Annotated in this window: 221 protein-coding genes, 5 pseudogenes and 1 riboswitch; of the genes and pseudogenes, 70 read left to right on the top strand and 156 right to left on the bottom strand. The window is 47.7% G+C overall.

The annotated features are described in order from the left end of the window. Positions 1-20 precede the first annotated feature (20 nt). A complete protein-coding gene (locus tag LACZS1_RS01130) occupies positions 21-1,001 on the top strand; it encodes a phosphatase PAP2 family protein (protein ID WP_070652373.1) in 981 nt (326 codons plus the stop codon). A gap of 599 nt (positions 1,002-1,600) precedes the next feature. Here LACZS1_RS01130 and LACZS1_RS01125 read toward each other — a convergent pair. After that, positions 1,601-3,403 (bottom strand): ABC transporter ATP-binding protein, encoded by a 1,803-nt coding sequence (locus tag LACZS1_RS01125; protein ID WP_070652372.1) that lies wholly within the window; start codon positions 3,401-3,403, stop codon positions 1,601-1,603. A 118-nt stretch (positions 3,404-3,521) separates the two neighbouring features. Here LACZS1_RS01125 and LACZS1_RS01120 point away from each other — a divergent pair, with 118 nt between their 5' ends. The 4 genes from LACZS1_RS01120 (at position 3,522) to LACZS1_RS01105 (ending at position 6,185) form a co-directional block, all read left to right on the top strand. After that, positions 3,522-4,214: a hypothetical protein gene (locus LACZS1_RS01120; protein ID WP_070652371.1), complete on the top strand. Its 693-nt coding sequence runs from the start codon at positions 3,522-3,524 to the stop codon at positions 4,212-4,214. 386 nt (positions 4,215-4,600) lie between these two features. Then, positions 4,601-4,912, top strand: a complete 312-nt coding sequence (locus tag LACZS1_RS01115) for a HigA family addiction module antitoxin (protein ID WP_070652376.1) — start codon at positions 4,601-4,603, stop codon at positions 4,910-4,912. Positions 4,913-5,096: 184 nt separating this feature from the next. After that, positions 5,097-5,381 carry a hypothetical protein gene (locus LACZS1_RS01110; RefSeq protein WP_070652370.1) on the top strand — a complete coding sequence of 95 codons (285 nt, stop codon included), beginning with the start codon at positions 5,097-5,099 and terminating at the stop codon, positions 5,379-5,381. Between the two features lie 195 nt (positions 5,382-5,576). Next, the gene (locus LACZS1_RS01105; protein WP_070652369.1) at positions 5,577-6,185 is read left to right on the top strand and encodes a helix-turn-helix transcriptional regulator; all 609 of its coding nucleotides are present in this window, start codon (positions 5,577-5,579) and stop codon (positions 6,183-6,185) included. Position 6,186: 1 nt separating this feature from the next. Here LACZS1_RS01105 and LACZS1_RS01100 read toward each other — a convergent pair whose 3' ends face one another. The 8 genes from LACZS1_RS01100 to LACZS1_RS01065 form a co-directional block, all read right to left on the bottom strand. Continuing rightward, positions 6,187-6,891, bottom strand: a complete 705-nt coding sequence (locus tag LACZS1_RS01100) for a hypothetical protein (RefSeq protein WP_070652368.1) — start codon at positions 6,889-6,891, stop codon at positions 6,187-6,189. Between the two features lie 183 nt (positions 6,892-7,074). Continuing rightward, positions 7,075-9,258: an anaerobic ribonucleoside-triphosphate reductase gene (nrdD, locus tag LACZS1_RS01095; RefSeq protein ID WP_010490009.1), complete on the bottom strand. Its 2,184-nt coding sequence runs from the start codon at positions 9,256-9,258 to the stop codon at positions 7,075-7,077. Positions 9,259-9,731: 473 nt separating this feature from the next. Next, complete coding sequence (locus tag LACZS1_RS01090) at positions 9,732-10,217, bottom strand: hypothetical protein (RefSeq protein WP_070652367.1); 486 nt, start codon at positions 10,215-10,217, stop codon at positions 9,732-9,734. Positions 10,218-11,223: 1,006 nt separating this feature from the next. Then, the gene (locus LACZS1_RS01085; RefSeq protein WP_274804389.1) at positions 11,224-12,435 is read right to left on the bottom strand and encodes an MFS transporter; all 1,212 of its coding nucleotides are present in this window, start codon (positions 12,433-12,435) and stop codon (positions 11,224-11,226) included. Positions 12,436-12,524: 89 nt separating this feature from the next. Further along, positions 12,525-13,034: an AAA family ATPase gene (locus LACZS1_RS01080; protein ID WP_070652365.1), complete on the bottom strand. Its 510-nt coding sequence runs from the start codon at positions 13,032-13,034 to the stop codon at positions 12,525-12,527. Between the two features lie 341 nt (positions 13,035-13,375). Then, the gene (locus tag LACZS1_RS01075) at positions 13,376-13,720 is read right to left on the bottom strand and encodes an ArsR/SmtB family transcription factor (protein ID WP_010490017.1); all 345 of its coding nucleotides are present in this window, start codon (positions 13,718-13,720) and stop codon (positions 13,376-13,378) included. A gap of 66 nt (positions 13,721-13,786) precedes the next feature. Further along, positions 13,787-15,640 (bottom strand): heavy metal translocating P-type ATPase, encoded by a 1,854-nt coding sequence (locus tag LACZS1_RS01070; RefSeq protein WP_070652364.1) that lies wholly within the window; start codon positions 15,638-15,640, stop codon positions 13,787-13,789. A gap of 462 nt (positions 15,641-16,102) precedes the next feature. After that, on the bottom strand, positions 16,103-17,395 hold the full coding sequence (locus LACZS1_RS01065; protein ID WP_047106616.1) for an adenylosuccinate synthase: 1,293 nt from the start codon (positions 17,393-17,395) through the stop codon (positions 16,103-16,105). A 406-nt stretch (positions 17,396-17,801) separates the two neighbouring features. Between LACZS1_RS01065 and LACZS1_RS01060 the strand changes: the two genes are divergently transcribed. From LACZS1_RS01060 to LACZS1_RS01045, 4 genes are all read left to right on the top strand, one after another. Next, complete coding sequence (locus LACZS1_RS01060) at positions 17,802-18,671, top strand: MurR/RpiR family transcriptional regulator (protein ID WP_070652363.1); 870 nt, start codon at positions 17,802-17,804, stop codon at positions 18,669-18,671. Positions 18,672-18,879: 208 nt separating this feature from the next. Further along, positions 18,880-19,923, top strand: a complete 1,044-nt coding sequence (locus LACZS1_RS01055) for a DUF871 domain-containing protein (RefSeq protein WP_070652362.1) — start codon at positions 18,880-18,882, stop codon at positions 19,921-19,923. A gap of 32 nt (positions 19,924-19,955) precedes the next feature. Beyond that, a complete protein-coding gene (gene murQ / locus LACZS1_RS01050) occupies positions 19,956-20,879 on the top strand; it encodes an N-acetylmuramic acid 6-phosphate etherase (protein WP_070652361.1) in 924 nt (307 codons plus the stop codon). A 1-nt stretch (position 20,880) separates the two neighbouring features. After that, positions 20,881-22,890, top strand: coding sequence for a glucose PTS transporter subunit IIA (locus LACZS1_RS01045; protein ID WP_083311655.1), 2,010 nt, complete (start codon positions 20,881-20,883; stop codon positions 22,888-22,890). 114 nt (positions 22,891-23,004) lie between these two features. On the opposite strand, the gene LACZS1_RS01040 is transcribed toward LACZS1_RS01045, so the two are convergent. The 5 genes from LACZS1_RS01040 to LACZS1_RS01020 form a co-directional block, all read right to left on the bottom strand. After that, on the bottom strand, positions 23,005-24,168 hold the full coding sequence (locus LACZS1_RS01040; RefSeq protein WP_070652360.1) for a hypothetical protein: 1,164 nt from the start codon (positions 24,166-24,168) through the stop codon (positions 23,005-23,007). A 309-nt stretch (positions 24,169-24,477) separates the two neighbouring features. After that, a complete protein-coding gene (dnaB, locus tag LACZS1_RS01035) occupies positions 24,478-25,863 on the bottom strand; it encodes a replicative DNA helicase (protein ID WP_010490034.1) in 1,386 nt (461 codons plus the stop codon). A gap of 524 nt (positions 25,864-26,387) precedes the next feature. Next, the gene (gene rplI, locus LACZS1_RS01030; RefSeq protein WP_025013877.1) at positions 26,388-26,843 is read right to left on the bottom strand and encodes a 50S ribosomal protein L9; all 456 of its coding nucleotides are present in this window, start codon (positions 26,841-26,843) and stop codon (positions 26,388-26,390) included. Between the two features lie 33 nt (positions 26,844-26,876). Next, a complete protein-coding gene (locus LACZS1_RS01025; RefSeq protein WP_047106621.1) occupies positions 26,877-28,883 on the bottom strand; it encodes a DHH family phosphoesterase in 2,007 nt (668 codons plus the stop codon). Positions 28,884-29,469: 586 nt separating this feature from the next. After that, positions 29,470-31,098, bottom strand: coding sequence for an ATP-binding cassette domain-containing protein (locus LACZS1_RS01020; RefSeq protein WP_070650862.1), 1,629 nt, complete (start codon positions 31,096-31,098; stop codon positions 29,470-29,472). 347 nt (positions 31,099-31,445) lie between these two features. On the opposite strand from LACZS1_RS01020, the gene LACZS1_RS01015 reads away from it, so the two are divergent. Then, the gene (locus tag LACZS1_RS01015) at positions 31,446-31,712 is read left to right on the top strand and encodes a helix-turn-helix domain-containing protein (RefSeq protein ID WP_047106626.1); all 267 of its coding nucleotides are present in this window, start codon (positions 31,446-31,448) and stop codon (positions 31,710-31,712) included. 242 nt (positions 31,713-31,954) lie between these two features. On the opposite strand, the gene LACZS1_RS01010 is transcribed toward LACZS1_RS01015, so the two are convergent. The 15 genes and pseudogenes from LACZS1_RS01010 to LACZS1_RS00940 all read right to left on the bottom strand — a co-directional run bounded on the left by LACZS1_RS01010 (position 31,955) and on the right by LACZS1_RS00940 (position 42,249). Beyond that, entirely contained in the window at positions 31,955-32,821 is an 867-nt protein-coding gene (locus tag LACZS1_RS01010) for a DMT family transporter (RefSeq protein WP_010490049.1), read from the bottom strand. Next, on the bottom strand, positions 32,814-33,227 hold the full coding sequence (locus LACZS1_RS01005) for an NUDIX domain-containing protein (protein ID WP_070650864.1): 414 nt from the start codon (positions 33,225-33,227) through the stop codon (positions 32,814-32,816). The genes LACZS1_RS01010 and LACZS1_RS01005 overlap by 8 nt, the downstream gene beginning before the upstream one ends. A 288-nt stretch (positions 33,228-33,515) precedes the next feature. Further along, a complete protein-coding gene (locus tag LACZS1_RS01000) occupies positions 33,516-33,842 on the bottom strand; it encodes a helix-turn-helix domain-containing protein (RefSeq protein WP_225358884.1) in 327 nt (108 codons plus the stop codon). Then, positions 33,826-34,038, bottom strand: a complete 213-nt coding sequence (locus LACZS1_RS00995) for a hypothetical protein (protein ID WP_010490053.1) — start codon at positions 34,036-34,038, stop codon at positions 33,826-33,828. Before LACZS1_RS00995 ends, LACZS1_RS01000 begins: the two co-directional genes overlap by 17 nt. A 126-nt stretch (positions 34,039-34,164) precedes the next feature. After that, positions 34,165-34,494 (bottom strand): YxeA family protein, encoded by a 330-nt coding sequence (locus LACZS1_RS00990; protein ID WP_010490055.1) that lies wholly within the window; start codon positions 34,492-34,494, stop codon positions 34,165-34,167. Then, entirely contained in the window at positions 34,491-35,168 is a 678-nt protein-coding gene (locus LACZS1_RS00985; protein WP_070650866.1) for an ATP-binding cassette domain-containing protein, read from the bottom strand. The genes LACZS1_RS00990 and LACZS1_RS00985 overlap by 4 nt, the downstream gene beginning before the upstream one ends. A 44-nt stretch (positions 35,169-35,212) precedes the next feature. Beyond that, on the bottom strand, positions 35,213-35,431 hold the full coding sequence (locus tag LACZS1_RS00980; protein WP_070650868.1) for a hypothetical protein: 219 nt from the start codon (positions 35,429-35,431) through the stop codon (positions 35,213-35,215). A 31-nt stretch (positions 35,432-35,462) separates the two neighbouring features. Beyond that, positions 35,463-36,134, bottom strand: a complete 672-nt coding sequence (locus tag LACZS1_RS00975) for a class I SAM-dependent methyltransferase (protein WP_010490060.1) — start codon at positions 36,132-36,134, stop codon at positions 35,463-35,465. Then, a complete protein-coding gene (locus LACZS1_RS00970; protein ID WP_044112649.1) occupies positions 36,124-37,350 on the bottom strand; it encodes an MFS transporter in 1,227 nt (408 codons plus the stop codon). Before LACZS1_RS00970 ends, LACZS1_RS00975 begins: the two co-directional genes overlap by 11 nt. After that, on the bottom strand, positions 37,328-38,068 hold the full coding sequence (locus LACZS1_RS00965) for a HesA/MoeB/ThiF family protein (RefSeq protein ID WP_010490066.1): 741 nt from the start codon (positions 38,066-38,068) through the stop codon (positions 37,328-37,330). Before LACZS1_RS00965 ends, LACZS1_RS00970 begins: the two co-directional genes overlap by 23 nt. A gap of 83 nt (positions 38,069-38,151) precedes the next feature. Next, the gene (locus tag LACZS1_RS00960) at positions 38,152-38,415 is read right to left on the bottom strand and encodes a MoaD/ThiS family protein (RefSeq protein ID WP_010490067.1); all 264 of its coding nucleotides are present in this window, start codon (positions 38,413-38,415) and stop codon (positions 38,152-38,154) included. A gap of 163 nt (positions 38,416-38,578) precedes the next feature. Further along, positions 38,579-38,728 (bottom strand): annotated as a pseudogene (locus tag LACZS1_RS00955) (transposase zinc-binding domain-containing protein); the annotation flags it as partial. A gap of 70 nt (positions 38,729-38,798) precedes the next feature. Beyond that, complete coding sequence (locus LACZS1_RS00950) at positions 38,799-39,857, bottom strand: aspartate-semialdehyde dehydrogenase (protein ID WP_070650870.1); 1,059 nt, start codon at positions 39,855-39,857, stop codon at positions 38,799-38,801. A gap of 3 nt (positions 39,858-39,860) precedes the next feature. Next, positions 39,861-40,868, bottom strand: coding sequence for a diaminopimelate epimerase (gene dapF, locus LACZS1_RS00945; RefSeq protein WP_070650873.1), 1,008 nt, complete (start codon positions 40,866-40,868; stop codon positions 39,861-39,863). 1 nt (position 40,869) lies between these two features. Next, positions 40,870-42,249, bottom strand: a complete 1,380-nt coding sequence (locus LACZS1_RS00940; RefSeq protein ID WP_010490073.1) for an aspartate kinase — start codon at positions 42,247-42,249, stop codon at positions 40,870-40,872. A gap of 641 nt (positions 42,250-42,890) precedes the next feature. Continuing rightward, positions 42,891-43,070: riboswitch (Lysine riboswitch) on the top strand. A 187-nt stretch (positions 43,071-43,257) separates the two neighbouring features. On the opposite strand from LACZS1_RS00940, the gene lysA reads away from it, so the two are divergent. The 6 genes from lysA to LACZS1_RS00910 all read left to right on the top strand — a co-directional run bounded on the left by lysA (position 43,258) and on the right by LACZS1_RS00910 (position 50,935). Further along, positions 43,258-44,607 carry a diaminopimelate decarboxylase gene (gene lysA, locus LACZS1_RS00935; protein WP_070650875.1) on the top strand — a complete coding sequence of 450 codons (1,350 nt, stop codon included), beginning with the start codon at positions 43,258-43,260 and terminating at the stop codon, positions 44,605-44,607. A gap of 9 nt (positions 44,608-44,616) precedes the next feature. Next, positions 44,617-45,321: a 2,3,4,5-tetrahydropyridine-2,6-dicarboxylate N-acetyltransferase gene (dapD, locus tag LACZS1_RS00930; protein ID WP_306402890.1), complete on the top strand. Its 705-nt coding sequence runs from the start codon at positions 44,617-44,619 to the stop codon at positions 45,319-45,321. Positions 45,322-45,327: 6 nt separating this feature from the next. After that, entirely contained in the window at positions 45,328-46,479 is a 1,152-nt protein-coding gene (locus LACZS1_RS00925; protein WP_070650879.1) for an N-acetyldiaminopimelate deacetylase, read from the top strand. Positions 46,480-46,743: 264 nt separating this feature from the next. Beyond that, positions 46,744-47,649 (top strand): 4-hydroxy-tetrahydrodipicolinate synthase, encoded by a 906-nt coding sequence (gene dapA, locus LACZS1_RS00920; RefSeq protein WP_070650881.1) that lies wholly within the window; start codon positions 46,744-46,746, stop codon positions 47,647-47,649. Next, positions 47,646-48,413 (top strand): 4-hydroxy-tetrahydrodipicolinate reductase, encoded by a 768-nt coding sequence (gene dapB, locus LACZS1_RS00915; RefSeq protein WP_070650883.1) that lies wholly within the window; start codon positions 47,646-47,648, stop codon positions 48,411-48,413. The genes dapA and dapB overlap by 4 nt, the downstream gene beginning before the upstream one ends. Before the next feature lie 353 nt (positions 48,414-48,766). Further along, positions 48,767-50,935 (top strand): glycoside hydrolase domain-containing protein, encoded by a 2,169-nt coding sequence (locus tag LACZS1_RS00910; protein ID WP_070650885.1) that lies wholly within the window; start codon positions 48,767-48,769, stop codon positions 50,933-50,935. 78 nt (positions 50,936-51,013) lie between these two features. Here the strand turns inward: LACZS1_RS00910 and LACZS1_RS00905 are convergent, their stop codons facing one another. Further along, positions 51,014-51,541 carry a hypothetical protein gene (locus LACZS1_RS00905; RefSeq protein WP_141753059.1) on the bottom strand — a complete coding sequence of 176 codons (528 nt, stop codon included), beginning with the start codon at positions 51,539-51,541 and terminating at the stop codon, positions 51,014-51,016. 507 nt (positions 51,542-52,048) lie between these two features. Here LACZS1_RS00905 and LACZS1_RS00900 point away from each other — a divergent pair. After that, positions 52,049-52,483: a hypothetical protein gene (locus tag LACZS1_RS00900; RefSeq protein ID WP_070650890.1), complete on the top strand. Its 435-nt coding sequence runs from the start codon at positions 52,049-52,051 to the stop codon at positions 52,481-52,483. Positions 52,484-52,576: 93 nt separating this feature from the next. On the opposite strand, the gene LACZS1_RS00895 is transcribed toward LACZS1_RS00900, so the two are convergent. Both LACZS1_RS00895 and LACZS1_RS00890 read right to left on the bottom strand, forming a co-directional pair. Then, on the bottom strand, positions 52,577-53,053 hold the full coding sequence (locus LACZS1_RS00895) for a hypothetical protein (RefSeq protein ID WP_070650892.1): 477 nt from the start codon (positions 53,051-53,053) through the stop codon (positions 52,577-52,579). Positions 53,054-53,102: 49 nt separating this feature from the next. Next, positions 53,103-53,630, bottom strand: a complete 528-nt coding sequence (locus LACZS1_RS00890; protein WP_049169404.1) for a hypothetical protein — start codon at positions 53,628-53,630, stop codon at positions 53,103-53,105. Positions 53,631-53,967: 337 nt separating this feature from the next. Here LACZS1_RS00890 and LACZS1_RS00885 point away from each other — a divergent pair, with 337 nt between their 5' ends. The 5 genes from LACZS1_RS00885 to LACZS1_RS00865 all read left to right on the top strand — a co-directional run bounded on the left by LACZS1_RS00885 (position 53,968) and on the right by LACZS1_RS00865 (position 56,574). Next, entirely contained in the window at positions 53,968-54,576 is a 609-nt protein-coding gene (locus LACZS1_RS00885; protein ID WP_070650894.1) for a hypothetical protein, read from the top strand. A gap of 39 nt (positions 54,577-54,615) precedes the next feature. Then, positions 54,616-54,963 carry a hypothetical protein gene (locus tag LACZS1_RS00880; protein WP_070650896.1) on the top strand — a complete coding sequence of 116 codons (348 nt, stop codon included), beginning with the start codon at positions 54,616-54,618 and terminating at the stop codon, positions 54,961-54,963. Then, positions 54,920-55,297, top strand: a complete 378-nt coding sequence (locus LACZS1_RS00875) for a hypothetical protein (RefSeq protein WP_141753060.1) — start codon at positions 54,920-54,922, stop codon at positions 55,295-55,297. The genes LACZS1_RS00880 and LACZS1_RS00875 overlap by 44 nt, the downstream gene beginning before the upstream one ends. After that, on the top strand, positions 55,281-55,628 hold the full coding sequence (locus LACZS1_RS00870; protein WP_010490091.1) for a hypothetical protein: 348 nt from the start codon (positions 55,281-55,283) through the stop codon (positions 55,626-55,628). The genes LACZS1_RS00875 and LACZS1_RS00870 overlap by 17 nt, the downstream gene beginning before the upstream one ends. Positions 55,629-55,851: 223 nt before the next feature. Beyond that, on the top strand, positions 55,852-56,574 hold the full coding sequence (locus LACZS1_RS00865; RefSeq protein ID WP_070650898.1) for a hypothetical protein: 723 nt from the start codon (positions 55,852-55,854) through the stop codon (positions 56,572-56,574). A 47-nt stretch (positions 56,575-56,621) separates the two neighbouring features. Here the strand turns inward: LACZS1_RS00865 and LACZS1_RS00860 are convergent, their stop codons facing one another. Beyond that, a complete protein-coding gene (locus LACZS1_RS00860) occupies positions 56,622-57,203 on the bottom strand; it encodes a TetR/AcrR family transcriptional regulator (RefSeq protein WP_070650900.1) in 582 nt (193 codons plus the stop codon). Positions 57,204-57,360: 157 nt separating this feature from the next. Here LACZS1_RS00860 and LACZS1_RS00855 point away from each other — a divergent pair, with 157 nt between their 5' ends. The 4 genes from LACZS1_RS00855 (at position 57,361) to LACZS1_RS00840 (ending at position 62,325) form a co-directional block, all read left to right on the top strand. Continuing rightward, complete coding sequence (locus LACZS1_RS00855) at positions 57,361-59,190, top strand: MFS transporter (RefSeq protein WP_070650902.1); 1,830 nt, start codon at positions 57,361-57,363, stop codon at positions 59,188-59,190. Positions 59,191-59,346: 156 nt separating this feature from the next. After that, on the top strand, positions 59,347-59,658 hold the full coding sequence (locus tag LACZS1_RS00850; RefSeq protein WP_070650904.1) for a DUF4260 family protein: 312 nt from the start codon (positions 59,347-59,349) through the stop codon (positions 59,656-59,658). Positions 59,659-59,933: 275 nt separating this feature from the next. Continuing rightward, positions 59,934-61,124: an NAD(P)/FAD-dependent oxidoreductase gene (locus LACZS1_RS00845; RefSeq protein ID WP_070650906.1), complete on the top strand. Its 1,191-nt coding sequence runs from the start codon at positions 59,934-59,936 to the stop codon at positions 61,122-61,124. Positions 61,125-61,491: 367 nt separating this feature from the next. Beyond that, entirely contained in the window at positions 61,492-62,325 is an 834-nt protein-coding gene (locus tag LACZS1_RS00840) for a CPBP family intramembrane glutamic endopeptidase (protein ID WP_070650908.1), read from the top strand. A 97-nt stretch (positions 62,326-62,422) separates the two neighbouring features. Here LACZS1_RS00840 and LACZS1_RS00835 read toward each other — a convergent pair whose 3' ends face one another. From LACZS1_RS00835 to LACZS1_RS00810, 6 genes are all read right to left on the bottom strand, one after another. After that, positions 62,423-63,082 (bottom strand): Crp/Fnr family transcriptional regulator, encoded by a 660-nt coding sequence (locus LACZS1_RS00835; protein WP_047106656.1) that lies wholly within the window; start codon positions 63,080-63,082, stop codon positions 62,423-62,425. A gap of 104 nt (positions 63,083-63,186) precedes the next feature. Beyond that, entirely contained in the window at positions 63,187-63,768 is a 582-nt protein-coding gene (locus LACZS1_RS00830; protein WP_070650910.1) for a ferritin family protein, read from the bottom strand. Between the two features lie 11 nt (positions 63,769-63,779). Continuing rightward, on the bottom strand, positions 63,780-64,007 hold the full coding sequence (locus LACZS1_RS00825; RefSeq protein WP_049172431.1) for a heavy-metal-associated domain-containing protein: 228 nt from the start codon (positions 64,005-64,007) through the stop codon (positions 63,780-63,782). Positions 64,008-64,026: 19 nt separating this feature from the next. After that, positions 64,027-65,886 carry a heavy metal translocating P-type ATPase gene (locus LACZS1_RS00820; protein ID WP_070650912.1) on the bottom strand — a complete coding sequence of 620 codons (1,860 nt, stop codon included), beginning with the start codon at positions 65,884-65,886 and terminating at the stop codon, positions 64,027-64,029. Between the two features lie 477 nt (positions 65,887-66,363). Continuing rightward, positions 66,364-67,458, bottom strand: a complete 1,095-nt coding sequence (locus LACZS1_RS00815; protein WP_070650914.1) for an enolase C-terminal domain-like protein — start codon at positions 67,456-67,458, stop codon at positions 66,364-66,366. A 355-nt stretch (positions 67,459-67,813) separates the two neighbouring features. Then, positions 67,814-68,425, bottom strand: coding sequence for a CPBP family intramembrane glutamic endopeptidase (locus LACZS1_RS00810; protein ID WP_168165298.1), 612 nt, complete (start codon positions 68,423-68,425; stop codon positions 67,814-67,816). Between the two features lie 223 nt (positions 68,426-68,648). Here LACZS1_RS00810 and LACZS1_RS00805 point away from each other — a divergent pair, with 223 nt between their 5' ends. Both LACZS1_RS00805 and LACZS1_RS00800 read left to right on the top strand, forming a co-directional pair. Then, entirely contained in the window at positions 68,649-69,956 is a 1,308-nt protein-coding gene (locus LACZS1_RS00805; protein WP_070650918.1) for a GHKL domain-containing protein, read from the top strand. Between the two features lie 4 nt (positions 69,957-69,960). Further along, positions 69,961-70,719 (top strand): LytR/AlgR family response regulator transcription factor, encoded by a 759-nt coding sequence (locus LACZS1_RS00800; RefSeq protein ID WP_231956411.1) that lies wholly within the window; start codon positions 69,961-69,963, stop codon positions 70,717-70,719. Between the two features lie 71 nt (positions 70,720-70,790). On the opposite strand, the gene LACZS1_RS00795 is transcribed toward LACZS1_RS00800, so the two are convergent. Further along, the gene (locus tag LACZS1_RS00795; RefSeq protein WP_070650922.1) at positions 70,791-71,105 is read right to left on the bottom strand and encodes a Gar-IM; all 315 of its coding nucleotides are present in this window, start codon (positions 71,103-71,105) and stop codon (positions 70,791-70,793) included. A gap of 378 nt (positions 71,106-71,483) precedes the next feature. Next, entirely contained in the window at positions 71,484-72,137 is a 654-nt protein-coding gene (locus LACZS1_RS00790; protein WP_047106667.1) for a CPBP family intramembrane glutamic endopeptidase, read from the bottom strand. A gap of 1,168 nt (positions 72,138-73,305) precedes the next feature. Between LACZS1_RS00790 and LACZS1_RS00785 the strand changes: the two genes are divergently transcribed. The 17 genes and pseudogenes from LACZS1_RS00785 to LACZS1_RS00705 all read left to right on the top strand — a co-directional run bounded on the left by LACZS1_RS00785 (position 73,306) and on the right by LACZS1_RS00705 (position 92,241). Beyond that, the gene (locus LACZS1_RS00785) at positions 73,306-74,553 is read left to right on the top strand and encodes a betaine/proline/choline family ABC transporter ATP-binding protein (protein ID WP_070650926.1); all 1,248 of its coding nucleotides are present in this window, start codon (positions 73,306-73,308) and stop codon (positions 74,551-74,553) included. Positions 74,554-74,555: 2 nt separating this feature from the next. Further along, complete coding sequence (locus tag LACZS1_RS00780) at positions 74,556-75,185, top strand: ABC transporter permease (protein ID WP_070650928.1); 630 nt, start codon at positions 74,556-74,558, stop codon at positions 75,183-75,185. Positions 75,186-75,196: 11 nt separating this feature from the next. Beyond that, positions 75,197-76,126 (top strand): osmoprotectant ABC transporter substrate-binding protein, encoded by a 930-nt coding sequence (locus LACZS1_RS00775; RefSeq protein ID WP_049172407.1) that lies wholly within the window; start codon positions 75,197-75,199, stop codon positions 76,124-76,126. Then, the gene (locus LACZS1_RS00770) at positions 76,126-76,788 is read left to right on the top strand and encodes an ABC transporter permease (protein WP_003615771.1); all 663 of its coding nucleotides are present in this window, start codon (positions 76,126-76,128) and stop codon (positions 76,786-76,788) included. Before LACZS1_RS00775 ends, LACZS1_RS00770 begins: the two co-directional genes overlap by 1 nt. 565 nt (positions 76,789-77,353) lie before the next feature. Continuing rightward, positions 77,354-78,106 carry a gamma-glutamyl-gamma-aminobutyrate hydrolase family protein gene (locus LACZS1_RS00765; RefSeq protein ID WP_070650930.1) on the top strand — a complete coding sequence of 251 codons (753 nt, stop codon included), beginning with the start codon at positions 77,354-77,356 and terminating at the stop codon, positions 78,104-78,106. Further along, complete coding sequence (locus LACZS1_RS00760) at positions 78,103-79,485, top strand: APC family permease (RefSeq protein ID WP_070650932.1); 1,383 nt, start codon at positions 78,103-78,105, stop codon at positions 79,483-79,485. Before LACZS1_RS00765 ends, LACZS1_RS00760 begins: the two co-directional genes overlap by 4 nt. Further along, positions 79,478-79,861 carry a RidA family protein gene (locus LACZS1_RS00755; RefSeq protein ID WP_070650934.1) on the top strand — a complete coding sequence of 128 codons (384 nt, stop codon included), beginning with the start codon at positions 79,478-79,480 and terminating at the stop codon, positions 79,859-79,861. Before LACZS1_RS00760 ends, LACZS1_RS00755 begins: the two co-directional genes overlap by 8 nt. A 3-nt stretch (positions 79,862-79,864) precedes the next feature. Continuing rightward, positions 79,865-81,010: a trans-sulfuration enzyme family protein gene (locus LACZS1_RS00750; RefSeq protein WP_070650936.1), complete on the top strand. Its 1,146-nt coding sequence runs from the start codon at positions 79,865-79,867 to the stop codon at positions 81,008-81,010. Further along, entirely contained in the window at positions 80,995-81,759 is a 765-nt protein-coding gene (locus tag LACZS1_RS00745; protein ID WP_306402827.1) for a helix-turn-helix transcriptional regulator, read from the top strand. Before LACZS1_RS00750 ends, LACZS1_RS00745 begins: the two co-directional genes overlap by 16 nt. Positions 81,760-82,282: 523 nt before the next feature. Continuing rightward, positions 82,283-83,124 (top strand): annotated as a pseudogene (locus LACZS1_RS00740) (DUF3100 domain-containing protein). Further along, positions 83,124-83,570: a hypothetical protein gene (locus tag LACZS1_RS00735; protein ID WP_070650938.1), complete on the top strand. Its 447-nt coding sequence runs from the start codon at positions 83,124-83,126 to the stop codon at positions 83,568-83,570. Before LACZS1_RS00740 ends, LACZS1_RS00735 begins: the two are co-directional and overlap by 1 nt. Continuing rightward, a complete protein-coding gene (locus tag LACZS1_RS00730) occupies positions 83,571-84,902 on the top strand; it encodes an amidohydrolase family protein (RefSeq protein WP_070650940.1) in 1,332 nt (443 codons plus the stop codon). Next, the gene (locus LACZS1_RS00725) at positions 84,866-85,606 is read left to right on the top strand and encodes a sulfite exporter TauE/SafE family protein (protein WP_070650942.1); all 741 of its coding nucleotides are present in this window, start codon (positions 84,866-84,868) and stop codon (positions 85,604-85,606) included. The genes LACZS1_RS00730 and LACZS1_RS00725 overlap by 37 nt, the downstream gene beginning before the upstream one ends. Positions 85,607-86,071: 465 nt before the next feature. Then, on the top strand, positions 86,072-86,674 hold the full coding sequence (locus LACZS1_RS00720) for a TetR/AcrR family transcriptional regulator (protein WP_070650944.1): 603 nt from the start codon (positions 86,072-86,074) through the stop codon (positions 86,672-86,674). Next, a complete protein-coding gene (locus LACZS1_RS00715) occupies positions 86,671-89,898 on the top strand; it encodes an MMPL/RND family transporter (protein ID WP_083311585.1) in 3,228 nt (1,075 codons plus the stop codon). The genes LACZS1_RS00720 and LACZS1_RS00715 overlap by 4 nt, the downstream gene beginning before the upstream one ends. 498 nt (positions 89,899-90,396) lie before the next feature. After that, a complete protein-coding gene (locus tag LACZS1_RS00710) occupies positions 90,397-90,729 on the top strand; it encodes a hypothetical protein (protein WP_070650947.1) in 333 nt (110 codons plus the stop codon). A gap of 129 nt (positions 90,730-90,858) precedes the next feature. Then, a complete protein-coding gene (locus tag LACZS1_RS00705; RefSeq protein ID WP_070650949.1) occupies positions 90,859-92,241 on the top strand; it encodes an MFS transporter in 1,383 nt (460 codons plus the stop codon). Positions 92,242-92,458: 217 nt separating this feature from the next. Here the strand turns inward: LACZS1_RS00705 and LACZS1_RS00700 are convergent, their stop codons facing one another. The 6 genes from LACZS1_RS00700 to LACZS1_RS00675 form a co-directional block, all read right to left on the bottom strand. Next, positions 92,459-93,385 (bottom strand): glycoside hydrolase family 43 protein, encoded by a 927-nt coding sequence (locus tag LACZS1_RS00700; RefSeq protein ID WP_083311586.1) that lies wholly within the window; start codon positions 93,383-93,385, stop codon positions 92,459-92,461. 51 nt (positions 93,386-93,436) lie between these two features. Beyond that, on the bottom strand, positions 93,437-95,956 hold the full coding sequence (locus LACZS1_RS00695) for a glycoside hydrolase family 30 protein (RefSeq protein WP_070650953.1): 2,520 nt from the start codon (positions 95,954-95,956) through the stop codon (positions 93,437-93,439). Between the two features lie 29 nt (positions 95,957-95,985). After that, positions 95,986-97,005 carry a sugar kinase gene (locus LACZS1_RS00690; protein WP_010490166.1) on the bottom strand — a complete coding sequence of 340 codons (1,020 nt, stop codon included), beginning with the start codon at positions 97,003-97,005 and terminating at the stop codon, positions 95,986-95,988. 67 nt (positions 97,006-97,072) lie between these two features. Beyond that, positions 97,073-97,765 (bottom strand): GntR family transcriptional regulator, encoded by a 693-nt coding sequence (locus LACZS1_RS00685; RefSeq protein ID WP_010490168.1) that lies wholly within the window; start codon positions 97,763-97,765, stop codon positions 97,073-97,075. 221 nt (positions 97,766-97,986) lie between these two features. Further along, positions 97,987-99,429 carry an MFS transporter gene (locus LACZS1_RS00680; protein WP_093997690.1) on the bottom strand — a complete coding sequence of 481 codons (1,443 nt, stop codon included), beginning with the start codon at positions 99,427-99,429 and terminating at the stop codon, positions 97,987-97,989. A 39-nt stretch (positions 99,430-99,468) separates the two neighbouring features. After that, the gene (locus LACZS1_RS00675; protein ID WP_070650954.1) at positions 99,469-100,494 is read right to left on the bottom strand and encodes a zinc-binding alcohol dehydrogenase family protein; all 1,026 of its coding nucleotides are present in this window, start codon (positions 100,492-100,494) and stop codon (positions 99,469-99,471) included. A gap of 673 nt (positions 100,495-101,167) precedes the next feature. On the opposite strand from LACZS1_RS00675, the gene LACZS1_RS00670 reads away from it, so the two are divergent. After that, on the top strand, positions 101,168-101,938 hold the full coding sequence (locus LACZS1_RS00670; protein WP_093997691.1) for a GntR family transcriptional regulator: 771 nt from the start codon (positions 101,168-101,170) through the stop codon (positions 101,936-101,938). Between the two features lie 509 nt (positions 101,939-102,447). Here the strand turns inward: LACZS1_RS00670 and LACZS1_RS00665 are convergent. After that, positions 102,448-102,633: a hypothetical protein gene (locus LACZS1_RS00665; RefSeq protein WP_070650959.1), complete on the bottom strand. Its 186-nt coding sequence runs from the start codon at positions 102,631-102,633 to the stop codon at positions 102,448-102,450. Positions 102,634-103,611: 978 nt separating this feature from the next. Here LACZS1_RS00665 and LACZS1_RS00660 point away from each other — a divergent pair. Continuing rightward, positions 103,612-104,907: an MFS transporter gene (locus LACZS1_RS00660; protein ID WP_070650961.1), complete on the top strand. Its 1,296-nt coding sequence runs from the start codon at positions 103,612-103,614 to the stop codon at positions 104,905-104,907. A gap of 50 nt (positions 104,908-104,957) precedes the next feature. Continuing rightward, positions 104,958-106,535: a glycoside hydrolase family 30 protein gene (locus tag LACZS1_RS00655; RefSeq protein ID WP_049171836.1), complete on the top strand. Its 1,578-nt coding sequence runs from the start codon at positions 104,958-104,960 to the stop codon at positions 106,533-106,535. Positions 106,536-106,933: 398 nt separating this feature from the next. Here LACZS1_RS00655 and LACZS1_RS00650 read toward each other — a convergent pair whose 3' ends face one another. Both LACZS1_RS00650 and LACZS1_RS00645 read right to left on the bottom strand, forming a co-directional pair. Then, on the bottom strand, positions 106,934-107,302 hold the full coding sequence (locus LACZS1_RS00650) for a hypothetical protein (protein WP_070650962.1): 369 nt from the start codon (positions 107,300-107,302) through the stop codon (positions 106,934-106,936). An 8-nt stretch (positions 107,303-107,310) separates the two neighbouring features. Further along, on the bottom strand, positions 107,311-108,894 hold the full coding sequence (locus LACZS1_RS00645; RefSeq protein ID WP_070650963.1) for an MFS transporter: 1,584 nt from the start codon (positions 108,892-108,894) through the stop codon (positions 107,311-107,313). Positions 108,895-109,165: 271 nt separating this feature from the next. Between LACZS1_RS00645 and LACZS1_RS00640 the strand changes: the two genes are divergently transcribed. The 10 genes and pseudogenes from LACZS1_RS00640 (at position 109,166) to LACZS1_RS00595 (ending at position 119,907) form a co-directional block, all read left to right on the top strand. After that, the gene (locus LACZS1_RS00640; RefSeq protein WP_070650964.1) at positions 109,166-110,800 is read left to right on the top strand and encodes a mannitol dehydrogenase family protein; all 1,635 of its coding nucleotides are present in this window, start codon (positions 109,166-109,168) and stop codon (positions 110,798-110,800) included. Positions 110,801-110,804: 4 nt separating this feature from the next. Beyond that, a complete protein-coding gene (gene uxuA, locus LACZS1_RS00635; protein ID WP_049171839.1) occupies positions 110,805-111,890 on the top strand; it encodes a mannonate dehydratase in 1,086 nt (361 codons plus the stop codon). Continuing rightward, a complete protein-coding gene (uxaC, locus tag LACZS1_RS00630; RefSeq protein ID WP_047106694.1) occupies positions 111,890-113,320 on the top strand; it encodes a glucuronate isomerase in 1,431 nt (476 codons plus the stop codon). Before uxuA ends, uxaC begins: the two co-directional genes overlap by 1 nt. Before the next feature lie 24 nt (positions 113,321-113,344). Further along, on the top strand, positions 113,345-114,316 hold the full coding sequence (locus LACZS1_RS00625; protein WP_070650966.1) for a sugar kinase: 972 nt from the start codon (positions 113,345-113,347) through the stop codon (positions 114,314-114,316). A gap of 78 nt (positions 114,317-114,394) precedes the next feature. Beyond that, the gene (locus LACZS1_RS00620; protein ID WP_070650968.1) at positions 114,395-115,045 is read left to right on the top strand and encodes a bifunctional 4-hydroxy-2-oxoglutarate aldolase/2-dehydro-3-deoxy-phosphogluconate aldolase; all 651 of its coding nucleotides are present in this window, start codon (positions 114,395-114,397) and stop codon (positions 115,043-115,045) included. A gap of 687 nt (positions 115,046-115,732) precedes the next feature. Beyond that, positions 115,733-116,410: a helix-turn-helix domain-containing protein gene (locus tag LACZS1_RS00615; protein ID WP_070650229.1), complete on the top strand. Its 678-nt coding sequence runs from the start codon at positions 115,733-115,735 to the stop codon at positions 116,408-116,410. After that, entirely contained in the window at positions 116,407-117,300 is an 894-nt protein-coding gene (locus LACZS1_RS00610) for an IS3 family transposase (protein ID WP_070650228.1), read from the top strand. The genes LACZS1_RS00615 and LACZS1_RS00610 overlap by 4 nt, the downstream gene beginning before the upstream one ends. Before the next feature lie 11 nt (positions 117,301-117,311). Beyond that, positions 117,312-117,818, top strand: coding sequence for a TetR/AcrR family transcriptional regulator (locus LACZS1_RS00605; protein WP_306402826.1), 507 nt, complete (start codon positions 117,312-117,314; stop codon positions 117,816-117,818). Positions 117,819-117,890: 72 nt separating this feature from the next. After that, a complete protein-coding gene (locus LACZS1_RS00600) occupies positions 117,891-118,874 on the top strand; it encodes an alpha/beta hydrolase (protein ID WP_070650972.1) in 984 nt (327 codons plus the stop codon). Positions 118,875-119,139: 265 nt separating this feature from the next. Continuing rightward, a pseudogene (locus LACZS1_RS00595) lies at positions 119,140-119,907 on the top strand (alpha/beta hydrolase). A 146-nt stretch (positions 119,908-120,053) separates the two neighbouring features. On the opposite strand, the gene LACZS1_RS00590 reads toward LACZS1_RS00595, so the two are convergent. The 12 genes from LACZS1_RS00590 to LACZS1_RS00535 all read right to left on the bottom strand — a co-directional run bounded on the left by LACZS1_RS00590 (position 120,054) and on the right by LACZS1_RS00535 (position 138,264). Beyond that, positions 120,054-120,668 (bottom strand): type IV toxin-antitoxin system AbiEi family antitoxin domain-containing protein, encoded by a 615-nt coding sequence (locus LACZS1_RS00590; protein WP_093997693.1) that lies wholly within the window; start codon positions 120,666-120,668, stop codon positions 120,054-120,056. A gap of 230 nt (positions 120,669-120,898) precedes the next feature. After that, complete coding sequence (locus LACZS1_RS00585; protein WP_070650978.1) at positions 120,899-125,245, bottom strand: FIVAR domain-containing protein; 4,347 nt, start codon at positions 125,243-125,245, stop codon at positions 120,899-120,901. 793 nt (positions 125,246-126,038) lie between these two features. After that, on the bottom strand, positions 126,039-127,850 hold the full coding sequence (gene uidA / locus LACZS1_RS00580; RefSeq protein ID WP_070650979.1) for a beta-glucuronidase: 1,812 nt from the start codon (positions 127,848-127,850) through the stop codon (positions 126,039-126,041). A gap of 511 nt (positions 127,851-128,361) precedes the next feature. Further along, a complete protein-coding gene (locus LACZS1_RS00575; protein WP_010490208.1) occupies positions 128,362-128,691 on the bottom strand; it encodes an AzlD domain-containing protein in 330 nt (109 codons plus the stop codon). Then, positions 128,678-129,388: an AzlC family ABC transporter permease gene (locus LACZS1_RS00570; protein WP_010490210.1), complete on the bottom strand. Its 711-nt coding sequence runs from the start codon at positions 129,386-129,388 to the stop codon at positions 128,678-128,680. Before LACZS1_RS00570 ends, LACZS1_RS00575 begins: the two co-directional genes overlap by 14 nt. Before the next feature lie 237 nt (positions 129,389-129,625). Continuing rightward, positions 129,626-129,889 carry a bacteriocin immunity family protein gene (locus LACZS1_RS00565; protein ID WP_070650981.1) on the bottom strand — a complete coding sequence of 88 codons (264 nt, stop codon included), beginning with the start codon at positions 129,887-129,889 and terminating at the stop codon, positions 129,626-129,628. A gap of 34 nt (positions 129,890-129,923) precedes the next feature. Then, positions 129,924-130,559: a DUF6198 family protein gene (locus tag LACZS1_RS00560; RefSeq protein WP_070650983.1), complete on the bottom strand. Its 636-nt coding sequence runs from the start codon at positions 130,557-130,559 to the stop codon at positions 129,924-129,926. A 207-nt stretch (positions 130,560-130,766) separates the two neighbouring features. Next, entirely contained in the window at positions 130,767-132,209 is a 1,443-nt protein-coding gene (locus tag LACZS1_RS00555; protein ID WP_070650984.1) for a C69 family dipeptidase, read from the bottom strand. A gap of 67 nt (positions 132,210-132,276) precedes the next feature. After that, complete coding sequence (locus tag LACZS1_RS00550; protein WP_070650985.1) at positions 132,277-134,118, bottom strand: ATP-binding cassette domain-containing protein; 1,842 nt, start codon at positions 134,116-134,118, stop codon at positions 132,277-132,279. Further along, on the bottom strand, positions 134,105-135,895 hold the full coding sequence (locus LACZS1_RS00545; protein WP_070650986.1) for an ABC transporter ATP-binding protein: 1,791 nt from the start codon (positions 135,893-135,895) through the stop codon (positions 134,105-134,107). Before LACZS1_RS00545 ends, LACZS1_RS00550 begins: the two co-directional genes overlap by 14 nt. A gap of 243 nt (positions 135,896-136,138) precedes the next feature. Further along, the gene (locus LACZS1_RS00540; RefSeq protein ID WP_070650987.1) at positions 136,139-136,750 is read right to left on the bottom strand and encodes a sugar O-acetyltransferase; all 612 of its coding nucleotides are present in this window, start codon (positions 136,748-136,750) and stop codon (positions 136,139-136,141) included. Positions 136,751-136,887: 137 nt separating this feature from the next. Next, on the bottom strand, positions 136,888-138,264 hold the full coding sequence (locus tag LACZS1_RS00535) for an Nramp family divalent metal transporter (RefSeq protein ID WP_010490225.1): 1,377 nt from the start codon (positions 138,262-138,264) through the stop codon (positions 136,888-136,890). Between the two features lie 230 nt (positions 138,265-138,494). On the opposite strand from LACZS1_RS00535, the gene LACZS1_RS00530 reads away from it, so the two are divergent. Then, positions 138,495-139,133 (top strand): TetR/AcrR family transcriptional regulator, encoded by a 639-nt coding sequence (locus LACZS1_RS00530; protein ID WP_047106717.1) that lies wholly within the window; start codon positions 138,495-138,497, stop codon positions 139,131-139,133. 256 nt (positions 139,134-139,389) lie between these two features. Beyond that, entirely contained in the window at positions 139,390-140,163 is a 774-nt protein-coding gene (locus tag LACZS1_RS00525; RefSeq protein WP_047106718.1) for a sulfite exporter TauE/SafE family protein, read from the top strand. 107 nt (positions 140,164-140,270) lie between these two features. Here the strand turns inward: LACZS1_RS00525 and LACZS1_RS00520 are convergent, their stop codons facing one another. The 3 genes from LACZS1_RS00520 to LACZS1_RS00510 are packed head-to-tail and all read right to left on the bottom strand — an operon-like array spanning position 140,271 to position 141,968. Further along, positions 140,271-140,543: a hypothetical protein gene (locus tag LACZS1_RS00520; protein ID WP_070651082.1), complete on the bottom strand. Its 273-nt coding sequence runs from the start codon at positions 140,541-140,543 to the stop codon at positions 140,271-140,273. Positions 140,544-140,585: 42 nt separating this feature from the next. Further along, entirely contained in the window at positions 140,586-141,392 is an 807-nt protein-coding gene (locus LACZS1_RS00515) for a Cof-type HAD-IIB family hydrolase (RefSeq protein ID WP_070650988.1), read from the bottom strand. Positions 141,393-141,416: 24 nt separating this feature from the next. Then, positions 141,417-141,968: a TetR/AcrR family transcriptional regulator gene (locus LACZS1_RS00510; protein WP_010490234.1), complete on the bottom strand. Its 552-nt coding sequence runs from the start codon at positions 141,966-141,968 to the stop codon at positions 141,417-141,419. A gap of 185 nt (positions 141,969-142,153) precedes the next feature. Between LACZS1_RS00510 and LACZS1_RS00505 the strand changes: the two genes are divergently transcribed. The 3 genes from LACZS1_RS00505 to LACZS1_RS00495 all read left to right on the top strand — a co-directional run bounded on the left by LACZS1_RS00505 (position 142,154) and on the right by LACZS1_RS00495 (position 146,897). After that, positions 142,154-142,855: an ABC transporter ATP-binding protein gene (locus LACZS1_RS00505; protein ID WP_010490236.1), complete on the top strand. Its 702-nt coding sequence runs from the start codon at positions 142,154-142,156 to the stop codon at positions 142,853-142,855. A 9-nt stretch (positions 142,856-142,864) separates the two neighbouring features. Continuing rightward, complete coding sequence (locus LACZS1_RS00500) at positions 142,865-145,438, top strand: ABC transporter permease (RefSeq protein ID WP_070651083.1); 2,574 nt, start codon at positions 142,865-142,867, stop codon at positions 145,436-145,438. Positions 145,439-145,640: 202 nt separating this feature from the next. Further along, entirely contained in the window at positions 145,641-146,897 is a 1,257-nt protein-coding gene (locus tag LACZS1_RS00495) for a cell wall hydrolase P40 (protein ID WP_070650991.1), read from the top strand. A gap of 347 nt (positions 146,898-147,244) precedes the next feature. On the opposite strand, the gene LACZS1_RS00490 is transcribed toward LACZS1_RS00495, so the two are convergent. From LACZS1_RS00490 to LACZS1_RS00215, 56 genes and pseudogenes are all read right to left on the bottom strand, one after another. Then, positions 147,245-147,412 carry a hypothetical protein gene (locus tag LACZS1_RS00490; protein WP_172493399.1) on the bottom strand — a complete coding sequence of 56 codons (168 nt, stop codon included), beginning with the start codon at positions 147,410-147,412 and terminating at the stop codon, positions 147,245-147,247. Continuing rightward, entirely contained in the window at positions 147,396-148,448 is a 1,053-nt protein-coding gene (locus LACZS1_RS00485) for a peptidoglycan recognition protein family protein (RefSeq protein ID WP_093997694.1), read from the bottom strand. Before LACZS1_RS00485 ends, LACZS1_RS00490 begins: the two co-directional genes overlap by 17 nt. 1 nt (position 148,449) lies before the next feature. Continuing rightward, positions 148,450-148,722 carry a holin gene (locus tag LACZS1_RS00480; RefSeq protein ID WP_093997695.1) on the bottom strand — a complete coding sequence of 91 codons (273 nt, stop codon included), beginning with the start codon at positions 148,720-148,722 and terminating at the stop codon, positions 148,450-148,452. Beyond that, positions 148,712-148,945, bottom strand: a complete 234-nt coding sequence (locus LACZS1_RS00475) for a hypothetical protein (RefSeq protein ID WP_093997696.1) — start codon at positions 148,943-148,945, stop codon at positions 148,712-148,714. The genes LACZS1_RS00480 and LACZS1_RS00475 overlap by 11 nt, the downstream gene beginning before the upstream one ends. After that, complete coding sequence (locus LACZS1_RS00470; RefSeq protein WP_093997697.1) at positions 148,938-149,315, bottom strand: hypothetical protein; 378 nt, start codon at positions 149,313-149,315, stop codon at positions 148,938-148,940. The genes LACZS1_RS00475 and LACZS1_RS00470 overlap by 8 nt, the downstream gene beginning before the upstream one ends. Before the next feature lie 30 nt (positions 149,316-149,345). Beyond that, positions 149,346-149,477: an XkdX family protein gene (locus LACZS1_RS00465; protein ID WP_093997698.1), complete on the bottom strand. Its 132-nt coding sequence runs from the start codon at positions 149,475-149,477 to the stop codon at positions 149,346-149,348. After that, entirely contained in the window at positions 149,474-149,758 is a 285-nt protein-coding gene (locus LACZS1_RS00460) for a hypothetical protein (RefSeq protein ID WP_093997699.1), read from the bottom strand. The genes LACZS1_RS00465 and LACZS1_RS00460 overlap by 4 nt, the downstream gene beginning before the upstream one ends. 17 nt (positions 149,759-149,775) lie before the next feature. Further along, entirely contained in the window at positions 149,776-152,229 is a 2,454-nt protein-coding gene (locus tag LACZS1_RS00455; RefSeq protein ID WP_093997700.1) for a phage tail protein, read from the bottom strand. Next, positions 152,230-154,182 (bottom strand): distal tail protein Dit, encoded by a 1,953-nt coding sequence (locus tag LACZS1_RS00450; RefSeq protein ID WP_093997701.1) that lies wholly within the window; start codon positions 154,180-154,182, stop codon positions 152,230-152,232. It lies immediately after the preceding gene. Beyond that, entirely contained in the window at positions 154,183-159,024 is a 4,842-nt protein-coding gene (locus LACZS1_RS00445) for a phage tail tape measure protein (RefSeq protein ID WP_093997702.1), read from the bottom strand. A gap of 122 nt (positions 159,025-159,146) precedes the next feature. Further along, entirely contained in the window at positions 159,147-159,560 is a 414-nt protein-coding gene (gpG, locus tag LACZS1_RS00440) for a phage tail assembly chaperone G (RefSeq protein ID WP_047676100.1), read from the bottom strand. A 99-nt stretch (positions 159,561-159,659) separates the two neighbouring features. Continuing rightward, positions 159,660-160,277: a major tail protein gene (locus tag LACZS1_RS00435; RefSeq protein ID WP_093997703.1), complete on the bottom strand. Its 618-nt coding sequence runs from the start codon at positions 160,275-160,277 to the stop codon at positions 159,660-159,662. 33 nt (positions 160,278-160,310) lie between these two features. Then, entirely contained in the window at positions 160,311-160,697 is a 387-nt protein-coding gene (locus tag LACZS1_RS00430; protein ID WP_093997704.1) for a phage tail protein, read from the bottom strand. After that, entirely contained in the window at positions 160,697-161,083 is a 387-nt protein-coding gene (locus LACZS1_RS00425; protein WP_015764352.1) for an HK97-gp10 family putative phage morphogenesis protein, read from the bottom strand. Before LACZS1_RS00425 ends, LACZS1_RS00430 begins: the two co-directional genes overlap by 1 nt. Then, positions 161,083-161,412 carry a head-tail adaptor protein gene (locus LACZS1_RS00420; protein WP_005686978.1) on the bottom strand — a complete coding sequence of 110 codons (330 nt, stop codon included), beginning with the start codon at positions 161,410-161,412 and terminating at the stop codon, positions 161,083-161,085. The genes LACZS1_RS00425 and LACZS1_RS00420 overlap by 1 nt, the downstream gene beginning before the upstream one ends. After that, entirely contained in the window at positions 161,402-161,761 is a 360-nt protein-coding gene (locus LACZS1_RS00415) for a head-tail connector protein (protein ID WP_093997705.1), read from the bottom strand. The genes LACZS1_RS00420 and LACZS1_RS00415 overlap by 11 nt, the downstream gene beginning before the upstream one ends. A gap of 10 nt (positions 161,762-161,771) precedes the next feature. After that, positions 161,772-162,011, bottom strand: coding sequence for an Ig-like domain-containing protein (locus tag LACZS1_RS00410; protein ID WP_047676111.1), 240 nt, complete (start codon positions 162,009-162,011; stop codon positions 161,772-161,774). Positions 162,012-162,028: 17 nt separating this feature from the next. Further along, positions 162,029-163,231 (bottom strand): phage major capsid protein, encoded by a 1,203-nt coding sequence (locus LACZS1_RS00405; RefSeq protein ID WP_093997706.1) that lies wholly within the window; start codon positions 163,229-163,231, stop codon positions 162,029-162,031. A 41-nt stretch (positions 163,232-163,272) separates the two neighbouring features. Continuing rightward, positions 163,273-163,902 (bottom strand): HK97 family phage prohead protease, encoded by a 630-nt coding sequence (locus LACZS1_RS00400; protein WP_015764348.1) that lies wholly within the window; start codon positions 163,900-163,902, stop codon positions 163,273-163,275. Next, a complete protein-coding gene (locus tag LACZS1_RS00395) occupies positions 163,856-165,109 on the bottom strand; it encodes a phage portal protein (RefSeq protein WP_020752179.1) in 1,254 nt (417 codons plus the stop codon). The genes LACZS1_RS00400 and LACZS1_RS00395 overlap by 47 nt, the downstream gene beginning before the upstream one ends. A gap of 4 nt (positions 165,110-165,113) precedes the next feature. Then, a complete protein-coding gene (locus tag LACZS1_RS00390; RefSeq protein WP_003661399.1) occupies positions 165,114-165,305 on the bottom strand; it encodes a hypothetical protein in 192 nt (63 codons plus the stop codon). An 11-nt stretch (positions 165,306-165,316) separates the two neighbouring features. After that, positions 165,317-167,029, bottom strand: a complete 1,713-nt coding sequence (locus LACZS1_RS00385) for a terminase large subunit (RefSeq protein ID WP_048487182.1) — start codon at positions 167,027-167,029, stop codon at positions 165,317-165,319. A gap of 21 nt (positions 167,030-167,050) precedes the next feature. Continuing rightward, a complete protein-coding gene (locus LACZS1_RS00380; protein ID WP_005712753.1) occupies positions 167,051-167,506 on the bottom strand; it encodes a P27 family phage terminase small subunit in 456 nt (151 codons plus the stop codon). Between the two features lie 200 nt (positions 167,507-167,706). Continuing rightward, on the bottom strand, positions 167,707-168,501 hold the full coding sequence (locus tag LACZS1_RS00375) for an HNH endonuclease (RefSeq protein ID WP_093997707.1): 795 nt from the start codon (positions 168,499-168,501) through the stop codon (positions 167,707-167,709). A 235-nt stretch (positions 168,502-168,736) separates the two neighbouring features. Next, positions 168,737-168,940: pseudogene (locus LACZS1_RS00370) on the bottom strand (GcrA family cell cycle regulator); the annotation flags it as partial. A gap of 521 nt (positions 168,941-169,461) precedes the next feature. Beyond that, entirely contained in the window at positions 169,462-170,169 is a 708-nt protein-coding gene (locus LACZS1_RS00365) for a hypothetical protein (RefSeq protein ID WP_093997709.1), read from the bottom strand. A 309-nt stretch (positions 170,170-170,478) separates the two neighbouring features. Next, positions 170,479-170,913 carry an ArpU family phage packaging/lysis transcriptional regulator gene (locus LACZS1_RS00360; protein WP_032953806.1) on the bottom strand — a complete coding sequence of 145 codons (435 nt, stop codon included), beginning with the start codon at positions 170,911-170,913 and terminating at the stop codon, positions 170,479-170,481. A gap of 73 nt (positions 170,914-170,986) precedes the next feature. Beyond that, positions 170,987-171,205 (bottom strand): helix-turn-helix domain-containing protein, encoded by a 219-nt coding sequence (locus LACZS1_RS00355; protein WP_093997710.1) that lies wholly within the window; start codon positions 171,203-171,205, stop codon positions 170,987-170,989. A 198-nt stretch (positions 171,206-171,403) separates the two neighbouring features. Further along, a complete protein-coding gene (locus LACZS1_RS00350; RefSeq protein ID WP_093997711.1) occupies positions 171,404-171,754 on the bottom strand; it encodes a hypothetical protein in 351 nt (116 codons plus the stop codon). Continuing rightward, on the bottom strand, positions 171,751-171,957 hold the full coding sequence (locus LACZS1_RS00345) for a hypothetical protein (RefSeq protein ID WP_032798766.1): 207 nt from the start codon (positions 171,955-171,957) through the stop codon (positions 171,751-171,753). Before LACZS1_RS00345 ends, LACZS1_RS00350 begins: the two co-directional genes overlap by 4 nt. Then, the gene (locus LACZS1_RS00340; RefSeq protein WP_093997712.1) at positions 171,950-172,159 is read right to left on the bottom strand and encodes a hypothetical protein; all 210 of its coding nucleotides are present in this window, start codon (positions 172,157-172,159) and stop codon (positions 171,950-171,952) included. The genes LACZS1_RS00345 and LACZS1_RS00340 overlap by 8 nt, the downstream gene beginning before the upstream one ends. Beyond that, on the bottom strand, positions 172,146-172,322 hold the full coding sequence (locus LACZS1_RS00335; RefSeq protein WP_172493397.1) for a hypothetical protein: 177 nt from the start codon (positions 172,320-172,322) through the stop codon (positions 172,146-172,148). Before LACZS1_RS00335 ends, LACZS1_RS00340 begins: the two co-directional genes overlap by 14 nt. Beyond that, positions 172,312-172,872 (bottom strand): NUMOD4 domain-containing protein, encoded by a 561-nt coding sequence (locus LACZS1_RS00330; protein WP_093997713.1) that lies wholly within the window; start codon positions 172,870-172,872, stop codon positions 172,312-172,314. Before LACZS1_RS00330 ends, LACZS1_RS00335 begins: the two co-directional genes overlap by 11 nt. Continuing rightward, positions 172,865-173,398 carry a DUF1642 domain-containing protein gene (locus tag LACZS1_RS00325; RefSeq protein WP_093997714.1) on the bottom strand — a complete coding sequence of 178 codons (534 nt, stop codon included), beginning with the start codon at positions 173,396-173,398 and terminating at the stop codon, positions 172,865-172,867. Before LACZS1_RS00325 ends, LACZS1_RS00330 begins: the two co-directional genes overlap by 8 nt. Beyond that, on the bottom strand, positions 173,395-173,520 hold the full coding sequence (locus LACZS1_RS00320) for a hypothetical protein (protein ID WP_269461180.1): 126 nt from the start codon (positions 173,518-173,520) through the stop codon (positions 173,395-173,397). Before LACZS1_RS00320 ends, LACZS1_RS00325 begins: the two co-directional genes overlap by 4 nt. Continuing rightward, on the bottom strand, positions 173,517-174,218 hold the full coding sequence (locus LACZS1_RS00315) for an N-6 DNA methylase (protein ID WP_093997715.1): 702 nt from the start codon (positions 174,216-174,218) through the stop codon (positions 173,517-173,519). The genes LACZS1_RS00320 and LACZS1_RS00315 overlap by 4 nt, the downstream gene beginning before the upstream one ends. A gap of 37 nt (positions 174,219-174,255) precedes the next feature. Then, positions 174,256-175,374, bottom strand: coding sequence for a DNA cytosine methyltransferase (locus LACZS1_RS00310; RefSeq protein WP_093997716.1), 1,119 nt, complete (start codon positions 175,372-175,374; stop codon positions 174,256-174,258). Beyond that, on the bottom strand, positions 175,361-175,510 hold the full coding sequence (locus LACZS1_RS00305; protein ID WP_274804334.1) for a hypothetical protein: 150 nt from the start codon (positions 175,508-175,510) through the stop codon (positions 175,361-175,363). Before LACZS1_RS00305 ends, LACZS1_RS00310 begins: the two co-directional genes overlap by 14 nt. Positions 175,511-175,523: 13 nt before the next feature. Continuing rightward, positions 175,524-175,937 (bottom strand): RusA family crossover junction endodeoxyribonuclease, encoded by a 414-nt coding sequence (locus tag LACZS1_RS00300; protein ID WP_093997717.1) that lies wholly within the window; start codon positions 175,935-175,937, stop codon positions 175,524-175,526. After that, entirely contained in the window at positions 175,934-176,188 is a 255-nt protein-coding gene (locus tag LACZS1_RS00295) for a hypothetical protein (protein WP_093997718.1), read from the bottom strand. The genes LACZS1_RS00300 and LACZS1_RS00295 overlap by 4 nt, the downstream gene beginning before the upstream one ends. 46 nt (positions 176,189-176,234) lie before the next feature. Then, positions 176,235-176,684 (bottom strand): hypothetical protein, encoded by a 450-nt coding sequence (locus tag LACZS1_RS00290; RefSeq protein WP_093997719.1) that lies wholly within the window; start codon positions 176,682-176,684, stop codon positions 176,235-176,237. After that, entirely contained in the window at positions 176,681-176,959 is a 279-nt protein-coding gene (locus LACZS1_RS00285) for a hypothetical protein (RefSeq protein WP_093997720.1), read from the bottom strand. The genes LACZS1_RS00290 and LACZS1_RS00285 overlap by 4 nt, the downstream gene beginning before the upstream one ends. Next, on the bottom strand, positions 176,956-177,288 hold the full coding sequence (locus LACZS1_RS00280; RefSeq protein WP_093997721.1) for a hypothetical protein: 333 nt from the start codon (positions 177,286-177,288) through the stop codon (positions 176,956-176,958). The genes LACZS1_RS00285 and LACZS1_RS00280 overlap by 4 nt, the downstream gene beginning before the upstream one ends. Then, entirely contained in the window at positions 177,285-178,067 is a 783-nt protein-coding gene (locus LACZS1_RS00275; protein WP_093997722.1) for an ATP-binding protein, read from the bottom strand. The genes LACZS1_RS00280 and LACZS1_RS00275 overlap by 4 nt, the downstream gene beginning before the upstream one ends. Next, positions 178,054-178,851: a phage replication protein O gene (locus LACZS1_RS00270; protein WP_093997723.1), complete on the bottom strand. Its 798-nt coding sequence runs from the start codon at positions 178,849-178,851 to the stop codon at positions 178,054-178,056. Before LACZS1_RS00270 ends, LACZS1_RS00275 begins: the two co-directional genes overlap by 14 nt. A gap of 14 nt (positions 178,852-178,865) precedes the next feature. Beyond that, complete coding sequence (locus LACZS1_RS00265) at positions 178,866-179,423, bottom strand: DUF669 domain-containing protein (protein ID WP_093997724.1); 558 nt, start codon at positions 179,421-179,423, stop codon at positions 178,866-178,868. A 3-nt stretch (positions 179,424-179,426) separates the two neighbouring features. Next, positions 179,427-180,134, bottom strand: coding sequence for an AAA family ATPase (locus LACZS1_RS00260; RefSeq protein WP_115656754.1), 708 nt, complete (start codon positions 180,132-180,134; stop codon positions 179,427-179,429). Further along, on the bottom strand, positions 180,135-180,620 hold the full coding sequence (locus LACZS1_RS00255) for a siphovirus Gp157 family protein (protein WP_005712713.1): 486 nt from the start codon (positions 180,618-180,620) through the stop codon (positions 180,135-180,137). Between the two features lie 18 nt (positions 180,621-180,638). Then, complete coding sequence (locus LACZS1_RS00250) at positions 180,639-180,842, bottom strand: hypothetical protein (protein WP_093997757.1); 204 nt, start codon at positions 180,840-180,842, stop codon at positions 180,639-180,641. 4 nt (positions 180,843-180,846) lie between these two features. Continuing rightward, on the bottom strand, positions 180,847-180,999 hold the full coding sequence (locus LACZS1_RS00245) for a hypothetical protein (protein ID WP_172493496.1): 153 nt from the start codon (positions 180,997-180,999) through the stop codon (positions 180,847-180,849). Then, positions 180,992-181,120 carry a hypothetical protein gene (locus LACZS1_RS00240; RefSeq protein WP_016363220.1) on the bottom strand — a complete coding sequence of 43 codons (129 nt, stop codon included), beginning with the start codon at positions 181,118-181,120 and terminating at the stop codon, positions 180,992-180,994. Before LACZS1_RS00240 ends, LACZS1_RS00245 begins: the two co-directional genes overlap by 8 nt. Next, positions 181,120-181,476 (bottom strand): DUF771 domain-containing protein, encoded by a 357-nt coding sequence (locus LACZS1_RS00235; RefSeq protein ID WP_010489711.1) that lies wholly within the window; start codon positions 181,474-181,476, stop codon positions 181,120-181,122. The genes LACZS1_RS00240 and LACZS1_RS00235 overlap by 1 nt, the downstream gene beginning before the upstream one ends. 36 nt (positions 181,477-181,512) lie before the next feature. After that, on the bottom strand, positions 181,513-181,686 hold the full coding sequence (locus LACZS1_RS00230) for an antA/AntB antirepressor family protein (RefSeq protein WP_269461182.1): 174 nt from the start codon (positions 181,684-181,686) through the stop codon (positions 181,513-181,515). Positions 181,687-181,724: 38 nt separating this feature from the next. Further along, positions 181,725-182,486 carry a phage antirepressor gene (locus LACZS1_RS00225; RefSeq protein WP_093997726.1) on the bottom strand — a complete coding sequence of 254 codons (762 nt, stop codon included), beginning with the start codon at positions 182,484-182,486 and terminating at the stop codon, positions 181,725-181,727. Further along, positions 182,467-182,907 (bottom strand): GIY-YIG nuclease family protein, encoded by a 441-nt coding sequence (locus LACZS1_RS00220; RefSeq protein WP_093997727.1) that lies wholly within the window; start codon positions 182,905-182,907, stop codon positions 182,467-182,469. The genes LACZS1_RS00225 and LACZS1_RS00220 overlap by 20 nt, the downstream gene beginning before the upstream one ends. Further along, positions 182,904-183,170 (bottom strand): helix-turn-helix transcriptional regulator, encoded by a 267-nt coding sequence (locus LACZS1_RS00215; protein WP_093997728.1) that lies wholly within the window; start codon positions 183,168-183,170, stop codon positions 182,904-182,906. Before LACZS1_RS00215 ends, LACZS1_RS00220 begins: the two co-directional genes overlap by 4 nt. 148 nt (positions 183,171-183,318) lie before the next feature. Here LACZS1_RS00215 and LACZS1_RS00210 point away from each other — a divergent pair, with 148 nt between their 5' ends. From LACZS1_RS00210 to LACZS1_RS00200, 3 genes are all read left to right on the top strand, one after another. Continuing rightward, positions 183,319-183,966, top strand: a complete 648-nt coding sequence (locus LACZS1_RS00210; RefSeq protein WP_093997729.1) for a LexA family protein — start codon at positions 183,319-183,321, stop codon at positions 183,964-183,966. 57 nt (positions 183,967-184,023) lie between these two features. Continuing rightward, on the top strand, positions 184,024-184,701 hold the full coding sequence (locus LACZS1_RS00205) for a hypothetical protein (protein ID WP_005686889.1): 678 nt from the start codon (positions 184,024-184,026) through the stop codon (positions 184,699-184,701). A gap of 169 nt (positions 184,702-184,870) precedes the next feature. Then, a complete protein-coding gene (locus LACZS1_RS00200; protein WP_093997730.1) occupies positions 184,871-186,040 on the top strand; it encodes a site-specific integrase in 1,170 nt (389 codons plus the stop codon). A gap of 197 nt (positions 186,041-186,237) precedes the next feature. On the opposite strand, the gene LACZS1_RS00195 is transcribed toward LACZS1_RS00200, so the two are convergent. From LACZS1_RS00195 to LACZS1_RS00155, 9 genes are all read right to left on the bottom strand, one after another. Next, positions 186,238-187,347: an NAD(P)/FAD-dependent oxidoreductase gene (locus LACZS1_RS00195; protein ID WP_070650992.1), complete on the bottom strand. Its 1,110-nt coding sequence runs from the start codon at positions 187,345-187,347 to the stop codon at positions 186,238-186,240. A 19-nt stretch (positions 187,348-187,366) separates the two neighbouring features. Beyond that, complete coding sequence (locus tag LACZS1_RS00190) at positions 187,367-188,440, bottom strand: ammonium transporter (RefSeq protein WP_070650994.1); 1,074 nt, start codon at positions 188,438-188,440, stop codon at positions 187,367-187,369. Between the two features lie 588 nt (positions 188,441-189,028). Further along, positions 189,029-190,408, bottom strand: a complete 1,380-nt coding sequence (locus LACZS1_RS00185; protein WP_306402889.1) for a bacteriocin secretion accessory protein — start codon at positions 190,406-190,408, stop codon at positions 189,029-189,031. 11 nt (positions 190,409-190,419) lie between these two features. Beyond that, complete coding sequence (locus tag LACZS1_RS00180) at positions 190,420-192,606, bottom strand: peptide cleavage/export ABC transporter (protein ID WP_070650997.1); 2,187 nt, start codon at positions 192,604-192,606, stop codon at positions 190,420-190,422. A 39-nt stretch (positions 192,607-192,645) separates the two neighbouring features. After that, the gene (locus tag LACZS1_RS00175; protein WP_070650999.1) at positions 192,646-193,332 is read right to left on the bottom strand and encodes a rhomboid family intramembrane serine protease; all 687 of its coding nucleotides are present in this window, start codon (positions 193,330-193,332) and stop codon (positions 192,646-192,648) included. Positions 193,333-193,487: 155 nt separating this feature from the next. Continuing rightward, positions 193,488-193,703 (bottom strand): hypothetical protein, encoded by a 216-nt coding sequence (locus LACZS1_RS00170; protein WP_070651002.1) that lies wholly within the window; start codon positions 193,701-193,703, stop codon positions 193,488-193,490. Between the two features lie 42 nt (positions 193,704-193,745). Next, positions 193,746-193,949, bottom strand: coding sequence for a hypothetical protein (locus LACZS1_RS00165; protein WP_070651004.1), 204 nt, complete (start codon positions 193,947-193,949; stop codon positions 193,746-193,748). A 187-nt stretch (positions 193,950-194,136) separates the two neighbouring features. Continuing rightward, positions 194,137-194,433, bottom strand: a complete 297-nt coding sequence (locus LACZS1_RS00160; RefSeq protein WP_070651007.1) for a bacteriocin immunity protein — start codon at positions 194,431-194,433, stop codon at positions 194,137-194,139. A gap of 99 nt (positions 194,434-194,532) precedes the next feature. Continuing rightward, positions 194,533-194,742 (bottom strand): leucocin A/sakacin P family class II bacteriocin, encoded by a 210-nt coding sequence (locus LACZS1_RS00155; RefSeq protein WP_070651009.1) that lies wholly within the window; start codon positions 194,740-194,742, stop codon positions 194,533-194,535. Between the two features lie 613 nt (positions 194,743-195,355). Here LACZS1_RS00155 and LACZS1_RS00150 point away from each other — a divergent pair. After that, positions 195,356-196,143 (top strand): IS5 family transposase gene (locus LACZS1_RS00150; RefSeq protein ID WP_093997732.1). Its coding sequence is split into 2 segments (ribosomal slippage): positions 195,356-195,635 and positions 195,635-196,143, totalling 789 coding nucleotides; the frame shifts between segments, so codons are not numbered across the junction. Between the two features lie 148 nt (positions 196,144-196,291). After that, positions 196,292-196,645: pseudogene (locus tag LACZS1_RS00145) on the top strand (IS30 family transposase); the annotation flags it as partial. A 312-nt stretch (positions 196,646-196,957) separates the two neighbouring features. On the opposite strand, the gene LACZS1_RS00140 reads toward LACZS1_RS00145, so the two are convergent. The 10 genes from LACZS1_RS00140 to LACZS1_RS00095 all read right to left on the bottom strand — a co-directional run bounded on the left by LACZS1_RS00140 (position 196,958) and on the right by LACZS1_RS00095 (position 210,893). Then, positions 196,958-197,914: a LacI family DNA-binding transcriptional regulator gene (locus tag LACZS1_RS00140; protein WP_070651016.1), complete on the bottom strand. Its 957-nt coding sequence runs from the start codon at positions 197,912-197,914 to the stop codon at positions 196,958-196,960. A gap of 183 nt (positions 197,915-198,097) precedes the next feature. After that, complete coding sequence (locus LACZS1_RS00135) at positions 198,098-198,955, bottom strand: sugar ABC transporter permease (RefSeq protein ID WP_003569650.1); 858 nt, start codon at positions 198,953-198,955, stop codon at positions 198,098-198,100. A gap of 2 nt (positions 198,956-198,957) precedes the next feature. After that, on the bottom strand, positions 198,958-200,316 hold the full coding sequence (locus LACZS1_RS00130; protein WP_070651018.1) for a carbohydrate ABC transporter permease: 1,359 nt from the start codon (positions 200,314-200,316) through the stop codon (positions 198,958-198,960). Between the two features lie 53 nt (positions 200,317-200,369). After that, on the bottom strand, positions 200,370-201,602 hold the full coding sequence (locus LACZS1_RS00125; protein ID WP_070651021.1) for an extracellular solute-binding protein: 1,233 nt from the start codon (positions 201,600-201,602) through the stop codon (positions 200,370-200,372). 91 nt (positions 201,603-201,693) lie between these two features. Beyond that, a complete protein-coding gene (locus LACZS1_RS00120; protein ID WP_070651023.1) occupies positions 201,694-203,301 on the bottom strand; it encodes an alpha-glucosidase in 1,608 nt (535 codons plus the stop codon). Between the two features lie 12 nt (positions 203,302-203,313). Continuing rightward, positions 203,314-204,441, bottom strand: a complete 1,128-nt coding sequence (locus LACZS1_RS00115) for an ABC transporter ATP-binding protein (protein WP_070651025.1) — start codon at positions 204,439-204,441, stop codon at positions 203,314-203,316. After that, positions 204,434-205,114, bottom strand: a complete 681-nt coding sequence (gene pgmB, locus LACZS1_RS00110; RefSeq protein ID WP_003569641.1) for a beta-phosphoglucomutase — start codon at positions 205,112-205,114, stop codon at positions 204,434-204,436. Before pgmB ends, LACZS1_RS00115 begins: the two co-directional genes overlap by 8 nt. Further along, positions 205,107-207,365 carry a glycoside hydrolase family 65 protein gene (locus LACZS1_RS00105; RefSeq protein ID WP_070651026.1) on the bottom strand — a complete coding sequence of 753 codons (2,259 nt, stop codon included), beginning with the start codon at positions 207,363-207,365 and terminating at the stop codon, positions 205,107-205,109. The genes pgmB and LACZS1_RS00105 overlap by 8 nt, the downstream gene beginning before the upstream one ends. Before the next feature lie 118 nt (positions 207,366-207,483). Then, positions 207,484-209,223, bottom strand: a complete 1,740-nt coding sequence (locus tag LACZS1_RS00100) for a glycoside hydrolase family 13 protein (RefSeq protein WP_070651027.1) — start codon at positions 209,221-209,223, stop codon at positions 207,484-207,486. 2 nt (positions 209,224-209,225) lie between these two features. Next, positions 209,226-210,893 (bottom strand): alpha-glucosidase, encoded by a 1,668-nt coding sequence (locus LACZS1_RS00095; RefSeq protein ID WP_306402888.1) that lies wholly within the window; start codon positions 210,891-210,893, stop codon positions 209,226-209,228. Between the two features lie 367 nt (positions 210,894-211,260). Between LACZS1_RS00095 and LACZS1_RS00090 the strand changes: the two genes are divergently transcribed. Further along, a protein-coding gene (locus LACZS1_RS00090) for an IS5 family transposase (protein WP_172493494.1) occupies positions 211,261-212,048 on the top strand; the annotation gives its coding sequence in 2 pieces (ribosomal slippage) (positions 211,261-211,528 and positions 211,528-212,048; 789 coding nt in all). A 963-nt stretch (positions 212,049-213,011) separates the two neighbouring features. Here LACZS1_RS00090 and LACZS1_RS00085 read toward each other — a convergent pair. From LACZS1_RS00085 to LACZS1_RS00065, 5 genes are all read right to left on the bottom strand, one after another. Beyond that, complete coding sequence (locus LACZS1_RS00085) at positions 213,012-213,227, bottom strand: Blp family class II bacteriocin (RefSeq protein ID WP_070651032.1); 216 nt, start codon at positions 213,225-213,227, stop codon at positions 213,012-213,014. 182 nt (positions 213,228-213,409) lie between these two features. Continuing rightward, entirely contained in the window at positions 213,410-213,628 is a 219-nt protein-coding gene (locus LACZS1_RS00080; protein ID WP_070651034.1) for a Blp family class II bacteriocin, read from the bottom strand. A gap of 360 nt (positions 213,629-213,988) precedes the next feature. After that, entirely contained in the window at positions 213,989-214,183 is a 195-nt protein-coding gene (locus tag LACZS1_RS00075) for a hypothetical protein (RefSeq protein ID WP_010490250.1), read from the bottom strand. A 240-nt stretch (positions 214,184-214,423) separates the two neighbouring features. After that, positions 214,424-215,443 carry a cytochrome d ubiquinol oxidase subunit II gene (gene cydB, locus LACZS1_RS00070; RefSeq protein ID WP_070651035.1) on the bottom strand — a complete coding sequence of 340 codons (1,020 nt, stop codon included), beginning with the start codon at positions 215,441-215,443 and terminating at the stop codon, positions 214,424-214,426. Further along, positions 215,436-216,914, bottom strand: coding sequence for a cytochrome ubiquinol oxidase subunit I (locus tag LACZS1_RS00065; RefSeq protein WP_070651037.1), 1,479 nt, complete (start codon positions 216,912-216,914; stop codon positions 215,436-215,438). The genes cydB and LACZS1_RS00065 overlap by 8 nt, the downstream gene beginning before the upstream one ends. Positions 216,915-217,271: 357 nt before the next feature. Between LACZS1_RS00065 and LACZS1_RS00060 the strand changes: the two genes are divergently transcribed. Next, on the top strand, positions 217,272-217,778 hold the full coding sequence (locus LACZS1_RS00060) for a type 1 glutamine amidotransferase domain-containing protein (RefSeq protein WP_010490256.1): 507 nt from the start codon (positions 217,272-217,274) through the stop codon (positions 217,776-217,778). Between the two features lie 82 nt (positions 217,779-217,860). On the opposite strand, the gene rpsR is transcribed toward LACZS1_RS00060, so the two are convergent. From rpsR to dnaA, 11 genes are all read right to left on the bottom strand, one after another. Beyond that, the gene (gene rpsR / locus LACZS1_RS00055) at positions 217,861-218,097 is read right to left on the bottom strand and encodes a 30S ribosomal protein S18 (RefSeq protein ID WP_003568467.1); all 237 of its coding nucleotides are present in this window, start codon (positions 218,095-218,097) and stop codon (positions 217,861-217,863) included. 89 nt (positions 218,098-218,186) lie between these two features. Then, a complete protein-coding gene (gene ssb / locus LACZS1_RS00050) occupies positions 218,187-218,780 on the bottom strand; it encodes a single-stranded DNA-binding protein (RefSeq protein WP_010490295.1) in 594 nt (197 codons plus the stop codon). A gap of 29 nt (positions 218,781-218,809) precedes the next feature. Continuing rightward, positions 218,810-219,106, bottom strand: coding sequence for a 30S ribosomal protein S6 (gene rpsF / locus LACZS1_RS00045; RefSeq protein ID WP_010490297.1), 297 nt, complete (start codon positions 219,104-219,106; stop codon positions 218,810-218,812). 126 nt (positions 219,107-219,232) lie between these two features. Continuing rightward, positions 219,233-219,664, bottom strand: a complete 432-nt coding sequence (gene ssb / locus LACZS1_RS00040) for a single-stranded DNA-binding protein (protein WP_010490299.1) — start codon at positions 219,662-219,664, stop codon at positions 219,233-219,235. Between the two features lie 141 nt (positions 219,665-219,805). Continuing rightward, on the bottom strand, positions 219,806-221,176 hold the full coding sequence (locus LACZS1_RS00035) for an MFS transporter (RefSeq protein ID WP_231956475.1): 1,371 nt from the start codon (positions 221,174-221,176) through the stop codon (positions 219,806-219,808). Positions 221,177-221,284: 108 nt separating this feature from the next. Continuing rightward, complete coding sequence (gyrA, locus tag LACZS1_RS00030) at positions 221,285-223,903, bottom strand: DNA gyrase subunit A (RefSeq protein ID WP_070651039.1); 2,619 nt, start codon at positions 223,901-223,903, stop codon at positions 221,285-221,287. Positions 223,904-223,968: 65 nt separating this feature from the next. Beyond that, the gene (gene gyrB / locus LACZS1_RS00025) at positions 223,969-225,930 is read right to left on the bottom strand and encodes a DNA topoisomerase (ATP-hydrolyzing) subunit B (RefSeq protein WP_070651041.1); all 1,962 of its coding nucleotides are present in this window, start codon (positions 225,928-225,930) and stop codon (positions 223,969-223,971) included. A 41-nt stretch (positions 225,931-225,971) separates the two neighbouring features. Beyond that, on the bottom strand, positions 225,972-227,090 hold the full coding sequence (recF, locus tag LACZS1_RS00020; protein WP_070651043.1) for a DNA replication/repair protein RecF: 1,119 nt from the start codon (positions 227,088-227,090) through the stop codon (positions 225,972-225,974). After that, positions 227,087-227,299, bottom strand: a complete 213-nt coding sequence (gene yaaA, locus LACZS1_RS00015; protein ID WP_070651044.1) for a S4 domain-containing protein YaaA — start codon at positions 227,297-227,299, stop codon at positions 227,087-227,089. The genes recF and yaaA overlap by 4 nt, the downstream gene beginning before the upstream one ends. A gap of 724 nt (positions 227,300-228,023) precedes the next feature. Next, a complete protein-coding gene (dnaN, locus tag LACZS1_RS00010; protein WP_070651047.1) occupies positions 228,024-229,163 on the bottom strand; it encodes a DNA polymerase III subunit beta in 1,140 nt (379 codons plus the stop codon). A 173-nt stretch (positions 229,164-229,336) separates the two neighbouring features. Further along, a complete protein-coding gene (gene dnaA, locus LACZS1_RS00005) occupies positions 229,337-230,686 on the bottom strand; it encodes a chromosomal replication initiator protein DnaA (protein WP_047106740.1) in 1,350 nt (449 codons plus the stop codon).

Below are 230,686 nucleotides of genomic sequence, written 5' to 3'. Positions count from 1 at the left end.
AGTACAAGGGAGGTAGAAAAATGGACCAAACGCAAAAGTTAAACGCTCCGATCCGCCAACATATTTTTCTGATTGTTGCTGGTATTTTACTTTTATTGTTAGCTGCAGCGGCTGGTTTTGACTGGCAGATTTCACAAACTATTGGCGATATGAACGATCCGTTCGCCACGCTCTTTCAAGACGTCGGTCTGTGGACGGCACCGCTGATTATTATGATCAGCTGCAATATCGTTTGTCACTATGCGCTGCGCTCTTCGCAACTTGCGTGGTACATTCGCACGCTGATGGTTATCGGCAGTGTCATCTACGCCGGTTGGGAATTATGGGCCGGATACCTGAAGTATGCGATGACGATGGTGATCACATCGCTCAACGACATCAACGCCGGCAAGCCAATGGGAATGGCCAATTCCGATGGCAGCAAGCTTGCCTTGCCTGGTACCACCAGTCTCATTTTGTTCATTGTGCTTTACGTTGCGGTTTTTGCCGGCAGTCAATATTGGCTCTCGCATAAAAGCGACGAACAGCTGCGTTACTTATTGAAGGTCGCACTTGTAGCCACCTTAGTCTGCATCATGTCCGATCAGATTGTAAACGCGATGAAAACCTTCTGGGGCCGCTTCCGTCCGTATGAATTAAATGGCAACCCAGCGCACTTTACCAGCTGGTTCCATCCAAACGGAGCGAACGGCCACATGAGTTTCCCATCCGGTCATACGCAAACCGCTGCAACGATCCTCACGCTGACTTGGTTCGTTGACCGCGACAAGCCTAAGCGCCAACGCCTGGTGTTCTGGCTCACCTTTGCGTACGGCGCCATCATGGCCTACACCCGTGTCCGGATTCTTGCCCACTTCACCGGTGATGTCACCATGAGTCTGATCCTCACCTGGTCACTGATCTTAATCCTGGGTGCCGTTGCCCAACTGCCGCTGGTTAATTGGGAGGCATTAACGGCACATGCTAAGTCCAAAAAGTTAGACACTGAGCCGGCGTCCTGAAACTTGGGGTATCAGCGACGTCTCGCTCAGTTGAATCGTTTGTTTGGCCGCAGCTGGTAGTTTGGCTGCGGTTTTTGTTTTGGGGTGGTTGATGGAGATGGGTCACATTTATTTAGGGCAATTGTGGGGGGTGTCTTTTGCTATCTATAACGCGCTCACCAGTCCAGAAACCTGCACATAAGGACCTTGAAGCCTAAATGGCCAAAGTGTAGCGATTCAATGGAGATTATCCTATTAGGGGCAATTGAACTGTTAACTTTCGCGTTCTATAACGCGCTCACCGGCGCAAAAGCCTACGTATAAGAACCTTGGGCGCAATGGCAAAGACCGCCATCACGTCCAAGGCCACTTACACTCCGACTTCTGAACGCGCCGGTTCGCGCTCAAAAAAAATGGCGAGTCGCTTCGACCTTCTGAACGCTGACGCGCCGATCGTTACGAACTCACCGTGGTTTGGCACCGTGTTGGAGTATAGCATGGCTTTGGCTACAAAAACAAGGGTCGTCGCCGCTGTAGATTATAAAGATACGGTGAAATACCAAAAATCGGCGTCAAAACAAGTGAAGGCCTCTTGCTCGAACTATTCGCCTCCGTTTCGTTTAGCGGTTTTCAGACTTATCTAGACCTTTTACATATCCTTCCGCTTGCATCCGATACATTTCTGCATACTCAGAATTTGTTCGCATTAGCTCTTGATGTGATGCAAAACCCATAATTTCACCTGATTTGAGGAATAGTACTTTGTCGGCCATTGTCACCGAAGAAAGTCGATGCGTAACGAAGATAACTGTTTTGTTTTTACTGAGTTCTGCAAAGTGCTGATAAATTTCAAACTCGCTACGTGGATCAATGGCTGCCGTCGGTTCATCTAAAATAGCTAAGCTTGCTTGGTCATCATTTAAAAATGCTCGAGCAATGGCAATCTTTTGCCATTGCCCACCTGAAATTTCAATACCATCTTCATATTGCTTTCCCAAATGAGACTGTAAGCTGATTTTCTGTTCCGAAAAGTTATCCCAGGCACTTGCTTTCTGAAGTGCCAGTTTAACATTTTCTGGAGTAAAGCCTTGAAGGTCAGCAATACCCACACTTTCTAGCAAGGATAAATTGAATTTAGAATAGTCTTGGAAGACAACTCTGATCTGATGTCTAAATGCATCAACGTTCAACTGATTAATAGGTGTCCCGTTTATCATAATTTCACCAGAAGAAACTTCATATAAGCGTAGTAACAGTTTAACGAGTGTTGACTTGCCAGACCCGTTCTCGCCGACAACAGCCACAGTGGAACCGGGATCAATCTCGAAAGTAATGTCTTGCAGAACTTTTTTGTCAGTTTCTGGATAGGCAAAAGAAACATGGTTAAATGCAACTGCAAATGGCACCTTCGGCAAACTGATCGTTTTACCAGGTACATCAAGCGTGTCTTTTCTACTCAGAAACTTGTAGTATTTCTGCATAAACAAAAGCGTATCGTACAGCAAGCTAGAACTTTCCACTAAACTTCCTAGACTTTGAGATAATGAAACGACCGTCACAGCAAACGTGAGCAGTGATGCAACTGGATAGCTACCTCTTTGTATGCCAACGATCACTAGGTATAGAGAAACGACTAACGCAACACCGTTTACAATGGCGTAGGCTCCTGAAATACGCATCTGCTTTAATCGCACTCGACTAAGCCGGCCGTGAATTTGCGTAAACGTATGCTGATATTTTTTTATAAAAAAATCAAATGCATTGAAAATTCTCACTTCTTTAGCGTCTGTATTTGCAAGTAACGTTTTCGCATAATACTGCATTTTTCGCGACTGCGGGCTCCTATCCACCATTGTTTCAAATGCATCCTGTTGAATTTTATACGTGAAAATTGCTTGTGGGATGATCGGTAATAAAACTAGCAGGATAACGATAAAGTTGAATTGTGCTAATAAAACAATATAAGACACAACCGATAATGTGTCGCGCAAAAGATCAAGGCCAAACACAATTAAGTTAACTGGCCGCCATCCGGATTGTGAGCGAATAAACTCTAATTCGTCATAATAATTGGCAGTCTCGAACGTTGCGATTCCCTTTAGCTTTTTGGAATGCTCCATCAAGGTTAAATTAATATGCGCTACAAGTCGGTCAGTCAGCAACCCTTGCGTCAAAGTAACAATAGGACCGGCGATCCCAAGTGCAATAACAGAAACGCTCCAAACAGCGGCAGGAGTAATAGGGGAATCGTTATTGTTTAAGGATGTTAACAATAATTGCGATCCCGCGATGGTAGCCGCTGGTAGGACAGATTGTATCGGCACCAAAACAAAAAGAATGGTCGCATATAAGGGCGACGCCTTGAAAAACTCACTTAAGCTTTTCCGATATAGGTTTAGAAAGTTGGTTGCTGATTTAACCATAAAACCACCATCTTATTGTTATTTTTTAGTTTACATTATAAATTATAACATGGTATTATTCGTCTATGCCATACCTTGCATACCAATTGCTGCCAACTTTTGTCAGGAGAAATTTCATATGCCAGAAACTTTATCTCCCTTTAATAGTGCACCAAAACGTCTACAGGACACTTCACGTATGTCAGATCTCGGAAATCAGACTTTTATGGTCACGTTTGTTAGCAAGCCTAAGGGCAATGGCAAACCAGCAACACTCAACGGTAATGGATTATTGGCAGGAACCATCATTAATCGCGAAGAACTGCTTCAGACTAATGAAGGCCGTGTTAAAATTCGTGATAACTTTGGCCAAATCTTCCGTTTACGTGAAGAAAGCACTTTTCAAATTGAATTGACAGAAGAGGGTTTTCAACCAGTTTATGATGGCTTTGTTTTTAAATTCCATCGAGGAAAGATTGCTCCAATGGTAAGTGGTGGGAAATATAGGACATCATGCTACGATCAAGGCACTCCTATAGTAATCATTGAACCAGTTGATGAGACCACCGACAAGTACTTCTCATTCTCCGATGACAGTCGCGTGTACGAATATGATGAAAGTGGGCGCAAGTTCACTATCGTCGCATTAAATGAAGACGAAGAAGTTGAGCTTCACTACGATGTTCGCAACTCTATGCGAACGCGATATGTTGCAAAAAACAGACAGAGGATCAGTGATAAAGATTTAGATCGGTTCTCTCAACAGTACATGAACGATCGCTTATGGATTGGAGTTATGTCCAGGTATGGTATAACAGGTATAACAGTATGAGTTTAAAGCCACCTTGCCATCTGCATAGCAAGATGGCTTTTCTATGTGATCACGACGGCATTAGACATCAACTAGATCTCCCGACATCATACTAGTCGGAATAGCTAACCAGGCGCAGGAGCGTCTCATAACGAGGTGAAATCTGAAGAAATCCAGATGAACGCAATAAACCCTAATAAACAAGAAGCAGCTACAAGGCCGAAAATAACTGAATAAGCTCACCGAAGAAACCAAAGTCAATACTGAGTAAAACCATGATGGTTAAGTTGAATTATAGCCCTTCTTTCTTTTCTGAGCAGAATCTTTCCACTAATATAATGAAAGCGTTTGTTGACAGAGTTCCGGTCTTACATGATAGCCTTATAAAGGAAAGAGAGCGAATTCTTATGAAAAAAATCCCAACACCAAAAATTAGCGAGATTTTAAAACAAGAGTTTATGCTCCCATTCGATCTGTCTACTCACTCGCTAGCCAAGTCCCTTGGCATCTCAACTTCGTGTATTGAAGATATCCTACATGATCGCCGGCAGATTACGGCTGACACCTCAATTCGTTTAGGGCGTTTCTTCGGGGTATCGGACAGGTATTTTCTCAACATTCAAAACGATATTGAGTTCAGGAATGCTGAAGAAAATCACAGAAATGAGTACAATGCCATTCGTAAGTATCAAATCCGCGATCAGAGAGTTGATGACTAGTTTTTCAGTAACTTCTTTACTTAGGGCATTGCGGCTTTTAGGCTATTCTTAGTTGCTATCTAATTTGGCAAAATTGCAAATTATTGACAGTTGGGTAAAAGCGCTTTTACAATAGCGGCGTCTCTAGAAGAAAAAATTTTCGAAAGTAACGTCGTGGTCATTAGAAAAGTAGATGGTGGCAATCATGGTATCAAAGAATGAAGTAGTTCAAGCAATGGAACGTCTCAATAACGCGTTGGCAGTATCTCATCCCAATTCCGAAACGGCCAAATATGTTCTTCAAGCCTTGAAAGACATAAAGAAAAGTGAGGGCGTCTCTTTTTACGCTACCCTCCAAGCATTTTTCAACATGGCGCCAAGTATTAAATTATCTGACGACTTCGTATTTAGCGAAACAGAGAAAGCGCTGTGGGACAAGATCTTTTCTTTCAAACAACTTGGCAATAACCTCTGGGGCGCGCATCTTTAAACAGAACCTTGTCATACTGCTGATCGGCTCACAAGATTGTGGCATCTATAATCTTGTGAGCCGTTTTTGTGTTGTTTAAACCAGCATTTCCCGGGCAATAATTACTTGTCTCGAATGACGAGCTTGTGCGGATGCTTATCTTCCTTGTGATTTCCGATGGCGTCTGCCACAATCAGACCAAGCGAGGTGAACAATTTGAATTTTTCGAAGCAGCTTCAACAAATCCGCACTGCCCATCATATGACTCAAGCCGAACTTGCCCATGATCTTAATGTCTCACGTCACACCGTCTCCAACTGGGAAAACGAGCGCAACTTGCCTGACTTGGAGATGGTCACCCGCATTGCCCGGATATTTGACGTCTCCCTTGATCATCTTATTCTGGATAATCCACAGTTGAAGAAGAAATTGATCAAAGATAGTACGGTCAATCATTGGCAAACTGTGATGGCTGTCTTAACCACAGTTGTTGCCATTCTGATTGGCATGGCAACAACGACGCTTTTTGGATTCTACCCACACTGGCTGACGCAAGCCATCTGGTGGTTACTTACTGGCACCACTTTAGTTTGGGGACATTTTATCGCCCCAAAAACAGTCGACATCTTCGCCGACTGGTCAGTTTTATCCCGCCGGCTCATTGCAATTGGCTTCAGCTTACTTGGTCTCACACTTTTAATCACGGGATTGGCCATTGTCTGGTATCGCGGTATTAGCCTTGACATCATTTTGGTTATTGTCGGGAGCCTGTTCATGCTGATCCTGACAAAGCCAATTTGGCCGCAACATCAGCCTGCCAAGTAAATCAGGATCCCCGATATACCTTCTCAGTCGTCCAATCGCCATCCATACTCTCAAGCGTGACCACAATCTGCTTGACCGGATGATAGATGCGCTTGGCCTGCCCCTTAGGAATCATCAAAGCCGCGGTGAACGTTTTAGATGGATTGACAAAGCCCAGTCGCGTGTAGTTCCGGTCTTTTAACCAAAAACGATAACCGATTAAAGCAGCGTGATCACCCGTGCGCGTTGTCCCTGTGTAGCGATAAATCATACCCTGCCATTTAAAATAAACGCTGTTGGCATTCCGCCCCAAATAAGTCACAGGGGCGGTGACTTGCCGGTGTGCATACATGGGCAATGTTTTAAAAGCCGGATACTCATTTAGTCCTTGGTATGCCTCAATGGCGCTATCAGGAACTGGCACAAGTTGGAAAAAAGAGGCTTTTTTGACTCGTATTTGGGGCGTAATCTGCTTGGCCCACTGATTGAACTGGACATTCGCGGCGCTGGTTGTCCGAACCCAGCTGTACCTGGCCAGCCCAAGACAGATGAAAATAAACGGTACAATAACTGCCCATTTCCATTTCAACCGATTCGGAACATAAACGCCAATGATTACAAGATGATTTACAATGAGTAAAATGACAACGATAGCGAAAAATAGCCAGCCATTGTTCCATTGCTCGGCTGACTGCCACTGACTGGCGGTAAATGCATTGGCAACCATGCTGCACCTCCCGACTCGTTTGTCTTCCTCAAAATAGCGCTTCAATATAACAATTAATTGCTTTGCATTTTACACGCAGTCAAATAAAATAAAAAGTCGCAGGTCTCATTTCAGCCAACATAAAACGGCGATCGCAGGAAACTTCTCGCGATCGCCGTTTTAATTTACTAGTACTATTTCATCTTACTTTTCCCGCCGATTAGCCACCTGATTCAAGCTAAACGAGATATGTTTCTTTCGGTGGATAATTTCTTCCTGACGGCCATGAACCATTGGCCGCTTGTTTGGATTGCCGAGGTAGCCGCAGAGGCGCTTGACCACATCGCAGGTTGCCGGGTCGTGGTTGCCGCATTCCGGGCATTCATAACCTTTCGCGGTCGCCGTGAATTCACCCTTGAAGCCGCACTTGAAGCATTGATCGATCGGCGTGTTGGTGCCGAGATAACCGATCTTGTCGTAGGCATAGTCCCAAACTGCCTCAAGCGCTTTCGGGTTCTGCTTCAGATTTGGGTACTCACAGTAGTGGATGAAGCCACCGGCACTGTACTGCGGATAATCCTTTTCAAAATCGAGTTTCTCAAACGGGGTCGGTGATTTGCGGACATCATAATGGAAGCTGTTGGTGTAATATTCCTTGTCCGTAATGTCTTTGACGATCCCGAATTTCTTGGTATCGTCGCGGCAGAAGGTATCGGTGAGCGACTCACTCGGTGTGCCGTAAACCGAAAAATGATAGCCGTACTGCTTTTCCCATGCTTTGCAATGATCGTCCAACGCCTTAACGATCGAAACGGAAAACGCCTTGGCTTCGGGATTCTTTTCCCATGCTGAACCATAGAAAACCGTGCCGACTTCGTATAAGCCGATGTAACCAAGCGATACCGTGGCGCGGCCGTTTTTGAATAGGTCATCGACGCTGTCTGTGTCAGCCAAACGCTTGCCAAATGCGCCGTACTTGTAAAGAATCGGGGCACTTTCCGGCGTCGCTTGTTTGGTGCGCTCAATCTTATACAACAGACCTTCCTTGCAGATGCGCATCCGTTCTTCAAAAATCTTCCAGAACTTGTCCTTGTCGCCTTTGGACTCCATGGCAATCCTTGGCAGATTAACCGTGATCACCCCAAGGTTCATCCGACCGGCGTTGACTTCCTTGCCGGTCTTAGGATCGGTCCAGCCTTGCAAGAAGCTGCGGCAACCCATGGGCGCTTTGAATGAGCCGGTCAGCCGCTTGATGGTATCGTATGACACGACATCTGGGTACATCCGCTTGGTGGCACATTCAATAGCCAGCTGCTTGATGTCATAGTTAGGATCTTCCGGGTTGAGATTCAATCCGCGCTTCAACGTGAAGACCAGCTTCGGAAAAATCGCAGTACGGCGCTCCTTACCCAGACCAAGAATCCGAATTTTCAGAATATCCTTTTGAATTTCCCGTTCGATCCAGCTGGTGCCCAATCCAAAGCCAACGGTGACAAAAGGCGTCTGTCCTTGCGTCGAATAAAGGGTGTTGACCTGATATTCCAACGTTTGCAAGGCATCATAAATATCCTTCTTGGTCTGCTTCACAGCCAACGCTTTCAATTGGGCCGGATCATCAATCACATCGCCGAATTCCTTTAGATGTTTCTGATAATTTTTCTCGGCAAACGGGGCCAGCACCTGATCCGTGCGATCACTGGAGCAGCCGCCATATTGGCTGGAAGCCACATTCGCGATAATCTGGGTCATCTGAGTCACAGCCACCTGAATCGAGTGGGCCGGCTCCACTTCGGCGTTACCGATGCAAAAGCCATGATTCAACATGTAGTCAAAATCAATTAAGCAGCAGTTGGTTTCTGCCATAAACGGGGTGTAATCAAGGTCATGCCAATGAATATCGCCACGCAGATGGGCATTGGCCACAGCTGGCGGCAACATTTTCAGCCCGACTGCCTTGGCCACAGCACCGGCAGTGAGATCGCGCTGGGTCGAGAACACGCGGCTATCCTTATTGGCATTCTCGTTCACCACGCTCTTGTCGCGGTTGACAAGCTTCGCCACATTGTAATTGACATCTTGCTTCTGCTTACGCGCTAAATCCCGCTTCAGCCGATATTGCGTATACGCCTCGGCCCAGTCATACTTCTCGGCTGCAATCAGCGTCTGCTCAACCACCGTCTGAACCTCGGCGATTTCAACATCATCATGATAGCGATCGCGAATTTTAGCCGTCACCGTATCCGTCAAGTGATCAATCGTCAGCACATCACTGGGTGACAGCTCTGCCACGCTCTCCGCCGCCTTTGTAATCGCGGTGCTAATCTTGCTCGCATCAAAATCAACGATGCGCCCGTCTCGTTTCTTGATTTGTGTATAAAATTCAATCATGGCTAATCCCCCAGTACACTGACTTGTTCCGCTTGCATCAATATATATAGTATACAGGATTTTTCTTCAAAAGAAAGCACTAAACTACTAAATTTGGTGGGTAATGACACAACACTATACATGATATAGTGGTTTTGCATCATTTGATTGCCAGCGATCGATTTTTAAAAAAACGGCTCATCCATCTCAGAACATAACAAACTCGCATAGCTGCGGCTTTATCGTGTCATCAAAAAAGGCGGCCGTTCCGCAAGACGATCATTCATCGTCCTGCAAACCGGTCGCATCTCGTTTTAAAGCCCGCGATGGTCCTGATTTGATGCTGCTTGGCAAAACCGTTCAACGCCATCAACTGAAAGTTAGCCCACACCGGCTGGATTCAGGATCACAAGCTCAAAGGCTTCGGATCAATTTTCTTTCTCAGCTTGCGCATAAATAAAGTCAGAATTCAAACAGTCTATACATTTTTTTAATTATCCCAACTGTCTTTTTTCATCAAGTCTTGTATGCAGTTGTAAAAGTGCAAATCTGGCAATCGGCTGTGCGATACACATTTCAACGAATAATGAAATAGCAAAGTTTCTGGGCCACTTATAGAAAAACATCTGTATCGGTTCTAAGGTGATAGCGCGTGTCCCAATCCATGTTCCGATTACAGTCAGAAAAACAGACATCATCAATACTGTACATAAAATATTCACGACAATATGAGAGCGGAAACTGTCGTCTTTCGCCGCAATCAGAGCTGTCATTTTTTCTGCCGGTATATAAGTAATAAGCACAATAGCAATCACACTCAGCCAGATAAACGGAAGTATCGTCAGTACGTCTCGCCACACATAAAGGTGAAATCCTGACTCAAAACAGGTAATAAGCGGCGCGATAATATTTACAGAGACAATCCCCATAAATAGTGCAAATTCTTTTTTGTTACGTGGTAATTTCATGTAAAAATCCATCTTTATAGTTCCTCCTAAAATCAAAAAGTGCAATAGAAAAACGGCTCAGACAATACAAGATTCCCGATATTCGAGACGCTTTGGTAGAAAATCCGACAAACAAAAAAACAACGTAGAAGCATCAAAATTCTACGCCGTCCGCTGTTTGACTCCTTAATTCTACCAAAGTTTTTCTTCTATTGTCAATTAAAAGATCAATCAGAATGCTTTCCAACTATCGGTGTATTGTATTCCCCATATAATGAATAACTGAGCCGCCATCCCCTCGCTTTAACGAGAGGATTTTATGGTTTATATGATTTTCCTCTAGATACTCCTTATGTTTCTTTACTTCTCCATATAATTGCCTTGATGGCATATTCATGGTCATAACCCTCTTTCAAAAGGAAATGCAAGATCTGTGTTGAATACACGCCGATTTAGTCTTTTTCATCTCATTCCTCCCACACCTTTAATAGCTATATTTTAACGCAGGATTTTATTTCTCGTAAGTTTTAATTTTGTTTTTTTGCGTTTGTAGATCTATACGAGTCGGTCTTTGTGCGGTATCTTGCAGCATCATAATATGTTCTTTTATATGCAAAAAGGTATTTCATGAGTTGTTTCTAATGTCCTTTTGCTCGGGGAACTCCTGGGTCCCATGTTGAAACTAACGCCTTCAAACTACCAATAAAATCTGCCAAAACCTGCTGGGTAATGCCTGTCTGTTTCCGATAAGTGCTGATCACAGCCCCCCGCATTGATTACCATTTGGCCTCCTCTTTTCTGGCTTCTATTCTCACTGTATGGGCGCACATCATCGCTGTATATCGAGGCTCTGTAAACTTAGACGTATTAAAATCAACTATTAAGATACTTTTGGGAAACAAAATAGCCCCAGACAAACGACCTTCGTTTGAAGTCATTTGTCTGGGGCCAGTTACGCAACAACACCCAAGCCTAAAGCATTTAAACAACCATCATGACACAGCTGCTGCACTGAATACACTCATTGGTGTCACTTCTTTTAATCTCGTTTTCCCTTACTTGTCCTAAAAATCAAAATATAAGAAATTGCGATCATGACTACCGTGAAGAACGAAAATACCGTCAACATTAAAACCGTACCCCATTGTTGGATGACAATGCCAATAAGAGGATTGACGATCATGGTGACCAAGCTAACGGCAAATGAAAGCCCTGATATCAAAGTAGCCCGTGCTGAATCCTTAACCCATAAATTCAGCATCTCCATAACAATCGGATCCAAAATGTCGACTGTGACATACAATAAACAGGCACCAATTAAGAAAATGTAGGCATTAGATTGAACTTGAAGGATCATCCCCACGCTAAGTAAACCAATGATGATCAGCGATAGCGTCCGATAGCTTACTTTTGTGAGTCGGAAAGCCTGGGTTGCGACAAATCCGCCGACAAAGCTGAAAATCATAAAAATCGTCCCATTTGCAGAAGAAGTGAACCCGAGGTCTGAAACATAAGACGGCAGCAAAGAAAAAATGGCGTTGACCATCGCAACGACGAGTGTTGTGAAAACAACAAGAAAAAGAACGTTCGCCGACCTTCTCACCTCATCAAAGACCAGAAGGATGTCCTTGACCTTTTCATACTGTGAAGAAACCCGAACTGATTCAACGGTAGACTTTTCTTCTTTCATCGATACAATAACCCCACCGGCTCCCAGCAGCATAAATGCCTGAAAAAAATAGGGCGACATCTCATTTAACGAATATAAATACCCGCCAATAAACGTTGCTATACCGGTCACGATGGCACTAATCAGCTGAATTCTGCCACGAATTTTTGCATATGCTTTCTCCAACCCATCGCGCCGGATTGCTTCAAAAAACAAAGCATCATCTGCACCGCTAAGAAGCGCATTACCTACACCTTCCAAAATAAACGCAAACACAATAACGGCAAATCCCAGAGAATGATTCGTCAGATTCACGCTGGTCATGAGTAATGGCGAGAGAATCAGCAAAAACAGCCCAATCGCAATAACCGATTTCTTCTTGAAAAGGTCACTTAAAACACCGCTCGGGATTTCGAATGCAAATTGAGAGAATAAAAACAGCGATTGCAACGCAGCAAACTGAATTTCAAAAAATGAACCAGAAAGATGACGTTGACAATTCTTGTGAATCTCAGCTGTGTGAACAGGGTGTACAGGTAGTATTTTTGTATGCTCTGCGACGGTCGATGATTCATGCCACACCTCTTTTGTTTTTTAACCCTAGAGCAGAAAATCTCGTTTCAATTCTCAATCTTTCATTTCTAGAAATTAAAAACAAACGGCAATCAAAACTACTTGTTTCGTCCCTTGGTGTGTTTGATTTCATCCGCAACCATCTGAATTGTTTTGCCATTCGTATCAATTTTTGTCGTGTTGATTTTCTGATACAGTGGCATTCTCGAAATGCTTTTCTCAATGACATCCATACTACGAATGCCAGCAGCGACATCCTGCTCAAGTCTTTCACGCAGGCTTTGTTCATTCGCAATTAATGAAACACACTTAACAGTACAGTTTTCCGTATGTAGTGAATTGATAATGGTGTCAATGATGGTCTGTTGGTGCATAACCCAGCAGAAGATGACATTTTTATACGCAGAACAGGCCAGAAAATTGTTAAGTAAATGGCAAATATTGTCCATTACCATTAATTTCGTTTCTTCTATCACTTGAAAAGGATCTGAGTCCCAACACCAATCCCCATCAAGAAAAACGCTTTGCGGTAGATCCTTCTTCAGTTGTTGACAAACCGCAGTCTTGCCAACTCCCATCGTTCCGCCGATTAAGTATAGTGTTTTCATTGCGTCAACCTCATATATCTGTAACTTTTACATGGCATGTGTGAGACGCATTGTTTTCCGAGATGGCCTAGTGGTCAAACTGACAGGATCATTGAGTTGATTTTTCATCAACTTTTCCCTTGTCACGTCAACTATTGCCTCTTTCACGACTTTTTGCCTCGTCGTTCATATAAGCATCTCATGTAACTTTAATGACGATATCATTAAATAAATGATAAGTAAATACTCTTTAACTTTTAAAGCGCTCCAACGCAAAAAATGACCAAGCAACCTCATCAATCGAGTCTGCTTGGTCATTCCTTTTCAGCAATAATATACGCCGATTTTCCGCCATGACAATTCTACTGCCCATGCTGCTTCTCTTCTATATGCGCCTTAGTCAGCTCATAAATCTCCAAAACATGGTCATCGACCAAGTGGTAATAAATCTGCTTGCCCGAGCGATCGCCCACAACGAGGCGCGTCTGTTTCAAAATTCGCAGCTGGTGCGACACGGTGGACTGGCCAAGATCTAACATCGCCGCAAGCTCGTTGACTGTGATGGGTCCTTTGGCAATGGCCAAAATAATCCGCATCCGCGTGGGGTCGCTCATGGTTTTAAAGACTTCGAGGATATCACGTAAGCCCTCATCGTCGGGAATGTCACTGTCGCTGGCGGCAGTTGTATGAACATCATTGGTTGTCATCTGCATGGCTCCTTACGATACTTAAGGCCATTTTAGCAGACTTTTACATCAAAGGCGGTTTTTGCCTCAAGGTTTCTGCGGCAACAATAAGCGCAATCCATTTAAAATCACAACCAAGGTACTGCCTTCATGGAAAACAACGCCCCAAGCAATGTTAGTGAGTTGCAACACGTTCAAAATGACCAACATCACCACGACTGCCATTGAGAATAGCAGATTTTCAATCACAATCCGGTTCATTTTAGCGGATAAGCGGTGGGCAAAAGCTAAGCGGGACAGATCATTCTTGACCAACACCACATCGGCTACGTCAATGGCCACGTCCGTACCGGAGCCCATGGCGATGCCCACTTCGGCATTAGCCAGCGCTGGCGCATCATTCACGCCATCGCCGACCATCGCGACCGGTCGCATTTTTTCCTGCAACTGTTTGACGATGGAAACTTTTTGCTCCGGCATCACATCGGTCACAACTTGTTCGATTCCCAAATCCGCCGCTACTGCTTCCCCGGTTTGCTTGCCATCACCGGTAATCATCACCGGCTGAATATCATGGTGCTTCAAGTAAGCAATCGCGGCTTTGGCGCTGCTTTTAGCTTGATCCATTAAAGCGATTAAGCCAACGACTTGCTGATCAATAGCCACCAATACCACGGTTTTTCCTTGCTGTCCTAGCACCTTGGCACGCTGCCGAAAAATCGGATCGACATGCGTGAACCGCTGCGGCTTGCCGATCGTGTAAGTGTGCCCTTGATACTCGGCGGTCAGCCCTTTGCCGATTTCATTGCGCACGGATTCAAGCACCAAATCACTTGCCGGAAAATGCGCCACAATCGCCGTCGCCAGCGGGTGGTTGCTTTGCTTCTCCATCGCGGTGATGATCGCCGTCAACGCTGCCTGATCCACATGCGGCGCAAACTCACTGTTGGTCATCACCGGCCGGCCTTCCGTCAACGTTCCGGTTTTGTCGAACGCAATCGCTTTAAGCTGGGTTAAGTTCGCCAGATAGCTGCCGCCTTTGAAAAGTACCCCATGACGGGCCAAGTTCGAGATGCCCGATAGTGTTGCCGGGACAGCGCTGGCTGCCAAAGCGCATGGTGACACGGCTACCAAGAAGACGATGGTTCGGTAAATACTGGTCATCCACGACCATTGCAGCAAGAACGGCCCCGCCAAGAAAACAATCGGCAGCGCCACCAAGACTGCTTTGACATAAATCGGCTCGAATCGCTGAATGACACTTGCCATTTTAGTCGGCGACTGTTGCGCCGCCTGAACCATCTGGATAATTTTGGCGAAGACCGTTTCGTCGCTTTTCTTCGTCACACGCATGTCAAACGTTGATTGGCCGTTAATCGTCCCACCAAACACTTCATCGCCGACCTGCTTCTCCCGCGGAATACTTTCGCCGCTGATCGCCGATTCATCGAGACTCGCAGTTCCGGCAACAATCACGCCGTCTGTCGGCACCTGGGCCCCGTTAAGGATCTGCAGGCGATCGCCAATTTCAAGTTCAGCAACTGGCACAACTTCGAACTCGCCATCATGTCCATAGCGTCGGGCCTCAAGTGGTGCCATTGCCAAAAGTGCGGTAATCTCTTTGCGACTTTTATTCTCCACATATTCCTCAAGAAAATGGGCACCGGCAAAAATCAGGATCAGCATTGACGCTTCTTCAAAACTGCCAATCGCAATCGCCCCGATCGCAGCCAAAGCCATGAGAATATGGATATTCGGCGAAAAACGATGCCGCGCTTTTGACGCCTGAATCGTTTCAACCACGCCTTCCGCAATGACGTGATAACCGGCAACCACAGCCGCCAAAATAAGCAGTGTCGCCCGCGGCAGCGGCTGACTGATCCATAAACCGCCGATAAAAGCAATAACACCAAATAAATACAAGCCAATCGCTTTCGTCATATCGAATCATAACCACCTTTATATTTTATGTTCATATGAGCATTTGTTCATATGTTACTTTGAATATACTGGCTTCTGGCATTGATGTCAATTAAAAACTCCGGCGATTGTTAAGCCCACTTTGGAGAATACAAAAGGGCGAATGACTGCCTACCGTATATACGCAGATGGCATTCATTCGTCCTTCGTCTTCTTATAAGTAATTCGTTAGCATTTCAAGATTTAGTGCCAAGGCGGAGCAATCGGAGGCCAGATGGGGCTCAGGGGTGACATTGTTGTTGGTGGGGCGCCTTTTGCCCCGCCTACATCAAGGCCGAGCTTAGAGACTCTGCCGCTTTTGCAGAGGCTCTAAGTCGTGCCCACCCCTCTAGCTTCGCGGTCGCCAGCCCCGACCTGGCCGGAGATTGCGGAGTTTGGCACGGCAAGCAACTCTGAGCCTACCAACATTCCGAAATACTTCGCTTACTCAACCTTATCCCAAACATTCGCAATCACATTGGTCTGATCACGATCCGGACCAACGGAGAAGGTCAACAGATCAACGCCAAGCAATTCGGTAATCCGCTCAACGTAATGCCGCGCATTTTCCGGCAGATCTGCCAACGTTTTGGCGTGGGTAATGTCTTCCTTCCAGCCAGGCAACTCTTCATAAACCGGCTTGCATTCACTCAGGAACTTCAGCGATGCCGGATAATTCTCGATTCGTTCGCCATCACGTTCGTAAGCCACACAGATTTTGACCGTGTCCAAGCCCGTCAGCACATCAATCGAATTCAGGCACAAATCAGTAATGCCCGCAACCCGGCGTGAGTGGCGCACCACAACAGCGTCAAACCAGCCAATCCGCCGCGGCCGCCCGGTAACCGTACCGAACTCATGACCGGCATTGCGAATAAAGTCGCCAGTGTCATCAAGTAATTCAGTCGGGAACGGCCCATCGCCGACCCGTGATGTGTACGCCTTGGCAACGCCGACCACCCGATCGATCTTGGAGGCACCGACACCGGCACCCACCGTCACGCCGCCAGCAGGGTTCGATGACGTCACAAACGGATACGTCCCTTGGTCAATATCCAGCATGATGCCCTGTGCACCTTCAAAAAGAACATGTTCACCCTTGTCAATCGCATCGTTCAAGACAATCGACGTGTCGCAAACATATTGCTTGAGTTGCTGGCCGTAGTTGTAATATTCCTCAAAAATATCATCAAATGCCATTGGTGTGCTGTCATAGACTTTGACGAATTCTTCATTTTTGGCCTTCAGGTTAGCCTTCAATCGTTCTTCAAAAATTTCTTTATCAAGCAGATCCGCCATCCGAATTCCGACACGGGCCGCTTTGTCCATATAGGCCGGTCCGATGCCGCGATTGGTGGTACCAATTTTGTCGGCACCCTTGGCAGCCTCTTGTAACTTATCAAGTTTGATATGGTAAGGCAAAATAACATGGGCGCGATCCGAGATCCGTAAGTTTTCACCCGTCACCCCTTGCTCAGCAAGACGGGCCAGTTCGCCGACCAGACTCTTAGGGTTGACGACAACACCGTTACCGATCACAGATAGTTGATGCGGATAAAGAACCCCAGACGGAATCAAGCGCAGTTTGTAAACCTGGCCGTTAGCATGAATCGTGTGGCCAGCGTTGTCGCCACCTTGGTAACGGCTTACCACCTTGGCGCCTTGGCTCAGGAAATCGGTAATCTTCCCTTTACCTTCGTCGCCCCACTGTGTGCCGACAATAACTACAGTTCCCATTTATCGATCGCTCCTCACGGATTAGTGCGGGATTCGCCCGCCATTTCGTAGTCTAACAGGATCGGTGAGGGAAGACAAGTAAAATACGAACTTTATCCTTTTATTTCCTTTCTTATCTTTAAAAATACGAACAATTATATCAAATGGCAGCATTTATTCAGCTGAATCCGAAAATAAAATTTTGTCAGACTTGACACCCGGCAAAAATCTGGCATCCTGGATTTCTGATCAAAACATTGGCAATCTTGGTCATTCATGGCATGATGACTTGAGGATAGCAAAATCTGTACGAACCTGTACGTTTTTTCGTCGTGCACGGACCGAGTCTAGTACTGTCTATCAATCAGTATGGATCAATATTTTCCTTTTAGACTGTGTCGCGCCGTGCTTAGAAGGAGGAGCAATTATGAGTGTTGAAGGTAATTACCAAAGTACGCGCGGTGAACTTTCAGAAGCCGAAAAGAAAATCGTGGACTACGTGTTAACCCACGCGCAGGATGTCCTGACGATGAGTGTTTATGAGCTTGCTAAAGCTGCGGGTACCAGTCCTGCCACAGTCAGTCGGGCCGCCCAGCGATTGCAGTTTGCCGGCTATAACGAATTAAAAATGCAGCTGGCCGCTGATTTAAATGGTGAGGCTAATGAGCTGGATTATCAGGAAATTCAAAAGGATGAAAGTCTGACTACCATTAAAACCAAATTGCGCACCAATGCCGAGCGCTCTTTAAGCGAAACGGTTGATCAAGTTGACGAAGCTACAGTGCAAACGATCACCGATCTGATTCACCATAGTCGGCAGATGTTGCTATTCGGCGTTGGTGCCTCGTATCTTTCCGCGCAAAATATTGCGCAAAAATGGGGACGCCTCGGTTACGCCTGCCATTTCAGCGATGACTTGAACCTGTTTCTACCGGTCGCTGCCACAGCCGATCCTAAGCGTACCCTTACCTGGTTTATTTCAAACTCCGGTGAATCACCGGAAGCAGTCTTAGGCGCTAAACTGGCTAAAAAAGCCGGACTGCCGGTGATTGCCACGACCAAACTCGGCAACAACTCACTCGCGCATTATGCCGATATCGTGATTCAAACGTCCCAGCCGATGGAAGCGCCTAATCGATTTGCGGCAACGCAGTCCTTGCATGCGCAGTTTATGTTAATTGATATTTTATATTACGCCTACGTCAGCCGTTATTACGACACCTCCAAAAAACAAACCGATGACTCAAAGGCGCTGGTAACAACATACAAAGAATTCATGCGTCACGGTTTCAAATAACAACAAGCGAGTTTCACCCTGAACGCATCGGCCGTCGATGCGTTATTTTTTAGTCATCTTTGAAATTTTGTTTCGAAAAAATACGAAATATGTTGAAATCTTCAGATAAATCGGTTATCTTTAATCTCGAAAGGGCTTTCACCTTTCGTTGTTGGTTGGCACTTCATCACCAGTATCAGGCGATGACACAACTTATGGAGGAATAAGGATGATCGGGTTCTCATGCTATCTCAGTGAACCGGCTGATGAACAACAAACAGCTTATCTGAAACAGATGCAGCAAGCAGGCTTCACCGGGGTATTCACATCTTTGCAGTTACCGGAAGATGATCCAAAAACTTTACGACAACGTTTAAACCACTTGATAACGAGCTGCCACCAATTAGGTTTGGCAGTTGTGGCCGACATTTCCCTAGCTAGTTTGAAGCGACTGGGGATTGCGCCGCGGGACTGCTCCGGCATTGAAGCCTTACAACTAGACGGCGTGCGCATTGACGACGGCATTGACATGACCACGGTCGCAGCGCTGTCGCACACGATGGGGGTTGCGCTCAATGCCAGCACCCTTTCGGCCGAAACCATTGATCAGTTGGCCAATGCCAAAGCCAACCTCAGGCACATCGAGGCGTGGCACAATTTCTATCCGCGACCGGAAACCGGATTGGATCCATGTTGGTTCCAACAAAAGAATCATTGGCTGCACACACTCGGTTTTAAAACCATGGCCTTTATTCCAGGCGACGCACAGCAACGGGGTCCCCTTTTTGCCGGCTTGCCGACGCTTGAGCCTCATCGCGGCTTACTACCGTTGGCCGCTTATCTGGACCTCAAACGATTGGCAACCGACCATGTTTACATCGGCGACCCGCAACTCAGTCCACGCAGCATCGCCGCTTTTCAGGCTTACACGAGCGACCAGGTGCTTTTGATTCAAACCCAAACTGCCGATGACCGCTTATATCATTTAACCTGGCATAATCGCCCGGATGTCGCGCAGCAAGTCGTGCGGCTCGCAGAAGCCCGTCTTGAGCATATTTTCGCCGCCCCGGAGCCGCATCACACCGATGAACGCCCCCGCGGCAGCATTACCCTTGATAACACCCGCTATGGCAGATACGCTGGCGAACTCCAAATAACCCGCTGCGACTTACCGGCCGATCCGAAAGTCAATGTGATCGGTCACGTCGCACCGGTAGCGTTGCCTTTGCTTGATCATGTCGGTCCGCACCAAGCGCTCCGCTTCAAGCAGTAACTGCCAAAACGAAAAATGAAAGAGGAAAAACGATGACTTTATCAATCAATTTAGACCAGATGACCACCGAAACCCGTAATCAACGAACCATGCACCTGGACACCATGAGCGTCCATGAATTCGCAACTGTGATGAACGCCGAAGAGCAAACCGTTGCCCCAAGCGTTCATCAGGCGTTGCCAGCTATTGAGGCGGCGATTCAAACGATCACCACCGCCTTCAAACAAAATGGCCGCTTATTTTACATCGGCGCCGGCACAAGTGGCCGACTAGGCGTTTTGGATGCTGCTGAATGTGTACCAACCTTTGGCGTGTCACCGGAAATGGTGCAAGGACTGATTGCCGGCGGGATGAAAGCCATGACCGTCGCTGTTGAAGGGGCCGAAGACTCAACCTCGCTTGGCAAAACGGATCTGGAAGACCGCAAGTTGACCGCCAACGATGTCGTTGTCGGCATCGCGGCAAGCGGGCGGACGCCGTACGTGATCGGCGGACTCGACTACGCCCAATCTGTCGGCGCCGCAACGATTAGTCTGGCTTGCAATGCCGGCGCCGAAATCAGTCGGCATGCCGAAATCGCTATTGAAGTCCCCGCCGGTCCGGAAGTACTCACCGGTTCGACCCGACTCAAGGCCGGCACGGCGCAAAAACTCGTTTTAAACATGCTCTCAACCGGTGCCATGGTCGGGATTGGCAAAGTTTACAAGAATCTCATGGTCGATGTCCAGCCAACGAACGAAAAGTTGGTTGTCCGCAGCCAGCGCATCATTCAACAAGCGACCGGGTGTGATGCGGCAACTGCAGCAAAGGCCTTTGAGGCAGCCAATCGGCACGTTAAATTAGCAATTGTCATGATCTTGACCGACCAACCTAGCACCATCGCGCAAACGTTACTCAATCGTGCAAACGGCTTCATCAGCAAAGCCGTTGCACTAAGTCAGGAGGAGGAAGTATAAAATGGGGCAAGATAAATATCAAATCATGGGGGACGGCATCTACGCACAAGTCGGCGGCCCACAAAACGTTGCGAAACTGATCCACTGTATGACGCGTGTGCGGATGACCATCAAAGACAACGCCAAAGTCAACGTGGCTGGCCTGAAAAAGGTGCCCGGCGTTCTCGGCGTCGTTGAAGAAGAAACACTGCAAGTCATCGTTGGTCCCGGAACCGTCAACAAAGTCGCCCAAGCGATGGTCAATAAAGTCGGTGTCGGCTTAGGTGATCCGTTCCCGGACAGCACTGCTACCGGAAATGCTCATCTAGACAACAAATCCGCTGTCGAGGCCAAGGCAGCCGAGGTTCACGCTGCCCACAAAGCGTCATTGAAACAAACCTGGTGGCGCACCGCTTTGAAACACATTTCGGCAATTTTCATCCCATTAATCCCGGCGTTTGTCGGCGCTGGGTTGATTTCCGGGATTGCCGGCATTTTAGCGAACATGTTAGCTGCCGGTCAGCTACCAAAAGACTGGACCCAATTCATTACCGTTCTAAAAGTTATCAACGGCGGTCTGTTCACCTTCCTGAACATCTATGTCGGCATCAATGCGGCGACCGAATTTCGCGCAACTCCCGGTCTTGGTGGGATTATCGGCGGACTGATTTACCTGCCAGGCGTGGTGGCGCCAGTGACGATTACCAATATTTTCACCCATCAACCGTTATTGGCCGGACAAGGCGGGATCATCGGCGTCATCTTCGCTGTTTGGCTGCTTGCGCTCGTTGAAAACCAACTGCACCGCGTGATTCCCGACTCTATCGACATTATTTTCACACCAATGTTGAGCTTACTATCCATCGGTGTACTAACGATCTTCTTCATCATGCCACTTGCCGGATGGGTGTCTAATTCACTCGTCGGCTCCATCAACTGGATTCTCCAAGTCGGCGGTGCCTTCTCTGGCTTTGTTTTAGGACTGGCATTCCTGCCAATGGTTATGTTGGGATTGCATCAGATTCTCACACCGATTCATCTGGAAATGATCAAAAATACCGGCTTCACGGCGTTGCTGCCGATCCTTGCGATGGCTGGCGGTGGCCAGGTCGGTGCTGCTTTGGCCTTGTGGATCAAGTGCCGCAAGAACAAGCAACTAACCCGCCTCATCAAAGGCGCGCTCCCGGTCGGCATTCTCGGTGTCGGCGAACCGTTGATTTACGGCGTTAGCTTGCCACTTGGCCGGCCGTTCATCACCGCTTGTATCGGTGGTGGCATTGGCGGCGCTGTTGTCGGTGCTTTTGGCCACGTCGGCGCCATCACCATCGGTCCTTCCGGTGCGGCGCTCATTCCGCTGATTGCTAACCACCAATGGATGGCGTATGTCTTTGGTTTACTCGCTTCTTACGCTGGCGGATTTGTGGCCACCTACTTCTTTGGCGTTCCAAAAAGTGCCATGGTCGCAACGGCAGCTGATGGCACGGTGATTGATGAAGCTGATTCGCAACAAGAGGTTCCTAGCCCAGAACAACCAACTGCTGACCAGGAAACCGAAACAGCAATCGTTCAAACCGGCGCCATCAATTTTGTCGCCCCAGCTACAGGGCAGCTGAAGGATCTATCCGAAGTTGCAGATGACGTTTTCTCCCAAAAAATGGTGGGCGACGGTTTTGCAGTCGAGCCGACCAGTGGGACAATTGTCGCCCCGGTGGATGGCACGATCGTCAGTGTCATGCCAACCAAACATGCCTGGACAATGACCACGGCCACCGGACTGGAAATTCTGGTACACATGGGCTTAGACACCGTTGAACTTAACGGCGCGCCATTCTCAATTGATGTCAACGACCAGGATACCGTCAAGGCCGGCCAGCCAATTGCCACCATGGACTTAGCAGCAATTCAGGCAGCCGGCAAGGGAACAACCGTGATGACCATCATCACCAACATGGATCACGTTGCTTCCCTGACGGCCTTCACGGATCAGGCCGTCGCGGCGGGGGATGAGGTCTTTACAGTTACCAGCAAGTAATCTCGGCTCCCCCAGTGCCAAAATAAAAAGCATGATTTTCACTTTCATCATCGTGAGAATCATGCTTTTTTAGATTTTACCAACCACAAGCGGTAACTTTTCAAAAATCAACCATTAGCGATCAGCGTTTTTCAATTGAACTTCCTGCAAGTACGCGAAAATGTGGCCAAACGCAATTTCACGAATCTGGCCGTAGCGAATGCGCACCGTTTCTCCGCTGTCTTGACCCACCAGTTTCAAATCAAAATCGGTTTCATCAACATGTTCCGGATAGCCAAGGAAATGCTCGTCGCTATCCGCAACCTTGATCCGGACAACCCGTTCAAAGCCAGCCGCTTCGGAAATGATCGCCTTAACCAGATTATCGTTCGGATCAAACTCCCGGTCGGCATTTAGGACCGGTTGCTGACTGAAGTGATGCGTTTGATCCCACTGCTCATAAAAACTGATCGTCTGCAGGTAATCCGAAGCAGTCGCCACATTTTGAATACTTGGTAAGGTCATGAGAATATAGCCGCCAAATTGCCCAGCCATGTCCTTCAGACTCAACACCACGACCCGATCATTGACTGCTTTAACTCGGCCGACAAAGAACTGGTCTTCCGGCCCTTTTGGCACAACCGAAATCAACCGATTCTCCGCCAGTGCATTCTGAAAGACGCCTTCAAGCTGCCCGTCATTTTGAAACAGCTTCGTTGGCACATGTTGCAGCTGATCGCGGTGCCGCACCAGCTCGGTTTCCAACTTGAGGTCCAAGCCATGAAATTCCATGACCAGAATGTCCGAGAAATCAACCTGCAACGCCCGAACATCCGTGTAATTGAACTTATTGAAAATGGCCATACTGAAGCGATCCTCAGCGACCGCCGTGACCCGACCTTCGAGATAGGCATCGTCATCCGCCACCACGACCATGATCATTTGCTCGCTAGCCTGCGCCTGCTTGGCTAATTGCCAAATAAGGCTCTCAGTTGCATCAAATTGAAACGGCTTTTCTTTACCTTGAAGCGTCAAAAAATGCTCCGACTGTGCCAACCCGATCCGAAAATTCATGTTATCCAGATCGTCGCCGGCAAACTCCACTTGGTCAATCGCTGAAAAGGCAATCAACGCGCACCCATCAGCAATCCCCGAATCATTATAGGTTCCCAGAACAACCGCATCATGACCCAAAACCTGCACATACCCAGTGTAAAAATCATCAGTATCACGCTGGTAAACATTGATCAGCAGGTGTTCATTGAGCGCTGTCATCAAACTCATTAAAATGGCATCCATGCGGCATCCCTCACTTTCTTATTTTGAGCGTGAGCCGGCGCGGTTAGGAGTCGGAGTGTAAGTGGCCTTGGGCGTGATGGCCCGGTCTTGGTCATTGCGACCAAGGTCCTTACACGCAGACTCCTGCGCCGGCAAACGCGTTATGGTCGAGCGTGAGCCAGCCCGGGTAGAAACCGGAGTGTAAGTGGCCTTGGACGTGATGGCCCGGTCTTGGTCATTGCGACCAAGGTCCTTACACGCAGATCCCTGCGCCGACAAACGCGTTATTGTGCGTCACTCATTTTCGGTACGTTATCTTTTGCGAAAAACTTACTGATCCGGTCCATTATAGGCAATATTTGTGAATTTATTGTATGATTTGACGAATAACAACTTCACGGTGCCACGGGGACCGGAACGGTTCTTCTCAATGATGACTTCGACTTCGCCGACATTATCATCCCCGTCGTCACTGCCGCCTTGGTCATCATCGTCATCGCCTTCCGCATCGCGATAATAATCGTCTCGATATAAGAAAGCAACAATATCGGCATCCTGTTCAATTGAGCCGGATTCACGAATATCACTCAAAACCGGTCGCTTGTCTTGTCGCTGTTCCACGCCACGGCTCAACTGGGACAAAGCGATGACCGGCACGTGTAATTCTTTTGCCAGCTTCTTGAGTTGCCGCGACACGGCGCTGACTTCCTGTTGCCGGTTTTCCTGACCAGAGCCTTCAATTAGCTGTAGATAATCAATGATGATGAGCCCAAGATCGCCTTGCTCACGCGCCAGTCGCCGGCACTTCGCCCGAATCTCAGCCATCCGGATACCGGGTGTATCATCCATATAAATTTTTGCTTTACTCAAACTACCCATGGCAATAATCAGATTCTGCCATTCTTCTTCATTCAACTGGCCGGTGCGCAGATGATTGGCATCAATACTGCCTTCCGAACACAACATCCGGTTAACCAGCTGCTCCGCGCCCATTTCCAAGCTGAAAATCGCGACACTTTTATCGGTTTTGGTACCGACATTTTGCGCAATGTTCAGCGCAAACGCCGTCTTCCCAACAGCCGGGCGCGCAGCTAAAATAATCATTTCATCTTCGTGCAGCCCGGTCGTGATCTTATCAAGGTCGCGGAATCCGGTCGGCAAACCGGTAATCGTCTGATCATTTTGATACAGCTGATCGATTTGCGCCATCGCTTGATTCAAAACATCTTTAATTTGTTTAAATCCGGCTTGGTTGCGATTCTCGGAAACATCCATGATCTGGCGTTCGGCATCTTCAACCAGGCCTTCAACATCATCTTGTTCAGTATAGCTACGGCTGGCAATATTTTGCGCCGTGTTAATCAGCTTACGTAAGGTGCTCTTTTGCTGCACAATTTTGGCGTAATAAACCACGTTACTGGCGATCGGCGTCGATGCCACCAAATCGGTAATATAACCGGCACCACCGATGTCATCCAACTGGTTGTGATTGTCCAGATAGTCCGTTACCGTGACCGTATCAATGGCAGTCCCGTTGTCCTGTAAGTCCGTCATCGCCTGGAACAAAAGCCGATGCGCCTTTTTATAGAAGTCATCTGCCGTCACGTATTCCTGGGCATCCGGCAATGTGTCGGCATTCAGAAAAATCCCGCCAAGGACGGCACGTTCCGCTTCATCACTATGTGGCGGTTGCTGTTCAATTAACTGATTATCCATGCGCGTCCCCTTCCATTCAGCCACTTCACTTTGCAACACCTCGCTATTAAAATATTGCAAAGTGATAGCACTTATCCTTAACAGTCTACGTTAAACCGCTGACCAAAACAAGCGTTCCCGCTTAACGTAACATTGCTGATTTTATGCTGGAAAAGCCCGCCCTTATGCGCTTTTAGCCGCCATTGTCAGGCATAACCTCCGAAGCATTCAAAAACGCGCGCTACAAGGTTGAGGCAATAAGTTCCAGACCGTGTCAAACTCCGCAATCTCCGGCCAGCTGGGGCTGGCGACGCGAAGCTAGAGCGGAGGGCACAGCTGAGCCCCATCTGGCCTACGATTGCTCCGCCTTGGCACTCATAACTTAAATAACTCAATCGAATTACCCCATAGAAACAAAAGGCGAACATACTCTTGTTGCGAGTAGTTCGCTTCTGTATTGTGGCTATGAATTATGACACACCCTCTTAACGCACGAGTCATATTGCTTGCCACTATTTAGTTGAAATCGATCTGCAGGCTCTGTGCTACTTCTGCTCAAGCACGTGAACCCGAATCCGCGCATCAATGCCGGGGAACAGGTTAACCGGAACGTTGGTAAAGCCTAACGAACGAATCGGCTGCTTCAAATCGATTTTACGCTTATCAACTTTAATCTGATATTGCCGATCCAACGCCGTGGCGATTTGCTTGCTAGGAATCGACCCAAACAACCGGGAATCTTCACCGGCCTTGGCTTGAATCTGCACAACTGTCTTGTCGTCTTCAATCTTGGCTTTAAGCGCTTCAGCCTCAGCCTTCTTCTCAGCTTCTTTTTTCTCTTCAAGCCGCTGTTGCCCACGCAAAGCACTCATGGCTTGCGGAGTGGCCGCCTTAGCCAAACCCTTGCGAATCAAAAAGTTCTCGGCATAGCCATCAGGTACTTCCTTTACCTGACCGCGATTACCCTTACCACGAACGTCTTGTGTAAAGATGACTTTCATAAAAAATCCCTGCTTTCTGCTCTGACAAACGCATCACGCGTCTTCGTCTGCTTTTTTGATCTGAGCAAGTAAGTCGGTGCGAACTTCGGCAATTGTTTTGCCCTTGATCTGGGTGGCCGCATTGCTTAAATGGCCGCCGCCGCCCATGGCCTCCATGATGACCTGCACATTCACATCCCCGGTTGAGCGGGCGGAAATGCCGATATCACCGCTGGGCCGTTTGGTAATGACAAAACTAGCATCGACGCCATTCAACGACAGCATAGTGTCAGCCGCTTGGGCAGCAATTACCGGATCATAGCGCTTATCTTCTTCCCCAGTACATAGTGCCATATTTGGGGCAATCATTTCAATTGTGTCAATCAAATGGTTGCGCTGGATGAAGCTGTCAATATTTTCTTTCAGCAGGTTCTGCGCCAACATTCCGTCAGCGCCCATGGAACGCAGATAACTGGCAGCGTCAAACGTCCGCGTGCCGGTCCGCAGGCTGAACGACTTCGTATCCACGGTAATCCCAGCTAACATCGCCGTTGCTTCAAGCTTATCCAGGCTTGGAACATTCGTCGGCTGATACTCAAACATTTCAGCAATCAGCTCACACGTCGAGCTGGCATATGGTTCGATGTAAACCAGCATCGGATTGTCCGGGAACTCTTCCCCGCGGCGATGGTGATCAATAATTACGGTTCGTGCCGCCAACCGCTTGTACAATTCAGGCGCGGCTGAAATCGATGGCTTACTGTGGTCAACCAAAATCAGGAGACTTTGATCCGTTGCCTGTGACAACGCCGCTTCCGGGGTCACAATGGCATTGGCCACTTCCGGATCCTGACCAACTTGCCCCATCAGCCGTTCCACGTCAGAATGCAAGTGGTCGGGGTCGATGACAATGTAACATTCCTTGCCATTCATCTGAGCAATGCGCCGAATCCCCATCGCTGCCCCGACGGCATCCATATCCGGCCGTTTATGGCCAACGACAAAGACTTTATCGGTTTGCTTAAACAACTCCTGCAAGGCCTGTGCCACCATGCGTGCTCGTACCCGAGTCCGCTTCTCCATGGGATTGGTTTTACCGCCATAGAATCGGGCTTCATGACCTTTAGCCCGAACCACAACCTGATCGCCGCCACGACCCAGCGCCAAGTCCAGGTTGCTTTGCGACGTAACCGCGAGTTGAGCTAAATCTTCGTCACCATAAGCAATCCCGACAGACAGGGTTAATGGATAGTTCTGCTTAGAGGTTTCTTCCCGAATCGCATCCAGAATCTTGAACTTATCCCGTTCAACATCCCTTAGCGACTTAGCGTAAGCCAGTAAGAAAAAGCGATCGTTGTCGATCCGCTTCAAAAACATGCCAAATTGGTTGGCCCAATCTGTCAACTGGTTGGTGACATAACTATTCAAATTCGTGACAACCTGGTCATCCATCGTCTGGGTGATTTCGTCATAGTTATCAATGAAAATCTGCCCGATAGCAATCTTTTCATCTTCGGCGCGCTCTTCAATTTCAGCATAACGTGTGACATCCATCAGATAGACAACGCCAATGCTCTTTTGCACGATAATCTCAAACTGATGCTGGCCCCAGGTCACCATTTTGGTTTCATTAGTGTTCTCGTGACTGCGAATCAGCTCAGCCAGCTCGGCATCCACTTTTTCCAGCGGCTGCCCCAGCACATCCGTATCGCCAAAATACTTCTGGAGAAACGGATTCGTCCACTCAATATTCAGATCCTCATCATAAATCATGATCCCGATCGGCATTTTAATCAGCGCTTCTTGTTCCCCGCGCTTAATCCGATAACTAAGATCTGAAATATACTGATTCGTATTCTTGGCAATGGTCTCAAGGGCATAAAAAATCGTCGCCACAAGACTGATTAAAATCAACAGCATCAACAAAGCCAGCCACGGGCGGATCAAGGCTCCGATCAAAATGCCGATGACCGCAAGAACCACCATCGCAATTGCTGCATACCGCATCCGCATGTCTTCCAAAAACTCCGGCATACGAATCCGTTCAAACAATTTCTTCATATAGAAAAACTCGCTTTCACTTGGCGCAGATACTTAAGGATTTCTTTAGCTATTCTACCATACTGTGCAAGCGGATTCTGGAAAGAGGGTCAGAGCGTGAACTGGCGCGGTTAGGAACCGGAGTGTAAGTGGCCTTGGGCGTGATGGCCCGGTCTTAGGCCATTGCGACCAAGGTCCTTACACGCAGGTTCCTGCGCCAGTGAGCGCGTTTCAGAGCGTGAGCAGGAGCGCTTAGAAATCGGAGTGTAAGTGGCCTCAAGCCTAAATGGCTGGGTTTTGGCCATTTAGGTTTGAGGTCCTTACACGTAGATTTCTGCGACTGCGAACGCGTTTTCGAGTGCGTCGGTCAGCCGGGGTTTGTCACGAGTTTCTATACAAATATGCTTTTTAGATGAACCCATGTTAGAATACCCTTGTCGAAATCGTTCATGAACCATCACCAATCCGCGTAGACCGTAAGCTGCGCGGATTTTTTTGTACTCAAAAAACGACACCCTCGCTAAAAGATACCGCCTTAATGCCAATGCCGGGCTTCGTCGGAATTCATCAGCTGAAATTTTAGCCGCAAATGCAGCTCACATAACCCTCACTGCATCACAATCGGCGTACCAACATGAAGCAAATGATCATCATGGGTAATCGCAATGACTAATTTACTTTTTGCGAGTTCTTTGAGTAACCCAATAACTGTCGCTCGGATCTCCGGATAGATATTGGCAGTCGGTTCATCCAAGATGTACATGGATGCATTTTCTTTGCCAAACGCCGCTAAAAGACGCACTAACTGCAACTCGCCGCTCGACAGCACATCGACCTTCTCATCATAAATATTCCGGAGCTTAAACACGTCCGAATCATAAACCTTCGCAAAAAGCGGTGACCTTTTGACCATTGATAAAGGGTCGTTTTGAGTCATGCCGGCTAAGTATTCGCGAACCGTCATATGCGGAGACGGGACATCTTGAAAGGAAAAGCCGATCTCCTTTTTCCGCAATGTCCGCATATCGATTTGCTTCATCTTAATGCCATTAATTGAAATGTTGCCCTTCAACTCTGGCTGGTAAATCCCTGTCATCGTTCGGACAAATGTACTCTTGCCAACGCCATTGTCCCCAGAAATAACGTATAACCCCGGTGTCTTAAACGAGCAAGATAGATCACGCGAATAAAAAAGTTCCTGTACATCAGATTTTTCCTCAAATCGTTTGATGTTAAAAGCATCAACGTCAATCCGGTGAATCCGCGCAACATCTTGCATTCCGGTTTGATCGTCCGCCATGTCCAGAATTTGCTCCATCCGCGCAAGTGAGGCCCGATATGCTTCAGCGCCGATAGCAATGCTAAAAATCTGATCGACTGAATTGAGTAACTGCCCGAAGTACTGGAGAATAATCGCAAAAAAGCCAATGGTGATACTGCCTCTTAAGACTGCCAGGCCGCCGATGACAAAGAAAAGAGTTTGAAACGCCAACTGCATGACGATTTGCCAGGTTGACATCCAATAATGAATCCAAAAACTTTTGGTGAATGTCTTGAATAGGCTGTGTCCCACCTGATCGAGCCGCGCTACCTCACTAGGCAGATTTTCCGCGCCCTTAATCTCGACATATCTGCCAATAAAATCGTTTCTGGCCGAATAATAGTCATTCTGTTTGCCTTTTATTTCTAGGCTCACACGATAAATTTTCTGATGAAAGACAACGTAAATAAGGAAATAAACCGGTAAAAAAACAACCATAATGGTGAAAATTTCAGCATTCGCTCTAAGAACATAAGCGGTGATGGTGAGCGTCGACACAATGACACTGCACAACCTGACAACTGTGTCAGAGAAAAATGAAACAATTTCCGTCACGTCATCATTGATCCGCGCGCTTAAGGTTGTCGGGCTCCATTTTAAGATGCTGAGCGTTTTTTTTGTGAACAGTCGAAAAATAATTTTTCGATTTAACTCAAGTACCGTTTTTTGTTTGGTCAGTATCTGAATATGACTTGTGAAAAAGGAAATAACGAGCCTTAATATGCTAAAGCCCAGCATTAAGCCAAAGAACAGCGCAAATAGGCGCGGGTCGCGACTATACACCAAACTATCCAGCAACTTGCCTTCGAGATATGTATTGCCGGTGATCAGGCTCGTACTAATCATCGTAAAGATCACCAAGATAATGAAGGCCGCACGATGCTTCTTTAGTGTTTGCCATACGACAGCGTTCATTGAGACACCTCCTGAGCGTGAGCCGACGCGGATGAACTAAGGATAGTTATGGTTTTACGCCTGCTAAGGTTTTTGTCAATTAAAATGCAATTATTATTTAATCTTGTAATTATTTTCTAATTTGACTTCGTTGTCCCTTTTCTGTCTAAATTCACCGCTGGTTTTGAATGTCTGCCACTTCCGCTAAAAGGCAACTTGAATATATGCAAATCGTCAATCTTCAAAACAGAACAATTTGATATAGTTAGGAGATGGCAAAGTTTAATGGCCTATATACACATCCTATGCACAAGTATGATATAAAGAATCCATAGATTTCAGATAGAAAGGAGTGGCATTCTCAATCCATGAAAATTGATGACTTATTAAAAAAAGAAATGCAGAACCCTGAATTTGCCAGTGCTTATACGCTAGACAAGGAACGCTCGGCGGCAGCCTTGGCACTTTATCACGCACGGGAAGCGGCGGGCCTCACACAAGCTGACCTAGCAGAACGTGCCGGTGTACCACAGACAACGATTGCTCGAATCGAACGGGGCGATAATGTCTCATTTAATAAATTGGCAGAAATTGCTCATGCTATGGGTAAAAAGGTCTATGTTAAGATCGCTTGATAACTTTACTGGAATCCGATATACGGATTCCAGCCTACATAAAATGACCTGCAATTGCCGAACTTTCCGGGCATTGCAGGTCATTTGTTTAGGTGCAAAGATCTCCCTTTGCTATATTTAATTCGATGAACCTCACTGCGATCCCGATAAAATAATCAATCCATAAGATGCGCACAAATGTTTTGGCCGTTTAATGATCTTGCATTTAGGACTGAACAGATTGCTCACTATGAATGAACATTTTAATCAATTTGCGACTTCTTAACCGGTAACGACATCCAAACAATCGAAAGCACAATCAGGGCGCCGCCGAGCAGAAAGGCCGGAGTGATTTGAATCGTGAAAAATGGCAACGAGTAGATCAAGACAAAAATTGGGTTAAGCGCTCGGATCAAATTGGCATCGCGAAACGAGATAAACTTTAGCCCACGATAAAACAGTAATAACCCGAGAAAGCCTGAACAAAACGCCGAAATAGCAACGGCACCCATGCCCATGTTGGGTGAAAAAGAGAGCTTGCCGCTTCCGGCGAGTATCAATCCGAGAATAACGACGGCGTTGCCTTGGTTGTATAAGAGTAATATTTTCTCATCAACCTGGGTCAGTGCCTTTTTGGCTAACGTGTTCGTCAACGCGAAGCTGAAGGTGTACCCAAACGCACAGGCAAGCCCGATGATGTTGTTCACATTTCCCGAGAAATCAGAGACCAGTGCGGTACCGGCAATGCAAAGCAGAATCGGCACGAGCTCACGGCGGTCAAATTTTTCATGCAGCATAAGCACCGACAGCAAAATGGCGAAGACAATGTAAAACCGTCCGATCAACCCGACGCTCACCGGATCAAGGAAAAAGAGGCTTAGGTATTGCAAAAAGATGCCCAAGCAATTAGTCAGTCCTAAAATCCAGACAACCGGCTGCTTAATCCACACCATTTTTGTTTTGGTCATCGCGATTGTGCCCAGCGTCAGCACCAGTGAAATAAGTGCATTATAAAAGCTTGCAGCCAGTGGCGATAGCGTGATCATCGACCATTTGTTCATCACCGGCGTCAGCGCCATCACCGCCACCGACAACCCATTCAGCAGTAAGCCATAGCGACGGCTACTCATTTGGCCACCCGATATGGCGGAAAATCTGGCAGTAAACATCGTCATGAAACGATCTGTCAGCATCCGGCAACGGGGCAATTAACAACTTTCGATCGTCGGTTTCAGAAGACGCCGGAATCGCCTCCAGCCGATCAACTTCGGCGCGGACGACCGCTGTGACATGTCCAGTCGGTAACACATAATAACCCAAAGGCACGATTGAACCCGGCTTAATCACGGCGCCAGATTCTTCAAACGACTCACGCACCGCCGCTTGGGCAAGTGTCTCGCCGGCTTCCAACTTGCCACCGGTCAGCTCCCACCGGCGTTTGGAATTATGTACCCAGATAATGCCGCCATTAAAAAATTGAACAACCAGCACCGAATCCGGCCTTTGCGGAACCGTTTCAAAATGAACCTCGACCATATCGAATCACCTCTTCATTTATTTGGTTAAAAGCGCGGAGATTGATTGTATAACGAGCATTGTAGGAGTGTCAATCATATTTTTTACTGCTACGAGGTTTCGTTTCCCGCACAATACAATTTGATCGGCGAACTGTCCGGCTCTGATCACTATTTGGTCATTTATTTTGATGTTTCTCTGACAATCACTTTCCATGAGTTTGAAACATCATTATTAGATAAAGGCCAAAAATAAATCGTAAAAATGCGGCAAAAAAGCCCATGCGCGCTGCATGGACCAATTTGTAGCCTAATCATCTGCCAAAGTCACATCAAGTGTTTTGCCAAGTGCCATTGCAATTTTGCGCAAAGTATCAAGACTTGTACGCTCGCCCAGTTCAACTCGGGCAATCTCTCTTTGGGGTACACCGGCTGCCGCTGCAAGATCTCTTTGCGATAATCCGGCGGCGTCACGTGCTTTCATAAATTGATAAGCGGCCATTAAACGAACCTTCCCCTGATCAAACTGCTCTTTTGCCTCAGGGTGAACCGTATATTTAGCTATCAGATCTTCAATCTTTAATGTTCTCGGTGTCATCCTCAGCTCCCCTTTGCTTTGATCAAATAACAGATCCAAGTGTGACTGCCTTATAAAGAGCGTTGAAAAGCGAAGCCAACATTATACCAGCACGCACGTAATACGGCAGTCGCTTCATTTTAGTGGACGGCCACAAAGATAGTAACGTTTGTATCCCAGCAACGATCAACGCTAAAACAATAACCAACGCCAGAACTGCCAACAACAACATTAAAATCGTCCCAATCACTGCCATGGCTGCCTACCTTCTTTCTTGTAAAGCTGTGCGTCTGCCAATAGTAGCCATATTATTCCATAACAACTCAATCCGCGTCAATCTTTTGTTTTGGCTTTAATTCTTCCCCAGTCTTTAAGTCACTGCCTACTGTCGCACTTTTTCTGAAAACACCTCTTTTGACACATAAGTCACACGCTTCACGTACTGCCCCTTATGCCTCACCGCTACATACTTCCCATCCGGATCATAGCCGGTCATCTCTTTCAGTACCAGCGTCGGCTTTGTCTGCGTTGCGGTATACAACTCGACATTGCGATAACGCTGTGTACCTTGTGGGACTTTTGCGTAGCTTGTTTGTTCGGGTACGAATGGATTGATAAGATCTGTCCATTGATTGTGAATCAGCAATATGCCGGCAACCGCAACCATGACCAGTGCTGCCAATGTACTACCCAAAATTTTGGCCTTTTTCATGCAGGTTTCTCTCCCTTAGCAATATTTTCGGTAATGGTGATGCGGCAATTTTCGACCCGAATCAAGTAATCACAATGGCGCCAGACCTCAGCTGTATGCGTGGCGACGATGATTGTCGCTTGATCGCCAAAGTCATGTAGTAGATGCCGGGTCACCTCATCGGCATTGTCTGCATCCAGTGAGCCGGTGGGTTCATCGGCGAAAATAATCGTCGGTTTCTTCAGCAATAAGCGCGCCAAGGCCAGTCGCTGCTGCTCGCCGCCGCTAAGTGTAAAGATGCGCTGCTTCAGGTCAACGTTTGTCAACCCCAACTGCTGCAAAACTTCTTTCATAGCAATGGTTTGTTCTTGACGTGATAGCCGCTGATTGGCTAAGCCGATTTTCAGATTATAGGCAACAGTCTCTTTATCGACTAATCCAAAATTCTGAAAAATAAAACCGAATTTATCCCGCCGCAGCTGAGGTAGATTTTTGGTTGAAACCGGCTGATCATCTACCATGACAGTGCCTGCCGTGGCGGTTTCCAAACCACCGAGAATGTTGAGAAAAGTCGTCTTCCCTGTACCACTTTTACCAATAATGGCATAGCTTTTACCTTGTACCAGCTGACAATTGACATTTTCAAAGATCATTCGCTGGGCAAACTTTTTCGTAAGTCCTTTCACTTCAATCATGTACCTTTTTCCTCTCTTGTCAGTTACTAAATGCGCGCTAGCTCTTAAAGTCCGCGATTCAGCGTTGCCAAAACTCTGCGCTGTGCCCGCCATGCCACGAGTAGAATAATTCCTGCCTCGATGAAAAGATAAGGCGTCAATGCGAATACGAATTGCCACTTCCCGCGTAAAATCATCACACCACCAATGAGACAGGCATCGATGAAAATATTGGCTAGCAAAAAAGTGCGAATAAATTGATAGTTGAAATTAATGAAGATCATTTCAACAAACTGGCATGTTGTTGAGCAACTGCTATGTTAAAGAAACATTTTGAGCTATGCCTAACCAGTCTCTTATAAGTCCGCCAGGGTACCTCGACCTCTCAGAGTTAACGGGTTTAGGCCCGTATACTATTTTAAAACCGGCATTCTCCAATAAATGGCATATGTCTTGAAAGGACAAATATAGCTTATTAGGTACGTCTGCCCTATATTTTAATTTTAAGCTGCCATTTTTTGACATAGACAAACTTTTCCAATTAGGCCATATATCCGTGCCTATCGCAGGAAGCTCAAAAATCAAGAAACCCTCTTTGGTGAGCCTGTCTTTTAAAAGTCGAAATCTTTCTACGACATTTGGAAAGTTCCCATTGACCAGGACCTCACTACAAATCATATAATCAAATGCTTTTATATGGGGAAAGGCTTCAGTGTAGCTTCCATAGTCAAAATGAGTAGCATATTGTGGATAATTTTCTTTGGCATTCTTTATACTGGTGTGAGCAATATCACAGGCATACACATTCCAGCCTTCTTTCAATAAAGGAAAAACATTTCTGCCCGTACCAAGTCCAACATAAAGCCCTGCATTTTGTTTAGGAACAGCCTTCTTTATGATCTTCTCTATAGGCAATGGCTTACGTTTATCATTCCATTCTCTTTTGTAGTATTCGTCCCATCTCTTATCTTCACCATCAAAGTTCATCTTTTAGCTCCTCTTTATTTAACCCTCGATACATATACGCATGTGCTGATACCGCTGCGGTTAGAGTAAACATAAGAAAGGATATGAGGCCGTTAGATGACACTGCTGCGCTACCAAACATTGTTGGGCCTAAAATGTTCTGCAACTGTCCCCCCAAATTTATAGCACTCAAGTCAGTGGTTAAGGATTCAGAACGACTATAAATCACCATGTACATCGCTAAGGCAGCACTGCTAAATAACTCGGCTAAGACTTGACTGACTATTAACATTAACAAAGCCATAAAGATGAGAGTATCAATATGCATTACGGTTGTTACGGACGTGACAAGGAATGAAGCTGCTATTATTGCGCCTGATATAACCCATAGCCTATCATACCTTCTATTTTCAGCGGCCCAGGTGTTTACCTTCCCTTGAAATAAGGAAATAACCACTGTATTAATAATAAAGGCCATCGGTGATAGCCAACTATAGTTTTTAAAGTACATGACAACTATTAATGGAACATACACACTCAATAAAGTCCTATGAAAAGAAAACAGGAAATTCTCCATGATAAGCAATCTTCTAAACTTATTTGCCAATGCAGACTTTATCACCTTTATAGATATTGGCTTTTTTAAAACCTTACCAGACGTTACAGCTACACCTTTCAATGCCGTTCTGTATAAAAAAATCACCAGCAAAAAAGACAGGGAATTTGTAATCACAGTTGGCATTAATCCCCAATTTATAGCGAGCAATAAAAAACTAAATCCAGCTCCTAGACCATATCCAATGTTTGTTGGCAACATCATTTTACCCATCAAAACTGTCGCGTCTCTTTTGGATAAAGGCGAAATTATTAGACTTCTAGTTAAAGAAGCAGCAGATCTATCTATAATTCCAAATAAGGACATATATATTAAGAATTGAAGATTGCCGCTTATAAACAGCCAGCATAGTGCACCCACGCCTCTTAAAAAATATGAAATTGAAAACAATTTAAGCCTTCCATATTTATCTGCTAAATAACCCACTGGCAGCGATGATATCATCCCTGTTATCGCAGATAAGGTTAGCCCTATCCCAATAATACTCGGAGATACGTGACTGTACGTAGAGAAAAAAACCGTTGAGACACTAACGAATGATCCAGTCCCAAAGGAATCAATTCCTGAAGAAAGCAAAGCAGCAAACTGTATATTGTTTCTAGGCTTTTGTTTTCTTACCACAGGCTGGACACCTCGGATTTTTTGGTATAGGAAGTTTATAATAATCATTTTGAAAGTTTGAGCAGGACATTAAATAGCCTCGCGCTAGCTCTCCTTCCTTCAAAGCAATCTTTAAGACTTCATTAGCACCCATAATCCCGGCAATCCCTGTTCCAATGCCCCAAACAGCTACAGGACCTTTTCTGCTTTCAGGCAAATCTGGGAATGCACATTGTAAGCATGGATCATCGTCAGTTAGTCTTGTAAACGCATAACCATATCCATATTGAGCGGAGACATGAACCATTGGAACTTTATAATCAACAGCATACTGATTCACCATCAATCGTTGCTCAGGACCATCTCCGCCTTCTAGGATCACATCAAATCCACCCAACAGATCATCTATGTTGTCGGGAGTTACCTTTTCGACTGAGTATTCTATTTCAATGTCCGGGTTGAGCAATCTTAACTTCTTGGCAGCGGCTACGGCTTTATATTCACCAATGTCCTCAGTTGTATATAGAATCTGTCTATTCAGGTTGCTTAACTCTACCCTATCAAAATCAATAATTTTAATTTTGCCGATGCCAGCAGCTGCTAGATAATACAGAAGCGGCGACTTCACACCACCAGCGCCAACGCTAACAACGCTAAAGTTGTTTATTAATTGTTGGCCATGCTCCCCAACCTGAGGCATGAGTAATTGTCTATTGTACCGTGAATTGTTAAATTCCATATTATTCTCCTAAAGTTTAAAATATGTGATATTTATAAAATAAAAATGGCCACCTGATTGTAGGTGGCCATTCTTATTTCCGTTTAGCCATCGCAGGTCATAACAGAGGCAAGCATAACCTCGTCATTAGGATTGACTGGTTGATCAACGGTTGCCAATTTTCCGTTAATCAAGACGCGGCAAAGAAGCCGTGGCTTATTGGTTCTCTCATCAAACAAGTTATGTTTCAGGTCGTCATCTTTGAATGCAACATCTTTAACGATCTCGCTCACAGTAGAGCCAGAGGACAAGATGGATCCCTTCCCAAGGCGACCTTCTGCAATACCACGAAGTTTAACATTGACCATAAAATCACTTCCTTTACTTTTGATAAGTCAAAGTTAAGGCAAGCCTAAACAAAATGCAACCCAAATTTTAAAAAATAACGTTTAATTGCTGCCTTATGCTAATTTGATTATCATTTTAAGTTCAGAAGCACAGAGCGCTTTTGGGTCGCTTTTACTTTGCAAAAGCGACCCATTTAGTGTCACGACAGCCTTCACAAACAAATAAACGATAACCTTTTTGAATGTCTCCGCAAGATTCAAATTTGGCAACCTCTTTTTTTACCACTGGCCGAATTCTTCGTCCATGGTTCTTCAAAAGTTTATAATCCTTTATACGTTAAAAAAACCGACACCACCCCGCCGCCAAACAGCGACCATACATGGTATCGGTCCTAACATATTTTTTACTTCGGCTGAATCAAGCCCATCGCATCCATCGTCTCCGCAATTTGCATGGAATTCCATGCGGCACCCTTGAGAAGATTATCGGAAACATCCCACATGTGGAAGAAGCGTGGATTTTCTGCATCGGCGCGAATACGCCCGACAAAGACCTCTTTACTGCCAACGGCGTTTCTGGCTTGCGGGTAAAGTTGCTGGCTCGGATCATCTTGAACGACAACGCCGGGCGCCGCTGCTAACTTCGCGCGAATGGCGTCAGCGGTAGCATTGCTATCTTCCACTTCGAAGTAAACTTCTTCTGAGTGAGCAATGGGAACCGGAATGCGGACGCAGGTGGCAGTGACCTTAATCGCATCGCTGTTCATATCGCCGGCCATGATTTTTTTGGTTTCGTGAATCATTTTCCATTCTTCGTGACTGTAGCCGTCTGGTTCGAAAACATCAATCTGCGGCAAGGCGTTGAAGGCGATCGGATAGTGCTTCTTATCGCCGGCAGTCGGTAAAATTTTCGGCTCCAGCGGCTTATCATCCAGTGCTGCCCGGGTTTCATCGAACAATTCATTCATGGCTGACTGTCCGGCACCGGAAACTGCCTGATAGGTCGAGACGACAACCTGTTTCAAACCAAATGCCTTACGAATAGGCTCCAGCGCCGTGACCATCTGAATCGTTGAACAATTAGGGTTAGCGATGATACCTTGATGATGGCGCAGCGCCTCAGGATTTACTTCTGGCACAACTAACGGAATGTCCGGTTCCATCCGAAAGGCGCTGGTGTTATCAACCACCACGGCGCCGGCTTTAACGGCTGCCGGAGCGAACCGTTTGGAAACCGACCCACCAGCGGAAAACAGTGCAATGTCAATGCCTTTGAACGAATCATCGGTTGTTTCGTGAACAGTTAATGTCCCATCGCGAAACGGTACCTTTTTGCCTTCCGAATGCTTACTTGCAAGTGCCAAAACCGATGCAATCGGTAGTTTGCTTTCTGCGACCATTTTCAACATCCGGGTTCCAACGGCTCCGGTTGCACCCACAACTGCTACGTGATAACCACTCATTTTTTAAGCTCCTTCTGTCAATGTGTCAGCCAATGCGCGATGCGGTAATGCGGCAACAAACCGCTCATAAGCCGCCTGCTCGCCCGTCTGCTTGATAACCGCCTGCTGCAAATCGCCGTCGATCAATGCTGCTTCTGGCAACGTAATCGTGGCGGTGACTGTCGCATTGCCGATTAATTCAATCCAATAATGGTCGTGGTCGCGGTGAACCACCGTTTTGACCATTCCTCCTGGATTATACACGGTATTGACGCGATCCAACGCCGCTTGGTGAGGATGGGTCAAAATAAACGCCAGGGTCGTGGCTGACATGCCGGTGCCGCAAGCATTGGTAAACCCGACGCCGCGCTCATAGGTCCGGGCAAACAGCGTATCCTGCCCTAAGATTTCGGCAAATGTGACGTTAACCCCTTCCGGAAAATAAGGATTCTCCCCGTTCAATTGCTTGCCAATCCGTTCAAGATCCGGACCAGCCAACTCGTCCTTGGACACAAACGCAATCAAGTGCGGATTGGGCACGGCAACCGCGGTGAACTTCAGATGCGGATGAATGGCCGGCAAAACGGTGTCAACAATGCGATCCGTGCCTAAATTGGCAAACGGTAATGCTTCTGGCGCAAAACTAACCGGTGAAATTTCAACCGAATACGCCGGCACACCCGCCGCTAATGGCTCTTGCTTGGCGACGGCCAAATCCGCAAAGTCAGTGTGGACGCGGAATGACGTTTGGCCGGTTTTTTCACTTAAATATCGCGCCACCGTCCGCAACCCGTTGCCACAAAGCTTGGCAAAACTGCCATCCGTATTAACGACGGTCATTTTTCCCGCTGTTCCGGGTGCGTCCGTAATCGCCAAAACACCGTCCGCACCACCTAACAAACCGGTCTCTTTGTTAGTTAAACGCTGTGTCAGTGTGGTTAGCTGATCATCAGACAACGGCTGGGTCAATTGAGTCTCATCCAATAAAAAGAAACTGTTTTCGGAACCGTGTACTTTTTGCAATGTCACCATGTTAATGCACCTCCAGACGCTGATTAATCGGAATGAAAAAAGCGTTGTAAATCGCCTTGACCGCGCGATTGGCTGACTCCCGCGAGGTGCCCAGCATCAGTGAAATCTGCGAGGCGCCTTCGTTGATCATCGAGACGTGAACGCCGGCACTCGCCAACGGCTGCAAAATCGTCTGAATCAAGCCGGTCCGCTGCGCCATCCCTTCGCCGACAACCATGATAATCGCGTAATCATCGATCCACTTCAAAACATCGGGATGGACCGCCGCTTGAATCTCATCGCACACAGCCTTCCGCTTGGCCTCGTTCAGCTGCCGATCATCCAAAATAATCGTCAGATCGTCAATCCCACTTGGCATATGCTCATAGCTGATGCCGTGCCGCTCCAAAACCTGCAGCAACTTCAGCGTAAACCCGACTTCCTTATTCAACAGGTAACGATGCAGGTAAATGGCGCCGAAATGTTGCGAACTCACGATGCCGGTAATGGCGTGCTTCGGGACAAAATGCTGCTCGGGAACAATCATGGTCCCGGGAGCATCGGGATGATTGGTGTTCTTCAAATTAATGGGAATCTGTCCCGCAATAGCTGGCAAAATCGCTTCATCATGGAAAACGCCAAACCCACCATATGATAGCTCTCGCATTTCCCGATAAGTCATTTCCTGAATCATCTGGGGATTTGCCACCACCCGCGGATCAGCTGCAGCGACCCCATCAACATCGGTAAAGTTTTCATATAAGTCTGCATGAAAACCGTTGGCGAGAATGGCTCCGGTGATATCGGAACCGCCTCGTGAAAAAGTGGCAATCGCGCCTTTACTGGTATACCCATAGAAACCAGGAACTACCAGCACACCCAGCGGTCGACTAAAAGCTTCCAGATGCGTGTAAGTTTCACGTGAAACTTCTGCATCATTCGGATCATCGGTCACCATGATCCCCAAGTCTTTTGGTTCGCCATAAGTGGCTTCAATACCTTCATGATTCAAAACGGCGGTCATCAGAAACGCATTCAATTTTTCCCCGCGAGCCTTGAATCCGGCCATGAGATAATCGTGATTGGTAAATGTCTTTTTCGGTAACTGGTATAGTTCTTCGCTGATTTGCTGCATGACTTGGGGATCAAGTCCGAAGTCATCGGCAATTGCTTGATAGCGCGCAACAATTTCCTTAACGACTTCAGTTGCATTTTCATGGCGCAAGGCCGCCTGGGCATACTGAATCAGCAAGTCCGTCACTTTAACGTCGCCGGGATGCCGTTTACCAGGTGCGCTGGTCACCATCACCTGCCGCGCAGGATTTGCTTTCATGATTGCCACAACTTTGGCAAACTGCGACCCATTTGCTAATGATGAACCGCCAAACTTTACGACCCGCACGATAAACTGCCTCCCTAATGGGTTCTCTTTCGCAAGCAACTTGCAGCTATTCGCTCACAGACATCGCGCCAATGAAATCGCGTTTCGCCAGCTCGTTTCTGCAAATGAGAACTCTGTCATTTTATTTTGTACTTTAGCAGACTCTCCCAGAAACACAACCCCCAGCGACGGCGGAAAATCGGCATGTTTTGGCGGCATTGCATAGAAACAAAGTGTTGAAATTTGTTTTTAATTTTTTTACTCAAACGGGTGATGAAGTAGTTGAGGTTGTGACTGGCGGAAAGTGGGCTGGCGCAGGAACGAGCTTGTATGTGAAGAGCTTAAGCGCAATGGCTAAAGCCCGCGCCATCACGCCTGAGGCCACTGGTTTTCTCTGCTGCTCTCTTAAACGCGTTCACTGGGCCAGAAACCTGCGTGTAAGGACCTTGGACGCAATGGCCTAAGCCCGGGCCATCACGGAGGCCACTGGTTTTCTCTGCTGCTCTCTTAAACGCGTTCACCGGCGCAGAAGTCTGCGTATAAGGACCTTGGGCGCGATGGCCTAAGCCCGGGCCATCACGCCCAAGGCCACTTATACTCCAACTTCTAACCGCGCCGGTTCACGCTCTTGACGCTTTCGTTTTTTTATTATAGTCTGGTGATAAACAGATAGAGGTTGCAACCAACATGAGTATCCGAATCGAGCGAGATCCTTCGCGGTGACGTTTGGTGAAAGGGGCGGTTGCCGAAATGGGGGCGCCGGGATCGGCAAGCCTGTTGGGCCAGGGTTGAATAAATCCTGTACTGTCGCTTAGAAACCTAAGCGGGGCGCTATCATTCAAGTAGATTGCAAGTTGGGATCTTTTTGTTTGACGCGTGGCCAAACAAAAGGATCCCTTTTCGTTTGCCGTCGCCCTGCCGTAACGCGTTCACTGGGCCAGAAACCTGCACATAAGAGCCTTGGTCGCAATGACCACCTGTGCTCCGGTTTCTAACCGGCCCAGTCCACGCTCAAGGAGGATGCACGTTATGAATTTTGCTACAAACCAAGAAGGTCAATTAACCATCGGCGGGGTTGCGGCCAGTCAACTGGCGCACACGTTTCAAACGCCGCTTTACGTGTATGATGTCGGAGCGATTCGCCACCAGATTCGCGCGTTTAAACAAGTTTTTGAGGCTGCCAACGTTCGTTATGCTGTCAGTTATGCTTCCAAGGCGTTTGCAACCATTGCGATGTACGATGTCGCCAAGGCTGAAAACATTCATGTCGATGTGGTTTCTGGCGGCGAATTATACACGGCTCAAGCCGCCGATTTTCCCATGGCAAAAGTCAGCTTTCATGGCAATAACAAAAGCAAAGCTGAACTGCAACAAGCACTGGATGCCGGCGTCGGCACGATCATTGTGGACAATTTTCACGAATTGGATTTGCTTGATGAGCTCTTGAAAGCAGCAGTTGGCCAACAAGATGTTTTGATTCGGGTCGCTCCCGGAATTAGCGCCCACACCCATGCTTATGATCAAACCGGCCAAACTGACAGTAAATTCGGCTTTGATCTTGAAAGTGGACAGGCAGATGAAGCCGCCAAGCGGATTTTAGCCGACGAACATCTGAACCTGCTCGGCATCCACGCCCATATCGGCTCGCAGATTTTTGAAGTGGCCGGATTTGAAGCCGTCACCCAAAAGCTGCTGGCTGTCCTTGATAATTGGCACCGGCAATTCGGTTTCACCCCGCAAGTGCTTAATGTCGGCGGCGGTTTCGGCATTGCTTACACCAGCCAGGATGATCCGCTGCCGCCAGAAGCGTTTGTTAAAGCCATTCTGAGTACCCTCAAAACGCAAAGCACCCATCTTGATTGGCCGCTGCCGGCAGTCTGGATTGAACCGGGACGGTCGATTGTCGGCCCCGCCGGCTACAGTCTTTACACGGTCGGCAGCCGCAAAGACGTGCCTGGGTTGCGGCCGTATGCTGCAGTTGACGGTGGCATGGGTGACAACATTCGGCCCGCCCTTTATCAGGCGCAATACACTGCGGTGGTTGCCGATCACCCGACCGCCAAGCCAACCGAGCATGTCCATCTCGTCGGCAAGTACTGCGAATCCGGAGATATTTTAATCGACGACGCCCCATTGCCCGCCACGCAGCCAGGCGATGTGGTTGCCGTTTTCGACACCGGCGCTTATGGCTACTCCATGGCATCCAACTACAACCGCAACCCGCGGCCGGCCGTCGTTTTCGTTGAAAATGGCCAAGCTCAGCTGGTCGTCACGCGCGAAACTTACGCTGACTTGATTCAGCACGATCACCACTACGCCGCACCGAGCTCGTCAACACCCGCAACCACCGTCAACAACGCTACTACCGCAACCAAATAGGAGGCCATCATGGCACAATTAGACACCCAAAAGATCATTTCAACCATTGCCAACAGTCAGAAAACAACACCCGTTAAGGTCTATCTCAAAGGCGAGTTAGCTGATATGCATTTTCCAAAAAGTGTGCACGCATTCTTTGGGGAGCACACCGGAACGGTCATCGGCGACTGGGCAGTTATCCAGCCAATTTTGAAAAAGGCCAAGCTTGACGACTACTATGTCGAAACTGCGGGCCGTAATACCGGCGTTCCTTTGCTAGATATCAAAGCGGAAAATGCTCGGATTGAACCCGGCGCGATCATTCGTGACCAGGTTCTGATCGGCAACAATGCAGTGATCATGATGGGCGCCATTATCAACATCGGCGCTGAAATCGGCGATGGCACCATGATCGACATGGGTGCGGTGCTGGGCGGTCGAGCGATTGTCGGCAAATATTGCCATATTGGTGCCGGTACCGTTTTGGCTGGCGTGGTAGAACCACCGTCAGCAAAACCCCTCACAATCGGTGATCACGTCATGATCGGCGCCAATGCCGTGGTTCTTGAAGGCGTGTCGGTCGGCGAAGGAGCGGTCATTGCCGCCGGAGCTGTCGTCATTAACGATGTGCCGGCACACACGGTGGTCGCTGGCGTTCCGGCCAAAGTCATCAAGCAGGTCAACGATCAAACGGAAGCCAAAACCGTCCTGCTCGACGAACTCAGAAAGCTGTGACTTTTAATGAAGGAAGCTGAATTGATTGCCATTCGCCGCCAGCTCCACCAAATTCCCGAACTTGCCTTGCAGGAAAAAGAAACGCATGCCTTCCTACTTAAAACGGTGCATAGTTTTCCGCAAACCTTTCTCACTATTCGGACACTGCCTAAATTGCCGACTGCCTTACTGGTCAAAGTTCACGGACAAAACCCGCAGCGGACCATCGGCTATCGAACCGACATTGACGCCTTGCCGGTGACGGAAGAAACCGGCTTACCGTTTAGCTCGCAGCATTCCGGCATCGCCCATGCTTGCGGCCATGACATGCACATGACAGTGGCGCTAGGAATTCTGGACTATTTCGCCCACCACCAGCCAAAAGATAATTTGATTTTCTTCTTCCAACCGGCCGAAGAAAGCAAAAATGGCGGCAAATTGGCCTACGACATGGGCGTTTTCACCGGTGATTGGCACATCGACGAGTTTTACGGGTTGCATGATCGCCCTGACTTGCCAGCTGGTACCATCAGCACGCGGCTTGGCACCCTTTTTGCCGGGACAACTGAAATCAATGTCGATCTCATCGGGAAAAGCGGCCACGCAGCCTTGCCGCAAAATGCCAACGATATGATCGTGGCCGCTGCCAGTTTTATTAACCAGATTCAGACCATCGTCGCTCGTAACGTCAGCCCCACCGACAGCGCGGTCATCACGTTTGGCCTGATGCGCGCCGGAACCATTCGCAATGTGATTGCCGGGCGCGCCCACTTGGAAGGTACTTTACGCGGATTCACCCAGAAACAAATCGATTTCTTACAGCAACGTATTCGCGATATTGGTCAGGGAATCGCCGCCAGCTTCAACTGCGACGTCAACGTTGATTTGAATCAAGGCGGCTATTATCCAGTCGAAAATAACCCGCAGCTGACCAAAGACTTCATTCAATACATGCAAGCCGATCCAGCCGTTACGTTTGCGCCCACCGGACCCGTGATGACCGGGGAAGATTTCGGCTATCTATTAAATAAAATTCCCGGCACCATGTTCTGGCTGGGCGTCAACGATCCGGATTCTCAACTACACGCTGCCGACTTTTCGCCAGACGAAGCCGCGCTGGCACCAGGAGTCACAGCGGTTGTGCATTTTCTGGAACATCGGATGGCGGAAAATAATTGAATCAGTAGCTATCGCTATTGACTCATGCTTGATGCGCCGATGCGACTTTCACCATCCGCGCTCCGGAGCATTTGGCGCAAGAGCTTACCCGTAAAAGGCGCTGGCTCACGCTCAACCATAACGCGTTCCCCGGCGCAGGGGTCTGCGTGTAAGGACCTTGGTCGCAATGGCCTAAGACCGGGCCATCACGCCCAAGGCCGCTTACACTCCGACCCCTAACCGCGCCGGCTCACGCTCACGCTCACTTTAATTGGAGGTTTTTGAATGCAAAAAGCAGAATTGATCACCGCGATTGTGACACCGTTTAATGATCGCGATGACATTGACTATACGGTCATGCAACGGTTGGTTGATCATCTGATTGCAGAAGGCACCGATGGCTTTGTCGTTGGCGCCACCACAGGTGAAGGGCCGACGCTCAGTCATGACGAGAAAATCAACTTGTACACGCGGTTTGTCGACATGGTTCACGGCCGGGCGCTGGTCATTGCCAATTCAGGGTCGAACAATACGCGGGAAACCGTTGATTTTACCCATGAAGTCGGCGGTATCGCCGGAATTGATGCGACACTGGTGGTCGTGCCTTACTACAACAAACCTGATCAAAACGGCATGATCGCCCACTACACGGCGGTCGCGGCCAACGCGCAAAAGCCGATCATCATTTACAATATCCCTGGCCGAACCGGCGTTGAGATGCTGCCGGAAACTGTCGCAACGTTGGCGCAAAACCCCATGATTCAAGGTATCAAACAATGCGGTAGCCTCGCCGCCCTGAGTGACATCATTGATCGAACCAAGCACGACGCGTTTAGTGTCTGGACCGGTGAAGATGCTCAGGCGCTGACGATTAAAACGCTCGGCGGTATGGGCGTGATCTCGGTTGCTTCCCATCTTTACGCGCACAGCATTCGGGAAATGTATGCGGCATTGGATCGCGGCGACATCACGACGGTGGCTGCGCTGCAACGACAACTATTGCCGAAAATGGCTGCCTTATTCCATTTCCCATCGCCTGCTCCGACCAAAGCCGCGCTCAACGCATTAGGCTTCAACGTCGGCAGCCCGCGTCTGCCAATACTGCCATTAACTGCCAAACAACAGCAGGAACTCGCCCATCTTTTAGGCGTTCCGGAACTATCAGCCATTGAAGCGGAGGTGCTCGCATGATTCACGTTCTTGTCGCCGGTTTTCGCGGTGCCATGGGTCAAAAAACCGTCAAAATGATCCAGTCACATTCAGATTTCGCATTAAGTGCCGTTTTTGACCCTAAAATAACCATCAATAACCCGCAAAATTACGGATTACCGGCTGAGGTCAAAGTCCTCAACCATTACGATCAGCTCAACGCTAACGTCGCCGATGTCTGGGTCGACTTCACCAATCCCGACGCGGTCGCCGCTAATACCGAAGCCGCAATTAATGCGGGCATCCATCCGGTCATTGGCACAAGCGGGATGGCGCCAGCTGATCAGAATCGCCTCATCAGGCTGGCCAAAGCGAAACACCTCGGCGGCCTAATCGCACCAAACTTTGGCCTCTCCGCCGTTTTATTGATGAAATTTGCCCAAGAAGCCGCCGCCTATTTTCCTGATGCCGAAATCATTGAAATGCACCACCAAGACAAAGCCGACGCCCCTTCAGGCACCGCCATCGCCACCGCGCACAAAATCGCCGACGGACGTACCCAAAAGCCATTGTCCACCATCGACAACGACGCCCGCGGTCAGCGCATCGATGACGTCCCTGTCCACGCCGTTCGCCTCCCCGGCTACATCGCCCATGAAGAAGTTCTCTTCGGCGGCCCCGGCGAAGCCCTCACCATTCGCCAAGACTCCTTCGACCGCCAAAGCTTCATGCAAGGCGTTGCCGTCGCCATTCGCAAGGTGCAGGAAGCGGATCAGTTGGTGGTTGGGTTGGAGAACTTTTTATAGAAAAAGGACACCTTCCATTAAAAATTTGCACCTCGCTCTCTCAATTACTAGACGGCCTTGGTCTACAAGCGTACCATCGCAAACTAACAAGTGACCACTAACTGGTCGCATGGCAGAAAATAAAAATCGTCCCACCAGCTATTTTGCTGATGGGGCAATTTTTTATTTCTAGAAATTTTTAAAAATATTTACGCGTTTCGAACACCTGTTCCCACAACGATTCCCGCCATTTCAGCATCTGTTTGACTTTATTTTTAGAAAAAATCAGTTGTCAATTTAAAAAAATGAGTGCATACTGATTTTGTTGAACCGAACGTACGTTCCCTTTAGCAATTATACGAGGGGGTTTTAACATGGCAGATCAAGCAGTATTAGAAGTTCAAAATTGGCTCAACGCGACTTATGGCAATGTGTCAGGTTTTGAGAAAGTAAATCCAGATGGTCATACCGGGTGGCCAACGATTTACGCATTACGTGAAGCATTGCAACACGAACTTGGTATCACGGATATTGGCGAAGGATTTGGTCCCGCAACGCGGTCAGCGCTGGCTAGCGTTGTTGGCAATCTGAAACCAGGTTATACAGGTAACATTGCACAGCTAATCCAAGGTGCCTTTTGGTGCAAGGGTATCGATCCAGGAAGCAACTTGAATCAAGAGTTTTCAACTGCAACACAGCAAGCCTTCAAAACCTTACAAACCGATGCAGGACTTAATGCAGACGGTATTGTAACCGTTAATTTAATGGCAGCACTTTTCGACATGAGCGCCTTTGTTCTGGTCGCTGGTGGCGATAAAAATGTTCGTCAATTGCAACAATGGCTCAATGCTGACTATAGCCAATACATTGGGATCATGCCTTGTGATGGTATTTACCAGCGCGATACCAATGTCGGTCTCATTTATGCGTTGCAACGTGCACTTGGCATCTCTGCTGATGTTGCAAACGGGAACTTCGGCGATGCTACCAATGCAGCTTTGAAAGCAGTGAGCCTTTCTGTCGGAGCTACCGGTTTACTCGTTAAAATTGTCAAATACGGCCTTTATCTGAACAGCATGTACGATGGCGATTTTGGCGAAAACTTTGGATCCGATGTAGCAACAAGCATTATCAAATTTCGCAAATTCATGAAGTATCCAAACGAAGACTCCGGTGTTGCAGACTACACAGTCATCAAAGGGCTCGTTACCAGTAACGGTGACACAGGCCGCGATTCAATCGCGCTCGATACAGCAACCCAACTGACGGCATCTGATGTGCAACATTTCCGCGACTATGGATTCAGCATCGTTGGCCGGTATCTCACAGGAACAGTCGGTGCTGATTTCAAACCAAAGAATCTTACGTCAACAGAAGTCAGAACAATTCTGGATGGCGGCTTAAAGTTCTTCCCAATCTACGAAGATGGTGGCTACGTTGAAAGCTACTTCACTGCCGCCCAAGGTCAAAAAGACGGACAAACGGCAATCAGTGCAGCGCTCAGCTTAGGCCTACCTGCCGACACTGTCATCTATTTCGCGGTAGACGTTGATTTTCAGGAAGGCGACATTGATGGGACGGTTATTCCGTATATCAATGCTGTGCAGAACGTTTTGAATCGGTCAATTTACAAAGCTGGCATTTATGGGACTCGAAATGTTTGTCTTCACGCTGAGAAAACTGGTATAGACTACAGCTTTGTTGCCAATATGTCGTACGGATGGAGTGGCAATTTAGGATTTAAGATGCCAGACAACTGGGCGTTCGACCAATTTGTCGAATATCCAATTTATGGCATCGACATTGATCAAGATGCGAGTTCCGGCCGAGACCAGGGTGTTTCAGCTGTCACAGAAGCAACACCAGCAACACAAAAGGCGTACGTAGCGAACCGACTTTTGAGCATTTTCCCTGACTATCATAATTTATTTGGTACCATCAATTGGACGGTCTCCTCCCCTACACAACATATTACGACCCCGTTAGCCGACTACTATGTCACTTTGGAGGACAAATGGTCAGCAACCGTAGTCGATAATAAAACAGGCGTTCTGACAATCCAAGATGCTAAAATCATTAATGAATCTACCGACATCTTAGAACAGTTCGAAAGCGCCATGTCCTCATATAATGTTGGTGATTTAGCCGGAACCTTTAACAAGCTCGCCCCGATGATCGGGAACGGTGCCATTAAAGCTGGTCTAGCTATTCGTGATGGGATGGTCGGATTTAAAGTTGCAATTGAGAGTTCTGTAGAAAACACAAGTACAAGTTCTTCTGTGGAAAATCAATTTACTTTGACATTGGAGACTTATATTCATCAGAACTTCATCCCACAAAATGATTACGTTCCTGTTTATCAACCAATTTCAGAACCAGATCCCACTTTCGTTGTAACCCTAGAGAAAGTTGGAGAGGTCACAGTTCTTGGGATTCTTGTTGCAGGGGCAGTACTAGCGACCGCCGTTACGGCAGGTTCCGCAGCACCAGCTGTCACCGCTTTGTTCTCCCTACTGGCAATACAGCTGTTCGGTAAAGACTAAAGCAAAGGTAAGAATCCTCCACTAAAGCACCATCGTCAACCCCAAATGTATCCAGTTTAAATCAACTGGGTACATTTTTTAATACAACCAGAGCGCAGCCCAGTAAAATACTCCAAGGTTAATGAATCCTTCTAGAATCAATACGGCAAGATAAACATAGTACCATCTGGCCCCATGATTCTCTAAAATCTTTACGCCTCGATTAACTAGTAGATACTTCTTAAGCTGTCGATTTTTATAAAACCGAAAGACTTGCTCTTCTACAACAAATACAATGTTAGCAAATAAGCAACAAAGACCGATGCTCGGAAAAAGATAAATCCCCGTGTTCTCTGCTGCGTAAAGGACTCCAGCCGAGAAACAAAACACCCCAAGATAGAAGCCTAAAAATTGCACGTTTATCATTATTTCAAAGAAGGCCTGTCGTTGATTGAGAACCGCCTCCTGTTTTAGAACTTTACCTTGTATAATCTGATCAAGATTTGAATTTTCAAAACTGATTTTTCTGTTTTGTCGTTCTTTTTTTAAAGCAATATTTTTAAACCTAAGTGTCAATGCCAGTGTCACCATTGCAAAAATGTGGGGGATCAAGTATGTAAATTCCATTTCAACCATCCTTTCAGCATTAAAGCTGGTCCCTATACAAGCAAGTCGATTTCTTAACGATATCATGAATTGCAGTGTACTTCCTCAGAATTTCGATTAAACTCAATACATAAGTAAAATGACATCTCTGTCTTGAGTTTAACTGTTTTCATTCCCACACAAAAGCTTGACACTGGCTCTTTTGGGTAAACGCCAATTATAAGCTTGCACCCCCGTTTAATTTTCACCTAGGAATTAGTCCGCCTTAATGTTTAGTTAAGAGCTCTCGGTTTCAAACGGCAGGCCTTTTTAAATGTGTCGATTTATCAGATCATATGATTATGGCACTAAATTTTTCGCCAGTTTGGAGAAATAAAATGAAGATCAGATTATATTTCAAAAAAAGTACGATGCTTTTTGTGATCTTGCTCAGTATCCTACTGACAACTGCAAACCTCACTGGCATTTTTTTGGATTGCGACAACAATCTTACTGTTGCTTCTCATCGCTTTTCTGGACGGTCGCAAATTGCCATCAATCCATTGGCTTCTCAAAACGCTCCGAGTCGGCGCTGTCCTCTGCCTGCTCATGATTTCTTTAAGCGTTCATGAAACCGGATTTTCAACTGGCGGTGAGGTATCGGCGCTACAAATGTCTTATTCGCACAGTACAGCCATCACAATTGGCCAAGGAAAATTCATGCTGACAGAAGCAGATAATATGGCCGGTCATACAAAGACCTACTTTTTCAATTTATACGAGCGACGGCCATTTTTCTTTCATCGCGTTAATCCAACTTTCTGCTTCATAGAGTCAACCAATAAAATTCCAAAGCGAAGTTACTTATGGATTTTCAAGAATATCGTGCTTAAACATCGATTGTCGGTCACTGAGCCAGATACTGAATACATCAATGGAAGTCCCGATCCCAAAGAGTTTGTCTCATCGCAAATTAAATTTTAAAAGTAAATTCTCTTTAGAAACAGCGATTTTAAGCTGGAGCAGTACGGGAACCTGATATCCGTGCTGCTTATTTGTACGCTTAACCTTATTTTTTTAAAATGAACTCATTTCAAAAATCAAAAAGATCAGGAAACTCCCGAAGTCTCGAATCACAACACCTGCCAGCCTCTTCACAAATGAAACCTCTGGCAACTTATTCTCGTTCGTCCTGCCGACGCGCTGGAGAAAAAAAGATGTTGCGGATGTATAAATAGCGAAGAACAGTAGAAAAATCGAGACTATTAAATAAGCATCCTTGGTGCTAGCCGGCAAGACCGTAATAGCCCCCAGCGAAAAAGAAAAAATGAAGATATAGCTGATTGTCACACCGGCTAGAATACGATTGAAAATTTTCCCGATTGCATTATCGATAAACTTTCGATCTATCGCCTCTCTGCGCATAATCTCAGAACGGCTCATTTTCAAACGCTTCTCTAAGTTTTTTCGAAACCTCTCTTTAATTATTCGACTGTAAACGGTCATTGCCACCCAAAGAACCGCGGTTAAGATGTAAGGCATGTAAATATCCATCGTTTTCTTCTCCCCAATGTACCCAGTTCAGATTACCGTGGTACATTTTTTAATATAGCCAGACTGCCATTGCATAGAATAATCCAAGATTAATGAATCCTTCTAAAATCAATAAAGCAAGGTAAACATAGTACCGTCTTGCCCCGTGATTTTCTATGATCTTTACACCTCGATCAACTGCGAGATACTTTTTAAGTTGTCGTTTTTTATAAAGCCGAAAAGCTTGCTCTTCTACAACAAACAGGATATTAGCAAACAAGCAGAAAACACCAATGCTCGGAAAAAGATAAACGCCAGTGCTCTCCTCTGCATAAAGAACTCCGGCCGAAAAGCAAAAAGCGGCGATGTAAACGCCTGCGAATTGCGCGTTTATTAGTATTTCAGTGATGAAGTGTCGCTGATTTAGAACTGCCTCTTGTTTCAGAACTTTGGCTTGTAATTCCTGATCGAGATTTGAATTTTCAAAACTGATTTCTCTGTGTTGCCGCTCTTTTTTTAAAGCAGAATTTTTAAACCTGAGCGTCAATGTAAGTACCACCATTGCAAAAATGTGGGGAATCAAGTACGTCAGTTCCATTTCAGCCATCCTTTCAGCGTTAAAGCCGCTTCTCATGCGAGCAAGTCAATTGCTGAATGGTATCATGAACAGCAATATGCTTTCTCAAAATTCCGAAAAATCTCAAAGTATAAGTATAGCGATATTCCAACATGAACTTCAATCGCTTTCACCTCAAAAAACGTTTCCAAAACTTATTGACACATAAATGAAAAACCGGTACACTCAAAAAATTAAAAAATTAATTTATGTTTTTTGATTTTAAACATTTAAAACAACCTGGGGGGTGACTGTAAGAGTCTAAAAATCAGCCGAATTTACCGACCACTTTTGACAACAAGAAAGCGAGGCAATCAACATGAATAAATCCATGAAACATATTTGCGCAACTGCCGCATTACTATTTTTAGGTATGATCTTACTTAATCAGCCGACTAGTCAAGTACAAGCTGCTACAACTGATACTCCCACTGATGAACAAGTTTTACAGGATTACGGATCATCGGATAAAGGTACTGTAATTTACCAAGATAAAGATATCACTGTCCGTTCCTTTGGGAATGATCCAACAATTGCAAAAGCCATTTCAGATAACCCAAAAACGGTGACAGGACAGCTAACTTCCTCGAGTAGTGCAAGTAATGGTAACGTTGCACCGGCATCGGTCGGTATAGGCGCGAGTGGAACTGCTAAACTTTATGCTGCTTCCTCAGGTCAATTGCTTTTTTGGTCAGTCCTGCCAGCTACAGGATTAGGTTACACTTTTGTAGGAAATATACATCTAGCATACTACTCTGGATATCGGCGAGATCGAGAAATTTTGGGGCAAACAACTTTTCCTGGCGAAGTTTCTGGCACTGTGTCCATGAATAAAAACAACGGTGGTTATGCCAGTCTGTCTGGTCAAGCGGTAGATACAGAAGGCCACTTATTCGATGTTGTTCCTGACGTTGGAACCAGTTTCTAAGGTCATGATTGCTTAACACCACCATTGCGGAGGTTCGCTATGACAACACATTTTGATAAAACTATCAACATTTTTGCTAAAGCAGATCATGTATCGGATCTTCTGAAAAAGGAAAAAATTGAGAACTTTGTCGTCTTCTTCATTAACAATCTTTCATCCTATGACAATCTCATGCACGCAACACTATTTCTATCTGCAATAGCCGGTTTATTCGAACAGTCAAAGCTCCCACTTCGTATCGAGGTCATGCAAATACCTCTTCCAAATAATAAATTCAAAGTTGACTTCATTGCCATCAGGCTATTCGCTTCTGAATATAACCGTGCCGTTCAAGAGTTTGAAGATGCTGTTAATCAAACTGAAAGGAACGCAAAACGAAAAAAGTAACTCAGTTTCGAGTTCCTTCTCTACCAGCATCATCTGGCATCGATTATTTTCATATCTAGCCGGGTTAAAGCCATGCGATTTTTCATTCACGCTATTGATCGCATCCGGATATCGGCGGGACCAAGAAATGGCGGCTCAAACAACTTGTCCTGGCGATGTTCCCGCCACTAAGTCCATGAATAAAAACAACGGTGGTTACGCCAGCTTGTCTGGTCAAGCGGTAGATACGGAAGAACACTTATTCAAAATCGTTCCAGATATTGGAATAAGCTTCGAAAGGCACTCTCGCTCAGCCACCATCATTGCGGAGGTTTGCCATGACAACACAATTTGATAGAACCATCAATATCTTTGCCAAGTCACTTCACGTGTCAGATCTTCTGAAAAAGGAAAAAATTGAGAACTTTGTCGTCTTCTTCATTAACAATCTTTCATCCTATGACAATCTCATGCGCGCAACCGTATTTCTATCTGCAATAGCCGGATTCTTCGAACAATCAAATCTGCCATTACGGATTCAAGTCATGCAGATACCGCTTTCAGATAATAAATCTAAGGTTGACTTCATTGCTATCCGGCTACTCGATTCTGAATATAACCGTGCCGTTCAAAAGCTTGAGGATGCCTATAACCAAAATAAAAGAAATGCAAAACGGAAAAAGTAACTCAGTTTTCAACATTTTTCTTTACCAGCATCACCTACTTTCAGTGTCAGCCAAGTCAAAGCCATACGATCTTGCATTGCCCACTAACGATCGCATGGCTTTTTCAATGGTCCTTATTCCTCACAAGTCCATGCCTATGCTATTCTAAAGGTGGTATCTGCCACGAAGCCACGAAGCCCCAATAGAATAGCTTCGCCAAACTCATAAAAAGGAAAGATGGACGATGAAAAGACTCGGATGGTTTTCATTACTAACGCTCTCATTGATCTACATACTGATCCCCGCACAGACAGCATCTGCACAAAGCGCGACTGCCGCGAACAAAGCTCCAGTGGCTAAACAGATCAAAATTAGCAACGTCCGTCAGTCCCTGAACCTCAAATTCCACTTGCCGGCTCGCACTGATTATAGTTTAAAGGATCTCAATAATCAGACGCTCGCCAAAAAAAAATCTGCCAGTGGTGTGGTTAACCTCAAACGATTACAGTCGAGTTCAACGAAACTTGTTTTGAAAACATCGCGCAGTCGCCACACGTCCAAACAGATAATCAACGTTCCCGAATCATATCCGATTGCTCACCCTGCCATTCATCGAAAACCTGTTATGATTGGCAATCAAGTAACCTACACTGGCGCCAACAAACTACGCCTATTCACCATCCAAACGAAGTACCTGCCAGATATTCCTAAAAACCAAACCGGAATCACTTTGACCATTCATAACGCGCACTATGCCGTTCCTTTGAGCTTTTCCGAAAAGCATTTCTCAGCGTCCAATGATCAGCATCAAGTCACTGTCAAAATGCTTTCGACGCCACCCGTTATCAAACCAAACGAAACGAAAACGATTCGCCTGCTGATTGATGTCCCGCAAGGAAAAAGCATTAACGGTACCCTCGCGCTTGATCAGGTCAATTTGACAGCGCCTATCAACTTTTACTTGTAATCTTTTTGAGAGAGCTGCACTTATAAGAAGATTGCTAACTTATCGTATTAGTTTGAATGACCAATGCTCCGCGCTAACTGGCCAAAGCCTGCCAGTGCCACCTTTTGCACTTGCTCTGGCGATTCAGGCTGATCTTGCGCCAACCACAAGCGTAAGACATTGGTAAACCCGCCGAGTGCAAATGCCATGATATAATTCACCTCTCGATCAGTCCCTGCCGCATGCCACGGCGCCGGAAACTGGCGATACTTGTCAACGGCATCACGTTGCCAAACACCATTCAACTGATCGAACAGACCTTGCCGAATCAATAAGCGGACAAGGTCTTTTTGTTGCCACCAAAATGTGAAAAAGTGCTGCATAGTTGTTTCAAAACTAATCGGGGTTTGTCCGCGGGTGGCCTTTTTCAGACTTTCAAAATAATCGTCTGTCAACTGGCGACATAAATAATCAATTAAATCATTCTTGGTTTTAAACGCTCGATAAAAGGTTTTGCGTGAAAGATCCGCTGTCTGAACAATTTCCGTGATTGAAATATCTGTCACCGTCTCGCCACGTTGCATTAACGTAACCAACGCATCCACCAGCCATTGTTTCGATTGCAGCGCCATCCGTTGTTTCCCATTCATGCTTGGAATCTCCTAACTGACACAAATACCACCAATTTGTAGCACTTGTCGCCAAACGCTTGTTGCTTGTCGTTGTCCTCAGTATACTCAAAGTGCTTTCGAAAGTCACACATGTGTCACATGTATCCAATTATAACAGATGAAAGGATCTGATGTGATGACCCGTTTAACCCGGGCACTTTGTTCTATCGGCTTAACCATTGCCATGTTCATGGGAACACTCGATACCACCATCGTGAATATTGCCATCCCTAAAATTATGGATGATCTTCATGGCTCACTTGCCAATACTAGCTGGGTCATGACCATTTACACTTTAGCCATGTCCGTTTTCATGATCACGACTTCCAAAATTGCGGATCGTTATGGCCGCAAAAAAATCATGCTACTTGGCCTAGCACTTTTTGGCGGTTTTTCCGCCGCTTGCACCACCGCAAACTCGCTGCCGATATTGATTACATTTCGTTTTTTTCAAGGCCTTGGCGGGGCAATCATCACCCCCATCGTTTTGCCGATGGGAATTGAAGTATTTGGCAAAGAAAAACTCAATCAGGTAGCCGCGCTTGTTGGTGCCGTGACCGCATTAGCAGCAGCTGGTGGGCCGCCAATTGGTGGGATGATTCTGCAAGTTACTTCATGGCGCTGGATTTTTGGCATTAATGTCCCCCTTGCCTTGCTCGCATTTTTACTGGTCGCCTTCTGTGCACACGAATCGTATGATGAATCGCTGGCTGGTCGCATTGATCTTCCCGGCTTATTGCTTTTGACGGCTGCACTTGGCGGCGTCACTTTTGGCCTACTAGAAGGTCGTCAATATGGCTGGCATTCAACACTGATCCTCAGCAGTCTGATCGGTGGTGCCGTAGCGCTTGTTGCCTTTGTTGTCACTGAGCATCATATTAAAAATCCATTATTGGAACTCGATCTTTTTCACGAAAAGACGCTCAGTGCCTCAAGTATCGTTTACTTCATGACCGGTTTTGCACTTGTCGGCCCAAGCTTGATCCTAAATTATTTTCTACAAAATGTACTTGGTGACAGTCCGCTACATGCAGCTTTAATCATCATTCCGGTATCACTTACCATCATGGTCGCCATGCCAATCGGTACACGGTTACTCGCCAAACTCGGCGCGATTCCGGTGACATTGGCGGGAATGATTCTCATGGCCGCAAGTCTGTTTTTACTTTCACTGATCAAAACCAATACGGCCACCGCCCTTATCGTGGTGCTCTTAGTCATCAATGGCTTTGGTTTCGGATTTTCATCAGTCTCACTCGTGGCCTCGGTTCGCTATCTGCCTAAAAACAAAAGCGGTATCGGTTCCGGTATTGTCAACGCTGCACGGCAAATTGGGACATGCCTCGGTATTGCCATTCTTGTCACGGTGCTCGATACAAATATTGCCTCTGCTAAAACGCAGATCCATCACACTGCTGATCAACTTGTAACTGAAAAGACGTTATCACCTCATGTCAAAACTGTTGCTCATCAGCAGTTAACTAAGATCTTTTCCGGTTCTTCGACGCCAACTACTCATCAACAGAAGAAGATGATCCGCGCCATCACGAAAGCAGCCAGTGCTAAAACCAACTTACCTAAACCCGTTGCAGGTAGCGACCTACGTAAACTATATGATGCGAGTGTCGCCTTGCAACAAGGCAGCAGCAAACTGACAAACGGCTCGGCCACGCTCACAAAAGCTGCCCAACAAAGTCGCTCGCCGCTTACGATTAGCATTACCCGCTTTGGTGCTGGCGTTGCAACTATTGCTCAAGGTCAACGTTCTGCGCTGACCGGAATTAAGCAAATCGCCCAAAAGCAAACATTGCAAACGACTTTCAGTGAAATTAAGCAACGCAAAAATAAGCATCTGGCGCAAGCATTCAGCCACACCTATCTGATTGGCGCCTTGATCGTCTTGTGCCTGTCCCCCGTTGCCTTCTGGACTGATCGGCGGAAAGTCGCATCTGCCAAAGCGTCATGAATAAAATTATCATGACGTAGACACTGAACTCACTAACTAGGCAATTCTATCACGACATCACAGATAAGTGGTGTCGTGTTAGTGTACTCACGACCGCCCAGTAAAAAAATCGCGCTACCTACTCTATGCCTTAATAATGTCAAAGGATGGTGCATCATGAAGTGGCTTCCAAGAACAGAATCAGCACTAGGATTTGCACTCATCATCTATTTTTACTTTGTCCAATTTACTTTCAGCTGGCTATTATTTATTGTTGGCTTCCTAATTCCTGACATCAGTGCTTTAGGCTTTCTCGTCAACGAAAAGACTGGCAATGTCTGCTACAATATTGGCCATACGTTAATCGGGCCGATTATTCTCGGCGGACTAGCCCTCATTAGTGCTCAGTATGGTTTACTGGCCGCGGCGTTGATCTGGTCAGCGCACATTTTGGGTGATCGCACACTCGGTTTTGGGTTACGCTACTGAAATGAATTGACCTTTTTGAAAAGATTACATAGTCAAGCTTTCTTAACCAATTCCTTCTCCATTAAGATATCCTTCTGCAAGTCTCCCTTTCGAGCACCTTGGATTAATATTCATGGGCAAACTCGGAAACAAACAAGATCCAACCAAATTTCTCACCCACTTTTCGCAAATATATGAGCCCAAAGTTTGTGAATGGTAATAAGATTGTTACAATAAGGTTGTGGCCAATTGACCGTACGTTGGAACAATTTTGTAGATGAGGATGTGGTGAATCAATGGCAGATGTTGTCATTTTAGGTGCCGGATATGCGGGCATTCGGGCCGTCAAAACGTTGAGTAAGCTCGCACCAAAGGGAACAACGATCACAGTGGTTGACCAAAACGCCGAACATGAAGAGCGCACGCAACTTCATGAAGTGGCGGCAGGTACCGTGCCTGCATCAAAAATCACGTTTAATATTCAACAGGTTCTTCCAAAGGATGTTCAGTTTCTTCAGGCGAAAGTCAGCAAGGTTGACGTGTCGACAAAGATGGTAATTTTGGCTAACCATGCGCCGTTACGTTACGATTATCTCATCATCGCGCTTGGCTTCCGGTCTGAGGACTTTGGGTTGCCGGGTGCCGCGGAAAACGCCTTGCCGCTGGACAATGTAACCTCCGCGGAAACGATCACCAAGACGATTGAGCAGCACGTCGCCAATTATAAGCAGTCACAAGATCCTAAAGACTTGACGGTTATTGTTGCCGGCGCAGGGTTCACCGGCGTTGAATTACTGGGCGAATTGACGCACAGTATGCCGGCGCTGGCTAAAAAGTACGACACGCCGCCAATTAAAATCATCTCCATGGAAATGGCAACGCGCATTTTGCCGATGTTCGATGAAAAATTGGCCAATTATGCGATGGACTACCTCAAGAGCCATGGGGTGACGATGATGACTGGCTCCAAGATTACGAAGATCGAGCCGAATGCCGTGGTTTATGCTGATGGCGACCAGGAAAAGAAAGTCGAAGGGAACACAATTATCTGGACGGTCGGTGTTTCCGGCAGCGATGTGATTGCGGATTCCGGCTTCAAGCAGCGCCGTAACCGCGTGGTAGTTTCCAATCACCTGAACTTGAACGATCATCCTGAGGTCTTCATTATCGGCGATGTATCGGCGGTAATGGCAGGCGATTCCGGCCGGCCTTATCCAACCACTGCACAAATTTCAACACAGGAAGGCGATCAAGCTGGTAAGAATGTTGCCGCAGCGTTAAACGGTCAACCGTTGACGGACTTTGTTTACAAGCCTAAGGGCACTGTGGCATCACTCGGCAGCCAAGATGGTATCGCCCAAATTGGCAAGGGTCACAAGTATACTGGTTTCATTGCTAAAATGCTCAAGCGCGTCATCACGGATAAGTCCTTACTTGAGGACGCCAACTTGGCAACGATGTTGAAACAAGGACGCTGGCCGCTTTAGTGGTTTAGGTAAAAGTGACAGGTGTTCGAACCGTAAAAGGATCTGCGAACTCATTTTATTAAGTTGACAAAGGTATTGTCAGCCGATAATCTTTCTTTAGAGATGTGGTTCATGCATTCGCCGCGGGATTTACCACCCGCAATAAGCGGTAGCATGTGAAGGGCAGTCAGCAAATAACATTTGCTGGCTGTTTTTTTTGTGCGAAAAGATGGCAGACTACTTTTGAGTCGCATGCTGTCCATTTGCCCTATAAGAAAACTAAGGCTATCCTAAAAGAAGCTTATTTTGCCGATCCTGGCAGTTTTAAGCCAAACTTTATTCGGAGGCGAGCACGATTAATCAGCTCAAAAAACTACCTAAGTCACTCATGACGATTGCTCTTGTTTTCGTCATCGCCTTTGCTTGGTCACTCTTATCTGACATTATTCCTTTTCTAATGGGGTTATTCGGCACCTTAAAGGACGAAGCCAATATTCCGCAATCCTTTGATTTGCTTTTCTTGTTCGGTGAAGCCATCGGTATTATTGGCATGGTCATTTATTACCGCGGCGATCGCGTCATCTTACCATTTGCAAAAGCGCATGCTGTCAGAAATTACTCAGCAGGTCTGCTTTTCGGCTTCCTTATGTTCAGTCTCATTTGGGGCATCATCACTTTATTTGGCGGGTATCAAGTCCTTGTTATCTTCCAGGGATCAAACCTGCTTTGGCTGGTTCTTTTCTTTTTTGGTTACGCAATCCAGTCCATGTTTGAAGAACTGCTTTGCCGCGGCTACGTCATGGGCTATTGGCTTAAGCAAAATAAGGTCACGATGGCTGTTTTGCTCAACTCGATTCTTTTTACGCTCCTACATATGGCCAATCCCGGCTTCAACCTTCCTGCGGCCATTGGCTTGTTCTTATTTGCCATCGCAATGTCACAGTTTCGGTTGTTGACTGGCAGTATCTGGCTTTGCGGCGCTTTTCACGCCATCTGGAACTTCGCGGAAGGCCCTGTCTTCGGCGTCGCTGTGTCGGGCACATCCAGTGAAAGTTTCATCCTGAAGTCACTGCCTACGACAACATTCCAGCCACTGACCGGTGGGACTTTTGGCCTCGAAGCCAGCTCAGTTTCGAATATCGTGCATTTGTTGTTGGTTATCTTGTTGACACTTATCATTTTAAAAAAGCGACGTACAGGCTTAGCCATTTCCGCAAATTAACACTATTCAGACAGTTTCACCAACATTGACACCACGCAAAAAAGCCAGCGAATCTCTCACTGGCTTTTTGCATGAACTCTCGATCAACTTGACGCATTTACCAAACAAAATCTTCCATATCCTCAGCATTCAAAATCGTCACCTGTTTACCCGTACGCTGAATCAACTTTTCATTTGCCAACCGTTTCAAAGTACGGGAAACCGTTTCTGGCGTCGTTCCGAGGTAATCGGCTAATTGCGTCCACGCCATTGGGACGGTTACGGTGTCTTTTCCAGCCGCGGTGCGCAAGTCGAGCAGGTAATGGGTGAGGCGCACGTTGATGGAATCATTGCCAAGATAGCCCGCCTGCTTTTCCAATGCCTGCATTTTGCGGGTGTTTTCCGTGAGCAGCTGGAGACTGATCTGCGGTTGTTTCATGAGGAGTTGTTGAAAGTCCGCTGCGCTAATGGTGCAGACTGTGGCAGTCGTTAGCGCCTCGGTATAGACGTTCGGACTGGCGATGTTGAGTAAGCCAGCCTCGCCTTCATAATCACCGGGCCCATCAACACGCAACAATTGCTCTTTGCCGTTGGTCGCCAATTGGTAGGTCTTGAGCTTGCCCTGAGCCACCACCAATAAACGGGCGTCTGTATCCGGACTGATCAAAACCGTCCCTTTTTCAACTTGCCGTTCATGGGTTAAGGCGTCAATGGCTGCACGCGCCTTGTCATCGAGTTTTTTAAACAACGGCACAACTGCCGTACAACTATGCACCATTTTCCCCTCCTGAGCGTAAACCAGCCCGCTTAGAAACCGAGCCCTTACACTCCAGCTCCTGCGCCAGTGAACGCGGTAATGCAAACAACGTTTTTAATCACCAATCAATCATCTTCATCCTCGTCAAGCAGCTCCCGGCCGGCTGTCACTGCCCGACCAAGTCGCGTCTGCAGGCGAAGGATACTCTGTTCATGCCAGCGCTGCAATTGTAACATATCCGCCGCCAAGACGAGCTTATTCTCCTTATTGGCAAGCGGAATCGCGCGACTGACGAACAACTGGCAAGTATCAAGATCATTCACAACCGCATCCAGCTTCATGTCGTTGGTCCAAAAACGCAACGCCGGATCTTCCTTCAACATGGTATATTCATCGAACTCTGCTGTTGTGGTCGGAAAATCTTCGTCCTGTGCTGCCAAGTCGCTCGCCAACACGGCAAAATGCTGCCGGGCCTGTCCTAGCAATTCAGTTAACAGCTGTCTGTCAGACTCGCTGCTCGCGCCATTCAGCGTCAAGCGAAATTGTTCCAGCTTACGGGCCAAAACCTGTAAATTTGCCAAAACGTGCCCGCTCATCGCCCCGGCAGTCGGGACATGGTGATCATGATCGGCTTGCTTTGCCGCTGCTTCTTGACGAGCCTTGACTTGCTCGGCACTAACTGTCTGCATCCCTGTTGTGACACTCATCATCCAACCTCCTACGCTTCCTGACTACGAACATTGACAACGGTGTACCCTAAATCCGTGATCGTCTTCTTCAGGGTATCGGCGTTCGTAACCGCCGGATCAATCTGCGCCTTAACTTTACTACTATTAAAAAGTGCCTTAACACTCTTAACGCCAGCTTGTTGGCCAACCGCCCCTTCAATCTTCTGCAAGCAACTCGGGCAGGTCAATCCATCTAATTGATAAACTAATTTTGTCATTTTAAAAATCCTTTCTTGTTTATTTACCTTCATTATTCACAGTTTGCGGCTGATGCGCCTTGATCGCCGTCAAGTTTTGCCATTTTCTTGGCGTGTGCCGTAACCGCAAAGCATTCCCAATGACGAGGAGAATCGAGATCTCGTGAAACAGCATCCCACTCGCCATATCGACTAAGCCGACCAGCAAACCGCTCAGTAGCAGCGCCACCGTTCCGATGGCAATCACCAGATTTTGTTTGATATTGTTATTCATTCGCTTGGCTAAATCGAAAAGAACGCCAAGATTAGTGAGTCGACTGCTGGTCAGAATGACATCTGCGGTATCGATCGCCACATCCATACCGGAACCCATCGCGACACCCACGTCCGCCTGCGCCAACGCCGGGCCATCATTGATCCCGTCACCGACAAACATCACTTTTTCGCCACGGGCCTGTGCGGCTTTAATGGCGCTGACTTTATCGGCCGGAAGTAACCCGCCGTGTGTCTGACTCAGCGGTAAATTCGTCATCATGTGTTCAACCGCTGCCTGGGAATCACCTGACAGAACAATCGTCTTTTTGCCACTTGCGGTTAAGTCCGCCAGCATCGTTGCGGTATCCGAACGCAGCTGATCCCGCAAGCCATATGCGGCAACCAGCTTGTCATCAATCGTGGCCAAAACCAGTGAAGCGCCGCCGCTCACAATCGCCTGGATCGCAGCCTGCTGTTCCGGTGTCTGCGGCTGTTTCAAAATCTTTTGATTGCCGACACTGACAGTATGCCCAGCCACCTGTGCCTGCACACCAACGCCACGGGTCACCTTGACGTCTTCAACTGTCTGGGTTGTCTGCGGCTGAAGATAGGCCACCAACGCTTGTCCCAACGGATGCGCGGTTGCTGCTTCGACCGCCGCGACCATCTCTGCCACATTCGCTGTATCATTCGCCCAGTACTGTGCGGTTGCGACGCTGATTTTTCCTTGCGTCAGTGTGCCGGTCTTATCAAACATCACCGTATCGATCTGATCCAACTTGGTCGCCACATCGCCGCCTTTGATCAAAATGCCATGCTTAGCGCCAAAACCTAGTCCGACAACATTGCTGACGGGTGCCCCGATCACCAGCGCACCAGGGCAACCAAGCACAAGAATCGTGATGGCCAGCCGTACATCCTGGCTCACCAAACCGACTATCAGTGCAATCACCAATACCAGCGGCGTGTACCAGCGCGCAAACTTCTGGATGAAGGTCGCGACCGGTGACTGAGCATCCTGGGCATCTTCAATCAAATCGATAATCTGTTGATAAACCGTATTGTAGCCGGTTTTCTCGACTTCAATATCAACGGTTCCATCGCTAACCTGGGTTCCGGAATACACGGTCGCACCGGCCTGTTTTCTTTTCGCATCCGGCTCACCGGTAATCGCCGCTTCAACAATGTTCGCGTGCCCGCCGATCACTTTTCCGTCTGCCGGCACGGTTTCACCTGCCAACACGCGCACTTGATCGCCAACTGCTAACTGACCCACCGGAACGGTTGAGCCATCCACCCGGCGTGCTGTTTTGGGTGCCGCCGCAGCCAAACCCTGAATCGCCGATCGCGTCTTTGCCAGACTGCGCTGCTCCAGCCAGTCGCCAAAAAGAAACAGAAAACTGACCACGGCACTTTCGACCGGCTCGCCAATCAGCACCGCGCCCACCAGCGCAATCGTCACCAGCAGCTCAATGCTAATCTGCTTATACCGCAACGCTTCCCAGGCATTCACCGCAATCGGCAGCCCAGCCACCAAACTCGCCAGCACCAACAACAACCACGCCTGACTGAAAACCAGCCCCAGCACCGTCAGCACCCCGCCACTAATCATCGCTTCTTGTTTATGTGTCTGAATAAAATGCATCGTCTTTTCCCTCCTGAACGTGAACCTTAGTGTCGAGTTCAGTGTACCGAGGCATTCAAAAAGCCGCCTTGACCGTGATCAATTTTCGGTGAAAGGCGGCGGGGATTTTTTATGCATTTAAAAAAACCGCCTCACCATCATTAAGTTTTTGGCAAAGCGGTCAGCATCTGTTCTGGTTTTCAAATCATCTATTGATCTATCAGGCCCTATAAATAGCTTAGCTCACTTACGCAACGTCTTTCTCCTTCTCAACAAGGAAACAATGGCGAATGTCATAACGAAGAAAAAAATGAGCACTAGTAGTTTGAATAGAGTCGAACTTTCACGTGTTGATAAAGCTGCTACTAAAATTATTAGCATCGCAGCCACCGTGGTTCTGGTAACTTTTTTCAAGTGTTCAAACACCTCGCATTCTTTTAGTTGGAGTTTCCGTGACTAAAGCAAAATTGGCAATCGTTGTCTTCGTCATATGTACTGTCATCCAATAATGGGGTTAAGGTATGCAGAACTAGTTTCAGCATCTATCCCCAACCCCATTGCCTGAGGGATATAAGTTAACCCATTGTCAGTGTGAATTCCCCCGCTAAATGGTGTGTTGTCAACATAATCAACCCCGTCAAGATCGATAAAATGAACATTCGAGAGACCGGCACTCAAACAAGCAGCCATGCTTAAGGAAATGTTCACTTCGGATGTGCAGCCAAAAAGACATCCGATTCCTTTTTTCTTTGCAAAGTTAGCGATGCGTATTGCCTCAATGGGGCCGCCGCACTTAATAAGCTTAATGTTAATGAGGTCGGCACATCTCTCGGCAATAACCTTTTTCGCATCGTCCAACCCAAACACGGACTCATCAGCAACAATCGGGATGCGGCTGAAGCGGGTGATTTCTTTCATACTATCTAGGTCGTCGACTTTAACTGGCTGTTCAATAAAATCAACTTTAATGCCGGAGTCTTGTAGCTTGCCAATATTGCTAATTGCTTCTTGACGCGACCAGGCCTGATTGGGATCAATTCGAATCGATACGTCATCGCTTAATAAATCGGCAACACTCAAGACCCGATTTAACTCCTCCGTCCCACTTTTGACTTTGTACTTGATACATTTATAACCGGCTTGAATCGCGGCAGATGTTGCGTTTCTTGTGCTAATTTCGTCCATAATACTGATCGTTGTATCATTATGAAGCGGTCGCGTCGCCGCATCAATATTCAAATAACTATTGACAGATTCGCCATTAGATCGCGCAATGGCATCGACAAGCGCCATTTCAATGCCATACTTAGCCGAGTGGTAGTGCTCTGCATTGACAATCGAGGTCAAGGCAGAATCCGCATCCATTCCTTTGATCGTTGAAATGGCCTTTTCCGAATAATCGATCATATCCGTTAAGGACTCGCCCGTCAGTTTATAATTCTCTGCAGATTCGCCATAACCGTTCGAACCATCTTCAAGAACGACTTGATAGATAAGACTATGTAAGCTGGTAGAGGCCCGAATATTGGTAATAAACGGCTTTGATAGTGGCATGGCCAACTTGAACAGCTTAACGCTTTGTATTTTCACCATAACGACGTCTCCCACTTCTATATTTTGAACCGAATCTGGTAAAACTTTACACGGTCATCCTTTGCTTATCTTAAGTTCCATTTACATATACTGAATGTCTAATATATCTATAAAAACTTGTTCTTATCATAGACTTCTGTTTTCTAATAAACAACCAGTCTTTTGGGTTCAGCATGTAATTCTTTGTAGTCGGCGTAAAGTTTGCAATGCTTTCCATAGAGTTATCTTCGTAAGGAATCTAAGATAAGAGTGGCCGGTTGATTCAATCGCCAAACGCAGAAGCAGCCGAAGCATCTGATTTTTTGGGAGAATAAATCTTGAAAAACAAGAGCATGAGACTTCAAAATAAAACCCTTTATTTTACAAATGCCAATACAGCAACCACATTAATAATGCTATGGGCTAGAACTGAAGCAAAGATATCCTCACGCCTCCTGTTAGCTAAGCAAAGCAAAAATCCCATGCCAAAGTATACTAAGAGATCAACCAGCCTCGTAGACCCATGAGCAACAGCGAATAAAGCGGAAGAAACACAAATGCCCTTAAAGCCACCTTTAAAAAATTTGATGTTTATTGCGTATCGAAAAATGGTCTCCTCCCATGCTGGGCCAATTAAACAAGCAAAGGGGAGCAAAATATTTAAATGTAAGTTTCTAAACTGACTAGCCCCACCTTGAGCTTTTGTAAGGAACATAATAAGCATCTGGAAAAGTAGTATGACCATCGCAACCAATAAACCTTTGACGGCCCGACCAACTGATACTTTAAAGATACCCAAACACCGAAGATATCCATATGTAAAGAGAACATACACCCACAAAATCGTTATTCCGATAAAGGATATAAATCCGATTTCGTTTTCATTCGCCATAGCAATGATGAAAGGTGGTACAAGAAGCCCAAATATTATTGGTAAAAACAGTGTGTGCTTATAATCTTCAGAAATTTGTTTTTGCACTTGATTCACAACGCCTCCCATGTTTTTTACCTGTTCAAAAAACTCCGCCTCATTCAATCTGTCTAGATGAGCTTATCAGAACTAACAAAAGCTGAGCGACAAAAATATTAACGTATCGAAATCCGCTATTAACGTCACTCGCCTCTCTTCCTCTTTGAAAACCTCGTTAGACTTTGTAAACTAGGCATCGTATATTTAAATTAGGTATGTAATCCATTTGAGGAGGACTATTTTGACACCTGTTCCCGGATTTGAATATTTTTTTACTTTTTTACCAATTTATATTGCGGGTATCTCCGTTCTTTCACTGATCTTCTACGCTCGGCTAAAACCGGGCTACATCTTCTTCTGGTCCACTTTGGGCATGACGCTCTCTACGCTCTTTTCAACCTCTGGCGAAATACTATTTGGCATACTATATATTGCCTTTATGGCATATACAGATAAGCCTGAAGATATGCTGTGGATTTTTTTGTTTATGGATCTCAATCTTGTTAACGTCAATATTCAAACAATATTTGTCGGAATAGCTGAAGTCTTTGCTCCCCGGACGGTAGAAGCCCTAGGCTGGTCCGGGATATTTATAAGTGAGACGCTATACTGCGCTTTTGTAATATGGTTATTACTAACCAAGATGCATGTCATCTTGACTGTACGAAAGTTCATGCAAAAAAACCGTGGCATTGCTAAAAGTGTGATCATCTCAACGGGAACTATCTGTCTTTTGCTATATGTGCTTGAGGTTGTTCTGAACATCTTGACCATCCCAACCCCAGTTGAAATGTTTGTTCTCTGCGTCTTTCTTCTGTCTATAGGTATTAACGCATTCTCAATATTCTCTTTGCTAAAAGCATTCAAATACAACATGGAACTCACTTGGCTAAAGCAGGCAGAAATGGCTCGAAAGCAGTATTCCGCCACCATTGATGAACAGCGAAAGCAAACAAACAAAATTCTCCATGACTATAAGAACCTTCTCTTAACCTTGCAGATATCGCTAACCGAAACTGATAAGGAGTCCTCTTCCTCCAGTAGTACACAGGCCATCATCAAACAGGCTCAGAACTCGCTTAGCACCGCTGAGATAAGTAATGACATGCTTGCTGCTGTTGAAAGCATCCCTCTCAAAAGTCTCCTATATTTAAAGTGGAACGAGGCTGCCAATAAAGGTGTTGAAATGTTGATTCGCACTGATAAGCGGATCCCCGAAGTCAGAACTGATTTAGGACTAACTGTTATCCGTATCCTAGGAATTTTGATTGATAATGCGCTCGATGAGACCCTCAAGCTAAAGGAGCACCAATTCGAAGTCTTGCTACTGTATAAGTCTTCGACTGGTATTGAACTAACTGTCGCCAATAATGTGCCGACTAACTTTGATTTAAAGGTACTAGACGGTTCAGGCTTCACCACTAAAGGCCCAAATCACGGGCAGGGTATGGCGATTATCAATGAACTTGTTCAGAAATACCCGGACCTCAACGTACGAAAGAAGAAACGTCAAAATCATTTAGAAATTAGTCTCTTTGTGGGGGAATAATATTTTGCTCAACATTTATATACTAGAGGATAATCCTGCTTATTTAAAAACTCTAACGCATGAGCTAAAGAATTTTATTATGATTGAGGAACTCTCAGCAACAATCAAGCTTGCCACCGCATCTCCAAAGACGCTTCTTCAGACAATCAAACCCGCTGCCGAAGAAGACAGTTTTTACCTGTTAGATATAGAAATCGACAACTCAGACCTTAGTGGGGTTGACGTGGCGACAGCGATAAGAAACGCATCACTCTTCACGGATATAATCTTTGTAACCAGCCATACTGAGGCAGCACTTTCGATCTTAACTCATAAAATCGCACCCTTAGACTTAATCGATAAAAATGCTCCGATAGCTGAAACTTCTAGACGACTTCGACGTGATCTTCAACAAGTCCTTGACCAGGTTAAAGATCGTAAAGTTCGGTCTCATAACCTGTTCAATTACTCCATCAACGGCCAGATGTTCGCTGTACGATTGGACGAATTACTCTATATTCAAACGGCCACTGGTAATCCCGGCAACTTAGAGATGCATGCACTCGATGAGATCGCCACATTTCATGACAATCTTAATCATATCGCCTCTTTATACCCAACATTGTTTCGCATACACAAAAGCATCTTAGTCAACCCAGATCATATTAAGCAATTGGACACCACCAACCATTATCTGTATATGGACAACGATGACAAACTAGACGTCAGTTTTCGAAAGCAGAAGCTTTTAAAAAAGATGCTTAACCATCATCACAGCAAGTAAAAAATGCGATTCAAAAAAGCATTGTCACTCTCCAATGAGGGAGGGGACAATGCTTGCATTAAATGAAAAGCTCAATCAAGGTACCCACTAAGCGTCCCGTAAGCACCACGGTTGGTTCCAAAAGGGACGTTTCTGTTCAGAATTGGCTCCAAAAAGTCATAGAATTTAGAAGCATCCTTCGTCAAACCTGTTCGCATCGCTTCTCTTTGAAAACTGATTAGCGTTTGATTTAAAACGGCAACGAAATATCTTCCTCGCTCGATATCACCTTTAGCCAAGAGCCCAATCTTTCGCTCACGGTCGGTGATATTTGGATCAAGCACAAAATCATAATAGGCACTTAGTACTTTTTCCTTATCATCGGGCTTCTTGTTGTGCTTAAACACTTTTATCACATCCAATACTATTGTTGGCGCCCAGAAGCGTCTGCGCTATCCCGGCCATTTCCGATAATACCTCTCTTAGGTCTCTGGTCGTAACGCTATTGTCAGTAAAAAATTAAGATGCAGTTTCTGTAAGCGCGCCTGACAAGTGATAACTATATACCGTTCTCCAACAAATCGGACTGCCGAATTTTAAACGTATCGATTTGCACTATTATCGTAGCGGCCGTTCTAATCAGGTCAAGACTTCTTCCGCTTTGAGCCTCAATCACATATATACATTCTCCTGTTCGGGGACTTATCAGCGACCGCGCGACAATTAACACTTATTAATCGTCCTTCTGCCACCCAGTCATCAAAGTTCGTATCACGAAAAATTTGCTACAACTGAATCATCACTAGTATTGTGACCAGCACGTTGTAGGTGATATGCGCGATGATACTTGTCCTCAACGTTCCCGAATTTTTGTTGAGCACACTTAGCCCTACAGCGAAGATGAACAAAGATAGCGATGGAATAATAGTCTCCGCGTGAAGTAAAACAAAAATAAGCGCAGTCACGACAACCGCCACCCAATAGCTGAAAAACTTCGACAGATAGTGTTCTATAACACCTCTAAAAGCTAGTTCTTCACATATAGGACCAAATAGACAAACTGCCAATATCATTGGCCATCTTAATGATCCCTTCAGCAATTGAGCTGTTTCTGACTGTAAGACATTCTCACTTGAATGCGGAAGAAAGGCGAGATTATTCAAGACAAGATTGATCACAGTAATGAAGATTGCCCAAATAATCGGCATCAGCAGATATTTCAAAAGCGACGATTGCTGTTTTTGCGATGGAGATGTTTTTTGTATTTTTCGATCTAACAGCATCAATAACGTTATGGAGATTGTTGCACTACCAAAGACAAAGATCCAGTTCAGTGTGATATTCGTCGTGAAGTAGCCAACAAGCGAAACGCCATCAGCGAGATAAACTATGGGTATGAATAAGATAATCCCCCAAAGTATGGACTTAGCTTTTTCCAAAACAATGACTCCTGTTCCCAGTTTATAACTCAGACACTCTAAACGCAGAAGCCTTTAAGCTAAGTCAGAAACTGACATTCGATTTAACATAACCATAAAAGTATTCTCTCAATCATAAACTTTCATTTCCTAACAAACAACTAAGTTTTTAGCCCTTTCATTAACTTTCCCCTTTAATGACCGCCTCATACCCCAGCTAACTCACAACTCTCTCCACCAACCCCAACCCGCGCAAAACTCACTCCCCACAACCGATCCTCAATTAAAATACAATTGTTTGATGAAGGGCAATTTGTTACGATAACTACTACTTCAATGCTCTGTAAATTAAATACACTGATATCAAAGTGATCAGCTGAGCTCCAAGTAGAATAGTATTTGACAAAGCTTGTGAAAAGCTTTTTCCACCAAAAACCATGATAAGATCCAGAGAAACGCCAATCACTAAAAGTAGTAATCCTGCTATCAAGAAGTGCCCAGTGCTTTTTTTCATTTTTAACTCTCTCCCATCCCATCCGTCAACTAAAATGTGACAGCCTTAGCTTTGGCTTTTTTGATAACATACATAATTGTTACGGCAGCGGTTGAACCACTAGTGCCTATGCCCGTAATTGCTGCAATCATGGAAAGGGCCATCGCGAGGTTCCCATAGGTGTTGAAGGTATTGTGCACAACATCCTTGTGCACAAGTATTATTTCATTTTTTCAAAGAAAAGTAAAGCGTTTTCCAAACCTTTTCTACTATAATTTTATTTTTTAATTAAAAATTGCTGCGTTAATAACCATTAATGAATCTAAACAAGCGCAGGTTAGCGTTATTAAAAATATATGTAATAAATGTGATTTTTCCGACGATCATGTCACTTCCCGGCCGTTATAATATCATCTTAGTATGCAAGCATCGATGGTTCTCGAGTCTTTATTCAGTTATTTAAAACGCAAATTGAGCAGTGACCCACAACCATCAAGTTGCCTAGGGCCAGCCATAACAACGATGCCACTCCGAACGTTACCTCACCTAACGACTCTCTCATCTACCTACTAAGCTTAAACTTCTCCCCCACCAACCAATCAGTGCAAGATTCCCGCCCCACAACGGGTCTTCGATTAAAATACAATTAACTTCATGTGTTATTATGGAATCATCAAATAAAGGAGGGCGCGTCAGATGCCAGAAGAACAACCAATGGTCCAGTTCAAGGACGTTGAAAAAGTTTATCGAGGCGGGAATGTCGCGGTCGAACATATCAACCTTGAGATTCATAAGGGTGAGTTTGTTTGTCTTATCGGGACGTCGGGTTCCGGGAAGACAACCACGATGCGCATGATTAACCGCATGCTGGAACCCAGCGGCGGCCAAATCTTGTTTAACGGCAAGGACATTCACAAAATCGATGCCGTCAAATTGCGGCGTCAAATCGGCTATGTTATCCAGAACATCGGCCTCATGCCGCATATGACCATTTATGAAAACATCACCATTGTCCCGAAGCTATTGAAGTGGCCGGAAGAAAAACGCCGCGAAAAGGCTAAGGAGCTGGTGGATCTTGTTGAATTGCCGGAGGATTATCTGGATCGTTATCCATCCGAACTTTCCGGTGGCCAACAACAGCGAATCGGCGTTATCCGGGCGCTTGCTGCGAATCAGGATCTGATTTTAATGGATGAACCTTATGGCGCTTTGGATCCGATTACCCGTGAGGCTTTGCAGGAACTGATTAAGAATCTGCAGGAGAAGCTTGGTAAGACCGTGGTTTTTGTCACGCATGATATGGATGAAGCGCTTAAGCTCGCAACTAAAATTGTGGTGATGGATCACGGGCATATCATTCAAAATGCGACACCAACCGAACTGCTGACGCATCCAGCGAACAAGTTTGTTGAGAACCTGGTCGGCCAGGATCGGTTGTTTCAGGCGCGCGCTGATGTCACGACCGTTGAGCAGATCATGCTGAAGAATCCTGCAGCGATCACGCTAGGCAAGTCACTAGCTGAAGCGATTTCCCTGATGCGTAAACGTCGCGTTGATACGCTGTTGGTGACGGATGATGAAAATCATCTGAAAGGCTTCATTGATTTGGAATCGCTGGAAACCCGGTATCAAAGTGCTACTAGCGTTGGCGACATTACCAAGTCAAGTATCTTCTATGTGAATAAGAACGCTTTGCTGCGCGATACCGCTGATCGCATTTTAAAGCGCGGTTTCAAGTATGTGCCGGTGGTTGATAACGATCAGAAATTGGTCGGTATTGTCACCCGTGCTTCATTAGTTGATGTCGTTTACGACACCATCTGGGGCGAAAATGAAGACGATCAAGCTAGCGATAGTGCTAAAGAGCCGGCAACGCCTTCCGATCAGGAACCGGCAACCGATTCGGCAGCGGCAGATGACCGAGACGCACCTAAGGAGGTGTGACCATGTTTGCTTTTTTAAACGCACATGGCAGTGAACTGATCACCAAAACCTGGGAACAGCTTTACATCTCGGCAATTGCGTTAGGTCTTGGGGTGATCGCCGCCGTTCCGCTAGGTATTTTGTTGACGCGTTTTCCTAAGACCGCCAAAATCGTAATCGGTATTGCCAGCATGTTGCAGACGGTGCCGTCATTGGCGTTGCTGGCCTTGATGATTCCTTTATTCGGGATCGGGAAAGTGCCAGCTATCGTTGCACTGTTCATTTACTCGTTGTTACCGATTCTGCGGAATACGTATATCGGTATGGAAGATGTCGATCCGGTGTTAATAGACGCGGCTAAAGGTATGGGCATGACGGCGATGCAATCGATTCGACAAGTCGAAGTGCCTTTGGCGATGCCGGTGATCATGGCAGGTATTCGCTTGTCAGCTATTTATGTCATTGCCTGGGCAACCTTGGCTTCGTACATCGGGGCTGGCGGTCTTGGGGATCTGATCTTCAACGGTTTAAATCTCTTCCAGCCGGATCTGATTATCGGCGGCACGATTCCTGTTACCATTTTGGCACTGGTCGTTGACTGGTTGCTCGGGCGGTTGGAATACCACCTGACACCTGTCAGTGAACGCGCTTAGGAGGTGGCAAGATGAAACAGTTCAAAAAATTATTCCTGTCACTTTTGCTGATTCCGGTTCTCTTGTTGAGCGGCTGCGGCTTCCCTGGCTTAGGCGGCTCCGGTAACGACGGGACGGTCCGGATCGCCTCGCAAACCAGTACCGAGTCGCAGATCATGGCCAATATCATTGCCGAACTGATCAATCACGAGCTAGGTTACAAAACCACGTTGGTCAATAACCTCGGCTCCGGAACCGTGGTGCATCAAGCCATGGTCCGCAACGATGCCGATATTAGTGCTACGCGTTACACCGGCACCGAGATTACCGGCACATTAGGCATGAACCCGGTCAAGAACTCAGCTAAGGCCACCGCCATCGTCAAGCGCGAGTTCAAAAAGCGCTACGATCAGACCTGGTATCCATCTTACGGCTTTTCTGACACCTATGCCTTTATGGTGACGCAAAAAGAAGCCAAAGAAGACAATCTCAACACCGTTTCCGATTTAAAGAAAGTCGCACCGCAATACAATGCCGGCGTTGACTCCAGCTGGATGAACCGGAAAGGCGATGGCTATAGCGACTTTACTAAAGCATATGGCTTTGACTTTAAGCGGGTTTATCCGATGCAGATTGGTCTGGTTTACGATGCCGTTGAAGCAAACCGAATGCAGACAGTTCTTGGCTATTCCACTGATGGACGGATTCGCAGTTACAATCTGAAAGTACTGAAGGACGACAAAAACTTCTTCCCGCCTTATCAGTGCTCATTGGTCGTTAATAATAGCCTTTTGAAGAAATACCCTAAACTAAAACCGTTACTGCATCGCTTAGACGGTAAGATCAACCTGAAAACCATGCAGGAACTCAACTATCAAGTCGACGACCAGTTACTTGAACCAAATGTGGTCGCGCAAAAGTTTCTTGCCAAACACAATTATTTCAAAGGAAGTGACGACTAATGGCTAACATGGATACTTGGCAGCAATTCTGGTATTACCTTGCCAACAACGGTTCCTACGTGCTGAGTCAGTTCGCCCGCCATTTTCTGATTTCGATCTATGGGGTGCTCATCGCAGCGGTGATCGGCATTCCGGTTGGGCTGGCAATTGCGCGCCATCGCACCTTGAGTAACACGGTCATCGGCATCGCCAACGTCATTCAGACCATCCCCAGCCTAGCGATGCTTTCAATCATCATGCTGGGACTCGGACTCGGCGTAAACACCGTGATCGTAACGGTCTTCCTATACTCGCTGCTGCCAATCATCAAGAACACTTACACCGGCATGCAAAATGTCGATAAGAACCTGATGGACGCGGCTAAAGGCATGGGCATGACCCGCTGGCAGTCACTGTATATGGTCGAAATCCCCTTAAGCATGTCGGTCATCATGGCCGGGATTCGTAACGCTTTGGTCGTCGCCATCGGGATCACCGCAATCGGCGCTTTCGTCGGAGCTGGCGGCCTGGGCGACATCATCATCCGCGGCACCAACGCCACCAACGGCGGAGCCATCATCCTCGCTGGTGCGTTACCAACAGCGCTAATGGCCATCATCTCCGACCTCGTCCTCGGCTTCTTGGAACGCCGGCTCGAACCAAAGGGAAAGGCTGCTTCATAAAAGTAGGTCTAACACCATTGCTCTTCATTTAGCAAAACTCAATACAATTCATGGTGGCTGGGTTATAACTCAATGTCACTATAGATAGACGGACACAATTCGACGTTTCGATTGTGCCCGTCTTTTGTTTCGTCATGAATAATTTGTCAAAAGTTGTGCGATCTTAGTGCCAAGGCGAAGCAATCGGAGGCGGGAACGGGCTCAGTGGTGAGATTGTACTAGCCGGGCGATTTTCCCGGCGTAGTACAAGGCCGAGCTTAGAGACTCTGCCGGGTTTGCAGAGGCTCTAAGTCGTGCCCACCACGTTCCAGCCCAGTTCCCGCCGGAGATTGCGTAGTTTGGCACGGCCCAGAACTCATTGCCCAAATTCACAATGTTCAGAACAGCACTAATGTTATTTATAAAAATCCCGCGTCCACACTCGTTTTCAACACAAAATCAACGTTATTATAAGATTGCTTAATTAAAGCGATTCCACTTGCTGATATAAAATACCTTTAGTTATTTTTATAAAATATTGTACTTATTAGAAGTTATGTTATACTCAAAATCGGAGGTGAATAATATGAAGAAACCACTTATCGGCATTTCAGCAGGCGTCCTTGTCGACCAAGGAGGCATGTTCCCCGGCTACAAACGTGATTATGTGAACGAGGACTATATCACCGCAGTTTCCGAAAATGGCGGGATTCCGGTCATTTTACCTTTGCTCGATGATCCTGCTGACATTGATCGACAAGTCGCGGCCTTGGATGGGCTGATCTTATCCGGCGGCCATGATGTTGACCCGAGCAGCTACAATCATGATCCCCTGGACAAGTTAGGTGACACATCACTAAGACGGGATGCGTTTGATTTAAATCTGATTCGGTCAGCGAAACAACGCCAGCTGCCGATTTTAGGGATTTGTCGTGGCACCCAGATTCTAAACGTTTATCACGGCGGCACGCTCTATCAGGATCTCAGTTATCGCGATGCGCCGACGATCAGGCACTGGCAGGCAACGAATTCGGCACAGGTCACGCATGCCGTGCGCATCGACCAACATAGCCGCCTGTTTACGATTTTAAAGCAGGCAAAGGTACGGGTGAACTCGTTTCATCATCAGATCATGGCAACGATTGGCGAAGGATTTCACGTTGTCGCGACCGCTTCGGACAATGTGCCGGAAGCGATCGAAGCAGATGGCGACCACATCATGATGGGCGTGCAGTGGCATCCGGAAATGCTCACGCACAGCCAACCGCTCATGAACGCCCTATTCAGCCACTTCATTCAACAAACGCAAGCTACCGCGGCAAGTAGCTCGAGCCTATGAAAAAGAAAATCGGTTTCTGGTCAATCGTTTTATTGGCCATCAATTCCATTATCGGCTCCGGTATTTTCCTTTCGCCAGGCGCCGTGGTGCAGTCTTCTGGCTCCAAAGCGTTAATTCTCTACGGTATCGCGGCTTGCTTCGCGGCGATTCTGGCCGTGACCTTTGCCGCAGCAGCCAAGTATGTCGCACACAGCGGCGCGGCTTATATTTATGCCAAGGCAGCGTTCGGCGAACACGTCGGCTTCTACGTCGGCATCACGCGCTACATTGCCACCTGCATTGCCTGGGGCGTCATGGCCACCGCGGTTGTCAAAACCGTTTTACGCATTTTCGGTTTTGATCAAAACGATTTGATGCTTGTCACAATTAGCTTGATTTTACTGATGTTGTCACTGCTAGTAATTAACTGTTTCGGGCCAAAATTCTTCGAGCTTGTCAACAATCTGTCAACGATTGGTAAGTTAGCCGCCTTGCTGGTTTTCATCATTTTCGGCATCGGCGTTATTGCCACCACCGGCGTGAATCATTTTGCCCAGATTGACCGGTTGACCAGCGCGGGCACCAACGCAACTCTGAGTACCCTAGTCATGGGGGTTATCGCCGCGTTTTATGCTTTCACTGGTTTTGAAAGCGTTGCCAGTGGGGCAGATGATATGGATAAGCCGGAAAAGAATCTGCCGATTGCGATTCCCCTAGCGATTTCGGTGATTGCGGTTGTCTATATCGGCGTTGTCTGGATTGCCATGATGGTGAATCCGCAGGCGATGATGGCGACCAAAGAAGTCGTGGCCTTAGTGGCGGTTTTCAATAACCCGCTGATTCAAAATATCGTGTTATATGGGGCACTGATTTCAATGTTAGGTATCAACGTTGCGGCTTCTTTTCACAGTCCGCGGGTGTTGGAAGCCATTGCCAAACAAGGGCAACTGCCTAGCTGGTTAGCCGGGCGGACAGCGAAAAACTTCCCGTTGCCGGCGTTTCTTTTGACGATTGCTTTGGCGGTGCTGCTACCGATGGCTTTCCGTTATGACATGACGAGTATCATCATTCTCAGCTCCATCTCCCGGTTCGTTCAGTTTCTGATTATTCCGCTGTGCGTCATGAAATTCTTCCGTGGCCGCGGTGATCGCCGACTCATCAATCCGGCGCGCCCAAATGTGCTCACTGATATGGTTTGCCCAGCGGTGTCGCTGATCCTGACCGTTTTATTGCTTATTAAATTCGACTGGATCGGTCAATTTACCATTCTCGATGCCAATAACCAGCATGCCCCGAATTATTTTGCGATTGTCGCCATGATCCTCGGCTATGTCGTGATTCCGTTTGGGATGATGCTCTTCAACTATCAAACTAAGAAAAAGAGGTATGAATATGATTAAGCGTTTGACCAGCACCCACATCCCCGCTCCCCTTGGCAGTTACGCCGCCGCGACCCAGATCGGTTCGGTCCTTTTCACCTCTGGCCAACTGCCACTCAGTCCGGAATCCAAGGCCGTTCCGGAAGGCATCATTGCCCAAACCAAACAAGTGATGACCAATTTGAATCACATACTGGTTGATAACGGAACGTCTTTTGATCATGTGGCCAAAACCACCGTGTACATCAACGATCTCAAATTACTGGCGAGTTTTGATCAGGTTTATCGGACTTACTTCCATGATGGCTACCCAGCGCGCACCGCGGTTTTGGTTAGCGAATTACCGGCGCAGGCATTACTGGAAGTCGACATGGTGGCGGAAGTCCCGGAGGATTAAAAAGTGGGTATCAATACGGATCTTTTACATGGCTACCCGGTCATCGACAGCCATACCGGTGCGTCTTCGATTCCTAAGTACCAAGCATCCACGTTCAACAGCCCGGCCTTGGGAACCAGTCGCGACTACATGTACACGCGATTTGGCAACCCGACCATTGACGCCTTGCAGGAAGGCTTAGCCAAAATGACCGGGGCACAATTCAGCTTTGTCTTCAGCTCGGGTATGGCCGCTATTGCCAACACCATCATGTTGCTCAACGCTGGCGATCAGATTATTTTCCCGGTTGAAGTCTACGGCGGCACCGGTGCGTTTGCGACCAAAATTCTGCCTAAGTACGGCATTGATGTCGTGTTTACAGCTTACGATCAACTTGCTAATATTGAACAGGCACTGACGCCCAAAACCAAAATGATCTACGTGGAAACGCCGTCGAACCCGCTGCTAAAAGTCACTGATATTCAGCCTATCGTGACGCTGGCCAAGGCACATGGTATCCTGACAGTGGCCGACAACACATTCATGACGCCACTTTACCAAAAGCCATTGGCGCTGGGATGCGATGTCGTCATCGAAAGTCTGACCAAGTTCATCAACGGTCACAGTGACGTGGTCGCCGGTGCCGTTTTGACAAACAATCAGGCCATTGCCGAAGAACTTTCACTGTTTCAAAAAGAGTTCGGCAGCATTCTCGGCGTTGAAGACGCATGGCTGGTTTTGCGCGGTATGAAAACCATGGGCTTGCGCATGCAACAATCAACGCAAAATGCCCAAAGTATCGCAACATTTTTACAAAAGCATCCCAAAATCAAGCAAGTTTACTTCCCGGGCCTGCCGGAGCATCCCGGTCATGTCGTCCACATGCGGCAAGCAGAAAACGGCGGCGCAGTGTTGTCGTTTGAAATTGCCGGCGCCGACAAAGCGCGGTTGAACACGTTCATCGAAGCGCTACAATTACCGATTTTTGCTGTCAGTCTAGGCGGGGTGGAATCTATTTTGTCCCACCCAGCCACCATGTCACACGCCTGTCTAACCGCCGAGGAACGCGCTGCTCAAGGCGTGACTGACAGCTTGTTGCGGCTATCTTGCGGCATTGAAGATACTGAAGACTTAATCGCTGACTTGACCCAGGCATTAGCCAAAATCTAACCCCGACGAATCCTGGGACTGCTGCGGTTATCAAGAAAGGAAGGATTTCGATCACCCCCGATTCTTACCGTCCATTTTTAAAATTTCTTGCGCATGTGCTCGGTCCCACGACAGAAATCGTGATGCACGCCATTAATCCCGCGACCGATGGCTATGACTCCTCGATTGTTTTCTTGGCAAATAGCATTTCCGGACGCACCATGGATTCACCGGCGACCGACTTCATCGCAAAAGTCTTACACGATAAACTGTATCAGCAGCAGGATTACGTCGTGCACTATCAAAGCACGTTGATGAATGGCAAAAAAGTCAACTCCGCCAGCTTTTTCATCAAGAACCAAGCCGGCGAGCTGATCGGCATGATCTGCATCAACACCGACGTCAGCCGCTTCCAACAACTGGCGACGCTTGAGAAATTAAGCGAAGAACTCCTTCAGGCCTTCCAACCGGAACTAGCCCCTGCCGCGGACCTGCTTGAATCGACTCCCCCAACGGAAAACCTGTTCATTCAACCAGAAGGCGCCATTCGGCAAGTCGTCATCGAACAAACGGGTACCCCCAACCCGCCAATCGCCGACCTGACCCGCAAGGAAAAAATCGCTATCGTGCGCCGCCTTTACGAGCAACACTTCTTCGAACTCAAAGACGCCGTCGCCAAAACCGCGGCATACCTCAACATGTCCACCGTCAGCATCTATAAGTATCTGCAAATCATCAAACAGGCTGATAAAAGTACGTCGTATGAGTGATGAGTTTGGATTAGTTAGTGGCTGAGTGATGATTAAAAAAGAATGCGCGACCGAATTTTCACCAGTAGAAAATTCGGTCGCGTTTTTCTGTATCGGAAATTAGTTAGTCGGCTTAAATTAAAAATGTCAGTGCCAAGGCGGAGCAATCGTAGGCCAGATGGGGCTCAGTGGTGAAATTATTGTTGGTGGGGCGCTCTTTGCCCCACCTACAATAAGGTCGAGCTTTGAGACTCAGCCGGGCTTGCTGAGGCTCAAAGTCGTGCCCACCACTCTAGCTTCGCGGTCGCCAGCCCTTGCTCTCGCCGGAGATTGCGCAGTTTGGCACGGTAAGGAACATCTAAGGTAACTATACTTATAGCAATTCACAAGTTCGCTCATATTGTCATTTATTTTATTTTTGCCGCAGATATATCAGTTTACAAAAGATGAACACGAACATTAAACCGTATTTTAATCTAATCGTCCTTTATTTACCCAAACAATTGCGCTAAACTGGGTCTATTCATTTCACAAGGAGGACCCCATGACTTACCCTAGCTTACGCGCACGTATTAAAGTCGAATGGAAAAGTTATCTTGTCGCTGCTTTATTCACCGCGATCGCTGAATACATCGGAACTGTGAAACTTAAAGTCGGTCCGGGGATGATCATTTTATTTCCGGTTTTCTACGCCATTATTCTCGGCATGTTAAGTGGTCCGCAAGTGATGCACTGGTTTGACAACAAACACGTCAAAGCCGCATCGAAATTGGTCATTGTTGGGATCTGCCCGTTTGTGGTCAATCTTGGCATTACTGCCGGTGCGAATATGGATATGATTCTGCACGCCGGCCCCGCCTTGTTGGTCATGGCTTCGGCAATCTGCTCGGCATTTTCTTCGGCCTCCCCTTGGCCATGTTGCTCGGCTTGCGGCGCGAGTCGATCGGCGCCACAAGTTCGCTTAATCGCGAGTATCACCTCGCCTTGATCAATTCGGCTTATGGTTCGGATTCTGACGAAGCCAGCGGCAGTATGGCGATTTATATCGTCGGCGGCATTCTCGGCACGATTTATTTTGGCATTATGGCCACGGTGCTCGGCATGACCGGCTGGTTTGATCCCAAGGCGCTGGGCATGTCCACCGGCGTCGGTGCCGGCATTTTCATGGCTTCGGCCAGCGCCAGCCTCGCCCAGCTATTCCCCCACGATGCCAACACCATCACCGCCATGGCGTCAGCCGCCAATACCATCGCCGGCATCACCGGTATTTACATCACCATGTTCCTGGCGATTCCGCTGACAGATAAGCTTTACACGATTTTAGATAAAATGTTCGCCGGCCGCCGTGCCAAGACGCCTGCTGCAGTGAAAGGACGGATTAAGTAATGCGATTACGTGAATGGTTGTTTCTCCTCAGTGTCTGTGGTGTCGGCACCTTGCTAGCTAACTGGATCGGTTCCGGCGTCAGCATCGCCAAAAGTCTCCCGGGCGTGGTCATTCTCATCGCCATCACCCTTGTCGCTGTTGTCTTAGCCAAAATCATGCCGTTCAAGTTGCCCATCATCGCCTATTGTTCGGTTCTAGGACTACTGGCAGCCGCGCCGTTTTCACCGATCGCCGCGGTGGTTATCAGTTCAACCAAAGTCATCGCCTTCGCCGCACCGTTCACCGTGGTCGGCTCGTTCGCCGGGATTGCGATCTCCGATAAGCTGGGCACCTTCATTCATCAAGGCTGGAAGTACATTATTGTCGGAGTTGCCGTGATGACCGGGACGTTTGTCGGCTCGCTTTTGTGGGACACCCTCACGTTGAAACTGACAGGGGTGATTTAATTGGCCAGCACACTGATTCAGGATACGTTGACCATGACCGCACCCGGTGTGATCAAGCCGCATCAGGATATTTTCATCAAAGACGGTAAAATTGCGCAGGTAGGCGACCACGGTAGTTTTCCAGCCGAAGCTGATGATGTCATTGACGGTACCCATCGTTTATTCATGCCCGGTTTGATCGACAGTCATTTACATACCGGTCAGCAATTACTCCGCGGCCGCGTGCTGGACACCAAAGGCATTATCTGGAAAAAGATTATGCTGCCGTTTGAAGCTGATACGACGGCCGAGACCATGACGCTTAACGCGCAACTAGCGGCACTGGAAATGATCACCAGTGGCACGACCGGATTTGTGGACGCTGGCGGTTATCACATGGCCGCCGCCGGAACTGTTTATGCGCAAAGCGGATTGCGGGGTGCCCTTGCCTATTCAACCATGGACGATCCGACGCTGCCTGCTTCGATTAACATGGATGCCAAAACCGCCATTGCCCACACCGATGCGCTTTACGATCAATTCCACGGCCGCCATCATTTACAGGTTTATTATTCTCTGCGCGCGTTGAATAATTGTTCCGATGAACTCGTGGATCTGGCCGCTCAACGCGCCGCTGATCGTCACACTTTTCTCGAAGCTCATATGAACGAATATCCCCAAGAAGTAGCCGGCATCCTTGACCGTTGCGGTGAACGGCCTTATGTTTACCTTGCCAAACGCGGTGCCTTGAGCGATCATTTTCTGGGGGCGCATAGCCTTTTTCTAGACGACACCGAAAAGGCCTTGATCGAAAAGTATCACGTTAAGATCAACCACAGCCCGTTCAGCAACTCTGGCAAAGGGGTGCCGCCAACGCCTGAACTGTTGAAGGCTGGCGTCTCTATTGGTCTGGGATCCGATGGCGCGGCGCATGGCGGCTTGAGTCTGTGGCAGGAAATGAAAATTTTCCGGGCGATCATGACCTTGCATTATGGCGTGCCACAGCACATCGCCAATATCATGCCGGCAACCACCATTATGGCGCTGGTATTAGACGGTGGCGCGGCTGCTTTGAATATGTCCGGGCAGCTGGGGCGCATCGCTCCGGGGTATCAGGCAGACATCATCGGTCTGGACATCGACAGTCCGCACTTATGGCCAACCGGTAATTGGAACAACACGTTATTAGAAAGCGTCAATGCCAATGATGTGGCTGATTCCATGGTGGCCGGTAAGTGGCTGATGCGAAAACGAAAAGTGTTAACATTAGATGTAGAAAGGATCAAAGCCGTGTGTGCACGGCGCTACCCAACACTATGGCAATCATCATCATCGCAATTGGCAACATCATAATCGGCGGCCTCGTCGGCATGACCGGCGTGGCTGGTTTTTTACTTCCAATCTTATACACGGCAGGACTCGGCTACAGCACCACGGAGGGTCTGGCGTTTAGTTTTCTGGCGTTCATTATCTCCGGCTGGCTCGGATCACGCCATTATCAACGGCAGGGATTGATGGATCGGCGCATCGCCTATATGCTCAGCGGCGGTAGTTTTGTCGGCGCTATTCTTGGTGTCCGGCTAAACCTTTTACTGCCGACCAGCTGGGTTCAGCTATTACTCTACCTGGTCGTTTTGCTATCCGGCATTGCCATTTTGATTCAACAACGCTATCCGCCAAAACCCGGTGTCGATCACCTAAATCACCCGATTTTACTTGTCATTTTAGGCATCGTCACCGGCTTAATCTGCGCACTTTCCGGAGCAGGCGGCCCAGTGCTGGTCATGCCGCTACTCGTTTTACTCGGCTGTGAACCACACGCAGCAGTCGGCATTGCCCTACTCAACTCCGTCTTCATCAGCTTACCCGCCGCGGTCGGTTACCTCAGTCAGATCCAGCTCATGAACACCCTGCCACTACTCGCCATCATCCTCGTCACCCACGGCCTCGGCGTCATCGTCGGCAGCCGCCTCGGCCCCAAAATCGATGGCCGTTTACTGAAAAACGGCACCGCCATTTTTTCGATTATCCTTGGTTGCATTAAGCTGTGGCCATAAATCAAGAAATATTGAAGACTGCATAAATTCAGACTATGCGTTTCTTGTCGTGCCAAACTCCGCAATCTCCGGCCAGATGGGGCTGGCGACGCGAAGCTAGAGCGGAGGGCACGACTTTGAACCCGCAAAAACCGCGGTTTCAAAGCTCGGCCTTGGCCTAAAACGGGAAAACCGCCCGTTTAAGCCCAATTTCACAGCTGAGCCCCATCTGGCCTACGATTGCTCCGCCTTGGCACTGGTTTTTAAAAACTTAACAAAATATCTGAGTGAAACAGACGAAATAATTTCCGCATTAGCGCTAATCATTTCGTCTGTTTTGTTTGGCGTGATGAGTTATAGCACAATTTTTGTCTTCCTAGATAACCAGATAACTAACAGTGGAATATTATTTTCATACCATCTTGACAAGAATATTCATAAACACTAAGATATGCGAATGAACGTTCATTCCATAAGGAGGTTATCATGGCATCTATTCCTGTACCAAGTCCGATTATCGAGCAGGCTGTTAAGTTATTCGCCGAACGCGGTTACGCCGAAACCAACCTGCCGTCCATCGCCAAAGCGGCAAAAGTCGCAGTCGGCACGATTTATCGGCATTTTAAAAGCAAAGAAGATATTCTCAACACCGCCTTTACGGATATTATGAATTTCTTCCACAACTCGCTAGCCGAAGCTGCTGACTGTGATCCCGATGACCCAGAGACCATGTTCGGCCGCTTGTTTGACGCAGCAACCGCATCCATGGAGCAGTACCCGACAGAGTTGCATTTTATTCAGCAAAACATCTTCAATGAAGCACTCAATGCCGAAAGCCGGGCTGCCCGCGGACGGGTCATTACGCTCATCAACAATATGCTCATGGATGGTCAGGAGCGCGGGGTGATCGTCAAAGCCGATGTCCGGACGCAACTCGCCATTCTTTATGGCAGCATTGTCAGCATGATTGATATCGTCTGGGCGCAGCAGCAAATCGAAGGCCACGTTTCCAACCAAAAAGCATTGGCCGCCGATTTGAAAAATCAGGTCTGGAACGGTCTCACCAGTGAAAGAAGGGTCTTTAATTGAAAAATCTTCGCAATCGTCACATCCCTGCCCTGATTTTCTGGCTTGTCGTTATTTTGGTGACCCTCGTGACCATGCCTGACGTCTCGGGAATCGTCCGCGATAAAGGCGCCTTGTCACTGCCCAAAAACGAAGAAAGCCAAGTTGCGGCCAACATTGAGAAAAGGGCCAACCATAACCAGAAAGTCCGCTCCTTCGCGCTCGTTTTCAGCAATGGCGACAAAAAGCTGACGGCAACCCAGAAAAAAGCGATTACCAAAACGCTTAAGGGTCTCAAAGATTCCAAAGCCGTTAAAATTGTCAACGTCACGCAGTCGTCTGACAACGCCGAAACCAAAAAGCAGCTTGATGCCAAAGATGGCACCACTCAGATGGCACTGGTTGACGTGAAAGCCAAGGGTCAGGTCCGGCCGCAAACCAAGAATCTCGAGCAACAAATCAAAACCGCGAACGTCAAAACATATGTCACCGGCAGTGATGTACTCAACGATGACTTCGCCACGGTAACCGAAAAAGGCATCCAGAAAACGGAAATTATTGCCGCGATTTTTATCTTTATCGTGCTGATCATCGTTTTCCGTTCACCGATTGTGCCGCTGGTATCGCTGCTAACGGTTGCGATCTCCTTCCTGACATCGTTGAACATCATCATGACGCTCGCCGATAAGGCCAATTTTCCGATTTCTAATTTCACGCAAGTCTTCCTTGTGGTTGTTTTATTCGGGATCGGGACAGATTACAATATTTTGCTATATGACGACTTTAAAGCCGCATTGTCCCAAGGTATTCCCAGAACCAAGGCAGCCGGCATTGCGCGACGTTTCGGCGGCCGCACGATTCTTTATTCCGGACTGTCGGTTCTGATCGGCTTTTCGGTTCTCGGTCTAGCCAACTTCAAGTTCTATCGTTCCGCGGTTGGTGTCGCCATTGGGGTGCTCATTCTTTTGACGGTACTCTTAACCCTGAACATGTTCTTCATGGCAACTATGGGCGAGAAACTTTTCTGGCCGAGCAAGAATCTGGATGGCCACAGCACCAGCCGCCTGTGGCATGGTCTTTCCAAAGTTGGCATCGCCCGCCCGCTCATCACGCTTGGCGTTATCGGTATCATCGCCGTGCCATTTTTGCTGAATGCCAACCAGACGCTTAACTTCAACAACGCCGACGAGTTGCCGGAAACGTTGCAATCCAAAGTCGGTTATCGCCTGATTCAGGATCATTATTCAAAAGGCATGGCCTCGCCGACCACGATTTATATTCAGAGTAAGCACCCACTGAATAGCCAGACCGTTCTGGGCACGATCGATGACGTCACCACCTACCTGCAGCAGGAAAAAGGCGTTAAAACCGTGGCGTCGGTCACCCAGCCAGGTGGCAGTAAAATCAAGTCACTGTATCTTAACGACCAACTCAAAACGATCAACAGCGGCTTAACGCAAAGTGTCAAAGGCTTGAAGCAGGTTCAAGCCGGGCTTAATGATGCGAACACCCAAATCAAAAACGCCAATGTCGCGGGCAGTACCCAACAGGTGCAAACCTTGGCAGACGGCACCACGACATTGTCCTCTGGCGCCAGCAGCCTCAGCAGCGGCATTAGTCAGTATACATCCGGGGTCACCTCACTGAATAATGGCCTCGGCCAGTTAAGTAGCCAGCTGCCAACGCTAACTTCTGGCGTCAACACCTTGAGCACCGGTTCCACTCAGCTAGCCAAGGGTATGAACGAACTCAACAGCAACAGCACCGTGCTTGCCAGCGGGATGAATCAGCTCAGCAGCAAGTCAGGCGAACTCACCAGTGGCATGGACACGCTGAACAATCAGATTCAGACGTTAACCGGGACGGCTCAACAAATCATCACACTCATCAATCAATTGCCGGATGCCAGTCAGCTCACCCAGCCGATTCTGGACAAAATCAACGCCTTTTCCAGCGGGGTGCAGCAATTGACCGATGGCACAAGTGCTTTAGGTGATGGCATTAAAACCTTAAATGCCGGCACCACTGCCATGAACAGCGGCATCGGCACCCTCACCAGTGGTACCAATCAGCTGAACAGTGGCATCAATTCGCTGAACAGCCAAGTCCCGACGCTGGTTTCCGGTGTCAACCAACTCAGCTCAGGGTCCTCCCAACTCGCCAGCCAAAACGGCACGCTTAATAATGGCGCTTCGCAAATTGCGAGCGGTGCCGAGCAGGTCAACACCGGCGTTCAGACCTTGAACACGAAAATCAAGGCGATTTCCCAGCAAGTCAGTTCAATGCAAAGCGGCCTCACTTCCGCCAATCAAGCCCTCGGCACGATTGCGGACGGCAGCACCAGCATGAAGCAATATCTGACTGAGCTACAGCGATCGTATTTAGGCAAAAAGTTCTATATTCCAAACACCACCTTGAAAAGTAAAACCTTTAAGCCAGCATTAGCGACTTACATGGCCGATAACAACAAAATCACGAAGTTTACCGTGGTGTCAAAAGGCGATCCAAGTACCGATGCGGCCGCCCAACAAATTAAAGCGATCAAAGCGGATTTCACCGCCAAGTTGAAACACACGCCGCTTGATGATGCGACTGTGGCAATTGGCGGCCAAACGTCGCAAACCGCTGACCTCCAGGACTTGGCTAACGGCGACTTCGAACGAACCGCTGCCATCATGATCATCGGGATCGGCATCGCGTTGATCGTTGTCACGCGCTCCGTGATTCAACCCATCAGCATCATTACCACCCTGCTGATGGCCTATATCACATCGTTGGGATTGACCAGGCTGTTTTCAACCTATGTACTCGGGCGCGCCATGTTAACGTGGAACACCCCATTCTTCTCCTTCATCATGCTCGTTGCCCTCGGCGTTGACTACAGCATCTTCCTGATGGTTCGCTACCGTGACAACGCGCTGGAAGGCGGCACCATGACCCAACGCATTGCCAAAGCCGCCACCGTCATCGGCGCCGTTGTCATCTCAGCTGCGGTTATCTTAAGCGGCACCTTTGCGGCTATGATTCCGTCCGGCATTACCACCTTGATTCAAGTGGCGCTGGCCGTCATCATCGGACTGATCTTATTGGTCTTCCTGCTGCCACTGGTCATGTCCAGCGTCATCAGTCTGACCGACAAACAGATGCACAAAAACAACCACCCGCAAGGCCCCGGACCGGCTCCTGATTCAGATGCACCCGACCCAGATGGCCCCCAACCAAGCCAACACCTAAAGCGCCGGTTGTGACCCCTGCAGCCGCGAATTCGACGCCTAAGCATCCGCAACCATCGTCGCATGCTGCACCGCGTGTCCATTTAGCGGCGATGCCAGCAGCAGACTCGCAAGCCTCGACGTCTAAAACTTCACGGCAGCGGTCAAAGCAAGTATCAGCACCGGCCTCGTCAAAAAGCAAGCCGTCAGATACGAACAATCCGGAGTCGTGACTCATCGATAAGCTTCGTCACCGCGATGAGCAATGCCGGGTTTATCTTCGATATAGATAGTGTTGGTCAGTCCTTGACCATCGACAACGCAATTTAAAATCAACATGAGTCCCATTGTTATTAGCGAAACATCTGCTAATGATGATAGGATTCTTTTTGTATCAAGACATATATAAGATCCAAAATGAGAAAATAAGCTCTACTGTTTACTCGCGTGACGAGCTAAGCTAATGACAAACATCATATACACCTCAACCACTGCAGGTATCTAGAAGTTTTTACATAAGGTAGGTCATGAAATATGCGTTCATCTGAAAACAACAAATCAGGCAAGCTGCTCGCTTCAGCTGTGCTTTGCACTTTTATCCTTTTTCTAATTTCGGTTTTATGGGCGTTACATACCGGAACCAAGCTTGCAAAGACCACTCCGCTCATTCTTGTTCTGATTCTGTCGATCTTAAGTTACCGTCAGTATCAACCTAACACTACCGATAAAAAAAGGCCGCTATTCGTTCCAAAAGCATTTGGTGTCGGCCTGGGTATTAATCCTAATCATCCAGTAGGGCGATTGATCTGGTATCTCATCTTTGTCGTGGTGACGGCCTTAATTGTATTCGTGGCCTTTATCGGCTAACATGCTGCTAACAGTGTGTAATCTCTTCCACATGAAAGCGTTTGCGTTTGCGTCTCGTTGAGGAATCTGCTATCGTCAGCAGTGGCCTGAATCTGGTTCAGACTAAATTATAGAAACGAAGGCACGCACATGACGACTTCACCGGTTTCGCATCGCACGCAGCTCGCTATTTTGTCAGCCGGACTACTGACATTTGTTGGCATTCTGGTTGAAACGTCAATGAATGTCACTTTTCCGACATTGATTAAAACGTTACATGTGTCCTTATCCACGGTGCAGTGGCTCACTTCTGGCTACCTATTGATGGTCACGTTGGTCATGAGCACCACCGCTTTTTTATTACGCCGCTTTAACACGCGGTCCCTGTTTCGTGGCGCCGTCTTATGCGCATTGGCCGGAACGGTGCTGTGTATCTGGGCACCGAATTTTCCGATCCTTTTTGCCGGACGACTATTACAGGCACTGGCAACTGGGGTCTCGACACCGTTGATGTTCCACCTGATTCTGACCTTAATCCCACAAGCACATCTCGGCCTTTATGTCGGCATGGCCAGCGTTGTCACGTCACTGGCACCAGCGTTAGGGCCAACATATGGCGGTTTGTTAACCTACTATGCATCATGGCGGATGATCTTTTGGCTGGTATTGCCTGTCATTTTATTAGTCTGGTCCATGGGTGAAGCCACTATTCGCGTCAAAGCGCACGCCACGGACGAACGCTTCGACTTCATGGGCTTCTTGCTGTTGGCGATAGGCTTGTTTTCGCTCATTGAACTGCTCGATCAATTCACGGCAGCTGGCATCACCGTTGCTTTCTGGATCTATGCCGCCGCATTAGTCATTGCTATCATTGGTATGAGTGTTCATTTAAGTCACACCTCGACACCTTTACTCAATTTTTCATTACTCAAACACGCCGGTATCCGTGCTCGCGCCATTAATTTCTTCATTCTGCAATTCGGCAACATTGGCATTGCTTTTGTCATCCCGATCTTTGCCGAAAATGTCCTGCACACCAATGCCTCTGTCGCCGGGCTACTATTATTACCCGGTTCCCTGCTCGGCGCGGCAGTTTCACCAATTGGCGGCGCCTTGTATGATCGCTTCGGTGCCCATCGGTTATTGTTGATCAGTGATGCAGCGATGGTTGTCGGTGCCATGCTGCTTGGTCTGTTCACGCATCAATTAGGCATGGCGTTGATCGTCGGGTTCTATCTAATTTTTCGGGTGGGCTTCAATCTCGGCTTCGGCAATACCATGTCCGATGCCAGCACTATGGTAGGCGGCCCAGCAAAAGCCGACATCAACTCTCTGTTCAACACCTTGCAGCAATACGCCGGCTCACTAGGCACCGCCAGCCTGTCAGCCATTATCACGCTACAACAACGCCTCGCCCCCACTGGTGCCGAAGCGACTGGCAGCCAAATTGACTTCTTCCTGCTGGCTGGATTGGCGGCATTAACCTTCGTTATCCAGTGGCGGTTGGGCTACAGGCGTCAACAAGCCGCATAATGTTACCCTGTCAAAATATCATTCCCGAATCAAGATGAAGTCAGGAAACAGAAGCACGAACAGTCAAACTACAGCGTCGATCAAAAATCCAGGTTATCTCTGAAATGAACAGTCCACCTGAAAAATAGCCGTACCCCCAAACCGGGATACGGCTATTTCATTGTCATGGTGACTCGCACATGACCCTAGATCGTTTTTCTTACTCACTCAATCATTTTTACTGCCAACGTTTAATCAACCGCGCATAAGCCGCCTGATCAATCGGCAGTACCGAGCCGTGGCGCGGCCGGTCTGGCAACTGATAGGTTCCCGCAGATGGCTGCGTGAATTGACCGCTGGCAAGATCATCGGTTAGTGCCGGTACATACGCCCGGACGTCATGGTTAACTTGATCCAACAACAAACACCACTGACCATCCGGCAACTGGTAGACTTGCGGCCCTTCCACACGTTGCATGCTGGTCAGATAAGTCGACTCAATCGGATGACCAGCAGCATCATCCAAATGCGCCACGCGATCCATCACGACCTGCCCGCGCTGATTCAGTTTCCAGAATCGATAAAATCCGTCATCCGCCGCAACCACATCGAGATCAATCACATCATAAGTCGCATCGTTAAGATAAACTTCCGGCGTTGTAAAATGCTGAAAATCTTTGGTGTGGGCTGAATAGATGCGCAATCTTTTTGGATTCTCCGTGGTATCCGTCGCCGACCAAAACAGCCGGTCATCCCCGTGATCAGGATCAAAGATGGCTTCCGGCGCCCAGACACAGCCAAAATGGGGTCCTAACGTCACGGTTTTTCCTTGATCCCAAGTGACTAAATCCTTGGAATGCCAGACGAGCAGTTGATCACTGCCATCAACCTCGGCGCGGGTCCAGGCACCTGGTTCTGTGTGTCCATACATCCGCAGATCCGTTGCCAGCAACACGTAATCGCCGGTTTGCGTCTGAAACAGAAACGGATCGCGGGCGCCATGTGTCCCGAGTTGATTGGTGACGACCGGCTTATTGTCATGCAACGCCTTAAAATGCAGGCCATCCCGACTGAGCGCAAAGTAAATTTGCTCGCCATTTTGGTACTGTTCACCCGTAAAATAGCTCATTAAATAGCCATAAGCTGGCTGGGTCACCTGGGTCACCTGACTCACCTTCCTTTGAAACATACTGCCAGAGGTCGCAACTTCTGCCGCTTACAAGATCGGGGCCACGCCGTCAAAGGTATAGCTGCCATCAATAACTGTCACGGTGACGTGATGTTGCCCGGCTGCTAAGTCCGTCACCATCGTATTAGGCTGTTTGGCCAATGCTGTCAGCGGTACGACTTCTTGAGTACGGCCATCTACCGTGATCCGCAGGCGACTTGGTTGCTCTTGGGTACCAAAGAGGGCAAAACCCGTCCCATCAGTATCAAAATCAAGTGTGGCACCTTGCTCGCCGGTCGATTGCGACCGTTCCCAGGCGTGCGGGAACCGGGCTGCAATGCGTGCCCAGTGCTCGTCACTAAACGCTAAGCTGACATCCAGATCATCACGTCGATGTCCCAAAACCGCGGTCGCCGACGTACTTGTCACTGTCAGACTGTGAATCACGGTCTTGAAATAACCGGTGCCGACTTTCACCTGCCCAGCTAATCCCGGCTGGTTGCTTGGATCATCATAAGTAACATACGTTTCGCCATCAACTTGCACGGTAATGTGCCGATCCGTTGCCTGCACCACCAATTCGTGACTGACAGTGGCATCAAAAACCGGTACGTCCAAGGTGTTCTGCAAGGCACCGCGCACGTAAAACCGCAGCTTACCACCAACAGTGATCGTGGCGGCATATGGTGCGGAGAACAAGCTACCTTCAAAGTCATCCACACTGCGGACACCTAAGCCGACATAATTGGCACTTACCGTATTTTGTTGGGTCGTGGTATCAAATGTGAACGTCAACGCCGCCGCATAGTTTAGCCAGCGAATATCGCCAACCGTGAAATTCGGGTCAGTTTGCGTTTCCCAGGCCAAGGCCCGTGACTGCTCGGTGATCTGTTGCTGGAGCACTGGCTTCCCGCCATGTTCCACCACTTCAAAAGCACCGTCCATGTCGGTTGTATACCGCGGTGTGCCACCACGCCGTTTGAGATAATCTTCTGGCATGTCCGCATACGTATAGTCATCATGGAACAACACATGTTTTTCAGGATCCTGTTGCAGTGGCTGATCCCGACTCACAACCGGACTCGGCAACTGCGCTTGCGGCTGAAAGTCCGCCGTGGTTGCACTGACAATGGCCCGAGGTGCGATCGTGACCGTTACAACCCCGTCTTTTGGCGTCAGAGTTGCCACCTGTTCGCGGTCGTGGATCTTGCCATTTTCATCAGCCCAAGTCTGCCAAACATGCAATGGTTTGCTGGCGGCCGGCAGATCCTTCACACTCACCTGATAGTTCTGAGAAGCATTCGTATCATTGACCAAAATAACCGTGTAGTCCGCGCGATCAGGTGCCACGAGGGTCATGGCGCTAGCGGCACCAAAGGCTTGACTCAGATTCTCGGTCCCAGCCACCTCACTCACAGTCGCACTCGGCACGTACCGCCAATTCTTGTTGGCAGTCTGATCACGCCAGCCGGTCAAGGCAAAATCGGTAAAATGATGCATCACTGCCAATCCGACCGTATCTTGCTGGAAGTAACCGGACCACGGCGTATCCATTTCCAGCAGTTGCTTGCCTGGATACTTCGCGCCGGGATACAGGCCGCCAATCGCTGGCTGGAAAATGTACAAACTGCGCCGGGACCGCGCGTAGCTTTTAACCAACCGATTCGCAATGTCCAAGGCACTGATAAACCCACCAATGCCGATGCCAGTCGTGTCCTGCACCCGCAATGTGCCAAATGTGACCGGAGCCACGCCTTCGCTATACCAGACTTCCTTGTGAAGCTGATCAGCAATTTGGGTAAAGGGATGATCTGGCCCGTCATCGGTATTGTAATGGTAGCCAACCGCCGGAATCACGGCCTGTAACTCGGGATCTTTAAGCAATTCTGTCCCCATGTCGGTACCGTAATTCTGGTCGGAGGTAATCAGCTTAATCGCATGGTAATCCGCCAATGGAAAGCCTTCAGGAAAACCATCCTGATCATTTTGCAGGCGGTGCGCAAACCATTTGAGATACCGGTACATCGGGTGCTTGGTCTCGTTACGATCCGGATCGATATAATCAAACACATAACCATAAGTCTGCCATGCCGCGATCACGGTTTGCTTGTAATATTGATACATCCCCTCAAAAGACGCGCTTGGCACCTTCTGATCAGGATCATCGGACTTCACTTGTTGCCAGGTTGGCCGCAAAAATCCGGGCTCTGCCCACCGCAACATGCAGGTCTTCAAATCCGGCTGAATCTTTTTAGCGTCAGCAATTAACTGGAACCCCATACCGCGGGCGACATTGGCCGGTTCGTCAGCTGCGCGTTGCGGTGCCGGTTCCGTCCCGCAAGAGGTATTCGAGTCACTGCCAAGCTCCACCTTCAACATGCGCATCAACGGGTGCTCGCCGCCAAATAAATGTTGTAAAACCTGCTGATAAACTTGTGGTTGCTCCCATTTATAGTCCATTAACAGGCGGGACGTATTGTTGCAGCTTAAGAGTCCGAATCCTTTGATCGTATTCGCTTCATTTTGATCCAGCTGCAGCTGGTCACCATCAATGGTTAAAGTATGCATTCGCGCTTCCTCGCTTCCTGTTCCCTGTCCTAACGATCAACCCCGCTGCCGGTCGCCATGACGGCGCGCACGTCAGCATCGGTAATCAAGTTCAGATCACCGCTAATGGTCAGTTTGAGAACACTGGCAGAAATCGCATAGTTGATTTTGGCTTGCGGATCGAAGTCATGCAGCGTGGCATGCATCAGGCCCGCACCAAAAGCATCACCGGACGCAACCCCTTCCATGACATGCATATGGAAAGTCGGTCCTTGGTAAGTCTTGCCATTTTCGGCCAGCAAGCCGGTCCACCAGCTATCTTCAACCGAATGAATATTGCGGACAACACTGGCAACGGTTTTGACGTTCGGCCATTGCTTCATGACCTGCAACATGCCGGCTTTGAAACTATCAATCTGATCAATCCCGGTTTCCATATTGCCATCAAATGCCTTGATTCCCAGCGTTGCTTCAAAATCTTCGTCATTCGCCAAAACAATCGTGATATACGGCATCACCTTGCCAAAGAAGTCTTGTGCTTCAGCTGGTGTCCACATTTTGCCCCGATAATTCATGTCACAAACAACGGTAATATCGTGGGCAGCGCAATACTTCACCGCTGATTCAATCGCCGTTTTCATGGCTGGACTGATAGCCGGCGTGATCCCGGAGAAATAAAAATAGGCCACGTCTTTAAGCAGACTGGCCCAATCAAATTCGTCAGCTTCAGCGGTCGCAAAGGAACTACCGGCACGATCGTACACGACATTCGTATTGCGCACACTGGCCCCTTTTTCAAAGAAATAGATCCCCAAGCGCGGTCCGCCCCGTAGAATTTTGTGCGTATCGACACCGAGCCCGCGAATGGTGTTGCGCGCCGTGTCGCCTAATGCGTTATCCGGCAGCTTGGTAACATACTGTGCCTGATCGCCAAGCAATGCCAAAGAAACCGCCACATTAGCCTCGGAGCCGCCATAATTGGCCTCGAAACCGGACGCTTGAAGAATGCGTTGATGATCATACGGTTTTAGTCGCAGCATCATCTCGCCGAATGTTAATACTTTTGTCATCTGTAAGCCTTCCTTTCGTGAGGGCACGATCGCGCTTACAGAAGGCAATGTTCGTTATGAGATAGAACTAGTTAGGCTGGTGATTCGGGGTCGCTTGTCCTTCAAAATAATCCGGATAAGCGTTCAGAACGGTTTTGACGTCATCATCAATCGCCAACAAGTGATCAGCAACTAAATGACTCGCGAGTTCAGCATCCTTGGCTTTGACGGCATCGACAATCGCCTGATGCTCTGTCACGATGTTGTGCCACTGCAAGCCGCTCGCTTCTAAACGCAAATACCGATAGCGATTGAATTGCAGATTCATCTGCTGCACCCACGTCCAGACATATTGTTTATGATCTGCCATATAGAAGATCTCGTGAAAATCATGGTCGAGATCAAAGAAATGCTCATAATCGCGTGAGTTTTCATAAACGCCTTGCAGTGCAACTTGCTGTTCTAACTTGGCAATCTGTTCCGGCGTCATAATATTGACGGCATCTGCCACAATCGTTCTTTCCAAATTGACCCGGGCGAATCGGCCTTGGTACATTTCTTCCAGATTAATCTTTGATACATAAGTACCGCTCTGCGGAATGACATCAAATAGCCCTTCACGTCGCAAGCGGATAATGGCCTCCCGGATCGGGGTCGCACCGATTTTGAGTTGTGCGCTCAAGTCATTCTTGTCGACTTTTTCCCCGGGGGTCAGCTGCATGCTGAGAATCATCTGTTTGATGGCATTGTACGCCTCATCTTGATAATTCGAAATTTGCATGGGCGTCACCCTTCCTTCTTTTTCACTTTGTTACTTGATTGTATAACATCCCCAGCCATTCTAAAAAGATGTTGCTTCAGAAACTAAGTACTTTAACTTTTAAAAAATGCGTAAGCGCTGTCATGCCCTATGAGGCCATACTAATATATCAGTTACGCGAATGTCAATGGCTTAACTTCATTTAACCTAATTTTTTAGGGTTTGTCATGTTTATTTATGAATCAATGTTTCTTAACCCCTGTGTGGGCATCGACAAGTTCCGAGGTTGCCCGGTTGTGCAAATTCTCAGACTTAAGCGAAATATCGTCCATCGCATCGTCTAAGTCATTCAAGTCGCGCCCGTTAGTATCAACAGAAAGATAAGCGCTTACAAAAGTGAACAAGGAAAAGACAACGATCATAATGGCAACCGGCCACCAACTGCCAATAGCCGCAGAAACTAAACTTGCAGCAATGAGGGGACCAAAGCCAGTTGCAATGACTCCGGCAATTTCTTTTGCTAAAGCCATCAAAGTCATCCGATTTTTGGAGCCAAACAATTCTGGTAGCATGACATTTTCCAAAGCAAAAATCCCCTGAACCCCGACATTCAAGCCAATCACCATGGCAAGTGTCAGAAGCACCGTATTCTTCGTTTCAATCATTAAGAGCATCGGAATTGCATAGAGTGCCATCGCACCGGACAAGATCAAATACATCCGCCGGCGACCAATTTTGTCACCCAGCCAACCCACAATGGGAATGGTCACAAAGGAAATTAAGGAAGCAATAATATTGGCATTTGTCGTAACCGTTTTTTGAATACTGAGAAAAGTGACCATAAACCCAGCCAAGTATGTCTGCATAATACCACTGTTCCCAGCCTGACCAAACCGCAATCCTAGCGCAACCAACAAACTCTTACTAAGTTTGAAATGTTTCTTCTGGACTGTCGGGACATCACCATTTGCTTTCTGATTCTCTAATTCTTTTTGGCGTTGTTCGGTTAATAGCTTCTTTTTCTCCGCCATAACCGGACTTTCCTTAATGAAGATTCGGATCAGAACCGCCACAATCATGATGACAAACGAAGCATAAAACGGAATTCGCCAGCCCCATGCCATTAAGCTCTTCTGATCTAATTTCGTTAAGATGATGGTCCAGATCAGGTTGGCCAATAAGGTACCAGTCGATGTACCCAGGCAAACAAAACTACCGACTAAACCACGATTGCTCTTCTTGGCAAACTCGGCCACCATCACGCCGGCTCCAGAAATTTCCGCACCCGCGCCAAAGCCTTGCACGATTCGTAAAATAACCAACCCAATAGGCGCTAAAATCCCCACTTGTTGATACGTTGGTAAAAACCCAATTGCGGTAGAAGCCAGCCCCATGAGCATAATTGTCACGAAAAGAACCGTTCGCCGACCGATTTTGTCACCCATTCGGCCAAAAATATACGCGCCTAACAACCGCGCAACATACCCCGCACCATAAGTCCCCATCGCCATGACCAAACCCATGGCAGGCGTCATCTCGGGGAAAAAGATATCGCTAAAGACAATTGCCGCAGCTAGTGAATAAAGCTGAAAATCCATGAACTCCATGGCCGTTCCCATCCAGCCGCTTGCCGTCACTTTGACTAATTCCTTTGTATCGACTTCGAAATCACGCTTTTTTTCCATTGTTAAAACCTACTTTCATAAGGTCAAAAAGTTATCTACTCAATCAAAGGTCAAAATGATTTTTCGCGCTTTCTCTGGGTGTTGATTCATGAGGTCAAAAGCTTTTTGGACGTCCTTGATGTTGAATTCTTGGGTCACAACGCCATCATTGCCAATTTGCCCATTCTCAATGGCTTTGATAACTGGAGCAAACTGATAGGCCTGTAATCTTGAACCGTAAATGGTCAGTTGTTTTTGCATGATCGGTTTTTGAGCAATATGCGCAGGTTCCGGGGACATACCCAATGGCACAATCGCTCCGGCAACCGAAACTAAATCAAAGCAGGTTTCAAAGGTCTTAGGTGCGCCAACTGCATCGATGACGACATTGGCCATTTCACCGTTCGTCCAGTCACGAACGGCGTCCACTAAATCTTCTTTGTTGGCATTCACAATTCTGTCGGCACCATTTTGCTTGGCAAATTCAAGCTTCGAATCAATGACATCACTGATTAACACTGTTGCGCCTTTTGCCTTGGCCACCCGCAAGATTAGCTGGCCGATCGTACCCGCTCCTTGAACAACCAGCGTCTTTCCTAAGCCAACCTGGCCTCGCGTTGTTGAGTTGCCGGCGATGGTGTAAGGTTCGGCGAGCACAGCAGTTGTCCAAGGAATGTTCTTGTCAATTTTATATACCTGGCGCTCTGGCACGCTAATGTATTCCTGCATGCCGCCATCAACGTGAACACCTAAAACCTTCAACTGTGCTGAAACATTGGGCATTCCCTGACGAACAGCGTAATCTTTGCCGCCTTCAGGATAATTGATCGGTTCGATGACCGCGTGATCGCCTACCGCAACGCTGACCACAGCCTCCCCAGTTTCAACAACCTCGCCGACAAATTCGTGTCCCATCACCCGCGGCAACGTCGCAAATGGATTTTCCCCATGGTAAATGTGATTGTCACTGCCACAAATACCAACTGCCTTTACCTTAATCAAAACATCCTTCGAAGACTTGATTGACGGCTTAGGGACCTCTTCGACGCGAATATCTTCTTTACCGTAAACTCGTGCTGCTAACATGTTAAAGACTCCATTCTTTCAAAATTTTTTTGCACCAATAGTTTTGATATTTCCATCGTTTCTTTGTTGATAAAACCCTTCGATTTCCTGCTATTCATGGCACCTCCTTTTCAGCTTCAACACATCTCCGACTTCTGGGATACTAATGAACTAGCATGCCAGTATTGTGACAGGGAAAACATAGCACCAAGGGTAAGCGCTGTCAAATATAATTAACTTTCAATTCCGATAACCGTTCACTATGCATTTTTACTAAACTGAACGCCTACACAACAACTCTTATGTGGTATTCTTGATTCGATTAATGAACCAACGCACTAGACATAAGGGATACAGCTAACATTGTGAAATGATTATTTTAACGGTACTTTTACTTGTGTTCTCCATTTTCCCATTTGCTGATTGTTTTGTTGTAACATGGCATAAAGGGCATTGTAGTGACTTTCGCCCTGTTAAAATATTCCTTGTGTTTTAGCTGGACGAGTCCGTTTATATTCAACAAAGATTTCCGAACATTCGTAAAATTTTCTCGACGAGATCGAATCAAAACACCTTACAAAATCAGACTAAGTTGTACAATTTTAAATAGGTGCGTTCAGGCTAGCTCCGGCGCCAAAAGCGTTTTGCAGAATTTTAACCTCCCTAAACTTTCAACCTTCAGGACGTGATCAAAATGGATTTACCAAACAACTCAAATGAACATCGCATTTTTGCAAACGACTACGCGTATCAGACCCTTTTTAGTAAAATCGTTGCTATCGAATTGCCGCCAGGAGCGAGTATCAGCCCCATCGAGTTATCAAAAGAACTGGGTATCAGTCGTACGCCGATCCAAAGAGCCTGCTCGCGCCTTGCTGAAAATGGCTTAGTGAACGTTTTCCCGCAACGCGGTTCATACGTTTCTTTGATCAACTTCGACAAGGTTTACGAGTCGTTTTACTTGCGCAATCTTTTAGAACAGGCGGCTGTCCGAAACGTTTGCCGTCTGCCGGATCGTTCGGAGATCGTTTTTTCCTTAAACCAGACGATTTACAATCAGCGGCAAGAATTGGACCACAAGAACTACATTCGGGCGTTTGATCTAGACAACCGGTTCCATCATCTTATTTACGATGCGGCCGCAATGAACTACATCGAGCAGGCCTTGGCGTACATAGCTGCGGATCAGGATCGCATTCGTCACTTGAAGGTGCTATCGGAATTGCGAATCGATTCGACACTGGAGGAACATTTTAAAATCCTGAACGCCATCGAAAACGGCAATGCTGACGAAGCTGCTCATAACGTGTACCTTCATATCTCTAAGTTCGCTGAGGACATGTCAGCAATCCACCGTAAGTACCCTAAATATTTCTCCAACTGGACTGCGGATGAAGACATTAAGATCGCGCCAGTTAAAGAAAGCTTCTATAATTTTGAGCTTGAACGTGGTCGCAAAGAGTAGTGCCATTCTGTACAGTTGTGAAATGGGGATGCTGAGACGCTGTTTTATACCTTCAGTCATGACTTAATAGCAAAGTAGCAAACAAAAAACGGTGAATCATGCCGACAACCGCTGTAAGGCTGTGCTGGCATGTTCCATCGTTTTTCTTTGATACGCTAGCAGAAAGTTCTGCTGTACTTGTCATGGCCGTTCCCAAAAAGTGTGGTAACTATCGATCAAGATGATACATATGGTAACAACTGAAACAGAAGCAACTATTACCAAATCTACTTGTCGAGTTGTTAAGAGAGAGAAGCCTAAGTTAATAAGCAGGATCATGATTCTAGTGATAAATCCTCTGAAGCTTTTCGCTAGCGCCAACTCTATAAATCGACGAACACCTTGACGATCTCTGAAAATGATCAGGATTCCTAAAACGATTGACCATCCAAGATAATATTTCACTTATTATATGAACCCCTTTCTCTTTGGAACAGACATTTATAAGGATGGGTGTTCATCAACTTGCTTTAGCCAAAGATTTCTTCAAAGATGCCCCTAAAAAATTTGGGATACATAACTCCCATGAGCTTAGCGTCAGTGTCATAAATCGGCACTTGGCCTAAGCCGCTCTGGTATACATAACCAACAATTTTTCTGCCACCAGATATGCTTGCCAGTTGATCCTGAGTCATTCTCGCGATGTTTGCTTTCATATTTGAATCCTCCATTTTAGTGCTTTTTAAACCACTTGACCACTTTTACAAAGGGTGAAAATTGAATAACTTTCCCCACAGCTCGACCGATTTGATACGCCTGTTCTCCAGCGGCTTTGTAATCATAGTAATTATCTCCACCGGAAATAGTTGATAACTCCGTATCGCTTAAGACCGTTACTTTACCATTGAACATTGTGTGAGCGACGATATACAGACTTTAGGAAGCGCTTTCCATATCACTATAGTATCTATTATTATCTTATGTGTCAACTAGTTAAACAAAAATAAATTTCAATGGTTTAAAATGAACTATAAATAATAAAAAAATAAGGCGATGATCTGCGAACTAAATTCAATTATCATGGTTCGATATTGTAGAAATCATCATTTCCATGATAGACAATGTCCTTGCTAATTTTATCGCGCATCGTTCGCGTCTATGTGGCTTCCCTTGCAGAAATACGAAAATCAATTTGTCTTTTTTTGAACAAATATGCTGTTGCTGATTTTCAAATTACTCATCCCCCAAAAATTTCCAAGTTTCCACACGTAATTTTTAGGGCTTTTTTCCTTGTCACACCAGGTTTCTCAAGCTCTTACATATTAATATTTTAGTAAAAGGTTGACAGCGCTTTTAGTAAGCGCTAACACGACATTTGTAAGGATATACTAATATATCAATTCGCTGGTCATTGCCTTCAGTCCGGCATTTATACAGCAAAACGATAAATGATCTGAGCTTATCAAGGCCAACATCTTTGGCGAATTGATATTCTGGCAGGTATCTCCCCACACGATCGTAAGTTTCCTCACAAACCCCTTATTCTGTAAAACACCGAGGCAGCCAACGACCACATAACATATAAAGAAAGAAGGGATGCACGGCAGACGGTATAAGCATGACGCCATTATGTTTTTTGATTCATAGGATTCAACGATCTAAGCCAATTATTTAATTTCATGGGAGTGAAAAAAATGGCAGATAAACTTGATAAAGACCCTAAAGCCGTTAAGACGACGGTTGGGGTTGTCACTAATGCGAAGGTTCAAGATTCGCAGCAGCCAAAATTACCATTCGGTGTTGCGACTGCGATGTTCCTAGCACCGCTTTGCTGGTATGGGCCAATTGGTTCGACCCGAAGTGTTTTAATTCCACAGCTGTTCAGTCAGATTGATGCCGCACATAAGGTTTGGGCGGTCGGCATTTTGGCAACGGTTGCATCCATTACCGGTGCGATTGCTAACTTGCTCTTCGGAGCCTTCTCCGATGTCACCCGGACGCGTTTCGGGAAACGGAAACCTTACATTGTTCTTGGTACTTTAGCCATCGCGATTTCGTTAGTCGTTATTGCTAACTTAACCTCGATTACCGCGATCATCTTCATTTGGATTATTGCTGCGGCGGCTGAAAATGCCATTGCGGCCGCGATTTATCCGCAAATATCGGATCGTGTGGCACCTAAATGGCGTGGTACTGTATCGACCTTCTACGGTGTCGGTTTTACCATTGCGCAACAAGGCTTCGCACTTTTAGCTGCCCAGTTCCTTGGCAATGTTAAATTCGGTATTTACGTCATGGCAGCAACCACCGTTATCTTGGCGGTCATCCACGTTCTGTTAATTAATGAAAAGAGCAACCTAGACGAACCGAAGATCAAACTCGATAAGGAATCCCTCAAGAAGTACTTCTTCTTCCCGACGCATGATGCGCGTGATTTCTACCTGGCATTATCCGGTAAATTCCTGATGGTTGTTGGTTCAACGATTGTTACCACTTTCCTGCTATTCATCTTTACCGACTACATTGGTCAGAGCACCAAAGAGGCCGGCAGTTCCATTTCAATCTTCTCGTCCATCATGCTGTTCATCGGTGTCTTCTTTGCTTTAGTCGGCGGTCCACTTGCTGATAAAATGAAGCGGGTTAAAGGCCCAGTTGTGATCGCAACGTTCGCGCTGGCAATTGCTGCTTTGTTCCCACTGTTTGTCAAAGAAGCTTGGGCAATGTTTGCTTACGCTGTTATCGCTGCATTTGGTAATGGCTTGTACAACTCAGTCGATGGTGCGTTGAACATGGATGTTCTGCCATCTTCCGATACTGCCGGCAAGGACCTTGGCTTGATCAACTTGGCCAACACCTTAGGCCAGATGCTTGGCGCCATGGTTGCTTCCGCGATTGTTGAAGGTTTCGGTTATCAGGCCGTCTTCATGTTCGCGGTTGCCATGGAAATCCTTGGTGGGATTCTGATTGCCGCCATCAAACGTGTTCGGTAATGAATAGAAGTTATTGTTAGCGATAGACGCAAGAAAGGATGTTTATTAACATGACCACAAAAGATTCTGGCTTATACCCAACCGAATTCTGGACTGCTACTGCAGGCGATTTAAGCCAAAAACGTGACCATCTGCCAACGCCGCAACCGACTGCCCAACCTGGCAACGGTGCTAAAATTGTCATCGATCCGGCTGACCAACATCAGGAATGGATCGGTGCCGGCGCTGCGATCACCGATGCTGCTGCCTCTTTAATCTGGAAGCAAAGCAAGGAACAGCGCAGTGCGTTGTTACACGAACTCTTTGATCCGGAGGAAGGTCATTTTTCCACAATTCGGGTGCCACTGGGTTCCTGCGAACCTGCGAGCCAGCCTTTTTACACCTATGATGATGTGCCATTCGGTGAACACGATGCTTCCTTAGCAAAGTTCTCGGTTGGTGAAGGCGAACCGGGTGCCCCTGATGCGACCAAAGACTTGAAGTACCTGATTCCGGTTCTCCAGGAAATTCTCGCCATCAATCCGGCTGTTAAAATTATGGCTTCCCCGTGGTCAGCACCGGCATGGATGAAGAGTACCGGTCAGCTCAACATGGGCGGTCACTTGCGGTTCGGTGAATACACCAACAACGGGTATGCGGTTAAGGATACTTTTGAAGGTGTCTACGCACAGTACTTCGTTCGTTACCTCGAAGAATATCGCAAGTATGGCATTCCGATTTATGCTTTGAGCATTCAAAATGAACCATCCAACGCACCGGCTTGGCCAGCCATGATCTGGACCATTCCACAATTGGCCCAATTCGGTTACAAGTACTTACGGCCAGCGTTGGATAAAACATTCCCGGATACCAAGATGTACTTCTGGGATGGCAGTCTGAATGTGTTGGACGTTATCGACAAGCCGCTTAGTGAACTCATCACGCCTGATGAAGCTGCAGCATTTGATGGTTTTGCCTTCCATACCTATGACGGCCCGTACACCAACCTGTTTAAAGGCAGCCGCTTGAATCCTAACTGGCACTTAGCTATGACCGAACGGCGCTGCATGATCGAAGAAACGCCGGAAGATGCTTCCCATATTATGATGGGACTCATCGGCAACTGGCTCGTGCGCCAAGGGCTCAACATGATCGACCTTTGGAACATCGCTTTGGACGAACGCGGCCTGCCTAATCAGGTTGGCGCAACCGGTCGGCGTGGCGTTGTCACCATTGATCATAAAACCGGTAAAGTGCAGCGTAACCTCGAATATTACATGCTACGCAACTTTAACCAGGATGTCGCACCAGGCTCCATCGTCATCGGCTCTACCAACTACACCCAAGACGGCTACACCGGCGGCCTCGGCTCCGTTGCATTCCTGGCACCGGATGGCTCCATTGCCGCACATATCTACAACCCGTCAGGCAAACCACTGGATGCCGAAGTCACCATTAACCGTGACGGCGCCTACGCTTGGCAACACGTCACCGTTCCGGCATGGGGCACTGTAACCCTGCACAAAGCCTTCGGACCGGTCAACGAAAGCAAGCCGCGCGAAGACGAAGCCTTCAAACTCAACCCATACCCAGCCAACCTCATGGACGACTGGGCTCCGGGTAAAGGCGTCAACGCAAACAAGAAATAAGTTAGTCGAAGCGAAACACCGTCACGCAGATCACTGCATGGCGGTGTTTTTTTGCTGAGCGTGAGCCAGCCCGGTTAGAAACCGGAGTGTAAGTGGCCTTGGGCGTTATGGCCGGGCTTTGGCCATTATGACCAAGGTCCTTACACGCAGGTTTCTGGGCTGGCAAACGCGTTATAGAACGCAAAAGTCAGCCACCTCGCGTTTTTATACAATAGAGCAATCTCGAGCTTGGGTTACCTATCTCAACCAAGTTTTTACATGAACATCCTCGAACCAGCATAGTTTCTGGACAATGAAACATCCCTCCACGATCAGCAGATGTGCGATGAGCCTTCGTCTACTGATCGTGGAGGGACTATTTGAGCTTCATTCATGAATTGCCGGTAGCTGTTGCGTTTCTAACGTGCCTCGATCTCCTTACCTAGCTCTTCTAACAATGCAACCCACGATTTTTTACCTTGATATTTAACATCCATGCCTGCGACAAAATGCGCTAAAATCTTCTCCGTTGATTCGGAATACTTCCCTTTAATGGCTTGTAGTGCTTCATTGATTCGCAAATCTTCCCACTGCATGTAAGTTTGGCTTGTCCAACTCGAGCCATCAAATACCACCGCAAAAGTATCCGATTTGATCACGTGGCTAAGATCGGCACTTGATGACAAGCCGATTTTTGTTAAGTCAACATGCGCTAAACTCTGATGATCTAATGGTAAGTTCAAAAGTTGTTGCTTGACTTGGTTGTATACGATCACTATATCTGCCATAAATTCATTCACTCCTTCTTAGTGTCTTGTTTCTTTTTCTTTTCAGCTTGCGCATCTTCGTATGTTTCTTCTGGCCAAAGTTTTTCATACGGATAGCCAGTTAGCTCTTCAGCAACTAACCGCGCCTCCGAAGTAACGTCTGCCTTGGAGCCGCCATTTTCCAATCGCTTGATTTCCTGTTGCAGGATATTATGCGTTTGACGATTTAATTTAAACGTCCACGAAACAACTAACGCAATGCCAATCAGAATCATCGGTGCGATCATAAACAGCAGCGCCACTTTGTCCGTAACACCGGGCTGTTGCGTGCTGGCCGTTGATACATAGCCCAATTCCTCTAACAGAATCCCAGCAAGCCAAGTAGCCAAAGCACCGGTGGATTTACGGAAGAAAGTCATCACAGCTGCATAGGTTCCGGCTTTATCATCGCGGGTCATAATATGGTCAACGTCAGGAATGAATGGGAAAACGTTCCATGGCGTAAATTCAAGAATACCGCGTGACAACTGATAAACAATGGTGATGACAATCAAGACGACCATAGGATTCTTAAGGTGCAGAAAATAGGTCATCCCATATGCAATTAGCGCCAAAATAATACCGATATAGGAGACGCTATATAAAAATCGCGGTCCATGAGTGATCATTAACTTGGCTGCTAAAAGTGTCGATAAAATGCCAAACACGGCGAGCGCATTTAAGACCCATGGAATATTTGATGCCATCCCCATGCAAACCACGATAAACGTCGGTAACAAAGTGGCATAAAAGTCTTTACCCGTAAATGAGAAAAGATAAATGGTCAGATGTTTCCGGAAAGCAGAGTTACGGAAAGTCTGAGCATAGTCATGCAGCGTCTCTTTAATGTATTGACCAACACTCAGCTTCGGGCGCGCATCCAACTCAGCAATAAACTCCTTCGTCAATGGGCGTTCCCATGTCATCCGATAAGAAATAAAAATGGCGACCACGAAAAGAATCGTCCATAGAATACCGGCAAATAAATAAGCATTTTTCTTTGCCGCAGCGCTTGGTAATGATTGCAAGATTGCCAAGATGAAGAAAACCAATGAAGTCCCGGTTGCGGAAATGAACATCCGTGAACCGGAAAGGATGGTTCGTTTCGTATAGTCGGTTGTCATTTCAGTCGGCAAGGTTTCCCAAGGGATCAAAATCATACCGACAAAAAGCTCCGTCAGTGTGTAGACAACAAGATAATAAATGAAGTCATGACCCGGTCCGAAAATAGCTGTCGCCGGTACCCAAAATGACAGGAATGATACCGCAAAACCGACAAGGCCGACTAACATCCAAAAATGCCGCCGACCATATTTTTTCCCTAGCTTGGTTTTATAGAAGCCATCTGTGACTGTTCCGAAAACCAGCGAGAAAATCGCATCAAAAATTCGGGCAACACCTGTGATGGCACCGGCCATGGCAGGATTAAGTCCGACTGACAATGTGAGGTAAGCAAAAATGACCCCAGAAACGATGTTGTTCCACCCACCGCCCATTAAGTCAGTCAAACCGTAAGCCACGCCTCGTTTAACGTTGATTTCCTTAGGCGTATAAACCCACGAGGTATGTTTCATATGATCTGTCCTTTCTGTTGTTAAAAGCAGCATCAACTATGATACTAATATATTTGAATTCGCTTTCACTATAAGCGATGCCAAAACTAAAGTCAATGATTTTCCAAGAAGCCGTCAGCAAATAGCCGCTTAAAACGGTCCGGACACTTAAAATTTATTTTCGAAAACATTAAATTTAAATTATCGAGTGATAGCGCTTTCCATTTTACCCAAGTCGTGCTATATTGAGGGTGTAGTTCTGATATATTAGTATATGAGGAGGTTCATTATTGTGGTTAAGTTAACCGACGATTATCAAGCAAAGGCTGATGAATTCAAGGCAGCCGGCATCGCTGTTCCGCAATTTGATCAAGAACAAATGAAACAAGCGACCCAAGCCAATCCGGTCTGGGTACACTTCGGTGGCGGGAACCTCTTCCGCTGCTTCCATGCGAAAATTGCGCAAGACTTACTGAACACCGGCAAGCTTAAATCCGGGGTCATTGTTGCTGAAACCTATGATGGCGACGTTCCGGCTGACATCTACAAGCCTTACAACGATCGGGTTTTGCAGGTTGTCATGCAACCAGACGGCACCCTTGATAAGACGCTGATTGCCAGTGTTGCCGAGGCCATCTACTACAACAAGAGCAATCCAGACGGCTGGGAACGGTTGAAAGACATTTTCACCCAACCATCGCTGCAACTGGTGACGATGTCCATTACCGAAAAAGGCTATCAACTCACCGATATCAACGGCAAGCTGACCCCAGCAGCCGAAGCCGATATCGCCGGCAAGCCAGATGATGCCGTTACCAACATGGGCGCCATCGCTCGCTTGCTGTTAGCCCGTTATGAAGCTGGTGCCAAGCCAATTGCCATGGTCAGCACCGACAACTTCTCCGAAAATGGCAAACGTTATGAAGACGGTATCTTGACCATCGCTAAAGGCTGGGCTAAGAACGGTACGGTCACCCAAGGCTTCATCGACTATCTGACCGATCCAAAACGCGTCAGCTTCCCTTGGTCCATGATTGACCGGATCACCCCGAACCCTGCCCAAAATGTCGCTGACAAGCTGAAGGCAGAAGGTTTTGAGGATACCACCATCGTCCACACCCCGAAGCACACCAACATTGCGCCATTCGGTAACACTGAAGAAACGCATTATCTGGTCATCGAAGACAGCTTCCCGAATGGTCGCCCGGCACTGGAAAACGCTGGCGTCATTCTCACGGATCGCGACACGGTTAACGATGCCGATCAGATGAAAGTCACCGCCTGCTTGAACCCACTGCACACGGCACTGGCTATCTACGGCAATCTGCTGGGCTACACCTCCATTGCTTCTGAAGTCGAAAATCCTGATCTACTTACATTGATCAAGTATCTTGGCTACAAGGAAGATCTTCCGGTGGTTAAGGATCCAAAGATTATCAATCCGAAGAAATTCCTGGATCAGCTGATCACCAAGCGCTTGCCTAACAAGAACATTCCGGATACGCCGCAACGTATTGCCAGCGACACGTCACAGAAGCTGCCAATCCGTTATGGCGTCACCATTCAACACTATTTAGACAAGGGTCCTGACAGCATCAAGCAACTTAAAGCCATTCCATTGATCCTCGCCGGCTGGTGCCGTTACCTGATGGCACTGGACGACAAAGGCAATGCCTTCACGCCAAGCCGCGACCCGCTGCTGGATCAATTGCAGCCATATGTTGCTGACATCAAGCTTGGTAGCGATGCCGACGTTCACGCCGCCCTCAAGCCAATTTTGAGCAACGACCAGATCTTCGGCCATGACCTGTATCAAATCGGTTTGGCTGACCAGGTCGAAGCCGACTTCAAGAAACTGATCGCCGGCCCTGGTGCCGTTGCCAAGACACTTGAACAATTCCGTCAAGATCACGAAAAGGAGCTTTGATTTTATGTCTGATTTAAAAATGGGTTTTCGCTGGTTCGGCGAAAAAGATGACCCAATCACCTTGCAACAGATCCGCCAAATCCCTGGCACTGACCAAGTCGTTGGCGCTTTATTCGATGTTCCGGTCGGCGACGTCTGGCCAAAAGAAAAAATTGCCGCTTTGAAGAAACAGGTCGAAGATGCCGGCTTAAAACTGGAAGTCATCGAATCCGTTAACATTCACGATGACATCAAGATCGGCCTGCCATCACGCGACAAGTACATCGAAAACTACAAAGAAACCATTAAAAACCTGTCCGAATACGGCATCAAAGTCATTTGCTACAACTTCATGCCGATCTTCGACTGGTTACGGACCAACCTTCACTACCAGCTGAAAGACGGCAGCAATGTCATGGCCTTCCAGCATCAGTATCTGAAAGACGATCCGCATGATATCATCGACTCCGTTCGCAACAACTCCGAAGGCTATGTCCTTCCTGGTTGGGAACCGGAACGTCTGGCAGAAATCGAGCGTCTGTTCAAAGCTTACGCCGATGTTGACGCCGCTAAATTGCGCGAAAACATGAAGTACTTCCTCGACGCCATCATCCCAACCTGCGAGAAGTATGATGTACGTATGGCGATGCATCCCGACGATCCGCCGCGCGAACTGTTCGGTCTGCCACGGGTTTACAAAAACGCCGAAGATATGCGCGTCATTGAAGGCATGCACGAATCCCGTTACAATGGTTTTACCATCTGCACCGGCTCATTAGGCGAAAATCCTGACAACGATGTGCCGGCAATCATCCGCGAATTCGTCAAGAAAGACCGGGCACCGTTCATCCATGCTCGTAACATCAAGTTCATGAACAAGGAAGGCGACTTCCACGAATCCGATCACCTTTCCAAAGACGGTTCACTGGATATGTATGAAATCATGAAGGCCTTGCACGACTTAGACTACGATGGCTACATCCGGCCAGACCACGGTCGCAACATCTGGGGCGAAAATGGTCGCCCAGGTTACGGCTTGTATGACCGCGCCTTAGGTATCATGTATCTGCACGGCCTCTGGGAAGCACTGGAAAAAGGAAGTGCAAAATAATGGCCTTTTTGGATGATGATTTTCTGTTAACCAACGAGCCGGCGAAGCAACTGTTTCATCAATATGCCGCTGACTTGCCCATTATCGATTTTCACTGTCACCTCAACCCGGAAGAAATCTACGAAAACCGTAACTTCAAGAACATTACCCGTATTTGGTTAAACGAAGGTACTTACGGCGATCACTACAAGTGGCGGCTTGAGCGGGCCAACGGGGTTCCGGAAGAACTGATTACCGGCGATGGTGATGATTACAAGAAGTTCGTCGCTTGGTGCGAAACCATGGAAAATGCCTGGGGCAACCCGGTGTTTGAATGGACCCACCTTGAATTACGCCGCTTCTTTGGCAGTGATCTGGTTTTGAGCCGCGACACGGCTAAACAAGTCTGGGATCTCGCCAACGCCAAATTAGCAACGCCGGAATTCACGCCGCGCGCGTTGATTCGCCGCAGTCACGTCGAAGTTGTCTGCACCACCGACGACCCGGCAAGTGACCTCCACTATCACGAACTCATCGCGAAAGACGAAGACACCAATGGCTTCAAAGTTCTGCCAGCCATGCGTCCAGATAAGCTCATGGCAATCTGCGCAAACTCCTATGGCGAATACTTGCAGACCCTCGGCAAGGCAGCCGGCGTTGAGATTACTGACTTTGCTTCCTTGAAGAAAGCCATGAAACAACGCTTCACCTTCTTCGCCCAACATGGCGGCCACCTTTCCGACCATGGCCTCAACAGCTTCCACTACCGTCCGGCAAGTCAGGAAGCCCTTGATGCCATCATCAAAAAGGGTATCGAAAATCGCCCTGTCAGTGATGAAGAAAATGATCAATACATCACCGGCTTAGTCGAAATGTTGATGGACTTGAACCGCGAATTCAACTGGACGATGCAATTCCACGCAAATGTTGCCCGCAGCCTAAGTCTGCCAAATCTCAAAAAGATCGGCCCAGATACCGGGTTTGATGCGATGGGCAGTCAGCCGGATCTGGTCGGTGAAATTCGTGATCTTTTCCAGGCGATGGATGCACGCGGTCCGTTACCAAAGGTCATCTTCTATTCACTCAATCCAAATGACTGGTTACCATTGATCACCATGCTGCAAAGCTTTGTTGGCCAAGGTGACAAACAACACCTGCAACTGGGCGCTGCTTGGTGGTTCAATGACACGGCTGAAGGCATGCACAAGCAGTTGCAAACCTTTGCCCAACAAAGCCTGTTGCCAAACTTTGTCGGGATGCTGACGGATTCCCGCAGCTTCCTGTCTTACCCACGGCATGAATACTTCCGACGGGTACTGTGCAACTTCTATGGTGAGCTGGTAGAACAAGGCCGCGTGCCTTACGACCTGGAAGCCCTTGGCCGCATCGTCAAGAATATCAGCTACGGTAACGCCCGCAACTACTTTGGTTTCTACGACAACAAAGACTGAACGTTTAAAGGAGTACGATCACACGTGAATGAATGCCTGACAATCGGTGAACCGCTCGTCGTTTTCGCCGCTGAAGAAGCCGATGTTCCGTTGGCAGCGGCCAAACATTTTACCAAATATCTGGCCGGCGCCGAATTGAATGTGGCGGTTGGCTTAAGCCGGCTGGGCCATTCAGTTGAATATATCACGCATCTTGGCGAAGATCCGAATGGTATTTTCATTCGCCAGCAACTCACGGCGGCCGGGATCGGGTCAGACAATGTCACCACGACCTCGCGCTATCCGACCGGTATTGAGTTCAAAGCGCGCGTCACGCACGGTGATCCGAACACCTATTATCTGCGTGCCGGATCGGCAGCCGCCCATTTTGACCCGGATGCCATTGACCGCGTCGATTTGGCAGGCGTCAAGCTGGCGCACATCACCGGTATTTTCCCGGCAGCTTCGGCTTCGACGCTGACCGCAACGAAGCGCTTGATGAAGCGGCTCATCACCAACCACATCATGATCACGTTCGACCCCAATCTGCGCCCGGCATTGTGGCCTGATCAGCAGACCATGGCGACGACCATTAATGAGTTAGCCAAAAGTGCCACCATCGTGCTGCCCGGTGCGGCGGAGGGCAAAATCCTGGTCGGCAGCGATGATCCTGAGACCATCGCCCACTTCTACCTCGATCAAAGCCCGCAGACGCAACTGGTTATCGTTAAAGTCGGTAAACAAGGCGCTTACCTATTAGGCCGCGATGTGCCGGGGCAGCTACTGCCGAGTTTTCCGGCGGCGCACATTGTCGATACGGTCGGCGCCGGTGACGGTTTTGCCCTTGGCGTCATCAGTGCGCTGCTCGAAGGCCGCTCCCCTGCCGAAGCGGCCAGCCGCGGCAATGCCATCGGTGCCTTGGCCATCCAGTCCGCTGGCGACAATACCGGTTACCCAACACGATCACAACTTGACAAGTTTATGAAAACAAGTCTTAATGAAACAGGGCACGAATAAAAGCGCTTTAACTTTTTTCATGCTTCAAGACGTACAAGACGTTCTTCGTTACCAAACACGTTTAAGGAGTAAACAAACATGCAAAAATATGACTACCTGAATCGGTTAGTGAACACCGGCTGTGTCGCGGTTGTTCGCGGCAACGATGCCGATGAAGCTGTTAAAACCGTTGACGCCGTGATTGCTGGCGGCGTTACCGGAATTGAATTGACCTTCACGGTGCCACACGCAGACAAGGCGCTGGACGAACTCAGCGAAAAGTATGCCGACCGTGACGATGTTCTGATCGGTGCCGGAACCGTTCTTGATCCGGCTACAGCACGTCTGGCCATCATCGCCGGTGCCAAATTCATCGTCAGCCCAAGCTTCAACGCTGACGTTGCCAAAATCTGTAACCTCTACTCAATTCCGTACACCCCAGGCTGCTTCACCCCAACCGAGATCCAAACCGCGCTCGAAGCCGGTGTCGACTTGGTCAAAGTCTTCCCTGGCAGCGTTGCCGGCCCAGCCATGGTCAAAGCACTCCACGGCCCATTCCCGCAGCTGGCCATCATGCCAACCGGCGGCGTCTCGCTCGACAACCTCGAAACCTGGTTCGACGCCGGCGTTACCTTAGTCGGTGCCGGCAGCAACCTCACCGCAGCCGCCAAAACCGGCGACTACGCAGGGGTTACGGAAACTGCCAAGAAGTATCGGGCAAAGTTGGATGAAATTAAGGCCAGTAAGTAGTCTGTGAGTCATCCGCTTTGCGCAACAATTGAATAAGTCCTGAAAATGAAACATGCTTGCCAAGAAGCGATTGCTTTTGGACAAGCATGTTTTTTCTATTGAAAAGACGAAACTAACTCGGCCTAATTTAGTATACTTTTGTCCACTAATTTTAAGTGAGTGCTCCTCATAGACCTTCCTGTGCAGCTTAGTTACAGGCACAGGATTAGATCAGCTTTATAGGGAGTCTGCTCCATGAAAAACACGGTTTCTATCACTCATCGTACCGAAATGTTAATCATCCTTGGTCTGTTTTGTGGCGTTTTCGTCACGGGTACTGATTCGTTCATTATATCGGTATTATTACTGGCAATCGCTAGCAGACTTCTCACACACTAGACCGAAAAAATTAAGGGAGACGGCTAATTTTTAAAAAAACAGGCGTTGTCAAAAATCGTTTCTTCTGGTACTATTAAATAAAAAATAGTACCAGGGGTGTTCTTTTGACAAAAGATATTAAAGACAACCGAAAACCGGCTACAAAAATAAACGCGTCGTCGGAAATTAAAGACCAAATTCTCCAAACGGTTCTTGTTGTTATAGAGCAAAAAGGTCCGAAGTTTACAACTGCCGACATTGTGCGATAATCCCTTTATGGTTGTCAGATGAAATATCATAATTCATCTGATGATCATGGAGGGATTTTCTATGCCCAGATCTAAGCATACAGCTCAAGAAAAGTTACTCATATTGGAGGAGTTCAGACATTCGAATATAAGTATCAGTAGTTTCTCCCGTCAACACGGTCTTGGTGATCGTACATTACAACGTTGGCAGGCGCGCTATGAACGCGATGGGATTAAGGGATTAGAGGAAGCTCGAAAGAATCAACATTATACCAAGGAACAAAAGCTTGAAGCAGTACTTGCTTATCTCAGTGGTGAAGGGTCATTAGCCGAAGTCACGATGCAATTTGGTCTGCGCTCATCAACACAATTGCAAAGATGGATAGCCATGTATAATAGGGATCATCAATCTTTGACGGCTTCACCGTCTAGAAAGCAGGTCCCCACCATGAGTCGTACAACCACCTTCGAAGAACGCATTAAAGTCGTTGAATATGTCACTAAGGGTAAGCACTCCTATACTGAAGCGGCAGCCCATTTTGATGTGTCTTATCAACAGGCACGGTCTTGGGTGATCAAGGCTCGCGAAGGCGGTTATGAGGCGCTGGTAGATAACCGTGGTCACCACAAAGACAAGCGTGATCTAACCGAATTAGACAAGGCCAAACTGCGCATTCGTCAACTAGAAGCTGAGCTCAAGGACAAAGAGCTAGTGGAGGCCTTTGTAAAAAAATTACTGGAAATCCAGCACAAGGAGTGATCAAACAACACCGACAAGCTTACCGTGCCATCGAAGAAGTTAGTCAAGGCCAACATGGCGCTGTCACAAAGTTATTGGACGTTATTGGCATCAGCCGTCAAGCTTATTACAAAGGCTTAAGGCGGGAGGAAACAGTGTGGGAGGCCCACGATCGACGGCTTAAGGAGCGGACTCAATATTGGTTTGATTTTCATCACCAAGGCATTGGTGCTGGGAATCTCCTGATCAACTTACAACAAGATGAGCTGATTGACTTTCCGGTCACGATCAAACAAGTTCGTCGCGTCATGCGCGAGCTTGGCATTCGATGTCAGATCCGCCAAAAACGGCATAGGCGCGTCAAGCAATCTGAACAGTACCTGCAAGACAATGTGCTCAATCAATGCTTCTACGTGGAACGCCCTAATCAAGTCTGGCTAGCCGACTCAACCGAGTTGAAATACGGTATCAACGGCGAGTACAAGATGCGCCTCAGTGGCGTTCTTGACCTCTATGGCCGCAATCTGTTGGCTTACAACCTGAGTGCAACCGAAACAACCGCTGCCGAGATTCAGGTCTTCCAGCGCGCTTTCACTCGCGCTGGCAACGTCCATCCGCTCATTCATACTGATCGTGGTTCCGCCTATACATCCAAGGCATTCAACCGCTACCTCAACCAATTTGAAGTCACACGAAGTATGTCACGGCCGGGAACGCCCTATGACAACGCACCGATAGAGCGCTGGTGGAACGAGTTTAAACTGCGGTGGATGGATCGTCATCCAATGGCAAAGACTTACAAGGAATTCGTCAAGCTCGTTGAAGACGGGATCCACTATTTCAATCACGAAAACCGTTCAGGACAAAGAGACGGCCTTACCCCAGAAGAATACTGGAATAAGGCCGTCTAAAAGCTACCAAAATTTTATATTATTTCATCTGTCAACTTGACAGGGCCGACCGCATTGCAAAAAAAATGGCAACCAGTAAGCGCACCGTTTATAAGTATTTTCCCAGCAAGATCGATTTAATTGACGCCACAATTGATTTTGTTTTTAGTCAACTTGGAACGACCGGCGCATCGGCGGAACATATTAAAAACATTGACCAACTATCCAGAGTTCTTAAAACTCCACTCTCATTTAACATCGGCTTACTCCTACACTACAGTTTTGATTTCAAAAGATTATATCCCGCTCAATGGGCAAAGATCGTGCGACTGTTGACTCAAATGGAAAATCAAATTTTGAAATTGCTGTACAAGTTTGCCCATCGACCTCTAACCTACGTCGACAAGGAAGTCTTAACGATTATGTTAACAAAGTCCATTGAACAGATCTTCGTTCAATCTTTTACAGCGGACGACCCCAATTACTACCAGAGTGCCATGCAAAGCATGTACGAAATTATCATTTATGGTGTTGCATGAAATCACACAGCATTCTCACCGACCAAATAAAAGCTTCTTCGTTTCCTGTTATGTAGACGAAAGGATATTTTAATGAGTAGTAACTGGAAAAAAACATTATTGATAGCTGGTGCTTTTACAGGGTTATCGACAGCTTTAAAAGTATATTCACAGTTGCGTTATCATCGCAGTTTAAGCGCTACCTTGGTAGAAGGCGCTCTACGACTTTTCGTTAAAGACAAGCGAACTGGTCTACAAGTAAAACAAGATCTTGCACATAAAAAGATGGTAGGTGAAAAAACTTATCATATCCCAGAGCAAATGCACTTTTTAGTTGCCATTAAAAAGACAAAATTTAATAACATTGACATTTATGAACTCAATCCCGAGCGCAACAGCGGTACCGCCATTCTTTATCTTCACGGTGGTGCATATGCTGCTCACCCAACGATTCAACACTGGAAAATGCTAAACAAATTAGCGCAACGGACGAATGCACGGATTATTGTACCGATTTATACAGTTATCCCATTTGCTACTTACCACCGTGCTTATCAAACCCTGACTGCCCTTTATCAATTGCTAAAAAATGATGACCGAGTGAAGAAAATTATTTTAATGGGTGACTCAGCTGGTGGAGGAATGGCATTGGGCTTAGCAGAATCATTTGCTGTAAAGGATTTGCCCCAGCCCGATAGCCTGATTCTTTTGTCCCCTTGGGTGGATATCACGCTATCCAACCCTGAGACAAAAAAACTGGATACAATCGATCCAATATTAAACCGCCAAGCCCTAATTGCTAATGGACAATTATGGGCGGGAAAAACCGACCGCAAAGATTACCATCTCAGTCCGCTCTTCGGAGATGTAGCACCATTAAAGAATGTCACAATTTTTGTTGGCACCCGAGAAGAATTCTATCCCGATATTCTGAAGCTAAACAAAAAGTTGAAGAAACATGGCGTTGTGACAAATCTATTCCATGGTATCGGACAAAACCACATCTACCCAATACTACCGACATGGGAGGCTCGTAACGCTATCCAACAGATGATAGCCGTTATCTTCTCGGTCTAAGCCCAAAACCGATGCTCACCCATTATTGTTTGAAAAATTTCGAGTCGCCCAAAAAGGAGCGCAATTAAACATGTCTTATATTTCTAACGATGAAATGAATCCAGAAATCAAAACAATTGGTCGAATTATTCGCCGGTTGCCACCTTTTCATAATCCCCCAAATTTTTATCGAGCGAATTGACTAACGGATCATTTTGTAAAGGGGCACTTTCCCAAAGATCTAAACGTCAAACAAGTATTTATACAACGACCTGACAATAGCAAGATGCGAATCCTGATCGTTAGTCCTGTCAGTCCCAAGCCGCTGGCAACGGGTGTACTTTGGTTACACGGTGGCGGCTATGCGGTTGGTCTTCCAGAAACGGATTTACATTATGCAAGAAAGATTCAAAACATTTCCAATTCAGTTGTCGTGATGCCTGACTATCGCCGGTCAACGGAAGCACCTTTTCCAGCAGCACTTGCTGATGCTTATCTTACATTGGTTTGGTTAAAGGAACATGCAACAGCGCTCGGCGTTAATCCCTTGCAGTTGTTTGTTGGCGGAGAAAGCGCTGGTGGCGGTCTCACAGCAGCATTGACATTATACGCACGTGATCAAAATCAAATTAAAATTGCTTTTTAAATGCCACTGTATCCCATGCTGGATGACCAGCCAACTCCTTCGTCTCTGCATAATGACGCATCGGTATGGGATGAACGCAGCAATGTCAATGCATGGAAACTATATTTAGGCAATGACTACGGACATGAAAACGTGTCAGAATATGCGGCTCCGGCAAGAGCAAAGTCTTATGAAAATCTACCACCCACCTATACCTTCATCGGAACCATTGAGCCGTTTTATCAGGAGACGCTAACATACATTTTTGCATTAAGAAAAGCTGGCGTCAAAGCTCAAATTGATATTTACAAAGGGGCATTTCACTCCTTCGATTTTTTCGCTTCCCGAACCCAATTAGCCCAAGCCGCAACAAAAAAATGGCAGAAAGCGTTTAAATATGCGTCAAACCATTACTACTCAACAAAATAAATTCTGTCATTTGCTTAAATTCTAAAAGAGGCATTGAAATCCCGAAAAAACCGGAATTTCAATGCCTTTTCTTGAACTCACTACTCGTACTTAAGAATGAGTCCTGGCCATTTCCCTTAAGTAAGCAGTTAATAACAGCACATTTCTTAGACAACACAATCACCTGCAGCGAGAACCTCCAAAAGCTTGGTTAAATCGCTGTGGGGGTACAACTGGTCTTTAAGCTTAACAAGTTTCTCATAAGACCTATTATCTTGTCCATAATCATCAAGATAATTTTTAAACGCTTCATTACGCGTATATGGCGCAACATCAGGACGTTCCCAGACATCGAGCAGCGTTCTTTCCACCGAGTAAGTTGGCACAAAATTCATATGAGGCGTTTCAACAGAGACAATCCCCGGCGAATAGCGACTTGAGACATAATAGATGGGCACAATACCGTGCTCCTCTAATCGTGAGTGATGATAGCCATATGGGAAAGCCATGACGAATCGATTCGGCATTAAATCAGTCAACCCAAACAGATACAACGAAGTTTCAAGCGCAAAAACGCCCCTGCTATAGCGTTGCGAAAGAATCGCAAAATCATCCCATGTATAACCATCTTCAATATAAACGCCGCGCGCCTCACGCGAAATCCGGCCATTCTTGATAGCTTGTGTAAGCATTGACGAAGAAACGCCGTAACGGGATGCCGTGCCACTGACGAAGGTATGATGTTTCTCCAACAATGCATCGAGTCCTTTACCTTCAGTCATAAACAACCTCCTCATTTTGTTTCTATATACCTTGTATATTCAATATACAAGGTATATAGAAACAATTCAAGGAAAAGCTGTTTGAACGGGAAAAGTTGACTCCCGTCTCTGACCTCTTTAAAGCAGTCACGAACAACACCAAAAATGACTCGCAGTCAGAAAAAATCCAGACTGCGAGTCATTTTAAAATACTATGAAATCGCGAATTGCTGATGCCTCAACGCTTCATTCTACTCTTGTTTCGCCTTACCTTTCTCATGCAGGAACCAAGCAAGACCAACAATACCAGCAAGCAAGGCAAGTGCTACTACCGTAACTGCCAGCGACAGTTGTGATTCGCCTGTGTTTGGGTACTTGTTCTTGTTCGAGCTAGACGAAGCTTCACTTGCCGGATTGGTTTGATCAGTTGCGGTGGAACTTGGTGTCGCGCTGCTTGATGATGAGGAAGGTGCCTGGCTGGCGCTTGACGAGTCGCTGCCGCCTGTTGATGGCAGTTGGCCACCTGCTGCCATGAGGTTGTTTTTCGCGGCTTGAAGTGCGGTGACTGCGGCGTCTAATTCTTGCTGACTCGGTTTTCCTGCCAACAACTTCTGGGCAGCGGTGAAGGCTTGCTGGAAAGTGGTCCAACTATCATTCGTGTAGTCGGCTTCTTTGAGTGCTTGCGTTGCCTTGACCAGTTGCGTCAACGGATCGCGGTTAACGGTGATGGCTGCCTTTTTGAAGGTTGCGACGGCTTGGTTGAGGGTTGAAACCGCGTTGGTCACATCAGCTTTGGAAGCAGACGCGTCGGTGAGAACCTTTTTGGCTGCGGTGATGGCGTCCTTCAAGGTTGTCACGGCAGCAGCCGGATAGTTGCCTTCATGCTCGCCGGTGACGGCTGCATCGCTGAGGGTTTGTGCTGCATCGACTGCTGCTTGCAAGGCTGATTTATCCGGCTTGGTATCCGAATTAACCGTTAAGCCATCATAGGCATCATTTAGCTTCTGCAAAGCATCATCGACATCGGTTTGAACTGCTTTGTTGTCAGCTAACACTTTCTGGGCATTTTCCAATGCGGACTGGAACGTCTTCCAGCTATCGTCAGTGTACTTATTGTCCGTGTTGGTGACGGTTTTGTCTTTGTCGTAGGTTGTCTGAAGTGCCGACTTATCGGTTTTTTCGCCATTAGTTGATGTCAAACCGTTATAGGCGTCGTTCAGTTTTTGCAAAGCGGCGTCAACGTCTGTCTGGGTTGCATCATTGTTGGCCAAAACCGTTTGTGCGCCTGCCACAGCTGTCTGGAAAGTCTTCCAGCTGTCAGCGGTGTACTTGTTGTCGGTGTTGGTGACCGCTTTGTCCTTGTCATAGGCTGCTTGTAACTTCGACTTGTCTGGCTTGGTTGTCGGACTTGGGGTCAAGCCGGCATAAGCCGTATTCAGATTTTTCAGCGCGGTGTCGATGTCTGCCGATGTTGCATCGGTGTTCGACAAGACCTTCTGGGCCGCTGTCAGTGCGGTCTGGAGTGCCGACCAACTGTCAGCCGTATACTTGTTGTTCGAATTGGTGACGTCTTTTGTCTTGTCATAGGCCTTCTGTAACGCGGACTTGTCTGGGCTGAGTGCCAACCCGTCGTATGCTGTATTCAGATTCTTCAGCGCGGTGTCAACATCTGACTGCGTTGCGCTGCTGTTCGCCAAAACGTTCTTGGCAGCAGACAAGGCTGTCTGGAAAGCATTCCAGCTGGCAGTCGTGTACTTGTTGCTGGTGTTGGTCGTGTCTTTGTCCTTGTCATAAGCAGTCTGCAAGGCGCTAAAATCAACACTGTTTTCACCAGGCACCACGCCGACATAGTCCACGGCTAACGTACCGCTTTTGACGGTAAACGTTACGGTGTGTTGGCCATCCTTTAGATTGCGCAGCGTGTACGCCTGCTCAAGGTTGCCGGTTTTATTAGTAGCCGCATTGGTGGCCACCTGTTTGCCGTCCACGGTCACATCCAACTTAGCCGAGCCGTCGTTGCTGCCGCAGATGTCCAAACCGGTACCATTGAACGTATACGTTAGCGTTGCGCCAGCGCCGGTGCTCTTGGAAATGGTCCGATCACGTACGTACATGCCTTGACCGTTTTCGTGGGTCCATTGATTGTTATAAACCAATTCTTTTTGCGGTTTAGCTGACGTGTCATACATTTCCAGGTCGTCGAGCTGTTGTGAATAATACGGCGTGTAGCCTTTAACCTTTTCGACTTTCAAATTGTCAAAGTCAGTATGGTAATAACCACTTCCGAGTGTAACCCGCCCGGAAAGTTGCGTCGTAACTTTGCCGGATGCGACTTCATGGCCATCGATAGACGCGGTGATCGTATTGCCGGCTGCTTGAACCGCAATGTTGTGCCATGCCGTATTGGCAGTATCAAAACCGGAGATCTTGGTGCCGCCTTGGCCGGTCGCAACATTCCCGGTAATAGTTTGACTACCAATGTGCAGCGACCAACCGCCGTCCTGCCAGAACTTCAGATAAGCTGCCGGCCCGGAATCAGCTTGCTGGCGGACACCGATTGAAGCGTAATTGGCGCTGCCATACGTGCCTTTATCTTCAAACGAAACATCGGTGCTGGCTTTGTAGTTCATCCAGCGATTGTCGCCGATCCAGGCAATTGGATCACCGCCGTTCCACGCCCCACCAGGCGCCACAACGGTTGAATCCAACTGCTGACGGAGAACATAGTTGCCGGACTTGGCATGGCTCGATTGATAACCTTCAAGCGTGCCGTTGCGATTGAACGTATAGAGCGGGTAAAAGCCGGAATTGCCACCACGCGAATTGATGAAGTCTTCGGTTTGCGTCGTATTGCTGGTTCCATCGGCGTTCAAAGTTGCCACCTTTTTCCCGACGTATTCGTAGTTGTCGGCATAAAGGGTGTCATCTGAAGTGTCATGGCCTTTGCCGTTTGTATCGGTATCCAGCACGGTACGCTCTTTATCCGATGGGGTAGCAACGTCTTGCTTCAGATCATTATCTTTTGCTTTATCCAGCGTGGTGACGGTCATCATTGACCACGGCTTCACGGTGACCGTGTAAACCCCTTTGCTATCGGCACTGACATCGCCCACGTGCTTGAGGTAATTGCTGTTATATGCATCAGTTGCGGTCGAATCAGCCGCGCGGGTTTCCCACTCTTCCAGCGACGGGTTGCCTTTATAGCCCATATTGGTCGCTGAAATCTGGTAATGCTTCGTGTACTTGCTGTCGTTGACAATGACCGTCGAAAAGTTCTTCTTATCCGGCGAAGCAAGAGTTAAGTAATTGGCTAAGCCATTGCGGCCGTTGACAGGATTAGATCCGGTGGCTGTCGAAGCACTGGCTTGGGAAACTGCCCGCCAAACGCCGGAAGTATTGTCGCTATTTTCCCAGCCGAGTTTGGCAAACTTGCTGAACTGCGCCAGAACGTCAAGCGCGACATCGTTGTTCGTCCAACCTGACCACGGATCAGTTGCCTGCAGCACACTCTTCGAAGAATACTGCCCGCCTTCATAAAAGGCTGCAATGGCTGGCTGATAAATGAAGTTTGTCCGCCGTGAATCGGTGAAGCCTTTGACAATGGTGTTGGCCATTTCTAGCGAACTCCCATTACCGCCGATCCCAGTGCCTGAGTTAGGCCGATAATCGGAATTGCCAAAAGTTGCCTGGGCTTCACTATTCCAGACTTCCTTGTTGTACTTGTCCGCCAGGGTTGTAAAGCTTTTGGCACTGTCGTCTTCAGTTGAATAGTGATAGCCGGCTGCGGTGATGGCGTTGCGCAGCGATGAATCCGATACCATCTTTTTACCGAAGCTTCCGACGCCGACTTCATCTGAAATCACAACTTTGATGTTGTTATAAAGTTTGCGTTCGGTATCGTTCTTGAAGCCAGTCGTGTCGGTTTTGACCCGATTGGCGTATTCCTTCGCCCAGGTCAGATCCGGTGCGTGCTCGTTTAATCCAGGGTTGACGTAATCGACCATGTAGCCGTATTTACGATACGCGGCCAAAATCGAATTCTTGTACCAGGTGTAAATCTGGTCGTTGGTTTTGGCCCACCCCGGTGCATTCCATCGCAGAATCGTCACCTTGAGATTCGGGTTGAGTTTCTTGGCGTCAGCGGCCAGCTGAAAACCTTGATCACGAGTCACGTTGGCGCTTTCCGATTCGGTTCGTTGGGTAGCAGGCTCCGAACCGGTGGAGTTGTTGCGATCGTTACCCATTTCCAGTTTGACGTTGGTCATCAGGGGCTGACTGCCGCCAAACAAGGTTTTCATCATTTTGGCATAAACGTCAGGGTGCTCTGACTTGTAATCCATCAGCAAGGCGCTGGTTCCATTGCCGCTGAGAACCCCGAAGCCTTTAAACGTGAGCCCATTGGTGTTGTTGCTGGCAATATCGTTCCCGTCCAGCTTAACGGTGACAGGATCTTCCGGATTCTGCGTTGCCGCGCGGGTCGCCGACGGTATCATCAAAAATAAAACCATGGATGCTGCCGCGACAGCTGTTGCAATGCTGGCCCAAAGCCATTTTTTACTAAAGCCTTTGGGCCGCCAGCCAATTATCTTTGCTTTCATTTGCTCGTTTTCCTCCCATTTTGAACGTGACCTAACGTGATTAAGCGCCGGTTTTCGCGTTACGATGTCGTCTACGGTTCACTGTCAGAAAAGTAGGCAAGCCCCCTTGAATAGTCAAACGTTAAATCGCTTACTGAATGCGCTTACTAAAAGAACTCATATATTAGTATACATGTTGAAGTATTGATGACAACAATTTTTATAAATTTATTTCAAATTTGTTTGTATAAAAACAATGTACCGCCTGTCATGAAGCGTTTTCTACCACCAAAAAATTTTTATCAGCTGAATGAGAGGCCTTTCAAGAAAAAAACAAACAAGACTGGGTCACAATTCATAGCCACGCTAAAAAAGATGAACATATTCTCGTCGTTATCGAGAGTATGTTCATCTTTTGTTTCTATGGGGTAATTGGTAAGGTTATTTAAGATGTGAGTGCCAAAGCGGAGCAATCGTAGGCCAGATGGGGCTCAGCCGTGCAAACAACACAGCGACTGGACTTGTCGCTGATGTTGTTAGGCGACTTTGAGACAGCGGGCTTCTGGCTCAAAGCGCCGTCTCCGCTCTAGCTTCGCGTCGCCAGCCCCAGCTGGCCGGAGATTGCGGAGTTTGGCACGGCTTGGAACTTATTGCCTAAGCTTTTTTATTGTTCGGGATTCACTCATCTAAGAACGTTCTCGTAAAATTATGGCTTAGATTGTTTGGCATTGGTCATGCGAAACGACACCCATCAGATAGCGCCGGATGGGTGCAGCATCGCTAAATGAACCTTTAGTTTGACGCGGAAATCAAGTTACTTGGCCTTATAATCCAACGGCAGCTTGTTCCAGCGATCGTGGTAGAAGAAGGCGGCTTCTTTCGGCTGACGATCGCGGGTGAAGATGCCTTTCTTGTTACCGTTGACCCGCATGTTACCTTCAACGGTCTGGAAGTCAGCAAGGTTCCATACTTGTTCGCCTTTAATAAAGTCATAGTCATCAAAGACGCGGCTGAACATTTTCAGCACTTCAACTTGATACTCTTCAGTCCACATTACGCTTGGCAGCTTGTGCAAGCCAGCTTCGGTGTCGGCACCGAACTCGGTGAAGACAACCGGCTTCGTGACGCCGGCCTTTTGCCACTTGTCCATTTCATCGCGCAGACCGGCTTCCCCATCGGAAATCTGGTAGCCGCCAAAATGATACCAGCCAGGATACCGATTGAGCATGTAAAAGTCTGGGAAGTCGAGCACTTTCGACGTTTCGATGGTGTCGTCTTCACTCAGGGTAAAGGTCCGCGGCCGACTTTGTGGGTCAAGATCCTTGGACTCGTCGAAAATTTGTTTGAAGTAAGGAACCGCATTTTCATCAATCGTATCAGGTTCGTTGAAGAGGCTCCATGCCAGAACGGATGGGTGGTTCTTATCGCGCTTGATCAAATCACGGATCTGATCAATGTGGCGTTCATGCAGCTTTTTAAGCCATGGCCCCTTGAAGAAGGACTGGTTCAAGCCACCAAGAAAGGCTGCCGCGGCCATTTTGAAACCAACCGCTGGCACTTCATCTGTCAGCAAGAACCCTTCTTCATCAGCGATCTTATAAACCTGTTCGTCATATGGATAGTGCGAGGTACGGAAGGAGTTCGCGCCGATCCACTTCATCAAGGCGAAGTCCTTCTTTTCAACGTTCAGGTCAAAAGCACGGCCGGCAAATGGCGAATCTTCGTGACGGCCGAAGCCTTTCAGGTAGATTGGCTTGTCGTTGACCAGAATATCGGTACCGGAAATCTTGATCGTCCGAATCCCGATGCGATCGGTATAAGTATCAACCGGCGTCTGCGCGTCATCGCCAACTTGAATGGTCAGGGTGTAGAGATAAGCGTTGCGTACCTGCCAGAGATGGGCGTTCTTAACCTGCAAAGCGCCTTCCTTGCCTTGAGCGGTTGCGACAACCTGGCCGTCAGCATCTGCCAGACTAACCGTTACAGGGGCATCCCCGTTGGTTGTCACCGTATAGTTCACGGTGGCGTCTTGGCCATTTAATTCAAACGTGGTGGTGTAATCCAACACCCGCTCCTGTGGCAACGTCAGCAAATGAACGGACCGGTTCAAGCCGGAGTAATTATAGAAGTCAAAGAATGGGCGAACCATTTTCTTCCCATTGCGCAACGTGATCGTGTCGCCGGCTGGTAAAGCTTCGCGGGACAATTCGTTATTGCCTTTGACGACCACAGTGTTTTCGGCGCCGTAATGAACGGCGGTGCTGATGTCCGCGGCGAATGGTAGGAAGCCGCCTTCATGCGACCGAATTTCTTTGCCGTTCACAAAAATCGTTGCTCGGTGGGTAACGGCATCAAACCGTAGAAACAGTGCTTTGCCTTTAGCCGAAGACGGAACGAAAAACTTGCGGCTATACCAGAAATCCCCGGTATATTCGCGACTCGCTTTATCGGTAAAGAAGTCATTGAAACTAGCCGGTACCGGCATCGAAACGCCATCGTGAAAGCCGGTCTCCCAGCCATCTTTCACGCCTTGCTTCGTTTCATCAAACTTAAATTGCCAAAGTCCATCCAGTTTCTGATCAGTGCGCTGATCATTTGTCACTGGGTACAACAACGATGTTTCCATGCAAAAAGCCTCCATTTCAAGTTTTACGAGCACGTTTTCTGAAATCGCTTTCACCTTGTAGTGTACTTATTTTAGTAAAACTTGTCAATGGCTATTTTGTTTGTGTCTCAAAATTCTGATATATGAGTTAATGACGCGTTTGTGAATTTAGGTGAGATTTAATTATTTGTTTTTACTAAAAAATCCTTGCCGTACCAAACTACGCAATCTCCGGCGGGGCCAAGGGCTGGCGACCGCGAAGCTAGAGTGGTGGGCACGACTTTGAGCCTCAGCAAAACCGGCTGAGTCTCAAAGCTCGGCCTTGTACTACGCTGGGAAGACCGCCCAGCTAGTACAATCTCACCACTGAGCCCGCCCCGCCTACGATTGCTCCGCCTTGGCACTAATAATATCTATAAACCTCAATAACCTAATACCTAATCTACAGAAAAAACAGATGAGTTTATAAGTGCTCATCTGCTTTTTGCTCAACATCTTTGAATTATGACTCAACACAGCACGCTCTTTACTCTTAGGCCCACCCTAACAACCGCAAAACAGCCATAGAAGCCACACCCGCGACAACAACGGCGAATAAACTTTTAGTGATGATCGCAACGCCGATGGCTGGCAGGGACGCGAATAAATTGGGCCAGTTGACGCTAGGCCAGTGACCGACGTGGATGACGAGGAGATTTTCTACAAAAATAGCTGAGAGGATGGCTACCGGAACAAAACTCAAGAAGTGCAGTAGCCACTTGGGGATCGTCATGCGTTTGACCAAAACGATCGGCACCACGCGTAAGAGCCAGGTTGCTAGTCCGCAGCTCAGGATTGCGATCAATGTGTCAGGATTTTGCATGACGTTCTACCCCCATTCCAAATAAACAGCCAATCACCGTCGCGACAATAATCGCGGTTGTGCCGGGTAAATAACGCACCAGTAGCACCATGGCGACGGCGACCACTCCGGCGACACTCAAATGCCGCAGGAACGGTTTTGACCGGTCCGTAATCATCTGTAGGTAAAGCAGCCCGATGAACATCGCGACAACGGCGAAATCCAAGCCGAAATTGTCCGGATTGGGAATCATCCCGCCGATGACGGCACCTAAAAGACTCGCAACAAACCATACTAAGTAAGCCCCGACATTGACCGTATGGAACCATGGCGCATTCAGATGGTGGTTAGTGTAATTGAGTTTGTTCATCGACAACGCAAAACTTTCGTCTGTCAGCAAGGTACCGATCAGCACATTCTGAGTCATCGATTCATCTTTTAAATAAGGTGCCACGGTCATGGACATCAAACTCATCCGCGCGTTAATCAAAGCAGTCGAAATTACCATGGCGCCAACCGGGCTGCCGGCAGCCAACATGCTTACCAATACGAATTGCGCCGATCCGGCATACACGATCAGCGACATGAGCCCGATCATCAGCAGCGATAAGTGGCCGGTTTTTGCCACAATTCCATAAGCCATCCCCACCGTAATATAGCCAAACACTGTTGGCATGACATCATGGATGCCACTTCGAATCGTCAGCTCATCGTTCATTCCGGTCCCTCCGTCATTAGTATATTAATGTTAGTGTACTATTTACTAAGAAGGTTGCAACCGAAATCTAATGAAAAATGCTGAGCCTGCTCGCAAAAATCGTGTCCTCAACGTCAACACCCGATCACGCTGAAAGAGTATTTCCCAGCATGATCGGGTGTTGAGGTTTACCTATGAAAAAATGAACGGCATATACCGCAAGCAGCAAAAAGTGTAACTACCCTAAAGAACCATTTGCTAAAAAATGATGTTACCTCTATTACCCATACCAAGATATTGCGCCGCAACCTGGGTCAGAAAGTCGACAACCTTAGGCGACAATTTTCGGCCAATCGCTAAGGGTTGCAGGCCGGTTCTAATTTCGTAGGCAATTCCTTCCTCATTGTTGCCTTTTTGTCTCCGCTCTTCGGCATGTTTCAAAATTTCCAACTCCGGACCGGTGGTGGTTGGATCGGCGATAAGCGCCGGCAGTTGGCTTAAAACTGATTCTTTTCTTTTCATTTCGGACACCTTCCTAACTAACAAAAATCTTTCTTCACGCCTGCCCATCAGGTGTTACCTTAAAGTTATGTTTCAACTGCGGCCAAACATGCTCGTCGGCCCACGCAATGATCACGCCATTGCCCAAAAACGAGAACACCGTTGCCACATTAATCCCCAGCAGTTTACCGGTCGCGATCCAAGCCACAATAGCCACAATGATAGGTGGAATGAAATCGGCAATCTGTGAGGCGGTTGCGTTGCCTTTGAAATACAGAAATCGCAAAATATTGGTCGTGTCATCGTTAGGATGCATAATAATGTTGGCGCGCTGATACAATGAGATCGCTACGCAAAAGCAGAAAACTCCGAAGCAGGAAACAAAGATTCGAGCCAGCACCGACCAGCTGCCAAGGCCGAGCCACGTGAACACCCAAGTAAAGACATTGACAAAATAACTAAAAAACAGCGTGTAAATGATTTCGCCAATCAAGCGGGGCCAATCCCAATGGTGGATGAGGATTAAGTTGGTCAAGGCGTTAAGCACGCCAAACGTGAACAGCACGGCGCCGATGTTCCAGCCTTGCCAATCGTTGAGGTTAATCGCCGCTGCCGTCCACAGCCCGCTGCCCATCGCGCCGACAATACAAAGTCCGTTTCCGGCAGCATTCAGCACAAGTCCGACAACCAAACCGATCCAGCGTTCTGTTTTTGTATTTTTAATGAACTGACCTTCTTTCTACGCTGTTGTCTTTTCTGAAACATCTTCTCGACCATTATAAACGCCCAACCGCATTGATGAGAACTCATTAGTGCGATTGGGCGGTATTTTTGGTGAACGTGTTAAGATGTGTGACTGTGTTTGACGCGCATTCACGGCAAAAGTCAGCCGTTTTTTTTACAGCTCGCCACCTTTTTCAAACGTCGGCGTCATTTTCTCTGCCCGAATGCAAACCAACCGATGCAGTAGGTATTGCAAATCGTTCGTGATTGTTGCGGCGGTTTCGGCATTCAATTCGTCGTGCCAAGCTGGCAGGTCCTCCGGTTTCACATCAGAGAATCCTTCGTCACCTTTCGCCACTGCCGCGCGCCCTGCTGCGAAACCAAACTTGCGACTTTCCGAAACGGCTACTTCGGCATCCCAATTGTGTTCAGCGAATAACGGATCAGCAACCATCGCAATCAGCTTGTTCAGCCAATAAAAGCTGGCCGTCGAACTTTTGTCGGTCGGCGTGTACTGGAAGTTGTCCGGTGTAGTCGTGCAGTTGGCGAAGAACGGTACCGGCGTGTTGAAGATGTTGACGCCTTCTGCAAGCCAATGAATCGCCGCGTGCGCTTTTGGCATGTTCGGCCGAATCTGCAAAATATGCATCTCCTGATTCCGATTCATCCCGATTGGCCGGTAACGCTTGCGGGTTTCCGGCGTGCCTGTCTGCCCGTATGGATCAAACTCCGTGGCTTGATAGTGACTACTCAGCACCAGCGCCACATCTTCAACCGAAATCAGGTGACTAGGCACCCGACTAAACGGCATGGTCCGGCTCTCGGGATCTTGCTCAACTTCCGGATTCAGCATTTTCTGGGCATACCAGACACGCGGCGTGTTGTAATAGTGATCCGCCTGGGTATCTTCACCGAAAATATCGCGGAAATTAAAGCCTTCCTTGGCCTTATTCAAGTGATAACGATCAGCAAAGTCTTTCAGATCGGTACTGTATTGAAAATGTTCCGGCGCATTAAAATCAATTTCCTGAATCCCGGTCTGGTTCGGCGCGAGGACATAACTGTCGTCGGGAATGCGTTCAGCCGCCCAATGATGGCCGCCAACCGTTTCAAAATACCAAATCTCGTTCGCATCGGAAAAGGCAATGCCGTTACTCTCACAAGTGCCATACTTGGTCACCAAATCACCCAGACGCTGCACACCTTCACGTGCGCTGTGAATATACGGCAGTACCACCGTCAGCATGGCTTCTTCGCCAATGCCATCTGGCTCAAGCGGATCCAGCCCCAGCATCGTGGTATTCGTAAACTCGGTCTCGGTCGCACTCATCGCCACATTGTCGCTATTGATCCCGGCCTCGCCCCATGTGCCATCGCTCGTGTCGGCCACCGGCGTACAGGTATACTGCAGTGGCGACTGCGGCAAATCCAACTGAAACCCATTAAACGTCGACACATACCGCTGCGGCTGCTCATCCGGCTTCACGACAATAAAACGCTTAGGATTAATCCCGCCAGCCGCATCCTCATTCCGGGCAATCATGGTCGACCCGTCAACCGACGCCTTCTTACCAACCAGCAACGCGGTACAACTCGAATGGTTCACAAAATGATTCATAGACCCGCTTCCTTTCAATTATTTTTATGATAGCACTGGTTGGGGTGCGGATTTTCAAAAAGTTGATTTACTCCCCAGTTGCATTCAAGTTAGCATCAAATGCATACATATCAGCTTGGCTATGCCACAATTCCCGAAAATAGGCTGATTGGCGAAGTAGTGAACTTTTCGTGCCAATGCCATCAATCTGCCCATCACGCATCAGAATGATTTTGTTGGCCAATGTCACCGCGCCGATTCTGTGGGTGATAAAAAGTGACGGCGTATCTCGAGACACTTGCTTGATCTTTGAAAATAGCCTTAGTTCTTTGATCGGATCCATGGCGGCTGAAGGTTCATCCAGAATCTGGTAAATGCCATGTTTGTACTGCGCTCTGGCAACGGCAATTTGCTGTCGCTGACCGCCACTGGGTTGAAAATCTTCCTGACTATAGGTGCCAATCGCCGTTTTCTCGTGATTCGGCAGGCGGTCGACCCACTCAGCAATACCGTTGTTCATCATGATGTCACGCAAGCGCCCCTGATCTTGGTCGACACTCGCCGAAATATTCTGGGCAATCGAGAAATCAAAAATGGCGTAATCCTGAAACACAACTTTAAACAACGCCAAGTAGTCTGCTTGAGTAAACTTAGAAATATCCTGACCATTGAACAGAATTTTCCCTTTCGTTGGTCGATACAAGCCCAATAACAATTTGATCAAGGTACTCTTGCCGCTTCCGTTCACACCGACTAATGCCGTAGCCCCTTGCAAATCAAGCTTTAGGGAAATATCGTGCAACACCTCCGGACCATCAGCATAGGCAAACGACACATGAACAAATTCAATCACATTCTTCGTTTGTAGCGGGAGTGTGGCATTGCCAGATGTGGCGGTAGGCTTTTCTGACGGTAAAATATCGCTAGCATACTGCATTTGATTCTGGAAACGAAGAAATTGTTGCCAAGTCGCAATCATCACACTAACGGCATTCGTCATCTGCACAACACTGCCAAACAAAGTATTCAACTGGCCAATCGGTAACAAGCCTTCTTTTATCTTAAAAACAACCAAGATGAACAACACGAGTGTTGCAAACGAAGCCATGACGGCCGTCACAATTTGCGACAGGCTATCGTTGATAATCAGCTTATGATTAGCACTTTTTTCACTTTTCCAAGTGGTTCGATACCGATTTTGAATCGGTTCGCGCAAGCCCCACATTTTAATGGCCTTGATATTCTCATACGAATTGACGATATTCATTAGAAAATAGTTCATCTTACGTTCCAAGTTCATTAGATACTTAAAGAGCTTGATGTTTGTGTGCGTCAATTTTTGATAGATCAGGACCAGTCCATACTCGCCCAGCAGGATCAGCAACAAAGACATAATAATGATAAGCGCCAACCTGCTGCTTTTTGTGGTCCCGACCATGACAATCCATCCAATCAGCCCCAAACCAGCAATAATCGTCACCAAGCTCTGTATGAGATTTTGAAATTGAGTAAAGAACGCCGGAATGCCGCCAGAGTAACGAAACGATGCTTCACTTTTCATCATCTTTGAAAAATACCCTTGTGTCTCGAGTTGCTGAAAATCAATCTTTTCCCACGCCTCATAAATCGCCGTCTTCAACCGCTCATTTGCGCGAACCGAGGCAATGTCCAAAAACCGCTGTAAAATGGCAGCCCCGACATAAGCCATTGCTGCCGCACTATAAAAGTACAAAACGATCCGTATAATCGACTGTGGCCGATTGGATAAAATTTGATTTAAGATCTGCGTGTTTCCCAAGATCACAATCAGTGGCGCGACCGCATTCAAGATACTTATCAACAGCGTTAAGCCGAATAAGCTCTTCCCGAAACGATAAATAAAGCGAACTGTTCCGACCGCGTGCCGAATTTCTGTTTTACGATGCTTCATGGCGGTCACCTCCAACATACAATGACCTCTGTGCCGACCAAAGTTTGCGATAATAATCACAGTTTGCTAAAAGCCAGCGGTGACTGCCAGAAGCGCTAACGGTGCCATCTTTCATGACCAAAATCTTAACATCTTCAGTTGCCAAAGCCCCCAGCCGATGCGTCACGATGATCGTTGTTTTCTGACTTAGCTTTGCGTCAACCAGTGCATAAAACTGCTTTTCACTAATCGGATCAAGCGCCGAAGTTGGCTCATCGAGGATATTAATATCCGCCTGACGATAAAGAACTCTGGCAAAAAGTATTTTGTCCTTTTGCCCACCGGAAAGTTGAATACCATTTTCATTCAACTCATTGCCAATGAATGTTTGAATCCCATTGGGCAGACCGGTGACAAAATCTCTCAATCCAACTTCATCAAGCACTGCTTCAACGCGCGCTGTATCAATCTGTTGCGGCGTTATACAAGCCACATTTTCTGCAATCGTAAAATGGAGGATCACGTCATCCTGAAACTCGACCGCCACTCGCTGGCGCATGGTTGCTGGCGCCCAGGTCGCGATGTCTTGACCATCAATCGACACCGACCCTGAACTCGGCGTATACAAACCGCAAAGTAATTTGATCAGCGTTGACTTGCCCGCGCCATTCTCACCGACAATCGCAACTTTCTCTCCTGGCTTGACGAAAAAATTGATGTCATGCACAAGCGCGGTACCATTCACCTGATAAGCAAGATGCTGGACTTCAATTTGACCTGACCCACTAACCTTCCGCTCTTTTGCGCCGCTGTCTTGGCGGTAAGGAAAGGCCATAAATTTTCGAAAATTGTCAACAAAAACCAAATTCTTCCCAACCGTCACATAAGCATCCCTAAAATTACCAAAGTTCAGGTTGAGTGTTTGGATGGCACTGATCGCAAAAAGTAGACTGGCAATCGAAACGTTTCGCAGCGCGATCAAGATTAACAACGACAACGCTAAGCCGATAACGTTAACCAGTCGCTGTCCTAGATTAATAATCAGCGAAAGATTTGAGTAATGGCGTTGCCAGGTCACCAGCTTTTGAATCAACGCTATAAAATGCTGATGAAAAAGATCAAACATCGCAAATAAGCGAATGTCTTTTCCCGTTGAGCGTTTCATCAACGTCCGCACAAAATAACTTTGATAACTGGTAATCCGATTTTGTTCACCTTTATGGTTGAAATACCATTGATTGCCGATGCGCTGAAACGCATATTGTAAAAGATTCAGTCCCAAGACAATGGCAGCTGGCCAAATACTCAAAATGCCCATCATGCCCAGCAGCACGATAATTTGGCAACCCGTTCGAATCAGCGTGACCGTCTGCGCGATGATCGCCCCAATCCCAACATTTTGCCCGTTGTAAATCGCTTCGTAAGCTTGATCAATAACCGCTTTTCCTTCTACCGAATCAATCAAACTTTGTCGCCAGCCAAAAATATGCTCAGAGAAAACCGGCACATAATCAAACCGAAAATCAAACGTCAGCAAAGTCAGGCGTTGTTGCAAAAATAAATCAAAGATTCTGATAGCATACACACCGACCCCAGCAAGCAAAATGATCAAAATCACCATAGCCAGCTTCAGGTCTTTCGTTTGGATAAGAACAACCGCGAGCGAAGGCAACAGCGATATCCCCGCAACATACACGCTCTCAACCAAACAAAGGCTCAATAAGATCACGACAAATTTGAGTCGATATTTAGCGGCAAATTTGGAAAATATGTAGAACCAGTTGCTTCTTTGACTCATAGCGGTCATTCCTTAATCAGAAATACGCGTCTAAAGGGCATGTTTGTTACGATCTGCGTTTTATGTTAAATAAATTAGAATGATTTGATATTAATGAGAAAATACTCCTAGAGCAACGACATGTCAACCTTCCCGAAATTGAAATAAACTAGAAAAAAGATCATGAAAACTCATTTCTACTACCAAAAAGAGCTAGCGGAAAGATGTTTTCATGATCTAGATCTGTCATGTTTGATCATTAATTTAATGAGACTCAATGTCAATCGGCTTCCCATGATCATACGTCTTCCGATCGTCATCCGTAATCTCTCGAACAACTCGACACGGTGAGCCGAATGCCACGACATTAGCCGGAATATCATGCGTAACTAAACTACCGGCGCCAATGACACTATTATCGCCGATCGTCACGCCGGGCATGACCGTGACATTCGCACCAAACCAGCAATTCCGGCCGACATGAATCGGTTTATTGTATTGATACCCCTGTTCACGCAAGCCCGGATCAATCGGATGCGTGGCGGTTACCAAGGTTACGTTGGGACCAAACATGGTTCGATCACCAACGTAAATATGCGTATCATCAACCAGCGTTAAATTGAAGTTTGCATAAATACCACTGCCAAAATGAACATGGGCGCCACCAAAGTTAGAATAGAACGGCGCTTCAACGTAACTTCTTTCACCGATTTCCGCAAACATCTTTTTAAGCTGGGCGAAACGTTCTTCCTGATGGGTTGCTGGAATGCGGTTATACACGGCCACTTCATCAATATCGGCCAGCTGTTCTTTTTGCAAATCCGCATCCATCGGCTGGTAGAGTGCGCCATTGTGCATTTTTTCTTGGATTGTCATGCGATGATCCTCCTTTTTTACTCGTTCTCTCGCTAAATCGTATCACAGTCTCGGTACTCACCATAATGAGCTTTCTAGTTTACTCAAAAGGCCACTGGACAAAATCCCGCCCAGTGGCCTTTTGCATACTCTCGTGCTTATTTAACAAATCCCAACGTCTGAGCAATCAAGTAAAGGTTCAAGATAATGAGCACCGCACTGATGAGCCACGCCAGCCACTTGACCCAGGCGTGATTGGCAAATTCGCCCATGATCTTTTTGTCGCTGGTGTAGCGCACTAACGGGATGACCGCGAACGGTAGCGCAACGCTTAGGAAAACCTGTGAGAACGTCAGCAACCCCTCAATTTTGGCCTCGTTGCCGTGATAATATATGGCGAAAATCAGCACCGGCGTGACGGACATGAGCCGCGTCAGAATCCGCTGTGCCCAAAGTGGCATTTTCAGATGGATGAAACCTTCCATAATAATCTGGCCGGCTAGCGTCCCGGTGATTGTTGAACTTTGACCGGATGCCAGCAACGCGATCGCAAACAACATGGAAAGCATCGGGCTGGCAATGGCGCCAACAATCTGGGAATTGCTTAAGGCATTGAAAAGATCTACGAAGCGGCCTAACGAGCTGTTGGTGCCAAAGAAAAGTGCCGCTCCAAGAATTAATAGTAACGAGTTGACGATAAACGCCATCGTCAGTTGCAGGTTGGAATCAATCGTTGAAAACTTAATCGCCCGTTTGACATCGTCTGGCTTGCTGCGGTCGATTTTACGCGTCTGGGAAATCGATGATCCAAGGAAAAGATCATGCGGCATGACCGTCGCACCCACAATCCCTAATGAAAGGTACAACATGGATTTATTGGTAACAATATCAGCGTGTGGCAGGTAGCCTTTTAACAATTCCGGCACGTTGGGTTGGGCCAAAATGACTTCGTAAGCGAAAACCAGCAGAATGACGAGGACTAAAGTGGCAACCACCGCTTCGATTTTTCGAAAGCCGAGGCGCATGAGTAGTAACAGGATTAAAACATCTGCTGTGGTGATGATAATGCCGACAATCAGCGGCATGTTGAAGAGCAGCTTTAACGCAATGGCTGACCCGATAATCTCGGCTACATCCGTCGCCATAATTGCTAATTCGGTAACAACCCAAAGGAATCCGCCCATGACACGGCCGGTATGCTCGCGCGTCATCTGCGCCAGGTCCTTACCGGTCACAATTCCCAGCCTTGCCGCCATTGCCTGCAGCAACATCGCGATCAAACTGGAAATCAAAATAACTGAAAGCAGTGAGTACTTGAATGAAGCCCCGCCGGCAATACTGGTAATCCAGTTACCGGGATCCATGTAACCCACGGCAACCAGAATGCCCGGTCCGGTATAAGCGGCTAGTGTCCGCCAGAAACCTGCATTGTGGGGTACCTCAACACTGCCGTTGACTTCATCCAGACTTTTACTCGGCGTATCTTCAAAATGAATGATCCGCTCACGTTTTGGGTTTTTATTTTCTTTTTCCATGATATAAAGCCCTCTTTCCATTGGTTTGAAATTTGGGTCTCGATTGAGCTATCACTCAACATCATCCGAGATAAATATACACCCTTACTAAAATAGGTCAAGAAAAAGATTAGGTTAACTTAACTTATTGGCCAAAGCCCCTATTGACGGCACTCATCGCGTGCTATAATAAAACCACACTGCAGGCTTTAAGTTTTCACTTAATCCATTTTAAGAAAGGATCCTGGTACATGGCCAATTCAACTGATGACATGTTGCATCAAGCGCAATTATTTAATGATTTCACGGCTAAACAGAAACTGATTATCATCGCCGCCATTGATGTGTTTGCCGAGAAGGGGTACGCGGCAACCAGTACGAAGGAAATCGCTGCGCGGGCCGGGGTCGCCGAAGGTAATATTTACAGTCGCTTCACCAATAAACGTGGCTTGTTGAATGCCATTATTACGCCAGTACTCGACCAGATGTTCCCGGCCGAATTGGATGACTTCATTAAGTCCCGGTTGAATCAAGATTATGTGTCATTGGAAACTTTTCTAACCGTTTTAATCAAAGATCGCCTTACTTTTTTGCAGGCGAATGCGCAAATTATCAAAATCGTGCTATCGGAATTATTGAATGACACGCAAGTTCGTGAACAGGTCATTGGCAACTTCACAGCCCAATATTGGCAGACGATGACGCATGATTTAACCGTCCTGAAACAACAGGGGGTGCTGGTCGACTGGCCGTTTGAAGATATTTTAAGAGCTATCTGGTCGACTACCAGCGGTTTGATTCTGGGATTTTTATACTTCAATCAGCCACTAGACGCCGATACCGTGAACCACAGTATTACGGCAACGATTAAGGCTTTATCGCCAAAGTAGTTGGTGGCGTGCACACATGGTGTAGCCTTCTGTTCCGGTAGTTCTGTGGGTTATGACTCTCAACGGGTGTTGGTTTGCGTATAAAATAAAACTATGTGGTTTTGCTCAGGTTCACTTTAACGCGCTCCCCGGCGCAGAAACCTGCGTGTAAGGACCTTGGTCGCAATGGCCTAAGCCCGGGCCATCACGCCCAAGGCCACTTACACTCCGGTTTCTAACCGCGCCGGCTCACGCTCATTCTTTTAGAGGAGGATTCATGACTCTCGCAATTTTTATTTTCCTACTCATTGCCGGCATCGGTGCTGGCTTGACGGCCACGTTGGCTGGACTGGCTTCGTTGGTTTCTTACCCGGCGCTGCTGGCCATTGGGGTGCCGCCGGTGATTGCCAATGTGACCAACACCGCCGCCTTAGTATTCACCGGTGTCGGCTCAGCAGTTTCATCTCTGCCTGAATTGCACGGGCGCGGCAAATTTCTGTGGCGGCTCATCCTGTTGGTTTCGCTCGGCAGTATTTTTGGCAGCGCCTTGCTGTTGATTGCTCCTGCATCGACTTTTGAAAAAATTGTCCCGTTCTTCATCATTGCTGCAGGCCTGTTACTGTTGTTCAGCGGCAAACTACCTACACAGGAACATGATCCGAATGAACCGGCGCGCCGCTTGACGTTTCGGCAAGAAGCGCTGCAGACCATCGTTATCTTCGTGACCGGTGCCTATGCCGGTTACTTCGGTGCTGCTGCCGGCGTTGTAATGTTGGCAACATTAACCTTGACCGTAGATCAACCTTTCATCGTGTCCAATTCAATGAAAAATCTGACCGGCTTTGCGGCTAATGGCATCGCCACCGTCATCTACGCTTTCACGACCAAAATCGAATGGCTCATGGTCATCCCCCTCGGCATCGGCCTTTTCATCGGCGGCTACATCGGTCCCATCATCGCCCGCCGGCTGCCAGTACAGTTATTACGCGTCATCATTGCCGTTTTGGCTTTCCTATTGGCCGCCAAGCTGTTCGCGCAAGCCTATTTCTAATGAAATTTTGGCATTATCAAACAAAAAAACTTCTCAGCGATCATGTTGCAATACGCAAATGATCGCTGAGAAGTTTTTTTCTAACGCATATCGTAAAAATGATTCAGTTATAACAACCAAACCGCTAACCCAAACAAAACCAAATGTACCAATAATCTTACCAAGTGATGGCTTACGTGCGGCTTGCCGTACATTGCTATCCCGTTGAGCCACGCCACTGCGGACAAACCCAGCAACCCGATCAGCAAAACGATGACCGCGTTGACCTTATCCGGAATCACCGCCGCTGTCAGCACCAAAACCGCAGCCAGCGCCGTTAGCTGATTGAAAAGTAGGTTACCTTGTTTAGCTTGCCATGCCTGCCAGGCGACCAGCAGCATCACAAACCCATAACCGCCAATCACGACCCGCCATGCGCTCGCCTAGCCTTCCTGCGCCTGCAAGACTTGATCCATCACATGTAAGACGCCATATTCATCATTGCTGCGGGTACGATATTTGGCATGCTGTGCCATGCCCTGCGTCGCATTCGCCATAATATAACTGTAACCAACCGTCTCTAGCATCGGAATATCATTATCATAATCACCAAACGCCATCATCTGAGCAGTCGGAATATCAAAATGCCGACTCAAAATCCGCATCCCGCGGCCCTTGTTCACGCCGAGATTTTGAATATCCAACCAAGTTTCGCCACTCACTTGAACTGTATAATCTTGGCCAAACACCGGGCGAAAATAGCGATCGGCATTCTTGCGACTATCCGCATTAGGAAAATAAATCGTGACCTTATCGACTTCTAGCGACATATCCAGCAAATTCGGCACCTTTTTGAGCTTGTGGTAAAACGGCAACAGCGCTGGTGCGTATTTGGCATCAACCGCATTGATATATGCAGCATCCAGCGCGCATAACACCGGAACGCCATCGGTTTTTTCAAGAATGAATGACACAATCTCGCGATACTTAGCTGCGGAAATCAAGCTTTTCCCGATGATATGGCCATGTGTCGCCACTAAGCCGCCATTATCGCACACCAGCGAGATTTGCTTGCTGAAGTGTGGAAAAGTTTCTTGCAGCGTATATAACGGTCGGCCACTGGCAGCGACGAATTCGATGCCGGCCTGATGAAGCCGGTGTAAGTAGCGATCAAAGTGCGGTGGCAAGACGCCTTTGCTGGTTAACAGCGTCTGGTCCATATCACTGGCAATTAATTTTACATTTTGCATCTTTTTCTCCCATAAACGAATTAGTTAGTGCGGCGCCCCTTTGGTAACCACATTTTCGATCACCTTCGCAATTTGCTCCGGCGGCTCTTGCATGCCACGCTTCAGCCACATGGTTAACACACCCACGGCCCCACTGATGAAGAACGTATAATAATAATCGAGATGATCTTTGTCGGTCTCGCCATACCAAGTTTGATAACGTGACTGCGTTTGTGCCTGAATCGGCCGCACGATTTTTTGTAAAACCGAACTATCCGGTGTGGTTAAAAGAATCGTCGCGGCTTGCGGATGTTGCATGATGACCTTGAGAATCGGCACCAACATCTTGGTCATATCGTCTATTTTAACACTGAGATAGGGTTGGATTTCGTTGAGTAAATCGGTTTCAATCTGCTCGAATAAAGCCAAGGGTGACTGAAAGTGCAAGTAAAAGGTTCCGCGATTCAGATCCGCCTGGCGACAAATCTCCGTCACGGTAACGTCATCCAGTGCCTTGGTTTCCAAAATCTGCAGTAAGGCGGCTTTAAACCGACTCACCGTATACTGAACCCGGCGATTGTCCCGTGTTCCTGACATCAACGTTCACCTCTAAACCAACATGATTTCAACAAAGTGTTCATTTAACAACAGATTTTCCGTTTCTGTGCTTGAACGAATACTTACAATCTAACATAATGTCATTCAATGAACAACGTGTTGAATTTATGGACAGTCCCTAGTCACTTGTTCAGCTCAATGCGATTGTAGGAGGTTTTTTAATATTGGCATATATCGAAGTTAAACATGAATCTAAACGTTACAAAATGGGTGAAACCACCATTACCGCCAATCAGGATATCAATTTTACCGCGGATCAGGGAAAGCTGACGGTCATCCTTGGCCCCAGTGGTGCAGGCAAGTCAACGCTGCTGAATATTTTAGGCGGGATGGATTCACCCACAGAAGGGGAAGTCTGGATTGATGGGACTGACATTGCAACGTTTTCCGACAAGCAGCTCACGGCTTTTCGGCGGCACAATGTCGGTTTTGTTTTTCAGTTTTATAACTTAATCCCGAATCTGACGACTAAAGAAAATGTGGAGCTGGCTGGTTCGATTGTGGCAGACGCATTGGATCCGACCACGGTGCTGCAGCAGGTTGGTTTAGGCGCGCGGCTGGACAATTTTCCTTCGCAACTTTCCGGCGGCGAGCAGCAGCGGGTGGCGATTGCCCGCGCTTTGGCGAAGAATCCGAAGCTGCTGCTGTGTGACGAACCGACTGGCGCGCTAGATTACAAGACCGGCAAGCAGGTGCTGCAACTATTGCAGGATGCCAGCCGCAAAGATCATAAAACCGTTTTGATCATCACCCACAACGCTGCGATTGCCAAAATGGCCGATCGGGTTATCGAAATCAATGATGCGCAGGTCCGCAACATTCATGACGAAGCCGCACCAACGCCAGTCGCAGACATTGAGTGGTAGGTGATCAGTTTGAAACCATTAACGAAAAATCTTTGGCGAAACATTCGCGATTCATTGGGCCGATTCATCGCGATCGTTATCATCATTATGCTTGGCGTTCTTTTATTTGTCGGAGTCAAAGCGACCGGGCCCGCGCTCAAGGACTCCTTGAACACGACCGTCAAAGCCGATCATCTCGCTGACAGTCAGCTCCTGGCAACCACTGGCGTCACCAACGCCCAGGTCAAGGCAGCGCAATCGGTTAGCGGCACCCAGGCAGAGGCCGTCAAGTTCAAATACGCGATTGGTGGCAAGGCCAGTGATGTCGTTGCCTTGTATGGCTACCGGAAAACGGCCACGATTAACCGTCTCCACCTGACCAGTGGCCGCTTGCCGACCCACCATAACGAAATCGTGCTCGATTCAATTGCCAAAAAAAGCGGCTACAAACTAGGACAACATTACACCTTCGCCCGCAGCAGCGGTCTCAGCCGCCGAACTTACACCATCACCGGCTTTGCGGACTCACCGGCCTACATTGAAGACACCAGCCGCGGATCAGCCAATATCGGGGATGGCACGGTACGGTATTTTGCCTATATCCCTGATCAGCAAATGAACATGCCGGTTGCCTCGCAATTAAACATCCGCTTCCCAGGTTTGCAAAAGCGCGATACGTTCAGTTCATCTTACAAAGATGCGGTTGCCGCCAAAATGAAACAAGTCAAACGCCGCGTCAAAGCCCAGGCGCAAAAAGATTTGCAAACCATGATCGAAGCCAAAATTGTGCAGGCCGCCACCAAGAAGGCCACTGCCCAGGCCACCGCAGCAGGTATGCCGGCCAGTGCCGCTGCCACCACTGCGCAGGCAGCTGTTCAAAAGCAACAAGCGACGCTGAAAAAACAAGCCGACACCCGTGCGCAGAAGCAACTGACAACCAGCCTCACTTGGCAAACGCGGAGCGACCTGCCAGGATTCGGTGACTACGGCGGATCAGCGGATCGAATTGCCGCAATTGCTAATGTGTTCCCGGTGTTCTTTTTCCTTGTGGCTGCCCTCATCACCTTTACAACCGTTAGCCGCATGGTTGAAGAAGCGCGCGCCCAAATCGGCACGTTTAAAGCACTCGGCTACAGTAAATGGGCCATTGCTCGTAATTACCTTGCTTATGCGGCGCTGGCCGGATTATTCGGTGGAGTCATCGGCGTTTTTGCCGGCAATCTCAGCATTCCGCGGATTGTCTTGAGTTTGTATAAAAACTACATCCCGCTCAAACAAATCGTGACGCTGCAATGGCCGCTCATTGCCTTGTCGATCGGGCTAGCCTTAATTGCCACGTTGGGCGCCGCCATCATCGTTGTCCGCAACGAATTGACCGAAAAACCAGCAGCCTTGATGCGTCCGCGGGCACCTAAATCTGCTAAACGCATTTTACTTGAACGGATCACCCCGTTATGGTCACGGCTTTCGTTTAATCAAAAAGTCAGCTACCGTAACCTTTTCCGGTATAAATCACGGCTCATCATGACCATTCTTGGCATTGCCGGCGGAACGGCTTTGATTCTTACTGGCTTCGGTATCAAGGATTCCATCACTGCCACGGGCACCTTGCAATACGGCGATGTGGTGCATTACCAAGCGATTGCGCGTTTGGCGGATGGCAAAACCCCTGCGGCAGCGCGTACCATCTTGAAGAAAAGCAATGCCTATCGCAGCGCCGGCGCCGTCAGCAGTGCAGTTGGTAAACTTAGCGCCAATGGCCACCAAATCAGTGACGTTAATCTTTTTGCCCCATCAAGCGGCACCACCCTCGAGCCCTACGTCAGTCTTCACTCAACCAAAACCAACCAAAAACTGACGCTGCCACACTCCGGCATCGTTATTACCAGCAAAGTGGCCAAATCTCTTAAAGTCGGGACTGGCGATCGCTTAAAAATCACCACAACGGATGGCAAGAAACATAGCTTTAAGATTAAAGGCATCGCCAAAAACTATGTCGGGCATTTTGCGTATCTCGCAAATGCCAGCTATCGGCAGCTTGCCGGTCAGCATACAACGCCCAACGCTTTGCTCGTCCGCTTACGGCCACAAACTACTAAGCAAAACGATCGGCTAGCCAAGCGTCTTCTGAACCACCACGCGATTGTCGGCATCAGCTTCACCACAACGGCGAAAAAGACGCTGAACAATATGAGCAGCATGCTCGATCCGATTGTCCTGATCTTCATTCTCTTGAGTGCCGTTTTATCCTTCGTGGTCCTGTACAACCTGAACAATATCAACGTTTCCGAACGCATTCGGGAGTTGTCCACGATCAAGGTGCTGGGGTTCTTCGATCGTGAAGTCACCATGTACATCAGTCGCGAAAGCATCGTGCAGACCATTGTCGGGATTCTATTCGGCTATGGGTTAGGTAACCTTTTAACGGCGTATATTTTGCAACAGGCAGAAACTGCCGACGTTGTTTTCCCACTGACCATCAGTCTCACCGGCTACCTCACTGCCACGCTGCTGATGATCGGGTTCACCGCCATTGTCACTTGGCTCACCCACCGGCGCCTTCAGCGGGTTGACATGGTCGAGGCCCTTAAATCCAACGAATAACTTACAATTTTGTCATGCAGTCGCAAAGCGCGGCTGCTTTTTTTCATCCAAAATTCACCAAAAGTGCCGAATAAAAACCTAAAACCACGTAAATTTGACCGCCAGATGAAGATTGAGAACAACTCCTAACAGTTCTGTAATGGTGACGTAACATTGACACGGTAAAGTAGCCTTTAGTTAATTAATTAAGGGTGAGGTCAAAATGAAATTCAATAAAGCTATGATTACATTGGTTGCCGCAGTTACCTTAGCAGGTTCTGCCAGCGCCGTAACACCGGTTTTCGCTGACACAAGTGCCAGCATCGCTTCTAACAAAAGCGAAACGAACGATTTATTAAAACAAATCGAAGCAGCCAACACTGAGGTCATCAATCTTAACAAACAGATTGACGATAAGAATTCGCAAATCAGTGATGCCACAGCCAAGATCAGTGCAACCGATGCCCAGATCAAATCATTGAGCGGCCAAATCACGGCTGCCCAAAAGAATGTGACAGCACGGAAGAACAACTTGAAAGACCAACTGATTTCCCTTCAAAAGAAGGCTGGCAGCTCGGTTAGCGGTAATGTCTACATTGACTTCGTGTTGAACTCACAAAGTCTTTCGGACTTGATCGCCCGTACCATGACCGTTGGCAAACTCAGCCAAGCCAGCAAAGAAGCCTTGGACGCTGTGACTGTTGCCAAGGATAAACTGGCAGCATTGAAGAACCAACAGGAAACGGCGCGGCAGACGCTGGTTTCAACCAAGTCATCGCTTGAAACCCAGAAGTCTCAGTTGGTTACCTTGCAAAAGACAGCTAGCGACAAGCAGGATGCCTTGAACAAGCAAATCAATGATCACCGTGACGAATTGGTTGCATTACAGAGCCAGTTCGCCCAAGAACAGGAAAAGACCGCTGCAGCAACCCAAGCTGCTTTGAAGACAGTCGCGGCCTCAACCGGTTCTGCATCAAGCAAGAGTGCCGACAGCAGCAGTTCAACGACTAAGGCTGCTTCAAGCCAAAGCACCATTTCCACAACCAGCACCTCTTCCAACAGCGGTGCCTCATCATCTGTCATCAGCAACAACACCGCTTCAGGTAGCGGCAGCCACGCTGATTACAGTTCTTCAGGCAACACTTATCCTTGGGGTCAGTGCACCTGGTATGTTAAATCTGTTGCTTCATGGGCAGGCAATGGCTGGGGCAATGGCGCTGAATGGGGCGCTTCCGCAGCAGCTGCAGGCTTCACGGTTAACCACACACCGGCAGCCGGCTCAATCATTGTCTTCGCTGCTGGCCAATCAGTTGGCGGCCAATGGACTGCTGATGGTCAATATGGTCACGTTGCTTACGTTCAATCCGTTTCCGGCGACAGCGTCACCATTTCCCAAGGCGGCATGGGCTTCAGCTCACCAACCGGCCCGAACACTCAGACCATCTCTGGAGCAAGCAGCTACACTTATATCCATCGGTAATTTTACCCACCCTTAATCACGTCTTGGGATCCTATTTTCGGATACCAACCTAAAAATACCGCGGGAACCAAAAGAAGCCTTCGAATCTATGCAAGTGCATAGGTTCGGAGGCTTCTTTTTATGCCTGCTGTAGGCATAACCGATAGCTATGTATCAGCACTTGAAGAAACTATGTCCCCTTTTTGTCCCCTTTGACTGGCAAATCTAGAAGTATCCAGAAGCAAGTTATTAAATAGTGTTGAACGGATTCACTGTGACTGATGATTTAGTGCACAAAAATAAGCCTCCCGCCATTGCTGGTAGGAGGCATTTTTGTTACCTGATATACAGGCTTTCGCCTGGATAGATCAGACGGCTGAGAGCATTTTGATTGCCTTATAAATTTCAGGGTTGCTTAGCAGAGACTGAATCCCAGCCGTAACCGTTTCTGGATCCAGTGAAACATACTTGGATTGATTAATATCAGCATCATTCTTTAACTGCTCGAGAGTCGAAGCATCAATATGGACTTCCATTTGCTACTCCAATCTGTAGCCGGTCGAGTGGTTCCCCAAACATACCAGCATACGTGTCTGTGTACTGTGGCAAACTCGTGCCATCATCACATACAACGCCGAGCCAGCCAGCCCGTTGTGTCGTCTGACTGCGATAATACGCTTGCTGGTACGACTCACCAGCAGGAGTAAGAAAGATGATCTGGACTCCGTCAATCGCTTCACCAGCAATACCGGCACAGCCGTTGACCGTATCGTTGCGATCGCCTTTTGTGACCCAATCTAGCCAACCACTTTTAACTGTGTGAACTCGATACTTAACACTACCATGATCAACGCGAATGTACAGCAGATCATGCTGGTGATTAGGCATACCAGCAAAACCGTTATCACCAGAGCCGAAGTTGGTCACCTCATCCAGCCAACTGCCACCGAGCAAATGCAGAGCGTAGGTTACGTTGACATTGCCAGCTGCAATTGCTTGTGGCCGCAAGCTTTCTGCCGCTGGTGCACTCGGGGACGGATTGACAGTAGTTGTGCCATTAGCCAGATCTGCCGCCAATTTCTCCTTCGTAATACCCCATCGAGCCAGATACCCATATGGATCAGTATGATCACCCCAAATATGCTGCGTTACCCACAAATGAGACTTGATGCCAGGCGTTCCAGCACCGCCAGCATCCAAACTAGTCGGAATGCCATATTGAGCAGCCATATCACGTGCAAGCTCAATATAAACGGCATAATCCTTCTTGAAAGTTTCGGGATCACTCGTGTGGCCCAATTCAATTTGGACCGGGCTGTTAGCATTTGCCACTGTCCCAGCGCCCCACTGAACATAGCCGGGTTCACCAACTTGATAAACCTGACCGCCATCACCAACAACAAATGCCGTGTAGGCAATTTCAGCAGCAATATTGTTTTTGAAGTACGCAGCATTTGCACGCGCGCCAGATTCAGCACCAACATCATGTAGGATAATGTAAAGTCGATTAGCTACTTGCGAGGAACCTTCGTTGGCACCCAAAGCAAACTCTTTGTTGATAGTATAACTCATCTTATTTTGCCTCCTCGTTTGGTTTGACAATTTGATAAACACCAACGGACGCGAGACCTGACAGCATTCCTGCCAATGCATATGCGCCAAGCAAAGTAAGATGGCCAAAAGCTACTGCCCAAAGGCAGGCCAGTAAAATACCCGTCCCAATGGATAGAACGGGCAACAGCTTTCCTTCAGCCGGTGTATATCGTTTGAAGATTTCAGTGAATCCGGTGGTGATTGGCGCAATAACCGCCGCAATTGCCAATACTTGTAATAGTTCATTTTGCATGTTGTAGTGCCTCCAATTCTTCATTTAAATGCGTATTTTCTTTTCTCAACTGTGAATTTTCTTGACGAAGCCTGTCGTTGTCCTTGCTCACTTTATCCAACAAATTCATTATTTCGTCGTGATTGGTTTTGCGTCGACTCTCTCGAAGACTTAGATAGGCAACCAGTGCAGATAGAATACCAGCGATATACGGCGCATATGCCATAAGGTATTTATCAATCATCTCTAGTATCACTCCTCCGTGCCACGATCAGCACGATGGATGTAATAATCAGGTTGCTGATCCAGCTTGTATATATCCCAGTAGCAACCCATGTGAGAAACTGCAGGACGGTCAAAAAAGCCATTAAAAAGCTTGTCACGGACAGCAATACCTGATTCTTTTTTGCTGACTGTGTTTCCCATAGCACCCAACCCCCCATCCCGAGTCCATCAATGACAAACAAAAACCCCACAATGTCATCGTTTAACCAGTCTGAGTAATGTGGGGGCCAGATGAAATAATGGTCATTGATGATTAGATACAAGCCAATGGCAATCATGCCAATGGCGAGTGCTGTGTGTGTCGGGTGATCTCTGATTTTATTTAGCATTGTCATCACTTCCTTCCACAAAAATAGCCGCTAGCTTTTGCTGGCGACATAGTCACTGCCTGTGATTTGCTTGTATTGATCTGGGGTGATCATTATCGGTACATAAGGCGTTAAATCAATCCCCCAACTGTAAAGTAGTGCACACTGATCATAGTTAGTCATGACTTCGCCGCCTTTAGCTTAGCTACTTCAAGAGTAAGCGCGGCAATCATCTGCTGTTCTGGTGACGGATCAGGTGCAGGTCTGTCAGCGTCTGGATCATAACCAGAATCAGGAACGACTTGACCGTCAACAATGCTGGCGTGGTTCTCATACAAGCCAATGGCATCGGCAACTTCAATAACTTCAAATCCTTCATCAGTTGGTCCTACTGATCTGCTTTCATCAGCGTTTGCCCAATTAAGCAGACGCTTATTGGTGTCCGTCCACACTTTGATTTTCATAATAATCAACTCCCTAGTTAAGCAAAAAACGAGTCCCCCGTTGGATAATCGTCCTGAGTTAGATACGACACCGAGCCACCATAACTACCAGAAGCTTTGGAAATGTTGCTATACCAGCCGACCGTTCCTCCACTTGGCGTGCTTGAATACATAGCTGTAGATTGTCCCGGATCTGAAAAGCTCAAGCAGCTTGCAACAATCTTGTTTGTCAAATAAGGCTTGTAACCGGGTCTAATATCTGCGAGCCTCAAGAAATTGTACTGATTAGCTATTGTGTGAATTTGAAAGTTGGCGGTCACCAAATTTCCACGTCGCGTGTAGTAAATATATGCCCAATCAATATCAATGTTGCTTAGCGCGGTTGTATTGACGTAGAAAAATGTCACGTTGTCTGCCGAAGTGAATTCAGATTGAATATATTTTTTTGTAGCGGCACTGGGGTCACTGATCAGCGTTTGCAACTGAAGTGCACCACGTTGGAGTGCAACTGACGACATGTTTCCCTTTTGATCAGGAGTAGTGATGTAGTTGAACATTCCATTTGGGCTCAAAAGAGATTTGTAGTATTGACCATTGGGATTGCCATTATTGTCTTCGATGTTTCCCAGTATACTTAGATTCGCATTTTTTAGTTCAAGATTGCCAGAACTCTTGGCGCCGTCAATCTGAACATGGTTGAAGGGCGAATTAATGTCAGGCGAATTGATGTTTGATGTGTCAATCTCAATCGATTGTAGCTTTTTGATGCTAAGCACTGCCTGCTGAATGCTCTGGTCAGCCCAAGTTGACCCATCGTAGTATTGCAAAGCTGTGGCATCGTTAAGTGTTGTCCCATGCCACCACAAATCGCCTTTCTTGGGACTAGCGGGCGTACCAAGCTGAATGTACGTGTATGGCACATCTTTGCTTCCGGGATCGCCTTTAGGGCCAGGTTCTCCAGTATCACCTTTGAACAATGCCCATGAGTATTTGGCCGGGTCTGTGCTACCAGCTTGGGTCTGGTCAGCATATATGCCAAGATACATTTTCCCATTACCATTAGTAGTCGAGAAGTCCGTTTTGCCATCAATGCTGTTAGCGTATGCAACGTGAGTATAGCTTCCTTTGCCGTCACCGCCTTGTGGCCCTTGAATCAATGCCCACTTGCCGGCGTAATCAGCGGGGTCATCACTTGGTACGGACGACTTGTTGCTATAGACCACTGCCATGTATTTCTTGTTGACTGGGAATGCCGACATGTTAGTGCCCTGATTGTCATCGGCATAACGAACCCACGGATAGTATTGAATTGTCTTGGGCATGTTGGCCATCTGGTTGGCAAGATCGCTGAGCCGTTCGTCAAAGCTGACGGTCTCGTGCGCGAACTCACCCAGAGTCAACTGGACTGAATGGTTAGCACGGCTCCGCTGAATGCTCAACACTTTGGCAGACAGGAATAGCTGTTGATTCTCATCGGCAATGTGGACGGTTTGATTAAGCGGTACGTATGGCGAATTAACCAAATCAATGTCGTACGTTTCGTTTGGGTGGTTATACTTTTTCAAGTCTGCCAAAGCCGCTTGCAAAAGTTCCGCCTGCGATTTTGAATCAAACGTTTTAACCCGATTCCAGTCAGACTGTGTTGGGTTAGGGTTGCTGTTGCTTAACAAACGTGAATATTTCTGCACAGCAATGGTATCGTGCAAGAACCCGTACTGATCAAGCACAAACTGTCCCGTTGGATCAGTCCATTTGTAGCCGATCAAGTTGATTGGGTCCTGATTAGTTGATCCATTCGTACTTTCTGGCACCGCTCCATAAGCCTTGATAGATGTTTCCATGTCATAGGTATCGAGATGCGTGACGATATTGTTGATGTCCTTATTCATTTCAAAGGAAATCAAGCTGTCACCGGCCGTTTCATGCCGAATGTTAATGACATGCTTAACCAAATTCGTTCCAACAAACTCAAAGCCAAAACTAAGCACTGCATCAAAATCTTTTGCCACGGAAATAATGCGAGCCAACGATGATTCTTCACTAGTCCACTCGAGTGTTCGAACATTGTCAGGAAATTCGTTGATGCCAATCTCCCAGCCAGAATCATTTGTAAACCTTGTGATGTATTCAGCAATCGTATATGGTTTGTCGGCCTTGAAGGCGCCAACGGTTTCGTTAATTAAATCATTACCAGCATCGCTGGCAACAATTGAGTGAATGTGGCCTAGTGAATCATGGTCAACCGATTCAATCACCATTTGGTGAGCGTTGCCTTCTTCATCTTGATACATGATGAAGTTGGTTGCTTTAGCCATCTCATTGACTGCTTGTTCCTGATCAGTTGTGAAGTGAATATCAAGAGAAAGCTCGACCGCAGGACGATTGTCAACACTTTGTGTTTCTATATCGTTGTCAATTCGCCATTCGCCTTTGCCATCAGTCGACCCAACACCCAAAATATTGAATTTTCGATCTGCAAAATAATACTCCATTTATAGCCAAGCCTCCCTTATCTCGATCTCACACGCAAATGGCTGTGCCCAGCTCGAAGGCGTGATAGCAATCTCAGTATCACCGGGCGGCAGTTTGAACTGCTCCCATTGATTACCGAACGTGTGAAGAGTGCGGTTCTCAGACCCATTCAAATAGGTCTTAGCATTGGCAACATCGATGGTCAGTACATCGCCATTTGAAAACCGATTCTTGATGTCTGTCCACCAATTTACGTGTTGCCAGTCAAATTGAACCGCAATCAGTTTCATCGCAGCTTGTCCCCATGTGTTGTTGCGTTCAAACCAAACGGAAAATGCTTCAACGTTCTCACTGATCATGTCTGGACGAGTCAAAGGTGGCAAAGAGACGGTCATTTCACGACCACTTTTGCCATTCCATGGAGAGACTTCAAAATTAATGCTCGAGCCGAATTTGTTCAATCTAGCTTGCATTAACTTATCATTTGTGAATTTCGATCGATCAAGTGACATGGTTCCCACTTGCTGGTCTTTAACATAACAATCGACCTGAATCTCGTCTTTGACAGCATTGTTGTCTGTGATCACCATTTGATACTGAACTTTGCCACCGGCCTCAAGTGTTAGCTCCATACGGCCCAATTGGGACACTGTTGTCTCAAAGTGGATCATCATGGCCAAAGTGAAGTTGTTGTTGCGCGTATTTTGGCTTGTGGCGGTAATTGGTATCTTGGCAGCCGGGCCATTCCAATAAGTCCCAGTTGAAGCATATGCAGGTTCCATATGCGGCCCGTTGTAGCTGTCACTGGCATAATTGATTGATCCAGTCTGCTTGTTTGGTTTGCTTGAATCACCGCCCCAATTCGGATTGTTAGTGGCTGATTGATTGTATATCGTGCCGGATATTGGTGCTGAGAAATCTCCGTTTAGCCCTTTCTCCGATACGTCGGTAGTATATCCATCAATTTCTTGCGTGCCGAATTGGAGAATGCCCGGGCGATCATTAACAAGCCCAACCATGCCATTATCAGCGTGCATAGTGGCCGTAATAACTGGCTCAACAGGATAAGTACCGCCATTGTGTACCGTAATGGTGTTGGTATAGTATTCAGGATCCGCTGGGTTAGGCGACCAAGGAGAAGCAGTTGGCCCCATATCAGCCTTAACGTGTCTAAAAGAAAGCGTAGATGTTGGGCAAAAAGCATCTACAGAAAAGTTGGGAATGCCGGCATCAAGATGAACCGAATTGATGACCCGTGTGAAACATAGCCTGATATATTCATCAGAATTTACTTGTTGAGTTGGACTATCGTCTTCCCAACCATTAGCATTAAAATACCCGAAACCAATACTTCCTTGGCCTTTAACGTCCACTGAAATAGTGACTGTTGCTCCGGAAGCAAGCCAGCTTGAATCGTTCGGATCAACAACAGTCTGAATAACTGACTTGCTCGTATTAGTTGCCGTTGTAATCCCATCCTGAGTCGTTGTCGTACCATCAGGACTCCATACGACAGGATTCCAATCATCCCCAGTGTTGTGCAGCTTATTCACTGGCACGTCCTTGTATGGCATGTTGTCAAACGTCTTCGTGGCTACCGAGTGGGCAATGCCATCGGGAACCAGAAAATTAATAGTACCAGTGCCAAGAAAATAAGCTCGGTCCATATCAATCTTACCGTCAACTTTTGCATACCAAAATTCATCAGGGCGATCATCAATGATTAGCTTCTGAACATCAGTGCTATAAAGTAGTGGCGCTAACTGCCGTTCAAATTCACGACGAGATAGCGCCACAAAATCATAAGTTACTGGAATGATTCTAGACTTAAGACGACTATTGATAAGCATCTCACCATCGCTAATTCCAACAGAATGGGAAGTGTTTTCAATCTCTGATGTAATTCCCCTAGCAGCACTAAACTGCAGAACGGAACTCCCAATCTTACGTCCTCCAAATATCAAGTTCGCCAATTAATAAACACCCCTTCCATGTCTTTCTCTGATTGTGTTTTGCTTATCCAGCTCATTAATTGTTGGGTACAACCATTTGCCGATTTCGCGGTTATTTTCAAGCACTACTTTGCCTTCAGTACGTTGTGTATGATTAATCTGATAAATTGTTAATTCGATCAGTCTTGCTAGCAAATCCTCAGCACGACTATTGCTACCACTATAAATGCTGGTAACAAAGGTTTGCGGATTCAATTGGTTTATTCTATTAGCAGCACCTCCGAAGTCTGTGGTACCACCAGCAAAACGTGGAATGTTCATTCGACGAGCCTTATCAGCAGGAATAACCATTGAGTGACGAGCAAGCGGAAAAACAACATTTCGTTCTTTGAACATAAACATGTTGCCATTAGGAGTGATAATAGGCTCTTGATAGTTAGATCCGGGGGCATCGTTCACCATCGCCAGTGAACTCGTTCGAAGATCATTAGTTCCGTGCTGCAAGTGAAGAAGCTTCCGAATACTGTCCGAAATATTAGCCACAAAATTGAAAGTCTTCGTGATGACTTCATTCCCACCAAATGCGCTAACTGCACGTTTGGCGGCACTTGCGGGTCCTGTCGTATTATCATGGCCTTTGAAATATTTATCTCCCGGATTTGTTCCATTAAAACTTCCGATACTGTTTTTACCAGATCCGGCAGCCCCCACAACGCTTGAAGCATTACCCATGAAGTAACGCATTGATGGGTTAGTTCCATTGAAACTGTTGACTTCGCCCTTACCTTTTTCAGCATGTGCCGTCACGTTTGAGGAATCCCCAGTAAAGTAACGTGCCAACGGATTAGTCATGTTAAAGGTATTGACCTCACTCTTACCGTGTTCAGCATGTTGAGTGACATTTGAAGAATCGCCAGTGAATTGCTTCATCCCCGGCTTGTAAGAATCATAGGAGATTAGATCTCCTTTCGCTTGCGAAGTCTTCGTCAGTAAATCATTGACGTTAGCCGTCAACTCTTTCGGTCTCGGGTGTTTGGCCTCGTATGCATCTACATCAATGCCTGCCTCAACTAGTTTGGCGCGGGCATCAGCATTATTTACCAATAATTCTTTGGTCTTTGACGGTAATTGATTCCACAAACCAAACTTGGCCACAGCGTCAGCAAGCTGTTCCTTGCCTTTGGCCTGAATCAGTGCCGTCTTAGCCTCGACTGACAACCTGTTCCAAGACTGTGCTTCAATCATGCCTTGAATCAAGGTGGCTGTTGCTTTATCTTGCACAATCATCTGCATCTGCTTAGGTGTCAGTTGGTTCCAACCGTTAACTTCATCAATTGCCGTGACTAGAGATGAATAATCACCCTTAACCACCGCCTGCATTTGCTGCGGAGTAATCTTGTTCCACAGGGCCAACTGGTCAAGCATGTCAGCGAGTTTACCCTCGCCCACGGCTTTTAGCGTTGTGTACTGATCTTTGGGATCGATTGACTGCCACACGCCTAGGTTGAATAAGACGTCCTTGAGTTCGTCTTTACCCTTGGCATTGATCAACGCAGTTTGTTGTTTAAGTGTCAAACCCTGCCACTTGCCAGACTGCGTCAAGATATCAATGAGTGGCAAAGTAGCCTTGTCATGAACGATCGCTTGCTGTTCTTTGAGACTCAATTCATTCCAGTAACCCATTTGAACTAGTGCGTTGACAAGCGGTGTGTAATCTCCACTGACGATGGCTTGTTGTTCTTTTGGCGTGAACTTATTCCATGAAACAAACTCGGTTATGATGTTAGCTAAGTCTTTTTGACCGGATGCCCTCACTAGAGCTGTCTTCTCTTGAACGGTCAGCGAATTCCACTTGTCGGTGGAGGCCATCGCCTCGACAATCATTTGCTTTGCATTTGAGCTAATCTTGGCATTCTTTAGGTCAAATTTAAGACGTTTCCAACCATCTTCCGTGCTTGCGGTATCCTTTAGAACTTGTGGCAGATTGGTGACAACTTTACCAGTTTTAGGATCTAGTACAAGGTTGTTCCAATCGTTACCAGCCTTCTGGACACTCTTGCTCATATTGGAATTAACGGCGGCCGCAAATTGCTTACTATCTTTTACACCCTTACTCATTGCCTCTGAATAAGCGCTCATTGCTTTTTTAGCTTGAGACGCCGTCGCACCAAACTCTGTTTGAAGTTGTTCTTGAATCGTCTTGTTGGATAGTCCTTGCGCTTTCATTGCTTGGATCGCACCCGCATAAATCACGCTCATGTTGCTTTGATGATCTTTTTCCAGCTTTTCAAGATCTTTATTCTTTTGAGCCGTACTCAACTCAGCAGAGTTTTTAACGGCAGCATAATGTTTGCCATAAGTATCAGTTTCGTCAGCAAATGCCTGTTGCATCTGGCTGTACTGTTCCTTAGCCGCTGCTTGACTCATCCGAATCTTTTCGCCATTAATAGCTTTTAAGACATTCGCTTGTTGGGTACCAGAAATTCTAAGCGTCTTAACGGCCTCGGCTGCACTGCTCTTGCGCAAATTATCCAGAATCTGAATTTGATCTCGAGTAAATTCGACATGTTCTTTGCTGGCAGATTCAGTAATTGACTTAGCTTGTTTGGCATTAGCCTCAATTTGCTTGATGCGTGCATCGTCGGCCTTCTTAATTTCTGCTGCGTCTTTACGAATCTGATCAGCAGTCGATCCACCGACTTGCTTCGCCAACTTGTCGAGTGCGGTTTGGGTATTTTTGGACGATTCTTTAGCGGCCTTCGTAATATCATCAAAACCGTTGGCAATCGTTTTGGCATTTTCTTTGACAGTGTGGTTAGTGTCAGCGAAAGCACCACTGATCTTGCCAGAAGCGTCTCGCATCTTAGTTGCGGACCTATCTGCTGCTTCGCCAATATCAGTACCCCATCGTGAAGTTCTGTCAGCAGACTCAAGAGCCTTTTTGCCCCACAATTCCCAGATGGCTACACCGGCACCGACGACTGCTGTCACACCTAAAACAACTGGGACGATTGGCCCCAATGCCGCTAGCAAACCTGTTCCGCTCGCTGCGGCTCCGCCCATGGCCGCTCCCATTCCAGAAGCACCATCTGCTGCCGCAGCCGCTGCAGGTGCAACCTTCAGTGCTTCAAAAGCTGTCTTACTAAACCCAGACTTGAGCACATCCATTGCAGTCCCGCCAATTTTTGCGGCTGCGGATGCTCGCCCAATGCCTCCCGTAACAGAAGCAAATACAGTGGCACCGCCTTTAAGGATGTTGAACATCCCGCCAAGAGAAGAACTGATAGGACCAATGACTGCTGCAAACAGTGCAAACTTAACGATTGACTGCTGAGTACCTGAGTCTAGCCTTCCGAACGCTTGCACCATTTGCGTTGCGGTTTTAATCATCGGTGTCAAAGCAGGTAGTAAGTTCTGGCCAATTTCGATGCCAAGGACTTGAATCGAGCTTTTGAGCTTGTTGAAGTTCGCAGCAGCGGTATTACCCATGGCATCAGATACTTTTTTAGTTGCCCCAGCAGCACTAGCAGTTTTATTAGTCAAATCAACCAGTGCAGAGCTACCTTGGTTCATTAATGCAAGCATAGCACGTCCGCCACGCTCACCAAATGCAGCATTAACTGCGGCAACCTTTTGAGCGTCAGACATACCTTTGGTTTTTTGTGTGACCTGATCGATGACTTCCGGCAGGCCAATCGTGCCTTTTTTGAAAGCTGCCACATTTACGCCGAGAGCAGACATAGGCGAATCGGCCTTTTCGGATGCACCAGCAAGCTTTTGCAACATCGCATTGAATGCTGTACCTGCCATTGATCCTTGCAGGCCTGCGTTCGATAGTAGGCCAATCGCTGCCACCGTTTCATTTAGCGAGATACCCGCCGCATTTGCTGATTGTCCAGTGTACTGCATGGCCTCGCCCATATCACCAAAGCCAGACTTGGTGGCATTAGCTGCATAAGTCATGGCATCGGTTACTTTTGACACATTACCCGCCTTGACATTGAACTGTGTCATCGTTGAGGTGACGACATCCATTGTGGTGTTGAAATCATCGCCAGAAGCGCGTGATGCGTCCAAGATTGCAGGCATCATTTTCATTGACTGATTAGCATCATAACCAGCACGAACTAAATCGGCCAATCCTTGGTTAATCTGAGTAGTCGAAATACCATATTGAACTGACCACTTTTTAGAAGCATCAGCCATTTGGTTAAGCTGCGCTTTGAACTTGCCAGTGACGGCTGCGCCATTTGTTAGCAGCGGGCCAATAGCATCAATCTGACTGTTGAAATCAATGGCTGATTTTGCAGCTGCTGCAAAGCCAACAGCTAATGGTGCAGTGACAGTTGCCGTCATCTTAGAGCCAAAACCTGTAAGCTTAGACCCGATTTTTCCTGTAGCAGTAGCAAATTTAGAGGCGCCGTTTGATACTTTAGTCCAGCTATCGCTTTGCAGCGCAATCTCTTTGCGTAAGGCCGCCATTCGATTTTCATTTTGAGCAGCCGCGGCAGCAGTCCGATTATACTGTGATGCAGCATTAGCTTGCAGCTTTGTAGCACGATTAATTTCTTCCTGCGATGCAGTCTCACTTTTATTAAGTTTTTCAACCGCTTTCGAATTTTCATCATACTGTTCTCGCTGTTTCTGAAGCTGAGCTTGGTAGTTCTTTGACTGGCGGCTCAATGTGTCATAGGTTGAACGCATGTTGTTGATAGACTTTTCAGAGCCCTTAAACGCAGCATCTTGAGCCCGCAACTCAGCGGCAGTTGCTTTAATTGAAGAGTTCAAAACTCGCTGGCTCACTTGAAACGGATCAATGTTCAAGCTTACGGTGGCCGCAATTTGTCCGAGATTTCCTAACATGTTTTACCTCCTTTCATAGAACTAGAAAAGGAACGGAAAGGCCTTGTCGATCGTGGTCTCCCGTTCCTCGTAAATCTGGTTAAGTTTTTCAATATCGCGGAGCGTCATAGCATCAACGTCAGCTAGTCGGTAGCCTTCAGAGAGCCTTGCTTTGTAGAAGTCGTCAAGGTTGCTAATGGCTTCTTTGACGTCCGCTTCGGTGATTTTTTTGCTGTGTCCTTCTTATTCTCTTCACCATCGCTTAGAGAATCGCCAATGGCATCATTGATTGAATCCAACGATTTCAAAGAAATAGACGAGCCATCAATAACATCATCGGTAGTAAACTGGTTTTTCCAGAAATCAACCGCAAATTTGGCTAAGTTTTTCTCGTTCTCATCGTAATCATCGTTTGAAGGGCCATCTTTACGGTTTAGCATGCGCAGCTGTTGTTGCTGCACTTTTAAGGCGTTCGTGGTATCACGTAATGTTGGCTCTCCATTTCGTGTGAACACGCAAGTTTCGCCTTTGATATTTAGTTTAATTTGATATGCCATGCTTAATCTCCTTAGGTATAAGCCGCCCGCTGTTCGCGTATTGTGCATTTACAAGGCGACAATGATAGAAACGGCTCTAGCTAATGTGTGATCTGCGAATTACGAAGCCGGTGTAGCGGGAGTAATAGTCGCGTCTTCAGCAGTCTTAGGGAAAACATATCCATGGAACTTATCAAAATCGAATCCATCGTTGTCTTCACGACCAATCAACACAACATTGCCAGTGTCTTGGTCACCACGAGGAATGAATGAGCCTTCGATGCTGTCAGCGCTCGGATCTGGTGTGCCGTCAACAGTCTTGGTATCAACGCCCGGAAGTGAGAACATTCCCTTGAGCATACCAACCCAAACGTATTTACCATTTGAGAGCTTCGTGCGGAACAAAGTCGCGGCGTAATTAGGACTAAGGTTCTTTGGATATACTTCAACCCCATTAACAACCTTAATGCCAAATAAATCAGACTTCATCTGTGAATCCACATCGTACATTTCGATTGTTTCGGTTGCTTCTGTGATACCACCAGAAAGAATCAAGTACGGGCCATCATCAGCGGACAGCGTCTTTTGCTCTGTTTTAATATCCAATTTCACACTAGATAAGCCTTGAATCTTGCGTGTGCTTAGTACAAAGTCGTCATCACCGACAACCCCGTATTCAAAGGCCGAAGCCCCAAATTTTGCTAACTTCTTATTAGTTGTAACAGCAGTATCTGCCATATTAAAAATCCTCCTTTAGGAAAATAAAAAGGGCTAGCCAATCGGCAGTCCTTGAAACTGAAAGTATCCTGTTGTCATACGGAGGGCTGGGGTATCGCCATCAACGTAGGAGTTGCGATAATACCTTTCCCAGCCAGCCGCATGTAGTACTTGATATATCTGTGTTTCAATTTTTTCTTGTTGATCCCAGTCCGTTTTGTCCACCCAAAAATCTACTTGTACTTTCGGATACTCTAGGATTCTAGAATCGTCAGCATAATCAGCAGCATCACCGGGCAAAGAAGTGATTCTCACCCATGGAGCTAGACTTTCAGGAGTTACGCTTGTCTGGTTATTGAAGTCTGGGGTACCTATATATACCTTGTCAGCAATATCCAAATTGGCTGACAGGATGTCATAAACACGTTTTTCAGGTGCCATTACATCCCGCCTTCCTTCAAGTGGCTTAGGAAAGCAGCGATAACAACTGGCCGCATGACTTCTTGAGTTTCCTCAATGAAATGTTGCGGGTCCTGCATTGAAGTGCCCGAGTTTGGAAAGTGAGCACGCCAGCCAGTATTTTTACCATATCCAACGTCTACTTCTGTTACACCACTCGTTTCACGGACACTTGAAAGCTTGATGTCATCTCTCAGATGTCCGCTCATATCCGTCTCGCCGTCCCACTCAGGCGTATTGCTTTTTAGCTTGTCGGCAAACTTTTGTGCGCCATCTCGGACAGCCGCTCGAGCCTCTTTTGCAACTCCAAATTGGAGCTTGTTAAGATTAGCAAGCAGTTCAGCATCCCCTGTGACTTTTACGCCCATCAGCTCACCGCCTTTGCCGTAATCGTTGTCAGATCGCGCCTATCGTAATCAGGATCAAGCCCTGTGATTTGATATTCATTACCACGCCATTGAATTCTCCAAGTTGGTTGGATTTCCTCTGCGGTCAAAAATCGCACTAAAAAAGTCGGGCTGTCTTTGCGAGTGCCCAACTTCGTCTGTGGATCATTTGCTTCTCTGATTGGTACCTTAGGAACTTCAGCCCAAACCGTCATATGCTTAACCAGCACACCATCAACCGGAACTCCGTTAACCTTTTTTGACTCATAGCTGACGAACGCAATTCTCTCAGTCATTCGATTAGTTCGCATCAGGATCACCATCCTCTTCCGGCAATTCTGAGCGAAGCTGATTGATGATATTTGTGGTTGATGTTTGCAACGGAAAGCGCATGACTTCAGCACCCATACCTCGGTAGTCATAGTCTTCCTTCACTTGCTTCATAAGTGCTGTGAAAAAACGATCCCGAGTTTCTGGATTGCTTAGAAATTGTTCCGGATTTGATCCAAAACTAATAGCCGAACTGATTTCACCACAAGCGTCATGCACCAGTTGCATAATCATTGGGTCTTCGATTGTCTGATCAACTTTCAAGTACATTTTCAGAACCTGAAACTGTTCATCAGTCAGTGGGCTTTTGTCAAGCGTAGTATCCGCCAAGATTAATCACCTACCCAGCGTTAACAGTAACGGCAAGTGTTGAGCTGATGCCATTAGTGCTAAATGTGATTGTCGCTGTGCCCGCTGCCAGATTGGTAATGGTGTAAACACCATCGGACTTCTTAACAACCGTAGCGACGCTTTCATTGCTTGACACAGCCTCGACTGCTTGAGGAGCGCCATCAGGAGTGACTGTCACCGTGATATCTTTTGTGGCACCGACACCACCCGTGAACGTTTTCTGGCTCAAAGTCACTCCGTCAGGCGTTACGCTTTTGGGGTATATGTGAGGAAGTACCCTGCTTTTTCGTCAGCAACAGATACACCAAAGCGCATTCCTGCTTGCAAGAATTGTCCGTAAATCTGATCGTCAACCCAGCGAACCATGAAGTCTGCGCGGTTAGCAAACAGAATCGCCCGCTTGATGTCACCCAAAAAGGCGTGTGCTTCGCCTGCTGCACCCAAAGTATCATCAGATACAACAACAATCGGCATACCAAGAACGCTCTTGCCAGACGGGGTCAAGATACTGTCTTGCAACAAGTAACGGCCATTACCGTCCTTCACCGTATCCAAGAAGTTGTAAAAGCTCTGGGACGCGATGATGACACGTGAATATGCCGGATCTAAGTCCACATTGTTGATGTGCTTCAAATCATCAACGGAGGTAATGCTCTTTGGAGTGAATCCCTTCAGCAGAGTTGCAACGGCACTGTTAGTCGTGTTGACCTTGATTTGTTGCGCGTTTTGAGCAATCAAGCCGACCAAATCAATCGCAGAATCATCAATTGATTCCTGCGAAATTGGCAACGCTTGCCGGTAGGTGTCTACTGACCAGTTGACAGGCTTGAAATCAGGCTTAGCCATTGCCGGGTTCTTTTCCAGTTCAGCAACGGTTGCCATCTTGGTAGTGGCATTTGCAACCGTTGGATAAGTTCCCTTTTGAGTGGAGGCTTGGAAGACATTAGTGAATGGTTTCAGGTCGACCACTGTCTGCAATTCACGCTGTGGCGTATTGACGATGGTATCAGGAATTGTCTCCTTCGCGTCAACAGACTTAACCCCAGCGTTAACTGCATCACTGGCATCAGTAGGATCAGCACGCAAAACCGCAAAGGTACCAACGTCTGTCTTTTCAAAATCAATGCCTTCTGTGTTACGGCCACGGCTGTGAAGATAGGCATTCATAGCGGTGCGATAATTCTGCTGTTCAGGTTTCCGTTTCTTCTTGTCGCTTGGCTGTTCATTGCCTTTCAACGCAGCCTCATATAAGTCACGCTTTTCTTCAAGATCTTTGATCTCTTTATCTGCCTTATCATATTTGGCACGAACGCCTTCTGCCTTCTTCAGGTTTTCCTCGGAATCTTCACCTTCAAGTAAAGAACGAAGTTCTGTCTTCATAGCTGGCAACGCTGAACGCTTTTCATCAAGCTGTTTTTTAACAGCAGCTAATTTTTCATCTAAAGTCATCTAGTGACCCTCCTTGTTTTTTGTACAAAAATAGGCACCGATTATTCGATGCCCTTGAGCAATTCCTCTTTATTCAGTTGATAAAGCATCTTGCGCCGCTTAAGTTCCCATTCTGGCGGCTGATCTAGCGCTTTTATCTGTTCCAACGATCGTGCTCCGACCTTTACCTCAGTGTCTGGATAAGCAGGTGTTGTCACCGGCGAAACATCAAACAGATGATCAATGTTGTTGATTGTGCGCTCGTATTTAACCCCTCGTTCGCTTGACTTTTGCCACTTTTGCGCGTCTTTGTCTGGCGCAATCGTAAATGCAAAGCTTGACTGACTGATAATCCCTTGCCGGACGTTTTCTAGTAAGTCACGACCGAGTTGTGTATCTGGTGGCGTCAGAGTGTACTTAAGTCCAGTGTCGTCAATGGTCAGTTCCAAATTAACGCCAGTGCGGCCTAACACTTGGTTTTGATCATGGTTAAATAGCGCCACGACATTGCTCATATCAGCATTGTCGAGCGCATGGCGGTCAATGTGCTCACGAAAACTAAATTCACCGCCGCCCATGATTTCAGATTTCCGGTCAAATTTAAGCGCATAACCTTCGATGACAGTTGGATGTTTCTCATCCCCATCACGAATTTGCATGGGTGTCGCTGTCATTCGCAGCTCCTTTGTCATTAGCATCACCTCCCTTCAATTGCGATGCGTGTTCAGCTTGATATGCTTCCTTTTGATCAAGGAACACTGTGTTAAGTGTCGACTGAATACGATCCATGTTCGGGTCTTTTAACGGTTTCTTTCCAAGCTCCGCACGTCCCTCGTTTCCAGTCCACAGTCCGCCATTAACTGCTGTATTGACGTCAGCAATCGGCAATCCGTTTACTGATTTTGTGTCAAAGCCAATGCGATACTGATGGCGCTGGTTGTCATCAAGCAACTTTAGTTCAAACTCGCTTGTAATCGGTTCAAAGTAAAATGGAAGATCATTGCGAATATAGTCATCAGCAAGCTGCTTAACTGACTGATTGGGACTATTTTGGGCTAATCGATACGCTGGCACCCGTAAAGCCTTCGCAATCTGCGCTGTTGAATAGTTATTGCTGTTAATCAGATTAAGAACGTTGGTATCAACTTCCAACGGCTGATAATCCATCGTCGCGTCAACTATAATTGGCGATCCAGCATCAGCACCTGCCTGTGCCCTTTCAAAATCTTCACGAATCTTCTGGCGTGCTTCGGCAGATAGGCGGCTCTCTTTTGCTTTGATAATTGAGCCTTTCAATCCGCTCTTGAAGAACTTTTGAAGCGTGGAAACACCGGATTCTTGAAGTCCAATCTCATCACCTAAGGAAAGTAGCGGCGAGCGGCCCATGATGGTGTCATATGAAAAGAACTTCCAATGAATAACATCCTCAAAACTGCAAACTTTTTGAACACTTGCGTTGTATGGTGTGAATCGATAGACAAGATTCTCGGGATCGCTTGTGTCCACCTGCGTCTGTGATGGGGCATAGAACTCAAACATAGCTGGTTCGTTGGTTATCGGATCGCGCACAATCCGCGAATAAGCATTGCCAGTCAAAATTGCATTGACCATCATGGAAAATTTCCACTGATATGCTGATAAACGTTTGTTAACCTTTGTGTTCATCAGATAATCAATGTCAGACAAGTCTATCACTTCATCGGTTGAGCTGTCAGTAATCACTAACGGGAACCGGCTGACGTCACCAGCGACAATTGATACTGCTGTTAGCACATCAGAGTTGCGTAACGCTGAAATCCCAAGATAAGCCCCACGAAATGACGGAATCACCCCTGAATCAAGCAAATTATCAGCCCAATGGGGATCTGCTTCTGTTGCAAGTCCTCGAAATAGCTTCATTCAATCACCTCCCTTCGTTATCAGGAAGCAACAGAATAAAGGCGAGAACAAACAACAATCCGCCGCAAACCATGAATCCAGTAGGCCTATTGATCAAAAAAGCCCCATATCCAGCTAAAATGAAGCCTAAAACAGTGGCAATTCCAGCCATATTTGCGCCAAGAATTCTAAAAAAGTTAGCTAGTTTTCCATTCACGTTCTCACCTCCTAGAAGCCAAAATCATCGCTGAAGACACGCTCATCGTCCAAGTAGTTGTCCAAGTCTTCCTTGAACGCGATGGCATAAGCATCAAGCGTGGCATCAATCATGTCTATTTTGTTAGCATACTTATTCTTATTAATACGGACGCCGTTGTTGTCAGACATTAGAACCGCGTTCATTGCGGCGGCCTGCATAATGCGATTATCTGAATGCTTTATGCGACCGCCTATAACATCATCGCGGAACTGCTTAGTTGGCATTGACAGTGTCAGCGTTCCTTGTCGTACCTGTACCATCGGCCACTCAGGATGATTCTTCTCAATTGCCGTTAGCATTGGTCCAAATTGATAAGGGTCGTACATGATACCTTGAACATCTAAGTCATTACGTTCAATGAAGTCTTCGAGCCATTCATATACCCGATCGTTGTCGATGATACCTGACTCTAAGCTGCTGATCTCTCCTTCGCCGTGTTGTTCAGCAGCCAAGTAGTCAATCCGATCCGTCTTGATTTTGTTATCAATTCCGCCTTTAGAAGCGACAAATGCATAACCATCGAGCCACCACCAGCCTTCTTGCGGGATTAACCAAGTAATGGCAAAAAGGTCGCTTGTACGACCAACATCAATACCAATCCAAGCTCTTTTGCCGCGAATATCAGGCTTTTCACTCAATTCAGCATCCTTCCAAGCATCGAAGTCTAAATAACTATCTTCAGTCGCTTGCCGCCAAATGTTGAAATTCTTGACCAGTTTTGCATTTAAACTGCCATCAGCACGTGCTTGAGATAGCTTTGTGGTCAAATAGTCGGTGATCTGATCATGCACAATATCAACGTCAAGTAGCGGATTCGATTTAATCCAAGAATTGGGGTCATCAACCTCTTGTACGTTGTCTTGTTCAGCAATGAATGCAAAATAGCGTTCTGCCGTTTCTTCACCGGACAACACCTTTTTTGCATATGGATAATTTTGTTGAAACATCGGCACGTTCATGTCGAATCCAGCCGTTGAAATGATGAACGTCAGATAACTAGGCAGTAACACCTGACCTGAGGCAAGGGTTTCAATCATATCTGTTGTTTTAGCGTTGGCATATTCGTCAACCACCGCAACATGGGGTTCATAGCCATCGACAAGTCCTGTATCACGAGAGAACGAACGAATTGTTGATCCGTCGTCTAAATTGACAAGTTCATCTCGCGTAATCTTAACCATTCGTTTGATACCAGGGTCTTTCCGCATGAGCGCACGTAGTCGGTCTTTAACCATTCCGAATACAATGCCGGCCTGCTTGCGATCATTAGCAGCGGTATATAATTGCCGTTTGTTGGCTGGATTCTTTCCGAACAGAAATTCATACAGAATGACTCCAGAAATCAAAAGCGACTTACCGTTTTTTCGTGCCATCGAAATGAACACATCGGTAAATCGCCTTATATTTGGATCATCTTTGTCAACCCAGCCATATATACTGCCAATAATGAATTTTTGAAACGGTGCTAATGGTTGTGGTTTCCCACTTTTTGGTTCTGGCAGAATTTCCATAAATTTAACAGCCTTTCCCGCTAGATTTGGATCATAACGCCATCGCCAATCTGTTCGTTTCAAGTCTTCTTGATGCCGTTTCACCGCGAGATTAACTGCATTAGAAGTAATAAGACGACCGTCCAGCACACGTTTTATAAAATTAGGCATTGGATCTTTAAATTTTGACAACCAGCATCACCTCCATCGCGTCTAGCCAAAAGTATCAATGATTGAATCGTTCTTCTGTGCTTCGGTCTTAGGCATGCTCATCTGCATCCGGCTGTTGACATTAAGGCCAAGATCACTGGCTAGACTTTTAATATTTGCTGTGGCTTTATTCAAGGTGCTAATGTACGCATAATATTCATCTTGATCTCCATTCTTTAAAGCCAATTTCATGTTGACCGATGTGTTTTTGTAAACCGAATACCATGTACAATAGTTTTCCAACTCGGCGCGATCGAGATTTCTAAGTGGTAAGGTCCCCAAAGATTCGATGATTCGCTTGTATTCTTGTTTTGCGACTGGGTCAAGATGATTAGGCGGTGTTACCTGAAGTTTTGGAATGCCATCTTTGGCCATTAATTCCGCATGTAGCTTGGCTTCTTGCCGTTCTTTGGTCAAATCACCCTTAGACATTTGCAACACTTTGTATTTTCCAGCCATTTCCCACTTCACCTCCTAATATCTATATAAAATGGGCTGAGTTTACCCCTGCCGCCTTAAAAATCGTTACAATTTGGGGTGCAAAAAAGAGGCTGACCGTTCTTCTGTTCCAAGAAATGTAACCCCCGATAAAAATGGAAGGGGGGTCTAGCCGTTTCCAGCCCGTGTAGTCGCCCGATAAATTATCGAAAATTTGTTTTTTAATTTTTTATTTTCTTGAATTTTGCAAATTTGTTTTCTGATTTCATTTCGTCAAGTTTGTTCATCGCTTTGATGAGTTGACTCACATCTCGACCTTGCTTGGATAGTCTCTGCATGCATGTGTCACGATCAGTGTCAATGAGTATGTGTTCGACATCTCGACTAGCAAGCAACGATTCTAGCTTCTCATCTGGATATGTCATGACTAACCACACATGGTCAAAGGACTGCTCTGCTTTAAGCTTCCGCAGTATCAGCTCATAGATTAGCTGCACATAATCATTGGCGTCTATATTGCCCTGATGTAATGGCAGGCCTGTTAACGCCGTCATGATATGGTCGTAATCATAGACGAGGTCATGCTGTCCTTGATGTCGCTTGACGTACGTTGACTTGCCACTTGCTGGATAGCCAACGATTACTGTAATCTTCATGGCTCGATGTTGTCCCTTCTTACGCTTGGTTGTCTCACGTCTCGTCTTCCAGTAGTGGCAGTCCCTGCATAAAGCCTGCAGGTTATCCGCATTCGTGCGGTCTTCCCAGTCATCTTCGCTTGGAACAATATGATCAACTAATGAGGCTTGCAAGCCACAGCGTTGGCATAAACTGTTGTCTCTAATCAATATCTGATCACGTAGCTGCTTCCATTCATTACTGTGATAGAACTTAAGGTAGTCCGACTGCTGCTCATTTCGCACACGGTTGTACTGCCTATCCGCCTCCGATCTAACACGAGCATTGGCATCAACCAATTGTGGTCTTCCATTTATAAAGGCGAGCTTCTTACTCGGCATGGGCATCTCCCGTATACGATGTGTTAGTCATGCCCATCACTCCTCATGTAATCCGATGACGATTGCCAATCCGATAAGCAGTGTTACCACAGTAATCATAACTATTAGCGGCATGAATACTAGCATCCAACTCCATGCAATCAAGCCGAATAGCTTAGCCAGCACGAATATTAGTGTGAGCAGTAATAAAAAATTGCACATGCTAAATTGCCTCCGTGTATTGTTTGATCTTGTCAACCCGCAAGTCGCACCATTCATCATGTGTGCCGTCTGAATCGTATTCATTCTTCAATGGCTTTTGGAACTCGATGCCAAGCCGTCTTGCTTTACCTTGAAGCGCGTCGTAGCTAATTCCGAGCTTGTCGGCCGTTTCTCGTCTAGTAAAGCCTTCAGAGGCGAGCTTCCTAATGTCACCGATCTGTTCATCTGTCCATTGCATCTACTCGCCTCCTGAAATATAATGACCGTGAGCAGTTTGATGACGCTGCTCACATTCTCATGAAGAACTTCCCGAGTTCTTAAGCCCTCGGATTCGGCCCCGAAAGCTTTTTTGTTGCTTAAAAAAATTCGATGAGTTAGAATTAAATTGTTCCCAACAGATACTCATTTTCACTCCTCTGTAATACCCTATCTTTAGGCTCTCGGCCCCCAACCGAGGGCTATTTTTGTATCTTCTATAAGGAATGTGCTAATATATATGCGTGAGCAGCGCCTTTTCTCCTCCAAGTCAATCGCTGCTGCTCACACAAGTATTTCGTTTTTTCATTCTTTTGGCTCTTGGACTGGTCTCTGAGGGCTTTTTTAATCCGATTTATTGCTACATGTGTTATACTCTTTTCCGGTACCGTTGTTTCACCTCAGTAAACACCGGTAGCTAGGCCCTCAGTTAATCGCTCAGAGGGCCTTTTTGTTGCACAAAAATAGCACCTCACCGTTTTGCAGAGTGCTTAATACATTGGTTTAATTCTGAATAGATATCTTTTCGAACGTCTTACTTAAAGTTTCGGTCAGCTCAAACAATTCATGAATCGTATCAGCCATAGTGCCATCTGCTACTTTCCAATTAGATTTCACTGTCCACATACTGGGCACAGGGAAGTCAAGGAATCCAGCACTACGTAAAACATTTTGCAGCTTGACAGTTATTTCAAGAACATCATCATTCATAACAGCAATATAGCGCTCTTGATACTCTCTCAATGTCTTTTCCATTATTGAGCAATAGTAATATGAGATTCCTTGAAAATTGTAATATTGATCACCTGAATTGATAAAATGAAATAGTCGCATTGCGTTAAAAAAGTTGTCAGTCAAATATTTGCCGGGATTATTCAAAACATCTCTAAATGTTTCATCGTCGTTTTTTTGTGGGTCATATACGCTTTTATCAACAACCAATGCAGTTAAGTTCGTTTTCAAAGTGGTAATCAGTCTTGGATTAGCTTCTCTTGTTATCTTGTTGAAGCGTTGCCGGTCGCGAGCTTCATCACGTTCAGCAATTATTTTATCTAATATTAACACGGTGATCACAACCTCCACAGGAAACCAAATCATATTTTCAAACATAAATCCCCATACTGATTTTCCTAATGGGCTAACTTTGCCTATTGCTCCGCTGATCATGCAAATTAATGCAAATGTAATCAATTCCCTTATATACTTTTTCACAGCTATCACCTCAAAAAAATAGTACTCCAGCATGAACTGGAATACTACATTGAGGTGATTAAGTGAGCACTGCGCAGCCGTTTTCCGCCGGCCAATCTGGTGCACGTTTGATAGCGCAATGTGGCATGCGGGAATCGAACCCGCCTGACTATCTCAGCCAGTCCTCATTGCCACGCCTTGCCACAGCTTTATCATCACTGAGGCTCGGAGGAAAAATGCGGTGTCTCAGGTTTCTCACCTTTGGCACAATACAATAATAAGGCTTAAATATGGTCAGCTGTTCCCAACTTATTCCCAACATTTTCCCACCTAGATTTTGTGGGGCTGTTCAACTAGTTCACACCAATCAGAAAATGCTAACAGTGCTTCCTTTAAGTCTCTATAATAAGCAGATTTGCTCAAGTGTAGCTCCTCAGCTATTAGCCACCATGGCTTACGTTTATCTAGGGAAACAAGGTATGTTTCGGTTAAAATAATTCTGTATTTTTCTAACTCGACTGATCTAATAGCTTTTTCACAGCAAGCTACATATCGAAGCTCTTCAGCGTGCGATACGAGCTTGTCCTCGGCTTTATTTCCATAGCTGGGTGACTTGGGCATGCCGTCCATCACGGGGCTTCTGAGCGCTGTTTTGGTGCGTTGAGCGAGCCGCTTGTGATGCCAGTAGTTCCTCAAGACCTCTTTGGCGTTTTCAATTGTTTTGTCATGATCAATTGGGCTAAAATATCTCGTTGCTCGCACCACTGCGTCCACTCCTTATGGTATAATAAATTTTGTAAAAGTTTGGGGGATAAGCGTGCCGTAATGGTGCGCCTTTTTATTTGCTTTCATGAGGCCGAATAAGCTCCCATGGATCAATCCCCGCTCCATATGCGATTTTATCTAAGGTGTTGAGAGAAACACTGCCCCTTCCAGAGACGGCGTATTCGAGCGTATTAAGGGGTATCCCAATGTCTTTAGCATATTTGGCTTGTGTCATATTCAGATCATAAATATTTTGTCTGAGATTTTCTGCTAGTGCTCGTTTACTATCCAAACTGTTCACTTCCTTTTCAAGTTAGCCCACATCCACATTGCAGCACCTGAGATTAGCAGCATGACGGCAATCATCATTTCTGCTTATTTACCCAATGAAGGAATGCCAGCAGAATTGCCGCAAGGACATCACATATGATGATCAAATTCATGTTCAACGCTGATGGAGACATATTCCATATGTTGTTTATCATCTGTTTCATTTCTCCGCCTCCAATTTCACGATTTCTCCGGTTTCCTCAACGCGCCAAACACCTAGCACCCATGCAAGAGCGAAGGTGTCCTCATGTTCAAACGTCATCCATGGAGATAAAGAAACTAATGCGGCGTAGCTCATCGCTCCGGATAGAGAGAATTTTTTGTGTTTGAGTTTTACAATCACATCGCCTACCGCTTCCGGAATCACCGGCAGATCATCTGGCAAAGCAGCGTCATAACGTTTTTTGTAGTCATCAAATGTTTCCCTAGGCCAACCATTGAAGAACACCTGATAGCTAGCGAGACGGTTCCAAACCGCATCGAACACGTCCTGCTTCGTCTCATTGCTCATAGCACGCACCTCCAGCCGGTAGTTTCGAACATTGCATAGGAATCGTCAGGGTTCTTCTTTTTCAAGTAATTGAGTTGAAGAACTGCTCGATCACGGTTGAAGTAGATAGGCGATACACGGTGTGCATTCCCAAAATCAGACACCTTGGCAACGAAGTAACAAGCTCTCCCGCCACTTTTTAGGTTCACTTCTTGTTTATTCATCGTTCTTCTCCTTCTTGATCTTCACGAACCCCGCATTTTTCAGAATGCGAATACGATCGGCGTCAGTGATGTGTTCGATGTGGTCAAATTCTCCGTGACTAAGGCCAACTTCCCATTGGGTATCACTTTTGTTTACCTTGAATATGGTTTCGATGAAATTAGGGTTTATCCAAGCGCCGTTTTCAAGCTCAACGAATGCCATCGTCAGTCACCTCAGCAATCGTCATTGGCGGCACTGTTTCCCAGTCTGAAAAGTCATATGCAGCGTCTAAAAACGTATCTGCTTTTTCATAACTGTCAAATGTTGCGATCACCTCATGCGTGAACATGTTCTGGCACTCATACTTCACGTTTTTATTCATCATCGTCAGTTACCTCCAATAATTTCCATCCTTTACACGTTTTGTGCTGTCTCGCGTGATGCAAAGCGTCACTGATAAACCCAGTTGACGTTCCAATTACTGATGCAGCGTGCCTCATAGAATTGAAAGTGACCTTACTTCCGCTTGGGCTTATCCCATAAAACGGCTTTCGCAATTTAGCAGCTGTACGTTCAATTCCATCTCCGTAGTGTCTGTTGTATAGCGGCGTGCAATATTCCAAATTTTCAACGTGATTGTTTTTTCGGTTCATATCTTTGTGATTGACCCATAAATCAGACGGTCCAAAAAACGCCGATGCAACTAATTGGTTCACCCGGTATGCTTTGCGCTTGCCTTGCTTAGACAAAGCAACATACAAATATCCGCAGTTATTCTCATGTTGCTTCATCATTTTGCCCGCACGTCTCTCGGCACAAATTGATCCGGCTGCTGATTTCTGAATGATTGTTCGTGGCATAGATCTAACTCGTCCTTTGCTCGACACCTCATACCAGCCTTCAAATCCAACTACTGGTCTCCATTTCTCAGTCATCGCTATCACACCAGATTTTTTCGCAGTCTTGCAAGCCGTAATGTTCGATCTCTGCTTCGGTGAACTTGCCACGAAGTTTTTTATCCGCTGGGCAAATCGTCAGTAAATCTGTATCGCCGGACTTGTAATACCAAACCTCTTTGGTATGTGGCACCTTGACGTTGTACTTCTTCTCATTTGCCACAGTGTAGCCGTTGATGAGGGCACACATTAGGCGGAGTTCATCATAAGACGTGCCGTTAGCTCCAGGATCAGGATGAGCGTGCATGCTGATATAATTTGCCGGATAGCTGGCCGTCTTAGCCTTATCTAGCATTTTGGCTTCCGCCTTGCTGACCACCTCTGGATTCGGCTTCTCGATCAGCTCGACAACGTGGCCACCATAATCATTAACAAAAGCCTTAGCATTATCTTCGCTGACCATAACCGGACAATACGATTCGGACAATGGCAGAAATTCTGCATATTCACAGTCAAAGTATTTGCCTTCATCGTTCTTTACCGCGTACAGTTTTTCTTCGCTCATTTTTCGTCCTCCTGTTTGACTGGCACCAGTTTGTAGTCCACATCTTCGTACATGACGCCTACAACCTTGCCAGTGTCTTTGCTGATGTAGATGTCATCGAACGTGTCGTCTCCTGTTTTCATTGCTCGGTATCCTTTCCCGCTGCTAATTTCTGAATGGCTTCGTTGTATCTTGCGGGTATCTCTGTTGATTCAATGTGACTTTGTTCAGGTTCTAGCCATTGTCGAATATCAAATTCTTGTTCAACGTCTTTGCTGTGCGGCATCACATTTACTGTGCTGAAATGCAAATAGTCGTCTTCATCGTTCTGGATGAAATATACTTGTCTAGCAGCACGTGTCAGACTGTCACCATGAACAATTGTTGCGTTCATGCCGCGAATGGCACAATTGAATATTAGAAACGGCAACGTGCTATCGCCAAGCTCTTCCAGATGGTAAAAATACATGCTTGGCCGATAATTCCACGGCTTGTGCTTCAAACGGTCTTGTTGCCATCGCTGAATCATCATTGAGCCAGTCCCAGCAGCAACCTCGTAATACTCACTACTGTCGTTCGATCCAACGAGCATGTTAACGAGCTTGCTGATACTTTCCGGAGTGAAATCTTGTTTCTTGTCTTTGCGATCAGCTTGAACACTCATGAAATATTCTGAAAACCAGTCATGTGATACGTCTGTGCTAACGTCTAGAAATTGCTTAAAAAGCTCGTTACGCTTTTGCTGATCCATGACAATCTTCATCAATGCTGCTGGTGCCTGCTGTGCCTCACGAACACCTAACAGTTTGTGAACGACATCTGCTGTGAATTTGTTTGTCATTTTCTCGCATCCTCAATTTGAACGATTGCTTGAAATATCATAATATTTCCATTCTATCGGCAATTGCTTTAATAACTGGTACCGTTACACTATTACCTGCCTGCTTGTATAATTGGCTGTCACTTAATCCAGCTTGCTTAGCACGTTCAAACGCCCAATCTGGGAAACCTTGCAATCGCCAGCATTCTAAAGGTGTCAACTTTCTAATTTTCAAATTATCCGTTAACGTAGCTTGCTCCATGCTAGTCGTTAAGGTATTCGCAACACCATGACCAACCCGCCCTCGTCTGGTCTTACTATTCGGCTGAGAAAAGTTAATGCTGTCGCCCAATTTAGCAACGTCGTAACCCTTCTTAGTTGCTTCATGAACTAAAATCTTTGGCTCTTGACCACCACCTTGCATCGTACTTAGTGTCGGCGAAATACCACTAGAATCATAAACGCGTCCCGGTTGTGGATTACCACCAAAGCATTCTGTATTCATAAGGTTGGCCACCTGTTTTACTTTCGGCGGTTCACTTTCAGCAACATACGATCCTGATCCTTGCGCTTCCCCGTAACGGGTGGTAAGGGTATTTGTTGCGTCTGCCCGGCGATTAGCCTCTCGGTCGCCTTGGACGATAGGAAATACTTTTCTGGTACGTCGTCCTCTAAGATGTCCGACAATGAAGATACGCTCCCGATGCTGAGGGACGACTTCGGCCGAGTCGATAACGTCCCACTCGACATCGTACCCGATTTCGTCCAATTCAATTTGAAGTTTGAGAAAGTCAAACCCTCGGTTAATACTAAGTAAGTTTTTAACGTTCTCAATGAGTAAGTAGCTGGGTCTATCTCCTTCTTTGAGGTCTCTAATAAGCCCTGTAACTGTAAAAAACAAAGAACTACGCTTTCCGGCAGTGAATCCTTTTTGCTTACCGGCGACTGAGATGTCTTGGCATGGAAAGCCGAAGCACCAGCAGTCTGATCTGGGTAACTCACTAGCTCTAACTGTTCGTATATCACTTGCATTCCAAATCCCTTCCACATCATAAATAGCCTGATAGCTTTGCCTAGCAAACTTGTCCCATTCAATCCAGCCAACGCATGTATGACCAGCTTGCTCCATGCCAAGATGAAAGCCACCAATGCCAGCAAACATATCAATAAATTTCATTTACCCACATCCTTTTTATTTGCTTCCTCATGCGCGGATAATCTGGGTACTCACACAAACCAACCACTTCAATTCCAGCCATTTGTTCAGCCAATGCGATGCCACCAATTCCTGCAAATAACTCTAGTGATCTCATTAATTGGCCCCCTTCAATCGATTTCTTCTGCTTCAATCTCAACACGGGGTTGATCGCTGTACCATTTGCCAACATGGATTTCGACTATTTGGTTGTCGTCTTCCCATAAAATACCAGTCAGCGCATCAGACACCGCTTTGTAATAGTTGTCTGTATCCGGCTTAACAGTTGGTCTAATGATGCCGTCCTGTTTTTTCCGCCTAGTAAGCTTGCTACCGGCTTTTTGAATACTCCTGTATACTTTTACGTTTATCCTGATAGAACCCGTCAGAGGCTCAATATGGAGCTCCTGACGTGCAATCTGCTTGATGTATTCTTTGTAGCCACGTGATTTGGGAGGATCATACGTGCTTATATACTTTCCTCGCCGAGAAAACCTAGGCCGCCCTTGAGCAACCGGTTCACCGGGTATTGTTAGCCTTATCACGCTGGTTTCACGTCCTTCAGATAGTATTGACGTTGCTTTCCATCAACCATCTCAACCGTTGTGATTAGTTCTTTAGGTGCCTTGGCGTCAAAAGAAACAGGCTTGTTAATGTCTTGATTTGCTTTTCTGACGTTGTATCGCTCGATCCTGATGATTCGTGCCACACCCCCAAGATCACGCACGCCCATGAATACACGATCAGGCACCACCACCAGATCACCGACCATCATTTTTGGTTTAATTGCTTGCATTTGAGAATTCCTCCTGTAGTTTCTTGTATTCGTCTTCGCTAAATGGCTAACGACTCGCAATCTCTTCATGGCCGTTGTTACGGCTTGGCAACTTTATCTCAAACTCGCTTGCAACTCGCTTCACGAACGTTGTTGACTTACCAATCCGTTTTGCAACGTCAATCAGCGTGTCACATTGTGAGGCTGCTTCTGCAATCCAACGTGCGTATTTGGCACGGGCTTCTTTTCGCTTTTTTGAAATCTTTTTAAGGCCGTTGTTGACTGAAGTATTCAAGATATCGCTGTCATCAACACCGGCTACCGCACGTTTCTCGACAATCGCTTTCTTTGATACAACAATCCGGTTGTTGAACTCTTGCTTCTCGATTTTTGAGAATGCTTCGCTTTTTGAGATGTCTAGCATTGCTGAATTTTCGTAGCGCTTAAGCAATTCAGCTTTGAAGTCGCGCCATACTTTGTCACCTTGCTTGTAAAGACGTACTGTTACTTGTGTCATGCTTTTAGCTCCTCTCGAAGTTCGATGTATTCCTGCTCGCTGATTGGCTGTTTTAGCTTATCGATCGATATATTCATGGCTTTGGCTATCTTTGTAAGTGTGATCCTCATTACCTCTTTGCCACTAAGAAAACTAGCAATCGTGATGCGACTCACGCCAGCAATCAAAGCAAAGCGGTATATTGGCAAGCTGTGATGATCGTCAAGAAAGTTGCGAAGTCGTTCACGTGCCCAATCTTGGCCTGCATTGTTAGTTTCGTCCTCATGCTCAATCATGCTTTTGCCTCCTGCTCAATTAATGGCGCTTCTGAGAAGTCCAGTGTTGCAAAGTGGCTAGCCAGTTTAAGCAACTTGAGCAAGCTACCCGAAACTTCGCCATCAACATAGATGCTCTCCGACGCTTCATGAATCATGCGTGTATTTGCCTGAATAATGCTCTCAACAAGCACGATGATGTCTTGCCACTGTGCTTCAGTAACGTTTAGGCAACCACTGTCATAATCACGTTCAAGGTCCGCTACTGTTTGATTCAAGGACATTCCGTAGGCCAACAGTCGCTTATCCAAGCGTTGCAAATATCTATTCGTCATTTCTTCGGCTGTCACGATCTTTTCCCCCTTACGTCGGTTAGCTTTTCAAAATTTAAGGTGCAATCTTTTGATTTTGGAATAATTCGACTGATGAGTTTGCTGTTGTACATGTGCTCAAGCTCGCTCATCTCGTTGTTCGTTGTGATTATCGTTGATAGACGAGGCATGTTGCTCTCAAAATCAAGGCGGGCATTCGCAACGCGATACATCAGCTCTTGCATATCACGTCTCACTGGCTTGATGTCGAGTTTCATACCGCCTTCTGTGCCGAAGTCGTCCAACAACAGCACGTCGGCCTCTTTCATTGCGCGCTCAATGCCCGCTAAACGCTGGCGAACGTCTGGTGCATCGTATTGCAAGCTCATTAGGTTACTCAGCTCTGCTGTTGAGATAAACAGTCCCGACTGGCCTTGATCGCGCAAGCTGGTTAGCATCGCTAAGGCCAAGGACGTTTTACCCGTTCCACGCGGTCCAAACAGAACCACGTTCTTAGGCACTTCCACCATTTGCTTAGTCAGCTTGTATGCACGGTTCCCCAGACTTCTAGAGTTTTGCTGATCCGTTTGTAGTTCAGGCCGCCATTTGTCGAAAGTAAACTTAGCCGGAACGTTTCCGGGGAAGACTGAGTAGCGATAAATGGCACGTGCCTTTTTACGGTTCAATGCGGCGATAGAGCGTTCGTAGAAGCGCCGTTCAATCTCGGCCTGAGTTGGCAGCTTGCTAACGTCCATTCCTCGCTTTTCGATGATTTTTTGCACGTCCGCACGTGTGAATAGGCCTTTAGTCGACTCCATATCCCCAGTTCTCCTTTGTTTCCGTGTGTTCTAGCCGTCTTCCAGACGAAAACTTGCGATTTGCCTGTGCCGCCATGGTGTCATACTTCGATCTCAGCTTTGACGCGCTTAGAATGTTTGTTTGCCAGAATGAATCGAACTGACACCAGTCAATCATTTTATGAATCTTATCGAATGGCCGATGATCCAACTCGTGCATCTTTCTAATGTCATCAGCCCAAGACTGTAAGTTTGGTTTTCGGTGCTCTGGGTTGTTACCTTTGATCTTCGACCATAGATAAACAGCTTCGATCATTTCAGGAGAGTCGTCAGCGTATTCACGCTTGCGGGAATGGTGACTATCTTCTTTCTTTTCATTCTTTACATTCTTTACATTCTTGTTAGTTGTCAGTTGCTTGTCAGTTGCTTGTCGGTTGCCTGTCAACTCGTTTGTCACTTCTTCAACGCCTTCTTGGTATTTTGCCCAATTAGCAATGGTTAGAAGGCGACCAGAGTTTGTCGATTTGCTTGTCAAAAAACCAACGTTTTCAAACTTGTTCAAGGACGTTCTAACAGCTCGAATGCTGACGCCTTTTCCTGACTTCAATTTGATTGAATCAAGAGATGTGACCATTTGTCCTGGATTGGCAATGAACTTCTTTCCTTGCCATATCCACTTTCGTTCCTTATGGTTGGCCATCAACAGCAATGTGATCATCACGACCTTCTGAACTGGTGTGCAGTCAATCCAGAGGTCGTCATCTAGCAATACTCTGTAAAGCTTGATCCAGCCTCCGTCTGCCATGTGATCACCTCAAATCAGAACGGCAAGTCTTCATCGCTGACATCGATTGGTTGACCGTTGTTGGCAAATAGATCGGCTGTATTGGTTTGTCCTGCTTGTTCCGGTGTGCCGAAAGACGGATTAGAATTTGAAGCAGATGCAGCTTTGCTATCTTTCCAACGATGCTGAATCTGTGGGAAAGCTGTTGGCTCCCACTTCTTGATATGCGGATAGGTTTTACCGTTGTATTCTTCATTTTTGACGGTAACTTTAACGGCATGACCCGTGAAATCTGCAAGCATCGCCGCAAGATCAGCCCACTTCTTATGGTCTGGAATGCCAGCATTTTTGCCAATCATGAATAGGTATCCCATTGCATACTCTCCGGTGTCTTTCTTTGGATATTGGTTGTCGAAGATATGCTTGTTCTGATATTTCTGTGGAACGTCATTGCGTACGATTAGGTCGAACTTGATAAACTCGCGATCTTTGTAGTTATCAAATCCAAAGCGGTTAATAACGCATTCATATACACCATCTTGAATGTCGCCATTTCCTTCTGCTGCTTGTGAGTAGTCCATTGTGATAGCCATGTTTTAGTCCTCCTGTTTAATTGACTTTTCCTGATTTCCAAATTTGAATAGCTCTTTAATTGGCACTAACTTTCGATTGTCTAATCTGTTTTTAGCAAAGATTGCATCGGTTCCCTCGAGAATGACGCCACGGCCATCAGTCTTGGGATTAACTACCACGCGTCCCACAACGTCTGTCAAGCCTAATAGCCCGTCACGTACGCTGTCACGAATTGCTGGTGCATACTGGCTGAACGATTGTCCAGTTTCGCTTGTAATGTCTCGTGTGTTCTCCCAAGCGGTTACTAGCACGTTAACTGGTGCGTCCATGAAGATCATGGTCATGATACGGGCAAAGTAATTTGTCCATCTTGAATAATCCTGAAGTTCGTTGCCAATGCCGTTCTTACTGTGCCTACCCATCTCAACAAACCAGTCTTTTTCGAACGCTGAGACGTTGTCGATCACCAGATTGTCGTATCCTTGCACGCGTCCTTTTAGGTCAGTCAGAAATTCTTTCCATTCCTCGCTTGGCTTGCTTCGGTCAAATGGTTGTACATCGATGTTTGCTGCACCAGATAGCACTTTTGAACTGTCATCAAGATCTAGCACAAGTGTTTTGCCATCAAGATTGCGAATGGCTGACGTCTTACCAACACCAGGCTTCCCGTAAATCAAAACTCGCCAGTTCTTTGTTCGATCAATTGAAGATGCATGTTTAATTGGCTGCATCTACCGCACCCCCAGTCCGATATTCTCAACCAGTCGCGCGTTTGGTACCTCACGACCAGCTTGTAATGCTTTCTTCAAGTCGGCTTTGTTGACCGTCAACGTGGTCTTAATGAACTCTGGTGGCAACTTATTCGGGTCTTCTGGTGCTTCCACGCTCACTGTTCTGCGAGTGTAAATACTGAACAGTGGTGTATGAATGTGTTCACGACCAGTTTCAACCATCGCTTGCGCCAATCGTGATTTGATTGTCGCAGCGTTTTTCTTGGCACTTGTCTTTCGTTCTTGCAAACGCCTGATTTCAGCATCGATTTCTTTGACGTCTGCTTCGATTGATTTATAGACTTTGACATAGCCAACCGCCTTATCATCAAAGTCGCCCTCAACCATTTCCATCGTGTCAGCAATAGCTTTTGGATCAGCCTTGCCACTTTCTGCCAGTCGTTGCAAACTGGTCAATTTGTCTGTTAAGTCGTATAATACTGACATATAATATTTTCCTTTCTATCAGTCGTTGGCCTGCACGCCAGCGGCTTTTTTCATGGCTTGTTTGATAATGAATAGGATTGCGTGTGCGCCATCTTCCTGACCCATCGCATACGTTTGATGAGGGTCTGTGTTGGTAGGCCCATAGTCAGTGGCAACCTTGTGATATGCCGCGATCTGGCGGTTAGCTTCGGCTAGAATTCGTTCGTATTCCTCATTGGTCATCATGTCATCCCCTTAGTTTTGCTAGTCGTTCACGTAGCTTCTCGTTCTCGGCAAGCAACATCCTTGCAATTGGGGTGTGTTTGCCGCGCATAATGTCTAACGTCAATTTGTTATGTTCGTTCAGCAAATCACCAATGGTGCGTTCTGCTTCAGTCAATCCACTGCCTCCATCCTTTCGAAATCGTTGCGCCGATCATGATGCCAGCCGCTACCAATAGCAGGTAACGCCAGAACGGCGCGGTGGGCGTCAGCAATGTCTGTACAATTGCATCAATCATTATTTTCCCTTCTCTCTAAGTGACCTTGAAATCTCTGGAAACCATTTGTCTAAGAAGTCGAGCCATGGTTTCGGATGAAACAGATACCCCTTTTTGCCAGGCGGTGGATATGAAACCACGGTATCTTGCAAGAACTTGTGGAAGCGTGGGACGTTCAAGATATTGTTAACTACCCACGTGTTGTTATGCCCTTCGACATAGCTTGTTGCGGTGGTGAGCGTCCACATGCCTCGTGCTGCTAGCTTGCGTTTTAACTCTTGGTTCTCCTTGATCATCTTTGTCAGTTCTTCTTCATCGACCGCTAAATACTTTTTACTTGAAATCTGATCATCTTCAACAACCTGCAACAGTGGCATGGCATTTCCTCCTTTCCTGTGATGGTGCGGAGTTTTTCACTTTTTTGTGATAAACCCATTTGTATAGTGACCGCCGTTTGGGGTTTTCGCCGAAAACGGCGAAAAGTCTTTACCTTCTTCAAACCCATACGAGGCCATATCTTTGAACCAGTTGGAGAAGTCTTTGCCAACTCCCAAAAAATCGTGCAGCTCGCGGCCGCTTACCGCGATCGTTCCATCATCGCGTGTGATGGTCTTAATTAGTTAGTTCATACCGTCATCCCATTTTGTAGAAACTTGTTGATAAAATACTGCTGGCCTTTGCCAGTCACCTTTGGGGTCTTCTGAACTGTTACATGGCCGTCCGAGTGACTGATCGCCGTTTCCTTGACCTCGAACAAGCCTAACTCCATCGCGCGTTGTGTCGGCGAGTTATAGTCGGCACCAATCCGTTTGATCAAATAGCCTTGCTCACGTAGCCAGGCGAACAACCGCTTGGCACCAATGTCAACGCCGTTCTGTTTGAGCACTTTTGCAAGATCACCAACCAAGATGGTTGTATGGCTGGTGGCTACCGCGTCTGCAAACAACGCTTTAGGCTTCATCGTTTCGTTATCAGCCGTAAGTGCCGCTGTTTTGGCTTGTTCGTCCTTTAGCTGTGTTGCCAGATTGATAATGAAGTCTGGATTATAGATGGCCTTCTCAATCGTTTCAGGCGTCATGTAGGCGCCATGCTTCCGGATTGATGGGATAACTTCATGCGTTACCCAATGTTGAAACTTTCTAGCTATTTGATTATTAGCTTTAATAGCTAACTCATAAAATTGTGGTTCGGTGATGTAATCGCCTTTCCCCACTTGTGGGGAATTTAAATATTCACGAACCCGTTCCCATCTGACGTATAACTTGTCACTTTTAATTTGGCTAATTCCCATACCAATAGCAGACTGTTCGGCATCGAAATATACTTCACCGTTCTTTTCAACTACGTTTAGATTCTTATCTTTGAAACTAAATACTTGTGGTCTCATAATTTTTCCCTCCCGTTAAAACTAAGTCTTTTAAGAAATCAGTAACTTCTTTAGATTTTTTCTCCTGAAGCTCAGAATTGTTTTTCAATTTCAAACAACTTGCCGCTTTCAAAACTTGCTTAACATCCGTTCTAAATAATTCTGTGTTTTTTATACGGACTGTTGAAAAGTAATTTTGAAGAACACGCTCATTTTCTTTGTAATTTGTGCAAGGCTTAGAAATATACATTTTGGTTATTTTATGATTCCCGTAATTCTCAAGCATTCTTTTAAGTTGCTGTAGCCTAACCCTGGGGTTCTTAGTAGAACCGATTTTCAAGATGCCTGAACATTCAAGTACATAAAAATATCCGAAATAATCACCACGATTGGTTGTATTGACTTGTTGTCCGTGAAAATTAAATAGCTGTGGTTGGTTCATACTGTCATCCCCTTTGTAAGCAAATCTTTTTTGCCAACTACAAATGTTTCGTAGTCTTTGGGCAAAAAAATAATCGAATCAAATGGTAGTCTAACTAGCTTTGCAAACTCAAAAGCTTTATCTGTTCGCAAAACTTTTCGATATTTCTCATAGTCAGCATAGGTTTTGGTGCTCATTCCCAGCGCTTCCGCTACTTCTTTCTGTGAAAAATGCAAGTTGTTTCGTGCTCCTTCAAGCGTAAAAGCTGGTTCAATTTCTGTCATTTGCGTCCCTCCTTTCAACAACACTAAATATACTACGAATGGTTAGTAGTTGCAATAGCTTTTTGCAAATAAATTGTATTTATGTGTGTACTTTTCTACGCAACAGGTGTACATTATAGCCAGCATAAATAGGAAATGAGGAAACGAAATGAATACTGGAGACACCATAAAAAAGCTAAGAAAAACCCGCGGGATGACGCAATCTGATTTGGCTAACAGATTGGGAGTTGCTCCGACCACTGTGTCTTCTTGGGAACGTGGAGCTGCTTATCCATTAATGACTACTGCTAAATCCATAGCAGATATTTTCGGTGTTCCTGTTTCTGTGATTGCTGGAGAAAAAGAGCCTTCAAATATTGCTCCATCTATGCCTATACACTCCTACAAATACTTAGACGCAGGGGTTTCATGTGGTGCCCCTGAATTGGTTGAAGCTTATACGAAAGACAACTTGGAAGAAATCCAATTATCAGATGCCATAATGGGACGCTACGCTGGCGATGATGATATTCTTATCATACATGCCAACGGCGAATCAATGAACAGAGTTTTCCCTGATGGCGCGCTTCTCGCAGTAAAGCGGACAGATGATCTAAGCAATGGAGACATTGTCGTCTTCTCAATTGACAATGAAGATTTTTCTTGCAAACGTTACTATAGAAACGATGAAGCTAAAGTAGTCTCTTTTCAGCCTGACAGTGACGATCCTCGTTTTGAACCATATGTTTATCGTTATGAAGATGCAGACAATGTCGCTATATTTGGCAAAGTAGTCGTGTACACGGTAGTTCTATAAAATCTCACGTCCAAACTCTGATCGACGTTAAAAGCTGAATTCTTTTGGAGGGGAATAATGAAACTACTTATCTTAATTGCCTTTTTAGGATCGCTCCTATTGGCTGCAATATTTGGCACATTGTCTATAGTTCAAAGAAAGGATCCGAGAAAACTAAAGCGGAACCTTATTATTACCGCATTGTCGGCGGTAGCATTTATTGCAATCTTTTTTTGGATTGGCACCTACTCGGGAGAAAGCAAGAGGTCAGCTGCGTCTAGTTCGTCTTCAAAAGCTGAATCGTCAAAGGTCGAGTCGTCACAAGATGATGATGACAGTTACGAAGACACTGATAGCGATGACTCTGATGATGAAGAATCATCAAGCACAGAAACATTCAACGCAGCTGACTATAACACTGGGATCACTTATGAACAGTTGGCACGGACTCCAGACGACTACAAGGGCAAGAATATCACTTTAACGGGCGAAGTTATTCAAGTCGTTGAGGGTGACGATGAAACTGATTTGCGTGTTGCAGTTGATGGTAATTATGACAATGTAATCATGGTCGGTTATGATCCAGATATTATGAACGGCTCTCGCATTCTAGAAAATGACAAGATTACCTTCTATGCTGAAAGCTTGGGTACCACCACTTACAAATCTACCATGGGTGGCAAAATCACAGTTCCATTGGCTTTGGCCAAGAAGATTGATGACGCCGGAACTGCTCCCGACGACTATGGTGATTAGTCCCTTTTCCCACGCAAGCGGCGTCCCCGTGCAAGCCGGAGAGTGGGGCTGGATACAAAATAAAGGCGCCTACCCCACCGACCAAAGTGAACGGGTAGACGCCTAACAAATACTCGGAGCAGCAAGGCTCTTTGTATACTCGATTTTACCAGAAAAGGAGGAAAAGTGCATGGCAACATTTAGGAAACGCGGCAAGTATTGGGAATACCGGGTTAAGTATACGGATTCCGCTGGGAAACAGTTGGTTGCTTCACACGGTGGTTATCGACTCAAATCATCTGCGCAAGATGCTGCAGAAGCTGTAGAAGATGACCTGAAACGTGGCGGCGATCCATCAAAACAAGACATTCTGTTACTTGATTATTGGGATCAATGGGTTGAAGCATACCGAACCAATGGCAAGTCAATCAACACTGTATACCGTTACAAACTTTTCAGAAAGCACCTAAAGAGCCGATTTGATGGCCGAAAGCTTAGTTCTATTCGACCTATCGAATGGCAGAAATTTATTAACGATTTTGCTGCTGGCAAAGATCGCAAGGAGAAAACCACACGAAAGCGGCCACGTGAGCGTTCGAAAGATGTCGTTACCAAGATGAACAGCTATGTTCGTGGGATGGTAAAAGCGGCAATCAATGAGCGCATTCTATTTTCTGATTTCACCTTTGGAACGAAGACGTCAGGAGTGCACTCTAGCGGGAAAGTAAAGGTGCTAGACAGCCACGATTTCGCTAAGGTTAAAGCAATTGCTATTGAACGAGCTTCTTACCGCGATATCGGGGCGCTTGCTGTTTATATTGGCTCGATGACTGGCATGCGAATATCTGAAGTGTTGGCTTTAACTTGGCCTGACATCGATACTAAGCTCGGCGTCATTCATGTTACGCGTTCTTGGGATCATTTGTATGGAACAGGATTCAAGCCAACTAAAACTGATTCGTCAGTTCGCGACATTGAGATATCGCCCAGCGTCATTGAGCTTCTTAATAAGATCCATCAGGAACAAGCAGCATCTTATCTTCGTACTGGATATCGTGACGAAGACCAGATGATTATGCGTTATCCACGTCACAACGTGATTACAGACAGCGCATGTAACAAAGTGCTGCACGTCATTCAGAACAAAGCTGGGATACCTGAAGATAAGCAGATCACCTTTCACGGGTTGCGTCATAGCCACGTCAGCTACTTGATCAGCAAAGGTGTCGACATCTATTATATTTCAAAGCGGTTGGGTCATTCAGACGTGACTATTACGATGAAAGTCTATGGTCATTTGTTAGACTCACAGAGAAAACAAGAAGCACATAAGGCCGTGTTATTCATGGACCAGCTATGATTGTGTTTGTCCCCTTTTTGTCCCCCGAAAAATAAAAACAAAGTAACTCTAAAGAGGACTAAATTGCTGTAAATGCTGATACATAAGCTTTTTAAAAAGCTAAAATAACCTAAAGAAAGCTAAATAACGCCTGCTGTAGGCATTGCCACGTCTTCAGCACAACGAGCAATACAATGACGCGGCAGAGGCGTTAAATCCTAGCAATCACACGCCACGTCGCATGTGTCACAATCGTCAAGATAGAAACTATTGGCCCGACTCACCGTTACAAAGTCGCCAATGTCCCAATTTTCCCGTTCGGCTATTTCATTCACGATGACACCAAACCGTTGCCGGAACTTGTAAATGTAGCAGAAGATCGCGTCTTGGTGGCGAACATCCGGGCCGACAACAAACACGTTTTTGGCACGGGTCGATTCATCCACATCGCTTAACTTAATCTCACCATCAACGCTTTCGAAGAGCTCTGGCCATAATTTTAACGGACCCGGGTTGAATCCCGTGCATAGAATCGGTTTGTAAGGCGTTGTGATGGTGCGGCCATCGGTAAACCACAGCTGGTACTGCGATGGGGAATCGCTGGTCACCGTTTTTAAGGTTGCATTTTGTTGTAAGGTGATCCGATCCGCAACTGCTGGCGGCAAATCCAGGAACCGGCGCCGGGTATACGGAGCTAGACGGATACTGGGATCAGGCGAAGCTGCATTTAAGCCGGTCGATTCCGTGACCATCAGAACTTTATGTCCGAGCGCGGCCAAATTGATCGCAGCATCCACGCCGCTTTCATTGCCACCGATGACAATTTGGGTTTCCCCTGGCAAATCCTGCCAAGAATGCACCTGCTGATAGTGAATGACATTTTCAGGGTGATCGGTTAACTTCGGAAAAGCAAATTGCCCGACCGCCATAATCAGGTATTTACTTTCAACGACACCATGATCGGTCTCAATGGTATAGCTGTTGGCGTTGGCCGTAATGGCGCCAACACGCGTATGTTCGGCAATCGGTAACGTATAGGTCTCTGCCACCAGTTTCAAATAATCGGCAAACTGGGGTCCACTAAGATGTTCCGTCCCCAGCGTATATGCTGGCGACGTCTCCATGGTAACGGCATTTAAGTCCGGCATACCGAAGCCATTACTGGTAAATGATGGCGTGATAAAGCGGGTTTCTTTTGGCCAATTGCGAAAACTTTCGCCAATTTCACCTTGCTCCAAAATCTGAAATTCCTGACAGCCTAATTGTTTCAAGATGACGCCAACGCCAATTCCCGCTGCCCCGCCACCAATAATCGTGATTTGATTCATCTATTTATTTCTCCTTACATCAATCCAGACGCTTACTATCACGCACCATTAATCGATTCAGGCCGGTTTCACTCACATGTGCCGCGGCTTGAGCCAAAACGGTGCCGACAACGGTCAAACCGACCGCCACCAAGACCGCCAAAAGCTCCACGCCTACGAAACGAATACCATTTTGGCCCGTCATCAATCGGGCGGCCATCAGCCCAATAACGCCAGTCAGACCGCCAACTGCATTAATCGCAAAAGAATCAACTGCATCGTAGAATCTTTTAGCATGCTGCATCTTTACGACCGCTGTCTGACATAACCCGCCGGAAACAACGGCAACCACAGCTATGGTGCCTGCGCCGACATAGCCAACCAAAGCCGTACTCGTTACCAATCCGCATAAAATACCATTCAGTAAATCACCTAAGCCCACGACTTGCGTTCGCCAATACGTCAACCAGCACCAGCCAGCAATCGCCGCCAAAACCGCAATGAGCGTTTTGATCAGCACCTGCAAAGCTTGGGCATTCAAGCCACCCACCGGCGCTAAATTGAAGCCCAACCAACCCACCAGTATCATGATCGTTGCGGCATAATCCGTACGAAAATCATTCGCCACAACCGCCTCACGACTGCGGGTCAACGATTTTGCCAGAACAAGACTGGTCAGCCCCGCCGTCAGATGCACGACAATGCCGCCGGAAAAATCCAATGCACCCAGTCGCTGCAACCAACCACCATCCGACCATAGCCAGTGCGCCAGCGGGCAGTAAACCAACGCCGTCCAAACCGGCACAAAAATCACCAAGTAACGGCCATGTTTAAAGCCAACAACGGTCCCGATCAACATGGCGATCGCATATAAGTAAAAATCCATCTGCACCAAACCACCCAGCAAATCAGAGAAACGATTAACCTGTAACAGATTGGTGCCAAACGCCAGGTAATTCCCAAACACCAACCAGCAGCCGATCGCCACCATTAACGCAACGCTCATGGTTAAAAGTGCCGGCTGCTGCCGCGAGCGCGGTAACATACCCACGTATAACAGCGGTACGCTAAAGATCATCGGCAGCATGATCAGGAAACAGACAAGTGCAAACATAAATGACCCCCTTGTGAACTTTCGTCAGCTTGAAAATCAGGCTGAGCAAGCGTTAGTTACCATTTGCTATTCAGTTGTCCATGATCGCTTCTACCTATAGACATGCGGTCAGTATGTGTGGCTATTTTTGAAGCTACCTACCTCGCTTTCTAAAGCGTAACTATTACGATTAAGAAGCGACTGTTACCTTATCATTTGTTGGTTAGTGGTGTCAACTGATATTTTTGGCAAAAAAAGACGACACTTGGAAAAAGTGTCGTCTTAATGCCAATTTTAAAAAACCGGTATACATTAATTCCGATTAAACATGGTCACAAATGATCTTTTCTTCCAAAAAGGTTGACCTTTATTTCTGCCGTAGTAACGACCAGCCAAATAAGCGGAACGATTGTTAATATATTCAGCATTGCCTGCCCTAAAGTATCACCGAGCAACCATTCAGATAAGAACACTTAACAAGCCACAAATCAAACAAATATATAACTTCGAAGATACCAGAAAGCAAGTACCGAGAGCTTAACTAATAACTACCTATGCAAGATGAATAGTATGCAATCAGCTCCTCCAATATCGAAGGCCGGCTGCATGCTATTTATTTCCAAGCATTTTATCTGCAAAGTAATTCCAATAAGTCTTCGTTCCAGTAACAACTGATGCCTGACCTGCGAGCCCGTAATAAAGGGAGTTTCTTTGTTGCTTAGATAAACTGACACGAGCTTTTACATTAAAGTAGTTACCTAATTTGGAGTCACGCGTCGGAGCAATATCAATAGCGTGGATTTTTCCATCCAAAGTCATTGGCGTTGGTACATTTTCTGCGACGCGTAGGCGAACATTTTGGCCACGTTTAACGCTCATAATCTCGGCTGGTGAAACAACGAGTCTCAAGTTTGCGACGGTCTGATTTGCTAAATCAGGTAATATTTTGGCTAAAACACTTCCTGAAGGTACGTATTGATTACCCGTCAACTCTGTTTCTAGATGGAGGACACCATTCGCGCTGGCTTTGATTTTGTAGTTTTGGGTCTCGTCCTTCAGTGCCATCAACTTAGCATCTTCAGTCTGTATTGTTTGTTCAACTTTTACTAGCTCGTTTGCGATAGATTGGTTTATTTGGTTTTGTAACGAGGCCATCTTGGCTTTGTTCTGTGTCACTTGGTGTTCCGAAACATCGGCTTCCCTTTGGCTAACTTGCTGAGTTTTTAACGACGACAAGTTGCTTTGTTCGTTTGCTAATAGGTCATCAAGCTGGGCCAAGTATTTGCCTTTTACTGTAGGCTGCGCTGACGATTCGGCTTCTTTCTTTTCAAGGTCATATTGTTGATATAAATAATGGTAGACATGGGATCCTTCTAAGGGCTTTCCATTCTGGATGGCTACTTTGGCCTCCGAAATGGTCGAAATCTTGCTTTGGGAGGATTTAATGCTGGTTTGTAACAGCTGATCGATCTCTTTATTTTTTGCGTTTGCAACGGCTTGTGTCGAATTCACGGCCTGTGATTCAAGCTCCAGGACTCTTCGTTGATTGAGATAATCCTGAAGTTGTTGCTGATAACCGAAGCGATCTGCTTTAGGGAAAAGGCTTTTATTATTTGTAATGCTTTGTTTAAACAAGTCGAGTTGTTGTTGCTGTTCTCTAAGGGTTGCAAGCTCTTGTTCAAGTAACTTAGCCTGCGTAGGATTGGCAACGTCATGATAAATAAGCAGCGTTTCGCCTTTCTTGACCCGCTTACCTTCCTTCATATAATTCGACACGATACGGTTTGCTGCGGTTGCTTGTACCGACACGGCAGCATTAATCGGTTCAATTTCGGCAGTGGTTAGAATTGTGACCTCACGCTTAGCAAAAATCAAAAATAATAGCAGCCCAAGAAAGATGGTGGCAGTCGGTAGAATGATCATTGTCGAGAAGTTCTTAAAACGGTGTTGGTAGAACTCCGTTGTTTCCAGTTTCTTGGTATCAATCATTTACTTGCACCTCACTCGCTTACTAATCGGGCGTAAAAGCCACCTCGCGCTAACAAGCTTGCATGATCTCCTTGTTCAACCAGCTCACCGTGATCCATGACGATGATCCTTTCAGTTTTAGCAGCAATGGTTAAACGATGCGCCACAAAGATGATGGTCCGATCCTTCATTGCCAGTAGACGATTTACGATCTTACGTTCAGTAATCGTATCCAGGCTGCTTGTCGATTCGTCAAAAATAAGTACTTTGGCGGGGGAAAGTAAAGCGCGTGCAATTGCAAGCCGTTGCTTCTGACCACCAGACAAAATACTACCGCTTTCCGAAAGCTTGGTCTGCCATTGCTGGGGCAAATGTGCAATGTCCTCAGCAATCTCGGCTGTCATACATGCTTGCTTGATATCATCTTCTGTTGCATGTGGGCGACTTCCCAACGTCAAATTGTCGAGGACCGATCCTGAGAAAATAAACGGATCCTGTGGTACGTATTCGATATATTGTCGTAGCGTTGAGAGATTAATATCGTTCATTGGCACTCTGTTGAAAGTGATCTCTCCTCTATTGGCCTCAACTGGATAGAACCCAACTAATAGTTTTGCCAAAGTTGATTTTCCTGAACCGCTCATACCAACAATGGTGTATTTGGCGTTCTCAGGAACTTCGAGGTTGATTTGTTTCAGAATGTCCTGCCCAAAGCCATATTTAAATGACACATCGGCAACTCTAATTGTTCCGTCAATTTGGCTTCGATTGGTGACGCTGCGGTGCTCTTTAAATTCCGATTCAACCAGATAAACTTCATTAAGCCGGTTATTTGCAACTTTAGCCGTCTGTAAAGTTGGCTGTAGATTGATAATACTTTCTAACGGGTTTGTAAAGTAGGACAGCAAAGCATTAAATGTCAGCATCTGCCCCAAACTCATTTTATTAGCCATTACTAGGTTGGCTCCGACCCACAACACCACAACGTTAAGAATCAATTTCAGCAAACCCTTAATGGCCTGCTGGAGCTGGTCTACTTTTGTATATTGGAAGGATTTCTTCAGATAACCTAGAAACTCACGATCTACCCGCTCATAACTAGCACGCTCTCCAGTCAGAGACTTAATCGTTTCAATACCGTTTAAGTTCTCAATGATTGAAGAACTTAGAACGGCATTACTTTCCATTGTTTCCTGATTCAATCGATCAAAAGGACGCTGAAAGGCAAAGACAATGACCAAATAACATGGAACGGCAATAAGGGAAATCAAAAACAGCGTGCCATTTTGGATACCTAAAACAATACCCAGAACTAAGACAAGCCATACATCCAAAAAGAGGGTCATCATCGTATGAGCCAGTGCATCAATAATTTTATTGGCGTCAGAAAACCGTGAAATGATTTCGCCAGTGCGGCGAGTGGCAAAGAAAGACATTGGCAACTCATACAAATGTCTAACGTAGCCTAATATGACATCGATGGCGAGTCGTTGGCCTAAAACTGCCATTAGAAAATTCTGACCATAAGTCAATATTGCTTGTAACAAATAAGCCAGTAGAAGCCCGCTTGCGATCATGCCCATAGTGGTTCGCATGGCATTTGGGATATACGTGTCAATAATAGACTGTAAGAAGTATGAACCAACAATGCTGATCACGGTGATTAGCGCAGCAGCAATGATGATGTTCGCAATGATCCGCTTTTGTCTCACTAAGAGTGGCAGAAAGTCAAATAAGCCATTCTTACGCTCCTTTTGTGGCTGATAAGCGGGCTTTGGCGCAATAAAGATGGCCACGCCGGACCATTCTTTTTCAAATCGTTCCCGTGATAGCCAGGTCATGCCTTCTGAAGGGTCAGGATCCCCAATTAAAATGCGTTTCTTCGTTGCCTTGAAAACTACGTAATAATGGAGTAGCTCCCCGTTCTTTAACACATGCGCAATAAACGGATAAGGAACGTCCTCAAGATCAAACAAGCTCATGTCCGTTTTTATTGGACTGGTCTCAAAGTCTAAGTTTTCCGCGGCTCGAACAATGCCTAATGCTGTCGTTCCTTCTTGGTCGGTTTTCGCTAATTGTCTTAATCGGGCGAGCGAATAGTCTGACTTGTTATATCTCAGTAACATATTGAGCGCAGCAACACCGCAGTCACGTTCATCAATCTGTGGTGAATAGTATCGTTTGTAACGACTGGCGAATCCATATTTAATATTAAGCATAGAGTTTCCCTTAATTTCTAGCGCGGCAGCGTCAATTGGTTAGTTGATCGATTTAGGTCTAAAGAATGGAATCTTTTTCCAATTTCTTAAGATCAAAATTATGAATGTGCAAAGGAGACCGGCAAGGACACCACACAAATGCGCAATTTGTGTCATGATCTCGACGTCTGAAGCACTTGCGTTAGGAATAATTCCAAAAATGAAACACCAAAAAACTCCAAATAAAACAATTTTTGAAATTAAGGAAAAAACTGGTTTTTTTATTAAATATGCTAATACAACCAATGGAAATAAAGCATATACTGACAATGATGCACCATTAAACGTATAAACATAGAGACCAATTCCGAAAGATGTTTGAATGTACCCCCCAAACACAAAACAAAATAGAAGGGTCGCAATCCAACTAGAGACAAAGAAGCTGGTTACAAGAGCTATACTTCCGATCTTCCATTCTATGAAAGGCCCCAAAATAATAATTGGAAGAATGTTTATCAATAGATGGTTCAATTCTGCATGATAAATGGAACCTGTTACGATATACCAAAGCTCTCCTCGTAGAATTGAGGGAATATTCCCAACAAAATTAGAAGATGGAATTAAGAATGTGTTCGTCAAAATCAGAAATAGCCAATAGAAGAATAGAAGCATACAGCAAATAAAGAGAGTTCCTTTGGCTGCAGAAAATATTGCAAGTAGATTGGCCTTCTTCAATTTCAAAAGCATATGTTTAAACCTCTTTCTCTTTTAGGCACTGTTGCACTGTTAGTAACAAACAATTTGCTCACAAGTTGGCAAAAAGGCGGATTTGGTCAGATCCGCCTTTTTGAAATACGTAGACTTTATTTTCCCTTAAACTACAACTTATCGACGCGCAGATTTTAGTTTATTGCGTAATGACGACCAGCACGACGAGATTTTCTTGGACCTGAGTGATAGGTTGGTCCTTTCGGGCCAGGGAGATCGGAAATTTTAAACGTAAACCCGATGCCTCCACCTCCGGCGTTGGGAATTCGTTTACCTCCAGTAGTCACCTGAAGTTCATCGTTGGCAAGAAAGGCAAGGCTTCCAAAATCATTTGCTTTAGCTTTAAACATACGAAACCTCCGTTTTTTCAGTAATGACAGACATCAGTATATCTAAATATCCTGCGGGATCGGTTTAACAATGGGGATCGGATATCTTTTACCGTGCTTGGGGCGCTCAACTGGTGGAACGTGAACCAAATTTGACTTTTTAGATGCTTGTGCAGCATTAAGAAAGTCTTCGTTAGTGCCGCCTTTGATCTTTTCGAGGATGCTTGCATCTAGCTTCATGGCGTAAATAGCGTTCGTTGTGTTCATGTAGTTGTTTCCTCCATGAGTCTTCTCTGTTAGTGCATAAATGAATGCGCTCAATAGAGTGAAAGCGGTGTCGGTTCTGATTAGTATCCGTCGCAAATATCAGCTAATGCCGTTCATCAGATAGCTAGGAATACATTGTGGTTTTGATCAGGACAAAAAGTCACCATCGTAGTTTCCAATGTCATCTTCAATAGCCATATCTGATATTTGACAGTGAAGAAAGTTGTCCAATTTTGTCAGATTGCAGCTTGGTTAATGTAATCCTATCTCTTATTAAGACATTAGAAATTTCCAGATTCATACGACTTAAAATAAGTGGAACAGCGGCTTGTTTTTGAATTAGGGCTTCACGATAACTCCGCAATACTTGCTGAAGAGACTCGCTTTGTGGATTATTCTTCAAGTCAAGAAGCAGTTGATCAATGATATACGTTGCCTGTTTGGCCCGATCATTACCGCCAGAGTACCATTTTAAAATACCCATAATTTCACCCCATGAACGTTGCACCTTTAGATATATGCAATCTCAGAACCTTGATTTTTTCAGAATGAGTGTATTAGCGCTGGTCTCTTTGCACCAATATTACTTGATGCCAGAATTCCAACCGGCTTGACCGCCCGTAAACCAGTTTGCTGCCATATTGTTTCCGATGCTGTTGATAGCTTCTCCCCAGTTTACGTAGCACTTTTTCTTGGTGCAATAAACACCATTACCATAGTATTTACCGCCTCCACCCCCAGTGATCTTAGAAATTTCAGCATTTGACAAAGGTACGATCGTTTCTTTGAACATACTTTTCCTCCTTATACGATTGCGATAGTGACAACAAAAAGCTTTTTAAGTGGAAAACGTCTTCCTAAAGACAAATTAACAAAGGCCACATGTTCCTGTCAATGTTTTTTTATTGTGTTTTGTCTTTATTATTGATACTTATAATAATTTACACTTTGTTTATTACCTAGCCACTTATTTTTACATATAGATAAAAGCAATTGGTTTATTATATTAAAAATTAACAGTCAAAAATTAACAAATAATGAGGACCTGATTGCAGAACGCGCTAGACTTCACATAAATTATCTAGAACGCCGTTTAGCCATAAGCAACTCAATAACTAAGCTAATGTGTGTTGATTACAAATTAATTGACCTCGACTAAAGTAACGCAGTTGAGCTTCTTCGAATCTCCGCGTTGGGCTACAGTATGATCAGCGGACAAAAAAGTTGATCGAATGGAACCAGCTAGCTCTCTTCGTGTCAATGACCTGTTGTAAGACATTGAGGCAGGTTTGGGCGTGGTAATCAGGAAGTTTGTAGATCAACTCACAGCGGCTCTTAGAACCTGTTTTTAATCTTTGTTAGACCAAATCCCCTTTGATACAACTTCATTAAAAAGGTGATTTTAGGTGATTGGTTATCCCAGTGACATTACGCGTCAGCAATTTGAACTAATTCGACCTGATTTAGAAGCCGTGCGGCAACGCACGCGACCACGCCAAGTGGATCTCTACGAGATCTTTAATGCCGTTCTCTATATTCTCCGTACCGGATCTCAATGGCGTCAGTTACCCCATGACTTTCCAAAGTGGCAAACGGTTTATGGTTACTTTCGTCGCTGGTCAGAACCAATTGATGAAGTTGGCCATAGCCAGTTAGATTTAATCTTAAAAAAATTGTCGATCAAGGTCGATTACACATGGGCCGTTCGGCACCCACTTCATTCATCATTTTAGATGCTCAAAGTGTTAAAAATACTGAAACGGCTGAAAACAAAGGCTATGATGGTGGCAAAAAAATCTCCGGCATCAAACGCCATCTCGCCGTGGATATCAATGGTTGGCCGCAGGCCATTCACATCACGACGGCTAACGTTTCTGAACGTGATGGCGCGGTAGCGTTACTGGCTTTGAACTCGGAACAGTTTCGTTTAGTTAAACGGGTAATGGCCGATGGAGGCTACACCGGAGAAAATTTTGCAGGGTTGGTTCAAAGCACAATTGGTGCTGAAATGATCATCGCTAAACAAAGTGATTTGAAGCATGGGCGAATAACCCCACAGCGGTGGGTGGTTGAACGATCCTTTAGTTGGTTGGATAAATGTCGGCGCCTATGGCGCAACTGCGAACGTTACCTACAAACTAGTCGAATTATGGTAGCTTTAGCCTTTATTAGGCTTTTATTGAAACGCTATTAAAGATTAAAAACAGGTTCTTACGAAAGCTTTCAAGATCTGGTCGAATAAATTCAAACTGTTCTTTAGTTAAGTTGCTTGGGTAATCAGGCGTCAGAGAGACTCCTTTTTGTATAGAGGATACTCATACCATTGACTGGTTGTCAAAGATTTAAAACACGTTCTCAAAGACCACGGCGATATCATCAAGACCATCACGGCGGACAACGGCTCAGAGTTCGCAGACTTGTCGAACGTGCTCGATGGGGTGGCCGACGTGTACTACGCCCATCCTTATCGCTCCAGCGAGCGCGGCACCAACGAGACCCACAACCGGATGCTCCGGCGAGACTTTCCCAAAGGCACGTCGCTGGATGCTGTAAGCCCACAGGACGTGGCCGAGGCGGGGAGCAAGATCAACAACCTCCCACGCCTCATCCTGAAGTACCAGACCCCCATAGAACGGTTCAGTGCTGAGTCTGCCCGGGCCCGGCGTCGGGCCGCCAAGGCGGCCGCCGCCGACTAGCCCACCAGCTTCCTAGATAACAGGCTGTCACGCCTCGGCTCGGGCCGGGTGGCTAACTTGTTCTTGCAATTCGCGAAACAAAAATGGCTTGACCCCCAGTTGAGTATCGAGAACAAGCCATGGTTGCTTAATTCAAAATCTAAATTGTCTAACTTTTCTATTGCACTTCACAATCATTAGACTTTTTGTCTAATGATTGTAGGGCACTTCAGGAGTGGACCTTCCAAAAGATAAAAACTTTTAATCAACACCATTTGACACAGAGCCTAAAAACTGGCCCTACCATAGCAATAAGGACAGTTGAAATCCGATCTACTTTCGCGTCGTGTCCCGAGCAATCAGCTCAGGATCGACCAGCAGCTCCCCCTGTTGGGCGCCGGACTGAGCCACCTTCTGCAGGAGCATGCGGGCCAGCAGTTCGCCGAGGCGCTGCACGGGCTGCTTCACCGTGGTCAGCTTGGGGTTGGACACCTGGTCCAGAAACACCCCGTCGAAGCCAATCACGCCAAAATCGCGGGGAATAGTGCCGCCGTTTTGCATGATGGCGCGCACCACGCCGATGGCCAGGCGGTCGCTGGCGCAGATGAAGCACGTGTCCCGGGCGAACTCGGCCCAGTGGGCGTTGATGAACTGCTGCGACTGGTGGCTGTGGTTACTCATGCGGTGGATCTGCGGCAGTTTCTTGTGCTGCTGCAGGGTGTTGATGTAGCCCGCCTCACGCGAATACTCGAAGGCCTCCTTGACGTCGATGCCGAGGAACACCAGCGACTGGTAGTTCTTCGCCAAGGCGTATTCGGTGGCCATCGCGGTACCGGCCTTGTTGTCGGTGTCGATGAAGTCGTAGCCGTTGTGGTTCTCGCCAAAAATCACCGTCGGCTTGGCCAACGCGTCGATCAGCGGCAGGTCGGCGGCCCGGGCGCCGGTGACGATGAAGCCATCGGCCGCGTTGCCCTTGCCAAGGCGTTCGCGTTCGGTGACCAGCTGCAGTGCGTAGCCGCACTTGTCGAGCCCCTTGGCGATGCCGAACAGCAGGCTCATGTAATAGGGCTCGGTGGTATCGATGTCCTCCAGGATGACGAGCTTGATCACGTTGGTGCGGTTGTTGGCCAGCGCCTTGGCCGCCGCGTTGGGCTGGTAATCCAGGGTGGCCATCGCCGCCTCCACCAGCTGGCGCAGCTCGGCAGTCACCTGCTCCGGGTGGTTAATGACACGCGAGACGGTCATTTTGGAGACATTCGCCTGCTTGGCCACATCCGATAAGGTCACCATTTCTTCATCCCCCGTTTCAGGAAAATTGGTCTACGTCTATCATAAAGCATTCCGCGGTATTCGACGAGTCAGATCACACTTTTTTCGTCTAGGCCGCCAAAAAGGACTCGCGTGCGCGAGCCCTTTTCAGGAAAAAGAGAGTCTGCTTCCGGGTCGCCCCAAGCCACCCGGAGGCCGTGGGGATTAGCCCTTGTCCGCGCCAGCGGTGATGCCGTTGACGTAGAACTTCTGCATGATAATGAACAAGATGGTGATGGGAACGGCAATCACGACACACCCGGCGATGAACCAGGTGAAGTAGGTGGTCGACGTGCCCTTCGTCGCGTGTACCATGTTGTACAGCCCGTACGCGATGGTATAGGTCTTCGCGTTCCCCGAGGACGAGAGGATGATCCCGGAGAAGATGAAGTCGGTCCAAGGCGCGATGAAGGCGGTCAGTGCAGTGTACACAATGATTGGCTTAGACATCGGCAGCCCGATGTGCAGGAACACCTGCCAGCGCGAGGCGCCGTCGATTTCCGCCGCCTCGTCGATCGAACGCGGAATGGTGTCGAAGAAGCCCTTCGCGATGTAGAAACCCAGGCCCGCACCGCCGACGTACACGAGAATCAACCCGCCGAGGTTCAGCATATTGAAGCTCTTCAGGATGTAGTACAGCGCAATCATTGACATGAACCCCGGGAACATCCCTAGCACCAGCGCAATCTGGAGGTACGGCTTGCGGAAACGGAAGCGCAGCCGCGACAGCGCGTAGGCCACCGAGATGGTGACGAAGGTCGACAGCACCATTGACACCAGGGAGACGAATAAGGTGTTGCGGATCCAGTACACGAACGGGAACTGGGTGCTGGTGAAAATGCCGGTGTAGTTGCTCAGCGTGAACTGCTTGGGCCAAATTGTGGAGACGAATCCGGTGTCGTTGTACGAGAAGCTGGCCAGAACGATCCACACGATGGGAAACAGCCACAGCGCGGCAAGCAGTGCCAGCAGCACGTAACGGGCGATCAGTGACGCGCGGCGTTGTGCATGATATGAAGTCATGATCATCCCTCCTTAAAGGCGTTCGTCCGCCGGTAGGCCAGCAGCGACACCGTGGCACTGATGATGAATATCAAGATGCCGAGCACCGCAGACGCGTTGTAGCGCTGCGTCTGGCCGAAGACCAAGTTGTACAGCCAGGTCACCAGCAGGTCGGTATCCCCCGCGCCATTGTAGTTGTTGTTCATTGGGTAGCCGCCGGTCAACAGGAAAATGACATTGAAGTTGTTGATGTTGCCGATGAACTGCTGAATCAAGGCCGGCGCCATCACGAACAGAATCTGCGGGAAGGTAATGTGACGGAACACCTGGAACGGGTTGGCCCCGTCCATGCGCGCCGCTTCGATCTGGTCCTGCGGCAGGTTCTGAATGATCGCCGTGGAGGTCAGCATCGACACCGGAATCCCGATCCACATGTTGACCACGATGACGGTGATCCGGGCCACGGTCGCGTTCGCCGAAGCCCCGATGAAGTTGATGGGATGGCTGATCCACCCCCAGTTCATCAGCAGCGTGTTCAGCGGGCCTTGCAGGTCCAGAAACTGCGCCATCATCAGCAGGGAGACGAACTGCGGCACCGCGTACACAATCACGAACAGCGTGCGCCAAAGGCCCTTGTGGGTGATGCCCTTGGATTCAATCAGCATGGCCAAAAGGACGCCGAAGAAGAAGGTGGTCACCGTCGCGCAGACGGCCCAGACCAGGGTCCAGCCGAGCACCGGGAAGAAGGTGCCGGCCAAATCACCGGTCAGCACGTTGCCAAACGCCTTGAAACCGGTCCAGGAGAAGCCGATTGGGTGCTTAGAATCATAATTCGTGAACGCCATCGAGATCATGTACAGGGTCGGCAGCACGGTGAAGGCCATCACCCCGATGATTGGAATCACCATCAAGGTCAGGTGGAGCCGGCTGTCGAGCAGTGAACGCAGCTGCTCGCGGTTGGTAGCGACGTGCTGGCCGTCTCGCACCTGCACGTACAGCGTGCGCAGGGACCGCAGGCTGGCAATGTACAGACCGATCATGGCCAGCACGAGGATGACCGCCAACACACCGAACAGCAAGATCACAACGGAGTTATCCGGCAGCTTGGTCAGGTACACGCCTTGCGCGTTGTCGAAGACGACCCGCTTGGTTTTGTTGGCCCCCAGGTTGCTCAGCATGCCCAGGGCCGAGACCCCGCTGAAGCTCAGCCAGCAGATGAAAGCCAGCTCGAGTCCCAGCAGTGAAATGCCCTGCGCCCACTGCCGCCGCTTCAGCTGGGCTAGGCCCATGAAGAAGAACGACAGCTTGAAGCTGAGATCACCTTTTTGCCAAACTTCCTTGTACGTGGCTGCAGGAGGTAAATTGCTTTTCTTTTTAAACATAACTGCTCCTTCCTGAACCAGCTGAGTCAACCCTTAGCCGCTTGGGGTCAGCCTTAGTCCTTCTTCGAAATGGCTGCCGCAAAGGTGTCCAGCTTGGCCGCGTAGTCAGCTGCCTTGATGGAGCCGGTGTAAGCACCGTTGATCAGTGGCGCGGACAGGTTCCAGAAGGTTGCCATCTGAGGCATCTTTGGCATCAGGGTGGAGTAACCCGGCTTGCCCATGGTCATCACCGCTTGGGCAACTGGATCGCTCGCCACGGTGTCGCTCTTCTGGGCGGACTTGTCGACCGGAATCTGGCCGGATTCGTTGTAGACAATCAGCTGGGACTGCTTGTTGGTGATAAATTCAGCCAGCGTAGCGGCTGCCTTCTGGTTCTTGGTAGCCGTGTGGGAGTTCACGGCAAAGGCTTCGACGCCTTGGAAGGCCTGGAGTTGCACTTTCTTGCCGTTAATCGTCACAGTTGGGTACGGGGCAACGGCGAAGTCGTCACCGAGAATCTTCTTGATGTTCGCCGCATCCCACGGGCCGTCCAGGGTTGCCGCGGCGTTGCCTGACTTCAGCTGGTTCAGCGCGTTAGAGGTTTGCATCACGTTCTTGTTTTGCTTCTGCTGAGCCAACCAGGTCATTGCGGCGACCCCGGCGGTGCTGTTGACGTTGGTGCCGGTCAGGGTTTCGCCGTCCTTGCCGTACAGGTAGGTGCCGGCGCTGAGGAAGACAGGATAGAAGTTGTAGGCGTTGGTGAAGTCGGTGGCCAACACGCCCTTGCTGGTCAGGGTATCCCAGTCCTTGACGTCTTCGGCGGACAGCTTGGACTTGTTGTAGTACACCGTCTGGGCTTGCTCAGCAAACGGGAAGGCGTAGAGCTTGTTCTTCCAGGTCACGCCTTTGACGGACATGGCCACGTTGTTGGCCTTGACCTTCTTGGTTGCGGCTGGTGACAACGGATTGATGTAGCCCTGATCGGCCATCGACCCCAGCTGATCGTTTGGCACTTCGAAGACGTCTGCCGCCTTGGCCGGGTCCTTGCCGACATCGGTCTTCGCGTTGGCGGAGCCGTTCGGGCTTTGGGTGACCTTGACCGTCACGTCTGGGTACTTCTTGTTAAAGTTCTTCACGATTTTCTTGTAGTACGGCACCTGGGTGGTATCGACCCAGAGCTTCACGGTGCCGGTAACCTTGTTGCTGTCGGTGCTGGAAGAACTGGAGCTGGAGCTGCCACATGCTGCAAGGACGGTTGCAGATAGCAATGCGGTGGCCCCTAAAGCAATCTTTTGCCATAATTTCATGATGAGTTTCCTCCTAATGGAATAATTCAAGCTGCGAAGCGGGACGGTATTAGCCCCACCTGGTACGTCAATAATACCGGTAACCCCAGATTCAATCGATGACCGCCGCGAAGGTCTGGTACGGTGCCAGTGTTTCTCCAGGCGTGCCCGGCAGGTTGGTGATCAAGACCTGCTTGAGCGGCGCCGGCAGGTGGAACGGCTGAATGGTGGCGGTGAGGTTGGCCACCACCAGCCAGCGCGCGGTGCCAAGCGTGCGGTAGTAAGCCATCACGCCAGGTACGGTGGCCAGCAGGGTGAAGGCGCCGTGCACCACAATGTCATGCTCGTGGCGCAGCGCAATCAGCTGTTGGTAGGTGTAAAACACGGACTCCGGTGCCGCCAGCGCCGCCTCGACGTTCAGTGTCTTGTAGTTGGGGTTGACCCCCAGCCACGGGTTGCCGGTGGTGAAGCCGGCGTGCGCACTGGTGTCCCACTGCAGTGGCCGGCGCGCGTTGTCGCGGCCCTTGACGTTGATGGCGTGAAGCAATGCGGCGCGCGGCACCCCTTGCGCCAGCCGCGCCTGGTACATGTTGCGACTTTCCAGATCGTTGACCTCGGCGATGTCGATGACCGGGGTATTGGTCATGCCGATTTCCTCGCCTTGGTAGATGTACGGGGTGCCGCGCAGCAGGTGAAGCAGGATGGCGAACATCTTGGCCGAGCGCTCCCGGTAGCGGCCATCATCGCCCCAGCGGGACACGATTCGCGGCAGGTCGTGGTTGTTCCAGAACAGGCTGTTCCAGCCGTGCGCGTAGTCGAGTTGCGTCTGCCACTTCGCCAGTACCTGCTTGAGTGCCGCCGGGTCGAAGGCCTTGAGGTCCCATTTTTCCTTGCCGGGCTGCTGGTCGAGCTGCATGGCCTCGAACTGGAACACCATCGAGAGCTCGTGGTGCCGCGGATCGGCGTACTGCTGGGCGATGGCTGGCGTGGCCCCCCAGGTCTCGCCGACGGTCATTAAGTCAGTGCCGCCGAACGTGGCTTGGTTCATTTCGCGTAAGTAAGGGTGGAGCTGCGGGCCGTTTTCACGGATCTCACGGTCCGGATTCTTGCCAATCAGGTCGATGACGTCCATGCGGAACCCGCCGATGCCCTTCTCGATCCAGAAGTTCATCATCCGGTAAATCGCCTGGCGGACCGCCGGGTTAGCCCAGTTGAGGTCCGGCTGGCCCTTTCCGAACAGGTGCAGGTAGTACTGACCGGTCGGCGCGTCGTACTGCCAGGCCGACCCGCCGAAGGTCGAGGTCATGGCGTTAGGCACCTGCCCGTCCTTCGGGTCGCGCCAGAGGTAAAAATCGCGGTGCGGCGCGTCTCGGCTGCGACGGGCCTCAACGAACCAGCGGTGGGCCGAGGATGTGTGGTTGACGACCAGGTCCATGATGATGCGGATGCCGCGCTGCTTGGCGGCGGCGATCAAGGCGTCCATGTCGGCCATCGTCCCGAACTGGGGATCGATGGCCTCGTAGTCCGCGATGTCGTAGCCGTTGTCCTCGCCGGGCGACACGTACACTGGGCTCAGCCAAAGGGCATCGACGCCCAGCCGCTTGAGGTAATCAAGGCGACTGGTAATCCCCGGCAAATCGCCGATGCCATCCCCGTTGCTGTCCTGAAAACTCTTCGGGTAGATCTGGTAAATGACGGCTTGCTGCCACCATGGGGTCATGCACTCACCTCCTCAGCCTTCCAGCGGAATCGGCTTAGCCACGATGGCCATGGTCGTGTCCTTGTTGAAGAAGTGCGCCTTGTTGACGTCGAAGCCCATTTTCACATGATCCCCGGGATTGTGGAAGTCGCGCGCGTTGACGTTGGCAACGTACTCGGTGTCATCCGCCTTCAGGTAAAGCTGCTCGGTGGCGCCCAGGAGCTCTGACACCGACACGGTTGAGCTGATCACCGCGTCCGGCCAGGTCTCCAGGAAGGCCTCCTCCGAATGGATGTCCTCCGGCCGGATGCCGAACACGACTTCCTTGCCGTTGTACCCTTGGTCGTCCAGAATCTTCGCCCGGCCTTCCGGCACTTTGAGGCGAATGCTTTGGCCGTCGCTGACGAAGCCGTCCTGGTAGGTCATGTTGAAGAAGTTCATCGCCGGCGACCCGATGAAACCGGCCACGAACTGGTTCCGCGGGTTCTGGTAAACCTCGGCCGGGGTGCCAATCTGCTGCACGTGGCCCACGGACATGACGACAACCCGGTCGGCCATGGTCATGGCCTCGGTTTGGTCGTGGGTCACGTAAATCGTGGTGGTGTTCAGGCGCTGGTGGAGCTTGGCGATTTCCGCCCGCATGGACACCCGCAGCTTCGCGTCCAGGTTCGACAACGGCTCATCCATCAGGAAAATTGGGGCGTCGCGGACGATGGCCCGGCCCAAGGCCACCCGCTGCCGCTGGCCCCCGGACAAGGCGGCCGGCTTCCGGCCGAGAAACGGCTTCAGGCCGAGGATCTCCGCCGCGTTTTGCACGCGTTCGTCGATGTCCTCCTTCTTGTAGTGCCGTAGCTTCAGGCCGAACGCCATGTTGTCGTACACTGACATGTGCGGGTACAAGGCGTAGTTCTGAAACACCATGGCGATGTTGCGGTCCTTGGGGGCCACGTCGTTCATCACCTTATCGTCGATTTTCAGCTCGCCTTTGGTAATGTCCTCCAGCCCCGCAATCATACGCAGCGTGGTGGACTTCCCGCAGCCCGAGGGGCCGACGAACACGATGAACTCCTTATCCTTGATGTGAAGGTCGAAGTCCACCACCGAGTAATCCTCGCCGTCGTCGTACTTCTTGTAGAGGTGGTCCAAGTCGATTTCAACCATTAGTCTCCCCACTTTCTTTGGCGAACGCCGCTTGCAACTGGCTCAGCTGCAGGGCCGCCGTGTCTTTCACTAGGTAATCCGCCGCGGCCAGAAGCCGGGCATCCCCGATGCCAACCGCGAACTGACCGGCCGCTTTGATGGCGGCGACCCCGGCCGAGGCATCCTCGAAGCCGATCACCTCGGCGGCCTGGAGCCCCAGCAGCGCTTGCGCCTGCTGGTAGATCTCCGGGTCGGGCTTGCCGCGGTGCAGGGTCGCCGGATCGACGATGGCGTCGAAACTGGCGGCCAGGCCCAGGTGGTCAAGAATTGTCGGGGCGTTCCGCGACGCCGAGGCGATGGCCATTTTCAGGCCGGCCGCCTGCGCGTCCTTCAGCAGTTGCGGAATGCCCGGCAGGATGTCCACCGGCGTCATCGTCTGAATCAGCTTCAGGTACACCGCGTTCTTCTGGTCGGTTAGCGCCGTTTTCTCTGCGGCACTGAACCGGTCTTCCTGGGCGCCTGCCGCCAAAATCAGGTTCAGCGAGTCCAGCCGCGAGCGGCCGCGCAGGCCTTCGCGCTCGGCCGGCGTCAGGGTGATGCCCAGCTGGGTAGCCAGCTGGCTCCAGGCCTGCAGGTGGAACTTGGCCGAGTCGGTCAAGACGCCGTCGAGGTCGAACAGCAATCCTTTAAGCATGCGCGCTCACCTCCAAATGCTGCGGCTGGCCGGCAACCATGACGGTCAGCGGCGGGCCGGCCAGCAGGGTCAATGCAACGGTTTTCCCCACCGCGACCTGGATCACCCGGCCGCGGTAGTTGATGCGGAACTGGTAACCCTGCCACTGCTTCGGCAGGAACGGATCGAACCGCAGTTGATCGTGGTCGTAGCGCATGCCGGCGAAGCCCTGCACGATAGCCAGCCAGCCGCCGGTCATCGAGGTGATGTGCAGACCGTCTGCCGTATCGTTGTTGTAGTTGTCCAGGTCCAGACGAGCCGTACGCTGATAGAGTTCAACGGCCTTATCCTGCTTGCCGAGCTCGGCGGCCAGCACCGCGTGAATCGAGGCACTCAGCGAGCTTTCGTGCACCGTCAGCGGCTCGTAGAAGTCAAAATTGCGTTCCTTCTGCTCGCGGGTGAAGCGATCGTTCAGGAAGTACAGGCCCTGGAGCACATCCGCCTGCTTGATGAACGGCGACCGCAGGATCCGGTCCCAGGACCAGTGCTGGTTGATTGGCCGCTGATCGGCTGGAATCGAGCTTGCCGGCCGCAGGTCCTTATCCAGGAAGGTGTCGTGCTGGACGAAGATGCCCAGCTTATTGTCCTCCGGATAGTACATGCAGTCGATGATGTCCTGCCACTGCTGCTGCTCGGCACCGCTCACGGCCAGCCTGGCCTGAATGGCGGCATCGGCCTTGGGCAGCCGGGCCAGCGTGTACTCCAGGCACCAGGCGGCCATCGTGTTGGTGTACCAGTTGTTGTTGACGTTGTTTTCGTACTCGTTCGGCCCGGTGACGCCGTGGATCATGTACTTGCCGGCGCGCTTGGAGAAGTGGACCCGGTCCGCCCAGAAGCGGCTGATGCCCACCAGCACCTCCATGCCGTCGTGGTTGACGTAGCTTTCATCGCCGGTGTAGGCCGTGTACTGGTAAATCGCGAAGGCGACCGCTGCGTTACGGTGCAGCTCCTCGAAGGTGATTTCCCATTCATTGTGGCACTCGATGCCGTTGAAGGTCACCATCGGGAACAAGGCCCCTTTGAGCCCCTGCTGCTGGGCGTTGTGGTAGGCGCCGGGCAGCTGGTCGTGCCGGTACTGCAGCAGTGCCCGGGTCACGGCCGGAGGGGTGGCGGCGACGTACATCGGCACCACGTACGCCTCGGTGTCCCAGTAGGTCGCCCCGCCGTACTTCTCGCCGGTGAAACCCTTCGGCCCCACGTTGAGCCGCTTATCGTCGCCGTAATAGGTCATGAACAGCTGGGCGAGGTTGAAGCGGATCCCCTGCTGGGCCGCGTCGTCGCCTTCAATCACGACGTCGCTTTGGGCCCAGCGCTTGGCCCAAAGGGCGGTGTGTGCCGCCAGCTGGGCCGCAAAGCTTTGGCCCTGCAGCTGTGTCATCAGCCCCGCGGCCGCTTCGGCCTGGGCCTCAGGGGCGACGTCGCGGCTCGTGACCACGATGACGTCCTTTTCCAGCTGGACCGGCACGTTTGGCGCCAGCGGCAGCGTGACCGTGCTGGTCAGCTGGCCGGTGCTGGTGGTCACGGTGCCGGGTAAAAGGGTTGCCCCTTGGCGTAGGCTTTGCTTGAGCAGCACCGTGAACTGCGGGACCCCGAACGGGTTGGGCTTGGTCTGCAGCTGGATGGTGCCTGCCGCGGCGTTTTCCCCCTGCGGTGCCCAGAAGCGCTCGTCGTAGTTGCTGTCCTCGTTCGTGACGTTGCCGTCGAGCTGAGCAGCCACCGTCAATTCGGCCGGCCCGGCCAGGCTTTCGGCGGTGAGCTGCACCAGCGCCGCCTCCTTGATGACGTTGCTGAGGAAGCGCTTGAAGGTGAAGCGCACCGTGGCCTGTTTGCCTTCGAACACGAAGCTACGGGTCAGCAGGCCCTGGTGCAGGTCCAGCGTGAGGGTGAAGTCGCGGTAGGTGCTGGTGGCCAGGTCGACGCGCTCGCCGTTGACAGTGAGCGCCATGCCGATGAAGCTCGGCGCGTTGATGGCCTTGCCGAAGTAATCCGGGTAGCCGTTTTTCCACCAGCCGACGACGGTTTTATCTGGGAACCAGACGCCGCCGAGGTACGTGCCTTGCAGGTGATCACCGCTGTAACCTTCTTCGAAGTTACCGCGCAGGCCCATGTAGCCGTTGCCGATGGCGGTCATGCTTTCCTGCAGGCGTTTCTCGTTGGGGTTCAATTGGTGGCTTTGCACCAGCCACGGGTCGATTTCAAATATCCGTTTCATCTTGCATCCTTCACTTTCGGCAGGTGAATTGCGCCACCTGAACTTTTCTACACTTTTGATTATGATAGGCTGAAAGCGCTTTTAAAAGGTCAAATTGCCTGTTACCGCTATCAGAATCTTACTGAACCATAACAGCGAATCCGGTTGGCGCCAGCTGCTGGTCGGCGTAACCCTGCGCCAGTACTGGGCTGGCGGTCAGTGCTACCGGCTGCTTGGTGGTGTTAAAATACGCCGTCACGGTGTGCGCACCGATGCGGGTCACCTTAAGCAGCCCGGCCGCAGTCACGCTCAACACCGTGGTGCCGGTGCCAAGCGTTGCCGCCTGGGCGCGGCGGAAGGTCACCAGGGCCTGCACACGCTGCCAAATCGGGCCCTTCAGCTGGGCCCAGTCCATTGGCCGCCGGCAGTCGGGATCGTTTTCGCCGGCCATACCCATTTCCGTGCCGTAGTACAGGCACGGCATGCCGGTTTGCAGGAAGGTGAAGGCCAGGGCCTGCAGGGCCAGGTTCTCATCGCCGCCGGCCACCGTCAGCAGCCGCGCGGTGTCGTGCGAGTCCAGCATGTTCAGCATCGCCTGGTCGGTTTGGTCGCGGTACAGCATCAGCTGATCCGTCAGCGCCGCCGTCAGCTCAGGAGCGCTCAGCTTGCCGGTCAGGAAGTGGGCCTCGATCTGCTCGGTGAACGCGTAGTTCATGACCCCATCGAACTCATCCCCATTAAGCCACGGCTGGCTGGAGTGCCAGACCTCGCCCAGCACGAAGAAATCGGGCTTGAGCGCTTTGGTTGCCTGATTGAACCGTTTCCAGAAGTGATGGTCCACCTCGTTGGCCACATCCAGCCGCCAGGCGTCGATGTCGAACTGTTTGATCCAGTACGTCGCCACCTCAAGCAGGTAGTCCTGCACCGCCGGGTTGCTGGTGTCGAGCTTCGGCATGTGCGGTTCGAAGGCGAAGGTGTCGTACTGCGGCACGCCGCCCTGTTCCGGCGCGGCGAAGGGCGCCGCCGGAAAGCGGTTGATGTGGAACCAGGAGGCGAAGCGCGACTGCGGACCGAACTTCAGCACGTCTTGCCACTGCATGCTGCGGCTGCCCATGTGGTTGAACACAGCGTCCAGCATCACCCGCATGCCGCGGCGGTGCGCCTGGTTGACCAGATCGGCGAACAAGGCCTTGTCGCCAAACGCAGGGTCGATGTTGAAGTAGTCGATGGTGTCGTACTTGTGATTCGACATCGCCGTGAACACCGGGCAGAAGTACAGCCCGTTCACGCCGAGCGCCTGCAGGTCAGCCAAGTGGTCCAGCACCCCTTGCAAGTCGCCACCGTAGTAATCCTCACGGCCCGGGTGATCCGCCGGACGCCAAGGCTTGGTGCCCTTGGGGTCGTTCGTCTTGTCCCCGTTGGCGAAGCGTTCCGGGAATATCTGGTACCACACGGTTTCCTTGACCCAGGCCGGCGTCTGTACCGTGTCGATGGCGTGGAAGTACGGCACCCGGAACAGATCGGCCCGGCGGTTGGCGGCGCTGTCGGCCCGCAAGCCGCGGTCGCCGAGCAGGACGGTGTTGCCGTCCTGACCGGTCACCAGGAACTGGTACTGCAGGCGGTGATACGGCGCGGTCAGGCTGATGGTCCAGTAGTCGCTGGTTTGGCCGGTGCCGGTTTTGATCATCGCCGCCTCTTGGTAGGCGAATTCCGGTTCTCCGGTGGTCGGGTTCGGCGCGGTGACATACGGATCCCCGTACAGCACGGTGACCGCCTGCACGTCGGCCTTGGCTGTGTGGAGCCGCAGCCGCAGCTCATCTGGAGTGTACAAAAAACAATCTTCGCTTTCTGGGCGGTGCCGTAATGCTGCAAGTTGCATGGTTATCGAGTTCCCCTTTCGTTTAACACCACGCCGGCGTTCGCGCCAAGCGTGAGCGTTTGACCTTCGAGTTGGTAATCGCCGGCGGCCAGCGCCACGGTCGTCAGGCCTTCAGGCACGGTGAAGGTGGAGCCTTGCTCATCCAAGGCCACCGCCACCAGGGCCCGCCGGCCGGCCAGCGTGCGTTCGTAGACGTACAGGTTCGGCGCCGTCGTCAGCAGCCGGTAATGCCCGGCCTGAAACAGCGGCTGCTTCTTCAGGGCAATCAGCGCTTGGTAGAAGTGCAGCATGCTGGCCTCATCGGCCTGCTGCGCGGCCACGCTGGTCGCGTCCTCGCTGCGCCCAACCAGCCACGGCAGGTGATTGGAAAAGCCCTGGTGCAACCCGGTCGTCCAAGGCATCGGCCCCCGTGCCGGCAGTTTGTGCGTCGCCGACACCATGGCCAGCGCCGCGCTCCGCGACTGCCCGGTGGCCTCGACCGCGGCCACGAACGGCGCCACCGAAACGTCCGCGAACTGATCAACGTGATCGAACTGCAGGTTGTGTAGCCCGAGCTCCTCGCCGTAGTAGATCACCGGCAGGCCGCGCTGCAGGTACATCAGCATGGCCAGACTGCGCGCCTGGGTGGTGGTTTTGGCCACCCGCGTCGCCAGCCGGGCCATGTCGTGGTTGCCCCAGTACAGCGTCGGCATCGACACCCCGGCGAGGGTCTGCTGCCACACCGCCTGGGTTTGCTTGAACGCCGGGAAATCCAGCGTCCGCGGCTGGTACTGCGCCGGCAGCCGCGGATCCAGGCCGCTTTCGTCCTCGGTGAAGTAGCGGAACGTGATCACGCTGTCCATCAGGTGCTGGCTAGGCGCGGTGTAATCCGCCGCCAGGTTAACGTTGGCCGATGCCGCCTCGCCGAGCAGAAACGCGTCGGGGTAGTCGGTTTTGATCCGGTCGCAGAACGGCCGCAGCCATTCCTGCACCTTCGGGAGGTTGGAGAAAAACGGCTCCGCCACCACCGGCGTCTGCTGCCCCGGAGCCAGGGGGTAATCCTGCCCCAGCTCGGCCTTGGCAATGTGGATGAAGGCATCCAGCCGCAGTCCGTCGATGCCCTTGCCGAGCCAGAACGTGGCGACGTCTCCCATCGCCCGCCGCACCTCGGGATTGGCCCAGTTCAGATCCGGCATCCGCCGGTCGAATAGATGAAAATACGACTGCCCGGTTCCCGCCGGATCCGGCGCCCAAACCGATCCGCCGAAGAAGCTGCCCCAGTTGTTTGGCAGCTGTCCGTCGTGGCCAGAGAAAATGTAGTAGTCGCGGTACAGACTATTTTTGGCGTGAATGGCGTCCTGGAACCACGGGTGCTGATCCGAGGTGTGGTTTAGCACAAAGTCCATGATCAGACGGATGCCGGCCGCGTGGAGCGCCGCGATCAGCGCCTCCAGGTCGGCCATCGTACCCATGGTTTCGTCCACGGCGAAGTAATTGGCAACATCGTAGCCGTTATCCACCTGTGGGGAGACGAAGATCGGGTTCAGCCACACCGTGTTGATGCCGAGGGCTTGGAGGTACGGGATCCGTTGCCGGATCCCGTTCAGGTCCCCGATGCCGTCGCCGTTGCTGTCTTGAAACGATTTTGGATAGATTTGGTAAATAATTGCGTGTTCATACCAAGCGCCCATAACCACCCTTCCTTTCTCCTCCAACCTTATGAAAAAAAGCCGGCCACGACAAGCGCACAGGCGTTGTTACCGCTATCAAAAACTTGGGGGGCGTTGGGTGGATGATTGCGGCCGCGGTGCGGGCGGGCTGGCCTCCGGTTCGGCGTGGGGTTGGGCTGTGCGGCCGGTCTCCGCCTCCTGGGCTCCGACGTAGAGGCCCTTATGCTGTAATTACGGACAAAAATAGTTTGTGCGATAATTGACAGATGAGGAATATTTTATGACCAATACAGCTATTCGCTACACCCCCGAATTTAAGAACGTGTTTTAAATCTTTGACAAGCAGTCAATGGTATGAGTATCCTCTATACAAAAAGGAGTCTCTCTGATGCCTGATTACCCAAGCAACTTAACCAAAGAACAGTTTGAATTTATTCGACCAGATCTTGAAAGCTTTCGTAAGCGGACACACCCTAGAACGGTGGCGCTATACGATGTTTTTAATGCTGTTATCTATGTCCTGCGAACTGGATCGCAATGGCGTCAACTTCCAAACGACTTTCCAAAGTGGCAAACGGTTTATGATTACTTCAGAATGTGGTCACGGCCTTTACCACATTCTGAAGACTCATTATTGGATTTGCTTTTAAAAAAACTGTCGCACGAGATCGCTTACAACTGGGGCGATCAGTACGAACTTCGTTCGTCATCCTCGACGCGCAAAGCGTTAAAAACACTGAGCCAGCAGAACACAAAGGCTACGATGGCGGAAAGAAAATAGCTGGCATTAAGCGTCATCTGGCCGTTGATATCAACGGCTTACCGATCGCCATTCACATTACGACCGCCAACGTATCTGAACGTGACGGCGGTGTTGCGCTATTGTCGCTAAACGATGGTCAATTTGAGCTTGTTAAGCGCATCATGGCAGACGGTGGCTATACCGGTGACGATTTTGCGCAATCTGTGCGTAGTGTGATTGGCGCAGACGTCATCATCGCCAAACAAAGCGATCTTAAAAATGGCTATGTGACACCGCAGCGCTGGATTGTTGAGCGAACATTTAGTTGGCTTGAAAAGTGGCGACGGCTTTGGTTCAATTGCGAACGACAGCTACACACGAGTCAAATGATGGTTACGTTAGCTTTTGTAACCATCTTATTACGGCGCCACTGAAGATTTAAAACACATTCTTACGCTCTGCTAGGGTGAGTAGCGCCGGTTCGTTGAGGACGCCGTTTGCCTTTCATCAGATCGCCTTCCCAATCCCAAAGGTTTTACGTTCATTCACCGCTTGCGGCCGCTGTTCGATGGAAGTTCCTGCAAGGCGTTTGTTCCCGCGGTCATGGTGACGGCTTATGTGTTTGATATGGCGGTGGAGCTTCTCGGGTTAGCCGTCTTGTCCAAGAGCAAGAGCCCACGGTCGAGGTAACGATAAACGGTCGGCGTTGAAGGACAGGCACGGGAGAGGTAGAGACGCTTAATTAGATGACAGTAACCATCGATTTTTTTCAGGCGAATCTTGGTCTTTTTGACTTTGGCCGTGAGCCAGTGACGAAGAAGTGCCAGCGCCCCTTCTAGTAGTCGTGTTAGCAACGCTGCTTATGTAGAATCTGCGAAGTATCAGCGAAGTATACCTCGTAAGACAGGTAGTTCAACCTTAGTTGACGGATCTTACCACGATCAAGTTCCCGACTGATGGTACTCGGCGATCGGTGATGACGATCGACAATCCTTCTAGTAGAAAAGGCTTTCGTACGATAAAGCCCCTCAATGACGCCGACGATCTTCAGCGGTGAATTGAGTGTAATGTCGAGTGCTGTTAAACTTGTATTGAGTCATGAAGATATCACATTTCTTGTTGTTTTGACGCTTCAAGGATAGGTCTTTATGGCCTGTTTTGTTAAACCATTCCCAGTGGATTGGTCTACTTCAGCCGATGTTGCACTTCGATTTAAAATCCGGCAAAAATTTATAATTCCTTATACGTCAAAAAACAGTCTCCTCAGTTCGGTACATGAGAAGGCTGCTTTTGCAAGAATACTAGAGTATCTTTTGACCAGTTTTAAACATCAATTTATTTTAACGTCTAAGACAATTGAAGCTTATCAAAACAGGATACGTATTAGCCATTGGGAATTAGCAGCCTACGGAATATCCACTTAGAATACCACCGAGTGTCCCGTAAAGACCACCGAGAGTGATGCCTGCTGGACCAAATCCACTTAAAGCCGATGCTCCGTTCAAACCACCAATAGTTCCACCGCCAACAAGCCCCCAAAAGCACTTACCGACATCACGACCTCCAACAATTTTTTGCATTTCAAGTTCACTTAACTTTCTTATTTCGTTCATGTTCATCCTCCGTTGCAAAACTCTTCACAGAAAAATACTTCACCATCATTTCTGCGAGCGTAACAATTATCCAAAAAAGCGGAATTATTGTTAACACATTCAACATGGCCCGCCCGAATGTATCACCGACCAACAATCTAACAAGGACATTGGCTAATCCGGTACAGATCCAAAAAAGAAGCTTAAAAACAAGTTTGCGAAGCACCGGCGATAGCGCCCCCAATACCCCCTAAAATGCCTAATCCTCCAATAACATACACATTTTTAGTTTTTGCACCTAACCCTGCTCCTGTTAGGATACCCCCAACACCGCCGCCAACGGTTCCGGCAAGGCATTTCCCTGCATCCCCACCAACAATTGCCTGCAACTCATTTGTGCTCAAAATATCTAAGTTATTCATGTATATTCTCCTTTTTAACTGAATGACATGTGGCTATCACGAAAATAATTGACAATGCTATAAAGATCATCAAAAACTTTCATGGAAAAACTGTACTTGTTTTTGCAAAGTCGACTTTACTTTTTTAGTATAACTACAGATTCAAATTTTTTGTCATAAAAAAAATAAACGTCGACTTTTGGCCAATTAACGTCGTTTTACTCAATATTTTTGACTCACTAGTACATATGAACAAGCAGCTCACGTCGACTGATGATAACTCACTATGCGTCGCGCAACTTATACGTAAAAAAAGACACCCGAAGCCCCACACAATCACTGTGGAAGTTTCAAGTGTCCTTATGCCGTGCGAATCTTTTCTCAAGCCTTCTGCCGGCCATATCCCTTTAAGGTTGCCCGAATTGCGAAGCCCAAAGCGATGAGCGCAATGGTGTACAAAGCGACATTGCCGTAAAACTTACTGATCGGGTTCCAGAATACCGGCCAGAAGACTTGATAGAGCCAGAAGCCAACGACTAGCAGGCCCCAGAAAATATTGATCCAGATTTTTTTCATGGTACACACTCCCTTTTGCTGAGCGTGAGCTGGCGCGTTCAGGAGCCGGAGTATAAGTGGCCTTGGGCGGGATGGTCGGGCTTTGACCATTGCGACCAAGATTCTTATACACAGGCTCCTGCGCCAGCGAACGCGTTATGCCGAGCGTGAACCGGCGCGTTTAGGAGCCGAAGAATAAGTGGCCTTGGGCGTCCTTATATGCCACCAGGCTCCTGCACCGGTGAACGCGTTATAGCTAGCCTAAATCATTGGCGATGCCGGTGCGTTGTAATACTTATTAATCAGGTGATAGGCGGTTGCCTGTAAGCCGACCATCAAGATGATCGTGAAGCCAAACAGCCATGCGGTCCAAAGTAGTGAAACCGGGCCGCTGGTGGCGGTTAAGGCGGTGACTGAGGTGCCTCGCGCCCGGCCGACAATCAGCGTTGGAAAGACACCGAGGAAAATGGTGTAAATGAAGCTGGCCATCGTGCCGACACTGAGCCAGAACGTCACACGCGGATGGTGGTTGGCAATGGACCAAGTCTCAACTCCAAGGAACGCGACCAACAAGATCAGCAGTAACGAGACGATGACTGGCCGATTGGTGAAGAACCGGGTATAGAACGGCAACAGGACGGCAAACAGGACAACTGCCGCATAAAGTGCCCAGGTTGTGCGTTTCAGTGCCACGGTTAATTGTTCAGCGACATTCGCACTGACTTTTTTGATCACTCGGGCCAAACCGACATTCAGACTGAGCAAGACCGCTAAAATACCGCCTAAGATGCTGAATGGTGTCAGAATGTCACCCATGCTGGCATAGACAAACCCATTACGAATCGGCACGCCGCTGACCGTTGAGCTAAAGACAATGCCAAGCAGGAACGGTGGCATCAGACTGCCAATAAACAACGCCCAGTCCCAGAATTGATTATAGTGCCGGCTATGCCATTGATTGCGATAATCAAACGCGACGCCGCGGAAAATCAAGAAGAACAGCATCAGGAAAATCAATGGATAATAGCCGGAGGTCAACGCCGAATACCAGCCAGGATAAGCAGCAAACATGACAGCGAATGCGGTAACGGCCCATGTTTCATTGCCGCCCCACACCGGTCCGGTGACTTTCATAATCTGTTGCCGCCGTGACAAATCATCGCCCACAAAGAACGTTGCCATTCCAGCACCAAAATCGGCGCCATCAAGGACGAAGAACAACATCAGCTCGGTAGAAATGATGCCGAGGAAAATGACTTGCAAATTGGAAAGACTAGGCATGACTGAACGCCTCCTTTGCAAACGGATCTGGAATGGTCCGGTCTTCCGGATAATCGCCAGTAATCTGTGGCAGACCACGGGTGACAGTACGATGCGAGATATAAATCATGGTACTTACCAAGAAGACGTCGGCAATGAAGAACAATGCGAGACTCGTTCCCGCCTCCGTCGCCGTCAAACTTGGCGAAACCGCATCATACTGTGTCAGCAAGCCGTAGACAACAAATGGATAGCGCCCGACTTCAGCAACAATCCAGCCTGAAGTAAACGTCAAGTACGGAAGCCATAACGTCCAGCCCAACGTCCGCAGCGTCTTTGGATGCTCCTCAATCGTCGACTCACGCCGATGCAGCATAATTGTTGCAAACAGCGCGAACATGGTGAAGAAGTAGCCTGCATAAACCATCAGATGCATGGTCCAGAACAGCAGCGTTACTGGCGGATAGTAATTCATCTGACCGTCATAGGATTTGGCAACGGTCTTATCAAACTTTGCATGATACATTTTGGCCACTTGATTCATGCCAGGCATCGCACCGGTAAACGTGTTTTTACCAAAATACGTGCCCATGTTCGGAATCGAAATGGCTTTGGTCGTGTGATCCTTTTCATTGATCAACGCAGCCATTGCCCAAGGCGCACCGGTTGTGGCACTCCCTTCCAAATCATAGCGTCCTTCAATTGCCGTGAACTTCATCGGCTGCAGTGCGGCAGTTGCGGCACCCTGATCGTCACCTTGTGCAGGCTGGAGGAAGGCCGCTGGCAACGCGATCAGCAAGCCGATTTGAACGGCAATTTTAAATGCTGCCGTATCGCGCTTATGCAGAATCTGCCAGGCCGAGATGCCGGCTGTCACAAACCCGCCGGTGATCAGAATTGCAAATAAAACGTGTAAAAATTCCGGCCGGTACTGTGGATTCTGTAACAACGTAATCAAACTGTCCAAGCGGGCACGGCCGTTTTCCAAGTGGAAGCCATAAGGATTTTGCATAAAGGCATTAATCGCAATAATCCAAACGACGGAAAACAGTGATGCCCCCAGCATTCCAACGCCTAGCCAAGCATGGGCGCGTTTTGGCAATTTACCCCAAGTAAACCGCCACAAACCGATGATAGTCGATTCAATGAAGAACGAAATCATACTTTCAATGGCTAACGGTACACCAGAAACATCGCCCATCAAGCGGGTAAAGGCCGACCAATTCATGCCGAATTGAAATTCCATGATCAACCCGGTGACAACGCCGGTCCCAAAACTGAAGAAAAAGATGCGGCTAAAGAATAGCGTTAAACGGCCGTACTTTTCAGTGTCGCCACGACCATAGGCATATAAAAATTCAAAAATCATGGTCGTCAGCAACATCCCGATGGTGGTTGTCACAAATAGAAAGTGCGTGATGGCGGTCACCGCAAACTGCATTCGCGATAAGTTCGTGACAGCCAACGGGATCGCGGCTAATGTGAGCCCCATTTTGATCACCTCTGATAATCAAACCCCTGATATAAGTTCATTTTGCTCTTCTGATCATCGTCATTGTAAAACAAAATCAAAATTTGATATAACGATAAGCTTGTGATTTTGTTCGCATTAGCTAACGTTAACATAAGCTACTAATTAGCGGGTTAGCACGCTTCCGTTTGTTTGCCAAAATAACGAGGGACTGCTGTTAATATGACTCTGATACGGCCGCTCATTTTCTTGGAGCTTAGGGAGTTGTTCATCCATAATCCTGGATAGTTCACAAAAAATTAGTATTTTAATCCTTTGCATCAATACTTTTAAACCTTTAAACTAGAATAGTAATACATGCTGAAAGGGGCTTTTATAATGGCAAAAATTGCTGTTCTGGTTACCGATAACTTCGAGGATGCGGAATTAACCTCACCTGTCAAAGCGTTAAAGGATCAGGGCCATGACGTCACTTTGATTGAAACACAAGCTGGGAAGCAAATTACCGGTAAACATGGCGCAAAGGCAACCATCGACACCACGATTACCGATGTCAAACCGGATGATTTTGACGGCTTACTGCTTCCAGGCGGTTTTTCGCCAGATGAACTTCGAGCTGACGATCGCTTTGTTAATTTCGTCAAAGCCTTCCTGTTGGCCGACAAGCCAGTCTTTGCGATCTGCCACGGACCGCAATTCTTCATCCAGACAGGCTTGACCAAGGGCCGCACCATGACCGCCTATACGACAGTTCGCCCAGATCTTTACTACGCAGGGGCCATCGTTAAAAATGAACCGGTTGTCGTTGATCATAACTTAGTGACAAGCCGGACACCTGATGACTTGCCAGAATTCAATAAAGCGATGTTGGCACAATTAAAGTAAATTAACGGTACTGACTGACGAGCACAAACAAAAAGGATGCTTCCGCCGCGATTGGCAGAAACATCCTTTTTTAATACCGATATTAGTCTTCTGAAACAAATGGCAGAAGACCCATAATCCGCGCTCGCTTGATTGCGATCGTCAGCTTACGTTGGTTCTTAGCGCTGGTGCCGGTTACCCGACGTGGCAAAATCTTGCCTCGTTCTGAGATAAACCGATCCAACAAGTTCGTGTCTTTATAATCGATGTATTCGATGTGGTTAGCGGCGATGAAGTCGACTTTACGACGACGACGGCCACCACGGCGTTGTTGTGCCATGAGAATTCCTCCTTCTCTATCAAAGATTCCAAGTTGACATTGCTTCCTTGCGAACCAATGTCTTCGCTAAGCATGACCTTAGTCACACATTAGAATGGCAGATCATCATCGGAAATATCGATCGGTTTACCATTATTGGCAAAGGGATCGGGATTAGCAGCATTGCCGTTGTTGCCTTGGCTTTGACCTGCTGCCGGGTTTTGACCCGGATTCGATGATGGTGCATTGTTCGGGGCGCTTTGGGAACCAAAGCTAGGTGGGTTTTGCGGCTGCTGGTTATTACCAAACTGCTGCCCACCGCCGTAATTCTGGTTGCCTTGGCCAGCGGGATTCGCAGGTTCAGACGGTCGTTGTTGTGTCGTTGCCCGTGATTCCAGCAATGCAAAGTTCTCAACGACGACTTCGGTCACATAGACTTTCTGCCCTTGCGCATTATCGTAAGAACGCGTCTGAATGTGTCCTTCAATCCCGACCAGTGAGCCTTTCTTGGTGAAGTTTGCGAAATTCTCCGCTGACTTACGCCAGATCACACAATTGATAAAGTCGGTTTCCCGTTCACCGTTTGCACTGCGGAACTGGCGATCAACGGCCAAAGTGAATGAACCGACAGCTGTACCGCTTTGCGTATAGCGTAAGTCAACATCTCTGGTTAAACGACCTGTCAATGCAACACTGTTAAGCATGCCGTAGCGCCCCTTTCAAAAAGTTACAATTAGTCTTCTCGCTTCACGATCATGTGACGCAGAATATCATTATTGATCTTGGCAAGACGGTCAAATTCATTGATCGCTTTGTCATCTTCTGCGGACAAGTTCACGATATGATAGAGACCTTCGTTATACTTGTTGATCTCATATGCGAGCTTACGCTTTTGCCAATCCTTGGAATCAATGATGCTGGCACCATTTTCCTTCAAAATATTGTCAAAACGTTCAACCAAATCAGTCTTTGCAGCATCGTCTAAATCAGGACGAATGATGTAAGTTACTTCATACTTGGTTTCAGCCATGACGATTCACCTCCTTATGGACTTTAGGCCCCGGTCGTTTGCCGGAGCAAGGAGTAATAAGGCTACAAAAATAGCCGGATACTCACAAGCTAAAATTGTAGCATAGATTCGCACCGAATACTACTGCTAAAATGGTAAATCATCCGTGGCTAGCTCCTGTGAGGCGGACGGATCACCCGCTGGCATGCCATCAGTGCCGGTTGCCTGCAAGGTGCCGGTCCGCCGACTTTCGGTCACCGCCCGTGATTCCAACCATGCAAAATTATCAACCACCACCGACGTCCGCCACCGCTGTTCACCTTGTTTATTTTCAAAATGATTGTTACTAATGCGCCCGGCAACGCCGATGAGCGAACCCTTCGTTGTTGAGCTGGCAAAGGTCAACGCCCGTTTGCCAAAAATCACGCACTCGATAAAATCCGTTTCGCGTTGTCCGGTTTTGTTCTTAAAAACCCGATCCACAGCCAGCGTAAAGCGAACCAGCTCCAAATCAGCTGCTGTTTTAAACACCTCTGGTTCTTTCGTCAGCCGACCCGTCAAACTCACACAATTTAGCATATGCCATCCTCCATCTCATCGCGCTATTTTCGCTGTCGGCTATACATTACGCAAAAAGTTTCGCGCTTGACCAGATAGTACGCGTTTGTCTTTTGGAAAATTTCGCACTGACGGGGCTGCTTTTTTTTAAGAGAATGACGACTATTCTTGACTTAATTGTATCCTGATTTTTTTAAAAAAAACGGGAACAGATGCGAGCATCATAACAGTGCCTAAGAGGAATATTATAATCGGCGTTGTTGTGATGTGTGATAATGGCGCACTAGTAATTGCTGCAATGGGATTTGCTAGTGAGAAGATAGTTAAAATTGCTCCTATGACCATGCCTATATGATTGCTAGGAACCGAGAGTTGAACTGTAGAGAAATACAAAATTGAACCGATCGAATTGCATATGCCATATCCCAACCATGAGATGACAACACCTACAATTCCAAATACTTCTCTATGTTGGAGACTAAATAAGCCAATCAACAAAATCATCACGCCTTGTAGTAGAAGAAAATATGGGAAGTTTCTAGCTGTAAATATTTTTTTGCCTTTATGTTTAACATTAACCGCAAATGCGCCTAGAATTGAGCCTACTGTAAAAGATAAATCAATTGAGTTGTACATATACGTGAAACCAGAAAAAACATCTATTGACAGTTTTGGCATCAACAACCATACCGTCCAAAAGCAAAAATTGGTTACCAGTGCTACTGGAACAATAACCGAAATCAAAAAATTTTTCCGAATAATTTTCATGCCAATCAAAAACTTGTTGGTATCCTTTGCAACCAGTGATGTAACATCTACTTTTTTCCCTGCTTTCGCTTCGATGCTCAATCGAGTAATAAGAAGGTAGGAAAGAACATAAAGTACAAGCGACAAAACTAAGCCAATACTTACATTTCCGAAAAAAATAAAAATTGCAGAAAGACCAGCTGATAACACCGAAGATAGTTGATTTGCAATTGATACCCAGGAATTTGCTGTAATAAGATCCTCTTTCCCATGTACTATCGAAGGAACGATTGATTCTGTTAACGGACTGTAGACTATGTTTAGGATTGAGTTAATCACAACGGTCACCATCACACTGAGGATTGGATAATCAAACAGGTGGTAAATGGCTAAGCCTAAGATAGTGTTTAAAACTCTAATCCCAACTACTGTCTTCAACAAATAAATTTTGTTTACCTTATCTGATAAGTATCCCCCTACAAAGGTGAATAATGTGGCTATCATTGAAATAAGGCCTAACAGCGAAATGTAACTTTGGTCACGTGTAACTTTATAAATGTACCAATATGCAAAGAGCACTAGTGCACCATTAGTCAGTGTATCAAAGAAATCGCTGAAAATAATTTGTTTGATTCGTGCCATATCGTTCTCCTCAAATAATCGGTGACCATTTCCGACTGTTATATTCGCGTTTAAAGTTACTTGAATTTTAAGATTATGTGCATAGATGTCAAACATTTCGGTCTTGTGATTTTCTCTCTGGTCTTTTGCTTTTCCTCCTAACATTCAATCTCCAGCACGTTTAGAAATCTATCTCACGCAAAAAAATACCGCTCAATCCACCCATCATCTGGGCAGGATTGAACGGTATTCTTCATAATGACTCAGGCGTGTTTAGTCCTCGTCATCGCTATTAGCATCAGATGCAGGCTGATCAGTCTCAGCGCGATCCAGCAGTTTGTTGACCTGCTCATCGGCATTGCCTGCGTATTGCCCGTCAGCTGGTTGCTGATTGGGGTCAGTCGGTCCGGCTTGCGGATCGGTTGGCTGGTCTGGCTTATTGCCATCTTCCGGATCATCGGTTTCCGGTTCAACCTTGGCCATCGTTGCGACCTTGGCATCATCGTCCACCCGAATTAACCGGACACCCAGGGTTGCGCGGCCTGTCTGCGAGACGCTTTGGATATTGAAGCGAATCATGACACCGGAATCGGTCATGACCAGAATATCCTCAGTCCCGTTAACCGTTGTCACACCGGCAAGTGGGCCGTTCTTTTCAGTAATGTTGGCGGTCTTGATACCTTTACCGCCGCGACCTTTGATCGGGTATTCCTTCGCAGCAGTGCGCTTCCCGTAACCCTTTTCGGAAATCACAAAGACTTCGGAATCCGGTTTGAGAATGTCGGAGCCGACAACGTAATCATGGTCACGCAGGCGAATGCCGCGGACCCCTGTCGCTGATCGACCCATCGAGCGCACATCTTGTTCTTTGAAGGCCACACTGTAACCCAGATGCGTGCCGATCAGGATATTATCCTGACCTGATGTCAAAATGACATTATTGAGCTCGTCATGATCTTTCAGATTCAACGCGATCAGGCCATTGCTGCGAATGTTGGCAAATTCTTTGACCGGCGTGCGTTTAACGACACCATTTTGCGTGACGAAGAATAGGTACCGGTCATCTTTTTGTCCTTCGTGGACGTTGATGACGGTTTGAATCTTTTCGCCAGCGCCGACACCAAGCAAGTTGATAATCGGAATGCCTTTTGCCGTGCGGCTGTATTCCGGAATTTCGTAGCCTTTACTACGATAGACCTTCCCTTTGTTGGTGAAGAATAACAGCACGTCATGGGTCGAGGTTGAAATCAGCCGTTCAACAAAGTCGTCATCATGAACGTTCATACCTTGAATCCCGCGGCCGCCACGATTTTGCGCCTTAAATTCGCTGGTTGCCAGGCGTTTGACGTACCCGTTATGGCTCAACGTGATCACGACATCTTCCTGTTCAATCAGATCTTCGTCTTCAAGGCTCAATACTTCGCCGACCAACAGCTCTGTCCGCCGCTTGTCGCCAAATTTCTTTTGAATATCCAGTAATTCGTCGTAAATGATCTGGTGAACCCGTTCAGGTTTGGCAAGAATATCGGTGTAGTCCGCAATCGCTGCTTCAACATCTTTATATTCGTTTTCAACCTTGTCGCGTTCCAGACCGGTCAGGCGAACCAGCCGCATGTCCAAAATGGCTTGGCTTTGTTTGTCGGATAACTTGAACTTGTCCATCAAGATAACTTTTGCCTTGTCCCCGGTTTCGGAACTGCGGATAATCGTAATGATTTCATCAATATGATCAAGCGCAATCCGCAAGCCTTCGAGAATGTGCTCGCGCGCCTTGGCTTTCTTCAGTTCATATTGTGTCCGCCGCCGAATAACATTTTCCTGATGATCCAGGTAATATTGCAGGATCTGTTTTAAACTCAACAGCTTCGGCGCACCGTTGACAATCGCGACCATGTTAAAGGAAAAACCGGTCTGCAGCGGTGTTAGCTTGTACAGATTGTTCAGGATCACTGAAGCACTGGCATCCCGCCGCACATCAATGACGATCCGCATCCCGTCACGGTCAGATTCATCCCGCAACGTGACAATGCCATCGATTTTCTTTTCGTGAACCAGATCCGCAATCCTTTCCACCATTTTGGCCTTATTGACCATATACGGAATTTCCGTAATGACGATTCGTTCACGGCCGGATTTTTCGGTCTGAACATCGACTTTCCCGCGCAGCACAATGGTTCCACGGCCGGTTTCATACGCATGGCGAATGCCCGACTTGCCCATGACCACGCCGCCTGTCGGAAAATCAGGTCCCGGCAGCGCCTGCATCAAATCCGCGGTGGTCGCATCCGGATTGTCCATCAGCACATGCAAAGCGGAAATGGTCTCAGACAGATTATGCGGGGGAATGTTGGTGGTCATCCCCACCGCAATCCCGGTAGCACCGTTCACCAGTAAGTTCGGGAACCGTGCCGGCAAAACAACCGGCTCTTTTTCGGTACCATCATAGTTGTCCTGAAAATCAATCGTGTCTTTATTAATATCGCGCAACATTTCAACGGCGATTTTACTCATTCGGGCTTCGGTATACCGCATCGCAGCGGCACCGTCACCGTCGACCGACCCAAAATTCCCGTGGCCATCAACCAGCATATATCGGTAGCTGAAATCCTGCGCCATCCGCACGAGTCCTTCATAAATCGAGCTGTCACCATGCGGATGGTATTTCCCCATGACATCCCCGACAATCCGCGCACTCTTCTTATACGGCTTATCCGGCGTCACTCCGAGTTCATTCATGCCATACAGAATCCGTCGTTGAACCGGCTTGAGGCCATCACGGACGTCAGGCAGGGCCCGCGCCACAATGACACTCATCGCGTATTCAAGGAATGATTTACGCATTGTTTCGCCGAGATTCACATTCGTAATCCGGCTTTCTTGGCGATCATCCATTAAGCGAAAAGTCTCCTCTCAAAAGTTCTCATATCCGACCGGTTTGCTATCCGTCAATCGGTCAATTACACATCAATATTATTCGGGTCAACGAAGACCGCGTTTTCTTCAATGAATTTCCGCCGCGGTTCAACATGGTCGCCCATCAGCATTTCAAAAATGCCATCGGCTTCTTCCGCGTCTTTTGGCGATACCCGTAACAGGCGCCGCGTATCCGGATCCATCGTTGTCTCCCAGAGCTGACTGGCATCCATTTCACCCAGGCCTTTGTACCGTTGAATATCCGGCTTCGGACTTGGCGGCAGTTGCCCAAGAATGTCTTGCAGCTCTTCATCGGAATCGATATAGCGCATCATCTTGCCCTGCCGCAAGCGATACAACGGCGGCTGCGCGATATAAACGTAGCCGGCATCAAGCACTGGCCGCATGTAGCGATAAATCAGCGTCAGCAACAAGGTCCGGATATGCGCCCCATCGACATCAGCATCGGTCATGATAATCAGCTTGTGATACCGCGCTTTGCTGATGTCAAAATCCTGACCGAATCCGGTGCCCATCGCGGTAAACAACGTGCGGATTTCTTCATTGGCCAAAATCCGTTCCATCGACGCCTTTTCAACATTCAGGATCTTCCCGCGAATCGGCAAGATTGCCTGTGTCAAACGGCTACGACCGGATTTAGCCGAACCACCGGCAGAATCCCCTTCGACAATGAACAATTCCGAGATTTCCGGATCCTTACTGGTATTGTCCGCCAGTTTGCCAGGCAAGTTAGAGATTTCCAAGCCACTCTTCTTGCGGGTGACTTCACGGGCGCGTTTGGCAGCGAGACGGGCTTTGCTGGCAAGCATGGCTTTATCAATGATCAACTTGCCATCAGCCGGATGTTCCATCAGAAATTTGTTAAAATGATCGGAAAATGTCCGGTCCACAACCGTCCGCGCATCCGAGTTGCCCAGCTTGGTCTTGGTCTGGCCTTCAAACTGCGGATCAGGATGCTTGACCGAGACAACTGCCGTTAACCCCTCGCGAACATCGTCACCGCTAAGTGGATCATCGCTGTCCTTCAGTGCCCCGGAACGCCGGGCATAATCGTTGATGACGCGGGTCAGCGCTGTTTTGAATCCGGTTTCATGCGTCCCGCCTTCATAGGTGTGGATATTATTGGCAAACGTCAGCAAGGTGCTGTGATAGTCGTTGGTGTACTGCAACGCCACTTCTACCGTGATACCTTTATCCTGACCTTCCACATAAATCGGTTCTTGCAGCAGGTTTTCCTTTTTCTCCGTCAAAAAGTCGACGTAGGATTTCAGCCCGCCTTCATAGTGAAAGACCAGCTTCTCATGGGTGGCTGCGCGCTTATCGGTAAACGTCAACTTGAGGCCCTTGTTCAGGAACGCCAACTCGCGAATCCGGGTGGTCAGCACTTTATCATCAAACGTGGTTGTCTCGGTGAAAATATCCGGATCGGGCTGAAAATGAACTTTGGTCCCGTGTTCATGTTCCGGCGCAGTGCCGATCACCTTCATCGGGGTATTGACCTTACCGCGAACAAAATCAATGTAATACCGCTTGCCGCCGCGGCTAACCGTCACGTCCAGATTTGTCGACAAGGCGTTGACAACGGAAGCGCCGACACCGTGCAACCCGCCGGATACCTTATACCCGCCACCGCCGAATTTACCACCGGCATGCAAAACCGTATAAACGGTCTCCAGTGCCGGCCGACCGGTTTTGGCCTGGATATCGACCGGAATCCCGCGACCATTATCCGTCACGGTGACACTATTGTCCGGATTGACTTCGACTTCGATTTGAGTCGCAAACCCAGCCAACGCTTCATCAATCCCGTTATCGATAATTTCCCAAACCAAATGATGCAGGCCTTGGCTGCTTGTGGAGCCAATATACATCCCTGGCCGCTTCCGAACCGCTTCCAGACCTGAAAGCACTTGAATTTGGCTGGCATCATATTCTGCTGCCAGCTCTTCTTTCTTCTCTTCGGCCGATTCTTTCTTGTCCGTCACTGGTTATCCTCCTTAAAAACACGTTTCCCGATACAGCAAACCTACGCTTGTTTAGACAAAACCCCATCCTGCACCCGGAAAATAGCTGGTGCCGTGATGATTTCTTTTTGAATGCCATCCAGACTGGTAGTCGTCAGAAACGTCTGGACTTTGCTCTGAATGGCCTTGAGCAAGTGGGTCTGGCGCATCGCATCAAGTTCAGACAAAACGTCATCCAGCAACAAAACCGGATACTCGCCAGTCTGATCTTTCATTAAATCAATTTCTGCCAGCTTGACTGCCAAAGCCGTAGTACGTTGCTGTCCCTGACTGCCAAAATCGGCAACATCCTTATCATTCACAATGAAGGCAACATCATCGCGGTGCGGCCCGACTAGGCTAGTGCCTTGCTCGATTTCACGTGCCTGCTGCTTCGCAAACAACGCGCCCAACGCCGCATAAGCCGCTTCACTATTTTGTTGCGCCTCCGCATTGACCTGGGTCTGGTACGAAAAGCGCAAATTTTCGCGTCCCTTGGTAATATCCTGTTGAATCGCCGCAGCGTACTCCGACATGGTTTGCAACAACTTGGCACGCGCGGTAATCAACTCCGCCCCAAAGGCAGCTAGCGAATCGGTCAAAACGTCCAGATACACAAGATCTTTGGCCTGATGGTACTTTAGCTGCTTTAAGTAAGCATTGCGCTGCTTGAGGAACGTTTTGTATTGACTCAGGTTATAGAGATATTTCGAACTCATCTGGCCAAATTCCATGTCGATAAACCGACGTCGGCCAGCCGGGCTTCCCTTAACGATCGCCAAGTCCTCAGGGGCAAACAAAATGACATTGAAATGTCCTAAGTATTGCGACAATTTCGATTGTTCGATCCGATCAATTCGGGCCCGTTTGCCTTGGTGACTGATGACAAGCTCCAACTGATGGGTGCCGCTCTGCCGGGAAATCCGTCCGGAAACCCGCGCAAAATCACTGCCGAACCGAATTAAATCTTTGTCACTGTTGGTTCGGTGGCTGCGAGCCAATGCCAAGACGTAAATCGCTTCAAGCAAGTTGGTCTTGCCTTGCGCATTCTCGCCTATCAGGACATTGATTTCCGGAGAAAAAGCCGTATCGACAGTGGCATAATTGCGATAATTCTTTAACGTCAAATGATCCAGCTTCATGCGCTCACGATCACATAAGTCTGACCGACAACTTCAATCTGATCATCCGGATATAATTTCCGGCCACGACGATCTTCGGCTTCACCGTTAACGGTTACCGGATTCTCGCCGAGATACCACTTAGCTGCACCACCGCTATCAATAAGACCGGCTTCTTTCAGAAACTGACCCAATGTCAAAAATGCGGTCGTGATTTTGATGGTTGTCATCGTCGTCGCCCTCCAATCCGAAAAGTACCGGCAAATCGCATGAAATCGCGATTTGTCGCAGATGAACACATAACAATTATACCCTTTTGTACATTAAAAAACAATTCTAAACGGGCATTTAAGCGGTTCTGAGCCAATTTGACACCAAGACGCCCCCTAGACTAAAAACCCTTAAAAAGCCCAAAAACAGCCAAATTTTCAATTCTACTGTTTTTAGCCTAGCCTAAAGCGGTTTTTAAGGATGCTTAGTTACGAGTGGTTTGTTTATAAATGATGTAATGGCAATGAACTTTGCTGAAAAAAGGAGGATGAACCATAATTTTGTACGAACGTTCACATATTAATAAATTCCGAACGATTAAAAAGTTTTAGGCAATAAGTTTCTTGCCGTGCCAAACTCCGCAATCTCCGGCCAGAGGGGACTGGAACGCTGTGGGCACGACTTTGAGCCTCAGCAAAGCCCGCTGAGTCTCAAAGCTCGGCCTTGTACTACGCCGGGAAGATCGCCCGGCTAGTACAATTTCACAGCTGAGCCCCCTCTGGCCTACGATTGCTCCGCCTTGGCACTCATATCTTAAATAATCCCACCAAATCACCTCGGAAAAACAAAAAGGCAAACATGCGCTCTCCTTATCGCAGAGTATGTTTGCCTTTTTGCTGTGATTATGAATTATGACCCAGCTTCTCTTTTTATACTTAACACTTATGGCTGTTGCTTCACGCTTTAGAACGTCCGCACCGGCGTAATGAGTTGGATGAACTTTTCCTTGTCTTCCGTCGGCACCAAGGTGAATGGGCGCAACGGGGCGGTGAAGTCAACTTCGATAGCGGTTTGGCCAAAGCCTTGGAGCGCGTCCTTCATGTAGTCAGGGTTGAAGGAAATCTCGAGATCTTCGCCGGTCAACTTGTTAAAGGTGAGGACTTCTTCGACATTCCCGACATCAGGCGAATTGCCGTAAATCGTGGCTTTTTGATCCGCAATGTTGAGCACCAACCGAACCACGTTATTGCTGCTTGCGTGACTCAGCAAGCTCGCACGCTGAATAGACGCCAATAAGACCGGCGCATCGAATTCGACTTGCGTATTGCTCGACGTTGGAATCAGTCGACTGGTATCCGGGTAATTACCTTCAAGCAGTCGGGAATAAAAGGCGGTCTGACCGAAAACGAACAAAACCTGATTTTCGGCAATTCGAATTTCGATTTTTTCGACATCCTCGCTCAGCATCCGACTCAATTCGGTGAGGCTCTTACCGGGAATAATGATGTCGTAATTGGTGGTACTTGCACTCGGCAATGTCAGGGTTCGTTGCGCTAGTCGATGCGAATCAGTCGCAACGGCCACCAATTGATCGCCCATAATTGTGAAATGCACACCCGTCAAAATCGGGCGACTTTCTTGATTGGAAACGGCGATAACCGTTTGATTGATCAACTGCCGTAGTACTTCAGCCGGGACGGTCAACGCTTCATCAGCGGTAATTTCCGGTAACCGCGGATAGTTATTAGCGTCTAGGCCGTTAATCGTAAATTCGGAAGCACCAGAGGTAATGACGGTTTGAAAATTATCTTTGACTTCCAAGGTCATTTTGTCTTCCGGTAGCCGCTTGACGATTTCACTAAAGAAACGTGCAGGCAACACGATTTCTCCGGTGCTGGCGATTTGAAGATCGTTGTTCTCATCAGCAATATTGATACGTGATTCGATCGAAATATCGGCATCACTACCGGTGAGTACCAGCCCCGTATCAGTGAGGACGATTTTTAAACCAGTCAGGATCGGAATCGTGGTTTTGGTTGAAATAGCCCGGGCAACGTCATTCAAGGTTTTCAAGAATGTGGATCGGGTAATCGTAAATTTCATAAGAGCCTCCCGTACGTTTATTTATATATATAATATAAAGCTTTTTAAGTAATAGTAATAGGCCGTGTTCAAACTGTGGAAAACTTTGAGAAACAACAGCCAGAAAAGTTATGCACCTGTGGATAAGTGCAAGGGACAAAGTTGGTGGGTTTTCGCAGTTGTCCACAAGTGGATTATCCACGATTTTTAAGAATATTTCGCAGTTCGACGACTTGGGCTTTAAGATCTTCATTCGTCGTCATCGCTGACATAATTTTTTCATGCGCGTGGATGACTGTGGTGTGATCTTTACCGCCAATTTCCTGACCGATTTTCGGCAGACTATTGTCAGTCATTTCCCGCGCCAAGTACATCGCGATCTGGCGCGGAATAACGATTTGTTTGACCCGTTTCTTACCTTTTAGATCCTGCACGGTGACCTGAAAATATTTGGCAACGGCGTCCAGTATCTGTGCAATGGTCAGTTGGCCGCTGCGATCATCGAGTTTAAGCGCCTTTAAGGCATCGGCGGCCAGGCTGGTCGTGATATCTTCATTTTTCATAGTAGAAAAAGCCTGGACACGCACCAAAGCCCCTTCCAAATCACGGACGTTACTTTCGATTTGGCCAGCAATATAGGAAAGTGTGTCATCGGGAATGCTGAGATCTTCGGCATCGGCTTTGTTACGCAAGATGGCAATGCGGGTTTCGAGATCAGGTGGTGTCACGTCGACAGATAAGCCCTTGTTAAACCGCGACACCAGCCGTTCCTGCAACTTAGGAATTTCGTTTGGCAGGCGATCGCTGGTGAGCACGATCTGCTTCATATTTTCGTACAGCGTATTGAAAGTATGGAAGAACTCTTCCTGCGTAGCTTCTTTGTCGCCAAAAAACTGAATATCATCAACCAACAACAGATCAACATTGCGATACTCCTGGCGAAATTGTTCCTGCTGTTTGGTTTGAATCGAGTTAATGAAGTCGTTGGCAAAATTCTCACTGGTAACATATTTAATGTTAGCCGCCGGATTATTTTCCAAAACCAGGTTACCGATAGCCTGCATTAAGTGCGTCTTGCCCAAACCGACGCCACCATAAATAAACAGCGGATTGTAGGTCGTGCCGGGAGCTTCGGCGACCGCTAGCGCCGCGGCATGCGCCATTTGGTTGCCTTTGCCGATCACGAACCGGTCAAACGTGTATTTCGGATTGAGATGCGTCTTCGCCTTAAAAGTCAGTTGTTGATCATCGTCATCGGTAGTTGGTTGTTGCTGATGCGTCGTGACCGGCTGTAACTCGTCTTTAGTCATGATCACCGGATCGACTTCTAGCTGGGCAAACTCGTAAACTCCTTCCACGACTTTGGTAACCAGATTCTTCTCCCAGTAAGCCTTATGCAACGATGCCGGAACTTCGATTTCGAGTTTATCTTTGGTTAACTTAACGGGTTTGGCTGTTTGAATCCATGTGCTGTAGCCGACTGGGGTCAACTCTTCACGGAATTTATCATTCAGGTAAGCCCAAAGCTCCTCTAAATTGGGCAT

Source organism: Lacticaseibacillus zeae subsp. silagei (assembly GCF_030770335.1).
GTDB lineage: Bacteria > Bacillota > Bacilli > Lactobacillales > Lactobacillaceae > Lacticaseibacillus > Lacticaseibacillus zeae.
Note: the sequence above shows the minus strand (reverse complement) of the source record. Positions and strands in the feature narration are given on the sequence as shown.

What these genes read in the sequence shown, in the direction of transcription:
- LACZS1_RS00465 (WP_093997698.1), bottom strand. Translation starts at nt 149,477, where the DNA reads ATGACTAACTATGATCAGTGTGCACTACTTTACAGTTGGGGGATTGAT.
- LACZS1_RS01010 (WP_010490049.1), bottom strand. Translation starts at nt 32,821, where the DNA reads ATGAGTAGCCGTCGCTATGGCTTACTGCTGAATGGGTTGTCGGTGGCG.
- LACZS1_RS00235 (WP_010489711.1), bottom strand. Translation starts at nt 181,476, where the DNA reads ATGCCACTGTTGCAGGTTGTTGAAGATGATCAGATTTCAAGTAAAAAG.
- LACZS1_RS00690 (WP_010490166.1), bottom strand. Translation starts at nt 97,005, where the DNA reads ATGACAAAAGTATTAACATTCGGCGAGATGATGCTGCGACTAAAACCG.
- LACZS1_RS00880 (WP_070650896.1), top strand. Translation starts at nt 54,616, where the DNA reads ATGACAACACATTTTGATAAAACTATCAACATTTTTGCTAAAGCAGAT.
- uxuA (WP_049171839.1), top strand. Translation starts at nt 110,805, where the DNA reads ATGTCTGATTTAAAAATGGGTTTTCGCTGGTTCGGCGAAAAAGATGAC.
- LACZS1_RS00215 (WP_093997728.1), bottom strand. Translation starts at nt 183,170, where the DNA reads ATGACAGAAATTGAACCAGCTTTTACGCTTGAAGGAGCACGAAACAAC.
- LACZS1_RS01045 (WP_083311655.1), top strand. Translation starts at nt 20,881, where the DNA reads ATGGGGCAAGATAAATATCAAATCATGGGGGACGGCATCTACGCACAA.
- LACZS1_RS00965 (WP_010490066.1), bottom strand. Translation starts at nt 38,068, where the DNA reads ATGGAATTTAACAATTCACGGTACAATAGACAATTACTCATGCCTCAG.
- LACZS1_RS00645 (WP_070650963.1), bottom strand. Translation starts at nt 108,894, where the DNA reads ATGAAACATACCTCGTGGGTTTATACGCCTAAGGAAATCAACGTTAAA.
- LACZS1_RS00180 (WP_070650997.1), bottom strand. Translation starts at nt 192,606, where the DNA reads ATGCTTAATATTAAATATGGATTCGCCAGTCGTTACAAACGATACTAT.
- LACZS1_RS00600 (WP_070650972.1), top strand. Translation starts at nt 117,891, where the DNA reads ATGAGTAGTAACTGGAAAAAAACATTATTGATAGCTGGTGCTTTTACA.
- LACZS1_RS00305 (WP_274804334.1), bottom strand. Translation starts at nt 175,510, where the DNA reads ATGAGATCACTAGAGTTATTTGCAGGAATTGGTGGCATCGCATTGGCT.
- LACZS1_RS01115 (WP_070652376.1), top strand. Translation starts at nt 4,601, where the DNA reads ATGAAAAAAATCCCAACACCAAAAATTAGCGAGATTTTAAAACAAGAG.
- dnaA (WP_047106740.1), bottom strand. Translation starts at nt 230,686, where the DNA reads ATGCCCAATTTAGAGGAGCTTTGGGCTTACCTGAATGATAAATTCCGT.
- LACZS1_RS00865 (WP_070650898.1), top strand. Translation starts at nt 55,852, where the DNA reads ATGAAAAGACTCGGATGGTTTTCATTACTAACGCTCTCATTGATCTAC.
- LACZS1_RS00345 (WP_032798766.1), bottom strand. Translation starts at nt 171,957, where the DNA reads ATGAATAAACAAGAAGTGAACCTAAAAAGTGGCGGGAGAGCTTGTTAC.
- LACZS1_RS01130 (WP_070652373.1), top strand. Translation starts at nt 21, where the DNA reads ATGGACCAAACGCAAAAGTTAAACGCTCCGATCCGCCAACATATTTTT.
- LACZS1_RS00205 (WP_005686889.1), top strand. Translation starts at nt 184,024, where the DNA reads ATGAAACTACTTATCTTAATTGCCTTTTTAGGATCGCTCCTATTGGCT.
- LACZS1_RS00425 (WP_015764352.1), bottom strand. Translation starts at nt 161,083, where the DNA reads ATGGGCGTAAAAGTCACAGGGGATGCTGAACTGCTTGCTAATCTTAAC.
- LACZS1_RS00165 (WP_070651004.1), bottom strand. Translation starts at nt 193,949, where the DNA reads ATGAACACAACGAACGCTATTTACGCCATGAAGCTAGATGCAAGCATC.
- cydB (WP_070651035.1), bottom strand. Translation starts at nt 215,443, where the DNA reads ATGCCTAGTCTTTCCAATTTGCAAGTCATTTTCCTCGGCATCATTTCT.
- LACZS1_RS00285 (WP_093997720.1), bottom strand. Translation starts at nt 176,959, where the DNA reads ATGATTGAGCATGAGGACGAAACTAACAATGCAGGCCAAGATTGGGCA.
- nrdD (WP_010490009.1), bottom strand. Translation starts at nt 9,258, where the DNA reads ATGATTGAATTTTATACACAAATCAAGAAACGAGACGGGCGCATCGTT.
- lysA (WP_070650875.1), top strand. Translation starts at nt 43,258, where the DNA reads ATGAATTTTGCTACAAACCAAGAAGGTCAATTAACCATCGGCGGGGTT.
- LACZS1_RS00720 (WP_070650944.1), top strand. Translation starts at nt 86,072, where the DNA reads ATGGCATCTATTCCTGTACCAAGTCCGATTATCGAGCAGGCTGTTAAG.
- LACZS1_RS00925 (WP_070650879.1), top strand. Translation starts at nt 45,328, where the DNA reads ATGAAGGAAGCTGAATTGATTGCCATTCGCCGCCAGCTCCACCAAATT.
- LACZS1_RS00755 (WP_070650934.1), top strand. Translation starts at nt 79,478, where the DNA reads ATGATTAAGCGTTTGACCAGCACCCACATCCCCGCTCCCCTTGGCAGT.
- LACZS1_RS00340 (WP_093997712.1), bottom strand. Translation starts at nt 172,159, where the DNA reads ATGGCATTCGTTGAGCTTGAAAACGGCGCTTGGATAAACCCTAATTTC.
- LACZS1_RS00115 (WP_070651025.1), bottom strand. Translation starts at nt 204,441, where the DNA reads ATGGTTGAAATCGACTTGGACCACCTCTACAAGAAGTACGACGACGGC.
- LACZS1_RS00575 (WP_010490208.1), bottom strand. Translation starts at nt 128,691, where the DNA reads ATGCAAAATCCTGACACATTGATCGCAATCCTGAGCTGCGGACTAGCA.
- LACZS1_RS00375 (WP_093997707.1), bottom strand. Translation starts at nt 168,501, where the DNA reads ATGCCGAGTAAGAAGCTCGCCTTTATAAATGGAAGACCACAATTGGTT.
- LACZS1_RS00065 (WP_070651037.1), bottom strand. Translation starts at nt 216,914, where the DNA reads ATGGGGCTCACATTAGCCGCGATCCCGTTGGCTGTCACGAACTTATCG.
- LACZS1_RS00135 (WP_003569650.1), bottom strand. Translation starts at nt 198,955, where the DNA reads ATGACTTCATATCATGCACAACGCCGCGCGTCACTGATCGCCCGTTAC.
- LACZS1_RS00525 (WP_047106718.1), top strand. Translation starts at nt 139,390, where the DNA reads ATGACTCTCGCAATTTTTATTTTCCTACTCATTGCCGGCATCGGTGCT.
- LACZS1_RS00950 (WP_070650870.1), bottom strand. Translation starts at nt 39,857, where the DNA reads ATGAGTGGTTATCACGTAGCAGTTGTGGGTGCAACCGGAGCCGTTGGA.
- LACZS1_RS00125 (WP_070651021.1), bottom strand. Translation starts at nt 201,602, where the DNA reads ATGAAATTATGGCAAAAGATTGCTTTAGGGGCCACCGCATTGCTATCT.
- LACZS1_RS00910 (WP_070650885.1), top strand. Translation starts at nt 48,767, where the DNA reads ATGGCAGATCAAGCAGTATTAGAAGTTCAAAATTGGCTCAACGCGACT.
- LACZS1_RS00395 (WP_020752179.1), bottom strand. Translation starts at nt 165,109, where the DNA reads ATGAAGCTATTTCGAGGACTTGCAACAGAAGCAGATCCCCATTGGGCT.
- LACZS1_RS00675 (WP_070650954.1), bottom strand. Translation starts at nt 100,494, where the DNA reads ATGTTAGCAGCACGAGTTTACGGTAAAGAAGATATTCGCGTCGAAGAG.
- LACZS1_RS00470 (WP_093997697.1), bottom strand. Translation starts at nt 149,315, where the DNA reads ATGCTAAATAAAATCAGAGATCACCCGACACACACAGCACTCGCCATT.
- LACZS1_RS00130 (WP_070651018.1), bottom strand. Translation starts at nt 200,316, where the DNA reads ATGTTTAAAAAGAAAAGCAATTTACCTCCTGCAGCCACGTACAAGGAA.
- LACZS1_RS00890 (WP_049169404.1), bottom strand. Translation starts at nt 53,630, where the DNA reads ATGGAACTGACGTACTTGATTCCCCACATTTTTGCAATGGTGGTACTT.
- LACZS1_RS00275 (WP_093997722.1), bottom strand. Translation starts at nt 178,067, where the DNA reads ATGGAGTCGACTAAAGGCCTATTCACACGTGCGGACGTGCAAAAAATC.
- LACZS1_RS00705 (WP_070650949.1), top strand. Translation starts at nt 90,859, where the DNA reads ATGACGACTTCACCGGTTTCGCATCGCACGCAGCTCGCTATTTTGTCA.
- LACZS1_RS00570 (WP_010490210.1), bottom strand. Translation starts at nt 129,388, where the DNA reads ATGAACGATGAGCTGACGATTCGAAGTGGCATCCATGATGTCATGCCA.
- LACZS1_RS00545 (WP_070650986.1), bottom strand. Translation starts at nt 135,895, where the DNA reads ATGAGTCAAAGAAGCAACTGGTTCTACATATTTTCCAAATTTGCCGCT.
- LACZS1_RS00060 (WP_010490256.1), top strand. Translation starts at nt 217,272, where the DNA reads ATGGCAAAAATTGCTGTTCTGGTTACCGATAACTTCGAGGATGCGGAA.
- LACZS1_RS00200 (WP_093997730.1), top strand. Translation starts at nt 184,871, where the DNA reads ATGGCAACATTTAGGAAACGCGGCAAGTATTGGGAATACCGGGTTAAG.
- LACZS1_RS00665 (WP_070650959.1), bottom strand. Translation starts at nt 102,633, where the DNA reads ATGAAAGCAAACATCGCGAGAATGACTCAGGATCAACTGGCAAGCATA.
- LACZS1_RS00695 (WP_070650953.1), bottom strand. Translation starts at nt 95,956, where the DNA reads ATGCATACTTTAACCATTGATGGTGACCAGCTGCAGCTGGATCAAAAT.
- LACZS1_RS00405 (WP_093997706.1), bottom strand. Translation starts at nt 163,231, where the DNA reads ATGACTTTAGATGAAAAATTAGCTGCTGTTAAAAAACAGCTTGATGAA.
- LACZS1_RS00485 (WP_093997694.1), bottom strand. Translation starts at nt 148,448, where the DNA reads ATGAGTTATACTATCAACAAAGAGTTTGCTTTGGGTGCCAACGAAGGT.
- LACZS1_RS01065 (WP_047106616.1), bottom strand. Translation starts at nt 17,395, where the DNA reads ATGGGAACTGTAGTTATTGTCGGCACACAGTGGGGCGACGAAGGTAAA.
- LACZS1_RS00250 (WP_093997757.1), bottom strand. Translation starts at nt 180,842, where the DNA reads ATGACCAATGAGGAATACGAACGAATTCTAGCCGAAGCTAACCGCCAG.
- LACZS1_RS01080 (WP_070652365.1), bottom strand. Translation starts at nt 13,034, where the DNA reads ATGAAAACACTATACTTAATCGGCGGAACGATGGGAGTTGGCAAGACT.
- LACZS1_RS00760 (WP_070650932.1), top strand. Translation starts at nt 78,103, where the DNA reads ATGAAAAAGAAAATCGGTTTCTGGTCAATCGTTTTATTGGCCATCAAT.
- LACZS1_RS00430 (WP_093997704.1), bottom strand. Translation starts at nt 160,697, where the DNA reads ATGGCACCTGAAAAACGTGTTTATGACATCCTGTCAGCCAATTTGGAT.
- LACZS1_RS00290 (WP_093997719.1), bottom strand. Translation starts at nt 176,684, where the DNA reads ATGACACAAGTAACAGTACGTCTTTACAAGCAAGGTGACAAAGTATGG.
- LACZS1_RS00540 (WP_070650987.1), bottom strand. Translation starts at nt 136,750, where the DNA reads ATGACAATCCAAGAAAAAATGCACAATGGCGCACTCTACCAGCCGATG.
- LACZS1_RS00650 (WP_070650962.1), bottom strand. Translation starts at nt 107,302, where the DNA reads ATGGCAGATATAGTGATCGTATACAACCAAGTCAAGCAACAACTTTTG.
- ssb (WP_010490295.1), bottom strand. Translation starts at nt 218,780, where the DNA reads ATGCTTAACAGTGTTGCATTGACAGGTCGTTTAACCAGAGATGTTGAC.
- dnaN (WP_070651047.1), bottom strand. Translation starts at nt 229,163, where the DNA reads ATGAAATTTACGATTACCCGATCCACATTCTTGAAAACCTTGAATGAC.
- LACZS1_RS00830 (WP_070650910.1), bottom strand. Translation starts at nt 63,768, where the DNA reads ATGAGTGTCACAACAGGGATGCAGACAGTTAGTGCCGAGCAAGTCAAG.
- LACZS1_RS00530 (WP_047106717.1), top strand. Translation starts at nt 138,495, where the DNA reads ATGGCCAATTCAACTGATGACATGTTGCATCAAGCGCAATTATTTAAT.
- LACZS1_RS00495 (WP_070650991.1), top strand. Translation starts at nt 145,641, where the DNA reads ATGAAATTCAATAAAGCTATGATTACATTGGTTGCCGCAGTTACCTTA.
- LACZS1_RS00860 (WP_070650900.1), bottom strand. Translation starts at nt 57,203, where the DNA reads ATGAATGGGAAACAACGGATGGCGCTGCAATCGAAACAATGGCTGGTG.
- LACZS1_RS00870 (WP_010490091.1), top strand. Translation starts at nt 55,281, where the DNA reads ATGACAACACAATTTGATAGAACCATCAATATCTTTGCCAAGTCACTT.
- LACZS1_RS00080 (WP_070651034.1), bottom strand. Translation starts at nt 213,628, where the DNA reads ATGAATAACTTAGATATTTTGAGCACAAATGAGTTGCAGGCAATTGTT.
- LACZS1_RS00260 (WP_115656754.1), bottom strand. Translation starts at nt 180,134, where the DNA reads ATGCAGCCAATTAAACATGCATCTTCAATTGATCGAACAAAGAACTGG.
- LACZS1_RS00420 (WP_005686978.1), bottom strand. Translation starts at nt 161,412, where the DNA reads ATGCGAACTAATCGAATGACTGAGAGAATTGCGTTCGTCAGCTATGAG.
- LACZS1_RS00155 (WP_070651009.1), bottom strand. Translation starts at nt 194,742, where the DNA reads ATGTTCAAAGAAACGATCGTACCTTTGTCAAATGCTGAAATTTCTAAG.
- LACZS1_RS00190 (WP_070650994.1), bottom strand. Translation starts at nt 188,440, where the DNA reads ATGTTTGCACTTGTCTGTTTCCTGATCATGCTGCCGATGATCTTTAGC.
- LACZS1_RS01015 (WP_047106626.1), top strand. Translation starts at nt 31,446, where the DNA reads ATGAAAATTGATGACTTATTAAAAAAAGAAATGCAGAACCCTGAATTT.
- LACZS1_RS01060 (WP_070652363.1), top strand. Translation starts at nt 17,802, where the DNA reads ATGAGTGTTGAAGGTAATTACCAAAGTACGCGCGGTGAACTTTCAGAA.
- LACZS1_RS00515 (WP_070650988.1), bottom strand. Translation starts at nt 141,392, where the DNA reads ATGCAAAATGTAAAATTAATTGCCAGTGATATGGACCAGACGCTGTTA.
- LACZS1_RS00975 (WP_010490060.1), bottom strand. Translation starts at nt 36,134, where the DNA reads ATGAACTTTGATGGTGAAGATAAGAGATGGGACGAATACTACAAAAGA.
- murQ (WP_070652361.1), top strand. Translation starts at nt 19,956, where the DNA reads ATGACTTTATCAATCAATTTAGACCAGATGACCACCGAAACCCGTAAT.
- LACZS1_RS00735 (WP_070650938.1), top strand. Translation starts at nt 83,124, where the DNA reads ATGCGATTACGTGAATGGTTGTTTCTCCTCAGTGTCTGTGGTGTCGGC.
- rpsR (WP_003568467.1), bottom strand. Translation starts at nt 218,097, where the DNA reads ATGGCACAACAACGCCGTGGTGGCCGTCGTCGTCGTAAAGTCGACTTC.
- LACZS1_RS01090 (WP_070652367.1), bottom strand. Translation starts at nt 10,217, where the DNA reads ATGGATTTTTACATGAAATTACCACGTAACAAAAAAGAATTTGCACTA.
- LACZS1_RS00240 (WP_016363220.1), bottom strand. Translation starts at nt 181,120, where the DNA reads ATGATTGATGCAATTGTACAGACATTGCTGACGCCCACCGCGCCGTTC.
- LACZS1_RS00845 (WP_070650906.1), top strand. Translation starts at nt 59,934, where the DNA reads ATGGCAGATGTTGTCATTTTAGGTGCCGGATATGCGGGCATTCGGGCC.
- LACZS1_RS00265 (WP_093997724.1), bottom strand. Translation starts at nt 179,423, where the DNA reads ATGGCTATCACAATGGACTACTCACAAGCAGCAGAAGGAAATGGCGAC.
- LACZS1_RS00160 (WP_070651007.1), bottom strand. Translation starts at nt 194,433, where the DNA reads ATGGGTATTTTAAAATGGTACTCTGGCGGTAATGATCGGGCCAAACAG.
- LACZS1_RS00710 (WP_070650947.1), top strand. Translation starts at nt 90,397, where the DNA reads ATGCGTTCATCTGAAAACAACAAATCAGGCAAGCTGCTCGCTTCAGCT.
- LACZS1_RS00490 (WP_172493399.1), bottom strand. Translation starts at nt 147,412, where the DNA reads ATGGAAGTCCATATTGATGCTTCGACTCTCGAGCAGTTAAAGAATGAT.
- LACZS1_RS00520 (WP_070651082.1), bottom strand. Translation starts at nt 140,543, where the DNA reads ATGCTGCTGGTCGCCTGGCAGGCATGGCAAGCTAAACAAGGTAACCTA.
- dapA (WP_070650881.1), top strand. Translation starts at nt 46,744, where the DNA reads ATGCAAAAAGCAGAATTGATCACCGCGATTGTGACACCGTTTAATGAT.
- ssb (WP_010490299.1), bottom strand. Translation starts at nt 219,664, where the DNA reads ATGCTAAATTGTGTGAGTTTGACGGGTCGGCTGACGAAAGAACCAGAG.
- LACZS1_RS00225 (WP_093997726.1), bottom strand. Translation starts at nt 182,486, where the DNA reads ATGAGACCACAAGTATTTAGTTTCAAAGATAAGAATCTAAACGTAGTT.
- LACZS1_RS00820 (WP_070650912.1), bottom strand. Translation starts at nt 65,886, where the DNA reads ATGCATTTTATTCAGACACATAAACAAGAAGCGATGATTAGTGGCGGG.
- LACZS1_RS00590 (WP_093997693.1), bottom strand. Translation starts at nt 120,668, where the DNA reads ATGACTGAAGGTAAAGGACTCGATGCATTGTTGGAGAAACATCATACC.
- LACZS1_RS00475 (WP_093997696.1), bottom strand. Translation starts at nt 148,945, where the DNA reads ATGATTGATAAATACCTTATGGCATATGCGCCGTATATCGCTGGTATT.
- LACZS1_RS00255 (WP_005712713.1), bottom strand. Translation starts at nt 180,620, where the DNA reads ATGTCAGTATTATACGACTTAACAGACAAATTGACCAGTTTGCAACGA.
- LACZS1_RS00315 (WP_093997715.1), bottom strand. Translation starts at nt 174,218, where the DNA reads ATGACAAACAAATTCACAGCAGATGTCGTTCACAAACTGTTAGGTGTT.
- LACZS1_RS00535 (WP_010490225.1), bottom strand. Translation starts at nt 138,264, where the DNA reads ATGGAAAAAGAAAATAAAAACCCAAAACGTGAGCGGATCATTCATTTT.
- LACZS1_RS00220 (WP_093997727.1), bottom strand. Translation starts at nt 182,907, where the DNA reads ATGAACCAACCACAGCTATTTAATTTTCACGGACAACAAGTCAATACA.
- yaaA (WP_070651044.1), bottom strand. Translation starts at nt 227,299, where the DNA reads ATGACAACCATCAAAATCACGACCGCATTTTTGACATTGGGTCAGTTT.
- LACZS1_RS00660 (WP_070650961.1), top strand. Translation starts at nt 103,612, where the DNA reads ATGGCAGATAAACTTGATAAAGACCCTAAAGCCGTTAAGACGACGGTT.
- LACZS1_RS00765 (WP_070650930.1), top strand. Translation starts at nt 77,354, where the DNA reads ATGAAGAAACCACTTATCGGCATTTCAGCAGGCGTCCTTGTCGACCAA.
- LACZS1_RS00815 (WP_070650914.1), bottom strand. Translation starts at nt 67,458, where the DNA reads ATGGTGAAAATACAAAGCGTTAAGCTGTTCAAGTTGGCCATGCCACTA.
- LACZS1_RS01110 (WP_070652370.1), top strand. Translation starts at nt 5,097, where the DNA reads ATGGTATCAAAGAATGAAGTAGTTCAAGCAATGGAACGTCTCAATAAC.
- LACZS1_RS00850 (WP_070650904.1), top strand. Translation starts at nt 59,347, where the DNA reads ATGAAGTGGCTTCCAAGAACAGAATCAGCACTAGGATTTGCACTCATC.
- LACZS1_RS00195 (WP_070650992.1), bottom strand. Translation starts at nt 187,347, where the DNA reads ATGAATCAAATCACGATTATTGGTGGCGGGGCAGCGGGAATTGGCGTT.
- rplI (WP_025013877.1), bottom strand. Translation starts at nt 26,843, where the DNA reads ATGAAAGTCATCTTTACACAAGACGTTCGTGGTAAGGGTAATCGCGGT.
- dapD (WP_306402890.1), top strand. Translation starts at nt 44,617, where the DNA reads ATGGCACAATTAGACACCCAAAAGATCATTTCAACCATTGCCAACAGT.
- LACZS1_RS00320 (WP_269461180.1), bottom strand. Translation starts at nt 173,520, where the DNA reads ATGAAAACAGGAGACGACACGTTCGATGACATCTACATCAGCAAAGAC.
- LACZS1_RS01055 (WP_070652362.1), top strand. Translation starts at nt 18,880, where the DNA reads ATGATCGGGTTCTCATGCTATCTCAGTGAACCGGCTGATGAACAACAA.
- LACZS1_RS00770 (WP_003615771.1), top strand. Translation starts at nt 76,126, where the DNA reads ATGGCTAACATGGATACTTGGCAGCAATTCTGGTATTACCTTGCCAAC.
- LACZS1_RS00670 (WP_093997691.1), top strand. Translation starts at nt 101,168, where the DNA reads ATGGATTTACCAAACAACTCAAATGAACATCGCATTTTTGCAAACGAC.
- LACZS1_RS00835 (WP_047106656.1), bottom strand. Translation starts at nt 63,082, where the DNA reads ATGGTGCATAGTTGTACGGCAGTTGTGCCGTTGTTTAAAAAACTCGAT.
- LACZS1_RS01005 (WP_070650864.1), bottom strand. Translation starts at nt 33,227, where the DNA reads ATGGTCGAGGTTCATTTTGAAACGGTTCCGCAAAGGCCGGATTCGGTG.
- LACZS1_RS01120 (WP_070652371.1), top strand. Translation starts at nt 3,522, where the DNA reads ATGCCAGAAACTTTATCTCCCTTTAATAGTGCACCAAAACGTCTACAG.
- LACZS1_RS00585 (WP_070650978.1), bottom strand. Translation starts at nt 125,245, where the DNA reads ATGAAAGCAAAGATAATTGGCTGGCGGCCCAAAGGCTTTAGTAAAAAA.
- LACZS1_RS00445 (WP_093997702.1), bottom strand. Translation starts at nt 159,024, where the DNA reads ATGTTAGGAAATCTCGGACAAATTGCGGCCACCGTAAGCTTGAACATT.
- LACZS1_RS00480 (WP_093997695.1), bottom strand. Translation starts at nt 148,722, where the DNA reads ATGCAAAATGAACTATTACAAGTATTGGCAATTGCGGCGGTTATTGCG.
- LACZS1_RS00310 (WP_093997716.1), bottom strand. Translation starts at nt 175,374, where the DNA reads ATGAAATTTATTGATATGTTTGCTGGCATTGGTGGCTTTCATCTTGGC.
- LACZS1_RS00085 (WP_070651032.1), bottom strand. Translation starts at nt 213,227, where the DNA reads ATGAACGAAATAAGAAAGTTAAGTGAACTTGAAATGCAAAAAATTGTT.
- LACZS1_RS00185 (WP_306402889.1), bottom strand. Translation starts at nt 190,408, where the DNA reads ATGATTGATACCAAGAAACTGGAAACAACGGAGTTCTACCAACACCGT.
- LACZS1_RS00620 (WP_070650968.1), top strand. Translation starts at nt 114,395, where the DNA reads ATGCAAAAATATGACTACCTGAATCGGTTAGTGAACACCGGCTGTGTC.
- LACZS1_RS00680 (WP_093997690.1), bottom strand. Translation starts at nt 99,429, where the DNA reads ATGGAAAAAAAGCGTGATTTCGAAGTCGATACAAAGGAATTAGTCAAA.
- LACZS1_RS00840 (WP_070650908.1), top strand. Translation starts at nt 61,492, where the DNA reads ATGACGATTGCTCTTGTTTTCGTCATCGCCTTTGCTTGGTCACTCTTA.
- LACZS1_RS00120 (WP_070651023.1), bottom strand. Translation starts at nt 203,301, where the DNA reads ATGACCCCATGGTGGCAGCAAGCCGTCATTTACCAGATCTACCCGAAG.
- LACZS1_RS01020 (WP_070650862.1), bottom strand. Translation starts at nt 31,098, where the DNA reads ATGAACGCTGTCGTATGGCAAACACTAAAGAAGCATCGTGCGGCCTTC.
- LACZS1_RS00100 (WP_070651027.1), bottom strand. Translation starts at nt 209,223, where the DNA reads ATGCAACTTGCAGCATTACGGCACCGCCCAGAAAGCGAAGATTGTTTT.
- LACZS1_RS00905 (WP_141753059.1), bottom strand. Translation starts at nt 51,541, where the DNA reads ATGGAATTTACATACTTGATCCCCCACATTTTTGCAATGGTGACACTG.
- LACZS1_RS01040 (WP_070652360.1), bottom strand. Translation starts at nt 24,168, where the DNA reads ATGGATGCCATTTTAATGAGTTTGATGACAGCGCTCAATGAACACCTG.
- LACZS1_RS00895 (WP_070650892.1), bottom strand. Translation starts at nt 53,053, where the DNA reads ATGGATATTTACATGCCTTACATCTTAACCGCGGTTCTTTGGGTGGCA.
- LACZS1_RS00350 (WP_093997711.1), bottom strand. Translation starts at nt 171,754, where the DNA reads ATGAGCAATGAGACGAAGCAGGACGTGTTCGATGCGGTTTGGAACCGT.
- LACZS1_RS00785 (WP_070650926.1), top strand. Translation starts at nt 73,306, where the DNA reads ATGCCAGAAGAACAACCAATGGTCCAGTTCAAGGACGTTGAAAAAGTT.
- LACZS1_RS00565 (WP_070650981.1), bottom strand. Translation starts at nt 129,889, where the DNA reads ATGAAAAGAAAAGAATCAGTTTTAAGCCAACTGCCGGCGCTTATCGCC.
- LACZS1_RS01100 (WP_070652368.1), bottom strand. Translation starts at nt 6,891, where the DNA reads ATGGTTGCCAATGCATTTACCGCCAGTCAGTGGCAGTCAGCCGAGCAA.
- LACZS1_RS00855 (WP_070650902.1), top strand. Translation starts at nt 57,361, where the DNA reads ATGACCCGTTTAACCCGGGCACTTTGTTCTATCGGCTTAACCATTGCC.
- LACZS1_RS01125 (WP_070652372.1), bottom strand. Translation starts at nt 3,403, where the DNA reads ATGGTTAAATCAGCAACCAACTTTCTAAACCTATATCGGAAAAGCTTA.
- LACZS1_RS00990 (WP_010490055.1), bottom strand. Translation starts at nt 34,494, where the DNA reads ATGAAAAAGGCCAAAATTTTGGGTAGTACATTGGCAGCACTGGTCATG.
- pgmB (WP_003569641.1), bottom strand. Translation starts at nt 205,114, where the DNA reads ATGCTTAAAGGATTGCTGTTCGACCTCGACGGCGTCTTGACCGACTCG.
- LACZS1_RS01075 (WP_010490017.1), bottom strand. Translation starts at nt 13,720, where the DNA reads ATGACAACCAATGATGTTCATACAACTGCCGCCAGCGACAGTGACATT.
- LACZS1_RS00655 (WP_049171836.1), top strand. Translation starts at nt 104,958, where the DNA reads ATGACCACAAAAGATTCTGGCTTATACCCAACCGAATTCTGGACTGCT.
- LACZS1_RS00325 (WP_093997714.1), bottom strand. Translation starts at nt 173,398, where the DNA reads ATGAGCGAAGAAAAACTGTACGCGGTAAAGAACGATGAAGGCAAATAC.
- rpsF (WP_010490297.1), bottom strand. Translation starts at nt 219,106, where the DNA reads ATGGCTGAAACCAAGTATGAAGTAACTTACATCATTCGTCCTGATTTA.
- LACZS1_RS00685 (WP_010490168.1), bottom strand. Translation starts at nt 97,765, where the DNA reads ATGCAAATTTCGAATTATCAAGATGAGGCGTACAATGCCATCAAACAG.
- LACZS1_RS00775 (WP_049172407.1), top strand. Translation starts at nt 75,197, where the DNA reads ATGAAACAGTTCAAAAAATTATTCCTGTCACTTTTGCTGATTCCGGTT.
- recF (WP_070651043.1), bottom strand. Translation starts at nt 227,090, where the DNA reads ATGAAGCTGGATCATTTGACGTTAAAGAATTATCGCAATTATGCCACT.
- LACZS1_RS00435 (WP_093997703.1), bottom strand. Translation starts at nt 160,277, where the DNA reads ATGGCAGATACTGCTGTTACAACTAATAAGAAGTTAGCAAAATTTGGG.
- LACZS1_RS00555 (WP_070650984.1), bottom strand. Translation starts at nt 132,209, where the DNA reads ATGAATCATTTTGTGAACCATTCGAGTTGTACCGCGTTGCTGGTTGGT.
- LACZS1_RS00455 (WP_093997700.1), bottom strand. Translation starts at nt 152,229, where the DNA reads ATGGAGTATTATTTTGCAGATCGAAAATTCAATATTTTGGGTGTTGGG.
- LACZS1_RS00885 (WP_070650894.1), top strand. Translation starts at nt 53,968, where the DNA reads ATGAATAAATCCATGAAACATATTTGCGCAACTGCCGCATTACTATTT.
- LACZS1_RS00995 (WP_010490053.1), bottom strand. Translation starts at nt 34,038, where the DNA reads ATGGCAGTGATTGGGACGATTTTAATGTTGTTGTTGGCAGTTCTGGCG.
- LACZS1_RS00270 (WP_093997723.1), bottom strand. Translation starts at nt 178,851, where the DNA reads ATGGCAGACGGAGGCTGGATCAAGCTTTACAGAGTATTGCTAGATGAC.
- LACZS1_RS00725 (WP_070650942.1), top strand. Translation starts at nt 84,866, where the DNA reads ATGGCAATCATCATCATCGCAATTGGCAACATCATAATCGGCGGCCTC.
- LACZS1_RS00295 (WP_093997718.1), bottom strand. Translation starts at nt 176,188, where the DNA reads ATGCAAGCAATTAAACCAAAAATGATGGTCGGTGATCTGGTGGTGGTG.
- LACZS1_RS00510 (WP_010490234.1), bottom strand. Translation starts at nt 141,968, where the DNA reads ATGTCAGGAACACGGGACAATCGCCGGGTTCAGTATACGGTGAGTCGG.
- dapB (WP_070650883.1), top strand. Translation starts at nt 47,646, where the DNA reads ATGATTCACGTTCTTGTCGCCGGTTTTCGCGGTGCCATGGGTCAAAAA.
- LACZS1_RS00960 (WP_010490067.1), bottom strand. Translation starts at nt 38,415, where the DNA reads ATGGTCAATGTTAAACTTCGTGGTATTGCAGAAGGTCGCCTTGGGAAG.
- uxaC (WP_047106694.1), top strand. Translation starts at nt 111,890, where the DNA reads ATGGCCTTTTTGGATGATGATTTTCTGTTAACCAACGAGCCGGCGAAG.
- LACZS1_RS00615 (WP_070650229.1), top strand. Translation starts at nt 115,733, where the DNA reads ATGCCCAGATCTAAGCATACAGCTCAAGAAAAGTTACTCATATTGGAG.
- LACZS1_RS00140 (WP_070651016.1), bottom strand. Translation starts at nt 197,914, where the DNA reads ATGGTGACCTTATCGGATGTGGCCAAGCAGGCGAATGTCTCCAAAATG.
- LACZS1_RS00980 (WP_070650868.1), bottom strand. Translation starts at nt 35,431, where the DNA reads ATGATCTTCATTAATTTCAACTATCAATTTATTCGCACTTTTTTGCTA.
- LACZS1_RS00170 (WP_070651002.1), bottom strand. Translation starts at nt 193,703, where the DNA reads ATGTTTAAAGCTAAAGCAAATGATTTTGGAAGCCTTGCCTTTCTTGCC.
- LACZS1_RS01025 (WP_047106621.1), bottom strand. Translation starts at nt 28,883, where the DNA reads ATGAAGAAATTGTTTGAACGGATTCGTATGCCGGAGTTTTTGGAAGAC.
- LACZS1_RS00105 (WP_070651026.1), bottom strand. Translation starts at nt 207,365, where the DNA reads ATGAAACGGATATTTGAAATCGACCCGTGGCTGGTGCAAAGCCACCAA.
- LACZS1_RS00460 (WP_093997699.1), bottom strand. Translation starts at nt 149,758, where the DNA reads ATGAAAATCAAAGTGTGGACGGACACCAATAAGCGTCTGCTTAATTGG.
- dnaB (WP_010490034.1), bottom strand. Translation starts at nt 25,863, where the DNA reads ATGGATAATCAGTTAATTGAACAGCAACCGCCACATAGTGATGAAGCG.
- LACZS1_RS00400 (WP_015764348.1), bottom strand. Translation starts at nt 163,902, where the DNA reads ATGACAAAGGAGCTGCGAATGACAGCGACACCCATGCAAATTCGTGAT.
- LACZS1_RS01070 (WP_070652364.1), bottom strand. Translation starts at nt 15,640, where the DNA reads ATGACGAAAGCGATTGGCTTGTATTTATTTGGTGTTATTGCTTTTATC.
- gpG (WP_047676100.1), bottom strand. Translation starts at nt 159,560, where the DNA reads ATGGCATATCAAATTAAACTAAATATCAAAGGCGAAACTTGCGTGTTC.
- LACZS1_RS00175 (WP_070650999.1), bottom strand. Translation starts at nt 193,332, where the DNA reads ATGCTTTTGAAATTGAAGAAGGCCAATCTACTTGCAATATTTTCTGCA.
- LACZS1_RS00985 (WP_070650866.1), bottom strand. Translation starts at nt 35,168, where the DNA reads ATGATTGAAGTGAAAGGACTTACGAAAAAGTTTGCCCAGCGAATGATC.
- LACZS1_RS00825 (WP_049172431.1), bottom strand. Translation starts at nt 64,007, where the DNA reads ATGACAAAATTAGTTTATCAATTAGATGGATTGACCTGCCCGAGTTGC.
- uidA (WP_070650979.1), bottom strand. Translation starts at nt 127,850, where the DNA reads ATGGAAACATCGTTGTTGTACCCAGTGACAAATGATCAGCGCACTGAT.
- LACZS1_RS00095 (WP_306402888.1), bottom strand. Translation starts at nt 210,893, where the DNA reads ATGGGCGCTTGGTATGAACACGCAATTATTTACCAAATCTATCCAAAA.
- gyrA (WP_070651039.1), bottom strand. Translation starts at nt 223,903, where the DNA reads ATGGATGATCGCCAAGAAAGCCGGATTACGAATGTGAATCTCGGCGAA.
- dapF (WP_070650873.1), bottom strand. Translation starts at nt 40,868, where the DNA reads ATGGTGACATTGCAAAAAGTACACGGTTCCGAAAACAGTTTCTTTTTA.
- LACZS1_RS00550 (WP_070650985.1), bottom strand. Translation starts at nt 134,118, where the DNA reads ATGAAGCATCGTAAAACAGAAATTCGGCACGCGGTCGGAACAGTTCGC.
- LACZS1_RS00335 (WP_172493397.1), bottom strand. Translation starts at nt 172,322, where the DNA reads ATGATGAATAAAAACGTGAAGTATGAGTGCCAGAACATGTTCACGCAT.
- LACZS1_RS00330 (WP_093997713.1), bottom strand. Translation starts at nt 172,872, where the DNA reads ATGACTGAGAAATGGAGACCAGTAGTTGGATTTGAAGGCTGGTATGAG.
- LACZS1_RS00875 (WP_141753060.1), top strand. Translation starts at nt 54,920, where the DNA reads ATGCTGTTAATCAAACTGAAAGGAACGCAAAACGAAAAAAGTAACTCA.
- LACZS1_RS00035 (WP_231956475.1), bottom strand. Translation starts at nt 221,176, where the DNA reads ATGTTAGGAGGAAAAGCAAAAGACCAGAGAGAAAATCACAAGACCGAA.
- LACZS1_RS00210 (WP_093997729.1), top strand. Translation starts at nt 183,319, where the DNA reads ATGAATACTGGAGACACCATAAAAAAGCTAAGAAAAACCCGCGGGATG.
- LACZS1_RS00075 (WP_010490250.1), bottom strand. Translation starts at nt 214,183, where the DNA reads ATGAAAAAAATCTGGATCAATATTTTCTGGGGCCTGCTAGTCGTTGGC.
- LACZS1_RS00780 (WP_070650928.1), top strand. Translation starts at nt 74,556, where the DNA reads ATGTTTGCTTTTTTAAACGCACATGGCAGTGAACTGATCACCAAAACC.
- LACZS1_RS00380 (WP_005712753.1), bottom strand. Translation starts at nt 167,506, where the DNA reads ATGGCTGGAAAATACAAAGTGTTGCAAATGTCTAAGGGTGATTTGACC.